206 protein-coding genes, 1 tRNA gene and 4 pseudogenes (2 of these 211 running past the window's edge) are annotated in these 230686 nt (G+C 56.6%); 122 read left to right on the forward strand and 89 right to left on the reverse strand.

Annotated features, from left to right (window positions below; genetic code table 11):
- The 23 genes from hscB to HMPREF1487_RS14150 all read left to right on the forward strand — a co-directional run.
- Positions 1-180, forward strand: the 3' end of a protein-coding gene (hscB, locus tag HMPREF1487_RS14040) for a co-chaperone HscB (RefSeq protein WP_010797322.1). It extends 342 nt beyond the left edge of the window; the window shows 180 of its 522 coding nt (coding positions 343-522); its start codon lies off the left edge, out of view; its stop codon occupies positions 178-180.
- A 44-nt stretch (positions 181-224) separates the two neighbouring features.
- Entirely contained in the window at positions 225-2084 is a 1860-nt protein-coding gene (hscA, locus tag HMPREF1487_RS14045) for a Fe-S protein assembly chaperone HscA (RefSeq protein ID WP_010797323.1), read from the forward strand.
- A 7-nt stretch (positions 2085-2091) separates the two neighbouring features.
- Complete coding sequence (gene fdx / locus HMPREF1487_RS14050; RefSeq protein WP_010797324.1) at positions 2092-2430, forward strand: ISC system 2Fe-2S type ferredoxin; 339 nt, start codon at positions 2092-2094, stop codon at positions 2428-2430.
- A gap of 11 nt (positions 2431-2441) precedes the next feature.
- On the forward strand, positions 2442-2642 hold the full coding sequence (gene iscX, locus HMPREF1487_RS14055; protein ID WP_010797325.1) for a Fe-S cluster assembly protein IscX: 201 nt from the start codon (positions 2442-2444) through the stop codon (positions 2640-2642).
- Positions 2643-2731: 89 nt separating this feature from the next.
- Positions 2732-3163 (forward strand): nucleoside-diphosphate kinase, encoded by a 432-nt coding sequence (ndk, locus tag HMPREF1487_RS14060; RefSeq protein ID WP_010797326.1) that lies wholly within the window; start codon positions 2732-2734, stop codon positions 3161-3163.
- Between the two features lie 15 nt (positions 3164-3178).
- On the forward strand, positions 3179-4324 hold the full coding sequence (gene rlmN / locus HMPREF1487_RS14065; RefSeq protein ID WP_010797327.1) for a dual-specificity RNA methyltransferase RlmN: 1146 nt from the start codon (positions 3179-3181) through the stop codon (positions 4322-4324).
- Between the two features lie 17 nt (positions 4325-4341).
- Positions 4342-5103, forward strand: a complete 762-nt coding sequence (gene pilW / locus HMPREF1487_RS14070; RefSeq protein WP_037030037.1) for a type IV pilus biogenesis/stability protein PilW — start codon at positions 4342-4344, stop codon at positions 5101-5103.
- Positions 5100-6122 carry a RodZ domain-containing protein gene (locus HMPREF1487_RS14075; protein WP_010797329.1) on the forward strand — a complete coding sequence of 341 codons (1023 nt, stop codon included), beginning with the start codon at positions 5100-5102 and terminating at the stop codon, positions 6120-6122. The genes pilW and HMPREF1487_RS14075 overlap by 4 nt, the downstream gene beginning before the upstream one ends.
- A gap of 132 nt (positions 6123-6254) precedes the next feature.
- Entirely contained in the window at positions 6255-7367 is a 1113-nt protein-coding gene (gene ispG, locus HMPREF1487_RS14080) for a flavodoxin-dependent (E)-4-hydroxy-3-methylbut-2-enyl-diphosphate synthase (RefSeq protein ID WP_010797330.1), read from the forward strand.
- 32 nt (positions 7368-7399) lie between these two features.
- Positions 7400-8713 (forward strand): histidine--tRNA ligase, encoded by a 1314-nt coding sequence (gene hisS, locus HMPREF1487_RS14085; RefSeq protein ID WP_010797331.1) that lies wholly within the window; start codon positions 7400-7402, stop codon positions 8711-8713.
- Positions 8714-8722: 9 nt separating this feature from the next.
- Entirely contained in the window at positions 8723-9367 is a 645-nt protein-coding gene (locus HMPREF1487_RS14090) for a tetratricopeptide repeat protein (RefSeq protein ID WP_010797332.1), read from the forward strand.
- Entirely contained in the window at positions 9367-10509 is a 1143-nt protein-coding gene (gene bamB / locus HMPREF1487_RS14095) for an outer membrane protein assembly factor BamB (protein ID WP_010797333.1), read from the forward strand. Before HMPREF1487_RS14090 ends, bamB begins: the two co-directional genes overlap by 1 nt.
- A gap of 78 nt (positions 10510-10587) precedes the next feature.
- The gene (der, locus tag HMPREF1487_RS14100; RefSeq protein ID WP_010797334.1) at positions 10588-12078 is read left to right on the forward strand and encodes a ribosome biogenesis GTPase Der; all 1491 of its coding nucleotides are present in this window, start codon (positions 10588-10590) and stop codon (positions 12076-12078) included.
- A gap of 162 nt (positions 12079-12240) precedes the next feature.
- Entirely contained in the window at positions 12241-13389 is a 1149-nt protein-coding gene (locus HMPREF1487_RS14105; protein WP_010797335.1) for a pyridoxal phosphate-dependent aminotransferase, read from the forward strand.
- Positions 13377-14168, forward strand: coding sequence for an amidohydrolase (locus HMPREF1487_RS14110; RefSeq protein ID WP_010797336.1), 792 nt, complete (start codon positions 13377-13379; stop codon positions 14166-14168). The genes HMPREF1487_RS14105 and HMPREF1487_RS14110 overlap by 13 nt, the downstream gene beginning before the upstream one ends.
- Before the next feature lie 129 nt (positions 14169-14297).
- Positions 14298-15221 carry a 3-hydroxyacyl-CoA dehydrogenase family protein gene (locus tag HMPREF1487_RS14115; protein WP_010797337.1) on the forward strand — a complete coding sequence of 308 codons (924 nt, stop codon included), beginning with the start codon at positions 14298-14300 and terminating at the stop codon, positions 15219-15221.
- Between the two features lie 20 nt (positions 15222-15241).
- Positions 15242-16678, forward strand: a complete 1437-nt coding sequence (locus tag HMPREF1487_RS14120) for a sigma-54 interaction domain-containing protein (RefSeq protein ID WP_037030788.1) — start codon at positions 15242-15244, stop codon at positions 16676-16678.
- 205 nt (positions 16679-16883) lie between these two features.
- Positions 16884-18275, forward strand: a complete 1392-nt coding sequence (locus tag HMPREF1487_RS14125; RefSeq protein ID WP_010797339.1) for a GntP family permease — start codon at positions 16884-16886, stop codon at positions 18273-18275.
- Between the two features lie 11 nt (positions 18276-18286).
- Positions 18287-19057 (forward strand): 3-hydroxybutyrate dehydrogenase, encoded by a 771-nt coding sequence (locus HMPREF1487_RS14130; protein WP_010797340.1) that lies wholly within the window; start codon positions 18287-18289, stop codon positions 19055-19057.
- A 25-nt stretch (positions 19058-19082) separates the two neighbouring features.
- Complete coding sequence (locus tag HMPREF1487_RS14135; RefSeq protein ID WP_010797341.1) at positions 19083-19784, forward strand: CoA transferase subunit A; 702 nt, start codon at positions 19083-19085, stop codon at positions 19782-19784.
- Between the two features lies 1 nt (position 19785).
- Positions 19786-20412 (forward strand): CoA transferase subunit B, encoded by a 627-nt coding sequence (locus HMPREF1487_RS14140; protein WP_010797342.1) that lies wholly within the window; start codon positions 19786-19788, stop codon positions 20410-20412.
- Between the two features lie 118 nt (positions 20413-20530).
- On the forward strand, positions 20531-21709 hold the full coding sequence (locus HMPREF1487_RS14145; protein WP_010797343.1) for an acetyl-CoA C-acetyltransferase: 1179 nt from the start codon (positions 20531-20533) through the stop codon (positions 21707-21709).
- 105 nt (positions 21710-21814) lie between these two features.
- The gene (locus HMPREF1487_RS14150) at positions 21815-22258 is read left to right on the forward strand and encodes a DUF4174 domain-containing protein (protein WP_010797344.1); all 444 of its coding nucleotides are present in this window, start codon (positions 21815-21817) and stop codon (positions 22256-22258) included.
- Here the strand turns inward: HMPREF1487_RS14150 and HMPREF1487_RS14155 are convergent.
- Both HMPREF1487_RS14155 and HMPREF1487_RS14160 read right to left on the reverse strand, forming a co-directional pair.
- Positions 22255-22929, reverse strand: a complete 675-nt coding sequence (locus HMPREF1487_RS14155; RefSeq protein WP_010797345.1) for a glutathione S-transferase — start codon at positions 22927-22929, stop codon at positions 22255-22257. The genes HMPREF1487_RS14150 and HMPREF1487_RS14155 overlap by 4 nt on opposite strands.
- A 118-nt stretch (positions 22930-23047) precedes the next feature.
- Entirely contained in the window at positions 23048-24139 is a 1092-nt protein-coding gene (locus tag HMPREF1487_RS14160) for an NADH:flavin oxidoreductase/NADH oxidase (protein WP_010797346.1), read from the reverse strand.
- 140 nt (positions 24140-24279) lie between these two features.
- Between HMPREF1487_RS14160 and HMPREF1487_RS14165 the strand changes: the two genes are divergently transcribed.
- The 3 genes from HMPREF1487_RS14165 (at position 24280) to HMPREF1487_RS14175 (ending at position 26033) form a co-directional block, all read left to right on the forward strand.
- Positions 24280-24756: a MarR family winged helix-turn-helix transcriptional regulator gene (locus HMPREF1487_RS14165; protein WP_010797347.1), complete on the forward strand. Its 477-nt coding sequence runs from the start codon at positions 24280-24282 to the stop codon at positions 24754-24756.
- Between the two features lie 131 nt (positions 24757-24887).
- Entirely contained in the window at positions 24888-25280 is a 393-nt protein-coding gene (locus HMPREF1487_RS14170; protein WP_010797348.1) for a DUF6491 family protein, read from the forward strand.
- Between the two features lie 66 nt (positions 25281-25346).
- Positions 25347-26033: a thermonuclease family protein gene (locus tag HMPREF1487_RS14175; protein WP_010797349.1), complete on the forward strand. Its 687-nt coding sequence runs from the start codon at positions 25347-25349 to the stop codon at positions 26031-26033.
- Between the two features lie 50 nt (positions 26034-26083).
- On the opposite strand, the gene HMPREF1487_RS14180 is transcribed toward HMPREF1487_RS14175, so the two are convergent.
- Positions 26084-26911 (reverse strand): peptidoglycan DD-metalloendopeptidase family protein, encoded by an 828-nt coding sequence (locus tag HMPREF1487_RS14180; RefSeq protein ID WP_010797350.1) that lies wholly within the window; start codon positions 26909-26911, stop codon positions 26084-26086.
- A gap of 127 nt (positions 26912-27038) precedes the next feature.
- Between HMPREF1487_RS14180 and grxB the strand changes: the two genes are divergently transcribed.
- Positions 27039-27683 carry a glutaredoxin 2 gene (gene grxB, locus HMPREF1487_RS14185; RefSeq protein ID WP_010797351.1) on the forward strand — a complete coding sequence of 215 codons (645 nt, stop codon included), beginning with the start codon at positions 27039-27041 and terminating at the stop codon, positions 27681-27683.
- Between the two features lie 3 nt (positions 27684-27686).
- Here the strand turns inward: grxB and xseA are convergent, their stop codons facing one another.
- The 3 genes from xseA to HMPREF1487_RS14200 all read right to left on the reverse strand — a co-directional run bounded on the left by xseA (position 27687) and on the right by HMPREF1487_RS14200 (position 32202).
- A complete protein-coding gene (gene xseA, locus HMPREF1487_RS14190) occupies positions 27687-29066 on the reverse strand; it encodes an exodeoxyribonuclease VII large subunit (RefSeq protein ID WP_037030794.1) in 1380 nt (459 codons plus the stop codon).
- A 33-nt stretch (positions 29067-29099) separates the two neighbouring features.
- Complete coding sequence (locus tag HMPREF1487_RS14195) at positions 29100-30071, reverse strand: D-2-hydroxyacid dehydrogenase family protein (protein ID WP_010797353.1); 972 nt, start codon at positions 30069-30071, stop codon at positions 29100-29102.
- Positions 30072-30180: 109 nt separating this feature from the next.
- Positions 30181-32202: a TonB-dependent siderophore receptor gene (locus HMPREF1487_RS14200; RefSeq protein ID WP_083603043.1), complete on the reverse strand. Its 2022-nt coding sequence runs from the start codon at positions 32200-32202 to the stop codon at positions 30181-30183.
- Between the two features lie 279 nt (positions 32203-32481).
- Here HMPREF1487_RS14200 and guaB point away from each other — a divergent pair, with 279 nt between their 5' ends.
- Both guaB and guaA read left to right on the forward strand, forming a co-directional pair.
- Entirely contained in the window at positions 32482-33951 is a 1470-nt protein-coding gene (guaB, locus tag HMPREF1487_RS14205; protein ID WP_010797355.1) for an IMP dehydrogenase, read from the forward strand.
- 99 nt (positions 33952-34050) lie between these two features.
- Positions 34051-35628 carry a glutamine-hydrolyzing GMP synthase gene (guaA, locus tag HMPREF1487_RS14210; RefSeq protein WP_010797356.1) on the forward strand — a complete coding sequence of 526 codons (1578 nt, stop codon included), beginning with the start codon at positions 34051-34053 and terminating at the stop codon, positions 35626-35628.
- Positions 35629-35691: 63 nt separating this feature from the next.
- Here the strand turns inward: guaA and HMPREF1487_RS14215 are convergent, their stop codons facing one another.
- The 4 genes from HMPREF1487_RS14215 to HMPREF1487_RS14230 all read right to left on the reverse strand — a co-directional run bounded on the left by HMPREF1487_RS14215 (position 35692) and on the right by HMPREF1487_RS14230 (position 41316).
- Complete coding sequence (locus tag HMPREF1487_RS14215; RefSeq protein ID WP_010797357.1) at positions 35692-36462, reverse strand: SDR family NAD(P)-dependent oxidoreductase; 771 nt, start codon at positions 36460-36462, stop codon at positions 35692-35694.
- 25 nt (positions 36463-36487) lie between these two features.
- Positions 36488-38131 (reverse strand): D-xylose transporter XylE, encoded by a 1644-nt coding sequence (gene xylE / locus HMPREF1487_RS14220; protein WP_010797358.1) that lies wholly within the window; start codon positions 38129-38131, stop codon positions 36488-36490.
- Between the two features lie 168 nt (positions 38132-38299).
- A complete protein-coding gene (locus HMPREF1487_RS14225) occupies positions 38300-39460 on the reverse strand; it encodes a fumarylacetoacetate hydrolase family protein (protein WP_154982405.1) in 1161 nt (386 codons plus the stop codon).
- A gap of 71 nt (positions 39461-39531) precedes the next feature.
- Positions 39532-41316 (reverse strand): IlvD/Edd family dehydratase, encoded by a 1785-nt coding sequence (locus tag HMPREF1487_RS14230; RefSeq protein ID WP_010797360.1) that lies wholly within the window; start codon positions 41314-41316, stop codon positions 39532-39534.
- Between the two features lie 271 nt (positions 41317-41587).
- Here HMPREF1487_RS14230 and HMPREF1487_RS14235 point away from each other — a divergent pair, with 271 nt between their 5' ends.
- The 3 genes from HMPREF1487_RS14235 to tadA all read left to right on the forward strand — a co-directional run bounded on the left by HMPREF1487_RS14235 (position 41588) and on the right by tadA (position 44589).
- Positions 41588-42586 (forward strand): HTH-type transcriptional regulator GntR, encoded by a 999-nt coding sequence (locus HMPREF1487_RS14235; RefSeq protein WP_010797361.1) that lies wholly within the window; start codon positions 41588-41590, stop codon positions 42584-42586.
- A 123-nt stretch (positions 42587-42709) separates the two neighbouring features.
- A complete protein-coding gene (locus HMPREF1487_RS14240) occupies positions 42710-44080 on the forward strand; it encodes a multicopper oxidase family protein (protein ID WP_010797362.1) in 1371 nt (456 codons plus the stop codon).
- Positions 44081-44094: 14 nt separating this feature from the next.
- A complete protein-coding gene (gene tadA / locus HMPREF1487_RS14245) occupies positions 44095-44589 on the forward strand; it encodes a tRNA adenosine(34) deaminase TadA (RefSeq protein WP_010797363.1) in 495 nt (164 codons plus the stop codon).
- Here the strand turns inward: tadA and HMPREF1487_RS14250 are convergent.
- The 6 genes from HMPREF1487_RS14250 to HMPREF1487_RS14275 all read right to left on the reverse strand — a co-directional run bounded on the left by HMPREF1487_RS14250 (position 44586) and on the right by HMPREF1487_RS14275 (position 49371).
- Entirely contained in the window at positions 44586-45542 is a 957-nt protein-coding gene (locus HMPREF1487_RS14250; RefSeq protein ID WP_010797364.1) for a DUF72 domain-containing protein, read from the reverse strand. The two genes, tadA and HMPREF1487_RS14250, sit on opposite strands and share 4 nt — an antisense overlap.
- Positions 45543-45598: 56 nt before the next feature.
- The gene (locus tag HMPREF1487_RS14255; RefSeq protein WP_010797365.1) at positions 45599-46003 is read right to left on the reverse strand and encodes a SufE family protein; all 405 of its coding nucleotides are present in this window, start codon (positions 46001-46003) and stop codon (positions 45599-45601) included.
- Positions 46000-47205: an aminotransferase class V-fold PLP-dependent enzyme gene (locus HMPREF1487_RS14260; RefSeq protein WP_010797366.1), complete on the reverse strand. Its 1206-nt coding sequence runs from the start codon at positions 47203-47205 to the stop codon at positions 46000-46002. Before HMPREF1487_RS14260 ends, HMPREF1487_RS14255 begins: the two co-directional genes overlap by 4 nt.
- A gap of 105 nt (positions 47206-47310) precedes the next feature.
- Positions 47311-48351 carry a 2,3,4,5-tetrahydropyridine-2,6-dicarboxylate N-succinyltransferase gene (gene dapD, locus HMPREF1487_RS14265; RefSeq protein ID WP_010797367.1) on the reverse strand — a complete coding sequence of 347 codons (1041 nt, stop codon included), beginning with the start codon at positions 48349-48351 and terminating at the stop codon, positions 47311-47313.
- Positions 48352-48377: 26 nt separating this feature from the next.
- The gene (locus HMPREF1487_RS14270) at positions 48378-49004 is read right to left on the reverse strand and encodes a LysE family translocator (protein ID WP_010797368.1); all 627 of its coding nucleotides are present in this window, start codon (positions 49002-49004) and stop codon (positions 48378-48380) included.
- A gap of 1 nt (position 49005) precedes the next feature.
- Positions 49006-49371: an ArsC family reductase gene (locus HMPREF1487_RS14275; RefSeq protein ID WP_010797369.1), complete on the reverse strand. Its 366-nt coding sequence runs from the start codon at positions 49369-49371 to the stop codon at positions 49006-49008.
- A 155-nt stretch (positions 49372-49526) separates the two neighbouring features.
- On the opposite strand from HMPREF1487_RS14275, the gene HMPREF1487_RS14280 reads away from it, so the two are divergent.
- The 4 genes from HMPREF1487_RS14280 (at position 49527) to HMPREF1487_RS14295 (ending at position 54971) form a co-directional block, all read left to right on the forward strand.
- Positions 49527-50468: a DNA/RNA non-specific endonuclease gene (locus HMPREF1487_RS14280; protein ID WP_010797370.1), complete on the forward strand. Its 942-nt coding sequence runs from the start codon at positions 49527-49529 to the stop codon at positions 50466-50468.
- A gap of 146 nt (positions 50469-50614) precedes the next feature.
- A complete protein-coding gene (locus HMPREF1487_RS14285) occupies positions 50615-52093 on the forward strand; it encodes an iron-containing redox enzyme family protein (protein ID WP_010797371.1) in 1479 nt (492 codons plus the stop codon).
- A gap of 72 nt (positions 52094-52165) precedes the next feature.
- The gene (locus HMPREF1487_RS14290) at positions 52166-53122 is read left to right on the forward strand and encodes a methyltransferase (RefSeq protein ID WP_010797372.1); all 957 of its coding nucleotides are present in this window, start codon (positions 52166-52168) and stop codon (positions 53120-53122) included.
- 214 nt (positions 53123-53336) lie between these two features.
- Positions 53337-54971: a Na+/H+ antiporter gene (locus tag HMPREF1487_RS14295; RefSeq protein ID WP_010797373.1), complete on the forward strand. Its 1635-nt coding sequence runs from the start codon at positions 53337-53339 to the stop codon at positions 54969-54971.
- A 7-nt stretch (positions 54972-54978) separates the two neighbouring features.
- Here the strand turns inward: HMPREF1487_RS14295 and dapC are convergent, their stop codons facing one another.
- The 3 genes from dapC to map are packed head-to-tail and all read right to left on the reverse strand — an operon-like array spanning position 54979 to position 59712.
- Positions 54979-56172, reverse strand: a complete 1194-nt coding sequence (gene dapC / locus HMPREF1487_RS14300; RefSeq protein WP_010797374.1) for a succinyldiaminopimelate transaminase — start codon at positions 56170-56172, stop codon at positions 54979-54981.
- Between the two features lie 45 nt (positions 56173-56217).
- A complete protein-coding gene (locus HMPREF1487_RS14305) occupies positions 56218-58917 on the reverse strand; it encodes a [protein-PII] uridylyltransferase (RefSeq protein WP_010797375.1) in 2700 nt (899 codons plus the stop codon).
- Positions 58918-58929: 12 nt separating this feature from the next.
- Positions 58930-59712: a type I methionyl aminopeptidase gene (gene map / locus HMPREF1487_RS14310; protein ID WP_010797376.1), complete on the reverse strand. Its 783-nt coding sequence runs from the start codon at positions 59710-59712 to the stop codon at positions 58930-58932.
- 280 nt (positions 59713-59992) lie between these two features.
- Between map and rpsB the strand changes: the two genes are divergently transcribed.
- The 23 genes from rpsB (at position 59993) to ispD (ending at position 85908) form a co-directional block, all read left to right on the forward strand.
- A complete protein-coding gene (gene rpsB, locus HMPREF1487_RS14315) occupies positions 59993-60733 on the forward strand; it encodes a 30S ribosomal protein S2 (protein WP_010797377.1) in 741 nt (246 codons plus the stop codon).
- Positions 60734-60856: 123 nt separating this feature from the next.
- Complete coding sequence (tsf, locus tag HMPREF1487_RS14320; RefSeq protein ID WP_010797378.1) at positions 60857-61726, forward strand: translation elongation factor Ts; 870 nt, start codon at positions 60857-60859, stop codon at positions 61724-61726.
- 190 nt (positions 61727-61916) lie between these two features.
- Positions 61917-62660, forward strand: a complete 744-nt coding sequence (gene pyrH, locus HMPREF1487_RS14325) for a UMP kinase (protein ID WP_010797379.1) — start codon at positions 61917-61919, stop codon at positions 62658-62660.
- Positions 62657-63214 carry a ribosome recycling factor gene (gene frr / locus HMPREF1487_RS14330; protein ID WP_010797380.1) on the forward strand — a complete coding sequence of 186 codons (558 nt, stop codon included), beginning with the start codon at positions 62657-62659 and terminating at the stop codon, positions 63212-63214. Before pyrH ends, frr begins: the two co-directional genes overlap by 4 nt.
- A gap of 15 nt (positions 63215-63229) precedes the next feature.
- Complete coding sequence (gene uppS / locus HMPREF1487_RS14335) at positions 63230-63985, forward strand: polyprenyl diphosphate synthase (RefSeq protein ID WP_010797381.1); 756 nt, start codon at positions 63230-63232, stop codon at positions 63983-63985.
- Complete coding sequence (locus tag HMPREF1487_RS14340) at positions 63979-64794, forward strand: phosphatidate cytidylyltransferase (protein WP_010797382.1); 816 nt, start codon at positions 63979-63981, stop codon at positions 64792-64794. Before uppS ends, HMPREF1487_RS14340 begins: the two co-directional genes overlap by 7 nt.
- A complete protein-coding gene (ispC, locus tag HMPREF1487_RS14345; protein ID WP_010797383.1) occupies positions 64791-65981 on the forward strand; it encodes a 1-deoxy-D-xylulose-5-phosphate reductoisomerase in 1191 nt (396 codons plus the stop codon). Before HMPREF1487_RS14340 ends, ispC begins: the two co-directional genes overlap by 4 nt.
- Before the next feature lie 15 nt (positions 65982-65996).
- Positions 65997-67349: a sigma E protease regulator RseP gene (gene rseP / locus HMPREF1487_RS14350; protein ID WP_010797384.1), complete on the forward strand. Its 1353-nt coding sequence runs from the start codon at positions 65997-65999 to the stop codon at positions 67347-67349.
- Positions 67350-67423: 74 nt separating this feature from the next.
- Positions 67424-69790 carry an outer membrane protein assembly factor BamA gene (gene bamA, locus HMPREF1487_RS14355; protein WP_010797385.1) on the forward strand — a complete coding sequence of 789 codons (2367 nt, stop codon included), beginning with the start codon at positions 67424-67426 and terminating at the stop codon, positions 69788-69790.
- Positions 69791-69831: 41 nt separating this feature from the next.
- Positions 69832-70335 (forward strand): OmpH/Skp family outer membrane protein, encoded by a 504-nt coding sequence (locus HMPREF1487_RS14360; RefSeq protein WP_010797386.1) that lies wholly within the window; start codon positions 69832-69834, stop codon positions 70333-70335.
- On the forward strand, positions 70335-71399 hold the full coding sequence (lpxD, locus tag HMPREF1487_RS14365; RefSeq protein WP_010797387.1) for a UDP-3-O-(3-hydroxymyristoyl)glucosamine N-acyltransferase: 1065 nt from the start codon (positions 70335-70337) through the stop codon (positions 71397-71399). The genes HMPREF1487_RS14360 and lpxD overlap by 1 nt, the downstream gene beginning before the upstream one ends.
- A 42-nt stretch (positions 71400-71441) precedes the next feature.
- On the forward strand, positions 71442-71882 hold the full coding sequence (gene fabZ, locus HMPREF1487_RS14370) for a 3-hydroxyacyl-ACP dehydratase FabZ (protein ID WP_010797388.1): 441 nt from the start codon (positions 71442-71444) through the stop codon (positions 71880-71882).
- The gene (gene lpxA / locus HMPREF1487_RS14375; RefSeq protein WP_010797389.1) at positions 71879-72655 is read left to right on the forward strand and encodes an acyl-ACP--UDP-N-acetylglucosamine O-acyltransferase; all 777 of its coding nucleotides are present in this window, start codon (positions 71879-71881) and stop codon (positions 72653-72655) included. Before fabZ ends, lpxA begins: the two co-directional genes overlap by 4 nt.
- A 59-nt stretch (positions 72656-72714) precedes the next feature.
- Entirely contained in the window at positions 72715-73857 is a 1143-nt protein-coding gene (gene lpxB / locus HMPREF1487_RS14380) for a lipid-A-disaccharide synthase (RefSeq protein WP_037030043.1), read from the forward strand.
- On the forward strand, positions 73857-74495 hold the full coding sequence (rnhB, locus tag HMPREF1487_RS14385) for a ribonuclease HII (RefSeq protein WP_010797391.1): 639 nt from the start codon (positions 73857-73859) through the stop codon (positions 74493-74495). Before lpxB ends, rnhB begins: the two co-directional genes overlap by 1 nt.
- A 176-nt stretch (positions 74496-74671) precedes the next feature.
- Positions 74672-78190: a DNA polymerase III subunit alpha gene (dnaE, locus tag HMPREF1487_RS14390; RefSeq protein ID WP_037030045.1), complete on the forward strand. Its 3519-nt coding sequence runs from the start codon at positions 74672-74674 to the stop codon at positions 78188-78190.
- Positions 78191-78352: 162 nt separating this feature from the next.
- Complete coding sequence (locus tag HMPREF1487_RS14395) at positions 78353-79303, forward strand: acetyl-CoA carboxylase carboxyltransferase subunit alpha (protein WP_010797393.1); 951 nt, start codon at positions 78353-78355, stop codon at positions 79301-79303.
- An 83-nt stretch (positions 79304-79386) separates the two neighbouring features.
- Positions 79387-80724: a tRNA lysidine(34) synthetase TilS gene (gene tilS / locus HMPREF1487_RS14400; protein ID WP_010797394.1), complete on the forward strand. Its 1338-nt coding sequence runs from the start codon at positions 79387-79389 to the stop codon at positions 80722-80724.
- 165 nt (positions 80725-80889) lie between these two features.
- The gene (locus HMPREF1487_RS14405; protein ID WP_010797395.1) at positions 80890-82518 is read left to right on the forward strand and encodes a CTP synthase; all 1629 of its coding nucleotides are present in this window, start codon (positions 80890-80892) and stop codon (positions 82516-82518) included.
- Positions 82519-82523: 5 nt separating this feature from the next.
- Complete coding sequence (gene kdsA, locus HMPREF1487_RS14410; RefSeq protein ID WP_010797396.1) at positions 82524-83369, forward strand: 3-deoxy-8-phosphooctulonate synthase; 846 nt, start codon at positions 82524-82526, stop codon at positions 83367-83369.
- A 79-nt stretch (positions 83370-83448) separates the two neighbouring features.
- Positions 83449-84738, forward strand: a complete 1290-nt coding sequence (eno, locus tag HMPREF1487_RS14415; protein WP_010797397.1) for a phosphopyruvate hydratase — start codon at positions 83449-83451, stop codon at positions 84736-84738.
- Positions 84739-84901: 163 nt separating this feature from the next.
- Positions 84902-85180, forward strand: a complete 279-nt coding sequence (locus HMPREF1487_RS14420; protein ID WP_010797398.1) for a septum formation initiator family protein — start codon at positions 84902-84904, stop codon at positions 85178-85180.
- A complete protein-coding gene (ispD, locus tag HMPREF1487_RS14425; protein ID WP_010797399.1) occupies positions 85177-85908 on the forward strand; it encodes a 2-C-methyl-D-erythritol 4-phosphate cytidylyltransferase in 732 nt (243 codons plus the stop codon). Before HMPREF1487_RS14420 ends, ispD begins: the two co-directional genes overlap by 4 nt.
- Positions 85909-85912: 4 nt before the next feature.
- Here the strand turns inward: ispD and HMPREF1487_RS14430 are convergent, their stop codons facing one another.
- Both HMPREF1487_RS14430 and HMPREF1487_RS14435 read right to left on the reverse strand, forming a co-directional pair.
- Complete coding sequence (locus HMPREF1487_RS14430; protein ID WP_010797400.1) at positions 85913-87079, reverse strand: baeRF3 domain-containing protein; 1167 nt, start codon at positions 87077-87079, stop codon at positions 85913-85915.
- 298 nt (positions 87080-87377) lie between these two features.
- A complete protein-coding gene (locus HMPREF1487_RS14435) occupies positions 87378-88262 on the reverse strand; it encodes a LysR family transcriptional regulator (RefSeq protein ID WP_010797401.1) in 885 nt (294 codons plus the stop codon).
- A 104-nt stretch (positions 88263-88366) separates the two neighbouring features.
- On the opposite strand from HMPREF1487_RS14435, the gene HMPREF1487_RS14440 reads away from it, so the two are divergent.
- The 8 genes from HMPREF1487_RS14440 (at position 88367) to rpoS (ending at position 95507) form a co-directional block, all read left to right on the forward strand.
- Positions 88367-89479, forward strand: a complete 1113-nt coding sequence (locus HMPREF1487_RS14440) for an S-(hydroxymethyl)glutathione dehydrogenase/class III alcohol dehydrogenase (RefSeq protein WP_010797402.1) — start codon at positions 88367-88369, stop codon at positions 89477-89479.
- A gap of 60 nt (positions 89480-89539) precedes the next feature.
- A complete protein-coding gene (gene fghA, locus HMPREF1487_RS14445) occupies positions 89540-90391 on the forward strand; it encodes an S-formylglutathione hydrolase (RefSeq protein WP_010797403.1) in 852 nt (283 codons plus the stop codon).
- 84 nt (positions 90392-90475) lie between these two features.
- The gene (gene ispF, locus HMPREF1487_RS14450; RefSeq protein ID WP_010797404.1) at positions 90476-90949 is read left to right on the forward strand and encodes a 2-C-methyl-D-erythritol 2,4-cyclodiphosphate synthase; all 474 of its coding nucleotides are present in this window, start codon (positions 90476-90478) and stop codon (positions 90947-90949) included.
- Positions 90946-92004 (forward strand): tRNA pseudouridine(13) synthase TruD, encoded by a 1059-nt coding sequence (truD, locus tag HMPREF1487_RS14455; RefSeq protein WP_010797405.1) that lies wholly within the window; start codon positions 90946-90948, stop codon positions 92002-92004. The genes ispF and truD overlap by 4 nt, the downstream gene beginning before the upstream one ends.
- The gene (gene surE, locus HMPREF1487_RS14460) at positions 91992-92741 is read left to right on the forward strand and encodes a 5'/3'-nucleotidase SurE (RefSeq protein WP_010797406.1); all 750 of its coding nucleotides are present in this window, start codon (positions 91992-91994) and stop codon (positions 92739-92741) included. The genes truD and surE overlap by 13 nt, the downstream gene beginning before the upstream one ends.
- Positions 92742-92779: 38 nt before the next feature.
- Complete coding sequence (locus HMPREF1487_RS14465) at positions 92780-93415, forward strand: protein-L-isoaspartate(D-aspartate) O-methyltransferase (protein ID WP_167517287.1); 636 nt, start codon at positions 92780-92782, stop codon at positions 93413-93415.
- A gap of 160 nt (positions 93416-93575) precedes the next feature.
- Positions 93576-94397: a peptidoglycan DD-metalloendopeptidase family protein gene (locus HMPREF1487_RS14470; protein ID WP_083603041.1), complete on the forward strand. Its 822-nt coding sequence runs from the start codon at positions 93576-93578 to the stop codon at positions 94395-94397.
- Positions 94398-94502: 105 nt separating this feature from the next.
- The gene (gene rpoS / locus HMPREF1487_RS14475) at positions 94503-95507 is read left to right on the forward strand and encodes an RNA polymerase sigma factor RpoS (protein ID WP_010797411.1); all 1005 of its coding nucleotides are present in this window, start codon (positions 94503-94505) and stop codon (positions 95505-95507) included.
- Positions 95508-95759: 252 nt separating this feature from the next.
- Here the strand turns inward: rpoS and fdxA are convergent, their stop codons facing one another.
- Complete coding sequence (fdxA, locus tag HMPREF1487_RS14480; RefSeq protein WP_010797412.1) at positions 95760-96083, reverse strand: ferredoxin FdxA; 324 nt, start codon at positions 96081-96083, stop codon at positions 95760-95762.
- Positions 96084-96152: 69 nt separating this feature from the next.
- Positions 96153-98717: a DNA mismatch repair protein MutS gene (mutS, locus tag HMPREF1487_RS14485; RefSeq protein ID WP_010797413.1), complete on the reverse strand. Its 2565-nt coding sequence runs from the start codon at positions 98715-98717 to the stop codon at positions 96153-96155.
- A 274-nt stretch (positions 98718-98991) separates the two neighbouring features.
- On the opposite strand from mutS, the gene HMPREF1487_RS14490 reads away from it, so the two are divergent.
- Positions 98992-99363 (forward strand): YkgJ family cysteine cluster protein, encoded by a 372-nt coding sequence (locus HMPREF1487_RS14490; RefSeq protein WP_010797414.1) that lies wholly within the window; start codon positions 98992-98994, stop codon positions 99361-99363.
- Positions 99364-99375: 12 nt separating this feature from the next.
- On the opposite strand, the gene HMPREF1487_RS14495 is transcribed toward HMPREF1487_RS14490, so the two are convergent.
- From HMPREF1487_RS14495 to HMPREF1487_RS14530, 8 genes are all read right to left on the reverse strand, one after another.
- On the reverse strand, positions 99376-99573 hold the full coding sequence (locus HMPREF1487_RS14495) for a hypothetical protein (protein ID WP_010797415.1): 198 nt from the start codon (positions 99571-99573) through the stop codon (positions 99376-99378).
- A gap of 131 nt (positions 99574-99704) precedes the next feature.
- Positions 99705-99941: a DUF2171 domain-containing protein gene (locus tag HMPREF1487_RS14500; RefSeq protein WP_010797416.1), complete on the reverse strand. Its 237-nt coding sequence runs from the start codon at positions 99939-99941 to the stop codon at positions 99705-99707.
- 238 nt (positions 99942-100179) lie between these two features.
- Complete coding sequence (locus HMPREF1487_RS14505; RefSeq protein ID WP_010797417.1) at positions 100180-100392, reverse strand: hypothetical protein; 213 nt, start codon at positions 100390-100392, stop codon at positions 100180-100182.
- A 60-nt stretch (positions 100393-100452) separates the two neighbouring features.
- Complete coding sequence (locus HMPREF1487_RS14510) at positions 100453-101439, reverse strand: 2-hydroxyacid dehydrogenase (RefSeq protein ID WP_010797418.1); 987 nt, start codon at positions 101437-101439, stop codon at positions 100453-100455.
- A gap of 12 nt (positions 101440-101451) precedes the next feature.
- Positions 101452-102756 carry an MFS transporter gene (locus HMPREF1487_RS14515; protein ID WP_010797419.1) on the reverse strand — a complete coding sequence of 435 codons (1305 nt, stop codon included), beginning with the start codon at positions 102754-102756 and terminating at the stop codon, positions 101452-101454.
- Between the two features lie 49 nt (positions 102757-102805).
- Entirely contained in the window at positions 102806-103735 is a 930-nt protein-coding gene (locus HMPREF1487_RS14520) for a sugar kinase (RefSeq protein ID WP_010797420.1), read from the reverse strand.
- Entirely contained in the window at positions 103728-104507 is a 780-nt protein-coding gene (locus HMPREF1487_RS14525; protein ID WP_010797421.1) for a sugar phosphate isomerase/epimerase family protein, read from the reverse strand. The genes HMPREF1487_RS14520 and HMPREF1487_RS14525 overlap by 8 nt, the downstream gene beginning before the upstream one ends.
- A 63-nt stretch (positions 104508-104570) precedes the next feature.
- Positions 104571-105599 carry a LacI family DNA-binding transcriptional regulator gene (locus tag HMPREF1487_RS14530; RefSeq protein ID WP_010797422.1) on the reverse strand — a complete coding sequence of 343 codons (1029 nt, stop codon included), beginning with the start codon at positions 105597-105599 and terminating at the stop codon, positions 104571-104573.
- A 201-nt stretch (positions 105600-105800) separates the two neighbouring features.
- Here HMPREF1487_RS14530 and HMPREF1487_RS14535 point away from each other — a divergent pair, with 201 nt between their 5' ends.
- The 3 genes from HMPREF1487_RS14535 (at position 105801) to recX (ending at position 107972) form a co-directional block, all read left to right on the forward strand.
- Positions 105801-106277 (forward strand): CinA family protein, encoded by a 477-nt coding sequence (locus tag HMPREF1487_RS14535; protein ID WP_010797424.1) that lies wholly within the window; start codon positions 105801-105803, stop codon positions 106275-106277.
- A 109-nt stretch (positions 106278-106386) separates the two neighbouring features.
- Positions 106387-107433 (forward strand): recombinase RecA, encoded by a 1047-nt coding sequence (gene recA / locus HMPREF1487_RS14540; RefSeq protein WP_010797425.1) that lies wholly within the window; start codon positions 106387-106389, stop codon positions 107431-107433.
- 74 nt (positions 107434-107507) lie between these two features.
- Positions 107508-107972, forward strand: a complete 465-nt coding sequence (recX, locus tag HMPREF1487_RS14545; protein ID WP_010797426.1) for a recombination regulator RecX — start codon at positions 107508-107510, stop codon at positions 107970-107972.
- Positions 107973-108000: 28 nt separating this feature from the next.
- Here recX and HMPREF1487_RS14550 read toward each other — a convergent pair whose 3' ends face one another.
- Positions 108001-109077, reverse strand: coding sequence for an LOG family protein (locus HMPREF1487_RS14550; RefSeq protein WP_010797427.1), 1077 nt, complete (start codon positions 109075-109077; stop codon positions 108001-108003).
- Between the two features lie 147 nt (positions 109078-109224).
- On the reverse strand, positions 109225-109629 hold the full coding sequence (locus HMPREF1487_RS14555) for a quorum-sensing-regulated virulence factor family protein (protein WP_010797428.1): 405 nt from the start codon (positions 109627-109629) through the stop codon (positions 109225-109227).
- A gap of 175 nt (positions 109630-109804) precedes the next feature.
- Between HMPREF1487_RS14555 and HMPREF1487_RS14560 the strand changes: the two genes are divergently transcribed.
- A complete protein-coding gene (locus tag HMPREF1487_RS14560; protein WP_051370235.1) occupies positions 109805-110563 on the forward strand; it encodes a tRNA-uridine aminocarboxypropyltransferase in 759 nt (252 codons plus the stop codon).
- On the opposite strand, the gene HMPREF1487_RS14565 is transcribed toward HMPREF1487_RS14560, so the two are convergent.
- Entirely contained in the window at positions 110564-111463 is a 900-nt protein-coding gene (locus HMPREF1487_RS14565) for a DMT family transporter (protein WP_010797430.1), read from the reverse strand.
- 153 nt (positions 111464-111616) lie between these two features.
- Between HMPREF1487_RS14565 and erdR the strand changes: the two genes are divergently transcribed.
- Entirely contained in the window at positions 111617-112264 is a 648-nt protein-coding gene (gene erdR, locus HMPREF1487_RS14570; protein ID WP_010797431.1) for a response regulator transcription factor ErdR, read from the forward strand.
- 55 nt (positions 112265-112319) lie between these two features.
- Positions 112320-112700, forward strand: coding sequence for a diacylglycerol kinase (locus tag HMPREF1487_RS14575; protein ID WP_010797432.1), 381 nt, complete (start codon positions 112320-112322; stop codon positions 112698-112700).
- On the opposite strand, the gene HMPREF1487_RS14580 is transcribed toward HMPREF1487_RS14575, so the two are convergent.
- Complete coding sequence (locus HMPREF1487_RS14580; protein ID WP_010797433.1) at positions 112684-113631, reverse strand: LysR family transcriptional regulator; 948 nt, start codon at positions 113629-113631, stop codon at positions 112684-112686. The genes HMPREF1487_RS14575 and HMPREF1487_RS14580 overlap by 17 nt on opposite strands.
- Positions 113632-113828: 197 nt before the next feature.
- Between HMPREF1487_RS14580 and fpr the strand changes: the two genes are divergently transcribed.
- The gene (fpr, locus tag HMPREF1487_RS14585) at positions 113829-114608 is read left to right on the forward strand and encodes a ferredoxin-NADP reductase (protein WP_010797434.1); all 780 of its coding nucleotides are present in this window, start codon (positions 113829-113831) and stop codon (positions 114606-114608) included.
- Positions 114609-114701: 93 nt separating this feature from the next.
- On the opposite strand, the gene tsaA is transcribed toward fpr, so the two are convergent.
- The 3 genes from tsaA to HMPREF1487_RS14600 form a co-directional block, all read right to left on the reverse strand.
- The gene (tsaA, locus tag HMPREF1487_RS14590; RefSeq protein WP_037030051.1) at positions 114702-115403 is read right to left on the reverse strand and encodes a tRNA (N6-threonylcarbamoyladenosine(37)-N6)-methyltransferase TrmO; all 702 of its coding nucleotides are present in this window, start codon (positions 115401-115403) and stop codon (positions 114702-114704) included.
- Positions 115404-115450: 47 nt separating this feature from the next.
- Complete coding sequence (locus HMPREF1487_RS14595) at positions 115451-115714, reverse strand: hypothetical protein (RefSeq protein WP_010797436.1); 264 nt, start codon at positions 115712-115714, stop codon at positions 115451-115453.
- A gap of 78 nt (positions 115715-115792) precedes the next feature.
- Positions 115793-118030 (reverse strand): heavy metal translocating P-type ATPase, encoded by a 2238-nt coding sequence (locus HMPREF1487_RS14600; RefSeq protein ID WP_010797437.1) that lies wholly within the window; start codon positions 118028-118030, stop codon positions 115793-115795.
- A 68-nt stretch (positions 118031-118098) separates the two neighbouring features.
- Between HMPREF1487_RS14600 and cadR the strand changes: the two genes are divergently transcribed.
- Complete coding sequence (gene cadR / locus HMPREF1487_RS14605) at positions 118099-118563, forward strand: Cd(II)/Pb(II)-responsive transcriptional regulator (RefSeq protein ID WP_010797438.1); 465 nt, start codon at positions 118099-118101, stop codon at positions 118561-118563.
- A gap of 73 nt (positions 118564-118636) precedes the next feature.
- Here the strand turns inward: cadR and rimO are convergent, their stop codons facing one another.
- Complete coding sequence (rimO, locus tag HMPREF1487_RS14610) at positions 118637-119962, reverse strand: 30S ribosomal protein S12 methylthiotransferase RimO (protein WP_010797439.1); 1326 nt, start codon at positions 119960-119962, stop codon at positions 118637-118639.
- A 222-nt stretch (positions 119963-120184) separates the two neighbouring features.
- On the opposite strand from rimO, the gene HMPREF1487_RS27955 reads away from it, so the two are divergent.
- The 6 genes from HMPREF1487_RS27955 (at position 120185) to HMPREF1487_RS14635 (ending at position 125910) form a co-directional block, all read left to right on the forward strand.
- A complete protein-coding gene (locus HMPREF1487_RS27955) occupies positions 120185-120316 on the forward strand; it encodes a hypothetical protein (protein WP_010797440.1) in 132 nt (43 codons plus the stop codon).
- Positions 120313-121059 (forward strand): metal ABC transporter ATP-binding protein, encoded by a 747-nt coding sequence (locus HMPREF1487_RS14615; RefSeq protein ID WP_010797441.1) that lies wholly within the window; start codon positions 120313-120315, stop codon positions 121057-121059. The genes HMPREF1487_RS27955 and HMPREF1487_RS14615 overlap by 4 nt, the downstream gene beginning before the upstream one ends.
- The gene (locus HMPREF1487_RS14620; protein WP_010797442.1) at positions 121056-121925 is read left to right on the forward strand and encodes a metal ABC transporter permease; all 870 of its coding nucleotides are present in this window, start codon (positions 121056-121058) and stop codon (positions 121923-121925) included. Before HMPREF1487_RS14615 ends, HMPREF1487_RS14620 begins: the two co-directional genes overlap by 4 nt.
- Before the next feature lie 13 nt (positions 121926-121938).
- Positions 121939-122829: a metal ABC transporter substrate-binding protein gene (locus tag HMPREF1487_RS14625; RefSeq protein ID WP_010797443.1), complete on the forward strand. Its 891-nt coding sequence runs from the start codon at positions 121939-121941 to the stop codon at positions 122827-122829.
- A 105-nt stretch (positions 122830-122934) separates the two neighbouring features.
- On the forward strand, positions 122935-123846 hold the full coding sequence (locus HMPREF1487_RS14630) for an aldo/keto reductase (RefSeq protein ID WP_010797444.1): 912 nt from the start codon (positions 122935-122937) through the stop codon (positions 123844-123846).
- A 165-nt stretch (positions 123847-124011) separates the two neighbouring features.
- Positions 124012-125910 carry a potassium transporter Kup gene (locus tag HMPREF1487_RS14635; protein ID WP_010797445.1) on the forward strand — a complete coding sequence of 633 codons (1899 nt, stop codon included), beginning with the start codon at positions 124012-124014 and terminating at the stop codon, positions 125908-125910.
- A 53-nt stretch (positions 125911-125963) separates the two neighbouring features.
- Here the strand turns inward: HMPREF1487_RS14635 and HMPREF1487_RS14640 are convergent, their stop codons facing one another.
- The 4 genes from HMPREF1487_RS14640 to HMPREF1487_RS14655 form a co-directional block, all read right to left on the reverse strand.
- The gene (locus HMPREF1487_RS14640; protein ID WP_010797446.1) at positions 125964-126269 is read right to left on the reverse strand and encodes a hypothetical protein; all 306 of its coding nucleotides are present in this window, start codon (positions 126267-126269) and stop codon (positions 125964-125966) included.
- A 107-nt stretch (positions 126270-126376) separates the two neighbouring features.
- Complete coding sequence (locus tag HMPREF1487_RS14645; RefSeq protein WP_010797447.1) at positions 126377-127654, reverse strand: virulence factor family protein; 1278 nt, start codon at positions 127652-127654, stop codon at positions 126377-126379.
- Positions 127654-130311 carry a bifunctional lysylphosphatidylglycerol flippase/synthetase MprF gene (gene mprF / locus HMPREF1487_RS14650; protein ID WP_010797448.1) on the reverse strand — a complete coding sequence of 886 codons (2658 nt, stop codon included), beginning with the start codon at positions 130309-130311 and terminating at the stop codon, positions 127654-127656. Before mprF ends, HMPREF1487_RS14645 begins: the two co-directional genes overlap by 1 nt.
- A gap of 160 nt (positions 130312-130471) precedes the next feature.
- A tRNA-Met gene (locus HMPREF1487_RS14655) sits at positions 130472-130548 on the reverse strand.
- 155 nt (positions 130549-130703) lie between these two features.
- Here HMPREF1487_RS14655 and HMPREF1487_RS14660 point away from each other — a divergent pair.
- The 4 genes and pseudogenes from HMPREF1487_RS14660 to HMPREF1487_RS14670 all read left to right on the forward strand — a co-directional run bounded on the left by HMPREF1487_RS14660 (position 130704) and on the right by HMPREF1487_RS14670 (position 133631).
- Positions 130704-130994, forward strand: coding sequence for a hypothetical protein (locus HMPREF1487_RS14660; protein WP_010797449.1), 291 nt, complete (start codon positions 130704-130706; stop codon positions 130992-130994).
- A gap of 359 nt (positions 130995-131353) precedes the next feature.
- Positions 131354-132307: pseudogene (locus HMPREF1487_RS28380) on the forward strand (cache domain-containing protein); the annotation flags it as partial.
- Positions 132308-132439: 132 nt separating this feature from the next.
- On the forward strand, positions 132440-133165 hold the full coding sequence (locus HMPREF1487_RS28385) for a methyl-accepting chemotaxis protein (protein ID WP_371106381.1): 726 nt from the start codon (positions 132440-132442) through the stop codon (positions 133163-133165).
- A gap of 157 nt (positions 133166-133322) precedes the next feature.
- Positions 133323-133631: a hypothetical protein gene (locus HMPREF1487_RS14670; RefSeq protein ID WP_010797451.1), complete on the forward strand. Its 309-nt coding sequence runs from the start codon at positions 133323-133325 to the stop codon at positions 133629-133631.
- Positions 133632-133634: 3 nt separating this feature from the next.
- Here the strand turns inward: HMPREF1487_RS14670 and HMPREF1487_RS14675 are convergent, their stop codons facing one another.
- Positions 133635-133874 (reverse strand): hypothetical protein, encoded by a 240-nt coding sequence (locus HMPREF1487_RS14675; RefSeq protein WP_010797452.1) that lies wholly within the window; start codon positions 133872-133874, stop codon positions 133635-133637.
- Positions 133875-134015: 141 nt separating this feature from the next.
- On the opposite strand from HMPREF1487_RS14675, the gene dinB reads away from it, so the two are divergent.
- A complete protein-coding gene (gene dinB, locus HMPREF1487_RS14680; RefSeq protein ID WP_010797453.1) occupies positions 134016-135077 on the forward strand; it encodes a DNA polymerase IV in 1062 nt (353 codons plus the stop codon).
- On the opposite strand, the gene HMPREF1487_RS14685 is transcribed toward dinB, so the two are convergent.
- Both HMPREF1487_RS14685 and HMPREF1487_RS14690 read right to left on the reverse strand, forming a co-directional pair.
- Positions 135060-137315, reverse strand: a complete 2256-nt coding sequence (locus HMPREF1487_RS14685) for a putative bifunctional diguanylate cyclase/phosphodiesterase (RefSeq protein WP_010797454.1) — start codon at positions 137313-137315, stop codon at positions 135060-135062. The genes dinB and HMPREF1487_RS14685 overlap by 18 nt on opposite strands.
- Before the next feature lie 176 nt (positions 137316-137491).
- Complete coding sequence (locus HMPREF1487_RS14690) at positions 137492-140260, reverse strand: ATP-binding protein (RefSeq protein WP_010797455.1); 2769 nt, start codon at positions 140258-140260, stop codon at positions 137492-137494.
- Between the two features lie 271 nt (positions 140261-140531).
- On the opposite strand from HMPREF1487_RS14690, the gene cysM reads away from it, so the two are divergent.
- The 4 genes from cysM to mazG all read left to right on the forward strand — a co-directional run bounded on the left by cysM (position 140532) and on the right by mazG (position 146162).
- Positions 140532-141431 carry a cysteine synthase CysM gene (cysM, locus tag HMPREF1487_RS14695; protein ID WP_010797456.1) on the forward strand — a complete coding sequence of 300 codons (900 nt, stop codon included), beginning with the start codon at positions 140532-140534 and terminating at the stop codon, positions 141429-141431.
- Between the two features lie 26 nt (positions 141432-141457).
- The gene (gene rlmD / locus HMPREF1487_RS14700; protein ID WP_010797457.1) at positions 141458-142804 is read left to right on the forward strand and encodes a 23S rRNA (uracil(1939)-C(5))-methyltransferase RlmD; all 1347 of its coding nucleotides are present in this window, start codon (positions 141458-141460) and stop codon (positions 142802-142804) included.
- 194 nt (positions 142805-142998) lie between these two features.
- Positions 142999-145242 carry a GTP diphosphokinase gene (gene relA, locus HMPREF1487_RS14705; RefSeq protein WP_010797458.1) on the forward strand — a complete coding sequence of 748 codons (2244 nt, stop codon included), beginning with the start codon at positions 142999-143001 and terminating at the stop codon, positions 145240-145242.
- Between the two features lie 86 nt (positions 145243-145328).
- Positions 145329-146162 carry a nucleoside triphosphate pyrophosphohydrolase gene (mazG, locus tag HMPREF1487_RS14710; protein WP_010797459.1) on the forward strand — a complete coding sequence of 278 codons (834 nt, stop codon included), beginning with the start codon at positions 145329-145331 and terminating at the stop codon, positions 146160-146162.
- A gap of 19 nt (positions 146163-146181) precedes the next feature.
- Here the strand turns inward: mazG and HMPREF1487_RS14715 are convergent, their stop codons facing one another.
- Complete coding sequence (locus tag HMPREF1487_RS14715) at positions 146182-147105, reverse strand: aspartyl/asparaginyl beta-hydroxylase domain-containing protein (RefSeq protein WP_010797460.1); 924 nt, start codon at positions 147103-147105, stop codon at positions 146182-146184.
- 259 nt (positions 147106-147364) lie between these two features.
- On the opposite strand from HMPREF1487_RS14715, the gene HMPREF1487_RS14720 reads away from it, so the two are divergent.
- On the forward strand, positions 147365-147904 hold the full coding sequence (locus HMPREF1487_RS14720) for a DUF2058 domain-containing protein (protein WP_010797461.1): 540 nt from the start codon (positions 147365-147367) through the stop codon (positions 147902-147904).
- 16 nt (positions 147905-147920) lie between these two features.
- Here HMPREF1487_RS14720 and HMPREF1487_RS14725 read toward each other — a convergent pair whose 3' ends face one another.
- The 3 genes from HMPREF1487_RS14725 to HMPREF1487_RS14735 all read right to left on the reverse strand — a co-directional run bounded on the left by HMPREF1487_RS14725 (position 147921) and on the right by HMPREF1487_RS14735 (position 150641).
- Complete coding sequence (locus HMPREF1487_RS14725) at positions 147921-149264, reverse strand: response regulator c-di-GMP phosphodiesterase, NosR family (protein WP_010797462.1); 1344 nt, start codon at positions 149262-149264, stop codon at positions 147921-147923.
- A 118-nt stretch (positions 149265-149382) separates the two neighbouring features.
- Positions 149383-150027 carry a YciC family protein gene (locus HMPREF1487_RS14730; RefSeq protein ID WP_010797463.1) on the reverse strand — a complete coding sequence of 215 codons (645 nt, stop codon included), beginning with the start codon at positions 150025-150027 and terminating at the stop codon, positions 149383-149385.
- Between the two features lie 35 nt (positions 150028-150062).
- A complete protein-coding gene (locus HMPREF1487_RS14735) occupies positions 150063-150641 on the reverse strand; it encodes a cysteine hydrolase family protein (RefSeq protein WP_010797464.1) in 579 nt (192 codons plus the stop codon).
- A gap of 132 nt (positions 150642-150773) precedes the next feature.
- Between HMPREF1487_RS14735 and HMPREF1487_RS14740 the strand changes: the two genes are divergently transcribed.
- The 3 genes from HMPREF1487_RS14740 (at position 150774) to HMPREF1487_RS14750 (ending at position 153704) form a co-directional block, all read left to right on the forward strand.
- On the forward strand, positions 150774-152129 hold the full coding sequence (locus HMPREF1487_RS14740) for a Gfo/Idh/MocA family protein (protein WP_010797465.1): 1356 nt from the start codon (positions 150774-150776) through the stop codon (positions 152127-152129).
- A 179-nt stretch (positions 152130-152308) separates the two neighbouring features.
- The gene (locus HMPREF1487_RS14745; protein ID WP_010797466.1) at positions 152309-153064 is read left to right on the forward strand and encodes a DUF2076 domain-containing protein; all 756 of its coding nucleotides are present in this window, start codon (positions 152309-152311) and stop codon (positions 153062-153064) included.
- Between the two features lie 133 nt (positions 153065-153197).
- Positions 153198-153704 carry a LabA-like NYN domain-containing protein gene (locus HMPREF1487_RS14750; protein WP_112297893.1) on the forward strand — a complete coding sequence of 169 codons (507 nt, stop codon included), beginning with the start codon at positions 153198-153200 and terminating at the stop codon, positions 153702-153704.
- A gap of 3 nt (positions 153705-153707) precedes the next feature.
- Here HMPREF1487_RS14750 and HMPREF1487_RS14755 read toward each other — a convergent pair whose 3' ends face one another.
- A complete protein-coding gene (locus tag HMPREF1487_RS14755; RefSeq protein ID WP_010797468.1) occupies positions 153708-154181 on the reverse strand; it encodes an Lrp/AsnC family transcriptional regulator in 474 nt (157 codons plus the stop codon).
- A gap of 295 nt (positions 154182-154476) precedes the next feature.
- Between HMPREF1487_RS14755 and yedA the strand changes: the two are divergent.
- Positions 154477-155413: pseudogene (gene yedA / locus HMPREF1487_RS14760) on the forward strand (drug/metabolite exporter YedA).
- Here the strand turns inward: yedA and HMPREF1487_RS14765 are convergent.
- Positions 155397-156536 carry a glutathione-independent formaldehyde dehydrogenase gene (locus tag HMPREF1487_RS14765; RefSeq protein WP_010797471.1) on the reverse strand — a complete coding sequence of 380 codons (1140 nt, stop codon included), beginning with the start codon at positions 156534-156536 and terminating at the stop codon, positions 155397-155399. The pseudogene yedA and the gene HMPREF1487_RS14765 sit on opposite strands and share 17 nt — an antisense overlap.
- Before the next feature lie 308 nt (positions 156537-156844).
- Between HMPREF1487_RS14765 and HMPREF1487_RS14770 the strand changes: the two genes are divergently transcribed.
- On the forward strand, positions 156845-158161 hold the full coding sequence (locus HMPREF1487_RS14770; protein WP_037030819.1) for an RNA helicase RhlE1: 1317 nt from the start codon (positions 156845-156847) through the stop codon (positions 158159-158161).
- Positions 158162-158213: 52 nt separating this feature from the next.
- Here HMPREF1487_RS14770 and HMPREF1487_RS14775 read toward each other — a convergent pair whose 3' ends face one another.
- Both HMPREF1487_RS14775 and HMPREF1487_RS14780 read right to left on the reverse strand, forming a co-directional pair.
- The gene (locus HMPREF1487_RS14775; protein ID WP_010797473.1) at positions 158214-158684 is read right to left on the reverse strand and encodes a hemerythrin domain-containing protein; all 471 of its coding nucleotides are present in this window, start codon (positions 158682-158684) and stop codon (positions 158214-158216) included.
- Between the two features lie 136 nt (positions 158685-158820).
- The gene (locus HMPREF1487_RS14780; RefSeq protein ID WP_010797474.1) at positions 158821-160056 is read right to left on the reverse strand and encodes a TIGR03862 family flavoprotein; all 1236 of its coding nucleotides are present in this window, start codon (positions 160054-160056) and stop codon (positions 158821-158823) included.
- Between the two features lie 129 nt (positions 160057-160185).
- Between HMPREF1487_RS14780 and HMPREF1487_RS14785 the strand changes: the two genes are divergently transcribed.
- Complete coding sequence (locus tag HMPREF1487_RS14785) at positions 160186-161511, forward strand: NAD(P)/FAD-dependent oxidoreductase (protein WP_010797475.1); 1326 nt, start codon at positions 160186-160188, stop codon at positions 161509-161511.
- Here HMPREF1487_RS14785 and HMPREF1487_RS14790 read toward each other — a convergent pair.
- Genes HMPREF1487_RS14790 through HMPREF1487_RS14800 form a run of 3 tightly spaced genes read right to left on the reverse strand, consistent with a single transcriptional unit; the run spans position 161508 to position 164703 of the window.
- Positions 161508-162434, reverse strand: a complete 927-nt coding sequence (locus HMPREF1487_RS14790; RefSeq protein ID WP_010797476.1) for a histone deacetylase family protein — start codon at positions 162432-162434, stop codon at positions 161508-161510. The genes HMPREF1487_RS14785 and HMPREF1487_RS14790 overlap by 4 nt on opposite strands.
- Positions 162435-162448: 14 nt before the next feature.
- Entirely contained in the window at positions 162449-163087 is a 639-nt protein-coding gene (locus HMPREF1487_RS14795; protein WP_010797477.1) for an exopolysaccharide biosynthesis protein, read from the reverse strand.
- A complete protein-coding gene (locus HMPREF1487_RS14800; RefSeq protein ID WP_037030821.1) occupies positions 163084-164703 on the reverse strand; it encodes a histidine kinase famiy protein in 1620 nt (539 codons plus the stop codon). Before HMPREF1487_RS14800 ends, HMPREF1487_RS14795 begins: the two co-directional genes overlap by 4 nt.
- A gap of 287 nt (positions 164704-164990) precedes the next feature.
- On the opposite strand from HMPREF1487_RS14800, the gene HMPREF1487_RS14805 reads away from it, so the two are divergent.
- The 5 genes from HMPREF1487_RS14805 to HMPREF1487_RS14825 all read left to right on the forward strand — a co-directional run bounded on the left by HMPREF1487_RS14805 (position 164991) and on the right by HMPREF1487_RS14825 (position 168996).
- The gene (locus HMPREF1487_RS14805; protein WP_010797479.1) at positions 164991-165587 is read left to right on the forward strand and encodes a GNAT family N-acetyltransferase; all 597 of its coding nucleotides are present in this window, start codon (positions 164991-164993) and stop codon (positions 165585-165587) included.
- Positions 165588-165603: 16 nt separating this feature from the next.
- Positions 165604-167211, forward strand: coding sequence for a nitroreductase family protein (locus HMPREF1487_RS14810; protein ID WP_010797480.1), 1608 nt, complete (start codon positions 165604-165606; stop codon positions 167209-167211).
- A 117-nt stretch (positions 167212-167328) separates the two neighbouring features.
- Positions 167329-168189: an acyl-CoA thioesterase II gene (gene tesB, locus HMPREF1487_RS14815; RefSeq protein WP_010797481.1), complete on the forward strand. Its 861-nt coding sequence runs from the start codon at positions 167329-167331 to the stop codon at positions 168187-168189.
- 163 nt (positions 168190-168352) lie between these two features.
- Positions 168353-168547 carry a hypothetical protein gene (locus HMPREF1487_RS14820; RefSeq protein ID WP_010797482.1) on the forward strand — a complete coding sequence of 65 codons (195 nt, stop codon included), beginning with the start codon at positions 168353-168355 and terminating at the stop codon, positions 168545-168547.
- Positions 168544-168996: an NUDIX hydrolase gene (locus HMPREF1487_RS14825; protein ID WP_010797483.1), complete on the forward strand. Its 453-nt coding sequence runs from the start codon at positions 168544-168546 to the stop codon at positions 168994-168996. Before HMPREF1487_RS14820 ends, HMPREF1487_RS14825 begins: the two co-directional genes overlap by 4 nt.
- 46 nt (positions 168997-169042) lie before the next feature.
- On the opposite strand, the gene HMPREF1487_RS28390 is transcribed toward HMPREF1487_RS14825, so the two are convergent.
- Positions 169043-169747: a methyl-accepting chemotaxis protein gene (locus HMPREF1487_RS28390; RefSeq protein WP_371106382.1), complete on the reverse strand. Its 705-nt coding sequence runs from the start codon at positions 169745-169747 to the stop codon at positions 169043-169045.
- 150 nt (positions 169748-169897) lie between these two features.
- Positions 169898-170926 (reverse strand): annotated as a pseudogene (locus HMPREF1487_RS28395) (cache domain-containing protein); the annotation flags it as partial.
- A gap of 149 nt (positions 170927-171075) precedes the next feature.
- Between HMPREF1487_RS28395 and HMPREF1487_RS14835 the strand changes: the two are divergent.
- Both HMPREF1487_RS14835 and HMPREF1487_RS14840 read left to right on the forward strand, forming a co-directional pair.
- Entirely contained in the window at positions 171076-171270 is a 195-nt protein-coding gene (locus tag HMPREF1487_RS14835) for a hypothetical protein (RefSeq protein WP_010797485.1), read from the forward strand.
- Between the two features lie 12 nt (positions 171271-171282).
- Positions 171283-171672 carry a hypothetical protein gene (locus HMPREF1487_RS14840; protein ID WP_010797486.1) on the forward strand — a complete coding sequence of 130 codons (390 nt, stop codon included), beginning with the start codon at positions 171283-171285 and terminating at the stop codon, positions 171670-171672.
- A gap of 624 nt (positions 171673-172296) precedes the next feature.
- On the opposite strand, the gene HMPREF1487_RS14845 is transcribed toward HMPREF1487_RS14840, so the two are convergent.
- From HMPREF1487_RS14845 to HMPREF1487_RS28405, 11 genes and pseudogenes are all read right to left on the reverse strand, one after another.
- The gene (locus HMPREF1487_RS14845; RefSeq protein WP_010797487.1) at positions 172297-173169 is read right to left on the reverse strand and encodes a DMT family transporter; all 873 of its coding nucleotides are present in this window, start codon (positions 173167-173169) and stop codon (positions 172297-172299) included.
- Positions 173170-173276: 107 nt separating this feature from the next.
- Positions 173277-173405, reverse strand: coding sequence for a hypothetical protein (locus HMPREF1487_RS27960; RefSeq protein ID WP_256205667.1), 129 nt, complete (start codon positions 173403-173405; stop codon positions 173277-173279).
- Between the two features lie 72 nt (positions 173406-173477).
- A complete protein-coding gene (locus tag HMPREF1487_RS14850) occupies positions 173478-175442 on the reverse strand; it encodes an ATP-binding protein (protein ID WP_230382011.1) in 1965 nt (654 codons plus the stop codon).
- 272 nt (positions 175443-175714) lie between these two features.
- The gene (locus tag HMPREF1487_RS14855; RefSeq protein ID WP_154982402.1) at positions 175715-178978 is read right to left on the reverse strand and encodes a PAS domain S-box protein; all 3264 of its coding nucleotides are present in this window, start codon (positions 178976-178978) and stop codon (positions 175715-175717) included.
- Positions 178979-179207: 229 nt separating this feature from the next.
- Positions 179208-179867 (reverse strand): ion channel, encoded by a 660-nt coding sequence (locus tag HMPREF1487_RS14860; protein ID WP_010797490.1) that lies wholly within the window; start codon positions 179865-179867, stop codon positions 179208-179210.
- Between the two features lie 90 nt (positions 179868-179957).
- Positions 179958-180881 carry an SdiA-regulated domain-containing protein gene (locus tag HMPREF1487_RS14865; RefSeq protein WP_010797491.1) on the reverse strand — a complete coding sequence of 308 codons (924 nt, stop codon included), beginning with the start codon at positions 180879-180881 and terminating at the stop codon, positions 179958-179960.
- Positions 180882-180998: 117 nt separating this feature from the next.
- Positions 180999-181877, reverse strand: a complete 879-nt coding sequence (locus HMPREF1487_RS14870; protein ID WP_010797492.1) for a lipid kinase — start codon at positions 181875-181877, stop codon at positions 180999-181001.
- A gap of 201 nt (positions 181878-182078) precedes the next feature.
- Entirely contained in the window at positions 182079-182495 is a 417-nt protein-coding gene (locus tag HMPREF1487_RS14875) for a hypothetical protein (RefSeq protein WP_010797493.1), read from the reverse strand.
- Positions 182496-182571: 76 nt separating this feature from the next.
- Positions 182572-183576, reverse strand: coding sequence for an alpha/beta fold hydrolase (locus tag HMPREF1487_RS14880; RefSeq protein ID WP_010797494.1), 1005 nt, complete (start codon positions 183574-183576; stop codon positions 182572-182574).
- Positions 183577-183706: 130 nt separating this feature from the next.
- The gene (locus HMPREF1487_RS28400) at positions 183707-184477 is read right to left on the reverse strand and encodes a methyl-accepting chemotaxis protein (RefSeq protein WP_371106383.1); all 771 of its coding nucleotides are present in this window, start codon (positions 184475-184477) and stop codon (positions 183707-183709) included.
- A 117-nt stretch (positions 184478-184594) separates the two neighbouring features.
- Positions 184595-185332 (reverse strand): annotated as a pseudogene (locus HMPREF1487_RS28405) (HAMP domain-containing protein); the annotation flags it as partial.
- Between the two features lie 190 nt (positions 185333-185522).
- Here HMPREF1487_RS28405 and HMPREF1487_RS14890 point away from each other — a divergent pair.
- Positions 185523-185705, forward strand: a complete 183-nt coding sequence (locus tag HMPREF1487_RS14890; protein WP_010797496.1) for a hypothetical protein — start codon at positions 185523-185525, stop codon at positions 185703-185705.
- Between the two features lie 54 nt (positions 185706-185759).
- Here HMPREF1487_RS14890 and HMPREF1487_RS14895 read toward each other — a convergent pair whose 3' ends face one another.
- The 10 genes from HMPREF1487_RS14895 to HMPREF1487_RS14940 form a co-directional block, all read right to left on the reverse strand.
- Positions 185760-186467, reverse strand: a complete 708-nt coding sequence (locus HMPREF1487_RS14895; protein ID WP_010797497.1) for a DUF3053 family protein — start codon at positions 186465-186467, stop codon at positions 185760-185762.
- Positions 186468-186623: 156 nt separating this feature from the next.
- Positions 186624-187358: a hypothetical protein gene (locus HMPREF1487_RS26330; RefSeq protein WP_010797498.1), complete on the reverse strand. Its 735-nt coding sequence runs from the start codon at positions 187356-187358 to the stop codon at positions 186624-186626.
- A 198-nt stretch (positions 187359-187556) separates the two neighbouring features.
- Positions 187557-188798, reverse strand: a complete 1242-nt coding sequence (fucP, locus tag HMPREF1487_RS14905) for an L-fucose:H+ symporter permease (protein WP_010797499.1) — start codon at positions 188796-188798, stop codon at positions 187557-187559.
- 40 nt (positions 188799-188838) lie between these two features.
- On the reverse strand, positions 188839-190152 hold the full coding sequence (locus tag HMPREF1487_RS14910; protein WP_010797500.1) for an MFS transporter: 1314 nt from the start codon (positions 190150-190152) through the stop codon (positions 188839-188841).
- A gap of 56 nt (positions 190153-190208) precedes the next feature.
- Complete coding sequence (locus tag HMPREF1487_RS14915; RefSeq protein WP_010797501.1) at positions 190209-190562, reverse strand: L-rhamnose mutarotase; 354 nt, start codon at positions 190560-190562, stop codon at positions 190209-190211.
- Positions 190559-191335, reverse strand: a complete 777-nt coding sequence (locus HMPREF1487_RS14920) for an L-fucose dehydrogenase (RefSeq protein WP_010797502.1) — start codon at positions 191333-191335, stop codon at positions 190559-190561. Before HMPREF1487_RS14920 ends, HMPREF1487_RS14915 begins: the two co-directional genes overlap by 4 nt.
- On the reverse strand, positions 191332-192207 hold the full coding sequence (locus HMPREF1487_RS14925) for an amidohydrolase family protein (RefSeq protein WP_010797503.1): 876 nt from the start codon (positions 192205-192207) through the stop codon (positions 191332-191334). The genes HMPREF1487_RS14920 and HMPREF1487_RS14925 overlap by 4 nt, the downstream gene beginning before the upstream one ends.
- Before the next feature lie 100 nt (positions 192208-192307).
- On the reverse strand, positions 192308-193594 hold the full coding sequence (locus HMPREF1487_RS14930) for an L-fuconate dehydratase (protein WP_010797504.1): 1287 nt from the start codon (positions 193592-193594) through the stop codon (positions 192308-192310).
- 150 nt (positions 193595-193744) lie between these two features.
- A complete protein-coding gene (locus HMPREF1487_RS14935) occupies positions 193745-194593 on the reverse strand; it encodes an ureidoglycolate lyase (protein ID WP_010797505.1) in 849 nt (282 codons plus the stop codon).
- A 39-nt stretch (positions 194594-194632) separates the two neighbouring features.
- Positions 194633-195373 (reverse strand): SDR family oxidoreductase, encoded by a 741-nt coding sequence (locus tag HMPREF1487_RS14940; RefSeq protein ID WP_010797506.1) that lies wholly within the window; start codon positions 195371-195373, stop codon positions 194633-194635.
- A 180-nt stretch (positions 195374-195553) separates the two neighbouring features.
- Here HMPREF1487_RS14940 and HMPREF1487_RS14945 point away from each other — a divergent pair, with 180 nt between their 5' ends.
- Positions 195554-196321: a FadR/GntR family transcriptional regulator gene (locus HMPREF1487_RS14945; protein ID WP_010797507.1), complete on the forward strand. Its 768-nt coding sequence runs from the start codon at positions 195554-195556 to the stop codon at positions 196319-196321.
- Positions 196322-196327: 6 nt separating this feature from the next.
- Here the strand turns inward: HMPREF1487_RS14945 and HMPREF1487_RS14950 are convergent, their stop codons facing one another.
- Positions 196328-197065 carry an SDR family oxidoreductase gene (locus HMPREF1487_RS14950; protein ID WP_037030824.1) on the reverse strand — a complete coding sequence of 246 codons (738 nt, stop codon included), beginning with the start codon at positions 197063-197065 and terminating at the stop codon, positions 196328-196330.
- A gap of 200 nt (positions 197066-197265) precedes the next feature.
- Between HMPREF1487_RS14950 and HMPREF1487_RS14955 the strand changes: the two genes are divergently transcribed.
- The 6 genes from HMPREF1487_RS14955 (at position 197266) to rmuC (ending at position 211836) form a co-directional block, all read left to right on the forward strand.
- The gene (locus HMPREF1487_RS14955; RefSeq protein WP_010797509.1) at positions 197266-198330 is read left to right on the forward strand and encodes a glycosyltransferase family 4 protein; all 1065 of its coding nucleotides are present in this window, start codon (positions 197266-197268) and stop codon (positions 198328-198330) included.
- 20 nt (positions 198331-198350) lie between these two features.
- A complete protein-coding gene (locus HMPREF1487_RS14960) occupies positions 198351-200495 on the forward strand; it encodes an amylo-alpha-1,6-glucosidase (protein WP_037030826.1) in 2145 nt (714 codons plus the stop codon).
- A gap of 205 nt (positions 200496-200700) precedes the next feature.
- Positions 200701-204192, forward strand: coding sequence for an exodeoxyribonuclease V subunit gamma (gene recC, locus HMPREF1487_RS14965; protein WP_010797511.1), 3492 nt, complete (start codon positions 200701-200703; stop codon positions 204190-204192).
- The gene (gene recB, locus HMPREF1487_RS14970) at positions 204189-207890 is read left to right on the forward strand and encodes an exodeoxyribonuclease V subunit beta (protein ID WP_010797512.1); all 3702 of its coding nucleotides are present in this window, start codon (positions 204189-204191) and stop codon (positions 207888-207890) included. Before recC ends, recB begins: the two co-directional genes overlap by 4 nt.
- Positions 207887-210004: an exodeoxyribonuclease V subunit alpha gene (gene recD / locus HMPREF1487_RS14975; RefSeq protein WP_010797513.1), complete on the forward strand. Its 2118-nt coding sequence runs from the start codon at positions 207887-207889 to the stop codon at positions 210002-210004. The genes recB and recD overlap by 4 nt, the downstream gene beginning before the upstream one ends.
- A gap of 245 nt (positions 210005-210249) precedes the next feature.
- Positions 210250-211836, forward strand: a complete 1587-nt coding sequence (gene rmuC / locus HMPREF1487_RS14980; RefSeq protein ID WP_010797514.1) for a DNA recombination protein RmuC — start codon at positions 210250-210252, stop codon at positions 211834-211836.
- Positions 211837-211878: 42 nt separating this feature from the next.
- Here the strand turns inward: rmuC and HMPREF1487_RS14985 are convergent, their stop codons facing one another.
- Together HMPREF1487_RS14985 and HMPREF1487_RS14990 are read right to left on the reverse strand one after the other, a co-directional pair.
- Positions 211879-213192: an MFS transporter gene (locus HMPREF1487_RS14985; protein ID WP_010797515.1), complete on the reverse strand. Its 1314-nt coding sequence runs from the start codon at positions 213190-213192 to the stop codon at positions 211879-211881.
- A 620-nt stretch (positions 213193-213812) separates the two neighbouring features.
- Positions 213813-215735 (reverse strand): AAA family ATPase, encoded by a 1923-nt coding sequence (locus HMPREF1487_RS14990; protein WP_010797517.1) that lies wholly within the window; start codon positions 215733-215735, stop codon positions 213813-213815.
- Between the two features lie 432 nt (positions 215736-216167).
- Between HMPREF1487_RS14990 and HMPREF1487_RS14995 the strand changes: the two genes are divergently transcribed.
- From HMPREF1487_RS14995 to HMPREF1487_RS15015, 5 genes are all read left to right on the forward strand, one after another.
- Positions 216168-216953 carry an SIR2 family NAD-dependent protein deacylase gene (locus HMPREF1487_RS14995; RefSeq protein ID WP_010797519.1) on the forward strand — a complete coding sequence of 262 codons (786 nt, stop codon included), beginning with the start codon at positions 216168-216170 and terminating at the stop codon, positions 216951-216953.
- Positions 216954-217222: 269 nt separating this feature from the next.
- Positions 217223-217852 (forward strand): helix-turn-helix transcriptional regulator, encoded by a 630-nt coding sequence (locus HMPREF1487_RS15000; RefSeq protein WP_083603160.1) that lies wholly within the window; start codon positions 217223-217225, stop codon positions 217850-217852.
- A gap of 4 nt (positions 217853-217856) precedes the next feature.
- Positions 217857-218249 (forward strand): curli production assembly/transport protein CsgE, encoded by a 393-nt coding sequence (gene csgE / locus HMPREF1487_RS15005; RefSeq protein WP_010797521.1) that lies wholly within the window; start codon positions 217857-217859, stop codon positions 218247-218249.
- Positions 218246-218656 (forward strand): curli assembly protein CsgF, encoded by a 411-nt coding sequence (locus HMPREF1487_RS15010; RefSeq protein ID WP_010797522.1) that lies wholly within the window; start codon positions 218246-218248, stop codon positions 218654-218656. Before csgE ends, HMPREF1487_RS15010 begins: the two co-directional genes overlap by 4 nt.
- A gap of 28 nt (positions 218657-218684) precedes the next feature.
- Entirely contained in the window at positions 218685-219536 is an 852-nt protein-coding gene (locus tag HMPREF1487_RS15015) for a CsgG/HfaB family protein (RefSeq protein WP_010797523.1), read from the forward strand.
- Positions 219537-219577: 41 nt separating this feature from the next.
- On the opposite strand, the gene HMPREF1487_RS15020 is transcribed toward HMPREF1487_RS15015, so the two are convergent.
- From HMPREF1487_RS15020 to pobA, 4 genes are all read right to left on the reverse strand, one after another.
- Positions 219578-220651, reverse strand: coding sequence for a glycoside hydrolase family 5 protein (locus HMPREF1487_RS15020; protein ID WP_010797524.1), 1074 nt, complete (start codon positions 220649-220651; stop codon positions 219578-219580).
- A gap of 484 nt (positions 220652-221135) precedes the next feature.
- Complete coding sequence (locus HMPREF1487_RS15025) at positions 221136-221933, reverse strand: hypothetical protein (protein ID WP_010797525.1); 798 nt, start codon at positions 221931-221933, stop codon at positions 221136-221138.
- 66 nt (positions 221934-221999) lie between these two features.
- Positions 222000-222848 (reverse strand): carboxylating nicotinate-nucleotide diphosphorylase, encoded by an 849-nt coding sequence (gene nadC, locus HMPREF1487_RS15030; protein WP_010797526.1) that lies wholly within the window; start codon positions 222846-222848, stop codon positions 222000-222002.
- A 98-nt stretch (positions 222849-222946) separates the two neighbouring features.
- The gene (gene pobA, locus HMPREF1487_RS15035) at positions 222947-224131 is read right to left on the reverse strand and encodes a 4-hydroxybenzoate 3-monooxygenase (RefSeq protein ID WP_010797527.1); all 1185 of its coding nucleotides are present in this window, start codon (positions 224129-224131) and stop codon (positions 222947-222949) included.
- Between the two features lie 169 nt (positions 224132-224300).
- On the opposite strand from pobA, the gene HMPREF1487_RS15040 reads away from it, so the two are divergent.
- Both HMPREF1487_RS15040 and HMPREF1487_RS15045 read left to right on the forward strand, forming a co-directional pair.
- The gene (locus tag HMPREF1487_RS15040) at positions 224301-225197 is read left to right on the forward strand and encodes a helix-turn-helix domain-containing protein (RefSeq protein WP_010797528.1); all 897 of its coding nucleotides are present in this window, start codon (positions 224301-224303) and stop codon (positions 225195-225197) included.
- A gap of 45 nt (positions 225198-225242) precedes the next feature.
- Positions 225243-226100, forward strand: a complete 858-nt coding sequence (locus HMPREF1487_RS15045; RefSeq protein WP_010797529.1) for a LysR family transcriptional regulator — start codon at positions 225243-225245, stop codon at positions 226098-226100.
- Positions 226101-226140: 40 nt separating this feature from the next.
- On the opposite strand, the gene HMPREF1487_RS15050 is transcribed toward HMPREF1487_RS15045, so the two are convergent.
- Together HMPREF1487_RS15050 and hmpA are read right to left on the reverse strand one after the other, a co-directional pair.
- On the reverse strand, positions 226141-227319 hold the full coding sequence (locus tag HMPREF1487_RS15050) for an HPP family protein (protein ID WP_010797530.1): 1179 nt from the start codon (positions 227317-227319) through the stop codon (positions 226141-226143).
- Between the two features lie 142 nt (positions 227320-227461).
- Entirely contained in the window at positions 227462-228643 is a 1182-nt protein-coding gene (hmpA, locus tag HMPREF1487_RS15055; RefSeq protein ID WP_010797531.1) for an NO-inducible flavohemoprotein, read from the reverse strand.
- Positions 228644-228785: 142 nt separating this feature from the next.
- On the opposite strand from hmpA, the gene norR reads away from it, so the two are divergent.
- Positions 228786-230336 carry a nitric oxide reductase transcriptional regulator NorR gene (gene norR, locus HMPREF1487_RS15060; RefSeq protein WP_010797532.1) on the forward strand — a complete coding sequence of 517 codons (1551 nt, stop codon included), beginning with the start codon at positions 228786-228788 and terminating at the stop codon, positions 230334-230336.
- 97 nt (positions 230337-230433) lie between these two features.
- A protein-coding gene (locus HMPREF1487_RS15065) for a hypothetical protein (RefSeq protein ID WP_010797533.1) crosses the window boundary here: on the forward strand, positions 230434-230686 show its 5' portion. 143 nt of this gene lie beyond the right edge of the window; 253 of the gene's 396 nt are visible here — the first part of the coding sequence; it begins with the start codon at positions 230434-230436; its stop codon lies beyond the right edge, outside the window.

The raw sequence follows: 230686 nt of genomic DNA on the forward strand, positions 1-230686 counted from the left end.
GGTATCGCGCCCTTCAAGCAGCGTTTGAAGAACTCCCAGGCTGAACTCGAGCATAAGTTCGATTCGTGTTGGGAGAACGCTTCGAAACAGGAAACTGCAGAACGGCTTGTTCGCCGCATGCAGTTTCTCGACAAGCTGAGCAGCGAAGTGCGTCAGTTGGAAGAGCGCCTCGACGATTAATCTGGCGCCTGCTTAAAGGCGCCCCTAGCACAAGCTGAATAGCAATGGCTTTATTGCAAATTGCCGAACCTGGAATGGCTCCCAAGCCGCATCAACGCAAGTTGGCGGTAGGGATTGATCTGGGCACTACGAATTCTCTTGTCGCTGCCGTGCGCAGCGGCGTCTCTGAGCCGCTTCCTGATGAGCAGGGCGGTGTCATTCTTCCCTCAGCCGTTCGCTATTTGGAAAAGGATATTGAAGTAGGGGATGTAGCCAAGCAAAGTGCTGCACAAGACCCTTTCAATACGATTCTTTCCGTAAAGCGCTTCATGGGTCGCGGTCTGGCTGATATCAAGCAATTGGGCGAGCAGTTACCCTATCGATTCGCTGAAGGCGAGTCCCACATGCCTTTCATTGAGACGATACAGGGACTCAAGAGTCCTGTTGAGGTCTCAGCCGAAATCCTTCGTGTATTGCGTTCGCGTGCAGAAAAGACCCTGGGTGGTGAATTGGTTGGCGCGGTAATAACCGTTCCGGCTTACTTTGATGACGCGCAGCGCCAAGCGACCAAGGATGCTGCCAAGCTGGCCGGTTTGAATGTGTTGCGGCTGCTTAACGAGCCCACCGCAGCGGCAGTGGCCTATGGGTTGGATCGTGGTGCGGAGGGCCTCATTGCGATCTATGACCTGGGTGGCGGCACATTTGATATTTCCATCTTGCGTTTGAGCAAAGGGGTTTTCGAAGTCCTGGCTACCGGAGGTGATAGTGCCTTGGGTGGTGATGATTTTGACCATGCCATTGCGACCTGGGTAATCGATCAGGCGGGGCTGTCTACTAATCTGTCGCCCTCGGAGCAACGTCAGTTACTGCAATTAGGCTGCATGGCCAAAGAGCAATTGTCGGCGCAACCTACTGTTACGCTCAGTTACGGTACCTGGCAGGGCGAGCTTACTCGCGAGCACTTTGAAGCACTGATCGAGCCGTTGATCGCGCGAAGCCTGAAAGCTTGCCGTCGCGCAGTGCGTGACTCTGGTTGCGAGCTTGAGGAAGTCAAGGCGGTAGTCATGGTGGGTGGCTCCACTCGCGTGCCGCAAGTCCGATCCGCAGTGGCCAGACTGTTCGGTCGCGAGCCACTGACGGACATTGATCCGGATAAGGTTGTTGCCATCGGTGCGGCCATTCAGGCTGATACCCTGGCGGGTAACCGTGGTGGCGAAGAGCTCTTGCTGCTGGATGTCATTCCGCTCTCCCTTGGGCTTGAAACCATGGGCGGTTTGATGGAAAAGATTATCCCGCGTAACACGACCATACCTGTGGCACGTGCCCAGGATTTCACAACGTATAAAGATGGCCAGTCAGCCATGATGATTCATGTGCTGCAGGGTGAGCGAGAGCTGGTGAAAGATGCTCGTTCGCTGGCTCGTTTCGAGCTGCGCGGCATTCCGCCTATGGTGGCTGGCGCTGCCAAGATCCGTGTGACTTTTCAGGTAGATGCGGACGGCTTGCTGAGCGTCTCGGCGCGAGAGCTCTCCAGTGGTGTGGAAGCCAGTATCCAGGTCAAGCCATCCTATGGTCTGACGGATGGTGAAATCGCGCGTATGCTGCAGGATTCTTTTCAGAATGCCGGCGATGACATGAACGCTCGCGTGCTACGTGAGCAGCAAGTCGAGGCGCAACGTCTTCTAGAGGCGGTCCAGGCGGCTGTCGCTGAGGACGGCGATCGTTTGCTGAACGCTGAAGAGCGTGAAGTTATAGAGGCCGAGATCGACAAGCTAAAGAGTCTTGTCGACCATTCAGATGCCTCTGCTATTGAAGTACAAACCAAGCGTCTTTCCCAAGTGACCGATGCATTCGCGGCTCGCCGGATGGATGCATCGATCAAGGCGGCCCTGGCGGGTCGTCGTCTTAACGAAATCCAGGAGTAAGTTCACCATGCCGCAGATCGTTTTTCTGCCCCACCCAGAGCATTGCCCCGAGGGCGCGGTGATCCAGGCCGAAGAAGGTGAAACCATTATCGATGCAGCGTTGCGCAACGGTATTGAAGTCGAGCATGCCTGTGAGATGTCTTGTGCCTGTACGACCTGCCATGTCGTCGTTCGTGAAGGCTTCGGCTCCATGGAGCCGTCTGACGAGCTTGAAGATGACATGCTGGATAAGGCATGGGGGCTGGAGCCGGAGTCCCGGCTGTCCTGTCAGGCAAAGGTTGGCACTGCCGACTTGGTCGTTGAAATTCCCCGCTACACCATCAATCAGGTATCGGAACGTCACTAAGGAAGATCATCATGGCGATGAAATGGGTCGATGTGCTGGATATCGCAATCGCTCTTTCCGAAGCTCACCCGGATGTGGATCCCCGCTATGTAAATTTCGTGAATTTGCGTAACTGGGTCACCGCACTGCCCGGGTTTGACGATGACCCCCAGCGGGGTGGCGAGAAGGTACTCGAAGCCATCCAAGCTGCGTGGATTGAAGAAGCGGACTAACCTATTCTTCGTTAGCCTACGCTTTTGACCGAAGCCCGCGTATAATCCGCGGGTTTCGTTTTTGCTAAATGCCCAACTTTGGAGTTGTCATGTCTGTTCAACGCACCCTTTCTATCATCAAGCCGGACGCTGTAGCCAAGAACGTCGTTGGTGAAATCATCACTCGCTTCGAAAAGGCTGGCCTGCGCGTTGTGGCCGCGAAGATGGTTCAGCTCTCCGAGCGCGAAGCCGGTGGCTTCTATGCTGAGCACAAAGAGCGTCCTTTCTTCAAGGATCTGGTGTCCTTCATGACTTCCGGTCCGGTCGTTGTTCAGGTTCTGGAAGGCGAAAACGCCATTGCCAAGAACCGTGAGCTGATGGGCGCTACCGATCCCAAGAAAGCAGACGCCGGTACCATCCGCGCTGATTTCGCTGTTTCCATCGATGAAAACGCTGTTCACGGTTCTGATTCCGAAGCATCGGCTGCCCGTGAAATCGCTTACTTCTTCGCTGCAACTGAAGTTTGCGAGCGCACTCGCTGATCCACAGGTGAATCCATGAGCAATACAGTCGGCAAGACTAACCTGCTGGGGCTTACCCAGCCACAAATGGAGCAGTTCTTCGAGTCCATCGGAGAGAAGCGCTTTCGTGCCGGCCAAGTGATGAAATGGATTCACCACTTTGGCGTTGATGATTTTGACGCCATGAGTAATCTCGGCAAGGCCTTGCGCGAAAAGCTCAAGGCCTGCGCCGAGGTTCGTGGCCCCGAAGTAGTAAGTGAAGATATTTCGGCGGATGGCACCCGCAAGTGGGTCATTCGTGTGGCTTCCGGTAGCTGCGTTGAGACGGTTTACATTCCTCAGGACAAGCGTGGCACGCTGTGTGTTTCGTCACAGGCAGGCTGTGCACTTGACTGCAGTTTCTGTTCGACCGGAAAGCAAGGTTTCAATAGCAATCTCACGGCTGCCGAAGTCATTGGCCAAGTGTGGGTTGCCAACAAGTCATTTGGTACTGTGCCGGCCAAGATCGACCGTGCCATTACGAACGTCGTGATGATGGGCATGGGTGAGCCGCTGCTCAATTTCGACAATGTCGTAGCTGCCATGCAAATCATGATGGATGACTTGGGTTATGGAATATCCAAGCGCAAGGTAACGCTATCCACGTCAGGGGTAGTGCCCATGATTGAGGAGTTGGCCAAGCACGTCGATGTGTCTCTGGCGCTGTCGCTGCATGCGCCCAACGACGCCTTGCGCAACGAGCTGGTACCGATCAATCGCAAGTATCCTCTGGCCATGCTGCTGGATGCCTGTCAGCGGTACATTAGTCAGCTGGGTGAAAAACGTGTTCTGACCATTGAGTACACTCTACTCAAGGACGTCAACGACCAGCCCGAGCATGCTGTGCAGATGATTGAATTGCTGCGCAACGTGCCCTGCAAGATCAATCTGATTCCTTTTAATCCTTTCCCTCATTCCGGTTACGAGCGCCCCAGCAAGAATGCGGTGCGTCGCTTCCAGGAACTCCTGCAGCAGGCCGGTTTCAATGTCACCGTGCGTACTACGCGTGGCGATGATATCGATGCAGCCTGTGGGCAGCTGGTAGGAAAGGTTATGGACCGTACTCGACGAAGCGAGCGGTACATTGCTGTACGCCAGTTGAATAATGAGAACGATGCGGCTTTGGGTGTTCGCCAGAATTAATTAAAAGGAGAGGGTTAGTGATGTTGCGTGCAGTATTGGCTTTGGCAGTTGCAGGACTTTTAACCGGCTGCGTCACTACTGGCTCTACTGACCCTCTGAGTACGGAAAAAGGTCGTGATCATGCCCGGGACGCCTACATTCAGTTGGGTCTGGGCTATCTGCAGGAAGGAAACACCGAGCAGGCCAAGATCCCGCTGAAACAGGCCCTGCAGCTTGACTCCTCGAGCGCCGATGCCCATGCCGCGCTGGCATTGGTGTTCCAGACCGAGATGGAGCCCAAACTGGCTGACGAAGAATACCGCAAGGCCATGTCAGCACGCCGTAACGATTCCCGTATTCTCAATAATTACGGAAGCTTTCTTTTTGAGCAGAAGCGATACAGCGAAGCCTACGATCGTTTCATAGAGGCCTCGCAGGATCCTTTGTACCCTGAACGCTCGCGAGTCTTTGAAAACCTCGGTTTAACTGCGTTAAGGTTGAATAAGCCCGAATTGGCACGCCAGTATTTGGAGAAGTCGCTGAGACTGAACAGCAACCAACCCAAGGCTTTGCTGGAAATGGCGCAGCTCTCTTATGCGGCTCGTGAGTATGTACCTGCACGTGGGTACTACGAAGCATTTAGCCGTATTTCGCCCCAGGATGCGCGTAGCCTTTTACTGGGCATCCGTCTGGCCGAAGTATTCAACGATCGCGATACGGCTGCCAGTTATACCTTGCAATTGAAGCGGCTTTATCCCGCTTCTGAAGAATATAAACAACTTCAGTCGGAGCAACGATGAGTAATGTGCAACCTGAGGCTGTAATGTCAGCTCGTGGTAATCCAGGCGACATACTGCGCCAGGCTCGCATTTCCAATGGGTGGAGCATCGCTCAAGTGGCTGCTCAGATGAATCTGAGTGGGCATGTCATCGAGTTGCTGGAAGCTGGGGACTATCAAAAGCTGCCAGGGCATACGTTTGCCCGCGGTTATGTCCGCTCCTATGGGAAGCTGCTGGGGCTTGATCAGGCTGAGCTTGTAAAGGTCTTCGATCAGTACACAGGGACCGATGCCAAAGGCAGTACGGTTCACACCATAAACCGTGTTGAAGAACCGGTGCGCTTGTCGCGTAATGTCCTGCGTATCGTCAGCTTTATTCTGGTCGTTGTTATCATTGGGCTTGGCCTGTTCTGGTGGCAGGAGCGCTCCGGGCTTGGTATGGGCGGTAATGGCCTTAGCCTTGAGCATGTCGAAGTAGAAAGCGCAGACGGCACTACTGAAATTCATACGCTTGATGAGCCTGAAGATCAGGCGGTGGCGGAAGCTCAAAAGGCTGAGGTGCCCGCTGCATCAGAGCCAGGTGTGCCCGCTACACCGACTGCTCCCGCTGCCAATGCTGTTGCGCAAACGCCTGTGCCTGTAGCGAATACCGCTTCCGGTGCGGCAGCCAATGGCGCTGCGAATGCTGCTCCTGCTGCGGCCGCTACACCGACTACTCCGGTTGTATCGACCGATGCTGCGCTTGCGCCTACCACGCCGCCAGCCGGCGAGACTGCGCCAGCGGCAGGGCAGGGAGGCTTGAGCATTCAGCTGGTAGCGGACTGCTGGATGCAGATCACAGATGCGTCGGGGAAAGTTATTTACAGTGGCCTCAAACGAAAGGGTGATACCCTGCAGTTTGAAACGGTAAAAGCTCCTGTGGAGATTCGTTTAGGCTACGCACGAGGTGCGCAAATTACCTATAACGGCCAGCCGGTAGACATCAAGCCCTATGTACGTGGGGAAACTGCTCGCTTCAAAGTAGGGCAGGCGTCTCAGTAACCAGAATTGCAGTACGATCAAAGCGGCATCATTCTGCCGCTTTGATTTTATTATCGGATCATATTTTATAGTTCTCTGGTTTTAACCAGTCTCCGTAAGGATCTGGTATTTATCAGGAAGAAGAGTCCTGTCATGCATAGCGAATCGCCGATCAAACGTCGCCCTTCTCGAAAGATCTGGGTAGGCTCCGTGCCGGTAGGAGGCGATGCTCCTATCGCGGTACAGAGCATGACGAACACCGAAACCTGTGATGTTGCCGCAACAGTTGCGCAAATCCGTCGTCTGGAAGATGCAGGCGCTGATATCGTTCGGGTTTCAGTTCCCGACATGGATGCTGCAGAAGCATTCGGTCAAATCAAGCAGCAGGTGAATGTTCCTCTGGTTGCAGACATTCATTTTGATTACAGAATTGCCCTTCGGGTAGCTGAACTCGGTGTGGATTGTCTGCGTATCAACCCTGGCAACATCGGGCGTGAAGACCGGGTCAGGGCGGTAGTCGATGCGGCGCGTGACAAGAACATTCCGATTCGTATCGGCGTGAATGCGGGCTCTCTGGAAAAGGATCTGCAGAAAAAATATGGTGAGCCTACCCCTGAAGCGCTACTGGAATCAGCCATGCGTCATGTCGATTACCTCGACAAACTGGATTTCCAGAACTTCAAGGTCAGTGTGAAGGCGAGTGACGTCTTCATGGCCGTATCGGCTTATCGCTTGCTGGCGAAGCAGATCGAGCAGCCGCTACACCTGGGCATCACCGAGGCAGGTGGTTTGCGTTCCGGCACCGTAAAATCTGCGGTTGGCCTGGGCATGCTGCTGGCCGAAGGCATTGGCGATACCATTCGTATCTCCCTGGCGGCGGATCCGGTCGAAGAGATCAAGGTGGGTTTCGATATCCTGAAGTCGTTGCGCTTACGGTCACGCGGCATCAACTTCATCGCCTGTCCAAGCTGCTCTCGCCAGAACTTTGATGTGGTCAAGACCATGAATGATCTGGAAGGGCGCCTGGAAGATCTTCTGGTTCCCTTAGATGTGGCCGTTATCGGCTGTGTGGTCAATGGGCCGGGAGAGGCCAAAGAGGCTCACGTAGGGTTGACTGGCGGCACGCCTAATAACCTAGTGTATATCGATGGCAAGCCTGCACAAAAGCTGACCAATGAGAATCTGGTGGATGAGCTGGAGCAGCTGATTCGCCGCAAAGCGGCTGAAAAAATGGAAGCGGATGCGGCTGTTATTGCCCGTAGCTGAATGCCGTTAGAGAATTGAATTAAGGACTCCTCGTGAGCAAGTCTTTGCAAGCCATTCGTGGCATGAACGACATACTGCCAGAGCAGACGCCAGCCTGGCGCTATCTGGAAACAACTTTCGCTACCTTGCTGGATGGGTACGGCTACAAGGAAATCCGACTGCCTATCCTCGAATTCACCGAGCTGTTCGCTCGGGGTATCGGCGAGGGCACCGATGTGGTCGACAAGGAAATGTATACTTTTCTCGACCGTAACGGTGAGTCGCTGACGCTTCGTCCGGAAGGCACAGCAGGGTGTGTCCGCGCCGTGCTGGAGCACGGCCTTACAGGCGGTGGCCAGGTTCAGAAACTCTGGTATACGGGACCCATGTTCCGCTACGAGAAGCCGCAAAAAGGACGCTATCGCCAGTTCCATCAGATTGGCGTAGAGGTCTTTAACTTGCCTGGGCCGGATATCGATGCTGAGCTGATCATCATGACGGCGCGCCTGTGGAGGCAGCTGGGTATTGATGATGCCGTTACACTGCAGCTGAACAGCTTGGGTTCAAGCGAAGCGCGTGCAGCCTATCGGGATGCCTTGGTTGATTACCTCAAGCAGCATTTCGATCAGCTGGATGAAGACAGTCAGCGTCGTTTGACGACTAATCCCCTGCGTATTCTGGACAGCAAGAATGCCCAGACACAGGCCTTGCTGACCGATGCTCCCACGTTGTCGGATTATCTAGACGAAGAGTCTCGTGCTCATTTTGAAGGCTTGAAGGCACGCCTTGAAGCAGCAGGCATCGAGTACACGATCAATCCGAAGCTTGTGCGGGGTCTGGACTACTACGGTCGTACCGTATTCGAGTGGGTAACCGATAAGCTGGGCGCACAAGGTACGGTGTGCGCTGGTGGACGCTACGATGGTCTGATCACTCAGTTTGGTGGAAAGCCTACGCCAGGCGTTGGTTTTGCCATGGGTGTTGAGCGTCTGGTGCTAATGCTTGAGACGCTGAACAAGATTCCCGCCGAGCTTAGCCGTCCGATGGACATCTACCTATGCACCTTTGGTGAAGCGGCAGAACTAGCCGGTCTGGCCTTGGCCGAGCAGCTGCGTACGGCCTTGCCGTCCTTGCGTCTGGCGGTTAATGCTGGCAGCGGAAGTTTCAAGAGTCAGTTCAAGAAGGCAGACAAGAGCGGTGCATGGTTTGCTCTGATTCTGGGTGAGGATGAGCTGGCGCAGCGCCAGGTTGGCCTCAAGCCCTTACGTAATGATAGTGCCCAGGAGATGGTCGACTGGGATCAGTTGTCCGCACGCCTGCACGATAGCTTGCAGCAGCAGACGTCCGCACACAGCGAAAGCGAATAGGAGTGACCGGTGAGTTCGCAGAATGAAGATCCAAATGTCGCCCACCTTCAGGATTGGTGGCAGCGTAACGGCAAGCCGCTGCTCACCGGTGGCGTTGTGGCCCTGGTGGCCGTGCTGGGCTGGCAATGGTGGGAGCGTAATCAGACCAATCAGTCTCAGGCTGCGTCCATCGTATATCAGGAGCTGGTTCAGGCAGCGCTGGATCCCAGCGGCAAACCGGATACCGCTCGGGTAACGGACCTGTCCAACCAGCTCAAGCAGGAGTATTCAGGTACTACCTATTCCCAATACGGTAGTCTTTTCGTGGCCAAGGTTGCTGTTGAGAGTGGCAAGCTGGATGACGCAGCCAACGAGCTGAAGGCGATTGTCAATAAGCCGGCGGATGATACTGTGGGCGAACTGGCACGCCAGCGTCTGGCGCGTGTGCTGGCTGCGCAGGGCAAGGCTGAAGATGGCCTGAAACTACTGGAAGGCAAGGTTGCAGAGCCTTATGTCGCCAACCGCGAAGAGTTACGTGGTGATCTGTTGGTCAGTCTGGGCCGTGTCGACGATGCCCGTGCCGCTTATGAAAAAGCCAAGTCCGAATTGCCTGCCGATGCCGCCGAAGGCACGCTGCAGATGAAGCTGGATGACCTGGCAAAAGGAGATGCCTGATGCTGCGTTGGAAACATGTTGCGCTACTGGCCTTGGCCCTGACTGCTGTCGGGTGCAGCAGTAACAGCAAAAAAGAGCTGCCGCCTGCTGAATTGCAGGACTTCAAGGCCGATGTTCAGTTGCAGGAGCAATGGAGCCGCTCGGTAGGGGAAGGGCAGGGTGATACCTACAACCTGTTGACGCCTGCCATTGACGGTCAGTCCCTGTACGTGACTGATAACGAAGGCCTGGTCATGGCGTTGAACCGTGAAAACGGTGACATCATTTGGAAGAAAAAGCTGGACCTGCCTGTTTCAGGTGGCGTCGGCGCTGCCTACGGGCTGGTTCTGGTTGGTACGTTGAGAGGGGATGTCGTTGCCCTTGACGCAACCTCGGGCGATGAAAAATGGCGCGCCAGGGTTTCCAGTGAAGTACTGGCTCCGCCGGTCAGCAACGGTGACATCGTGGCTGTCCAGACTCAGGACGACAAGCTTTATGCCCTTGATGCCGAGACGGGTGATCGTCGCTGGCTGTATGAGGAGAGCATGCCTGTTTTGACCCTGCGTGGCACAGGTGCTCCGGTCGTAACCAATCGCTATGTTGTCGCTGGTCTGGCCAGCGGCAAGGTGATTGCGCTGGATGAACAGCGTGGCTTGCCGATCTGGGAGCAGCAGGTTGCCATCCCGCAGGGGCGCTCTGAGCTGGATCGTATGGTTGATATCAACGGCGGACTGCTGCTTTCAGGTACTACGCTGTATGTGGCCACGTACCACGGCCGGGTTGCCGGACTGGATCTGGAGAGCGGTCGTGTGCTCTGGCAACGTGATGCATCCAGCTATACCGGTGTCGCTGAAGGTTTCGGTAACGTATATGTAAGCCTGGAAAATGGCACCGTTGAAGCAGTAGATCAAAATTCGGCTTCAGCGCTGTGGAGTAATGATTCCCTGGCGCGTCGTATGTTGTCCGCCCCGGCTGTGCTGTCGAACTACGTCGCTGTAGGTGATTATGAAGGCTATATTCACCTGCTAAGCCAGACGGATGGTCATATGGCCGGTCGTCAGAAGCTGGGTAACGGCGGCGTTCGGGTTCGCCCGTTAGTGGATGGCGACTGGATGTATGTGTATGGCAACGGCGGTAAGCTGGCTGCCTACACCATTCGCTAAGCTGTCCTGTATGTGTATGGCCGCTATCGCCCTCACGGTAGCGGCCTTTGTGTTTTCTGTATTCCTGTGGAGAGCCGTATGGTTCCCGTTATTGCTCTGGTAGGACGCCCTAATGTAGGCAAGTCCACCTTGTTTAATCGACTTACCAAAACCCGTGATGCCATCGTGGCCGATATCGCGGGCCTGACCCGCGACCGCAAGTATGGCGAGGCGCGTTGGCAGGGGCGGACGTATATCGTTGTCGACACCGGAGGTATCTCCGGCGACGAAGAAGGCATCGATATGAAAATGGCCGAGCAGTCGCTTCAGGCTATTGAAGAAGCCGACGCCGTTCTGTTCATGGTGGATTCCCGTGCCGGGATGACGGCAGGCGATCAGATGATCGCCGAGCATCTGCGTACGCGTAACAAGCGCTGCTTTTTGATTGCTAATAAGGTCGACGCAGTTGATCCAGACATTGCCCGGGCTGAATTCAGCCCAATGGGCCTGGGTGATGCGCTGACCATTGCGGCTGCGCATGGCCGCGGTATCAACGGCATGCTTGAGCAGGTGCTGGGCTCCTTCCCTAAGGATGAGGAAGAAGAGTTCATTGTTGATGCGGAAGACGAAGAGGGCGATCAGGCTTCGGATGAGAGTGTCATCGAGAAGCGTATTCCGGGACCGGATGAAAAGGCCGGGATCAAGATCGCCATCATTGGCCGTCCCAACGTGGGCAAGTCCACGCTGGTCAACCGTATGCTTGGCGAAGAGCGGGTCATCGTATATGACCAGGCTGGCACCACTCGCGACAGTATCTACATTCCCTTCGAGCGCAACGAAGAGAAATACACGCTGATCGACACCGCCGGTGTGCGTCGCCGCGGCAAGATCTTCGAAGCGGTAGAAAAGTTTTCTGTTGTGAAGACGCTTCAGGCCATTCAGGACGCCAACGTCGTTATCTTTGTGATGGACGCCCGTGAAGGGGTAGTCGAGCATGATCTGAACCTGTTGGGCTTTGTCCTGGAAACCGGTCGCGCCCTGGTGATTGCGCTCAACAAGTGGGACGGCATGGAGTCCAGTGAGCGCGATTACGTGAAGACCGAACTCGAACGCCGCCTGATGTTTGCCAATTTCGCAGATATTCATTTCATTTCCGCATTGCATGGCACCGGTGTGGGACATCTGTACAAGTCGGTGCAGCAGGCATTCGCTTCGGCCGTTACCCGCTGGCCTACCAGTCGTCTGACCAAGATCCTTGAGGATGCGGTTCAGGAGCACCAGCCGCCGCTGGTCAATGGTCGTCGAATCAAGCTGCGTTATGCGCACATGGGCGGAGCCAACCCCCCGCTGTTGGTTATCCATGGTAACCAAGTGGATGCGGTCCCGCGCGCCTATGTCCGCTACCTGGAAAACACCTATCGCCGGGTATTGAAGCTGATAGGTACGCCTATTCGCATTGAATTCAAGTCGGGTGAAAACCCGTTTGCGGACAAGAAGAACACGCTGACCGAGCGGCAGGTGAACAAAAAGCGCCGTTTGATGAGCCATCACAAGAAAGCGGAGAAGAAGCGCAAGGATAAGCGTCGCTAGTCGCTTCCCTGTTGTAACGGGCCAGCGCTGTCTGGCCCGTTCGAATACCAGGCTGCTCGGGCATCTTCCGAGTGGCCAGTCTTAAGTCATGATAGCGGTGCATAGTGCTTCGCTGAGCCGTCGACGGCATCGAAGCCGACCGCCTTGTTGTCGGAGCGTTCGATGATCCAGAGCAAGTTGCCTTCCCTCGGTGTGACTATCTTTACCCGCATGTCCCAACTGGCCATGGAAACGGGCGCAATCAACCTGTCTCAGGGTTTCCCGGATTTCGACGGCCCGGATGCCTTGCGCGAGGCGGTAAGTCGGCACGTCATGGCCGGTCATAACCAGTATGCGCCCATGACAGGATTGCCCGCCTTGCGTGAGCAAGTGGCCCGCAAAGTGGCTACGCTCTATGGGCGCACGGTTGATGCCGAACAGGAAGTCACCATTACACCCGGTGCGACGCAGGCCATCTTTTGCGCCATTCAGTCTGTAGTTCGCAGCGGTGATGAAGTGATTGTATTCGATCCTTGCTATGACTCTTACGCACCCTCGGTTGAACTGGCCGGTGGGCGCTGCATCCACCTACCCTTGGCACTGCCGGATTTTGGGATCGACTGGGATCGTTTGCAGGCAGCCCTGACGTCGCGCACACGGGCTATCGTACTGAACACGCCCCATAACCCGAGCGGCTCGCTGGTTGGTCGCGACGCGCTGGACCGTCTCGCCGCATTGATTCGCGATCGGGATATCTACCTGATCAGTGATGAGGTATATGAGCACTTGGTTTTCGACGGAGCAGAGCATGCCAGTGTACTCACCCATGATGAACTCTACGCCCGTGCGTTTGTTATCAGCTCCTTTGGCAAAACATATCATGTGACAGGTTGGAAGACCGGGTATGTGATCGCCCCGCGCGAGCTTTCAAGCGAACTGCGCAAGATTCACCAGTATGTAAGCTTTTGCGGGGTGACGCCTCTGCAATGGGCATTGGCAGATTTCATGGAAGCGCATCCCGAGCATGTAACCGAACTCCCAGCGTTTTATCAGGCCAAACGAGATCTGTTCTGTGATTTGTTGGGTTCGTCTAAATTGGCGTTTACACGTGCAGCAGGGACCTATTTCCAGCTGGCGGACTATTCCGCTATTCGGGATGACGTAAGCGATGTCGAAATGGCCGAGTGGTTGACGCGTGAGCACGGTGTGGCTGCCATTCCGATCTCCGTGTTTTATCAGGAAGCTCCAAAGGACTTGCGTCTGGTACGTTTCTGCTTCGCTAAACGAGAGGAGACGCTGCGGCTAGCAGCGGAAAAACTGTGCGCGATCTAAGCCTGAGACCTGATTTGAAACTGGCACTCATCCAGACTGAACTGTTCTGGCATGATGCTTCGGCCAACCGCGACCGGTTTACTGCCTTGCTGCAACAGGCGAAAGGCGCGGATCTGGTTGTACTGCCTGAGATGTTCACTACCGGCTTTTCGATGGAGTCAGCCCTGCTGGCTGAGGATGAAGGCGGACGTACCCATGCGTGGATACGCGAGCAAGCGGCATCGCTCAATGCTGTGATAACGGGCAGCCTGATCGTTCGTGATGCCCAAGGGCAGTACCGTAATCGACTCCTGTGGGCGCGGCCTGACGGCACGATGTCCCATTATGACAAACGTCACCTGTTTCGCATGGCCGGAGAGCACGAACATTACACCGCAGGTGAAGCGCAAGCGGTATTCGAGCTCAACGGCTGGCGCATTCGTCCCTTGATCTGTTACGACTTGCGGTTTCCGGTGTGGAGCCGTGATCCAGTCAAGACTGATCTGTTGCTCTATACCGCCAACTGGCCAGCCGCACGGCGTAACCACTGGAATCGGCTGCTTCCCGCTCGGGCCATTGAAAACCTCTGTTATGTCGCGGCCGTGAATCGTATTGGCGAAGACGGAAAAGGAATCGCCTATAGCGGCGACAGCCAGGTATTGGACTGCCAGGGCGAGCCGCTCCTGGACGCCAAGGACAGCGCAGGAGTGTTTACGGTGTCGCTGTCTGCCGACACGCTGTCGCGCTACCGCGATGCGTTCCCGGCGTATCGGGATGTGGACGACTTCGAACTGCTCTGATCGCTCGCTACTCTTCCCTAGCGCCCCGTCTGCCATGCTGGCGATGGGGCGTTGTTGTTTCCGGCGCTTGCCCTTTGCCTTGGGACGATTGCAGACTGGCCCTTCGACAGGCTATTCAGGACAACAACAATGCAAACGCCTCGAATCGCAATTATTGGCGCCGGCCTCATGGGTGTCGGGATTGCCACTCATTTTGCTCGCCACGGACATTCGGTTCTGCTGCGAGACGTTTCCGCCGAGCGTTTGAGCGATGTGCCCGCCATTGCCAGAAGTGTTCTGGAAGAGCTATCAGCGGCTGCGCTGTTTGAATCCAGTCAGACCCATGCAGTGCTGACCAGGATCACGACAACCGATGCGCTGGCCGATTTGGCTGATGCCACGCTATTGATCGAGGCTGTACCTGAGCGGCTGGCGCTCAAGCATGCGTTGTATGCGGAGCTTGAGTCAGTCGTTTCGCCAGAGGCCATTATTGCCAGTAACACAAGCGGCTTTCCTCCCGAGCAACTGGCTCAGGGAATGGCATATCCCGAACGGTTGCTCATTGCTCATTTCTGGAACCCGCCTCATCTGATTCCACTGGTCGAACTGGTGCCGGGAGAAAAGACCAACCCAGCCTGTTTGGAGAGGGTGCGGGATGTATTGCAAGTCATGGACCTGGAAGTTGTTTTGCTCATGCGGGCGATTCCGGGCTTCATTGGCAACCGCCTGCAGTTTGCCGTGCTGCGTGAGGCCCTGCATATCGTACAAAGCGGTGCAGCGTCGCCTGAAGATGTGGACCGGGTCATGCGGGCCTCTCTGGGTAGGCGCTACGGCATGGTGGGACCGCTGGAAGCGGCAGACATGGGTGGTCTCGATACCTTTCTGGACATCGCTAGCCACCTGATGCCGACCTTAGCCAAGGATGAAGAGGTGCTAGAGGTTTTGCGTGAACGCGTCGGGCAGGGAAGAACAGGCCTACGCAGCGGCAATGGGTTTTATGAGTGGAGCGAGGAGCGCAAGGCGCGGATAGCCGAACGGCGTGCCCATCAGCTACAGCATGCCTTGCGGCCATGAATCGCTATACAGGTATCGATATGGCGACCGCCAATGACCTGAGCGACTATCAGCAGATCAGTCTGCGGGCAATTCGCTCGCTATTTGAAAGCATCGAGCAGAGCAGCGAAGGTACCGTGATTGTGGACCGTGACCTCCGTATCGTTTGGATGAATGAGCGTTATGCCCGGCGCTTTGGCTTGCCCAGCGCAAAGTCGGCGATCGGGCAGGTGTGTGAGCAGGTGATTCCGGGAAGCTTGTTGCGGGAAGTAGTCAACACGGGCCAGCCCATCCTGCTGGATCTGCTTGATACACCCAAAGGACCAATGGTGGTGATGCGTTTGCCCATCCATGACGATACCGGTCAGGTCATCGGTGCCATTGGCTTTGCCTTGTTCGATGAGTTACGGACGTTGGCCCCCTTGGTGACGCGGTTCTTACGGATTCAGGAGGAATTGGCTTCGACGCGGCGGTCGCTGCAGAACGCCCGGCAGGCCAAATACAGTTTTGCCCACTTCGTAGGCAGCGGCCCGGCCAGTCAGGAGGTCAAGCGACGAGCGAGACGTGCGGCTACGGTAGAGACCTCTGTCTTGCTGTTGGGCGAGACCGGCACAGGAAAGGAGTTGTTGGCCCATGCCATTCATGCGGCATCCCCTCGGGCCAATAAGTCGTTTGTCAGTGTGAATGCGGCTGCCATCCCTGAAAATCTGTTGGAAGCTGAGTTCTTCGGCACGGCGCCTGGTGCCTTTACAGGCGCGGACCGCAAGGCGCGGGCAGGAAAACTGCAGATTGCGCAGGGCGGAACGCTATTTCTGGACGAAATCGGCGATATGCCCCTGAGCTTACAGGCAAAACTTTTGAGGGTACTTCAGGAAAAGGAATTCGAGCCGCTGGGGTCCAACGAGGTGCTGCGCTGCGACGTTCGGCTGATTGCGGCAACCTCACGCAATCTGGATGCGCTGGTAGCTGAAGGCTTATTTCGGGCGGATCTGTACTACCGCTTGAACGTACTGCCCATTGTGGTTCCGCCGCTGCGTGAACGGCGAGAAGACCTGCCGGCGTTATGCGAAGCCATCCTGGACAGTTTGCTGGCGGAAGGACATGCGCCTCGGGAGCTGGATGAGGAAGCACTGGCTTTGCTCGCCTGCTACGATTGGCCTGGCAACGTACGTGAGCTGCGCAATGTTCTAGAGCGCGCATCGCTGTTGAGTGATGAGGCCGTTATTGGCGCGCTCAGCATTGGCTCGGCATTAGGAAAACCCTTGCCACCCAAAGCGATTGAGCAGGTGTCCATTAGCACTACCAGTACGCCTAGTAACAACATGACGTATGAAGAGGCGAAGCGCCAATTCGAGCATGAGCTCATTACCCAGGTCTTGTCATCGTGCTCAGGCAGGGTCGAGGAGGCTGCCAAACGCTTGGGCCTCGGACGCTCCACCCTTTATAAGAAAATGGCTGCCCTAGGGCTCTTGTCTTGAAATAGAGACTATTCTCAAGTTGGAGACAAAATTGATTCGAACTTGTCTCCAATTGGAGAAATCAATGAATTGAAGGAGCAATTAGTTAAGTAATTCAAGGTGTTAGTGTCTGGCATGGATCTCGCTTACAAAGCCTTGCTGTCTCCACAGCTACAACAATAACTAGCCGCTGCGTTCGGTGCTGACCGGCCAGCGAGGAGAAAACATGAGCGTATTGATTGCTCTGGCGGCGCTGGGTCTGCTGATGCTGGCGGCGTACCGTGGTTATAGCGTTATCCTGTTTGCACCGATTGCAGCCCTTGCGGCGGTGCTGCTGACCGATCCTTCCGCTGTGGCTCCGGCATTTACCGGTGTGTTCATGGACAAGATGGTCGGCTTCATCAAGCTGTACTTTCCTGTCTTTCTGCTGGGTGCAGTCTTCGGCAAGCTGATCGAGCTTTCCGGTTTTTCCCGTTCCATTGTGGCTGCTGCGATTCGTCTGCTGGGCACACGGCAGGCCATGCTGGTCATCGTGCTGGTTTGCGCCTTGCTGACCTATGGTGGCGTCTCGCTGTTCGTTGTCGTGTTTGCGGTGTACCCATTCGCAGCCGAGATGTTTCGTCAGAGCAACATTCCCAAACGTTTGATTCCAGCCACCATTGCACTGGGTGCGTTTTCATTCACCATGGATGCCCTGCCGGGTACGCCTCAAATACAGAACATCATTCCTACGACATTCTTCAACACGACGGCCTGGGCCGCCCCGTGGCTGGGGTTGATCGGCTCGTTGTTTGTCATCGCGGTCGGGTTGACCTATCTGGGGCGACAGCGTCGTAAAGCGATGGCGCGTGGAGAAGGGTACGGCACCGAGTTGCGCAACGAGCCGGAAACACCGGACAACATCAACTTGCCGAACCCGCTTCTGGCGCTGTCGCCACTTATCCTGGTCGGCGTCATGAATCTGCTATTTACCCACTGGATTCCTCAGTGGTACGGCAAGACGCACACGCTAGCGCTACCGGGGCTGGCAACGCCTGTTACCAGCGAAGTCAGTAAGCTGACGGCAATCTGGGCCGTCGAGGCTGCCTTGTTAATCGGCATTTTGCTGGTGCTTGTGGCTGCGTTTAAAACCATCCGTACCCGCTTGGCCGAGGGCACTAAAACCGCAGTAGGCGGGGCTTTGCTGGCCGCCATGAATACTGCGTCTGAATATGGGTTTGGTGCAGTAATCGCTTCGCTGCCGGGTTTTCTAGTCTTGGCAGACGCGCTCAAGACCATTCCCAACCCACTCATCAATGAAGCCATTACCGTAACGCTTCTGGCTGGCATCACTGGCTCGGCTTCAGGCGGCATGAGTATTGCGCTGGCGGCCATGTCGGACAGCTTTATCGCCGCAGCCAATGCCGCACAGATCCCCCTTGAGGTGCTGCACCGGGTGGCGGCTATGGCCAGCGGTGGCATGGATACCCTGCCGCACAATGGCGCCGTCATCACCTTGCTGGCAGTAACTGGACTGACGCACCGGGAAGCTTACAAAGACGTATTTGGTATCACGCTGATCAAGACGTTGGCAGTGTTCGTGGTCATCGGCGTGTTCTATGCCACTGGCATCGTGTAGAGGAGAACGTTATGGACTTGAAAGGCAAAACCGCCTTGGTAACCGGTTCGACCAGTGGAATCGGTCTGGGTATCGCCACGCGACTGGCCGAAGCGGGTGCCGATGTGATCCTCAATGGCTTTGGTGACAGCGAGACGGCTAAAGCCGACCTAAGCCGTTTGGGTGGGCGGGTGGGCTATCACGGGGCGGACTTGTCCCGGCCTGAGCAGATTACTGAGCTTTTCGCCTATGCTGAACATGAGTTCGGTGGTGTGGATATTTTGGTCAACAATGCCGGCATCCAGCATGTGGCATCGGTCGAGACGTTTCCGGTCGAGAAGTGGGACGCGATCATTGCAATCAATCTGTCCTCGGTATTTCACGCGACTCGTCTGGCATTGCCGGGTATGAGGCAGCGCGGCTGGGGAAGGATTGTGAACATCGCGTCCGTGCATGGATTGGTAGGGTCGGCACAGAAATCCGCTTATGTGGCTGCCAAGCATGGCGTGGTCGGACTGACCAAGGTGGTTGCACTGGAAACGGCCGATTGTAATGTGACCTGTAATGCGCTCTGCCCGGGCTGGGTGCTGACACCTCTGGTGCAGCAGCAGATCGATGCACGCGCCGCTGCAGATGGCGATGCAGAGCGCGCACGGCGGGAGCTTCTGGAGGAGAAGCAGCCGTCACTTGAATTCGTCACGCCTGCCCAACTGGGCGAGCTAACACTGTTTCTTTGCAGCGATGCGGCCGCCCAGGTACGGGGCGCCGCGTGGAATGTCGATGGGGCCTGGTTGGCCCGTTAACAACAATAACGACACGAGGTAAACCATGAACAAGCTTTATCCCAGTGCCGCCCATGCCCTGGAAGGGGTCGTGGAAGACGGCATGACGCTGGCGGTCGGCGGTTTCGGTCTGTGCGGGATTCCCGAAGCGCTGATTCTGGCGCTGCGCGAGACCGGCAAGCGCGAGCTGACCGTGATCAGTAATAACGCCGGAGTAGACGGGTTTGGCCTGGGCGTACTGCTCGAGTCCCGGCAAATCAAGAAAATGATTTCCTCCTACGTAGGCGAGAACAAGGAGTTCGAGCGGCAGTACCTTTCCGGTGAGCTGGAATTGGAATTCACCCCCCAAGGCACGCTTGCGGAAAAATTGCGTGCCGGTGGTTCAGGCATCCCGGCGTTCTTTACGCGTACCGGCTATGGCACGCTGGTGGCCGAAGGCAAGGAAACCCGTGAGTTCGATGGTGAGCAGTATGTGATGGAGCGGTCGCTGGTGGCGGATGTGGCACTGGTCAAAGCGATCAAGGCTGACAAGGCAGGCAATCTGGTCTTCAACAAGACTGCGCGTAACTTCAACCCTCTGGCAGCAATGGCGGGCAAGCTATGTATTGCCGAGGTGGAACAGCTGGTGGAAACGGGTGAGCTAGACCCTGATGAGGTCCATCTGCCGGGCATCTTTGTGCAGCGCATCGTTGTGAATGCCAACCCCGAGAAGCGCATCGAGAAACGCACCCTGTCGGAGGGCAACTAATATGGCCTGGACTCGTGAACAAATGGCGCAGCGCGCCGCCAAGGAATTGCAGGACGGCTTCTATGTCAACCTGGGCATTGGCCTGCCCACTCTGGTCGCCAACTATATCCCTGAAGGAATGGATGTGTGGCTGCAATCTGAAAACGGACTCCTGGGTATCGGCCCGTTTCCGACAGAAGAGACCATTGACCCGGACCTGATCAACGCCGGCAAGCAAACTGTTACTGCCCTGCCGGGCAGCAGTTACTTCGACAGTGCCTTGAGTTTTGCCATGATCCGGGGCGGTCATATCAACATCGCCATTCTGGGCGCTATGCAGGTGTCGGAAAAGGGAGATCTCGCCAACTGGATGATTCCCGGCAAGATGGTAAAGGGCATGGGCGGGGCAATGGACCTTGTTGCCGGTGTAAAACGCGTGGTAGTGCTGATGGAGCACACCGCCAAAGGCGCTCACAAGATCCTGCCGGTCTGTGACTTGCCACTGACCGGAGTAGGGGTGGTCAACCGGATCATTACCGACCTGGGGGTGCTGGATGTGACCCCAGAAGGATTGAAGCTGGTCGAGCTGGCTGAAGGCGTCACCTTCGAAGCGTTGCAGGAAGCCACCGGCTGTTCAGTAATGGCATAGGCATGGTGCGCCTGTTGATCAGCGCAGGACGTACGCGACGGGATCCAGACGAATGCCGCAGGCGAACCGCCTTGTGCTGATGCCGGGCGCATGGCCATCTTATTTCAGGAGAACAGTAATGCGAGACGTTGTTATCGTGGCCGCTACGCGGACGGCCATTGGCAGCTTTCAAGGTGCGCTGGCCAATGTGTCGGCCGTGGAGCTGGGGGCTGCAGTCATCAAGGCCGTGATCGAAAAAACCGGTATCGCACCGGAACAGGTCGATGAAGTCATCATGGGCCACGTATTGACGGCAGGTCTTGGACAGAACACGGCGCGTCAGGCCTCCATCAAGGCGGGATTGCCGCCTACGGTGCCAGCCATGGCGCTTAACAAGGTGTGCGGCTCGGGCCTCAAGGCGCTGCATCTGGCCACCCAGGCCGTTCGCTGTGGTGATGCCGACATCATCGTGGCCGGTGGCATGGAAAGCATGAGCCTTGCGCCTTACGTTCTGCCCAAGGCGCGTACCGGTCTACGAATGGGAAATGCCGAGCTGGTCGATTCGATGATTCAGGACGGTTTGTGGGACGCGTTTAACGATTACCACATGGGGATTACTGCCGAGAATCTGGTCGAGAAATATGGCATCAGCCGCCAGGCGCAGGACGAGTACGCCGCGGCCTCCCAGCAGAAGGCTCTCGCGGCTATCGAGGCGGGCCGCTTCAAGGACCAGATTACCCCTATCGTGATCCCTCAGCGCAAGGGTGATCCGGTGGTGTTCGATACCGATGAGCAGCCGCGTGCAGGCACGACAGCCGAAGCCTTGGCCAAGCTCAAGCCAGCATTCAAGCCCGACGGTACGGTCACGGCCGGTAATGCTTCCAGCATCAATGATGGGGCCGCTGCGCTCATTCTCATGAGTGCGGAAAAGGCCGACGCGCTGGGCCTGCCGGTGCTGGCCCGCATCAAGGCCTATGCCAATGCAGGGGTTGATCCTTCCATCATGGGAATCGGACCCGTGTCAGCGACGCGCCGTTGTCTGGACAAGGCAGGATGGGGTCTGGGCGAGCTGGACCTGATCGAAGCCAACGAAGCCTTTGCTGCCCAGGCATTGTCGGTAGGGCAGGAGCTGGGATGGGACTGGGACAAGGTCAATGTGAATGGAGGGGCTATCGCGCTGGGTCATCCGATTGGCGCGTCGGGCGGACGGGTCGTGATCAATCTCCTGTACGAGATGATCCGGCGTGACGCGCACAAGGGGCTGGCGACCTTGTGTATTGGTGGTGGCCAGGGTGTCGCGCTGGCTATCGAGCGATAAGCCAAGGGCTACACGCTTTGTAATGCTACAGGTGTGTAGCCACTGAATTTTCGATGCGTATGTGGTCGTTATGCAAAGACCCTTTTCTTGATGGGAGTCATAACGATGTCTATTTTACGCATGCTGAAAGCCGGTACCTTGAGCGGGCTCATGGCGATTGCGGGAGGCGTGATGGCCGCTGACGCGGACAATCCTTTGACCCAGGAGCGTTGGAAGACGCGTCCCCTTGTTGTCCTGGCGGCTTCGGCGGATGATCCGGTGCTCAAACAGTTGACCACCTCCCTTGAAGAGCCACGCAACCGTGAGGCTTTTATCGAGCGGGATATGGTGCTTTATACCGTAGTCGGTGATCGTGGCCAGCGTAACGGTGAGCCGCTGAGCGAACATCAGACCCAGGCGCTGGTCAGTGCGCTTGATGAACAGCCGAGCGGCAAGGCAACGGTCATCCTGGTGGGCAAGGACGGCGGGAAGAAAATCGTGCAACAAGGCCAGATCGATCCTGCTGCGATCTTTGCCACCATCGACAAGATGCCCATGCGCCAGCATTAACCCTGGGCGGCATAGTCATAGGGGCCACCTTTTTCCAGGGCGCGTTGATACGCCGGTCGCGCATGGATACGCTCCAGAAAGGCCTTGAGCTTGGGGCGGCCCTGCGTCAAGCCTGCGCGACAGGCAGCCGCTTCCAGCGGGAAACTCATCTGTATATCGGCTGCTGTAAAGGCGTCACCTGCAAACCATTCGTGCTTGCTCAACTCACTTTCCAGATAATCGAAGTGCAGGTTCAGCTGCGGCTGAATGAAGACTCGGGTGACCTGATCACTGATAGCGCGCGCGATAGGGCGGGCGAAAAAAGGCATCGGACCGGTGCGGACACGGTCGAACACCAGCTTGAGAAGTAGGGGTGGCATGGCTGAGCCTTCGGCATAGTGCAGCCAGTAGGTATAGCGTGCGCGCTCGGGGGCGTCGGCGGAGGGAACGAGTGACTGCCCGTAGCGGTGGGCCAGATAATCGATGATGGCGCCTGACTCCGCCAAGGTCATCGAGTCATCGGTAATAACCGGCGACTTGCCCAATGGGTGAACATCACGCAGCTCCTTTGGCGCCAGCAACGTCTGCGGATCACGCTCATAACGTTTGATCTGATACTCGAGCCCCAACTCCTCAAGCAGCCAGAGGACACGTTGTGAGCGGGAGTTGTTGAGGTGATGAACCGTGATCATGGGCGCTCCATAGGCTGAGTAGATACATAGCCTAGCGTACTGTGCGTCTCGCCAAGCAATAAGCGGAACCAAATAAAAAAGGCGCCGTGTAACGGGCGCCTTTTTGGACAGCGAAAACTCAGCGACGCTTCAGCCAGGCCGCATAGGGCGGTGGCAGCAGATCCTGAGGGTTCTCGCGACCCAATTCGATAGCGGCATGGTAAGGCCAGAAGGGATCACCCAGTACAGCCTTGCCCAGCATGATCAGATCGGTCTGGCCGCTTTCGATGAGTTCATTGGCATCCTTGGGCTCGCGAATGGACCAGCTGATGGAGGTCAGCACATCGACCGCATCGGTGATCTGCTTTGCCTTGTCGCCCATGAAGCCTGGCTTGCCCCATGGAACATTGGACACATCAGGTGTGTTGAAGCCCATGCTGACGTCGATCAGGTCCATACCGCCTTCCTTGAAGCGGCGAACCAGCTCGATGGACTCTTCCATACCCTGATCGCCTTCAACGAAGTCGGTCACGCCCAGGCGTACGATCAGCGGCAGGTTCTGGGGCCATACCTCGCGTACGGCATGGAAGGTTTCCAGCAGGAAGCGTGCACGGCCTTCGAAGTCGCCACCGTATTCATCGGTACGCTTGTTGGCCAGCGGCGAGAAGAAGCTCTGCGCCAGGTAACCATGGGCGAAGTGCAGTTCAAGCAGTTCAAAGCCAGCAGCCAGGGCGCGCTTGGCAGCGGCTACGAAATCAGCTGTAACGCGATGGATATCCTCGACCGTCATCTGCTTGGGGGCACGGGGCAGGTGGGCACCAAAGGCATTATCGGAGGGGCCAATGGTTTCCCAGGCCAGCGGATGGTCTTCCGGCAGATGATCATCGCCTTCCCAGGGACGGTTGGCGCTGGCTTTGCGGCCGGCGTGAGCAATCTGGATACCGGCTACGGCACCGGTGGATTTGATGAAGTTGACGATAGGCTTGTAGGCTTCGGCCTGTTCATCGTTCCAGATCCCCAGGTCAGCAGGGGTGATACGGCCTTCAGGGGAGACGGCGCTTGCCTCTACAACAATAAGACCTGCACCGCCTGCCGCACGCGAGGCATAATTCTGGAAATGCCATTCGTTGGGCATGCCGTCTTTTGCCATGTACTGGCACATGGGAGAGACGGCAATACGGTTACGCAGGGTGACGTCTTTGATTTTCAGTTCGCTAAACAGATCAGCCATTGGGCATGTTCTCCAAGAGTAGGTAGCATCTGGCAGTTAGAGGCTTACCGATATATTGTGTTCAATATAATTGCGTGAAATGTAAACAAGCAAGAGGCTCGGCGTCGCAGGATGTTCGCTTTGGTCTCGACGAGGTCGTCATGTCTGATTCGATAAAAGAGACGCCAAATCGCTCCGTGTGCGAGCTTTCACTCGACGAACAGTTGTGTTTTCCGCTCTACGCAGCGGCAAATGCCACCATTCGTGCCTATCGGCCATTGCTTGAGCCGCTGGGCCTTACGTATCCGCAATACCTGGTCATGCTTGTGCTCTGGGAGCGGGACGGGCTCAAGGTCACTGAGATCGGCAGGCGCCTGCATCTGGATACCGGAACCCTTACCCCGCTGGTCAAACGCCTCGAAGCTGCCGGCCTGGTCCAACGGTCTCGCCTGGTTGAGGACGAGCGTTGTGTGGCGGTAACGCTGACCCAGGATGGGCGAGCCCTGCAGGAGGCCGCACGTGGCATTCCCGGTACGATGAAACAGACGCTTCCTCTGGACGCCGACACGGTGGCGGCTCTGAAGGCAGGTCTTTCACGCTTGATCGAAGTCAGTGAAACATTGAACGGACGCGATTAGGCCTGGATTGAAACTATAAGGCGCCACGCTTTCCTAACCCTCTGAGACAGTACATTCGATAGGGTGCCGCCATGGCAAAGGCGCATGCACTCAAAGCGCCACGATAGAGACAACAGGTTAAGGATTCTTGAATGCGTGTGTTTAGAACGCTGGGACTGCTGGGGCTGTTTTCACTGCTGGCAGCCTGTGCGACACCGTTCGGACCGCCGACCACGCTGGACGGCAAACTCAGGCGACTGGGCTATAGCCAAGGCGAGCCAATCCGTACAATCCTTGGGTTCGACTTGTCTGGATGGAGTTATCTGGATCGCAGCCACATTGCGCTGGGAACTGGCCTGGGACGGGCCTATCTGGTTGAGTTTGCGCAGCCTTGCGACAACCTGCAGGCAGGTAACCGTATCGGCTACAGCTCAAGAGCGGCCGGTTTGCGACCTGGAGATCTGATCATTTCCAATGCGCCAGCCGGTGATGCGGAGCGGTGCACCATTGGTGAACTGTACAAGCTGATTCCCCTGGACCGCTGATCGCTGCACCGCAGGAGTGGTACTTTGAACAGCAGCTCTGCCCATTTTCTCCCAAGGAGTTTTCGCGTGAGGCGTCTGATTCCGTTTGCCGCTTTTTTCCTGTTTCCGTTGCTGGCCCAGGCCGAGACCATCAACTGCCGTGTGGTAGGTGTGCACGATGGCGATACGCTGACCTGCCTGACGCCACAGAAAAAACAGCTCAAGATTCGACTGGCCGAGATCGATACGCCTGAGTCCAAGCAGCCCTATGGGACTCGTGCGCAGCAGTCCCTCTCCAGCATGGTTTTTGGCAAGGATGTGCGGCTTGAGGTACAGGATACCGACCGCTACGGCCGCAAGGTGGCGCGCGTTTACCAGGACAGGACAGATGTGAATGCCGAGCAGGTCAAGTCCGGCTCGGCCTGGGTGTACCGGCAGTATTTGAAAGACAAGTCGCTGCTGGATCTTGAGGCCGAAGCCAAGGCTGCCAAGCGCGGTCTTTGGGCGCTACCGGAGTCGGAACGCATGCCACCGTGGGAGTGGCGCAAGGCCGATCGTGACAAGCGTCAGGATAAGCGGCAGGGATCAGCCACCTACACGCCGCCGGTCAAGTCGGCAAGCGAGGAAAGCGGCGAGTTCAACTGCTCGACGCTCAAACGCTGTAATGCCATGTCCAGCTGCGCCGAGGCGAAATTTCAACTGCAGCAATGTGGCAACACCCAGATTGATGGAAATCACGACGGGGTGCCCTGCGAGGCGCTTTGCAAGCGGTAGGATTGTTATACCCGTAAGCCTTGCGGGCTTACAGGCTTTCATTGACCCCGTCAGGGTGTATAGGCGTTGATGAAGATGGCGGGATCGACCCGTGCATCGTTCAGGCTGACATTCCAGTGCATATGCGGCCCGGTGGCTCTACCCGTCGACCCCACGAAGCCCACCACGCCACCTCTGGGCACTTCCTGCCCCAGCTTTACGTTCACTTTGGACATATGGCAGAACATGCTGATAAAGCCCTGTCCGTGGTCGACGAATACCGTACGGCCATTAAAGAAATAATCGCCAATCAGAATGACCTTGCCTGCGGCTGGTGCCTTGATTGGTGTACCGGCTGGAACGGCAAAATCGAGGCCTGAATGTGGGTTGCGCTCCTGGCCATTGAAAAAGCGCCGCAAGCCGAACGGGCTGGAAAGGCGTCCATCGACGGGGCGGTCCAGCAGCAGGTTACTGGGCGTACCGGGGGAAAAGATCTGATAGGCCTTGGTCTGCTCAGCCAGCTCACGCTCGATTCGCTTGAGATCCGCCGGATTGGGGTTTACCTGCCGATCATTTTTCAGCGTGATGTGCTGTTCCTTATAGTGGCGACTGCGCACCGCAAAGGTTTCCGTGCGGCTACCATTGACCGTCAATGTCTGCTGACCGGGTTTGATCGTGAGTGGAATACCGACGATAGCGATCCAGCGCTGGCCCTCTTCGTGGACCACCATGACCGGCTTCCCTTGATAGGTCGCTTTGGGAGCCGTCGGGCCGTTGCCCAATGGAACAACCGCTACACCCCCTGGAACAGGTTTATCCAGCAGGCGGGTGATGAAGCCTTCAGCATGGGCGCAAAAGGTAAAACACAAGGTAATCAGTAGCAGAAAAAAGCGAGGCATAGGAAAACAATCAAGGCAATGTGATCCAGTCATCCTCGTTCATGTCTTGGCTTCTGGCAAATCGCTCGTGGCTGAACCCGGGCGAGTTCACACCGGTCACTGCATGAGGACATCAAGGAGAAGCCTCATGAAGCTCTACTACTACGAACACTGTCCCTTCAGTACCAAGGCGCGTATGGCGCTGGGCCTCAAGCAACTCGATGCAACGCTTCAGGTGCTGTTGTATGACGATGCAGCCACCCCTGAGCGTTTGGTAGGCAAGAAGACTGTCCCGATCCTGGTAAAGGACGACGGGACCGCCATGACGGAAAGTCTGGCGATTGTTCACTATCTTGATCATCTCGATGACAGACCAATGATCGAACAGGCCCATTCACAAGCTGTAACCGCCTGGATTGAATCTGCCCTGCCGTCGTTTCAGCAGCTGGGCTATCCGCGCTGGGCACAGATCGGCCTCAAGGAGATGGGCTCGCGTGAGGCTCACGCGCTGTTTGTCGAGAAGAAAAGCCAGATCATCGGAGATTTCAATGCGGCCCTGTCAAACAGCCAGCAGGCCATTGAAGACATCAACCACCGCTTGACGCTATTAGTTGAGATGTACGGCCTTGACCCGGTACGTCCGCAGCTCCTGCTGGATGACTTCAACCTGTTTCCAATTCTGCGAGGCCTGAGCGTCACGGCTGGGCTGGAGTGGCCTGACTCGGTACGCCGCTATGTTGACGAGCTGAGCGCACGTGTTCAGGTAGAAACGTTTTTCAGTCGCGCCTGCTAATGGTCAGTCCAGCAGGGAGAGCGTCGTTGGTTCCCGATGATTGTCTTCCACCCGAACATCCAGCTCGCCTTCAGCCAGGCGGGCTTTGAGGCGCTGGCCATTACGCGTTTGATCGGCGGACCGGATGGCGTGGCCGCGTTCGTCGAGCAGAATGCTGTAACCACGACCCAGAGTGGCAAGCGGGCTGACGATATGCAGCGTTTGAACCTGGGCGGCCAGGCGCTGACGACGCTCCTTGAGCTGACGCTCCATGCAGCGCGGAAGCTGCTGGGCCAGTTGATCCAGCCGCTGACGTAGCAAAGCAAGTTGACGGCCCGGATGCTGGCCGGCCAGTCGCGTCTCGACATGGGCAAGGCGGTCCCGCCGCCGGTTCATGTCGATGACAAAGGCGCGGCGCAGGCGCATGTCCAGATCATCGATACGCTGTGCTTGCTGGCGCAGCCGCTCACCCGGATGCTTAAGCCGACGCGTCATGTTTTCCAAGCGCAACTGCTCACGGCTGAGCCGCTCACCCATGCGGACAACCAGGCGCCGATACAGCGCGTCCAGGCGGTTTTTAAGGTCCCCGCTGTGAGGGGCCAATAGTTCTGCGGCAGCGGAGGGCGTCGGGGCGCGTACGTCGGCCACGAAGTCGGCAATCGACACATCCGTCTCATGCCCGACCGCACTCACGATAGGCGTTTGAACGGCTGCAACAGCGCGGGCAACCTGCTCTTCGTTAAAGCACCATAGATCCTCAAGGGAGCCACCGCCCCGGGCCAGAATGATCGCATCGAAACCCTGCACGTCTGCAGTTTGCAACGCACGAGCGATCTGGGCCGTTGCCTCACGTCCTTGCACGGCCGTAGGTATCAGGACCAGCTCGACCTGTGGCGCACGGCGCTTGAAAACGCTGACGATATCGCGGATGACCGCTCCAGTCGGTGAGGTCACGATTCCGATACGGCACGGATGGCCCGGCAGCGGTTTCTTTCGCTCTTGCGCGAACAAGCCTTCGCCCAGCAGTTTCTGCTTCAGGGCTTCGAATGCCTGTCGCAAGAGCCCGTCACCTGCTGGCTCCAGGGTTTCCAGAATCAGCTGATAATCACCACGGCCTTCGAACAGGGAGACCTTGCCGCGAACCTTCACCGCCATGCCATCCTTGAGCAGGTTCCTGACACGCACGGCGTTCTGCCGGAAGAGGGCGCACCGTACCTGGGCGTCCTTATCCTTCAAGGTAAAGTAGATATGGCCGGAGGCGGGGCGGGCAAGATTGGATATCTCGCCTTCCACCCAGACCTGAGAAAAGACGTCTTCCAGCAGAACACGGGCGCGGCCGTTGAGCTGGCTGACGGTTAGGACCTCACGGTCGAGGCCGAGACGTTGAAAAGGATCGTTAAGCATGGCGGGCATCATAAGCCCGCCGTCGGTTGGATGCTAGCGACCCAGCACGTCTGGGTTCGCGACATTTTCCGGCTCGCCCGCAAAGAAGGCGATCAGATTGGCAAACGCTTCGCCAAAGTAGAGTTCGTAGCTGTGTTTCTCTACGTAACCCAGATGAGGCGTGCACAGGATGTTGGGGTGGGAAAGGAGGGGATGGCCGGCCGGTACGGGCTCCTCTTCATATACGTCTACCGCGGCATAGCCTGGGCGACCTGCCTCGACAGCTTCAAGCAGTGCGCCCGGCTCGATCAGACCTGCACGGGCAGCATTCACCAAAAGGGCTGACTTCTTCATCAACGCCAAGTCCTCACGACGGACGATATGGCGGGTCTTGTCTGAAAATCGCAGATTCAGGCTCAGTACATCCGACTCGGCAAAGAAGGTTTCCTGGCTGTCGGCGGCGCGATGACCGTCCGCCAGTGCGGCCCGCCGCGAAGCCTCGCTGCCCCACACCAGAACAGGCATGCCAAAGGCCTGACCATATCGGGCGAGCAGCTTCCCAATCTTGCCGTAGCCCCAGATACCCAAAATTTGGCCGTTCAGGCGTTCGCCCAGATTGACCTGCCAGCCACCGGCATAAAAGGCATCGATGGCTGGTTTGAGCTTGCGCCGCGCCATGAGAATCAGCGCCCAGGTCAGTTCGGCAGCGGCGATGGGCGAGCCGGTGCCTTCCACCACCGCAATTCCGCGATGAGTACAGGTTGCGACATCCAGATGACCGGTTGCCTTGCCGGTCTGGCTGATCAGCTTGAGGCGGGGTAGATGGGACAGCAGCGCCTCGTCGACATGTGTTCGCTCACGGGTCAGCACCAGCGCATCGGCTTCTCGAAAGCGCTCGATCAGAACGGCTGGGTCACGCTCGGCATCATGATAGACCGTGACGGTATGCCCGGCACGTTCGAGCAGGGTAAAGCAGTCCAGGGTTTCGACAACGTGTTGATAGTCGTCCGGGATGACGATGTGCATGGCGGCGCTCCGTTGTGTTCTTGTGCCGACAGTTGAGCATAAGAACAGAGAGCCGCCTAGGTGGGATGGGCCGTCTGGGCAGGGTGCCCAGACGGATAATCTGATGCCCTCAGAAGGTCACGCTGGCACTCAGGCGCGCCGTACGAGGCTCGCCCACATTGACCTGCAATGCGCTACCGGTGCTGGAGGGGTAGTAATGCTTGTCAAACAGGTTGTCGACGTTGAGTTGCAGCTTGGCTTTATAGCCATGCACAGGCAAGTCCCAGCGCAGGAAGGCGTCAGCGACGGTATAGCTGCTCATATAAAAGCTATTCTCGTCGTCACCTGCACGTTCCCCTACATAACGCGCACCTGCACCGGTATGCCAGTCACCCAGGTTGGACGGCACCTGCAAATGATGGGTGAGGTACAGGCCGGCCGTATGTTCAGGTGCCTGATTGAGGCGGTTGCCTTCCCAGGTGGGATTGCTGTTATTTTCCAGAATGCGCGTGCGGGTATAGGCATAGGTGCCGATGACGTTCCAACGCTCGGACAACCGCCCGGTGATGTCCAGTTCCAGCCCACGAGCGCTCACTTTGCCCGCGCTGCCTATGGAGTTTCCGTTGACCGTGCGGGTGCTCACTACATTGTCTTTTTCGATATCGAATACGGCTGCGTTCAGATTCAGGCCTGGCGCCAGAGTGTATTTGACACCCAGTTCATAGCTGCGTCCTTTTTCCGGATCAAATGTCTGATTGAGATCGTCCACGGTGGTGTTGGGAGCAAAGGAGCGGCTGTAGTTTCCGTAGAGCGACAAGGCGTCGGTTGCCTGAAAAACTAGACCAACAAACGGGATAACTACCTGATCGTCTCTATCCAGACTAGGCTTTCGGTTTGCTCCCAACCCTTGGGCAGCATATTGCTCGAATTGCTGATAGCGACCTCCCAAGACCAGAATCCAGCGATCATCCAGATGCCAGTTATCTTTGAAATAAAGCGAGGTGGACTCAAGCTCATTGCGTGCATTGCTTTGCGTAGCGCTGATCTGACTGGGCTCGGCAAGCTTGCCATAGGTGGGTAAATAGATATTGATGTTACGGCGGGAGTCAGTGCTATTGCGGTAGGTCTTGCCCCTGTACTGATCATTCATTTCATGATCGATACCGATCAATAAATCATGGCGCTGGCCCAGGAAGTCCTGTTTCCCAATAAAGTCCCAGCTGGTGTAGGTGGTCTCGTAATCATAATGACCGCCATTGGCTGTTCGCAGAAGTTCGCCACTGGACGTAACCGAGACCGGCTGAGCGATGGCGAGGCTATAGCGGTCGTTATTCCAACCGTAGGTCAGACGCGTCTTCCACTCGTCGCTAAGCTGATACTCGAATCGAGCCGTTGCAGTCTCGCTGATGCCGGTCGTCTTGGCCCATTTCTCGTCCAGGCGCTTGTCGTAGCTGATACTGGCCGGATGGCCATCAACAAACACCGTGCCGCGGTCAAACGGGCTCGTATAGTCGTTGTATTCATAGGCCAGCGTCACGCTGGCGCGTTCACCGGTCCAACTCAGCGAAGGAGCGATGAGGGTGTGCTGATTGACACCATAGTTGCGCCAATAGTCCTCGCTTTGCCGCTCGGCGATCAGGCGATACGCAAAACCGGTATCGCCCACAGGCCCGGTAGTGTCGATATTCAGACTACCGCCCCCTTCGCTGAAGGCCGAGCCGCCAAAGGTAGTGCTCTGCACATACTGAGGCTGTTTGCTGACTACGTTGATCAATCCACCCGGCTCAAGTGCTCCGTAAAGAAGAGAAGCCGGGCCCTTGAGAACTTCGACCCGCTCACTGGTAGGGCCAAAGTTGCGGGACAGGTTTGAGCGTACGCCATCGCGAAAGATCGAACCGTCGGCATTCGTACCAAATCCCCGCTTGACCAATGAATCCTTGGTGTTCCCCAAGGTATTGCCCTGGCTGACGCCGCTGACAAACTTCATCGCATCATCCAGCGACTGAACGTCGTAGTCCTGAATGATTTCAGGCGTTACGACCTCAATAGACTGTGCTTCCTCCTTGACCGGCACGTCACTCTTGCTGGCTGTACCTGCCTGTACGGCTGTATACCCGTCTTCTACCTGAGGCATATCTGCCTGGATTTCCATGGAAGACAGGTCGACGTAGTCTTCCGCCTGGGCGGGTAGGGTGTACGCAGCGATGTAACCTACAAGCAGGGAAAGAAGAAAAGGTATTTGCCGGACATGGCCGAAGGGGCGTGGCGAGGCTTTCAAGATAGGTGCTCATGATTCGGTAATGATAATTATTCTAATTTGATATTGTTTCCCATGTAAACGGAGCGGCAACTTTCATGCCTACGTTGAGGCTTTCCTCTAGGACAGGTATAATGTCGCGCTTCTTATTTTTCCCGCCCGGGAGCCCCTGCCATGCTGCGCATCAGCCAAGAAGCCCTGACTTTCGACGACGTTCTCCTGATTCCCGGTTATTCCGATGTCTTGCCAAAAGACGTCAGCCTGAAGACCCGCCTCACGCGCGGTATCGAGTTGAACATTCCCCTGGTATCCGCTGCGATGGATACCGTAACCGAGTCCCGTCTCGCCATTGCCATGGCCCAGGAAGGCGGTATCGGAATCATCCACAAGAACATGACGGTCGAGCAGCAAGCTGCTGAAGTCCGCAAGGTCAAGCGCTTCGAGGCTGGCGTTGTAAAGGACCCGATCACGATCGATGCCAGCGCAACCGTCCGCGACCTGTTCGACCTGACGCGTCAGCACAACATCTCGGGTGTACCGGTCCTGGCCAACGGTGATCTGGTCGGTATCGTCACCTCCCGTGATGTGCGATTTGAAAACCGCCTCGATATTCCGGTGCGCGATGTGATGACTCCCAAGGAGCGTCTCGTTACCGTTCGCGAAGGTGCCAATAAGCAGGAAGTGCGCGAGCTCTTGCACAAGCACCGTCTGGAAAAGGTCCTGATCGTCGATGAGGCCTTCAACCTGAAAGGCATGATGACCGTCAAGGACATCGAAAAAGCCAAGGCCTATCCGAACGCCAGCAAGGACGAAGCGGGCAGCCTGCGTGTCGGTGCTGCCGTCGGTACCGGCGCCGAGACACCTGAGCGTGTGGCTGCACTGGTTGCTGCCGGTGTTGACGTTATTGTGGTCGATACCGCTCACGGTCACTCCAAGGGTGTGATCGAGCGTGTACGCTGGGTCAAGGAAACCTATCCGCAGGTTCAGGTCATCGGTGGCAACATCGCGACCGGCGAAGCGGCCAAGGCACTGGCTGATGCAGGCGCCGATGCCGTCAAGGTCGGTATCGGCCCGGGCTCCATCTGCACCACGCGTATCGTGGCCGGTGTGGGGGTTCCGCAGATCTCCGCCATTGCCAACGTTGCCGCTGCGCTGGAAGGTACAGGTGTTCCATTGATCGCTGACGGTGGCATCCGTTTCTCCGGTGACCTGTCCAAGGCCATCGTGGCGGGCGGTTACTGTGTCATGATGGGCTCCATGTTCGCTGGTACCGAAGAAGCACCGGGCGAGGTCGAGCTGTTCCAGGGTCGCTCCTACAAGTCCTACCGTGGCATGGGCTCGCTGGGTGCGATGTCGCAGAGCCAGGGCTCCAGCGACCGTTATTTCCAGGACTCCGCGTCCGGTGCTGAAAAGCTGGTACCGGAAGGCATTGAAGGTCGCGTACCGTACAAAGGTCCGTTAGCCGCTATTATTCATCAATTGATGGGTGGCCTGCGTGCCTCCATGGGTTACACCGGCTGCGCCACGATCGAGGAGATGCGTACCAAGCCTCAATTCGTTCGCATCACCGGCGCCGGCATGGCGGAATCCCATGTACACGATGTGCAAATTACGAAAGAAGCGCCCAACTACCGCGTAGGCTGATTGCCGCGACGATAGGTTCGCTGGGTGTTTTATGTTGAGATTCGGGGCTGTCATGGACGGCCCCGAATCGTCTGTTCTTACCGCTCATGAGAAATGGCCATGTCCCAAGACATCCACGCTCACCGTATTCTGATTCTCGACTTCGGTTCCCAGTACACCCAGTTGATCGCACGCCGTGTGCGTGAGCTCGGTGTTTACTGCGAACTCCATCCCTTCGATATGGATGACGCCGACATCCGTGCCTTTGCCCCTCGCGGTATCATCCTTGCCGGCGGACCGGAATCGGTACATGAAGCCAACAGCCCTCGCGCACCCAAGGCCGTATTCGAGCTGGGCGTTCCGCTGCTAGGCATCTGCTATGGCATGCAAACCATGGCCGAGCAGCTGGGCGGCAGAGTCGAAGGCTCCAACGTTCGCGAATTTGGTTATGCCAAAGTCGATGTAGTCGGCAAGAGCCGCTTGCTTGACGGTATCGAAGACCATATCGACGACGATGGCGTCCTCGGTCTGGATGTTTGGATGAGCCATGGCGACAAGGTGTCCAACCTGCCGGAAGGTTTCCATATCGTTGCCAGCACTCCAAGCTGCGCCATTGCAGCCATGGGTGACGAAAAGCGCGGCTGGTATGGCGTGCAGTTCCATCCGGAAGTGACTCATACCAAGCAGGGCGGCCGTATCCTGTCGCGCTTCCTGTTGGATATCTGCCAGTGCAAAGCACTGTGGACACCCTCCAATATCGTTGAAGACGCCATTGCCCAGGTTCGTGCCCAGGTTGGTAGCGCCAACGTGCTGCTCGGGCTGTCCGGTGGTGTGGACTCTTCCGTGGTCGCTGCGCTGTTGCACAAGGCCATCGGTGATCAGCTGACCTGTGTCTTCGTCGATAACGGTCTGCTGCGTCTGCATGAGGGCGATCAGGTCATGGCCATGTTTGCCGAGAACATGGGCGTGAAGGTCATTCGTGCCGATGCCGAGCACCGCTTCCTGACCAATCTGGAAGGCGAAGCCGACCCAGAGAAGAAGCGCAAGATCATTGGCCGCACCTTTATCGACGTGTTCGATGCAGAAGCTAGCAAGCTGCCAAACATCAAGTTCCTGGCACAGGGCACTATCTATCCGGACGTGATCGAGTCTGCTGGCGCCAAGACGGGCAAGGCGCACGTGATCAAGTCCCACCACAACGTGGGTGGTCTGCCGGAAGAGATGAACCTGAAGCTTGTCGAGCCGCTGCGTGAGCTGTTCAAGGATGAGGTCCGCAAGATTGGTCTGGAGCTGGGTCTGCCCTATGACATGGTGTACCGCCATCCTTTCCCGGGCCCGGGTCTGGGCGTGCGTATCCTAGGTGAAGTGAAAAAGGAATACGCCGACCTGCTGCGTCGCGCGGATGACATTTTCATCACCGAACTGCGCAAGGCTGATTGGTATCACAAAGTCAGCCAGGCTTTCGTAGTATTCCAGCCGGTCAAGTCGGTTGGTGTGGTTGGCGATGGCCGCCGTTACGCCTGGGTCGTGGCCCTGCGTGCTGTGGAAACGATCGACTTCATGACCGCGCGTTGGGCTCACTTGCCTTATGAGCTCTTGGAAAAGGTTTCCAACCGCATCATCAACGAGATTGACGGCATTTCCCGCGTGACCTACGACGTGTCGAGCAAGCCGCCGGCAACGATCGAGTGGGAATGATCTGACGCATTAAGCACAAAGGCCGCCTAGAAAGGTGGCCTTTGTGCTTTTAGCCGATCCGTTTTAGCCCCAGCCACCGTCGACAGGAAACTCGTGCCCTGTCAGTTGGGCACTGTCATCCGCCGCGAGGAACAACACACTAGGGGCAACGTGCTCAGGAAGCAGGCGCAGTTTGAGGCACTGGTGTTCTTGAATACGGGCTTCGTCTTCCGGCGTGATCCATTTCTCCAGTTGACGCTCGGTCATGATGCAGCCTGGCACAACCGTATTGACACGAATAGCATCGACACCTAGATCCCGCGCAAAGGTTCGTGTCAGCCCATGTACCGCTGCTTTGGCACTGACATAGGCTGCCAGCCCGCCAAGCGCAAGCTGGACGCTGATAGAGCCAAAGTTGATGATCGATCCGCCGCCAGCCTGGATCATCTGTGGCGCAGCGGCCTGGATAGCAAAAAACATGGGGCGCAGGTTGATGGCCATGCGGTTGTCCCAGTATTGGATATCCACTTCGCGCCAATCGTGACGATCATCGTTGGCAGCGTTGTTAATTAAAACACGGATAGGCCCCAACGCTTGTCCTGCGTCCCTTATGGCTTCCTGAAGACTATCGATGTCTCGGATATCACAGCGGCGAAACCAGGGGGCTTGGCCGGTTTCGGTCTCCAGCTCAGTTATCAGGCGCTGACTGGCCTGCTCGTCGATATCGATAAAGGCGACGTGTGCGCCTTGTGTGTGAAAGGCGCGAGTCAGGGCACCACCGATGCCGCTGCCGCCACCCGTAATGAAAACGGTGCGGTCCTTGAGGCTAGGGTACTGTGCAGTTGCTTGAGTCATTTAGATTTCTCTGTATGGACAAGAATTAGGCGCGCTCGGCGACCAAGTCGGATGCTGAAGGCGTCCGAGGTGACCAGGCAGCATTCATTTCTTCCAGGGTTTTGTTTTTTGTCTCTGGGACCCAACGCCAGACAAATACAGCGGCCAGCAGGCCCATAGCGCCATATACCCAATAGGCGAAGCCGTGGTTGAAAAGGTCGTTCAACCAGGCATTGCTGTTCATCATGGGGAACGTCCAGGACACCAGTAGATTGGCTAACCATTGAGTAGCGACAGCAATGGAAAGGGCGCCTCGAATGCTGTTAGGAAAGATCTCTGAAAGCAGAACCCACACCACAGGCCCCCAGGAAACTGCAAAGGCGGCTACGTACACCAGCATCATCAACAGGGCAGTAATGCCTAGGCTTTGGAGGTAGAACGCTGTACCTAGCCCCAGCATGCTAACGGCCATTCCAAGCGCGCCGATGATCATCAGGGGTTTACGCCCAACACGATCTACTAAAACGATGGCAACAACCGTGAAGATCAGATTGACTGCACCAACAATGATGGTCTGGATCAACGAGACGTCTGCTTGGCTACCCATGTTCTTGAAGATTTCCGGCGCGTAGTACAGCACCACATTGATGCCCACAAACTGTTGGAAGATGGACAGCAGCATGGCAATCAGGATGAGGGTGCCGCCATAAGAGAGCCAGGGCGCTTCACGGTGGCTCTGCTGGAAGGACAGACGAATCTCATTAAGAATGGTTTGTGCTGCGGCAGAGCCGTTGATTTGTTCAAGTACCTCCATGGCACGGCCCGTTTGGCCTTTCATGACGAGATAACGGGGTGTTTCAGGCGTCTTGAGAAGAAGCGCCATAAAGGCGAAAGCCGGTACGATCTCTGAGCCCAGCATCCATCGCCAGCCGTATTGGCTCAGCCATTCCGTAGTTTGGCCGCGGGCAATGAAGTAATTGACGAAATACACCAATAACATGCCAAAAATGATGCAGAACTGGTTGCACGACACCAGGCGACCACGCATGTGGCTGGGAGCAATTTCAGCGATGTACATAGGCGAAAGCATGGAGGCAATACCAACCCCTATTCCGCCTATGATCCTATATAGGTTAAAGGCGCTGATGTGCTCAATACCAAATACGTTGACGACTTCAGGCAAGGCGGAGCCGATAGCCGATACGATAAAAAGCAAGGCGGCTAGGATCAGCCCGTTGCGACGGCCTAGACGCTGGCTGATATAGCCCGCAAAAAAGCCCCCGATTACGCAGCCTAGCAGGGCTGATGCAATGGTAAATCCAGTAATAGAGTTGGCGAGATTAGGCGTGATTTCATCAGGAAGAATGAAAACTTGCCTGTAGAACAGCCAGCCCGTAATAGCGGAAACAATCGCAGCAAATACTAAGCCACGCATGCGTCCGTAAAGCCGCATGAAGTAATAGATACTTAAGGCAAGCACAAGCAGGGTACTGAGCAAAAGCGTGTTCTTGAACTCAATGACGACCCGACTGGCCTGCATCGGGTCTTGAAACAACGGGTCAATAAAGTGCATCCGTATCGGTTCTACAGCACCGGAAATCACGGCAGTGTCGTAGCCGAACAGCAAGCCGCCGAATGCTGCGGCAATAGTGACGAATACCAAGAATCCAGAGGATTTGGCACGGTTCATGTTGTCTCCTAGGCTGTGGAGGCAGCCGGTTTTTGTATTTGTTAGCGATTCCCTGGAGTACAACGATCCGCCTCCTTGCGAATCAGAAAACTGTGCTGAGTAATGAGGCAGGTTCAGCCTGGAGCAGTCAGGCTGAACAGTTCAGGTAAATACAGGGCGGCTGATGGATCACTGCAGAGGAACAACGCTCAAAGGCAGGCCGCGGCGCTGAAGATTGTCCATTAGTGAGCGAATGCCAAAGGACCACGGGGCAGCTTGGTCGCTGGTGGTGACCCGGTTGCTCAGCGTGCCCAAACGCGATGTGCTGATCATGACCACATCGCCCAGCTTGTGAGTGAAGCCACCGCCGGGTTGATCGCGATCCTGGCGTGGAGCGAATAGGGTACCGAGAAACAGGACAAACCCATCCGGGTACTGGTGGTTGGCATTAAGCGTCTGCGCGACCAGATCGAGTGGGTCTCGGCTGATCTGGCGCATGGAGCTGTGGCCTTCCAGCAGATAGCCGTCTTCGCCGTGAATGCGCAAGTCAACCTCTGCCGAGCGCACATCGTCGATGCCGTAACTTTCATCGAAAAGACGAATGAAAGGGCCGATGGCTGTTGAAGCATTATTGTCCTTGGCTTTGGACAGCAGCAGAGCGCTACGACCTTCAAAATCCCTGAGGTTTACATCGTTACCCAAGGTCGCGCCCTGAACTTTGCCCGTACTGGAGACCAACAGCACAATCTCAGGCTCTGGGTTGTTCCAGGTGGATTTGGGGTGAATACCAATGTCTGAGCCGTAACCTACCGCTGAAAGAGGCTGGGCCTTGGTAAACACTTCGGCGTCCGGCCCTATACCTACTTCCAGATATTGAGACCATAGGCCCTGCTCGATGAGTACCTTTCGTAGCGCTTCTGCCTGATCTGATCCTGGCACGATGTCGGATAGATCAACGCCGATGCGCTCAGTCAATGAGGCGCGGATGTCAGCCGCCTTGCCCGGATCGCCCTTGGCCTGTTCTTCGACGACGCGCTCCAGCAGACTGGCCGCGAAGGTGACACCGGCTGCCTTGATAGCCTGTAGATCGATCGGTGCGAGAAGCCAGGGCTTGCTCTCATCACGCTCGCGGCTGTCGCTATTGGCGAGCAGACCTGGCAGGTCTATCAGGGGAGCTGGCAATGGCAGCTCATGAAGATAGGCAGCAGGGTTGTCCAGTTCCATCAGCGCGGATACGGTCGAAACCGAGGTGCTGATGTCATACACCGCCTGCTCTTTGACGAGCACCACGGCAGGGCCGGCGGTGGAGCCGGGTAGCCAGACACGGCCGACCCAGGTACCTGCGGCCATGTCGTCAGGCGCTTGATAGGCCGCCGTCAGGGGATGTGAAGGCGTGTAGGAAGACATGCGGTTCTCCTTGCTCAATGGGAGTGGCGAGGGGCACCGTTTTCGGTGATCACTCGCATATACAGGGTGGCTGGCTCCAGGCAGCCGCCAGTCGATAACTGCCCGACCAGTTTGCGGTAGAGCTCCTGCCAGGGGGTCTGAGAGGTCGGAATGCTGGGCAAGGCCTCACCGCGCCGACGCTCCAGTTCATCCTCATCGATCAGCAGTTCGACCCGTCGTGCATTAAGGTCGACCCTCAGGCGGTCCCCTGTCCTGAGCAGGGCAAGTCCGCCGCCTATAGCTGCTTCGGGTGACATGTTGAGAATAGACGGGCTGGCTGAGGTGCCGCTCTGGCGTCCGTCACCCATGCAGGGCAGTGAATCGATGCCTCGACGGATCAGTTCTGAAGGTGGCGCCATGTTGACCACCTCGGCGCTGCCGGGGTATCCCACTGTGCCGCAACCGCGAATGACCAGGATGCAGCGCTCATCGATTTCCAGGCTGGGATCGTTGATACGGGCGTGATAATCCTCAGGCCCCTCGAAGACAATCGCACGCGTCTCGAAGGTGTTCTCCTTGCCTGGCTCGGCCAGATAGGTCTGACGGAACGCTTCACCAATAACCGAGACCTTCATGATGGCACTATCGAAAAAATTGCCGCTCAGGACAATAAACCCGGCGCGATGTTTGAGGGGCGATTCACAGGGACGGATCACATCGTTATCCAGCGTCTGATGCTGCGTGATGATTTCGCCAATGGTTTTGCCGGAGACGGTACTACAGTGCCGATGGATCAAACCGGCCTTATCCAGTTCGTGAAGCACGGCCGGTACACCACCCGCGCGGTGGAAGCTTTCACCCAGGTATTCACCCGCCGGCATGCAATTGACCAGCAGCGGGACGTCCTCGCCCAGGCGTTGCCAATCTTCCAGGCTCAGATCGATACCCATGTGGCGGGCAATCGCGATCAGATGTGGAGGGCAGTTGCTGGAAGCCCCTAGGGCCGAAGCCAGCACGATGGCATTTTCGAATGCCTCTCGCGTCATGATCTGCGAGGGACGAATTTCTTCTTTCACCAGGTCGACAATGCGCTTGCCTGTGACGTAGGCCATCTGGCCACGCTCGCGGTAGGCAGCCGGAATACTGGCGCACCCAGGCAGCGACATGCCGAGCGCCTCGGCCAGTGAGTTCATGGAGAGGGCCGTGCCCATGGTGTTGCAGTGGCCGATGGACGGGGAGGCCGCCGTGGTCATTTCCATGAAGCCTTCGTAGTCGATCGTCCCGGCAGAAAATAGGTTACGTGCATGCCAAAGCACGGTTCCGGAGCCGATACGCTTGCCGTTATGCCAGCCGTCCAGCATGGGACCGCCGGAAAGCACGATGGCAGGAAGATCTGTCGTGGCGGCTGCCATCAGACAGGCCGGGGTGGTTTTGTCGCAGCCTGTAGTCAACACCACGCCATCGAGCGGATAGCCGTGCAGAATCTCCACAAGCCCCAGATAAGCCAGGTTTCGATCCAGCGCAGCGGTAGGCCGCCGGCTCTGCTCAGCGAGCGGGTGCACCGGAAACTCCATGGGAATTCCGCCTGCGTCGCGAATGCCGGCCTTGACGCGTTGGGCAAGTTCCAAATGGTGGCGGTTGCAGGGGGCCAAGTCGCTACCTGTCTGGGCGATCCCGATAATAGGTCGGCCCGATTGCAATTCATCACGGGTCAGTCCGTAGTTCATATAGCGCTCGACATAAAGCGCGGTCATGTCGGCATGGGCAGGATCATCAAACCATTGCTGGCTGCGTAGTCGGCGTTGTGTGGGTTCACTCATGCTTTGTTGTTCTTCAGATCAGAGGTGAAGGGGCGCAGTGAGCGCCCCGGAGCGATGACAGGTAGCAGACGCTGTGCTGGAAAAGGACGTATGAGGGGCAGGGACATGATGCGTTCACCACTATTGTTTTTATCAAGCGAATGTTAGCGCCTACATTTCGATGTTAGCGCCTACATTTTGTTTGTAAAGACCTCTTTTGACGCTAAAATCAGCTGTGCTTATAACGGTATGGATGATGAGAAACCGGAAACCGGCTCGTAGACGAGTCACGATGCAGGACATAGCGGAACACGTTGGCGTGAGTTCGATTACGGTTTCCCGAGCGCTCAAGACGCCGGAAAAGGTCGCCGTGCCGGTGCGTGACAAGATCCTCGAAGCATGCAGCCAGCTGGGCTACGTCCCCAACCAAGCCGCTATGGCCCTGGCGTCGGCACGTTCCCAGAATATTGTCGTGTTGATCCCCTCGCTTACCAATAGCGTGTTCGTCGACATCCTGGTCGGCATCAAGGAGCGGCTCGACCGGCATGGTTATAACCTGCTCATCGGCATAACCGGCTACTCGCTCGAACAGGAGGAACACCTGCTGCGTACCTATCTGCAGCATTCCCCGGATGGGGTGATCCTGACGGGTATCGACCATACGCCCGGGCTATGGGCATTGCTGGAACAACAGCAGATTCCAACGGTGCATACCATCGAAACCCTGACGCGGGACGATTGTTGGAGCGTAGGGTTTTCCCAGTTTGCCGCTGGGTATGCCGCGGCCCGTCATCTGATCGAGTGCGGCTATCGACGTATCGGCATCATTGGCGCGCAGGGCGATCCACGTACGCTGCGGCGTCGGGATGGGTGCCGCCAGGCGCTTGAGGAAGCCGGGTTATATGATCCACAGCGGGAGCTGTTTGTGACCAGCAACTCTTCCCTGGCACTGGGGGCAGAGCTGTTTGAGCGGATGCACCGTGCACATTCCGATTGTGAGGCGCTGTTCTTTTGCAATGATGACTTGGCGCAGGGCGCTGTTTTCAAATGCGGCCGCCTGGGTATTGCCGTTCCCGACCGCATGGCCATCATGGGCTTCCATGACCTAAACGGGTCGGCCTGGACGTCTCCGCCGCTCACGACTGTGGCAACACCACGCTATCGCATCGGTTGTGAGGCCGCAGAGCTGCTTGTCGCTCATCTGGCGGGGCAGGACAGGCCGGAGCGTCATGTAGACCTGGGATTTGAAATCGTTCACCGCGAAACGACACGGCTTGATCCCAGGGCCTAGGTCGCTCATCTCCCATCAGTCTGAAAGCGTGCGTCTCCGCTTACTTAATTGAGAGTACTTCTTATCTTTGAGTGAAATCGGGTGTATTGTGCGCTCCTCCAATTTCCCGAGGGACTGCATTTCATGTCTTTCACGCGGCGCCAGGTGCTCGGCGGTTTGACCGGTCTGGTTGTGGTAGGGGTAGGCGCTGGCGGCGCTCGCTGGTGGCTGGGGCGGCCACAGGTGGCCAAAGCATATGACTACGAGCTGATCGCGGCGCCGCTGGATGTCGAGTTGGTGCCAGGGCATGTCACGCCTGCGCTGGCCTATGGCGGCCAATTTCCAGGCAAGGAAATCCGGGCGCGGCAAGGCGAGTGGTTGCGTGTCCGCTTCACTAATCATCTTGATCAGCCCACCACGATTCACTGGCATGGCATCCGTCTGCCCATCGAGATGGATGGCGTACCGTATATCTCGCAGGCACCGGTGCTACCGGGCGAGAGTTTCGTTTACCAGTTCAAGACGCCGGACGCCGGAACCTATTGGTATCACCCGCATGTCGCCAGCAGTGAGCAACTGGGGCGAGGCCTGGAAGGACCGCTTATTGTCGAAGAGCGTGAGCCGACCGGCTTTGCGCACGACATGACGTTGTGCCTGAAGAACTGGCATGTGGATGATCAAGGAGCCTTTACAGCGTTCAGCATTCCTCGAGAGGCGGCTCGCGTAGGCACGCTGGGTCGGCTGACCACGGTAAATGGAAAGCACGTTCCCACTATTGATCTACCCGCGGGCGCAGTGGTGCGTTTGCGCATTCTGAATGTGGATAACACGGCAACCTACCGATTGAACCTGACGGATGTCGAGGCGCGTATTTATGCACTGGACGGCCATCCCATCGAGCCTCGGGCGTTTGGCGATGAGTACCTGCTAGGCCCTGGTATGCGCATCGATCTGGCATATAGGGTACCGGCAGCCGGGACAACGGTGTCCCTGCGTAACGGCCCGCTGCGATTGGCCACCCTGGGGTCTACCGATCAGGGCGCCCAGTCTGGAGAATGGCCGCGGCCCTTGCCGCCCAACCCTGTCAGCGAGCCGGACCTTGAACGCGCGGAAACCGTAAACTTTCGCTTCGAATGGGTAGCGACTCTGGCCAGCGACCCGGCGTACTGCGGCAAGGCGATGTACTGGCAGATCAACGGCCAGGCCGGTGGCGAGCACAAGGAAGGGGACCCGCATCCAGCGTTGGCGAAGCTCAAGCTTGGGCAGAGTTACATCCTTGAGTTTCGTAACATGGCCCAGTATTTCCATCCTGTGCATCTGCATGGGCTGACCTTCAAGGTCTTGAGTTCGGACCGGCATCCCGTGACGCCGTACTATACCGATACCTACCTGCTCGGCAAGAACGAGACAGCTCGGGTAGCGCTGATGGCCGATAATCCGGGACAATGGATGCTTCACTGCCATGTGATCGACCACATGGAAACCGGCCTCATGGGGACCATTGAGGTCAGCTGACGTTTGAGCTTGTCATGAATCGTATGCGCCGTTTCCCTCCCATTATCGACCGTAGTCAGGATGAGCTTTTCATGCGAGAGGCGCTGGCGCTGGCAGCTGAAGGCGCATCCCTGGGTGAGGTGCCTGTCGGTGCGGTACTGGTTCATGACGGACGGATCATCGGACGCGGCTTCAATCAGCCCATTACTGGCCATGACCCCAGCGCCCATGCAGAAATGCAGGCCATTCGTGCAGCGGCCCTGGCGCTGGAAAACTATCGTCTGCCGGACACTACCTTGTATGTAACCCTTGAGCCGTGCAGCATGTGTTCAGGGCTTCTGGTGCACGCCCGGATCCAGCGTCTGGTGTATGGTGCACGTGAACCGCGTGCCGGTGCGGTAGAAAGCCGTGGGCAGTTTTTCAAGCAGGATTTCCTGAACCATCGCGTTATCGTTGAGGGCGGCCTTCTGGCTGAAGAGTGTGGCGCCTTGCTGACCGACTTCTTCCGGGCGCGTCGGAGTAAATCCTAAGGCGCATTGGCCTTTTTCTTTCGCTTCGGCTTGGCCTCCTCGCCAATCAGGCTTAGATCCCATTTGCCCAGGCTTTCCTTCAGGCCTAGCGCCACTGTGAGCCGGTCGGCATCGAACGGCGCGTGGACATTGGCATCATTATCAAAATAGCAGTAGATGTCTCGGCTCTCCTGTGTGGGCAATCGATGTGCCTGGTCAATCAGCTGGGCATCGTCCGGCTCTCCACCTTGCGCCCAAGCCTGAATGCGAGACGTCCAATAGTGCAGCGCTTCATCCGAGTAGCGGCTTGAATAGAGCTGCTCGTGACCGTGCAGGCGTATATAAAGAAAGTCTGCTGTGACATCCTCCCGGTACAGCCATTTGCCCGCTGTGTCGGCAATTACCAGCGCCACGTTATAGCGCCGCAGTAGCTCGACAAAAGCGGGGTCGATGAAGCTCTCATGCCGGATCTCGACGGCATGGCGCAAGGGTCGGTTGGCATCGATACTCAGGCTGCAGCGGCCCTCCATGCGCGCCTCACAATGCAGGGCGAGCGCCTGGGCGGTCTGGGTGTCCTGAGGCAGGAGCTTTAGAAATGCCTCAAACCGCTCAGGCTCGAACTTCAAATTAGCTGGAAACTGCCAGAGGATAGGTCCCAGTTTCTCCTTGAGCTCAAAGATGCCGGAGGCCAGAAAATTGGCCATCGCTTTTTCGATATCTTTTAGGCGCAGGATATGCGTGATGTAGCGCGGACCTTTGACGCTGAAAAGAAAGTTTTCACCGGTTTCTGCATACCAGCTGGCGTAGCTCTGAGGGCGCTGAAGCGAATAGAAGGAGCCATTGATCTCGATTGTAGACAGCGCCCGTGAGGCAAAGCGCAGCTCCTTGTTTTGAGTCAGCCCTTCAGGATAGAAAACACCCCGCCAAGGCACGTAGCGCCAGCCGGAAATACCAATACGGATCTGCGCAGCCATAGAAAACTCCTCAACTCGTCTCTTCTTCGGACTGCGCGGAGGGGAGTGGGGTTCGGCTAGGCTTCAGCCAGCGTTCGCATGCGTTCGACTACCGCACGTAGGCCATTGCCACGAGAGGCGGAGAGTTGCCGCTCCAGCCCTAGTTGGCCCAGCCAGTCATGAATATCCAGCACGGCCAGTTCTTCTCGGGTCAGTCCATTGGCTCGGACCAAGAGTACAGCCAGCAGGCCACGGAGAATGCGAGAATCGCTGCCCGCTCGAAAGAAGTGCTGCTCTCCATCCTGCTTGTGAGTGACCCAGACCTGACTTTCACAGCCATAGACCCGATCTTCGTCTCGTCGGGTCTCAACATCGGGCAAGCGTGTCGCCCACTGCAGCAAGAGGCGTGAACGAGCTTCCCACCCGTTGGCGGAAGAGAAGGCATCCAGCGCAGCCTGCGCCTCAGTCGTCAAACCTGTCATCGTAGTAGCTCCAAGGCATTATCCAGCGCCATGAAGAAGCGCTCCAGATCCGTTGAGTCACTATACAGACCAAGCGAAATACGCAGCGAGCCTGCCTCGCCCAGGCGCTTGAACAGCGGCATGGCGCAATGATTGCCCGCCCGCACGGCAATGCCTTGCTCGCCCAACATATGGGAAAGATCAGCCACATGTATGCCATCAACCACTACGCTGGCCAGGGCAATCTGCGGCTCGCCCAATACACGAACGCCCTCGCGAGCCGCCAGTCCGGCCTGTAGTTTCACGCACAACGCCTGCTCATGACCAAAAATGGATGACTCGTCTTGTGCGCTGAGCCAATCCAATGCTGCTCCCAAGCCAATGGCTGCACCAACAGGCGGTGTCCCGGCCTCCAGCCCCATGGGAGCAGAATGAAACTCAGCGTGTTGATAATCGGCGTTACGCACCATCTCGCCACCAAACTGCCAAGGCGCAAGAGCTGCCAGGGCCTCGGCATGTCCCCAGAGTACCCCTATGGCCTCTGGTGCGTAGAGCTTATGGCCAGAAAATACATAGAAATCCGCGCCCAGGTCCTTGGGACTGTGGCGGCCATGAGCCACGCCTTGAGCGCCATCCACAACGAACCAGGCGCCTTGATCGTGGGCCAGACGGGAGAGCTCGGCCAGCGGCTGCCAGGTTCCCAATACGTTCGACAGCTGGCTGATGGCAACCAGACGCGTGCGTGGGCCGATCAGTTCACTGGCTCGATTGAGGTCGATATGGCCCGAGTCTGTAAGCGGCAATACGATCAACTCTACCCCCTGGCGCCGAGCCAACTGCTGCCAGGGCAGAAGGTTGGCATGATGCTCCAGGGCACTGACCACAATTTCATCGCCGGGCTTGAAGTGATGCTCAAGCCCGTAGGCTATCAGGTTGAGCCCTTCCGTCGTGCCGCGCGTAAACACGACTTCCCTAGAATTGGAAGCGCCTAGCCAGCGGGCCACCTTGTCGCGTACGGACTCATAGGCCTGGGTGGCGCGCTCGCCAGGGCGGTGCTGAGCGCGATGAATATTGGCGGCGCCGCGGGCATAGTACGCTGTGAGCGCATCCAGTACAGCCTTGGGCTTTTGCGCTGTGGCCGCAGTGTCCAGATAGGTGATGCCGTCTTCTTCAAAGGCAGCAAGGGCCGGAAAGTCGGTGCGCCAGGGGGAGGGCAATGTCATGGCTTCAACTTTTGGAAACGGATGAAAAAAAGCCGCCCGGCCGTGAGCCGGCGGGCGGCCTACTTACAGGTCTGGACCCGGTACCAAGGTACCGGGTTCCATGACTCAGTTATGCGCGTGCAGGGCTTCGTTCAGCTCGATTGCACTCTTGTTGGTTTTGCACTCGACCGCGCCGGTCTGGGAGTTGCGGCGGAACAGAAGATCATTCTGGCCTGCCAGATCGCGCGCCTTGACCACCTGTACCTGCTGGTTCTGATCATCCAGCACAATCACCTTGGTGCCCGCTGTTACATACAGGCCGGACTCCACTGTGCAGCGATCACCCAGCGGAATGCCGATGCCCGCGTTGGCACCGATCAGGCAGCCCTCGCCAACGCTGATCACAATATTGCCACCGCCAGACAAAGTACCCATGGTGGAGCAGCCGCCGCCCAGATCCGAACCCTTGCCGACGAATACACCCGCCGAGACGCGGCCTTCGACCATATTCGGGCCCGCCGTACCGGCATTGAAGTTTACGAAGCCCTCATGCATGACGGTTGTGCCTTCACCGATATAAGCGCCCAGACGAACACGGGCGGTATCGGCGATGCGCACGCCACTGGGAACGACATAGTCGGTCATCTTGGGGAATTTATCGACGGAGAACACTTCCAGCAATTTGCCGCGCAGACGGGCTTCCAGTTGCTCGGAAGGCAGTTCTGCCAGGTCGATGGCACCCTGATTGGTCCAGGCAACATTCGGCAGCAGGGCAAAGATGCCGCTCAGGTTGACGCCGTGCGGCTTGACCAGGCGATGCGACAGCAAATGCAGCTTCAGGTACGCCTCAGGCGTTGAGGAGGGCGCAGCGTCTTCCGCCAGAATCGTGGCAACCAGCGGCTTGGCGCTTTCAGCCAGACGGGTTAGCAGGGCCATCTGAGTCTGAGCGTTCTCTACGCCACGCAAGGCATCGGCCAGAGAGCGCGCCTGAGACGGCGTAAAGGCGATGGTTTGGTTCCCGCCTGCATAATTGAGAACCGGCGTGATGGCCGCAATCAGTTCTGCCGAGGGGTTCAGCAGGGGCTGGGCATAGAAGACTTCGAGCCAGGCGCCGTCGCGATTTTGCGTGCCGACACCAAAGGCCAGGCTGAACACATTCTGAGACATGAAACTTTCCTTCTAAACAAATAAGGTCAGGCCGGACGCCGGCTGAGAAGTAATCCCACACCGGCACTACCCAGAAGGGCGGCACAACCACGGTTGAACAGACGCTTGGCACGCTCACCAGCCAACAGGCGGCCGAGACGTGCTCCGGCGAAGGCGTAAATTGCGATGGCGAAGCATTCCATGATCAGAAACGCTGCGCCCAATTGAGTAAACTGCTGCCCAAGCGGCTCACCCACCACTACAAACTGCGGAAGAAACGCGGTAAACAGCAAAATAGCTTTGGGGTTGCCTGCAGCGATCAGAAAATCCTGACGCATCAACTTCCAGAGGTCTGCCTTGATGACTTCGTCAGGAGATGGAGCGTCCGTCGAGGTGTTGGCAGTCCATAAGCGGATGGCAGTCCAGATGAGGTACATCGCACCTACAAGCTTGATCGCAGTAAAGAGCCAGGCCGACGTCAACAATACGAGCGCCAGGCCTGAGCCCGCCAGCGCGATCATGCCGGCAAAGGCAATCAGTCGGCCCAAGGTGCCGATACAGGCCGCTGCAAAGCCGAAGCGGGCAGCATTATTGACGGACAGCAGATTGTTCGGCCCAGGCGCCATGTTCAATGCGAAACAGGAAGGTATGAATAGTGCCCAGGCAATCGACATGTCAGCGGTCCAGTTCAGCCGAGTAGAGTTCCGGCTTGAAGCCTAGTACGCGACGCTCTCCCAGGTCCAGTACAGGACGCTTGATCATGGAGGGCTGCGCCAACATGAGCTCGATGGCACGGGCCTCGTCAAGATCTGCCTTTTGTTCGTCAGGCAGTTTTCTGAACGTAGTGCCAGCGCGGTTCAGCACCTTTTCCCAACCAAGCTCACGGCACCAGGTTGAAAGAGTTTCCCGGTCGATGCCGCTGACCTTGTAGTCGTGAAAATGATAGGTCACGCCATGTTTGTCGAGCCATGTGCGCGCCTTTTTCATGGTGTCGCAGGCCTTTATGCCATACAAACTCAATGTGCCGTTCGTGTCGGGCATTCCTGGCCTCCCACCCTTGTAAAGTAATCGCCAAATAGGAATGTCAGAGTATGCCATGTAGAGGTGGGCTGTGCGCCTATCGACGCAATCTATAACAAGGCGCCAAGGCATTGCCTAAGCTCTCTATGCACTCTATACGATAGGAATATGAAGAAATGGCGATCGACCTGAACCACAGACCCAGACTGAGCGATATGCGCCGACTCGCACCGCAAGAGGCAGCGCCTGCGGTTGATCTTGAGGCCAGGCAGCAGGGCCCTCGTATCACTGATGCCGAGTCGCTGTCCGGGCGCCCAGGATATGCCGCCGACTTTCTTGGTGAATTCAGCGTACCCTGGCCTACCATGAGCGATGAGCGTGCCGGGGACGTGCTGCCTGTTTCAGGTTCCGCCGAAAATCGACTCGACTATATGCATTTCTCCATCACCATGTCGGCGTCACGCCGGCTGGCGTTCTACGTTGGCGTCAATATCAATGGTGCTCAGTCCGTTTCGGTCGAGCGGGGCAAAGATCGCTGGTCCTATGACGGACGTATCCCGCTGGAAGCCCAGATTGGCGAAGACCTGTACGCCAATAACCTGCTGGATCGCGGACACCTTGTTCGTCGTGAGGACCCTAACTGGGGGAATGAGGCGGAAGTTGCCAACCGTGACACCTTTCATTTCACCAACTGCTCTCCGCAGATGGCCGGCTTCAATCAGAAGAACTGGCTGGATCTGGAAAACTACCTGCTGGAAAACACCCGGCGCTGGAAGGAGCGGGCAACGGTATTTACCGGGCCGGTTTTCCGGGACGATGACCGGCGCTATCGAGGTGTGCTGATCCCGTCTGCTTTTTGGAAGGTAGTCGCCTTTTTATCCGATGACGGAAAACCATCTGCAACCGCCTACATGATCGATCAATCTAGCGAGCTGGGACAGCTGGATGCCGCGTTCGGACGCTTCCGAACCTATCAGCGCAGTGTTCGTCGTATCGAACAGCTGACAGGTATCAATTTTGGCCCACTCTCCCGTTACGACGGTTTTTCCAACGAGGAGGCCATGACAGGGACACGGATTGAGGCTGAGCTTCACACATTGGCCGACATACGGCTTTGATGGCTTAACGCCTTGCAGCTCAAGACGTTGGCCTCTTGAGCTGCAATCGTTTTCTGCCAAGCGGACACAAGGTAAGGAACTCACCCGCCAGGCAGGGGCCAAATTGTACAACCTGTACAATTATTAACTGCCAGATGTGCTGACGTATGCAGACCACTACACGAGCCACGACGAGCCGGCAGGCTGTGTTAACGTCGTACGCCCTTGAGCCATCCCGTCATCTTTATTTTTCTCTGCTTGAACAGAAGCCCGCGGCTGACGCGCTCGAAAGGGCTCGGCACTATCTTGACGAGCAGCTGAGTGCGACTGGACCTATGCCATCCGATTTGCCGGAGGATCCGCAAGGGCTAGAGCGCTGGATGCTACAAAGTACCGAGCAGGTAGGTCAGGAGTACCGAGCCTATCTCAAGTCCCGGAAGGCAGGCGCCCCTCGTCGTTATTTCACGAGTAAATCTCATGCGCTCTACTTTTTGAGAGGGGTTGCCCCGACCAAACTAGTAGACGGCGCCTGGCTGTACGGTATTTTGCAGCGCTGGAATGACACCCGCTTCACTGCACCTATCCAGATCTATCTGGAAGAGTTGGGCGAGGGTTTGCCAGACAAGAATCATGTCGTCCTGTATAAGAAATTGCTGGCCAGTAACGGTTGTGAAGACTGGGATGGCCTGAGCGATGATCATTATGTTCAGGGTGCGATCCAGCTGGCGCTGGCCTATAACGCCGAGCATTTCCTGCCCGAGATCATTGGATTCAACCTCGGCTATGAACAGTTGCCGCTTCATCTGCTCATTACCTCTTACGAGTTGAATGAGCTTGGGATCGATCCCTATTACTTTACGTTGCACGTGACGGTCGATAACGCCGGTACCGGTCATGCAAAGAAGGCCCTGCAGGCCGTTCATGACGCCATGCCGGTAGAAGGTCGCGAAGCATTCTATCGACGTGTAGCTCAGGGCTATCTGCTCAATAACCTGGGCGCAGGCACAACGTCTGTCATTGGCTCGTTCGATCTTGAACAGGAAGTTATTTCGCTACTGGCAGAGAAAAGCACCGTCGGCAAATACGTGCATTCTGATTACTGCCGAATCGGTGGGCGCAATGTAAGTGAGTGGCTGGCCGATCCAGCTCAGATACCGGCCTTTCTTGAAGCCATGGAGGCTCAAGGCTGGATCAAGCGCCATGAAGACCCACAAAACAGCCGTTTCTGGAAGCTCATACAAGGTGAGCGTGCCGAAATGTTTGGTGTGTTTACTGCCTATGAGCAGCAGCTTATCCATGACTGGATTGCGGGTGATCTGGTGCACACCGGTGCCAAGGTAATAGCCAAGGACCAGGCAGGGCAGGACCGAGTTGCTATCTTGCCTAAGCGGGAGCTGAGCTTTCGCGCTAAGCAGCGCCAGCAGGAAGCGCTTTGTCAAAGCGCAGGCGATAATGCGGCCTCAAATGCCTCTATTGCAGAGGTAAATGACTTTGACAGCGAAGCCGCGGCCCTGGAGCAACGCTTGGCGTGCCAGCCGACTCGCGAAGCGGGTATGGCGCTTCTGATCGAGATGATGTCGCCAGCCAATCACCATACCGCCTCTGGATTGTTGGCCACACGCCTCTTCAACAAGCTTTTCAACTGACCATCCAAGGACAGGGCCCAACGAGGACCCTGTCCTGTTTCTAAAGGATCAAACTGCGTGACGGATACACAGATGCGCGAACAGCCTGCAATCTCCAAACACTCGGTCCAACCTTTTCGCCTCCTGATCGAAGCATTACGCGACGCTCATTACCAATTCATCACAATAACGCCGGCCTCACATGCCCGCGTCAATAGTCGCCCCGGTAACGAGTGGGCAAAGGACTTGCAAGGTATTTTTGGCTGGAGTCGGCCCTTCAGGCAGGAGCTCATTTCACCCGAGCTTTTCGAAGCCATGCAGGCCGCCGACATCCTGGAATCCTACCAGGATGGTTGGCGCAGCAAGGTTCGCGTGTCGACTTTGGGCGATCAGCTGTTCATCCACTCCGCTTATCCTACGGACGAGGCGGATGCAGTGTTCTTTGGTCCAGATACCTATCGCTACGCCAACGCTATCGAAGCCCAGCTACGCTTCGAAACTGGGCAGATCCGGCGGGCAGTCGATATCGGCAGTGGTGCAGGTCCGGGTGCGATACTTGTCGCGCTGGCGAGGCCAGGCGCCGAGGTCTTGGCTGTTGATATCAACGATCGCGCGCTCCGCTTTACTGAAATCAATGCGGACATGGCTGAAGCGACCAATGTGGTGGCTCGGCATAGCAACCTGCTGAATGATGTTGAAGGCGAGTTCGATCTTATTATTTCCAATCCGCCTTACCTGGTCGATCCTACCGAACGCGCCTATCGCCACGGGGGCGGGCCGCTGGGAGCCGGACTCTCTCTTTCCATTCTGGACGCCGCGCTGGAGCGCTTGGCACCAGCGGGAACCTTGCTGCTGTATACCGGCGTGGCCATGGTGGGAGGCCAGGATCCGTTCCTAGAGGCTGTCCAGGAGCGGTTAGCCAAAACAGATTTGGTCTGGCGTTATCGTGAGATGGATCCGGATGTCTTCGGTGAAGAACTGGAATCCGGTGTTTATGCACAGGCCGACCGCATCGCGGCTGTAACCCTGACCGTTACCCGCCCAGCCTGAAACTGTTTTTCAACGTGACGCCCTCTTGGTTGAGGGCGTCCAGTTGGCGCCAGCACGACGTACTGGCGAGCCTTGGGTGAGGTGTATGACCTCATGACACCTCATGCCTACCGTTTGGGCACGGCATTGCCGAACGTGTCTTTGCAGGGCTTGTCGATAGGGATCGTGTCGTACAGATCGGGCGGATCGGCTCGGTAGCCAGCGGAGAGAAGCGGTGACACTCGTTTATACCATCTTGATCATGCTGCTTGTGGTGGGCGCGACCCGCTTGAGTGCTCAGTTTCTTCCCGTGCCGCTTCCACTGATCCAGGTCGTTGTCGGGGCGTTACTGGCGTTGCCATCCCTGGGCTTGCATGTCGCGCTTGATCCTGAACTGTTCATGCTCTTATTCATTCCGCCACTTCTGTTCTCCGATGGGTGGCGCATGCCGAAGCGCGAACTCTGGCGGCTTCGGGCGCCTATCCTGACGCTGGCGTTTGGTCTGGTATTCATCACCGTTTTGGCCGCTGGCGCCTTTATTCACTGGCTGGTGCCTGGCTTGTCCTGGCCGGTAGCCTTTGCACTGGCCGCGGTTCTGTCGCCGACCGATGCCGTTGCGGTGTCCGGAATTGCACGTGGGAAGCTGCCCAAGCGGCTGATGCATATCCTGCAGGGTGAAGCACTTTTCAATGATGCGTCCGGTCTTGTCACCTTTCGCTTTGCCGTAGCGGCTGCCATGACGGGCGTGTTTTCGCTGGCAGATGCGAGTCTGACGTTTCTCATGGTTGCCATTGGCGGTCTCTTTACAGGGGTGGCGCTCAGTTGGCTGACAGGGCAGGCCCGTAACTGGCTGGTCGAGCATGGGTGGACGGATCCTGCACCCTATGTCGTCTTCTTGCTTCTATTGCCATTTGCCGCTTATGTCATTGCTGAACACCTGGGCTTCTCAGGCATTCTTTCTGCGGTTGCCGCCGGGCTTGTGCAAAGCCGTATCGACATGCTGCCCAGGCAGTCGCGTACTCGATTGCTCAACCACAGTATCTGGTCGATGCTGGAGTTCACCTTCAATGGACTGGTGTTCCTGCTCTTGGGCCTGCAGCTGCCCGACATCATTGCTGCCGTGCTCAAGCCTTCCGAGCATGTCTACAAGACGCTAGGGTGGCTGATAGGGGAGGTGACTCTGATCTTCCTGGCGCTGATCCTGCTGCGTTACCTGGTCATGAACCTGTATTGGCGCATCTCCCGACATCATGAGGCTATGCCGGGCAATGATTTCCAACGTACCGCAATTATTGCGTCAATTGCAGGTGTACGCGGGGCCGTGACGCTGGCAGGTGTACTGTCTCTACCCATTGTTCTCGCGAATGGACAGCCATTCCCCCAGCGCGATGTCCTAATCTTTATTGCTGCGGGCGTAATCCTGCTGTCCCTGCTGGCGGCCAGCATTGGATTGCCCCTGCTGCTGCGTGGATTAAGTGTGGGTACCAATGAGGCTGCCGACCGTGAGCGCCGAGAGATTCGGCGTAATACGGCAGAAGCGGCTCTTCGCGCCCTTGAAGCGGAAAGTATTGATGACGAAGATCCTGCGCGTGCGGGATTGAAGGCGGAAATCAAGACGCAGCTCATGGCCGAGTTTCGCGAACAGCTTGATATCTACCAAGACACGGAGGAGGTTCAGGCGCGTGCCCGAACCAGTCTGTTTATTGAAACGCAGCTGCGGTTGCTGGCTATCCGGGCTCAGCGTCGGGAGCTCTATCGTATGCGCTTGTCTGGCGTAATCGACGATGAAATCGTCGCTGAAGTCCTGAGTGATCTGGACTTCAGCGAGGCGACACTGATGCGCAGCCTGCCAGCTTCAGCGGCAGGCTGAGCAGGCGTCAGCGGCTGCAGAATGCGCGAATACGCTCGGCTGCTTCGATACACTCGTTCAGAGGTGCTACCAAGGCCATGCGAACCCGATTGGCACCAGGATTCACGCCGTCCACCGTCCGGGAAAGGTAGGAGCCTGGCACAACGGTAACATGTTCCTTTGCGTATAGCTCACGGGCGAAGGACTCGTCATCTAACGGTGTCTTAGCCCAGAGGTAAAAACCGCCGTCCGGACGCTCGACATCCAATACATCTTTTAGTATTGCCAGCACAGCGTCGAATTTTTCCCGGTAAAGCACGCGGTTCTCGCGTACGTGGATCTCATCGCTCCATGCGGCAATGCTGGCGCGCTGTACCTGGATCGGCATGGCGCAGCCGTGGTAGGTCCGATACAGCAGGAAGCGTTTGAGAATCTCGGCGTCCCCTGCAACGAAGCCTGAGCGCAAACCAGGTAGATTCGAGCGCTTGGACAGGCTGTGAAAGACCACGCAACGGCTGAAGTCCTTGCGACCCAGCTCCGCACAAGCCGTCAAAAGACCTGCAGGTGGGTTGTCTTCATCGAAATACAGCTCGCTATAGCACTCATCTGCTGCAATCACGAAGTCATGCTGGTCGGCCAGCTCGATCAAACGCTTCAAGGTCTCGACAGGCAACAATGCTCCGGTTGGATTGCCAGGAGAGCACAGGAACAGCAACTGGCAGCGATCCCATATTTCGGCTGGAACGGCATCGAAGTCAGGATTAAAACCTTTCTCGGGCAGGCAGGGCAGGTAGTGCGGCTGCGCACCAGCAAGCAGCGTGGCGCCTTCATAGATCTGATAGAAAGGGTTGGGGCTTACTACCAGCGCGCCTTCCTGGCGATTCACCACCGCCTGTGTAAAAGAGAAAAGCGCTTCGCGCGTGCCGGTTACCGGTAAGGCATGCTGAGCCGCATCCATCCAGCCAGTCGGTACACGAAAACGCTGCTCGCACCACGTCACAATCGCTTCGCGCAAAGCAGGCAGTCCGGCTGTTGTTGGATAGACCGCCAGTTGATCAAGGTGCTCGGTCAGCGCTTTTGCGACAAACGCTGGGGAGGGGTGTTTAGGTTCGCCGATTGATAACGCGATGGCCTTTTTATCTGCCGGTGGCTGGACACCTGCCAGCAGCGTGCGCAGTTTTTCGAAAGGGTAGGGCTGGAGCAGGTTCAAGGCATCGTTCATATACAGGTCTCGCAAGTGCAGCCTGGCCTTAGGCTGAGTTGTCCATTAGATACTGATGCGTAGCAACGGCGTTTCTGAGCCATTGGCCCCGCTTAGGTTTTTGATCAGCGCTTGTTGAAGTTGCTCGCACAGCTTCGGATCCGACAGGGGCTGCCCTTGAGCATCCGTAACATAAAAGACGTCTTCAACACGCTCGCCCAACGTGGCGATTTTGGCATTCTGAACCGACAGGTCGAAATCCAGGAATATACCGCCCACGCGAGCCAACAGGCCCGGGCGATCAGGGGCGGTCAGCTCAATCAGGCTCACGGCGCGCTGAGCATCCGTATAGATATTCACGTGTGGCGCGAACGCAAAATGTTTGAGCTGACGAGGAACACGTCGGTTGATGATGTTGGGGTACTCTTCAGGTGTTTTTAGGGCCTGGATCAAGCCGCTTCTGATCTGCTGGATACGGGCCGGGTTATTGCCGATAGAGCCTCCGTCCGCGTCGAGTACAACATAGGTATCCAGGGTAAACTGGCTGGTGGACGTAATAATGCGCGCGTCCTGGATGCTCAGGTTCAGCTGGTCCATTGCCGCCACAGTCACGGCAAAGAAGTCGTGCTGGTCCTGCGCATAAATGAAGATCTGGGTGCCGCCTTCAAACTCGCGTTGGGTAGTCTCCTTGATCAGGATCAGCGGATTACCGTCATTGGGATGACTCAAAATAGCTTCGGTGTGCCACGCTACATCGCTGGCAGTGTGACGCAGAAAATAGTCGTCACCGAGCTGCCCCCATAGGTGTTCGGCATCATCCTGATCGATGCCATTACGCACCAGAATATCGATGGCTGAACTCTGTGTCTGGCGAATTTGCTCTTCACGTTCTACCGGATTCTCAAGTCCGCGGCGCAAGGCACGCTTGGTCTCGGTATACAGCTGTCGCAGCAGACTGGCGCGCCAGGAGTTCCAGAGGTTGGGGTTGGTCGCGTTGATATCTGCCACAGTGAGCGCATAGAGATAATCCAGATGGACCTGGTCGCCTACCGTCTGTGCAAAGTCATGAATCACCAGGGGGTCAGACAAATCCTTGCGCTGCGCTGTGGTCGACATCGCCAAGTGATTGCGTACCAGCCAACAGATTAGGTTGCTGTCCCATTCGGGTAGCTGATGGCGGCGGCAGAACGCTTCGGCATCTACGGCGCCCAGCTCCGAATGATCACCGCCTCGGCCCTTGCCAATGTCATGGTAAAGACCGGCAATATAGATCAACTCCGGTTTAGGCAGCTTGTTCATCACCCGCGTGGCCAGAGGATACTTTTCCGTCATCTCCGGTCGGTTCAGTTTGCGCAGATGCTTGATCAGATTAAGTGTATGCGCATCGACCGTATAGATATGGAACAGGTCATGCTGCATCTGACCGATGATTTGGCCGAACTCCGGCAAGTACAGGCCAAGAATACCGTAGCGGTTCATACGGCGAAGGTTGCGATGAATGCCTTCGCGGCTCTTGAACAGCTCGATAAATAAGCTGGTGTTGCGGATGTCATGTCGGAATTCGTCATTGATTAGATGACGGTGGTCGCGAAGCAACCGGATCGTACCCGCAGAAACACCCTTGATTTCCGGGTGCTGAGCCATCAGCACGAAAATTTCCAGCAGTGCAAAGGGGGTGCGCTTGAATACCTCCGGATGCGTAACCTCAATATAGCCGTCCCGTAACTGGAAGCGGCTGTTAAGAGGCTGCGTTGGCTCGCTTTCGTCATCCCGCAGGATGGCTTCCTCAAAGTGCTGCATGACAACATCGTTGAGCTGGGCAATGTCCATGACCACGCGATAATACTTCTGCATGAAGCGCTCAACGGCCAGCTTCGCATCGCTGTCTTCATAACCCAGGAGGCCGGCGATGCGGCGCTGATGATCAAACAGGAGGCGATCCTCAGGTCGGCCTGCCAGCATATGCAGGGCATAACGCACCTTCCACAGGAACTCCTGACTGGAAGCCAGCAGCGAACATTCGCTTTCAGTCAGAAAACCCTGACCAACCAGCGCATGCAGGTTCAGCGTCCCGAAATGGCGGCGTGCAACCCACAAGAGTGCCTGGATATCACGTAATCCACCCGGTGAGCCTTTGACGTTGGGCTCAAGGTTGTATTCCGTGTCGTTGTACTTGGCATGCCGGGCTTTCTGCTCATCCCGCTTTGCCAGAAAGAAATCACGGCTGGGCCACATTCGCTTGGGGCTGGTTACATCCAGCATCCTCAGACGAAGGGCTTCCGGGCCGGCAATGGTACGGCACTCCATCAGATTGGTGATGACGGTCAGGTCGGCCCTGGCCTCATCCGCGCACTCCTGAACCGAGCGCACACTCTGTCCGACAGCAAGGCCGATATCCCATAGCAACGTCAGGAAGCCTTCAATGGCTTCCCGATGCGCTTCCTGATCTTCTGCGCCCAATAAAATGAGCAAATCGATGTCCGATTGCGGATGCAGCTCGCCGCGGCCATATCCCCCTACGGCGAGCAAGGCAATTTGTGCATTACCCCAGTTCAGTCGTTGCCAGGCTTCGCACAGTATCTGGTCAACGAACCAGGCTCGATCCTCAACCAGGCGACGCGTACTGCGTCCGGCTGAAAATCGCTCGTCCAATACCTCGTTTGCCTTGCGGATCGCCTTTTTGAACGCGGCGATGGGGCTGGTCTTTAATGCGAGTTCAGCCTGGAACTGTCCGCGGTCGAACAGTTCGGGATCTACCTGGGGCATACCCGTATTACCTCATGCGGGGGTGCGGGAAATGGTTTCGTCTTTGCGCAGTGTCAGAATTTCATAGCCATCGGCGGTAACCAGTACGGTGTGTTCCCACTGAGCAGACAGCTTGCGGTCCTTGGTGATGGCCGTCCAACCGTCACCAAGCAGCTTGGTTTCAGCGCGGCCCTGGTTAATCATCGGCTCAATGGTGAAGATCATGCCTTCCTTGAGTTCAAGGCCTGTTCCAGCACGCCCATAATGAACAACCTGCGGCTCCTCATGAAAGCCCTTGCCGATACCATGACCACAATACTCGCGCACCACGGAAAAACCCTGTTTTTCAGCGTGCTTCTGAATGATTTCGCCAATATCACCCAGCCGGGCGCCGGGGCGAACAACCGAAATACCTTTATATAGGCACTCCTGAGTTACCTCGCAGAGTCGCTTTGCCCACTCGGCCACTTCGCCGACGCAATACATCTTGCTGGTATCGCCGTGGTAGCCGTCTTTGATAACCGTGATATCCACGTTAAGGATGTCGCCTTTCTTGAGTGGCTTGTCGTTGGGGATGCCATGACAGACGACATGATTAAGCGAAGTACAAATGGACTTGGGGTAGCCCTTGTAATTGAGTGGCGCCGGAATAGCCTGTTGCACATTGACGATATAGTCGTGGCAAAGCTTATTCAGCTCCTCGGTCGTAACGCCCGGCTTAACATGCTCATCCAGCATTTCCAGTACATCAGCCGCCAGTTGGCCGGCGATACGCATTTTCTCGATGTCTTCAGGGGTCTTGATAATAACGGTCATTAGAATCTCTAAGCGCTGCGCAGGCAGCCTGCATATGAACTAAAATAAGAGGGTTGGACAGGATTCTAACAAACCTGTCCTTCGTCACCATCCCAATCGCAGTAGTCTGCCATGGTTTAATTCAGCTGACTTCTGTGGTATAAAGCGCGGCGCTTTTCGGGCAATAGCCCTAAAACGCCCTAAACCCCACACACGTATCGGCACGATGGCCTGGGTGCTCTGCAAGGAGTTGGCCATTGGGATGCGTGGAGGCCCAACCCGACTTATTGAGGAAATATCAATGTCCCAAGTCAACATGCGCGACATGCTGAAGGCCGGTGTGCACTTCGGCCACCAGACCCGTTACTGGAACCCGAAAATGGGTAAGTACATTTTCGGCGCGCGTAACAAGATTCACATCATCAACCTCGAAAAGACTTTGCCGATGTTCAACGAAGCGCTGAGCTTTGTTGAGCGCCTGGCTTCTGGCAAGAACAAAATCCTGTTCGTTGGTACCAAGCGTTCCGCTGGCAAGATCGTTCGCGAAGAAGCTGCTCGTTGTGGCATGCCTTTCGTGGATCACCGCTGGTTGGGCGGTATGCTGACGAACTATAAGACTATTCGTCAGTCCATCAAGCGTCTGCGTGAGCTTGAAGTTCAGGCTGAAGACGGCACCTTCGGCAAGCTGACCAAGAAAGAAGCGCTGATGCGCACTCGCGATCTCGAGAAGCTCGAGCGCAGCTTGGGTGGTATCAAGGAGATGGGCGGTCTGCCGGACGCTCTGTTCGTTATCGACGTTGATCACGAGCGCATCGCGATCACCGAGGCGAACAAGCTTGGTATCCCGGTTATCGGTGTTGTTGATACCAACAGCAGCCCTGAAGGCGTTGATTACATCATCCCGGGTAACGATGACGCCTTCCGCGCTGTCCAGCTGTACCTGAGCGCCACGGCTGATGCCGTACTGCGTGGTAAGCAGAACGCAGGTGCAACACCTGAAGAGTTCGTTCAAGAAGCAGCGAGCGAAGCTGCTGAAGGCTGATTGACCCTGTCGTAAAGACTTGGACATTCAGTGAGCAGGAAGGGGGCTAGGCCCCCTTTTTGCCACTCAGAGAATTACTGCCTTAGGGCATTGGTTTAGACACTGATTCAAGAGGATTCGAGCATGGCAGAGATTACTGCGGCCCTGGTCAAAGAACTGCGTGAGCGTACCGGCCTTGGCATGATGGATTGCAAGAAGGCGTTGACCGCTGCCGGCGGCGACATCGAGAAAGCCATCGATGATATGCGTGCAGCTGGCGCCATCAAGGCGGCCAAGAAGGCTGGTAACATCGCTGCTGAAGGTGCGATTGCTGTCAAGGTTTCCGACGACAACAAGGCTGCTCTGATCATCGAAGTCAACTCCCAGACTGACTTCCTGGCTCTGCAGGATGACTTCAAGGCTTTCGTTGCAGATAGCTTGAATAAGGCGTTCGATCAGAAGCTGACTGATGCTGCTCCGCTGGTAGAGTCCCAGGAAGAGGCGCGTCTGGCGCTGGTTTCCAAAACAGGCGAAAACGTCACTATTCGTCGCCTGACTCGTGTGGAAGGTGATGTGATAGGTGCCTACCTGCACGGCCACCGCATCGGTGTTGTTGTTGCTCTGAACGGTGGTACGCCTGAGCTGGCTCGTGATATCGCGATGCACATTGCTGCAAGCAACCCCCAGTTCCTGAATCCTTCTCAGGTTTCTGAAGAAGCGATTGCCAAGGAAAAAGAAATCTTCCTGGCACTGAACGCAGACAAGATTGCTGGCAAGCCGGAAAATATTGTTGAAAACATGGTCAAAGGCCGTATCAACAAATTCTTGGCTGAGGCAAGCCTGGTTGAGCAGCCTTTTGTAAAGGATCCGGAAGTCAAGGTTGGCGATCTGGCTAAGAAGGCTGGCGCTGAAATCGTTTCCTTCGTCCGTTACGAAGTAGGTGAAGGTATCGAGAAAGCCGAAGTGGACTTCGCAGCTGAGGTGGCCGCTCAGGTCGCAGCCAGCAAGCAGTAAGACGCTATCGATGCTGAAAAAGAGGCTGCCCGCCACCGCGTGCGGCCTCTTTTTTCAAGTAGCGAAGGTATGGGTTTTCTTTTTTATTTGGTAACGATCCCACTATCGATGCGTCAACGCTGACGTTCCGGCTCGGTAATGGGAAAATGATTTGTTTTTTATTATTTCAAATCGTCGCAGGAGAGACTGAATGGCTCAGCAGATGAGTGGTCGCCAACCCCGTTACAAACGTATTCTGCTTAAACTCAGCGGCGAAGCCCTAATGGGATCCGAAGACTTCGGGATTGACCCAAAAGTGCTTGATCGTATGTCCTTGGAAATCGGTCAGCTTGTTGGTATTGGTGTTCAGGTCGGGCTGGTGATTGGTGGTGGTAACCTGTTCCGTGGGGCTGCGTTGTCAGCCGCAGGTATGGACCGTGTTACGGGTGACCATATGGGTATGCTGGCTACCGTTATGAATGCGCTGGCTATGCGTGATTCCCTGGAGCGCTCCAATATCCCGGCAACTGTTATGTCAGCCATCTCTATGGTGGGTGTGACCGATCAGTATGATCGTCGTAAGGCTATGCGTCAGTTGCAGAACGGCGAGGTGGTTATTTTCTCGGCCGGTACGGGTAACCCATTCTTTACCACTGATTCGGCTGCCTGCTTGCGTGCTATCGAAGTTGAGGCTGATCTGGTGCTTAAAGCAACTAAGGTCGATGGCGTGTACACTGCAGATCCTTTCAAGGACCCGAATGCGGAAAGGTTCGATCGCTTGACGTATGACGAAGTGCTCGACCGTAAGCTGGGCGTGATGGACCTGACAGCAATCTGTCTGTGTCGTGATCATAAGATGCCGCTTCGGGTGTTCAATATGAATAAATCCGGCGCCTTGCTGAATATTGTTGTAGGCGGCGGAGAAGGTACTTTGATCGAAGAGGGCACAGTATGATCAATGAAATAAAGCAAGACGCTCAAAGCCGAATGACCAAGACCATTGAAGCGCTTGGTCACGCTTTCGCCAAGATCCGTACTGGACGCGCTCATCCAAGCATTCTTGATAGCGTTATGGTGTCCTATTACGGTAGCGACACGCCGCTGCGCCAGGTGGCCAACGTGACAGTGGAAGATTCCCGCACGTTGGCGCTGACTGTTTTTGATAAAAGCATGATTCAGGCTGTTGAAAAAGCCATCATGACTTCGGATCTGGGACTGAACCCAGCGACAGCCGGGACTACCATTCGCGTCCCGATGCCGGCTCTAACTGAGGAAACTCGAAAGGGTTTCACTAAGCAGGCGCGCCAGGAGGCTGAACAGGCTCGTGTTTCCGTGCGGAATATTCGCCGTGATGCGCTGGCTCAGTTGAAGGATCTCCTCAAGGAAAAGGAAATCAGCGAAGACGAAGAGCGTCGTGCGCAGGATGAGATCCAGAAATTGACTGATAAATATGTCGCTGAGGTCGATAAGGCCTTGGAGGCTAAGGAAACTGATTTGATGGCCGTTTGACGGCAGGGATGCAAGATGGGCAATAGCGACCCTAGTTCTGTAGTACCGCGTCATGTCGCCATTATCATGGATGGTAATAACCGCTGGGCTCGCCGGCGGTTACTGCCTGGAGTGGCAGGACATAGAGCTGGTGTCGACGCTGTTCGTGCGGCTATAGAAGTCTGTGCGGACGCCGGTGTCGAAGTGCTCACGTTGTTTGCGTTTTCCAGTGAAAACTGGCGGCGCCCGACTGATGAAGTCAGTGCATTGATGGAGCTGTTTCTATCAGCGCTTCGACGGGAAGCCAAAAAGCTCGATCAGAACGGCATACGTCTTCGCATCATTGGAGATCGTTCCAGGTTTCATCCTGAACTGCAGCGTGAGATGGAGCAGGCAGAAGCCTTGACTGCTGGTCATACAAGACTGGTACTCCAGGTGGCTGCCAATTATGGTGGTCAGTGGGACATCGCCCAGGCGGCTCAGCGGCTGGCGCAGGCAGTCAAGGAGGGTACGCTTGAGCCTGAGCGGATAACGCCTGAGTTACTTCAGAACTGCTTGACCACCGCAGGCATGCCTTTACCTGATCTATGTATCCGTACGGGTGGAGAGCATCGCATCAGCAATTTCCTGCTCTGGCAATTGGCTTATGCGGAGCTATATTTTTCCGACTTGTTCTGGCCTGACTTCAAACATGAGGCTATGCGTAAGGCGTTGGCGGATTATGCGACGCGGCAAAGACGCTTTGGAAAGACCAGTGAACAGATTGAAGCAGAAGTGAGAGCATCATGCTAAAGCAAAGGGTCCTTACCGCTCTGGTGTTGCTGCCCATAGCGATTGGGGGCTTCTTTTTGCTAGAAGGTGGGATATTCGCTGCCTTTATCGGAGCGGTGGTTTCCCTGGGTGCTTGGGAGTGGGCTCGGCTTTCCGGGCTCGTCTCTCAGGCGGCTCGTGTAGGTTATGCAGCTGTAATTGCTTTCCTTCTTCTGCTCTGCTGGCAGATGCCTCAGCTGGCGTTGGCTATCCTGCCGATGGCAGTGGCTTGGTGGATTTTTGCTGCCGTGCTCGTAATGACCTATCCAGAAAGCGCTCATTACTGGAAGTCAACTTGGCGACGCCTTTTGATTGGTGTGGCTATCTTGGTTCCTGCCTGGCAGGGGTTGATCCTGCTGAAGCAGTGGCCTCTCAATAATTGGCTTATTCTTGGTGTCATGCTGCTGGTATGGGTGGCTGACATTGGTGCTTATTTTTCCGGCAAAGCATTTGGCAAGCGCAAGCTTGCTCCCAAGGTAAGTCCAGGTAAAAGCTGGGAGGGCATGATTGGCGGCCTAATAGCCAGTCTTGTGCTGACATTGGGTGTAGGTCTCTATCGCGGATGGGATGCCAATACTTTGATTAAGGCTCTGATCGGTGCTTCGCTGGTGGTCGTTATTTCGGTTGTAGGTGATCTTACGGAGAGCATGTTCAAGCGACAGGTAGGGCTTAAGGACAGTAGCCAGCTTCTACCTGGGCATGGCGGCATCATGGATCGTATTGATAGTCTGACCGCTGCAGTACCTCTTTACGCAGCACTTCTCTGGTGGTCGGGCTGGGGTGTTATGTGACTAGTCCTCAAAACATTACTGTACTGGGTGCTACCGGATCGATAGGTCTTAGTACTTTAGATGTCATTGCACGTCATCCTGATCGTTACAGAGCATTTGCGTTAACTGGCTATACCAGGCTCGATGAGCTCGGAGCGCTTTGTATCACTCATGAGCCGAGGTTTGCTGTAGTGCCGGGCAGCGCGCAGGCCGAAGCGCTGGAACATAGAATCAAGGCGGCTGGACTCTCGACGCAAGTGCTGGTCGGTGAGGCAGGGCTAAGTGAAGTATCAGCTCATCCTGATGTTGATGCTGTTATGGCTGCTATCGTTGGCGCGGCAGGTCTTAAGCCTACCCTTGCAGCCGTCGAGGCAGGAAAAAAGGTTCTCCTTGCCAATAAAGAGGCGCTTGTCATGAGCGGCTCCCTGTTTATGCAGGCTGTCAAAACGTACAACGCAAAGCTGTTACCAATTGATAGTGAGCACAATGCCATTTTTCAATGCCTGCCAGTAGGCTATGAAGAGGGACTGGTGGCAAAAGGGGTGCGGCGAATTTTGCTGACGGCTTCAGGCGGGCCTTTCCGTGAAACCTCATTGGAGGTATTGCGTGACGTTACGCCTGATCAGGCGTGCGCGCATCCTAACTGGTCGATGGGACGTAAAATTTCAGTAGACTCTGCCACCATGATGAACAAGGGGTTGGAGTTCATTGAGGCCTGCTGGTTGTTCAATGCAAGGCCTGATCAGGTTGAAGTTGTTGTTCATCCTCAAAGTGTTATCCATTCGTTAGTGGACTACATTGACGGTTCGGTTCTTGCGCAGTTGGGCAATCCCGATATGCGTACGCCAATTGCTCATGCATTGGCATGGCCTGAGCGAATAGAATCCGGGGTTAGCCCTCTTGACCTGTTTGCAGTAGCACGCCTTGATTTTCAAAAGCCTGATGAGCAGCGCTTTCCTTGCCTCAGATTGGCGAGAGAAGCTATTAGCGCAGGTGGTACCGCGCCTGCCACATTGAACGCTGCGAACGAAGTGGCAGTAGATGCCTTTCTAAACGGCAGGGCACGCTTTGATGAGATACCGCAGATCATCGAGGCTGTGCTCCAGCAGGAAACAATCTCTGCCGTAACCGATCTTGAATGTGTCATGCAAGCGGATCGCCATGCCAGGGACTCAGCCAATGTCTGGCTTGAGCGCCACAGGCGCTAAGCGCGGAGGAACGCCATGAGTGCACTGTATATGATTCTTGGAACCCTGATTGCATTAGGGGTGTTGGTTACTTTCCATGAGTTTGGGCACTTTTGGGTTGCTCGTCGATGTGGTGTCAAGGTCCTGCGTTTCTCTGTTGGATTTGGTAAGGCGCTATTTCGTTGGCATGACAGGCAGGGAACTGAGTTCGTAGTAGCAGCAATACCGCTTGGCGGTTATGTAAAAATGCTGGACGAGCGAGAAGGGGAGGTTTCTGCTGACCAGATCGACCAGACGTTCAATCGTAAGTCTGTATATCAGCGTATCGCTATCGTAGCGGCGGGTCCGGTGGCCAATTTCTTATTGGCTATCGTGTTCTTTTGGGCTCTGGCCATGCTTGGAACTCAGCAGGTCAAGCCTGTCGTCGGAAAAGTCGATGAAGGTAGTCTTGCTGCGCAAGCAGGCTTGCAGGCAAACGATGAAATCGTCTCGGTTGATGGGAAGGCCGTTTCCGGATGGGGTGAGGTCAACCTCAAGCTGGTTCGCCGTCTCGGTGAAACGGGTACGTTGGTCGTGGAAACTCGCGAGTCTGGTAACAGTCAGCAAGAAGTACATTCCATTCGGCTTGATGGTTGGCTCAAGGACTCTGATAGCCCGGACCCTATTGGATCTCTCGGCATACATCCATGGCGTCCGGCACTGCCACCTGTTGTGGCTGAACTAGATCCTGAGGGGCCTGCCTCCAGAGCAGGTATTCAGTCTGGTGATCGTATTGTTTCGGTTGAGGGTTCATCGGTTAACGACTGGCAAGAGGTGGTCGATTATGTTCGTGCCCACCCGAATCAAACAGTAAACCTAGTGCTTAATCGTTCCGGAATTGAGCGCTCTGTCCCAGTTATGCTTTCTAGCAAAGGTGATGCAAAAAGTGCCTCTGGCTACTTGGGCGCTGGTGTCAAGGGCGTGGAATGGCCCTCTGAAATGCTTCGGGAAGTCAGCTATGGCCCGCTGGAGGCCGTAGGTCAGGGACTTTTGCGCACTTGGACCATGAGTTTGCTGACGCTCGACTCGCTTAAGAAAATGTTGCTTGGGGAACTCTCGGTAAAAAACTTGAGTGGGCCGATAACCATTGCTAAAGTGGCGGGCGCTTCTGCCCAGTCAGGTGTCAGTGACTTCTTAAACTTCCTGGCCTACCTGAGCATAAGCCTTGGGGTTTTAAACCTGCTTCCTGTGCCGGTACTGGACGGTGGACATTTGTTGTTCTACTTCGTCGAGTGGGCAAGAGGGAAACCTGTATCCGAGCGCATTCAGGCGTGGGGTATGCAGATTGGTATAAGCCTAATTGTTGGTGTCATGTTACTGGCTCTGGTCAATGACCTTGGGCGTCTGTAACTCGCCGCTGAACGCTTAGTCTGCCGTATAAGCGGTAGGCTATTTATTTGTCAGTTGGAATAAAAAAGGGACTCATGAAACGCTTGCTGCTACCTGCGGTAATAGCCGCGCTGATGATCGGCGAGGTTCACGCCGAGTCCTTCACCATCTCCGATATTCGTGTAAACGGTTTGCAGAGGGTTTCTGCCGGAAGCGTTTTCGGTGCATTACCTCTTAACGTAGGCGATGCTGTAGATGATCGTCGCCTTTCCGATGCGACTCGCTCCCTGTTCCGTACGGGTTTTTTCCAAGATATTCAATTAGGGCGTGACGGTAACGTCCTGGTTGTGAGCGTAGTTGAGCGCCCCTCGATTTCAAGCATCACTATTGAGGGCAACAAGGCGATCTCAGAAGACGACCTTAAAAAAGGTCTTCAACAATCGGGTTTGGCTGAAGGTGAAATTTTCCAGCAGGCAACGCTGGAAGGTGTGCGCAATGAGCTGCTTCGTCAGTATGTTGCTCAAGGTCGCTATTCTGCCAATATCGAAACCGAGGTCATTCCGCAGCCACGTAACCGCGTTCAGTTGAAAATCAAAATCAACGAAGGTGAAGTGGCAACGATCTCTCAGGTCAATATTGTCGGAAATCATGTGTTTCCAGAGCAGGATCTAATTGATCTGTTCGAATTGAAGAAAAGCCATCTGCTTTCTTTCTTCAAAAACGACGACAAATATTCCCGTGAAAAACTTTCTGGCGATCTTGAGCGCTTGCGCTCCTATTACCTTGATCGTGGTTATATCAATATGGATATCACCTCGACTCAGGTATCGATTACGCCTGATAAGAAACACGTCTATATTACGGTCAACGTCAACGAAGGTGAAAAATACACCGTTCGGGATGTAAAACTTTCAGGTGACCTGAAAGTGCCGGAAGAAGAAATTCGCAGGCTGATGTTGGTACAGCCCGGACAGGTGTTCTCTCGAAAGGTGATGACTGGCACCTCAGATCTGATCACCCGCCGCCTCGGGAATGAAGGCTATACGTTCGCTAATGTGAACGGTGTACCGGAACCACATGATGATGACCATACGGTTTCGTTGACCTTTGTAGTCGATCCCGGCAAGCGTGCCTATGTAAATCGTATCAATTTCCGTGGCAATACCAAGACGGAAGATGAAGTCCTCCGCCGCGAAATGCGCCAGATGGAAGGTGGCTGGGCCTCTACTTACCTGATTGATCAGTCCAAAACCCGTTTGGAACGTCTGGGCTATTTCAAGGAAGTCAATGTCGAGACGCCGCCGGTTCCTGGCACTGACGATCAGGTCGACGTGAATTACTCTGTGGAAGAACAACCGTCTGGTTCTATTACCGCAAGTGTTGGCTTTGCTCAAAGTGCGGGTTTGATCCTGGGTGGATCTATCAGCCAGAGCAACTTCTTGGGTACTGGTAATAGAGTAAGCGTAGGCTTGACGAGAAGTCAGTATCAGACTCGCTACAATTTCAGCTTTACTGATCCTTACTGGACCGATGACGGTGTGAGCCTTGGCTATAACGCCTTCTATCGCTCAACCAATTATGATGATCTGGATGTTGATATTTCCAGTTACTCCATCAATAGCCTCGGCTTTGGGGTAAATTTTGGCTATCCGATCAGTGAAACGTCTCGACTGAACTTTGGGCTTGGCGTTCAGCGTGATGAGCTTGACCCCAATAACTATACTGTCGACGAAGTTTATAAATTCATTGAACAGGAAGGGGATAGTTTCACTAACTTTAAAGCTTCGATCGGCTGGTCAGAGTCAACCCTAAATAAAGGCGTGCTGGCTACTCGAGGGCACTCGCAAAGTCTTTCTCTGGAAACAACAATTCCGGGAAGCGATCTGAGCTATTACAAAGTTGACTATCGTGGTCAGACTTTTGCTGGGTTAACGCAGAATACTGCACTTCGCTTCCATACCGAGCTGGGATATGGCGATGGTTATGGTTCAACCAGCGGCTTGCCATTTTATGAAAATTACTATGCTGGTGGTTTTAATTCAGTTCGTGGTTTTGAAGATAGCAGCCTTGGTCCGAGGAGTACTCCTGCTTCTGGAAGATATAAGGCTCAAGGTCAAGAAACAGATACCGATCAAGATCCTGAACCATTTGGCGGTAATGTGTTGATCACAGGCGGGGCCGAATATCTGTTCCCCTTGCCTTTCGTGAAAGATCAGCGTCAGTTGCGAACAGTGCTGTTCTGGGATGTAGGTAGTGTTTTCGACACCAAGTGCCGCTTGGTCGACAAGGATAGTGCCAGCTGTAACAAGGTCAGCTTTTCCAATATGGCAAGCTCTGTGGGTGTTGGCTTGACTTGGGTAACTGCGTTGGGTCCGTTAAGCTTCAGTCTGGGTATGCCCGTCAAGAAGCCTGATAATGCCGATACGCAGGTATTCCAATTCTCGCTGGGCCAGACGTTCTAATTGATCCAACTCTATATCGCGTTTAAACGCAGGAGTGCATTGTGCGTAAGTTCTTCCGTTTCGCCTTGATCGCCGCCGCTGTTGTTGCCACCCCGGCTTTTGCCGAGATGAAGATTGCGGTGCTCAATTATCAAATGGCACTCCTGGAGTCGGATGCGGCAAAAAAATACGCTGTAGACGCTGAGAAAAAGTTCGGTCCGCAGCTCAATAAGCTGAAGGCGTTGGAAAGTGATGCAAAGAATATTCAAAGTCGCCTTGCTGCCGGGGGCGATAAAATGAAAGATTCTGAGCGTGACCGTCTTGAGTCGGATTTCAAACAAAAAGCACGCGACTTCCAGTTTCAGTCGAAAGAGCTGAACGAAGCCAAGGCCGCAGCTGATCGCGATATGTTGAAGCAGCTCAAACCGAAGCTGGATAAAGCGGTGGAAGAAGTATTGAAGAAGGGCAACTACGACATCGTCATCGAGCGTGGCGCTGTGGTTGATGCCAAGCCTCAATATGATATTACACGTGATGTTATCGAGCGGATGAACCAGAACCGCTAATGATGACCTCTACCACTTACACTCTAAGGCAGCTGGCAGAGCGCCTTGGAGCTGAGCTCCGGGGAAACCCGGAGCTTCTCATTTCTGGTCTTGCGACATTGCAGGATGCCCAGCCCGAGCAATTGAGTTTCCTTGCCAATGCCCAGTACAAGAAATACTTGGCTGACACAAAAGCAGGTGCTGTGATCCTGCACCCGACTGAGGTGGAAGGATTTTCAGGCAATTGCCTGGTAATCGCCAATCCTTACCTTGCCTATGCGCAGCTTTCCCATCTGTTTGATCGAAAACCTCTGCCGAAAGCTGGTATTCATCCTTCCGCCCTGGTCGCTGAGGATGCTTTTGTAGACCCTACGGCAAGTGTCGGTGCGTATGCAGTTATCGAGTCAGGTGTATCGATAGGTGCAGGTGTTGTCATTGGAGCGCATTGCTTCGTCGGTGCTCGTAGTCAGATCGGCGAAAACGGATGGCTTGCACCGCGAGTTACGCTGTATCACGACGTTCGAGTTGGGAAGCGAGTGGTTATCCAGTCTGGCGCCGTTATCGGCGGCGAGGGATTTGGTTTTGCGAACCATCAGGGGCAATGGAAAAAAATTGCTCAGCTGGGTGGTGTCAGTATTGGCGATGATGTCGAGATTGGCGCCAATACTACTATCGATCGAGGCGCGCTGGCCGACACGATCATCAGTAATGGCGTTAAGCTCGACAACCAGATAATGATTGCTCACAACGTACAAATTGGTGAGCACACAGCGATGGCGGCTTGCGTAGGGATCTCGGGCAGTACCAAGATCGGACGCCATTGCACGATTGCCGGCGGTGTCGGCATGGTTGGACATATTGAGGTCTGCGATAACGTTTTCGTTACTGGCATGACCATGGTTACCCGCTCGATTACCGAGCCAGGCGCTTATTCTTCCGGCACGGCAATGCAGCCTGCTGCCGAATGGAGAAAAAGTGCGGCTCGTATCCGTCACCTGGATGATATGGCTCGGCGTCTGCAGCTTCTCGAAAAAACAGTAGCTGCCGTGACCTTACAGGATGACGCTGCTTCTGATGCAGAGTAACGCATCGGGCGTTTCCTTTTTTTTGAACAGGCCTCTCCAGATATGATGGACATTAACGAGATTCGCGAATACTTGCCTCACCGCTACCCGTTCCTGTTGGTGGACCGGGTAGTGGAGCTGGACATTGAAGGCAAGCGTATTCGTGCCTACAAAAATGTCAGCATCAACGAACCCTTTTTTAATGGTCATTTCCCTCAGCATCCCATTATGCCGGGTGTTTTGATTATCGAAGCAATGGCGCAAGCGGCAGGGATTCTTGGTTTCAAGATGATGAATTCTTCTCCGGCAGAGGGAACCCTGTATTACTTTGTCGGCTCGGATAACATGCGCTTTCGTCAGCCTGTTTTGCCGGGCGATCAGTTGCAGCTGGAAGCTCGTTTCATTAGTTGCAAGCGCGGCATTTGGAAGTTCGAATGCCAGGCAACAGTTGACGAGAAAGCGGTATGCTCTGCTGAAATTATCTGTGCGGAACGCAAACTATGAGTTTGATCGACCCTAGGGCGATCATTGAGCCAGGCGCCAAACTGGCTGACGACGTCAAGGTTGGGCCTTGGTCCATCGTAGGCGCCGATGTTGAAGTGGGTGAGGGCACGGTCATAGGCCCGCACGTTATACTGCATGGACCAACGGTCATCGGTAAGCACAACCGCATCTACCAGTTTTCTACGATTGGAGAGGACACCCCAGACCTCAAGTACAAGGGTGAACCTACGCGCCTTGTTATTGGTGACCATAATGTCATTCGCGAGGGTGTCACGATCCATCGGGGGACCGTTCAGGACCGTAGCGAAACCACTATAGGTGACCATAACCTGCTGATGGCATATGTCCACATCGGGCATGACAGTGTGATAGGCAATAACTGCATTCTGGTCAATAACACGGCGTTGGCAGGGCATGTCCATGTGGATGATTGGGCAATTTTGTCCGGTTACACACTGGTACATCAATTCTGCCGTATCGGTGCACACAGCTTTTCAGGTATGGGCACTGCCATCGGTAAGGATGTGCCTGCCTACGTAACGGTCTTTGGCAACCCGGCCGAAGCGCGCAGCATGAATTTTGAAGGCTTGCGCCGCCGTGGTTTTTCCAGTGAAGCGATTCATGCCCTCCGTCGTGCTTACAAGGTTGTCTACCGCCAAGGTTTGACGGTTGACGAAGCATTGAAGGAATTGGAGCAGGTTGCTCTTGAGTTTCCCGAAGTTGCAGTCTTCAGGGACTCTATAGTCAGCTCCACACGCGGCATAACACGTTAATCCTTTCAAGGCCGCAGATGCGGCCTTCAGTTTATATTGGCGCTATTAAAGAGCTGGGTATGTCTGCCTTGAATCGACCCTTGCGAATCGCTCTCGTTGCCGGTGAGGCTTCTGGGGATATTTTGGGCTCAGGCCTTATGAGAGCGCTTAAAGCACGGCATTCGGCTGTCGAGTTCATCGGTGTTGGCGGTCCGCGCATGGAGGCAGAGGGCATGAGCTCGGCCTTTCCCATGGAGCGACTCTCCGTCATGGGGCTGGTAGAGGTGCTAGGCCGGCTTCGAGAGCTTTTGCGGCGTCGAAAAGAGCTTATCCAGACACTCATACAGGCCCGCCCCGATGTCTTTATTGGCATTGATGCGCCAGATTTCGTACTTGAAATGGAGCAGCAGCTTCGTGCCGCAGGGATACCGACTGTTCATTATGTCAGTCCCTCTGTCTGGGCATGGCGGCAAAAGCGTGTTCTTAAGATTCGTGAGGCCTGCGATCTCATGTTGACGTTGTTTCCTTTTGAAGCCCGCTTCTATGAGGAAAAGCAGGTTCCCGTGCGTTTCGTTGGGCACCCGCTGGCCGATACCATTCCGCTTGATCCTGATCGCACGCTTGCCCGCAAAGCTTTGGGCTTGCCGCCAGATGGGCCAGTCGTTGCTTTGCTCCCAGGAAGTCGTGGTGGTGAAGTTTCACGGCTGGGTGCTCTTTTTTTCGATGCCGCAGAACGGTTGAGTGCGTTAAGGCCTGATATTCAATTTGTATTGCCTTGTGCCAATGAGCATCGGCGTAAGCAGATAGAGTCTTTACTTGAAGGCCGCTCTGTTCGTGTGATGTTGACTCAGGGGCAGTCACATGAAGTGCTGGCCAGCTGTAATGCTGTGCTTATTGCTTCAGGAACGGCCACATTGGAAGCAATGCTTTTTAAACGTCCAATGGTGGTCGCCTATAAGGTGGCTCCATTGACGTACTGCATCTTGAAACGGATGGTAAGGAGTCCTTATATCTCTTTACCGAACTTGCTGGCAGGCAAGCCTCTTGTTCCCGAGTTGATTCAGGACGATGCCACGGCAGAAAGATTGGTAAACGCGATATTGCCTCTTTTGGATGATCCCTCTATGCAAACAGAAGGATTTGAAGCTATTCATCACGCATTACGTCAGGACGCGTCACGACAAGCCGCAGATGCAGTACTGACGCTTATTGGGGTTGATTGATGCAATTGGGTTTGGATTTCACATTGGTGCAGGAATTGGTCGCAGGTGTCGATGAAGTAGGACGAGGTCCCTTATGTGGGCCTGTCGTTACCGCTGCTGTGATCCTGGACCCAGCACGTCCTATCCATGGGCTCAACGACTCTAAAAAGCTTACCAAGGCGCGCCGCGAGGCGTTGTTTGAAGAAATTCATGAAAAGGCATTGGCATGCTGTATCGCTCGCGCCGATGTTCATGAAATTGATGAGATCAATATTCTTCATGCAACCATGCTGGCAATGAAGCGAGCGGTTGAAGGACTGGCTGTTTTACCCAAGCTGGCCTTGATCGATGGTAATCGCTGCCCGGTACTGTCGGTTCCAAGTACTGCGGTGATCAAGGGTGACAGTCAGGTGCCTGCTATCGCAGCAGCGTCTATATTGGCTAAGGTCTCTCGAGATCGGGAAATGGCAGAAATGGATCTGCTTTATCCAGGATATGGCTTGGCAGGTCACAAGGGGTATCCCACAGCTGAGCATCTTGATGCACTTAAACGGCTTGGCCCTACGCCTATACATCGACGCTCATTCGCGCCCGTGCGGGATGCTTTTGCTGCGTTGGAAGTCAGCGTGAGGCAAGTTTCAGGGGCTATGGCGCTCTAATCGAAGATTAAGAAAAAACGAACCGACGGACGGCGACGCCTGTATTTTCTAGGCTGAACAGTGTTGGCGCATTCATTTGCCTGAGCATGCATATCTGCTCATTCCTATCAAGCTTCTAGCTTGTCCTCCCGGTTAGTACAATTCCGGTTCGTTTTTGCATGATTGTCGGGGTTTCCATGACCGTATCCTTTGTTCACTTGCGTTTGCATACTGAATATTCGCTGGTTGATGGTCTGGTCAGGGTAAAGCCCTTGGTCAAGTCGGTAGCGGGGGCAGGCATGCCTGCTGTAGCTGTGACAGACCAGAATAATTTGTGCTCGCTGGTAAAGTTTTACAAGGCTGCTATGGGTGCCGGTATCAAGCCCATCTGTGGCTCCGACCTGTGGCTGGCCAATCCTGATGAGGAGGGGCCGCTTACCCGCCTGACCTTGCTGGTCATGAATAAACAAGGCTATAGAAACCTGACTGAGCTGGTTTCGCGCGGTTATCAGGAAGGACAGCACGAAGGCCAGATCATTGTCCAACGTGAGTGGGTCAAGGCGGCTGCCGACGGCTTGATTGCGCTTTCCGGCTCTAAAGAGGGTGAGGTGGGGCTGGCCTTGCTGGCCGGTGATAACGTACGCGCCGAGCGGTTGTTAGGTGAATGGCTGGACGTCTTTAGTGATCGTTTTTACCTGGAGGTGCAGCGTACCCAGCGCGTCAATGATGAAGAACATCTTCACGCCGCGGTTGCCTTGGCGGATCGTTGCAACGTACCGCTTGTAGCAACCAACGATGTTCGTTTTATCAAGCAGGACGATTTCGAGGCCCATGAAACGAGGGTCTGCATTGGCGAGGGGCGGGTACTCGATGATCCGTTGCGTCCTCGTACCTATAGCGATCAACAGTACCTCAAGTCTCCTGAGGAGATGTGGGAGCTTTTTAGTGATCTGCCAGAGGCCTTAGAAAATACGGTCGAAATCGCCAAGCGCTGCAACATTGAAGTGCAGCTTGGCAAATATTTCTTGCCTAATTTCCCTATTCCCGAAGGCATGACCATTGACGATTACCTGCGAAAGGTATCGTTTGACGGATTGGAAGAGCGCCTAGCGGTACTCCTGCCTAAGGAAACGCCGGATTACGAGGCCAAGCGGCAAGTCTATGTGGATCGCTTGAACTTCGAGCTGAATATCATCATTCAGATGGGGTTTCCTGGCTACTTCCTCATCGTAATGGACTTCATTCAGTGGGCGAAGAACAATGGCGTCCCGGTGGGGCCGGGTCGTGGGTCGGGTGCTGGCTCGCTGGTAGCGTATGTGCTGAAAATTACGGATCTGGATCCACTAGCCTATGATCTGCTGTTCGAGCGCTTCCTTAACCCTGAACGTATTTCCATGCCTGACTTCGATGTCGATTTCTGCATGGACGGTCGTGACCGCGTAATTGATTATGTTGCAGGCGCCTATGGGCGTAACGCGGTCAGTCAGATCATCACCTTTGGCACCATGGCCGCAAAGGCGGTGGTTCGTGACGTTGCCCGTGTGCAGGGTAAGTCTTACGGTCTGGCCGACAGATTGTCCAAGATGATCCCCTTCGAAGTAGGCATGACGCTTCAGAAAGCCTATGAGCAGGAGGAGATGCTTCGTGACTTCCTCAAGGTCGACGAAGAGGCCCAGGAAATCTGGGACATGGCGCTCAAACTGGAGGGTATCACTCGGGGAACCGGTAAGCATGCGGGTGGTGTGGTAATCGCACCTACCAAACTGACAGACTTCTCTCCCGTTTCTTGCGATGAGGACGGTAACGGACTGGTTACCCAGTTCGATAAGGACGATGTAGAGCAGGCGGGCCTGGTGAAGTTCGACTTCCTGGGTTTGCGAACATTGACCATCATTAAATGGGCAATGGAAACGATCAATCGAGAGCATGCTGCAAAAGGGCTCGATCCGGTTAACATCGACTTTATCCCGCTGGATGACAAGAAAACCTACGATCTCTTGCAGAAGGCGGAGACGACGGCCGTGTTCCAGCTGGAATCCCGCGGCATGAAAGAGCTGATCAAAAAGCTCAAGCCCGACTGCCTGGAAGACCTGATTGCATTGGTGGCCTTGTTCCGTCCGGGGCCGCTGCAGTCAGGCATGGTAGATGACTTCATCAACCGAAAGCACGGCCGTGCCGAGCTGGCCTATCCCCACCCCGATTATCAGTATGAAGGGCTCAAGCCTGTCCTGGCTCCCACCTATGGCATCATCCTGTATCAAGAGCAGGTTATGCAGATTGCCCAGGTCATGGGGGGCTATACCCTGGGTCAGGCCGACATGCTGCGTCGCGCCATGGGTAAGAAAAAGCCGGAGGAAATGGCCAAGCAGCGGGGCGGCTTTATTGAAGGTTGTGCCAATAATGGCATCGATGCTGAGCTTGCCGGTAACATCTTTGATCTGGTAGAAAAATTTGCGGGTTATGGCTTCAACAAGTCCCACTCGGCTGCCTATGGTCTGGTGTCCTATCAAACTGCCTGGCTGAAGGCGCATTTCCCTGCGCCGTTCATGGCTGCGGTGTTGTCAGCGGATATGCACAACACCGATAAGGTGGTAATCCTCATTGAGGAATGCCGCCATATGAAACTGCGGATCGATGCGCCGGATGTGAACATCTCTGACTTCAAGTTCACTGTAAATGAAGGTGGACGCATCGTTTACGGTCTTGGTGCTATCAAGGGGGTTGGTGAGGGTCCGGTAGAGGCGATTGTAGAAGCGCGCCAGGAGGGGCCTTTCAAGGATCTGTTCGATTTCTGCGACCGTGTCGATCTCAAGCGCATCAACAAACGTACCCTTGAAGCGCTTATTCGCTCGGGAGCGCTGGATCGCCTGGGGCCGCATTATCATGACGAGCTCAAGGCCTACCAGGCGACTATCGATCAGAATCGCTCAGTGCTGTTGGCCGCAATGGAAGAGGCGATTGCGGCAGCCGAGCAAACGGCACGGAGCAATAACAGCGGGCATATGGATTTATTCGGGGGTGTGTTTGCCGAGCCGGAAGCCGATGTCTACGTTAATCATTACAAGGCACGAGCGCTGACGCTCAAGGAGCGTCTACGGGGGGAAAAGGAAACCCTCGGCCTGTACCTGACGGGGCATCCGATCGATGAGTATGAGGGTGAAGTACGGCGACTGGCTCGCCAGCGCATTGTGGACCTCAAGCCCTCTCGTGAAACCCAGACGGTTGCCGGCCTTATCGTTAATCTGCGTGTGATGAAAAACAAGCGCGGCGATAAGATGGGGTTTGTTACACTGGATGATCGCTCGGGCCGGATTGAGGCTTCGCTGTTTGCCGAAGCATTTCATGCTGCTCAGTCCTTGTTGCAGACTGACGCCTTGGTCATTGTTGAGGGCGAAGTCAGCCAGGATGATTTCTCGGGCGGCTTGAGACTGCGCGCCAAGCGCGTGCTGGGCCTGGAAGAGGCTCGCACCGCATTGGCTGAAAGTCTGCGCATCTCGGTTGCAAGCGATGCATTGAAAGGCGACCGTCTTCGGTGGTTGGCCGACCTCTGTACCAAGCATCGGGGCGCTTGCCCGGTTACGCTGGATTATCGAAGCCAGGATGCTAGGGCCCTGCTGCAATTTGGCGAGCAGTGGAGAATCGATCCTGGTGATGGCCTGATACAGGCACTACGTGACCAGTTTGGAAGAGAAAACGTCTTCCTGAACTACCGTTGATCCGAGCGGCGCGAGTGCCGCTCATTCGACCAAACCATGCCAATGGCCTCAAGGGTTGAGGCGGCAGATCTCGATAATTGATCTGCCGGCCTCGACCTGATCCGCCTGATCTTTTAAGGTAGGCGACCCGGCCGCTGGCTCAAGATTGCAAGACGGATACTCATGAACCCGAACTATCTCGATTTCGAACAGCCGATCGCTGACCTCCAGGCCAAGATTGAAGAGCTTCGCTTGGTTGGTAATGACAATTCGCTGAACATCAGTGACGAGATTGCCCGGCTGCTGGAAAAGAGCCAGGCACTGACCAAAAGTATTTTCGGTAGTCTGAGCAGCTGGCAGGTGGCTCGTCTGGCGCGTCACCCCTTGCGGCCCTACACGCTGGACTATATCAGCCATCTTTTCGTTGATTTCGAAGAGCTTCATGGCGACCGTCATTTCGCTGATGATCCAGCCATTGTTGGCGGTATCGCTCGTCTGGATGATCAACCCGTCATGGTCATCGGTCATCAGAAGGGGCGTGAGGTACGTGAAAAGGTACGTCGTAATTTTGGTATGCCTCGCCCGGAAGGTTACCGTAAAGCCTGCCGTCTGATGGAAATGGCCGAGCGTTTCAAGATGCCGATTCTGACGTTTATCGATACTCCCGGTGCTTATCCGGGGATCGATGCCGAAGAGCGTGGACAAAGCGAGGCGATTGCCTGGAATCTGCGTGTCATGTCGCGTTTGAAAACGCCTATCATCGCAACCGTGATCGGCGAGGGTGGTTCTGGTGGCGCCCTGGCAATTGGCGTGTGCGACCAGCTGAACATGCTTCAACATTCGACTTACTCTGTGATTTCGCCTGAAGGCTGCGCCTCGATTCTCTGGAAAACTGCCGAGAAGGCGCCTGATGCGGCTGAAGCCATGGGCATTACTGCGGAGCGTTTAAAGGGGCTGGGTATTGTAGATACCGTTATCGATGAGCCACTGGGCGGTGCCCATCGTGATCCCGCTGTAATGTCTGCTTCCATTCGTGAAGCTCTGGTAGATCAGCTTGACATGCTCAAGAAATTCTCCAGCGAAGAGTTGTTGACGCGTCGTTACGAGCGCCTGATGAGCTACGGCATTTCCTGATCTGTCTCCATGTATGTCCGGTCCATGCCGGACATACGCCTAAGCTGTTTACATGAATAATGTGTATTCATTGATGGGCAGCCATGTCCCTTTCTGATGTCCCGCTTCCCCCTCTGGCTAACAACGTCCTGAAGGTCTTGACGCCCTATCTGCATGCCAAGCGATGGCATATCGCATTTTCAGGTGGCATGGATTCTTCAGTTCTTCTGCATGTTTTATCGCGGCTGTCCTTCTGCAGGCAGGTGCCGTCGCTACATGCGATTCATGTGCACCATGGTCTTCTTAAAGAGGCTGACGAGTGGGTGGAGCATTGTCGGCAGATGTGTGACCTGCTCCAGGTTCCCTTGAGCGTCGAGCATGTACAAGTGGATCAGAATTCAAGCCTGGAGCGAGCGGCCCGGGATGCACGCTATGCCGCCTTTGCGCGGCACGTTAGAGAGCATGAAGTTCTGCTAGTGGCTCAGCATCAGGACGATCAGGCGGAGACTCTGCTGCTAAGACTGCTGCGTGGAGCTGGGGTAAAAGGTTTGTCTGCCATGGCGACCTCGCGTGCAATGGCTGAGGGGCGCCTGGTAAGACCCTTCTTGTCTGTTCCTCGAGCTGAACTGTCACGTTATGCCTTAGCGGAAAAGCTGGAGTGGGTGGAAGATCCTAGTAACATACAGGTTGTTCAGGATCGTAACTTCCTGCGCCATGAGATTCTCACTCGACTGCGCTTACGATGGCCGCAGGCTTCAGCCAGCGTTGCCCGCAGTGCAGGGCATATGGCCGAGGCGCTGGCTATTCTTGAAGAGTGCGCTGCCATGGACTTGTCTGCCGCACAGACAGCTACTGCATTTCCTTGGTTGCCGCTTCCAAGTCTCGAACTTGAGATTATCAGGCAGCTGAGCGAGCACCGTCAGCGCAACGCACTTCGCCACTGGTTAGATCGATATAGCCGTATGCCAGATACTGATCATTGGGTGGGCTGGGCTGCATTGCGGGATGCCAGTCCCTCGGCCAGTCCCGTCTGGGTGCTGGAAAGCGGTGAGATACATCGGGGGGCGGGACGGCTCTGGTGGTTACCGCATCAGTGGTTGGGCGCCGCCTGTGTGCCTTGTCAGTGGCCTGAAAAGGAGTCGGAGGTAGCGTTGGGTGGCAATGGACAAGTGTATATCGTTGGTCAGCGGCCCTCGGGATCACTTGAAGTCCGCTATCGTCAGGGAGGAGAAATCATGGCTGTCCCTGGGCGCGGGCACAGAGATCTCAAACGGCTCCTGAATGAGCATCATGTGCCGACGTTCTTGCGCGGCAGATTGCCGCTGCTGTTTTGTAACGGGCAGTTGATAGCCATTGCGAATCTGTCTGGACTCAGTGGTCCAGCCGATCAGCACTGGCGGTTCGAGTGGGTTCCTGCGACGAGCGGCCAGCGTTTGAGCTGAAAGGCACTTTGTTGTAGACTACGCTCCCGTCTTGTACCGCACTTGTTGTTTACGTAACAACCGGTGTGCGTTGGGCATGAAGTATTACCGTGCTCAACCGAGGCCTCTAGGCCTCCCTCGCTTCCCGGCGGCTTTCCGCCTAACTACAGATTTCTAGGAAAATTCATGACGCGCTACATCTTCGTCACGGGCGGTGTTGTTTCTTCATTGGGGAAAGGCATTGCCTCTGCTTCCTTGGGCGCCATTCTGGAAGCGAGGGGCTTGAAGGTCACCATGCTCAAGCTGGATCCCTATATCAACGTCGATCCAGGTACCATGAGCCCATTCCAGCACGGCGAAGTGTTTGTCACCCATGACGGTGCCGAGACCGATCTCGACCTGGGTCACTACGAGCGTTTTATTCGCACTACAGTGACTCAGGACAACAACTTCACGACCGGCCGCATCTACATGGATGTGCTGCGCAAGGAGCGTCGCGGCGATTACCTGGGCGCAACCGTTCAGGTAATCCCTCACATTACCGATGAAATCAAGCGCCGTATTATCAAGGGCGCAGGTGATGCGGATGTGGCGCTGGTCGAAATCGGCGGTACCGTAGGTGACATCGAGTCCCAACCCTTCCTGGAAGCCATACGCCAGTTGCGCGTGGAAATCGGCGCTCGCCGTGCCATGTTGATGCATCTGACGTTGGTGCCCTATATTGCAACCGCGGGTGAAACCAAGACCAAGCCGACTCAGCACTCGGTAAAGGAATTGCGCTCCATCGGCCTGCAGCCTGATGTTTTGATCTGCCGCTCCGATCATCCGGTAGACAGTTCTTCCCGCCGCAAGATTGCGCTGTTCACTAACGTGGAAGAGCGTGCCGTCATCTCTCTGGAAGACGTGGATACGATTTATCGTATTCCTTCCGTTCTGCATGCGCAGGGTCTGGACGATTTCGTGGTAGAGCGCTTTGGCCTCGAATGCGGTCAGGCTGACCTGAGCGAGTGGGATCGTGTGGTCGATGCCAAGCTCAACCCAGAGCGTGAAGTAACTATCGCCATGGTTGGCAAGTACATGGAGCTTCTGGATGCATACAAGTCGCTTATCGAGGCGATGACGCATGCCGGTATCCAGAGCCGTACAAAGGTCAATCTGCGCTATATCGATTCGGAAGATATCGAGCAGCAGGGTACCCATCTGCTCAAGGGCGTTGATGCGATCCTTGTGCCGGGTGGTTTTGGTCTGCGCGGTGTAGAAGGCAAGATTCGCACGGTTCAGTATGCACGTGAGAACAAGATTCCGTACCTGGGTATCTGCCTGGGCATGCAGGTAGCGGTAATCGAGTTCGCCCGTAACGTATTAGGCTGGAGCGATGCCAACTCCACCGAATTTGACAAGTCTGGTCAGCACCCGGTGGTTGGTTTGATTACCGAGTGGCAGGATGCGTCCGGCGCTACCGAAATCCGTACAGAAGCTTCGGATCTGGGGGGCACCATGCGCCTGGGAGCTCAGGAGTGCCAATTGTCTTCAGGTACTCTGGTACATGATTGCTACCAGCAAGACGTAATCGTTGAGCGTCACCGTCACCGTTACGAAGTGAACAACAACCTGCTGCCCGAAATCATGGCGGCGGGCCTGAAGGTCACTGGCCGTTCCGGCGACGGTGCATTGGTGGAAGTCGTCGAGGCGCCGGATCATCCCTGGTTTGTGGCGTGCCAGTTCCATCCGGAATTCACCTCTACCCCGCGTGATGGTCATCCGCTCTTCAGCGGTTTCGTGAATGCGGCTCTGAAATACGCTAATAAGGCTTGATGACTATGGCTCAGAAAACGATTCGTGTCGGTACTATCGAAGTGGCTAACGATAAGCCGTTCGTGCTGTTTGGCGGAATGAACGTGCTTGAGTCTCGCGATCTGGCGATGCAGATCTGCGAAGAGTACGTGAAGGTAACGCAGAAGCTGGGTATCCCTTATATCTTCAAGGCCAGCTTCGACAAGGCCAACCGTTCTTCGGTCAACTCTTTCCGTGGCCCAGGCCTGGAAGAGGGCATGAAGATCTTTGAAGAGATCAAGAAGACCTTCAATGTACCGGTTATCACGGACGTCCATGAGCCCTATCAGGCGGCACCGGTTGCAGAAGTATGCGACATCATCCAGCTGCCGGCTTTCCTGTCCCGGCAGACGGATCTGGTAGTCGCCATGGCTAAGACCAATGCCGTTATAAATATCAAGAAAGCCCAGTTCCTCGCGCCTCAGGAAATGAAGCATATCCTGAAGAAATGTGAGGAAGGGGGTAATGATCAGTTGATCCTGTGCGAGCGTGGCACGTCCTTTGGTTATAACAATCTGGTAGTCGACATGCTGGGCTTCGGCATCATGAAGCAGTTCGACTACCCGGTCATTTTTGACGTGACCCATGCCCTGCAGATGCCTGGCGGTCGCAGCGATTCCGCAGGTGGTCGCCGTGCACAGGTTACCGATCTGGCCAAGGCCGGTTTGAGTCAGGGACTGGCAGGTCTGTTCCTGGAGGCTCACCCTGATCCTGACAGTGCCAAGTGCGATGGCCCTTGCGCACTTCGATTGAACAAGCTGGAGCCCTTCCTGGCTCAGCTAAAGGCACTGGATGAACTGGTGAAGTCGTTCACTCCAATCGAAACCGCCTGATGCTCCGCTGAACTTAGTTCCAAATAAGAAGCCGAAGGTGCAGTTTGCACCTGACCAGAACCATGGAGAGCGTATAACAATGGCAAAGATCGTCGACATAAAAGGCCGGGAAATTCTGGATTCCCGCGGTAACCCTACCGTGGAAGCCGAGGTGATTCTTGATAACGGTATCGTCGGCAGGGCTTGTGCGCCCTCTGGTGCATCCACAGGATCCCGCGAGGCATTGGAACTGCGTGATGGCGACAAGAGCCGTTACCTGGGCAAGGGTGTTCTGACAGCCGTTGGTAATGTAAACGGCCCGATCCGTGATCTTCTTATTGGCAAGGACCCATCGGATCAGAAAGCGCTCGACAAAGCGATGATCGAGCTCGATGGTACCGAGAACAAGTCCAAGCTGGGCGCCAACGCCATTTTGGCGGTATCCCTGGCAGCTGCCAAGGCGGCCGCCGAGGATAAAGATCTGCCCTTGTATGCCCATATCGCAGAGCTGAACGGCACGCCCGGTCAGTACTCCATGCCGGTTCCGATGATGAATATCATCAACGGCGGCGAGCATGCCGATAACAATGTCGACATCCAGGAGTTCATGGTTCAGCCGGTTGGCGCAAAAAGCTTCGCTGATGCCCTGCGCATGGGTGCTGAGATATTCCATCACTTGAAGGCGGTTCTCAAGGCGCGTGGCCTGAATACTGCCGTGGGCGATGAAGGTGGCTTTGCCCCGAACCTGTCCTCCAACGAAGATGCCCTAGGCGCTATTGCCGAAGCGGTTGAAAAGGCCGGATACAAGCTGGGCACGGATGTAACTCTGGCCTTAGACTGCGCCTCCAGCGAGTTCTATGAAAACGGTCAGTACAGCTTGTCTGGCGAAGGCAAGACATTCGATGCTCCTGGTTTTGCCGATTATCTTGCGGGTCTGAGCGAGCGTTTCCCGATCATCTCTATCGAAGATGGTATGGATGAGTCCGACTGGGCTGGCTGGAAGGCGTTGACTGATAAGATCGGCAACAAGGTGCAGCTGGTAGGTGACGATCTGTTCGTGACCAATACCAAGATTCTCAAGGAAGGGATCGAGAAAGGTATCGGTAACTCCATCCTCATCAAGTTCAACCAAATCGGTTCTCTGACCGAAACGCTGGAAGCCATCCAGATGGCCAAGGCTGCTGGTTATACAGCAGTTATTTCTCACCGCTCGGGTGAGACCGAAGACGCAACGATTGCTGATCTTGCCGTGGGTACTGCGGCAGGGCAGATCAAGACCGGCTCACTGTGCCGTTCAGACCGGGTCTCCAAGTACAATCAGCTGCTTCGTATCGAAGAGCAGCTTGGTGCAAAAGCACCGTACCGTGGACGTGCCGAATTTCGTAGCTGAGTTCACAGTGAGCGGCGCAAGCCGCTCCGCTGTTGCGAAATGATGTGTTAAAAGAGCAGGATTGAAGTGTCGCTTATCGATATAGGCATCATTTCCTTCCTGCTCTTGTTTTAAGTATGTTCTCATTAGCTCACTTAACTTGTTGCTTTGAACCGTAAAGCCAATGCGTAGCCCTTACTGGTTGTTTCCTGTCCTGATCATTGCATTAGCCGGCCTGCAGTATCGCCTGTGGGTAGGTGATGGCAGTTTGGCGCAGGTAAAAGAGCTGCGTGAGCAGATTTCTAGTCAGGATGAGGAAAATAAGCAGCTGCTTGAACGCAACCGGATCCTCGAGGCGGAAGTTGCTGAGTTGAAAAAGGGCATGGAGACGGTTGAAGAGCGGGCGCGCCATGAGCTCGGTATGGTTAGAGAGGGTGAGACCCTTTACCTGCAGTCCAAATGATAAATACCTCATTACCTCTTTTCTGGGCCGTTATTCCGGCAGCGGGTATCGGTTCGCGCATGCGAGCGGATCGCCCCAAGCAATATCTGGATCTGGCGGGCCGAACGGTCATTGAGCACACGCTTTCTGCGTTATTGGATCATACTTCCCTGCAGGGCATAGTCGTTAGCCTGGCGGTTGATGACAGATGGTGGCCTGGTCTTGTCTGCGCTACGGATAATCGGATTACCCGGGCTACTGGTGGGAAGGAACGTGCCGACTCTGTACTGAACGGCCTTATGCGGCTGGAAGCCTGCGGCGCATCTGATCTTGACTGGGTATTGGTACATGATGCAGCAAGACCTAATCTGGCTCAGAGCGACATTGATCGGCTATTGCAGGAGCTGGCTGATGATGAGGTTGGGGGATTACTGGCTATTCCAGTCAAGGATACGTTAAAGCGTGTCGACCCTTATGGCCGGGTTGAGGTGACAGTAGATCGTAGTGTCATCTGGCAGGCCTATACACCCCAGATGTTTCGATTGGGCCATCTGAGACAAGCGCTCAGTGATGCATTGGCTGCTGGCGTCATGATCACGGACGAAGCCTCCGCTATGGAGTGGGCGGGCTATAGACCCCGCGTGATAGAAGGGCGAAGTGATAACATCAAGATTACGCGGCCCGAGGATCTGGTCTGGCTGACGCAACTTTGGCATGAGCGCCGGCACGAACCGACGCCCACGACCTGACCCTTTAGAAGCGATACACTGCCGCTGCCCCCGTCTTGGACGGCATACGTTCACGGGGTACGACGACCACATCGCCGCCATGTTCCATGACGTAGGTGATCAGCTCATCCAGCACATCGGCTGTTTCAGCTCCAGCGGGTTTGGAGGGATGCAGCTCGCCACTTTCCCGATCAAGCAGCCCGGGTATCTGGCGATCAGCCTCTACCAGCAGCATGGCTACACGGCTTTCAGCAGTGGCTTTTCCAATTTCTTCCAGTTGATCGGAGGCCAAGCCTTGGCCACGAGATTCGCCGTATTGGTCAAGAATGCCATTCAGGCGCTTCAAGTACATAGGCTCCATGAGCTTCCAGCTTTCCTGGCGCAGCATTTCTGTATCCAAGGCACCCTGGCCGATAGAAATACCTTTTTCCAAAAGCTGCTGGTTGTGACTGACATGACGGAAAACGGTCTGATTTTCCGGGAGCGCAGCCAAAATAAGGGGCAGTCCAGAGGGTTTGGAGTGGTGTTCAGTAATGGCTCGGTCGACAGCTCTAAAAAAGCGCTCACAGTCGATATCGATCTGCTCTTGCTTACCACTTCCACCAGAGCCGTGGATCATGGGGTCGCCACGCTCGCTCGCTCCACCAAAGCCGTTGGTGTTACCAATCTGATCCTTGGGCGTTAGTTCTGAACCTAATGCCTCATCTTGATTGCGGGGTACTTCAGGCGCCAGCTCAACTTCATCCAATACGTCCCGGTTGCCTTCAAAGAGGCGTACCTGATTACGAGACAAGCACAGAATCTGGTAACGATCTGCTGACTGAGCAATACGAAGAATGGGCTTCAAATAATGCTGAGAATTGACGAGGGCCACTTCGGGCACCTTGCGCTGCAGCGGATAAACCATGAAATAGTCTTTTCCACCAAAGACGGCGACACCATCACGGGTGTGATTCCAGAAGTCGCGGTTATCAACCAATTCATCGAATGGCTTGAGTAGCGTATCGCTGGGAGCGTCGGGGAATTGCTGTTCCAGAGAGGCTCTCAGGTCGCGGACCAGATTCTTGAAGCGGATCGGGTCCTGTGTGCGCTCTGGAAAGCTTCGATGGGTAGGCATGTAAATCGATAGGCATGGCGGCTCATGCTTTTCCATTAGTTCAGCCAATGTTGCTTTGGTGATGGGTCCGTACATGGCGGCTTCCTCGCTATGGTTATGGAGGGTTCGTCAACTACGAATGAGCGTGGCACCTGGTATAGACCAGGCAGAGCCGGCTCCTCGCTGAATCCGGCAAGGCAGAACGTTTCCGCTTTCGGTTTCACATCGCTTTGAAAGTATCGATGCAGAATGCTCAAGAATGCGGTGCCGTTCTGACCTCTGGGATTCGACTGTTTGGAGCATGACCCTTTCATGTTCCATATAGGTACGACGAGCCCGGCAACGGCGGGTTCCAACCGTTGGACGTATGGCGTCTCTGCTGGCAACTCTCGCGTCAGCTCTGAAGATAGGTGACCAGATTGCTTTTGAGGTAGTCCACTAGTTGCCTGACCTTCGGGGACAAGTGGCGCCGCTGTGGATACAGCGCCCATACGCCTGTGTTGGGCGGTTGCCGGTTTTCCAGCAGGGAGACCAGCTCTCCTCGTGTCAGGTGAGGAGCCACGTAGTAATCCGGCAGCTGGCACAGACCAAATCCTCTGAGTGCCGCATCCAGAACGGCCTGGCCGCTGTTGCAGCGCCAGTTTCCTGTAACCTTGATGGGGATTTCCCGTCCATCTTCCTGAAAGGTCCAAACATCGCTATTACCGATCAGACAGTTATGCCGTGCCAGTTCTGACAGGGCATGGGGAGCGCCGAAGCGCTCGAGATAGCGTGGCGCAGCGCAAAGGTACATGATGCGAGGCGCAAGCTTGGTTGCTATGAGTTGAGAATCGTTTAGCCGGCCCAGGCGGATTGCCAGATCGAAGCCTTCCTGCACCAGGTCCAGCGTGCGGTTGGAAAGCTCTATTTCCAGACGTAATTGCGGGTGCAGTGCCATGAAGCTGTTTACCAGGGGGATGATAAAACGCTCCCCATAGGTCACTGCACATGTCATGCGCAGCAATCCCTTGGGTTCGCTGGACAGATCACTGACGGCCCGAAGTGCTTCCTCGCGGGCATCCTGCAGGCGTTGGCAATGCTGAAGAAAGGTCTGTCCGGCCTCGGTCAGTACGACACTGCGCGTGCTCCGATAGAACAGGCGTGTCTGCAGACGTTCTTCCAGTCGGGCGATTTGTCGGCTGACATGGGATGAGGAAACACCAAGCCGTTCGGCGGCCAAGCTGAAATGACCTGCTTCAGCAACCGCAACGAACTCATCCAAGCCTTCCCAGGCGCTCATGATTATCCCTATATGGCAATAATATTTTGCAGTACGTTGGATTATTAACTGAATCAAAGCTCATACACTAGACGTACCGTATCACCAGATGGATGACGACCTCCATGATTAAATCACGCGCTGCTGTTGCTTTTGAGGCTAACAAGCCCCTTGAAATCGTTGAAGTAGATGTTGCTCCGCCTAAAGAAGGCGAGGTGCTGGTTCGTATCGTGGCGACAGGTGTCTGCCATACCGATGCCTACACACTGTCCGGCGCTGATCCGGAAGGTATTTTTCCTGCAATCCTTGGGCATGAGGGCGGCGGTATCGTCGAGGCGGTTGGTCCGGGAGTGACGTCCGTTGCCGTAGGTGATCATGTCATTCCGCTGTATACCCCGGAATGTGGCAAGTGCAAGTTTTGCCTGTCCGGCAAGACCAACCTGTGCCAAGCCATTCGCGCTACCCAGGGCAAAGGGCTCATGCCGGATGGCACGTCCCGTTTCTCTTATAAAGGCCAGCCGATTTATCACTATATGGGGACTTCCACGTTCTCTGAGTACACGGTATTGCCGGAAATCTCGCTGGCCAAGATCCCCAAAGAAGCGCCTCTGGAGAAAGTCTGCCTGCTCGGCTGTGGTGTTACTACCGGGATCGGTGCAGTACTGAACACTGCCAAGGTGGAAGAGGGCGCTACGGTAGCCATCTTCGGTTTGGGTGGTATTGGCCTGTCAGCGATAATCGGTGCGACCATGGCCAAAGCGGGACGTATCATCGCCATCGACATCAACCCTGCTAAGGCTGAAATTGCCAAGCAGCTCGGGGCTACGGATTTCGTCAACCCCAACGACTACGACAAGCCTATCCAGGAAGTGATAGTCGAGCTGACGGATGGCGGCGTGGATTACTCGTTCGAGTGTGTGGGTAACGTGAAGCTTATGCGTGCTGCACTGGAATGCTGCCACAAGGGATGGGGTGAGTCGGTCATTATTGGTGTCGCTGGCGCTGGTCAGGAAATTAGTACACGTCCGTTCCAGCTGGTTACGGGGCGTGTATGGCGGGGCAGTGCGTTCGGAGGCGTCAAAGGTCGCACCGAGCTACCGGGCTACGTCGATAAGGCCCAGAAGGGCGAAATTCCGCTGGATACCTTTATTACCCACACCATGGGGCTGGACAAGATCAATGATGCCTTTGATCTGATGCATGAAGGTAAGAGCATTCGTACGGTTATCCACTATTGATCATGCATGGGTCCGGCGTCTTGCAACGTCGGGCCTGTCTCTGCCCATAAGGAGCTACCCATGAGCAATACGCTGGAATTGGTCTCATGCCAGAAGTCTTTTGGCGGCTGGCACAAGCGCTACAAGCATCGGTCGACGGTTCTGGGCTGTGAGATGACTTTTGCTGTCTATCTGCCTCCTCAAGCTGAGCAGAAAACACAGCTGCCAGCCCTGTACTGGTTGTCAGGATTGACCTGCACCGATGAGAACTTCATGCAGAAGGCTGGCGCGCATCGAGTAGCTGCTGAGTTAGGACTGGTACTCGTAGCACCGGATACCAGCCCTCGTGGTCCGGACGTGCCCGATGATGCTGAAGGTGCCTGGGACTTTGGACTAGGAGCAGGCTTTTATCTAAATGCCACTCGCGAGCCCTGGGCCAAACACTATCGGATGCATGATTACGTTGTGAGGGAGCTGCCTGCTGTCATCGAGGCAAACTTCCCGGTGTCGGAGAAGCGTGGCGTAAGCGGCCACTCGATGGGAGGCCATGGTGCTTTGGTCTGCGCCTTGCGTAATCCCGGTTTCTATCGTTCGGTTTCGGCTTTTTCACCTATCGTAAAACCGATGAATTGTCCTTGGGGGCAAAAGGCGTTTTCCAATTATCTGGGGGAAGACCGTTCCACCTGGGCTGAGTGGGATGCCTGTGCACTGATGGAAAAAGCGCAGGAACGACTACCTGTTCTTGTAGATCAAGGGGAACAGGACAGCTTTCTTTCCGAGCAGCTCAAACCAGAGGCATTGGAGCAGGTAGCTACCCGTGTCGGTCATCCCTTGACCCTGCGTCTGCAGCCTGGTTATGACCATAGTTACTATTTCGTTGCCACCTTTATCGAGGATCATTTGCGTCATCATGCCCGCGCGCTGATCGATTGATCGAACTTGCGTGTTCGGTAACGGCGACGTTTACGGATTACCCCGGTAGAATTGACGCCCTGATCCTTCAGGGCGTTTTTATTTATGCGAATTGGCCACGGCTATGATGTCCATCGTTTCGGTGAAGGTAACTTCATCACGCTGGGCGGTGTACAGATTCCCCACACTTCTGGACTGGTTGCTCACTCGGATGGTGACGTCGTTCTGCATGCCTTGGCAGATGCCCTGCTGGGAGCGGTTGCACTGGGCGATATCGGTAAGCACTTCCCAGATACCGATCCGCAGTTCAAGGGTGCCGATAGCCGAGCATTGCTACGTCATGTGTTGGGTCTGGTCCAGCAAAAGGGCTTCAAGGTTGGTAACGTCGACGCCACGATTATCGCTCAGGCTCCCAAGATGGCCCCTCACATCGATGCCATGCGTCGTGTGATTGCAGAAGATCTGCAGGTTGAGCTTGATCAGGTCAATGTAAAGGCAACCACCACAGAACGCTTGGGATTTGTCGGGCGTGAGGAAGGCATTGCCGTGCATGCAGTAGCGTTGTTGCTTCCGGTATGACTGAAATCGAACTGCTAGGCCCGACGGCTCATGGACCGGCCTGTGGTACCGCTGTATTGAAGGCGACTGCCGAAGACTTTCAGGTGAACGAGGTGCTCGATATTCCCTTGGAAGGCGAGGGTGAACATCTCTGGCTTTGGGTCGAGAAGCGAGGCCTCAACACAGAGGAGGCTGCACGTCGTTTGGCGCGCGCGGCTGGTGTTCCGCTACGGGCCATCAGTTATGCAGGGCTCAAGGATCGACAGGCGCTCACGCGTCAATGGTTCAGCCTGCATCTTCCAGGAAAGACCGACCCTGAGCTCAGCGCTGCTGAAGGCGATGCCCTGTGCATCCTGAAGCGGGCCAGGCACCGCCGTAAGCTTCAGCGCGGCGCTCACGCAGCCAATGGATTCACGCTCAGGCTGACCGAGCTGGCGGCTGACAGAGATAAGCTGGAGGAGCGGCTGAGCAAGATAGCCGCTGAAGGCGTACCGAACTACTTCGGACTGCAACGCTTCGGGTACGAGGGTGGCAACCTGGGCGAGGCGCGGCATTTCGCACAGCAGGGCTCGCTGCCCGAACAGCGTAATCGCCGTTCCCGCATACTGTCCGCAGCGCGTAGCTACCTGTTCAATCAGGTATTGGCGCAACGTGTTGCCGCCGGAAGCTGGAATGTGGCCAGGGTTGGCGATCTGTTGGCCTTCACTGACAGCCGCAGCTTTTTCCCTGCGGGGGAGGCAGAGTGCTCCGACCCCCGGCTGGCGGCACTTGACCTTCATCCTACCGGCCCGCTCTGGGGAGAAGGTGACTCACCTGCCGGTGGCGCAGTCCAACAGGAAGAACAGGGTGTAGCCGCCGATACGGCCGGATTGCCCGCCTGGCTTGCTGATGCGGGGCTTCGGCATGAACGGCGCATTCTTCGCCTCCCTATTAACGGTTTGTCATGGCATTATCCCGAGCCTGACATTCTGCAACTTGATTTCGTCTTGCCGGCTGGCTGCTTTGCTACCGTTGTAGTGCGTGAGCTCGTCTCGCTGGCCACGGCAGGACAGACGGATACTCCATGCGACTTTTGATTGCCAACGATGACGGCGTTCTTTCACCCGGCATTGCTGCCTTGCATGCGGCGCTGGACGACTATGCCGAGTGCACCGTGGTAGCGCCATTGACGGATATGAGTGGAATCAGCAGCGCCTTGACGCTGGATCGTCCCTTGCATCCACAACGGTTGCCTAATGGTTATATTGGTATAAACGGTACGCCTACCGATTGTGTGCATCTGGGCATCAACGGTCTGCTGGAGCATACGCCCGACATGGTCGTATCAGGTATCAACCTGGGCGCCAACCTGGGCGATGACGTTCTATACTCGGGAACGGTGGCAGCGGCACTGGAAGGTCGCTTTCTTGATCGTCCGGCTTTTGCCTTCTCGCTCTTGTCACGGCTTCCGGATAATCTTCCGGCGGCTGCGCAAATCGCCCGGCAGCTGGTCGAGGCCCATACGCAGTTTGATCTACCGCCGCGTACGGTGCTGAATGTCAACATACCCAACCTGCCGCTTGAACATATTAAAGGGGTGCGGCTGACCCGGTTGGGCCATCGTGCACGTGCCAAGCCTCCGGTCAGGGACGTTAATCCCAGGGGTAAGGAAGGGTACTGGATCGCAGTCGCGGGTGATGCTGAAGACAGCGGCCCGGACACGGATTTTCATGCGGTGATGCAAGGTTACGTATCGATTACGCCGCTACAGTTGGATCGGACCTTCCATGAAGGGTTTGCCGGACTGGCTGTTCTAGAGGAGATGTTTCGATGAATCAGGGGCAAGAGCATATGCAGCGTCATGGGATCGGCATGACTTCGCAGCGGACTCGCGAACGGCTCATTCAAAGGCTTTATGAGGAAGGCCTATCCAATGCGCAGGTGCTGGAAGTAATTCGACGCACGCCCCGTCATCTGTTTGTCGACGAAGCCCTGGCGCACCGTGCCTATGAAGATACGGCACTGCCCATTGGTCATAACCAGACCATTTCTCAACCGTACATGGTGGCTCGCATGACCGAGCTGCTGCTGGCGGCCGGTCCGCTGGACAAGGTCATGGAGATCGGTACGGGATCCGGCTACCAGACTGCGGTGCTGGCCCAACTGGTTGAGCGTGTGTTCTCTGTTGAGCGTATTCAGTCGCTGCAGGACCGAGCCAAAGAGCGCCTGGTCGAACTCAATGTGCGCAACGTCGTATTTCGTTGGGGAGATGGGTGGGAGGGCTGGCCAGCTCTGGCTCCCTATAACGGCATCATCGTAACAGCGGCGGCTCGTGAAGTGCCTCAAGCCTTGCTGGATCAGCTGGCACCGGGTGGACGTCTCGTGATTCCGGTAGGCGAGGGCGAAGAGCAGCAATTACTGTTGATCGAACGCCAGGAAGAAGGTTTTTCACGTCAAGTGCTCGATTCTGTGCGCTTTGTTCCACTTCTGAATGGACCGTTGGCCTGACCCCTTCGTCAGGGAACGATAGCATTGGCAATGGTCAATACAGCGGCCAATTCGGCTTGCGTTGACGTACAAGCTTTCTAAGGGGGAAGGAGTGAGGCTTCTTAAGGCCCGGCTGCGAGGGATTCGCAACGGTAGTGGGATCAGCTTGGTAGTGGCTCTGATGCTAAGTCTCGTCTTGTCAGGATGCTCCAGCTCCTCATCCCGAGGTGTACAGGTCGTTGATCGCTCCGGTGGTTCGGCAAATACATACCGTGTTACAAAAGGACAATATACCGTTCGGCGGGGGGATACCCTTTACGCTATAGCCTCCCGTAATGGATGGGATTGGCGAAGCCTTGCTGCTCATAACGGTATTTCTCCACCGTATGTCATCCATGTTGGCCAAAAAATCAACTTTGGCGGCAGCAGCTCCAGTACGGTCGCAACTACCTCTCGAAGACCCGTACAAACCGTGTCGTCTGCGCCTGTTTCCACCGCTCCGGCTAGTACGAACACGCCTGTGGCTACGCCTGCACCCGCCTCTCCACCCGTAGCGCAGAGCGTTCCAGCTGCGCCTCCGCCGGTAACGGCGCCCCCGGCGACTACACCAACTGTCGAGGTTGCCAAGACTTCTGCAGGCTGGGCCTGGCCCACTAAGGGCACACTGATTTCCCGGTACTCCTCGAACGGCAGTTTGAATAAAGGCATTGATATAGCCGGAGATTTGGGACAGCCTGTTCTGGCGGCTTCCGGTGGAACCGTCGTGTATGCAGGCAATGGGTTAAGGGGTTACGGTGAGCTGATCATCATCAAGCACAACGAAACCTACGTCAGTGCGTACGGTCATAATCGCAGGCTTCTGGTTCGGGAAGGGCAACAGGTCAAGGTCGGGCAAACAATCGCCGAGATGGGTTCTACAGGAACCGACCGGGTGAAGCTGCATTTTGAGATTCGCCGGCAGGGTAAACCCGTAGATCCTCTGCAATATTTGCCAAATCGTTGACTCGTTGTCTGACCCGTTCCAGCGCTAGGGGGACGGGTTCAGGCGTAATCAGGGGGATTGATCACGCCCGGGCTTGTTGTCGAACTCAAGCAAGGGACATTGATCATGGCGCTTAATAAAAAAGAACCCGAGTTTGACATGAGTGACGAAGTGCTCCTGCTGGAAACTTCCGTCTCATTCGAAGAAGGGTCATTTGATGCATCACAGCTACTGGGTGATGCGCCTAAAGCACTTCAATCACGTACGTCCAAGCAAACCAAGCATATCGATTACAACCGGGCGCTTGATGCGACTCAGTTGTATCTCAATGAAATCGGTTTCTCTCCACTGCTTTCTCCTGAGGAAGAGGTTCATTTTGCGCGATTGGCGCAAAAGGGAGATCCCGCTGGCCGCTGCCGTATGATCGAGAGCAACCTTCGTCTTGTGGTGAAGATTGCTCGCCGTTATGTGAATCGGGGGCTGTCCCTGCTCGATCTGATCGAGGAAGGCAACCTGGGGCTGATTCGCGCGGTAGAAAAATTCGATCCTGAGCGTGGCTTCCGCTTCTCAACCTACGCGACCTGGTGGATCCGACAGACCATCGAGCGTGCCATCATGAACCAGACGAGGACGATTCGTCTGCCCATTCATGTGGTCAAGGAGCTTAATCTGTATTTGCGGGCTGCCCGTGAACTGGCGCAAAAGCTTGATCATGAGCCGTCGCCGGAAGAGATCGCCTGTCTGCTGGAAAAGCCAGTGGAAGAGGTGAAGCGGATGATGGGACTTAATGAGCGGATCAGCTCTGTTGATGTGTCTTTGGGGCCTGATTCAGACAAGACGCTTCTCGATACGCTTACCGACGATAGGCCAAGCGATCCGTGCGAACTATTGCAGGATGACGACCTCAGCCAGAGCATTGACCAATGGCTGTCGGAGTTGACGGACAAGCAGCGTGAGGTGGTTGTCCGGCGTTTTGGCTTGCGCGGGCATGAAAGCTGTACGCTTGAAGAAGTAGGGCAGGAGATCAACCTGACCCGCGAGCGGGTACGGCAGATACAGGTCGAGGCCCTAAAGCGTTTGCGCGAGATTTTTGAGCGTAACGGCTTGTCGAGCGACTCGTTGTTTCAATAAGCCTTCTAATTGGCACTAAAGCCCGACGTTGAGTTGGGCTTTTTTATAAACGCGCGAAAGCCATCGGCAACGTGATAACGAGGTGGCAGAGGTGAGTCACGGGAGGTTCTCTAATGCTCTAGGCAGCGGAGAAAGAGAGCGGGTTGCAACGTGGTTCGGCAGATGAATAAACAAAGACAAAGGGCGAGTTAACTCGCCCTTTTAGATGCGTGCAACAAATGCAGCGCCTGAATAGCTGGGTTAAAGCCCTGATCAGCGCTCCAGGTACTGCAACTTGTTAGGCTTGCCGTCCCACTCTTCCGCATCGGCCAGCGCTTCTTTCTTCTCGGTGATGTTCGGCCAGACTTCACAGAGATCACGGTTCAACTCTATGAATTCCTGCTGGTTTTCCGGTACCTCATCTTCAGAGAAGATAGCCTGTGCAGGGCATTCCGGCTCGCATAGGGCGCAGTCGATACACTCATCTGGATGAATGACCAGAAAGTTGGGGCCTTCGTAAAAGCAGTCCACCGGGCATACTTCTACACAGTCGGTATATTTGCATTTGATGCAGTTGTCGGTGACAACAAAAGTCATTATTAGAACTCCTCAGGCGGCTAGGCGCGGGATTTTAGCAGTATTAGGCCAATCCCCGTCATCGGGTTGTCAGATACGCTTTTTCCATTCATAGATAAGCTGCAGCGCTTTAAGTGGCGTCAGCTCGTCGGGATTCAGTTTTTCCATCTCATCCAACAGCGGATGCGTAGCCGCTGCAAACAGATCGGCCTGCATGGGTTGAGGTGCCTGGCTGATCGTTTTCGGGGCTTCGTGGGACAGACTGGTCTTTTCCAAATGCGCCAGATGCTCACGGGCCCGCTGGATGACCTGACTAGGTACACCTGCCAGTTGAGCGACCGCAAGGCCGTAGCTCTGGCTGGCCGGGCCGGGCAGAACATGGTGCAGGAAGACAATCCGATCGTTGTGCTCAGTGGCATTGAGGTGCACGTTGGCTACTACCGGCTCGTTGTCTGGCAGAACCGTAAGCTCGAAGTAGTGTGTTGCAAACAGAGTGTAGGCACGCAGCTTGGCCAGCTGTTCAGCAGCGGCCCAGGCCAATGACAGGCCGTCGAAGGTACTGGTGCCTCGCCCGACTTCATCCATGAGGACCAAGCTATGCTCGCTGGCATTGTGCAGGATGTTGGCGGTTTCACTCATTTCGACCATAAAGGTCGAGCGCCCGCCTGCTAGGTCATCACTTGAGCCAATTCGGGTAAAGATGCGGTCTACCAGGGACAGGCGGCACGCCGCTGCCGGTACGAAGCTACCGATATGTGCCAGGAGAACGATCAGGGCGGTCTGACGCATATAGGTGGATTTACCGCCCATGTTCGGGCCGGTAATGATCAGCATCCGCGTATCGTTATTCAGGTTCAGGTCGTTGGCTACAAACGGGGCATCCAGCACCTGCTCCACAACGGGGTGACGGCCCTGTGATATTTCCAGGCAGGGTTCATCGACAAAATTCGGTCGATTGAGGTCGAGGTTCAGTGCACGTTCGGCCAGGTTGCTCAGTACATCAAGCTCGGCCAAGGCCGCCGCGGTGTCCTGAAGGGGGGCAAGCTGTTCGATGAGGCTATCGATCAAGGCTTCATACAGGACCTTTTCACGGGCCAGTGCACGGCTCTGGGCTGACAAGGCCTTGTCTTCAAACGCCTTCAACTCCGGCGTAATGAAGCGCTCGGCCCCTTTGAGCGTCTGTCGGCGAATATAGTCAGCTGGTGCCTGCTCAGCCTGCATCCGGGGTAGCTCGATGAAGTAACCATGGACGCGGTTGTAGCCAACTTTCAAGCCGGAAAGGCCGGTGCGAGCCTTTTCCCGAGCTTCGAGATCCATCAGAAACTGCCCGGCGTTCTCGCTCAAGGTCTGTAGCTCGTCCAGCTCGGCATCGTAGCCGCGCTTGATGACGCCGCCATCGCGGATGACTGCTGGCGGAGTGTCGACAACAGCGCGAGAAAGCGTATCCGCCAGTTCGGGATAGGTCTGGATGCTTTTGGCCAGGTCGTTGAGATGAGGCGCTACCAGATCCTGCATGCCGTGCTGTAATCCGGGGAGCGCCGAGAGCGCGTCGCGCAGACGAGCCAAATCCCGCGGGCGAGCCGTACGCAGTCCGATTCGGGCCAGGATACGCTCTATGTCGCCGATCTCTTTCAGTTGAGGTTGCAGCTGTTCGAAGCGGTATTGCTCCAACAGGCAGGTAATGGCGTCTTGGCGCGCCTGGATGACGCTGCGGTTGCGCAGGGGGCGGTTGAGCCAGCGAGTCAGAAGGCGGCTACCCATGGCCGTTTGGCAGCGATCGACCACCGATTGCAGTGTATTCTCACGGCCGCCGGAGAGATTGGTATCCAGTTCCAGGTTGCGACGGCTGGCGCCATCCAGAATGACCGTGTCGTCCAGGCGCTCGTGATGCAGGCTGCGCAGGTGATGAAGCGCAGTACGCTGCGTCTCTTTGGCATAGGCCAGCAGGCTACCAGCCGCACCGATGCCCAGTTTGAGCTTGTCACAGCCAAAGCCTTTGAGGTCCTGCGTACCGAATTGCTGGCATAAACTCTTGACAGCCGTGTCGCAGTCGAAGTCCCAGGGTGCTCTACGGCGAAGTCCGCGGCGCTTCTCGATAGGTAGGCCCTGCGGCCAGTCATCAGGAATAAGCAGCTCGGCCGGGTTGAGTCGCTCGATCTCGGCCATGAGCGGCTCCCAGCCGGATAGCTCCTGAACAACAAAGCGTCCACTGGTGATGTCCAGGACCGCAAGACCGAACAGTTTGTGATCGCCTAGAATGGCGGCGAGCAGGTTATCGCGTCGCTCATCCAGCAGGGCTTCATCACTGACTGTGCCAGGCGTAAGAATCCTGACGACCTGACGCTCCACGGGGCCTTTGCTGGTAGCCGGATCGCCGATCTGCTCGCAGATGACTACGGACTCACCCAGTTTGACCAGTTTGGCCAGATACCCTTCGGCTGAGTGAAAGGGGATGCCCGCCATGGGGATAGGCTTGCCTGCCGACGCGCCACGGGCAGTCAGTGTGATGTCGAGCAGCTTGGACGCCTTTTTGGCATCATCATAAAAAAGTTCGTAAAAATCACCCATGCGATAGAAGAGCAGCTGCTCAGGGTGCTGATGCTTGATCTTCAGGTATTGCTGCATCATTGGCGTATGGTTGGAAAGGCTTTCCATACAGGTCATTCACTCGCGGGGTCGTTTTACAGGGTCGACAATTCTACCGGATTTGTCGGTATCGTCGGATAAAAAGCACCGGGTAGGAGGCTGTTGAGGCGTTAAACCCAAGCGGTAGCCGGAAGCGGGTGACTGATGGGTAAAGACGCTATCAGCCTATCGTCCAGGAGGTACTAAATTTTCTCTCAACCCCCCTTCACAACGGCTTTGCCGCGAATAAAATGACGCTTCTCTCGCCGGCATTCGTCCGGTTTTTTCTGGTGTTCTGCCAAACATGTCGACCGATAATCCTTGCCTTAACTGCGGTGCTTGCTGCGCGTTTTTTCGTGTGTCGTTCTACTGGGGTGAATGCCGGTCCGCCGGTGGCCTGGTGCCGGATGAGTTGACGGTGGGGGTTACTCCTCACCACGTTGCGATGGTAGGTACTGATACCAAACCTGCACGCTGCGTCAGCCTATTGGGCGATGTAGGCTGCGGTACGCGTTGCACCATGTATGAGAGCCGACCGAGCCCTTGCCGTGAGTTCGAAGCCTCATGGATCAATGGTGAGCATAATGAGCGGTGCGATGCTGCGCGTGCAGCCTATGGCCTGCCTCCATTAACGCCGCCGTTGCAGCCTCATCAGTCGCCTGAGCGCGTGGCCTGATAGCCGGACGTTTCAACAGAGGCGGAAAAAAGCTTCAAGGGGGCTGCAAATGGAAAGGGCGCGGGTAATGATGGCGATGATCAGGCCCAGCATGCCCAATGTGCCTGCCCATAGCAGGGCCAAGCCGACAGGATGCTGATTTCTGGCGAAGCCTGTGATAAGCATGGCTGAAAACAGAATGATGAAAACAAGGGTGGTGTTGTGATTCATGATGATCGTCCGTCGGTGGCGGTCCGAAGTGTATGCCATTCGCCGCTCTAGAGGCGGCCTATCATCATGTTTGGGAATAAATATCGAGGGGCCGGTATGAGCGGCAATCACTCATACCGGTAATGACCCGGTCAGGCTGCCTGCCAGGAGCGCTCGGCTTCGTCACGCGTCTTGACCAGTTGAATCTTGCCGCCTTCGACAGACTTCACCCAGGACAGCGGAATATAGTGGTGCTGGCCATTGGCATCCTGATCCTGCTTGGTCAGCTTGATACGATCAGTGCCTTCCAGGTGATCGACTGTGCCAACGTGCTGGCCATCGGATCCTACGATTTCGGCGTGTTCTTTAATGCTGTTTACATCAACCATTTCATTCTCCTGTTGGGACGTGAAAGGGTGAGTTGCCCTCAAGCAACTCGCTTAGGCCCATTCAAGGTGCCTACCCAAGGTCCGACAGGGAGAGGCTTCGCTATGTTTCATGGGTGCGACGAGAGGTCGCAGAGGTTGCCGCGCTGTGAAAGTAGGATGACGGTTGCGTGATGAAAGGTGCGTTTCGAATGTAGAAACGCCCGGATGATCCGGGCGTTTGGATGGTCTGGCAGGGTATTCAGATGCCTTCATCTCCTTGAAACTCTTCAACGGCGCGAACCACTTTGTCATGGTGGGACTCGCCTGCAGCCTCTGCCAGCTTTTCAATCGCCTGGGCAAGTGCCTCGAAGGCATCACGGTAATAAGCAGGCTGATCTTGATCGGCCGCTTTGCCAGCCTGCATACGGGCTTGCTGGAGCAGTTCGGCAATTTCTTCTTTATTTGCAGCCATGGTGGTTTCCCTCATGTAATCGACAGACATTGGACAGCCGCTCGCGAGGTGGATTCACCTTTACTGGCTACGTCGTTCCCACGCCTCCCGATTGACCAGATCAGGCGGGCGCTTACCTGACAGGGCAGCCAGCAGATTGTCGACCGCGCAGCGTGCCATGCCTTCGCGCGTGCCATGGGTTGCCGAACCGATATGGGGTGTAGCGACCACATTGGGCAGGTTCAGCAGGGGGGAGTCTGCCGGAAGCGGCTCCTTTTCGAAGACATCCAGACCGGCACCTTTGAACTGCTGCTTTTGAAGCGCGTCGATCAGGGCCTTCTCATCAACCACCTTGCCACGAGAGATGTTGATGAAAAAGCTTTCCGGTTTTAATAACGCGAACTCCCGCGCCCCGATAAGCCGCGTTGTTTCAGGGCTTAGCGGTACGGTGACACAAATAAAGTCCGCCTCGCTCAGTAGTTGGTCCAGGGAGCGGTATTGTGCGGCGAACTCCCGTTCGATATCCGGCTTGGGTGAGTGGCTGTTGTAGAGGATAGTCATGCCAAAGCCGAAGTGACCGCGACGGGCAATCGCCGATCCGATCCGGCCCATTCCCACTATTCCCAGCGTCTTGCCATGAACATCACTGCCGAAGAGGGGCTCCCCCAAGCTGGCCTGCCAGTCTCCCGCCTTGACATAGTTCGCAAGCTCAACCACACGTCTGGCGGTCGACAGGATCAAGGCGAAAGCTGTGTCAGCGACTGTTTCCGTCAGTACATCCGGGGTGTTGCACAAGAGAATGCAGCGGCGGGTAAGGTAATCGAGGTCATAGTTGTCGTAGCCTACCGATACGCTAGCAATGGCTTCCAAGTGAGGTGCCTTGTCCAGCAGTTCAGCGTTGAGTTTGACGCTGGAACCAATCAGGCCGTGCGCGTCTGGCAAGGCGTCTTCCAGCGGTGCCAGACCATGCGTACCGGTTACATCGACATAGATCAGCTCAGCTGCTTCCTGCAGGCGAGCAGTCAGCGCGGGTGAGAATTTCTTGTAGGCAATGACACGCTTTTTCATGAGCAGTCCTGTTCAGTGAGAGGTGGCCGTACGCATCGGCTGTGCGTTCTTGGCTGTTTCCTGGCTGGCAGTAGGAGCGGAACGCAGGAGCATAGTCAGCACGGCAGAGACGAGAAGTGCACTGCCCATGAAGACATAGGACGCAGCAGGAGTACCGGTAACACCGTTTAGATAACCCACGATGTAGGAGCCAACAAAGGAACCCAGTGCTCCCATGCTGTTGATAAGCGCCATAGCTCCACCCGCTACGTTGCTGGGTAGGATCTCCGGCACGATGGCGAAGAACGGACCGTAAGGCGCGTACATGCAGGCACCTGCGATAACCAGCAAGGTGTAGGACCACCAGAAATGTTGAGTGCCCAGCATGAACGACCCTGCAAAAGCGAGGGCGGCGATCAGTAGCGGCGGCCACACAAAGCGTTTGCGGTTGAGGGTTTTGTCGGACATCCAGGAGACCGCCAGCATGGCAAGGACCGCCATCAGATAAGGCAGAGCGGATAGCCAGCCAGCCTCGACAATATCCAGCTGAGCGGCCTGTTTCAGGATGGAAGGAAGCCAGATCACGAAACCATATACGCCAATACTCCAGCAGAAATACTGGGCAGACAGCAGAATGACTTTGGGCGAGCGAAAGGCCTCCCGGTAATTCTTGACGGGTTTCATACCCACCTGTTCAGCCTGAAGCGCGCTCTCGAGGTCCTGCTTTTCCTGAGTGCTCAGCCATTTGGCCTGTGCGGGACGGTCATCGGCCAGGCGCCACCAGATAAAGGCCCAGATAATGGCGGGAAAGCCCTCGATGATGAACATCCAGCGCCAGTTGAGGGTATGCACCAGGTAGCCCGAGACGACCGACATCCAGAGAATGGTTGCGGGATTACCCAGGATCAAAAAGGTATTGGCCCGGGAGCGCTCCGCACGGGTAAACCAGTGACAGAGATAAACCAGCATGGCCGGCATGACCGCTGCCTCAACCACGCCCAGGAGGAAGCGAATCGCAATCAGGGCCTGTACGTTTGGAATCACGCCGGTCAATGTGGCACAGCCGCCCCATAGGATCAGGCTCCAGAAGATCAGCTTTTTTACGCTGCGCTTTTCAGCGTATATCGCGCCAGGCACCTGAAAGAAGAAATAGCCAAGAAAGAACAGAGCACCCAGTAGCGACGACATGGCTGGAGTAATGGCCAGGTCATCAGCCATGCCGGAAGCGGCCGCGAATCCATAGTTGGCCCGGTCCAGATAGGCCAGGCTGTAGGTGATGAACACGATGGGCATGATGTACCACCAGCGGCGGGTGGCAATGGAGGAGGTTGCATTCATGACGATATACCTGTGGGCTTATTGTTGTTGTCCATGGGGTGTCCAGGTGTTATGGCAGCTCGTGGCGGTAGGGCAGACCTTCCATATCTCCGATAACCTGTACGGCCTTTGCACCGATCCAGTTACCCCGGGCCACGGCAGCGGAAACATCCAGGCCCTCGAGGCAGGCACTGACAAAACCGGTTGCGAAGCCATCGCCAGCGCCGACGGTATCGACGACGTTTTCCACCGGATAGCCAGAAACGTGACCCTCGCTTTCATGGGTGCGGTAGTAGGAACCCTCCGGTCCCAACTTGATAGCAACCACCTGGGCGCCCTGGTTCAGATAGAAGGCAGCAATGTCTTCGGGAGTGTCATAGCCGGTAAGTAACCTGCCTTCGGCCAAGCCCGGCAGTACCCAGTGGGCCAGACTGGCGAGGCGGTTAATCTCCTCACGCATGCGGGCTTCGCTAGGCCAAAGGGAGGGACGCAGGTTGGGATCAAAGGACACACTACGGCCCTGCTGGCGTGCACTGTTCATCAAGTGGTAGGTCAGTTCGCGAAGCGAATCTGAAAGGGCGGGTGGAATACCCGTCGCATGTACATGGCGAACATCCAGTAGGGCGTCATCGAAGTCATGCTCTATCGATAGGTGACTGGCGGCTGACCCCTTGCGAAAGTACTCCACGATGGGATCACGGCCATCGATTTCCCTCGATTTGAACTGAAAGCCCGTAGTGTGCTTGGGGTCGATGGCAACCCGGCTGCAGTCGACCCCCTCGCGTTCAAGCGTTGCACGAATGAAACGGCCCAGGGAGTCATCGCCTACCCGTGACAACCATCTTACTTTCAAACCCAGACGGGTCAGGCCAATGGCGACATTGCTGTCAGCCCCGGCGATACGCTTGCCGAAGTGCTCGACGTTGGCCAGGTCACCGGGCTCTTCAGCCACGAACATTGTCATCGTCTCGCCAAAGGCCAGCACGTCGTAATCAGGCATGGTGCATCTCCTGCTGAGTGGTACCAAGACGGCCCAATGCCTCGACATGACGCTGGGTCTCGCGAACCACGTCGCCCTGCAGGGGAAATTCGATGGCGCGTGGCAGTCCTGTCTTGAAATGAGTAAATAGCCGCGCCCAGCGTTTCAGATCCTCGGCTTCAGGGGGCATCGCATGAAGACGGCCGTTGCGCTCGCGAACAGCCTTGCAGTGGATGTACTCCACGTAACATCCCAGTAATTGTGCGGCCGTTTCTGGTTGCTCGTTCTGCCAGTGCCAGTTGCCGACATCGAAGGTCATGCCGATAGGCAGTTTCATTCGCTGCACAACATCAAAAAACGTTTGTAAGGCCTTGAGTCGACCCCCTTGCGGAGTCTGGTCATTTTCAATCAGCAGACGCACTGAGCTGGCGTCCAGCATGTGACCCAATGCTTCCATGTCACAGTAAGGTGTGAAGTGGCCAAGGGAGATCTTGAGCGTATGCGCTCCAAGGCGGGCGGCGCGTACCATCGCAGGCTGTAACTCACGGGTGGGTTGATGCTCGCCTTGTGACCATAGCTCGATGGGGACCGAGTAGACGCATTCCAGTCCCTGTGCAGCTATGCTGTTACCCAGGGCAGATAGCTCAGGTCGCATGTCATCGAACAGTTCGTCACGTATCTCGACGGTACTGGCGCCGGCTCCTGCTATCAGCGGAAGGAAATTTTCCTGACCGCGAGCGCGTACGGCATCAGCACCAAAGGCAGAAGTAGTCACTACGACATCAGGTTTCATAACGCCTCCTGAAACCGGTTTCATTGAAGGTCGAGCACAGTGTGCCGCCCCCACATTGTTGTTTTAACGTCGCGCCGGGGTAGAGCCGCGTACCACCAGTTCGGCCGGTAATGCCAGCGTCCGTGAGCTCGACACATCGCCTCGCAGGCGTTCCAGCAGATACTCCAATGCGGCTACGCCCAGCGCATGGGTTGGTTGAGCAATGGCGGTAATGCCGTCGCCTACCAATGGATACCAGTCAAGATCGTCCAGGGCGATTAGTCCAACCGATTCAAACGTTCTGTAACCTAATTCCCTGAGGCCTTTTGTCACAGCGAGCGCGGCAATGCCGTTCGCCGCCATGATGGCTTTGGGACCATGATTGGTATCGGAGAGAAAATGCGCGAGCTGCTCAAGTAGCGCAGCGCTGAAACCGGCGGAGGAGCTGACGCGCCCTCGCACACCCGCGCGGGGCGACAGGTAGTGAATGAAGGTTCGGGCGCGCTCTTCTCGTGAACTGGTTCCGTCCAGATCTTCGGTCACCATGAGCAGGTCGCGGTAGCCCCGCTCAAGCAAATGCTCAAGACCCAACCGAATGGCCTGTGTGTTATCCAGCCCAACGAGATCAGCATCCAGACCATCCAGCTTGCGATCAAGCAATACCATGGGCAGTTCTCGATGCAGTTGCTGAAGCTCTCGGGGATGGTGACCCAGCGTGTTGACGATCAAGCCTTCCACGTTATAGGACTGAAGCGCATTCAGGTGGCGCTCTTCCTGGAGGTCATCTCGATCAGTGTTACATACGATGAGAGAATAGCCATGCCGACGGCAGGCCGTCTCGACGCCATGCATGACGGCAACGGAATAGGGATTGAGCATGTCGGCTACCAGCATACCGATAAGCCGGCTGCGGCCGCGCTTAAGACCTCGCGCCATTTGATTAGGCTGAAAGCCAAGCTTTTCGATTGCCAGCTCGATGCGCAACGCCAGCGCATCTGATAGGAGTTGCCTGTCTCCGCTGATATAGCGAGAAACGCTCGCCTTGGAAACGCCTGCTTCCTGAGCGACCTGATTGATAGTGGCACGCGGCGGCCGCATGCTTTGAAGAGGCATATCCAATGGGCCTGCTCCCTAATATTGTGGAGTTCTTGTCTATGGAACGACAGGCTTTGAAACCGGTTTCAGAAAACCATTTTGTTCTGTGGCTTGGCAAGAGTACGCCTGGCTTGAACCGACGAGCGGCAGCCCTCATATAGAAAGCTCACAACCTTGTACAATAAAGGTTTCGCCTCGCCATCTTCTCAGGGCCACACAATGACTATCGATGAGTTATCAGCTGAGCTGGGCAAACGGTTATCGGCATTGAAGGCACAGGTCGTAACTGCCGAGTCCTGCACCGGCGGCGGTATTGCCGAAGCCATTACCCGCGTAGCGGGCAGCTCTGCCTGGTTCGAAGCGGGATTTGTGACGTATTCCAACGCCCAGAAAACGGCCCAGCTGGATGTGCCGGATCACTTGTTTATGGAGGTAGGCGCTGTCAGTCAGGCGGTTGTCGAGGCCATGGTACGTGGGGCGCAGGCACGCAGCGGGGCCCGGTTCGCTGTTGCGGTCAGTGGTATCGCAGGCCCGGGTGGCGGCTCTCCAGAAAAGCCTGTCGGGACGGTCTGGCTGGCGTGGGGAAACGGCTCTGACATCTATAGCGAGAAACATTTTTTTCCTGGCGACAGAGCTGCTGTCAGGGCTCAGACCGTTGTGGCTGCATTGGAAGGATTATTGCGAATTTCGACATGAGAAAATCGCATCGAAAGGTAGCCAGCGAGCCCTTCTTATGCTTTAATACTGTTCACATATACAGTGCTTTCCACGGCCGTCTGGCCTACCTTCTTGCGAGAGGATTTTAATGGACGACAACAAAAAGCGCGCCCTGGCCGCGGCCCTGGGTCAAATTGAGCGTCAGTTTGGCAAAGGCGCAGTCATGCGCATGGGTGATCATGAGCGTCAGGCAATTCCGGCTATTTCCACCGGTTCGCTCGGTCTCGATATCGCCCTGGGGATCGGCGGTCTGCCCAAGGGCCGTATCGTAGAAATCTACGGTCCGGAATCGTCGGGTAAAACTACGCTGACCCTGTCCGTCATTGCTGAGGCGCAAAAGCAGGGCGCAACCTGTGCCTTCGTTGACGCAGAGCATGCGCTGGATCCGGATTATGCCAGCAAGCTGGGCGTCAATGTTGACGACCTGCTGGTTTCCCAGCCGGATACCGGTGAACAGGCGCTGGAAATCACCGACATGCTGGTGCGCTCCAATGCCGTAGACGTGATCATCGTCGACTCCGTAGCTGCTCTGGTGCCCAAGGCGGAAATCGAAGGCGAGATGGGTGATATGCACGTAGGTCTGCAGGCGCGTCTGATGTCTCAGGCGCTGCGCAAGATCACCGGCAATATCAAGACCGCCAACTGCCTGGTGATTTTCATCAACCAGATCCGTATGAAGATCGGGGTGATGTTTGGCAACCCGGAAACTACAACTGGCGGTAACGCGTTGAAGTTCTACTCCTCGGTCCGTCTGGATATCCGCCGTACCGGTGCGGTGAAGGAAGGGGACGAGGTGGTAGGTAGCGAGACCCGCGTTAAAGTCGTCAAGAACAAGGTGTCTCCACCATTCCGTCAGGCTGAATTCCAGATCCTGTACGGCAAGGGCATCTACCGTAACGGTGAGATCATTGATCTGGGCGTACAGCTGGGTCTGGTTGAAAAGTCAGGTGCCTGGTATAGCTACCAAGGAACCAAGATTGGCCAGGGTAAGGCTAACGCGGCCAAGTTCCTGGAAGAGAACCTTGAAGTACGTAATGCGCTCGACAAGAGCATTCGCGAAAAGCTTCTAAGCCAGGCCCCCGTTAAAGGGGCGGCCACTGAAGAAGCCGAAGCGGGCGCTGACGCTGACTTCTAAGGTTCTGCCTGATAAAAGCCCTCGCTGTGCGAGGGCTTTTTTATTTCAGCCTGATAATTTTACGGGGCGTTTGAATGCCTATTGAACTCGATACCCCAGCGGCTGTTCGCCTAGCAGCTATGGATCTACTGGCCCGCCGAGAGCATGGCCGACAAGAGCTGGTTCGCAAGTTGCGTAAGCGGGGGGCACCGGATGAACTGATCAACGCAGCCCTGGATCGCCTGGCCGAAGAGGGGCTGCTGAGCGAGACACGTTATCTGGGTAGCTATATCGCAAGTCGTGCCCGGGCGGGTTATGGACCTGTTCGTATCCGTGAGGAATTGGCTCAGCGCGGTCTTGCCCGTGCTGATATCGAACAGGCCCTATCGGAGTGTGAGGAAGACTGGTCAGCTCATTTACGTGATGTCTGGCAACGCAAATTCAAAGGCAAGCGCCCCGCTGACGCTAAGGAACGCGCACAGCAGGGACGTTTCTTGAGCTACCGCGGTTTCTCCATCGACAGCGTCAGTCGATTGCTGCGTGGCGCGCCAGATGACTGATAGGGCGGGCCCGGCTAACGCCTCTCGATCAGCGTAGCCAATGTTGTGGATCGTTCAGTGAATCCACCAACTCGCGCAGGCGCCCATAATCGCGGCCATTGAAGTTGAAGGAAAGCTGGCTCAGGTGAGCAAATTCCGGTTCGTCGATGTTGGTTTTGCCCGAGGCTTGCTGAGTGAAGTGCCCGCTCTTGCACAGGTCCGCAAAGTGCGTATCGATATGCGCCAGCGCTTCGGATGTTAGGGCATGGTTCAGACGCATCACGAATTGACCGTTCAGCCAGCGTGTCGAATGAAAGTTGCTGTAGAACCGGCTGATGATCTCTGCTGCCTCTTCCGCAGTATGCACCAGCGTTGCCAGTTTCAGGTCCTTGGGCAGGATATAGCGCTCATCCGCCAGGTTCTTTTTCAGAAAAGTGACCGCATCCTTCCAGAACGTACCCTCAGGTGTATCCAGTAGCACGACGGGTACGAGAGGGCTTTTACCGGTTTGTATCAGCGTAAGGACTTCAAAGGTTTCGTCCAGGGTGCCAAATCCGCCAGGGCAGAGTACAAGTGCATCGGCTTCCTTGAGAAAAAACAGTTTACGTACGTAGAAGAAGTGAAAGGACAGCAGGTGATCGGTGCCGTCCATGGTTTGGTTGGCCCGTTGTTCAAAAGGCAGGGTAATGTTGAAGCCCAGGCTATTGTCCAAGCCGGCACCTTCGTGAGCTGCCGCCATGATGCCGCCACCTGCTCCAGTGATGACCATCATGTCCCGCTGAGCGAGGGCTGAGCCGAGTGTGCGGGCCAGCACATAGAGTTCATGATCCACGGCCGTACGGGCTGATCCGAAAACCGTTACCTTGCGCCGTCGCTTGTATTGCTCAAGATGACGAAAGGCATTTTCCATCTCTCGCATGGTTTGCATCATGATCTTGGCATCCCAACGGTTGCGGTCTGCCTGGGCCATGCGAACCACGGTCAACAGCATGTCGCGATACAGAGACAGATTGGGACTGTTGGCCGGAACGGTATGAGCCAGCAGCTCATCGATCTTTTGGGAAAGGTCTTCGGCACTGACCTGTACATGACGAGACAGATAGTCGTCTTGTGCGTCTGGGTTCATCTGCATACTCCTGGTAGCCACTGCTGTGTAATCAAGCTGCCATTCCAGGCAGCGATTACCTTGCCTTTAGCATAGTCGTGGCGCGGAGTAAGAAAGGCAAATGCCTGTCTTGAATGGCCATGCCAGACGCGGCATGGCAAAGAAAGCTTACTTGCTCAGACCGCAATCGGCTGCTTCGAAGCGCTCGTTCGCAACCGGGCGATTGCTCTGGTATTCGGTAAAGCTGTACACCAACATGGCGCCACGGGCTAACAACTGGCGGTAGCCGGTGTTGCGGCAGACACTGGCGGCCAGCTGGGTGCGTACCGTCGCCGGGTTGGCTTCCATCTGATGCGCATGGCTGGCACGTACACTCAAATGATTGATGAGCTGGCGCCCTTCAACGGTATAGCCACGGTCAAGAATGTCTTCATTGATAGCGCGCGGAGTCCCCACGCTGCTTTCTTTCGCGACCTTTTGCAGCATCTGCGACAGTTCTTGTTCTTTCAGCGAGGCCGCCTGGGCCGCTGCAGGAAGGATGAAGCAAAGGGCGAGGGCAGTATAACGCAGCATTGAACTCTCCAACGTAGATCAGGCTCGCTTCGACCGCAGGGCAGCCGTGATGTTCGCAAGCAAAGGCTAATTGCGGTACGCAAAGGGTACTCCTGTGGTCGGCGCTTTCAAAATGCCAGATGTGTTCTGGACAGCCTTTGTTAAACTTGCCCATGTAAATCACGCAGTACTTCTCATGCCTTATATCCGCTCTGCCAATTCTTCTTCCCGTCCGCCAAATGCCGTAGCCCGGCTGCGTCATGATCGTCTGGCGCGCAGCAGCAAACCTTTTGTTGCCCGTGGATCCCGCGTTCAACGCTGTGAGGGTTGTCGCCTTGCGTTGCCTCACTGTTTCTGCGAGTGGCGACCTGCGGTCGAATGCGCGGCAGGCATGTGCCTGATCATGCACGATGTAGAGCCGCTCAAGCCAAGCAATACCGGATGGCTGATTGCCGATGTGGTCAGTGACAGTTTTGCCTTTGGCTGGTCGAGAACGGATGTAGATGACGCACTACTGGCCGTGCTGAGCGATCCTCAATGGCAACCCTATCTTGTATTTCCGGCCGAATACTCAGCGCCTGAACGAGTCGTGCAAACGGTAGAGCCAGTCCAGGGCAAGCGACCTTTATTCGTCCTGCTGGATGCTACCTGGACTGAAGCACGAAAGATGTTTCGTAAGAGCCCTTATCTGGATAGCCTGCCGGTGCTAAGTCTGAGCCCTGAAGAGCTTTCCCGCTATCGCCTGCGACGCTCCACACGAGGCGAGCACCTCTGTACGGCAGAAGTGGCTGCGCTTTGTCTGGAGCTGGCGAGAGAGGAAAGAGCGGCGGTGGCGCTTGATGCCTATCTGGACGTGTTCAGTGAACGTTATCTCAACGCCAAACAGAATCGCCAGACAGATCCGTTCAGCGCGGCGCATCAGCGATTGCAGCCCTTCGTTGCCGCATTCCCCTGATTAGTTTGTCACCTTGGGCTCGACCACGGCCTTTCTGGGCCAGAGCTGCGCGACCAACATGCCGATAAACATGAGCGCGCAGCCCAGATAACCGCGGGCGGTAAGCGACTCGTCCAGCAGCCAGGCGCCAAAAAAGGCCGCAAAGACGGCTTCGAGTGAAAAAATGATTGCCGCATGGGAGGCAATGGCGTCGCGCTGTGCAACGACCTGCAACGTATAACCGATGCCGGCGGCAATGATACCGCCATACAGCAGCGCGGGAGCGGCCTGAATAATGTTCTGAGCTTGAATCGGCTCAAACAGCAATGCCAGCGTCAGGCTGACCGCTGCACAGAATGCGAACTGAAGGATGGACAGTAGCATCGGATCATGGCGGCTCGCAAAATGCCCTACCACCAGCACATGCGCTCCCCAGGCAAAGGCGCCGGCCAATTGCAGCCAATCGCCGGAAGCTACCTTAAAATTCTCGCCTATGCTAAGCAGACACATGCCTGCCACCGCCAGGCAGGCACCTAGCCAGGTGCCTCTGCCGGTGCGTTCGCCAAACAGCAAACCCAGAATGGGGACTACAATCACATAGAGTCCGGTGATGAAACCGGAGTTGGTCACGGATGTGAATAGCAGGCCCACTTGCTGGAAGTTGATGCCAATGGAAAGCAGCAGGCCCATCAGGCAGCCGCCGACCACTACGCGACGGTCGAGGCTAATCGGTGTTCTGGCGCGGCGATGCAGCACCAGCAGGACTGGAATCAGTGTCAGTGCACCCAATGCAAAGCGAAGTCCCGTAAAGAGGAACGGACCGATGGAGTCCATGCCGGCGCGCTGTGCAATAAAGGCGCTCCCCCAAATCATGGCTGTGATCAGCATGAGAACATCGGCACGTAGGGCTTGGGTACGCATGACAGGCTCGCTTGGCAAAAGTCGTCACTCTGCCGGATGGCTGTGACTTTGGGAACCCTGTGATTATGGTCGCAAAGTGCCTTGACCCGTCGTCGGACGCTCGGCATTCTGAGCCGCTGAAATTACAGAATCATAATAAGGACCAATTTACCGATGGCCGCCTATCAGATCCTCATCGCGGATGATCATCCGCTGTTCCGTAGCGCCCTGCAGCAAGCCTTGACGCTTGGCTTGGGGCAGCAGGCACAGCTGGTGGAAGCGGCAAGTATCGCCGAACTCGAGGCTCAGCTGGCGCACAAGACTGATTGGGATCTGGTCCTGCTCGACCTCAACATGCCGGGCGCCTATGGTTTTTCCGGACTAGTGCTGCTGCGCGGGCAATACCCACAGATTCCGGTGGTCATGGTCTCTGCTCAGGAAGACGCCGCTGTAGTGCAGCGCGCACGGGAGTTCGGTGCCAGTGGTTTCATACCTAAATCCAGCGATCTGGAAACGATCCAGCAAGCCGTACGCCTTGTGCTGGATGGTGATACCTGGTGGCCGGCCCAAGGAGAGGGTGCTGCGAACCTCAGCGAAGAAGCCAAGGCTGCGAAGGCCGGATTATCCAGCCTGACGCCCCAGCAGTTCAGGGTGCTGACCATGGTATGCGATGGCCTGTTGAACAAGCAGATTGCCTATGAACTCAGCGTGTCGGAAGCCACAGTAAAAGCGCATGTAACGGCGATCTTCCGTAAATTGGGTGTGAGAACCCGAACGCAGGCTGCCCTGTTGCTGCAACAGCTCGAATCAACTCCAGGCTGATGAGTTTTCACGCTTTTTCGACACGCTACAGGCTAGTCTTCTATTGAGTCGCTGCATGGAGCCTGGTGTGATATCTCCCTATAAAGGCAAGACCGGCCTTAAACGTGTCATCAAGGCTACGGGCTATTCCCTGGCCGGTCTGAAGGTGGCTTTCAAAGGAGAGGCTGCCTTCCGCTCGCTGGTGCTGATGAGCTGCATCCTGATCCCGCTGGCCTTTTGGCTGGATGTATCGCGAGGCGAGCGGGCAATCATGGTGGGTGTCTGCCTGCTTTCGCTGATTGTTGAGCTGTTCAATGCCGCTATCGAAGCCGTGGTGGACCGGGTCTCGCTGGAATGGCATGAGTTGTCCAAGAACGCCAAGGACTTGGGCAGTGCGGCTCAATTCGTGGCAATGTGGATGATTGCAGCCGTCTGGTCGATCATTCTGCTGGGGTAGCACGCTCCTTAAAGGGGGCCAGCAAGATCTGGTCGCTACGTGCAATACCCTCGGTAAGCTTGCGACACAGTGCCAGGAATTCGGTCATGGCTGCCGTCTGGTATTTCTGGCGGTGCCAGATAAAACAGAACTGACGACGCAAATCCAGGCTGGGAGTTTCGATTGGGACAAGACTGCCGCGCTCGAAGGCATCGCGCAGGGCAAGCCTCGAGATGCAACCGATGCCCAGACCTGATTCCACTGCCCGAATAATGGCCTCTGTATGCTCCAGCTCCAGGCGAATATTCAGGGGCGCTGCATGATGACGCATGGCCTGATCGAACGTCAGGCGAGTACCGGAGCCTTGCTCCCGAAGAATCCAGGCCTGATCAATCAGCTCTTCCAGACCTACCGTTGGATGGTTGGCTAAAGGATGTTGCGGAGCACAGAAGATTACCAGCTCATCTTCAATCCAAGGGTGGACTTCAATATCCGCGTCCTGGCAATCCCCCTCAATCAGGCCTAGATCAATATCATGGTTAGCCACGCGCTGTACGATATGCGCTGTGTTATGAACATGCAGGCGCACTCGGCAATCGGGATGACGTTGCATGAAATCACCCAGCAGGAGCGTAGCCAGATAGTTGCCAATAGTGAGCGTGGCGCCGACTTCCAGTGAGCCGAATCCGGTCTTGCCCCGTAGCAGGTTCTCGATCTCGTCGCTGCGGTCGAGCAAGGCAACTGCCTTGGGCAATAACTGGCGGCCCAAGGCATTGAGGGTCAGCCGTTTGCCTGCACGGTCAAAGAGTTTGCAGTCGAACTGACGCTCTAGCTCTCCCAAGGCCGTGCTGGTTGCCGATTGTGAGAGCGCAAGCGTCTCTGCCGCGCGGGAAACACTTTCCAGGCGGGCGACGCCGACGAAAACTTCGAGTTGACGCAACGTGAATCTCATATCTGCTCACTGGATAACCGATATCCGAATTATTCATTTTACGGATATTCTTGCGTTATATAAAATGCCGCGCAAATGCGCTTGGTCGCGTCCTTTTTGTCAAACCCGATCCAGAGCGGTCACACGTGCAGGTAGTCCCGCCTCCGCGAGACAGAGCCGGGCATCAGCGTCTTTGGGCAGGTGATTAGGAGTTTTTCATGAGCAATCTGTACACCGAGCGCGTCCTGAGCGTTCACCACTGGAACGATACACTGTTCAGCTTCAAGACGACCCGTAATCCGGGGCTGCGTTTCGAGAACGGCCAGTTCGTCATGATTGGACTGGAAACCGAAGGTGGCCGTCCGCTGATGCGCGCCTACAGTATCGCCAGTCCCAACTATGAAGAGCACCTGGAATTTTTCAGCATCAAGGTTCCGGATGGTCCGCTGACCTCCCGCCTGCAGCACCTGAAGGAAGGCGATAACCTCATGGTTAGCCGCAAGCCTACCGGTACGCTGATTCTGAGCGACCTGAAGCCTGGCAAGCACCTTTATCTGCTATCCACCGGCACCGGCATGGCGCCGTTCCTGAGCACCATTCAGGATCCGGAAACCTATGAACGTTTCGAGAAGGTGATTCTGGTTCACGGTGTACGTTATGTAAATGAACTGGCCTATGCCGACTTCATCACCAACGTACTGCCTGAGCATGAATACTTTGGCGATATGGTTCGCGAAAAGCTGATCTATTATCCGCTGGTGACGCGTGAAGAATTCCGCAACATGGGTCGTCAGACCGATCTGATGCGCAGCGGCAAGTTATTTGAAGATATCGGCCTGCCTCCGATCAATCCTCAGGACGACCGTGCGATGATTTGCGGCAGCCCTAGCATGCTGGACGAAACCAGCGAAGTGCTGAACGAGTTTGGTCTGGCCATCTCTCCACGTATGGGTGATCCGGGTGACTACCTGATCGAGCGTGCGTTCGTCGAGAAGTAAGCGCTACCCGCGTTATCGAAACCCGCCCTGGAGGCGGGTTTTTTGTGTCTACGGTAAGGGCTGGTCAGGCGCAGAAAAGCTTTTGACCCAGACTCAGTCATTATCTGCACGCTCGATATCCAGAATACGGATGACATTGGACTCCGGATAATGCCAATGGACGTCTACATCCCATAGGCGAACACCATAACGGCGGTCAGGCGGCGGGACTTGATAGGCCGGACGAGGGTCCTGAGTCAGGCATTGCTCAATCAGAGCGGCCAATGGCTCGTTCAGACGCTTTCCATGCTGCTCCGCCTGCACGCGGGCCTCGTGCGTCCAGAGGACCGGAATCCCATCGGGAGGTGCACTGGCTATGGTATTAAAGGCAGTTGGAATTGCATCGGCGTAGGGCACGTAAGGCTTGATGTCCAGCACCGGGGTACCGTCCAACAGATCGATACCTGAAAGCCTGAGCCGGCCCGGCTCGATAGCGTCCAGTGTTACCACAGATTGCCCAATACCATTGGGACGGTGAGTGGCACGCGTCGCAAAGACACCCAGGGAACGGTTCCCTCCCAGGCGGGGAGGACGTACTTTAAGACGCGGTTTCTCTTCCAATGTCTGGTGAAAGAGGAACAGCAGCCAGACATGACTGACGTGTTCTAGCCCCTGTACAGCATCCGGGTGGTCGAACGGCGGCACAAACTCCAATACACCTCGGGCAGCCGGAGCCAAATGGGGCTGGCGAGGGATGGCGAACTTCTCCTTGAAACAAGAGCGGATATGGCCGATAGGGGAAACGCTATAAGTCATGGGGAGCGTCATAAGGGAGACAGGCTGGCTATTTTAGCCTGTCTGGCTCAAGTATGACTCTCACGCATAGCCTTTGAAGTATTCAGCTGGTTACGGCGAACACCACGGATGTTCATGAATGCCAGCCCCAGTTGCAAAACGATCAAGGCATACGCCTGTGTATGCAGGCCCCAGGTGATCCATAATCCATTGCTGGCAAGAAAGCACCAGAACCCAAGGTTTCGGCGGTTTTCACGTTGGGAAGCAACCAGCCACGCTGCGATCAGGGTCACGGCCATGGCTGGCCATTGCAATAAATCGATGTAATCCATGAAACATTCCTGCTGACAGACCTTATGCAGAGCGCTCTATCGGCAGGTGAGTTCCAACAGCGTGTCGGCGGTCATCCATCAATGATGTCGAATCAGTCGCAGGCCGTTTGCAACCACAATCAGGCTGGTACCCATATCGGCGAAGACAGCCATCCAGAGCGTGGCCTCGCCCATGATTGTCAACGCTAAGAATATCGCCTTGATTCCCAAGGCTAGTGCAATATTCTGCATGAGAATGCGGTGCGTGCTACGGGAGAGGCGAATGAAGTCCGGCAGTTTGCGCAAATCGTCATCCATCAGTGCCACGTCTGCCGTTTCGATAGCCGCATCGGTACCGGCGGCGCCCATTGCAAAACCGATGTTAGCCCGAGCCAGAGCAGGGGCGTCGTTGATGCCATCGCCAACCATACCGATTACAGCACCGCTCCGTTGCTTTTGCTCCAAAATCGCAAGCTTGTCCTCGGGCAGTAACGAGCCATGCGCTTCATCGATGCCTACCTGACCGGCAATACGGTCTACGCTGTGAGGGTTATCGCCACTGAGCACCAGGGTTTTTATGCCTAACGCATGAAGTGCTGCGACAGCGCTCTGGCTGGTTTCCTTGACTTGATCAGCAATGATGAACAGCGCCAGTACCTCCTGTTGGCTGGCAAGCGCCACCACACTTTGACCTGTCTGCTCGAGCGATTCGATACGGTGCCGTAGATTCTCGGAGGCCAGCCCTTCGCGCTCCAACAGGCGGCGATTACCCAGAAAGTAGAGCTGATCCTCTATACGGCCTTGCACGCCTTGTCCTGCCCGGGCTGAGAAATCCCGTACGTCTTTTAAGGCAATACCTTCTTGCAACAGAGCATGGCTCAAAGCCTGTGAAGCGGGATGATCTGAGCGCAAGGACAAACTGGCCGCCCATTCCAACGCCTGACTCTTCTGTCCGGTGAGTACGATGCGGTCGACCAACTGCGGCTTACCCTCAGTAAGCGTGCCGGTCTTGTCGAGGGCAATCCACTTAAGCTGGCGGCCTTGCTCAAGAAATGTCCCACCTTTCACCAAGATGCCACGTCGTGCGGCAGCCGAAAGCCCGCTGACAATTGTGACCGGTGTTGAGATAACCAAGGCGCATGGGCAGGCAATAACAAGCAATACCAGCCCTTTATAGAGCCACTCCAGCCAACCTCCCCAACCCAGCAGGGGAGGCAACAGGGCAACCGCAACGGCAATGAGAACAACCGCTGGCGTATACAAGCGAGAAAAGCGATCTACAAATCGTTGAGTAGGCGCGCGCGCGCTTTGAGCCTGCTCTACGGCGTGGATAATGCGAGCCAGGGTACTTTCGTTGGCTCGATGGGTAACACGATACTCCAAGCTGCCCTCACCATTGATGGTGCCGGCAAACACGGTATCGCCGGGAGCCTTGTCGACCGGCAGGCTTTCGCCTGTAATAGGCGCCTGGTTGACACCTGACTGACCGGATTCCACCTCTCCATCCAATGCAATTCGCTCCCCCGGTCTTACCCGAATGAGCGCGCCGGGTTGGACCTGTTTGGCTGGCAGTGTTGCCCAAGTACCATCCGCCTGTCGTACGGTCGCGTTTTCTGGTGTCAATGCCAGTAATCCCTGGATGGCATTGCGGGCACGGTCCAGTGAGCGTGCCTCGATCACTTCAGCGATGGCAAACAGTACGCTGACCATGGCCGCTTCAGGCCAGTGGCCAATTAACAGGGCGCCGGTGACCGCAATGCTCATCAATGCATTGATGTTAAGAGTGCGCTGCCTGATAGCGATCCAACCTTTGCGATACGCCGGTAGACCAGCCAGGGCAATGGCGGCCAATGCCAGGAATGCTACAGCGAACTCAGGCACAGTACCCAACCACTCACCGACTTCGGCTGTCAGGGCAGTAGCCAAGCCCAGGCCCAGCGGCCACCAGGGTTTTGCCGCTGGTACTGCAGGGGCTTGCTCATCACCTTTCAGTTCAACAGCCTGCATGCCCAGCCGATTGATCTGGGTCTTTAGCGGTTCTGCATCGGGGTAGCGATGGCGAACGCGTAGGCTGCGCTGAATCAGGTTGAATTCCAGTGCTTCGACCGCCTTCAGCTTGGCGAATGCATCACGGATCAGCTTCTCTTCAGTCGGGCAATCCATGGCATCGATACGCAGGCTTGTCCACTTGGAGTGATCAAGCACCTCGGGCTCGGTAACGCCCGGTATAGGATTGGACTCAAGCGAAATCTTTGTGTGACTGTCGCAGCAGGTCTTTACCTGAGGCTCACAGCAGGACGATGGTTTGGGTCCGCAACAGGATGAATCATGCGCCATGACAACCTCCATTGACGTTAGGGTTGTCATTGCACACCCTGTAGCTACTACAGGGTCAAGGAGGCGTTATGAAAATAGGTGAATTGGCCAGCCGAACGGGATGTTCCGTGGAAACCATTCGGTATTACGAGCGTGAGGGACTGCTGCCAGCGCCTGTTCGCAGCGCGGGAAACTACCGTCAATACAGCGAGGCCCATCTGGAGCGATTGACCTTTGTTCGGCATTGCCGCTCCCTGGACATGACGCAAGACGAGATCCGCTCCTTATTACAGTTGCGGGATCAGCCTGAGCCGGACTGCTGTCGGGTCAATGATCTGATCGAGGACCATATTCATCATGTGGAGGTGCGTATCCGTGAACTTACCGAACTACGCAGACAGCTCATGGCGTTGCGTCAGCAATGCTCAGGCAAGGTATCCAGCGATATATGCGGCATCATTCGGGAGCTGCAACAACCCGCTGGACCTTCAGCGATCGAGGAGGCCTGTAGCCATGCGGGGCATGACCATGTGCCAGGAGTGCACAGACGATAGGGTAGGCCGGTCGGCATAGGGCACCCATAAAAAAAGCCCTGCAATCGCAGGGCTTTTCGAGGTTGTGGCTGCGTTACAGTGTCTCGGCCCACAGGTCGTATTCGTCTGCGTCGGTTACGCGTACCCATACCTTGTCGCCTGGCTTCAGGTCGTGTTCGCTATTGACATACACATTGCCGTCGATCTCCGGGGCATCGGCATAGGAGCGGCCAATGGCGCCTTGTTCGTCGACTTCGTCGATCAACACTTCAATATCCTTTCCAACCTTCAATTGCAGGCGAGCCGCAGAAATGGCCTGCTGATGCGCCATGAAGCGCTCCCAGCGATCCTGCTTCACGTCATCCGGTACGGCACCTTCCAACTCATTGGCCGGTGCGCCTTCCACAGGGGAATACTGGAAGCAGCCCACACGATCCAACTGAGCTTCGGTCAGCCAATTCAGCAGGTACTGGAAATCCTCCTCCGTCTCACCAGGGAAGCCCACAATGAATGTGGAGCGAATGGTCAGCTCCGGACAGATCTCACGCCACTTCTTGATACGGGCCAGGGTGCGGTCCTCGAAGGCAGGACGCTTCATGGCCTTGAGAACTTTGGGGCTGGCATGCTGGAAGGGGATATCCAGGTAGGGCAGAATCTTGCCCTCGGCCATCAGCGGAATGATGTCGTCCACGTTCGGGTAGGGGTAGACGTAGTGCATACGTACCCAGACGCCCATGCTGCTCAACGCCTCGCATAGTTCCAGCATGCGAGTCTTGACCGGCTGGCCATTCCAAAAGCCGGTACGGTATTTGAGGTCGACGCCATATGCACTGGTGTCCTGGGAGATGACCAACAGCTCCTTGACTCCGGCCTTGACCAAACGCTGAGCCTCATCGAGCACATCGCCGATCGGGCGGCTGACCAAATCGCCACGCATGGACGGGATGATGCAAAAGCTGCAGCGATGGTTGCAGCCTTCGGAAATCTTGAGATAGGCGTAGTGGCGGGGGGTGAGCTTGATGCCCTGCGGCGGTACCAGGTCGACCAACGGATTATGCTCGCGCTTTGGCGGCACTACCTCATGGACCGCGGTCACCACCTGCTCATACTGCTGCGGACCCGTTACCGCCAGTACGCTCGGATGTACATCACGAATCGCAGATTCTTCCACCCCCATGCAGCCGGTCACGATGACCCGGCCATTTTCAGCCAGGGCTTCGCCGATCACTTCCAGAGACTCGGCCTTGGCGCTGTCAATGAAACCACAGGTATTGACCACCACCACGTCGGCGTCCTCGTACGTGGGAACAACCTCGTAACCTTCCATGCGAAGCTGGGTCAGGATGCGTTCGGAGTCGACCAGAGCTTTAGGGCAGCCGAGGCTGACAAAGCCGACTTTGGGCGTGGCGGGGGTGGACATGGCTAACCTCAGGAGGTGCGCAGAACGCGCTGATGATCAAAAAACGCGCGATTTTAGCGGTGCGCGCCCGGACTGAGAAGAGGCATTTGGCGCTTTTACTCGGATTAACCTGCGCTTCGTCAGTTATCGGGTTTGGCTTGCCCGAGGCTGAACCGCTAGACAGGCATAACTAGTGATAGGGTATTTATTATGTTATAAAGTAACAATAACGAGGTGGTTTATATGTCATCGAATTCTTCCCTTACGTTCAAGACGTCCTTTCTGACCCAGTCTGCCTGGGCCCGTTTAGGGGTGTCGATCGTGCTGCTTCTACTGCTATGGGCTGCTATCCACTGGGCGGTATCCATCCCATGAGTGCCTGTATTTCATTAAATGACTTAACGGTTGCCTACGAGCGTCATCCCGCCGTACATCATGTGTCGGGTTGCTTTGAAGCGGGCAGCCTCACCGCTATTGTGGGCCCTAACGGCGCAGGCAAGTCAACTCTGATCAAGGCCATGGTCGGCATGCTGCGACCAGTAGGGGGCGGCGTCGACCGAAAGGCCTTGTCTGCCTCGGCCATCGGCTATCTGCCCCAAGCGGCTGAAATTGACCGAACCTTTCCGCTGACGGTTCTCGACACGGTTGCCATGGGCGCCTGGAGACGCATCGGCATATTCGGTGGAATGAGCCGGGGCCAGCTGCAGCAAGCCCATGAGGCGCTGATTGCCGTCGGGCTGGAAGGTTTTGGGCACCGCCTGATCGGTTCCCTGTCGGCAGGCCAGTTCCAGCGCGTATTGTTCGCACGGCTCCTGCTGCAGGATGCGTCAGTCATCCTTCTGGATGAGCCGTTTAATGCCATCGATGCACGCACGACCCGCGATCTGCTTGATCTGGTTCGGCGCTGGCATGGTGAGGGGCGCACCGTCATCGCTGTTCTGCATGATCTTGAGCAGGTAAAGCAGCATTTTCCCAGTACATTACTGTTGGCTCGCGAAACCATTGCCTGGGGGGATACCCGAACGGTGCTGACCCAGGAGAATCTGCGGCGTGCCCGGAATATGGCTGAGGACTGGGATGAACAGGCCGACGTCTGTGATGAGAGGCGCCGCGCATGATGTTGTATCACGCCTTGTTCGAGCCGTTTGTCGAGTTCGGATTCATGCGTCGCGCCTTGGTCGCCTGCATGGCGCTAGGGCTGGGCTCAGGTCCGGTCGGTGTATTGCTCATGCTCAGGCGCATGAGTCTGGTAGGGGACGCCATGAGTCATGCGGTCCTGCCGGGGGCTGCCATCGGTTTTCTGGTCGCTGGGCTTTCCTTGCCAGCCATGGGCCTGGGTGGGTTGGTAGCCGGCTTGACCGTAGCCCTGTTGTCTGGGTTGGTCAGTCGTTTTACTTCGCAGCGTGAAGATGCCAGTTTTGCGAGCTTCTACCTGACCTCTCTCGCCGCGGGTGTCTTGATCGTCTCGCTAAGAGGCTCGAATATCGACCTGCTGCATGTCCTGTTCGGTACGATCCTGGCGATTGATGATGCCGCGCTCTATCTCGTAGGGGGCATCGCCTCTGTGACACTTCTCCTGCTGGCCGTTATCTATCGTCCGCTGGTGCTTGAGTGTTTCGATCCTGGATTCCTGCGGGCCGTAGGTGGCAAGGGCTCGCTTTATCACTTCCTGTTTCTGCTGCTGGTCGTGCTCAACCTGGTCGCAGGCTTTCAGGCGCTTGGAACGCTTATGGCGGTCGGCCTGATGATGTTGCCTGCCACCGTAGCGCGCTTCTGGGCTCGCTCGTTGCCCGGACTGATGCTGGTGGCGAGTCTGGTTGCCATACTGTCCGGCTTTATCGGCTTGGTTGTTTCGTACCACCTGGGCGTGGCCTCGGGTCCGTCCATTGTTCTGACGGCCAGTACGCTTTACATCTTCTCGTTAATTTTCAGCCCTCTGGGCGTCGTTCGCCGTTTCTTCCCTAAACCCCATCTATCCCGTTGAAAGGAGTCATGTCATGCGTCTCACGTTGTGGAGCGGGGCTGCTGCCTTGCTGTTGTCAGCGCTTTCCAGTTTTGCCCAAGCCAAGCCGGTAGAAGCCGTTGCGTCATTCACGATCCTGGCCGATATGGTTCACCAGGTAGGAGGCGAGCGGGTTCATGTCACCTCATTGATCGGGCCCAACGGCGATCCTCATGCGTATGAGCCGACGCCTAACGATGCCAAAGCGCTCAAGGCCGCCGATGTAGTATTTATCAATGGACTTCATCTTGAAGGCTGGATGGATCGTCTGATCCAGGCATCAGGGTATAACGGTACCCCTGTCGAGCTGTCGGACGGTATCAAGACTCGTATGCGACAGAAGAACGGCAAGACCGTAGTGGATCCCCACAGCTGGAACAGCGCTGCCAGTGGTGTTGTTTATGTTCAAAACATCATCAAGGCCCTCAAGCGCATAGACCCCGAAGGCGCTGATCAATACGAAGCCAATGGTCAACGCTATATCGATCAGCTAAAGGCGCTGGATGCGTATACCAAGCAGCAGATCGAAGCCGTGCCGAAGGCGCAGCGTAAGGTGCTTACCTCCCATAACGCGTTTGGCTATTTCGGTGATGAATACGGTGTGACATTCCTGTCTCCCCTGGATCTTTCTACCGAATCTGAAGCGTCTGCCCAAAAAGTGGCCAATCTGATCCGTCAGATCAAGGAGGAGCACATCACGGCTTATTTCATTGAGAACTCGAACGATCCGCGTCTGGTGCAGCAGATTGCCCAGGCAACCGGGGCTCGTGCCGGTGGCGAGTTATATGTCGAGTCGCCGTCCAAGGCGGACGGGCCTGCGCCTACCTACCTGAAAATGTTCCGTTACAACGTCGATAAGATGGTTGCAGCCATGAAAGGAGAGTAACGGGCTTCGTTTCATTCAGCCACGTAACAAGGCGTGGCAGATGGAACTCCTGAATCACAAGAACCGTCCTTTTAGGACGGCTCTTGCTTGAATCCGGAGAAAACAATGACGACTCGCCGCCGCTTCATGCAATATTCCCTGTGCGCCTCGTCGGCGCTGCTCTTGGAAGCCATGTTGCCTCGTCTTGTGCTTGCACAGGCTGGCATGCTGAGGCGGCAGATTCCCTCTACCGGCGAGCAACTCCCTGTCATTGGCCTTGGAACCGCCGATTCCTTCAATGTCGAAAGCACTCCACAAGCCTTAAAGCCGTTGGCTGACGTGCTTGACCGTCTATTTCAGGCGGGAGGCACTGTTATCGATACGGCGCCGAGTTACGAGAAATCCCAGGGCGTCATTGGTACGTTGCTGGCGCAGCAGGGACGTGCTGAAAAGGCGTTTCTGGCTACCAAGGTAGAAGGGCGCGAGAGCAGTATCGAAGAGATCCAGCAGGAAATGGCGGACCTCAAGGGCGCTCCTATTGATCTGCTGCAAGTGCATAGCATGATCAATTACAAGACGCTGCTCCCGTTGCTACGAGAGATGAAGCAGCAGAAAATGATTCGATATGTAGGGATTACCCATCACTCAGAAATGGCTCAGGATCAGATGATGGACCTGGTCGCTTCGGAGCCGATGGACTTCATTCAGATCAATCTCAATCCCCAAGATACCAAAGCCGAAGAAAAGCTGTTGCCTCTGTGTCAGGACAAGGGCGTAGCGGTCATGATCAATCGCCCGTTCCTGGACGGCCGTCTGTTCAACCAAGTAGCAGGCAAGCAGCTTCCGGCATTCGCGTCCGATATCGGCTGTGCTTCCTGGGCGCAGCTGATGATCAAGTACTCAATTTCGCATCCTGCAGTTACCTGCATTATTCCGGCGACCTCAAACCCGGCCCATATGGCAGAAAACGCACTGGCCGGAACCGGTGAGCTGCCCGATGAGTCCATGCGCAAGCGCATCGCGGAATATTTCCAGTAAAGTGTCAGGTAATCGCTGGACACTTTTAAGCAGGATTCAATACGCCGGGTGGGGTAATGACCATGCCTTGGTTGCGTTGTGCACACATAATCTTGGCAATCCGTACTTGATCCTGCCGCCACATCGGAGCAGGATGCGCCCGTTTCGATAAACCCGGAGTCTTGCATGAGTCAAGCTGCTTCCCAGGCCCATGGTGAAAAGGGAGCCTCGGCCATAGGTATGGCCATCGCGGCCGCGGGTATCGTCTATGGCGATATTGGTACCAGCCCGCTGTATACCCTCAAGGAGGTGTTTTCTCCTACGTATGGCCTGGCGCCTACCCACGATAGCGTCCTGGGTATCCTGTCCCTGATCTTCTGGTCGTTGATCTGGGTCGTGACGATCAAGTATGTCTTTTTCGTTCTGAGGGCGGATAACCAGGGCGAGGGCGGCATCATGGCCTTGACTGCATTGGCAAGGCGGGCGTCCGCACCGTTTCCAAAATTGCAAATGGTGCTGGTGCTGCTGGGGTTATTTGGTGCCTCGCTGTTTTACGGCGAAAGCATGATTACACCGGCCATTTCGGTACTGTCTGCTGTAGAAGGCCTGGAAGTAGCCTTTTCTGGACTTGATCATATTGTGGTGCCAGCGGCAATCGTTATCCTGGTCGGACTCTTCATGCTACAGCGGGGCGGTACTGCCAAGATTGGCAAGCTGTTCGGTCCGGTTATGGTCCTCTGGTTCACCGTGCTAGGCGCATTGGGTATTTATGGCATTCTGCAGGCGCCTGAAGTCCTCAAGGCTTTGAACCCATGGTGGGCATTCAACTTTTTCATCGTACACCCCGGACTTGGCATCGCTATTCTGGGCGCTGTTGTGCTGGCGCTGACAGGGGCTGAGGCGCTGTATGCCGACATGGGCCATTTCGGCCGCAAACCTGTCGCGCGCGCCTGGCTCTTCCTGGTGCTGCCCGGATTGGTGCTCAATTACTACGGGCAAGGTGCCTTGGTTCTGATCGACCCAGAGTCTGTACGCAATCCTTTCTACCTGCTCGCACCTGAATGGGCATTGATCCCAATGGTCGTCCTGGCGACTTTTGCCACGGTCATTGCCTCACAGGCAGTCATCTCAGGTGCGTTCTCCATTACCCGTCAGGCAATCCAGCTGGGGTATGTACCGCGTATGCAAATCCTGCATACCTCAAGTCATGAACAGGGCCAGATTTATATTCCTGCCATGAACTGGGCGCTTCTGACAGGCGTTATCCTGTTGATCATTGGATTCGAGTCCTCTGGCAACCTGGCCGAGGCCTACGGCATTGCCGTCACGGGAACGATGCTGATCACAACCTGCCTGGTATCTTCGGTAGCGCTGCTGCTATGGAAATGGCCTCGCTGGTTCGCCATTCCGATGCTCATTGGATTCTTCATTGTCGACTCGCTGTATTTTGCAGCCAACGTTCCAAAAATCGTGGCAGGCGGTGCATTTCCTGTCATTGCGGGCATCATCCTGTTCACGTTGATGACCACATGGAAGCGCGGCCGGCAGATTCTGGCTGAACGGCTGGATGAAGGGGCACTACCGCTACCGATCTTTATCGGCAGCATCCGCTCCAATCCGCCTTTCCGTGCCAAGGGGACAGCCGTCTTTCTGACAGCGCGGCAAGACGCCGTTCCACACGCCCTGCTTCATAACATGCTGCACAATCAGGTATTGCATGAGCAGGTGGTGTTGCTGACCGTTATCTATGAAGATACGCCGCGGGTTCCTGTCAGCCGCCGTTTCGAGGTGGACAGCTATGGGGACGGTTTCTACCGTGTTCTCTTGCATTATGGCTTTATGGACGAGCCCGACGTGCCGGCTGCGCTCGCATTGTGTCACCTGGAAGACCTCGATTTCACGCCCATGCGGACGACGTACTTCCTTAGCCGTGAAACGGTCATTGCGTCGAATAATCGTTTGGGAATGGCTCGCTGGCGAGAGAATTTGTTTGCCTTCCTTATGAAGAATGCCAGCGGCAGCCTGCGTTTCTTCAACCTGCCAGTTAACCGGGTAATCGAGCTGGGTACTCAGATCGAGATCTAGCAGCCAAGTCGCAGATATAAAAAAGCCGCCTTGGGGCGGCTTTTTTATTGGGATCAGTTGAATACAGGTGGAGGCAGGGCATCCGGGTCGGTAATGAACGGCATCTCCCATGGGTCCAGCGATTGACCCAACTGGGAAAGCTCTTGCCGAACATTCTCGATAAAGCCTTTAAGCTGCAGCGGATCGCTGTACTGTGCAGCGGTCACCTCAGGGACCGCCAAGACCTCTTCTCCTTCATGCCCGATTACGCTGAAGCCAAAGCTGTCAGCCTGGGGGTTGGCTGAAATAACACAACCCAGCGGAGTGAAGGCATCTACAACCAGTTTTTCAGCAGCATCCAGCGAAAGGGGAGTGGTCATGGGCGTCCTCGTTCAAAGGTTGAGAGCCGGTAGACCACTGATCGCACGCGTTCTTTCCGACCACTCGTCCCCAGCCGAGGATGTGTTCCATCGGCTGGGCGTCCTGGTTACGGTGTGCGTGTACGAGCCTCGATGGCGTTTATCATGTGGCGTGCAAGCTTGTCGTAGTCATTATCGAAATGGTGACCACCGGGTAACTCAAGCTTTTCGAAATTGGCTCCAGGCTGCGTGCAACCGCTCTCGTCCTTTTCTTCCGCACCGTAAATGCAGTAGATCTTGCTGGCAGGCACCTTGACCATCTCCGGTCCGGTTTGCATCTCGTCACCAGCCTTGCCCAGCCAGCCCTCAACCTGGATTTCAAAATCACCGCTACGGGCAAAGGCCAGCAGCACCATGGCCGATACCTGTTCCTGATCTGTTGCAGGTAAACGGTTATAGACCGCCGGAAGCAGATCCGCGCCAAATGAGTAGCCGGCCAGGACGAAGCGTTTCGCGCCCCAACGCTCACGGTATGTCTGCATCAGATGGGACAAGTCTGTCGCCACCTGTTCCGGGCTTTTGTGTTCCCAGAAATAGCGCAAGGTATCGATACCTACAACTGGCCACCCGTTTTCTGCCATGGTCTGTGCCGAATCACGGTCAAGATCACGCCAGCCACCATCGCCGGAATAAAAAAACGTCACTGTATCCTTGTGCGCGGCCGGCTCTTCAGCCGGGACCTCTACAACAGGGACATCGCCACCCTGACCGAGCAGCTGACGTTGAAGCTGGGTACGCAAAAGCGTAACCAGTGGTGTGCCGTAATCACTGATAGTGGTAGCGGCATTATCCTGGCCGCGGACAAAGCGAGCAGTCTCATCGCCTGGGTTATCGTTCCAGGCGAGATGCCATTTACCGTGTTCGGCTTTCTGTGGCAGCGGATCAGAGCAGTCGGGCTCGTCGAGCTTTGTACCGACCGACAGGGCGCTGACCTTGTCATCCTGTTGCCCGGCCAGCCAGCGCCAGGCCAATGATCCACCCGCATCGATGCCTGCCACCATGGTAGGCGCTCCGCCAAGATGGCTGATGGCGTCTTCCAGGCTGGCGCGTTGCGCGGCACATGCCTTGCTCTCGGGCAGCTCATACTGGACCAGCATGGACTTGGTGTTTTTGGCCAGGGTTAGCAGGTCAGCATCGGATAACTGCTGTTCAGCGGGGTTTGCAACAACGACTCGGGTCAGTGGCTTGCCGGCAGGCCTTGCGACGGTTACGACGCTCTGATCATCCTGTACGTGTACCTCAAGGCTGGCGGTACTGGGCCAGCGATGAAACCACCACCACAGTGCCGCTGCGGCAATGACAATTATCAACAGAAGAAAAAGCAACCCGCGTTTACGTCTAGTCATCAACGTTTTACCAGTCCTGTAATACCGCCTGCAATCAACGCAGCGGTGTCAGCCAAGGCGACCAAGGGATCAAGTCCTGCTGGAACGGCCAGATAGCGAGGCTCCCATTCCGGATCGAACTTATCTTTGAACCGTCTCAACCCCTGAAAGTTATAGAACTGCTCGCCACGTCGGAACACCATGGCCCCTAGACGCTGGGTCAGAGGAGCACCACGGCGTGGATGCAGTCCCGCCAATGGCACCATCCCCAAGCTGAAGCGTTCCAGGCCTCGCTCCTTGAAGTGCAGGATAAGGCCGAGCATGAGGAACTCCATGGTCAGTTTGGGCGCATCAGCTGCCACTCGCATCAGGTCGATACTGGCCAGCTCTGGCCGATCGGTTTCCAGAAGATTAGCAAACGCTACCGCTTTTCCCTGAAACCGAACGACAGCAATGCGGAAGTGCTGCAAATACTCCGGGTCGAAACGACCAAGTGAAAAACCCTTCTCGCGGACATGTTTACTCTCCAGCCAGATATCGGAGATAACTTTTAGCTCTTCGAGAGGTGCCTGACCCGGCTCATGGAACTCGATGAGCAGTCCATCCCGCTGGCCTCGGTTCCAGGTGTAGCGCAGGTCTTTCTTACCCTTGCTGTCCAGATCGAATGTTTTGAGATTGACGCGGGCTTCCTCACCCAACTTCAGTGCGGTGAGACCGATGTCCATGTAGAAAGGCAGATTCTCGGCACGAACCTGATAGAACACAGGTCGTGCATGGTGCATGTCGCATAGATCGCGAAATTTCCAGATCAACTCGGCTCGTGTCTGAGCGGAGCCGATGGGATCAAACAGGGCGATCATGCTACGGCCACGACGGCCATACATCAGAAAAGCATTTTCCGTTTCATGAAACAGCAAGGCCTTGTCGCCTGTCATGGCCAAGCCGCCATCAGGCTGCTCAGATGCTTTGACGGCGTCCAATGCCTTTTGCAGATCTTCTATGGTAGGCAGCGTAATTTCTGGCGGTGCAGCCCGCAAGAGCCAGCCGAGTGACAGGGCCAGTAGTAGCACCACGCTGCCCATGGCTGCTCGTGCACCTCGCGGGGCGCCTTCCTCCAGCGTAAATTGCCACCAGAGCTGGTTGTCGTAGGACGCATCCTGGTAAACAAACAGGAGCAACCAGATAGATGCCGCCACGACGCACAGGCTTGCAACGACGTACAGAGGTGAAAAGGGCAGTTCCAGTAAGCGGCTCCGGCGGTAGAAGGAGCGGCGGAACGTAGCCAGGAGGGCAGCCGTAATCGCCAGGATCGATGCCTCCTCCCAATCAAAGCCCTTTAGCAGCGAAAGCAGGGAGCCTACCAGCAACAGCACCAGGGTGAGTACCCAGGCGGCCGAGAGCCGCCGCCGCAGGCCTTGAGCCAAGAGTAGGCACACAACTCCGATCAGGCTGGCTCCCAGATGCGAGGCTTCAATAAGACGCTGTGGCAGCAGGAATCCGATACCTTTCAGACGCGTATCGATCTCTGGCGTAACGCCTGAAAAGAGCAGTACGACCCCTGAGAAAAATACCAGGACTGACAGAACGGGGGCTGCAAGGCCAGAGGCAACACGGATGGCCGAGCTGCCAGATAGAAAGCGCTTTCCCTCGGTCAGCAGCAGGACAAGGCAAGCGATGACCAGGGGAAGCAATACATAAATGATCCGGTACAGCAGCAGGGCCGCTGCCAGGGGAGCTGTCCCGATCTTGTCCGAAAAAGCGGCTAGCAAAACGGCTTCAAATACCCCAACGCCGCCCGGAACATGGCTAAGCACACCTGCTGCGAGTGCCAGCAGATACACCAGCATGAATGCACCCAGCGGTGGTGCCTCGGGCAGTAATAGATACAGCACTGTGGCGGCAGCCATGACGTCCAGGGCTGTGATCACCAACTGCAGGGCGCTTAGCTTGAAGGTGGGTAAGCGCAGGGTCTTACGGCCCAGGCGGAACAGGCGACTATCAGGCGAAGGCTGCTCGTCCAGGGCTCGCTTGCGAAGGAATACAATGCCTATGGCATAGATCGAGAGAATGGCAATCGCAATGCCAGCTACCAGAGTAGGTGAAAGACGCAGGGCTGTGGAGGCCGAAGGCAAATCACTTAATGCTGCAACCGCAGCCAGAGGGGGCAGTGCCGTTCCCAGTGACAGGCTGGCAAAGAATGTCATCTGGGCCACTTCAATGGCGCTCAGGCCTTGGCGGGCATAGAGACGATAACGAACCGAGCCGCCAGACAGCATGGACAGGCCAACTGCATTACCAATGGCGAAGGCGGTAAGTCCACCCAGCGCCAGGGTCTTGCCTGGTAGATGAACGCCGGCGAAGCGACTGGCAGACCATTCGTAGCCAAGCAGAATGAGAAAGCCCACAGCCGTTGCCGCGACGGCCCCCATAATAGCGTGCGAGGGGATACCCAGCAGTGCAGTGTGGAGAGAGGGTAGATCAATACTGCTGACCAGATGCCAGCACACAAGCAGGGCGACGCCAAACAGGAGCAGTGTCAGGCCCAGCTCAAGAGGTTCTTTATAGGCCGTAATGCGCTCTAGCAGGCGCCAGGGCAATGCTTGCGGAGGAGAAGAGGGTGAAGGTGATGAATCGGATGAAGAAATAGCAGACTTGTTTACAGGATCGTTGGCGCTCATGAAAGCCCCTCAGGGAAACTGCGCGTCAGATTAGTCACATACAGACTTTTGCCAAGCCCCATGTATCAAAAAAATGGAAACTCTTTGAATATTGAAGGCTAAAAGGAATAAAAATTCGACACAAACAAAAAAGCCACTCGATTGAGTGGCTTTTTAAATTTGGTTGCGGGGGCAGGATTTGAACCTACGACCTTCGGGTTATGAGCCCGACGAGCTACCAGACTGCTCCACCCCGCTTCTGATGTGGCCAGTATACGGGTTTAAAAAATGATGTCAACAAAAAATTCAATGCTGACAATGATTTGCTGAAAGCCTTATCACGAGGACTTATGAATGCACCTTTATAGGTAGCGCATTGCCTAAAGAGGGTATCCCTTCATCGGAGTGCCGAAATGAAACCGCAATGGCTGATAAATACCTCCATGACACTGGCTTTACTGTCACCGCTAGCCATGGCCCAAACGGCTGAATCAGGGCGTACCCCTCAGGACACCGCGCATGACCCACAGCATGTCGAAGTTATTTCACCAGAGGCGCAGGAGGCCGAGCAAAACCAGCGGGGCGTTGAGCTGCCGGAAAACAGAGTCAATCAAGGGGCTACTCGAAGCGATCCGCTTGCCCGGGAACGGCAAGAAATCGACAACGATATGGAGCTAGATCGCAAGCAACCGCTAAACAACTGAAATGCGGCCTGTATCCCGTGGCCTGGATTAGGGCGATAAACGGTGACCAAAAAAGGATTTTTTGCATTGCCGAGGTGGTCATTTGAATAGGCTCTGGTTATTCCAGTGTCTCCCTGGCGGTTTCAACGTCGCTGTCGGCCGCCAGGGCTTACCTCTGCTCTAGAGCAGAGGCGTACCTGGTAACCTTTTTACCATTAAAGTTATCACGATAACGGTCGATAAGATCTGGACCTTCATGCCATTTCAACGGCTTGCCGAAATTGTTGTCCAGAGGCTGCGCTATGCTCCAACGTTTGAAATTTAGCCATAAGATATTGGCGACGGCCTCTATTGTGCTGATCGTCGCCTTCTCATTATTCATGAGCTATAACGATTACCTGCAGCGAAAGACGATTACGCAGGACCTGTCGTCCCGCCTGGACGAGCTGGGCACCAGTGCATCAGCAAATATCGTTAACTGGCTCAATGGGCGAATCACTCTACTTGAAGGTGAGGCCCAGGCTATCCAGAACAATGCCTCTCCTGAAGGAGTGTTTTCCATCCTTGAGCAGAAGGCCTATCTCTCCAGCTTCGAGTTCACCTATCTGGGACATGCCGATGGTCAGTTTTCCATCCGTCCTTACGATGAAATGCCTGCCGGTTACGATCCCCGTACCCGTGATTGGTATGTTGCCGCTCAGTCGCAGGGCCGCTCCTTATTGACGGAGCCTTATGTTGATGTGGGTAATGGAAAGCTGGTCATGACGCTGGCTACGCCTGTCATGAAGAACGGCACCTTGGCGGGTGTTCTGGCTGGCGATCTGAGTCTGCAGACGATGGTGGGTATCGTCAATTCGCTCGACCTGGGCGGTATCGGCCATGCGATTCTGGTGAATAGCGAAGGCAAGGTACTGGTCAGTCCCAGGAAAGAGGAGGTGATGAAAAGCCTCGCTGAGCTGTTTCCCGCCGGTGCGCCTGCACTGGATGGCGCGCTCAAGCGGGTCGAGCTGGACGGCAAGCCTCAGCTTATGGTCTTCAAACCAGTCACCGGTCTGCCATCGGTCAACTGGTACCTGGGCCTGATGGTTGATAAAGAGAAAGCCTACGCCCCGCTCAAGGAGTTCAGAACCTCGGCCGTGCTGGCCATGGTGATTGGCGTTGTGCTGATCATGCTGCTCCTGGGTGTGCTGATCCGTGTGCTGATGCGTCCGCTCACGACCATGAGCCAAGCGATGCAGGACATCGCACAAGGAGAGGGCGACCTGACCCGGCGTCTGGCCATCAATAGCCAGGACGAGTTTGGTGTGCTGGCCGCTGCCTTCAACCGCTTTGTCGAGCGTATCCATGGCTCGATCAGCGAAGTATCGGCCAGTACCCGCCAGCTCAACGAGGTCTCCCGTCAGGTGCTGGCGGCCTCCAACTCCTCGCTGCACAACTCGGACAACCAGGCCGGACGTACCGGAAGCGTGGCGGCAGCCATTAACCAGCTGGGCGCCGCCACACAGGAGATCGCCCGCAACGCTGCCGATGCGTCCGTACAGGCTACCAGTGCCCGGCAGCAGGCCGAGGAGGGTCGCCGCGTACTGGGCCAGACCCTGACGGCAATGGAAACCCTGTCCGCCAACATCAGCGCCTCCTGCGGCCGTATCGATGAGCTGAACCAAAAGACCACCCGCATCGGACATATCCTGGAAGTGATCCAGGGCATTTCCGAGCAGACCAACCTGCTGGCGCTAAACGCTGCGATCGAAGCTGCACGGGCAGGCGATGCCGGGCGTGGTTTTGCGGTGGTAGCGGACGAGGTGCGTGGTCTGGCACATCGTACCCAGAGTTCGGCCCGAGAGATCCAGAGCATGATTCAGGAGCTGCAAACCGGGGCGAGCGAAGCGGTTTCCACCATGACCGAAAGTCAGCGCTTCAGCGAGGACAGCATGACCATCGCGCAAAAGGCCAACGAGCGGTTGGGCTCGGTAGCCGAGCGCATTACCGATATCGATGGCATGACCCAGTCGGTGGCGGCCGCTACGGAAGAGCAGAGCGCGGTGGTGGAGTCGCTTAATGTCGACATTACCGAGATCAACTCGCTCAACCAGCAGGGCGTGGAAAACCTGAACGCGACCCTGGGCGCTTGCCATGCCCTGGAACAACAGGCCAATCGCCTCGATCAGCTCGTTTCAAGTTTCAGAATCTAACGATAGAGAGGCGGGCAGGTTTCCTTGCCTGTCTCTCGTTATTGCGACGCCTCGATTATCGGGGCGCTGCTATTTATATGTGCCGATTCAAACCGTTCATGGTCTTAGCTTTCAAGACGCTCTATGCCGCTACATTCATCTATTCGAGAGGCTGACCATGTACCTGATCCAATTGCTGCTGCCCCTTTATGACAACGATGGCCGCGATCTCCCTAAAACGCTATTTAGTGAGGTGCGCAATGAGCTTGTTGAAAAGTTTGGCGGGTTGACGGCATTCAGCCAGGCTCCGGCGAAAGGACTATGGCAGGAAGACGAAAGCCATACGGTACGGGATGAATTGATCATTTATGAGGTGATGGCCGACGCGCTGGAGCAGGTGTGGTGGCAGCAGTACCGGGCCTCGCTCGAGACCCGGTTTCGTCAGGAGACGGTGGTAGTCAGGGCCCACACTATCAGCCTATTGTAAAGTTTATTTATCCAGCTTTTTCTCGACTTCATCCAGCTTACGGTTCAACTCACCGACCTGGCTGTCCAGCTCCTTGTTCGATACCGGAGTGATGACCTTGTCGATGGTATGAGTGCCAGGCTCAGGACTTTCCAGATCGCTTACCGCCTCTTCGGGTAGCTTGCGCTGTGCATGAGCTTCGTCGCGTTTAGCGACCTGATCATGGTCATGGGACTTGTCGAGTTTATCCGTGCGATCAGTCATGGCGGCTCCTGGTTATCGTAATGTTCTAGAATTCCGAGTGTCGCGAGGCCGCTAAAGTTTCGGAGAACCGCTGGGTGGGTAAGGGCGTATAGCGCATAATACAGGCGCAGCGGTGTTAGCGAACCTGTCGAGCATGAGGGTATGACGCAGAGAAAAATCATCCATATCGATTGCGACTGTTTTTATGCCGCCGTCGAGATGCGTGACGACCCTCGCCTGGTAGGCCGGCCAATCGCCGTCGGTGGTACTCCCGATCGGCGTGGCGTGGTCGCAACCTGCAATTATGAGGCGCGTGCATACGGGGTGCGTTCGGCAATGGCCTCCCATCAAGCCCAGCGGCTGTGCCCCGACATTATCTTTGTGCGCCCGCGCTTTGATGTCTACAAGGCGGTATCGCGTCAGATCCATACGATATTTCGTGATTTTACCGATTTGATCGAACCGCTTTCCCTGGATGAGGCCTATCTCGACGTTTCGGACAGTCCGCATTTTTCCGGCAGTGCAACCCGAATTGCGCAGGAGATTCGCCGACGTGTGTGGGAAGAACTTCATATCACTGTTTCAGCTGGTGTGGCGCCAAACAAGTTTCTGGCCAAGATTGCGAGCGACTGGCGCAAGCCGAACGGGCTGTTTGTTATTACCCCACCGGAAGTGGCCGCGTTTGTGGCTACTCTGCCTGTTGCCCGGTTGCATGGCGTAGGCAAGGTGACGGCTGAAAAGCTGACGCGCCTGGGAATCGAGCGGTGCGAGCAGTTGCTCGAGTGGGGACGCCTTGCATTGATCAAGGAGTTTGGTCTGTTTGGCGAGCGGCTGTGGAATCTGGCTCAGGGAATTGACGAACGATCGGTCCAGGTGGATAGCCGACGTCAGTCGGTCAGTGTTGAAAACACCTTCGAGCATGACCTGCCTGATCTGGCCGCCTGTACGGCCCAGCTGCCCGCTTTGCTTGAAGAGCTGGCCGGGCGGCTTGGCCGACTGGATACCCATTACCGGCCGGAAAAACCTTTCGTCAAGGTCAAGTTTCACGACTTTACCCAAACCACCCTTGAGCAGGCCGGGGCTGGGCGGGATATCGATAGTTATCGACGGCTTCTGACCCAGGCCTTCATGCGGGGAGGCAAGCCGGTTCGCCTGTTGGGCGTAGGGGTAAGACTGATCGATTTGCGGGAGGGCGCCCGCCAATTGTCACTCTTTGAAGAGTAACCCGGGCGCCAGATACCGCTCGGTCAACGTGGACGCATCGACCGGACGGGAGAACAGGTAACCCTGGTAGAGATCGCATCCCAGGCTATCCAGGAGCGCCAGTTGTTCATTGGTTTCCACCCCTTCGGCAACGACTTTCAGATCCATCAGGCGCGCCAGGGCGATCAAGGTCTTGATCAGCGTTTCCTGGCGCTCGCTGCCAGGAACGTCGGCCAGGAAGGAGCGGTCAATCTTCAAGCTCGAAATAGGCAAGTGGGTCAGGCGGCTGAGTGACGAATAGCCAGTGCCAAAGTCATCCATGGTGAGTCGATAGCCGCTGGTTTCGAGGGTCTTGAGGTTGGTCAGCGTGGTTTCGTTTTCATGAAGCAGGCTGCTTTCAGTGATTTCGATTTCCAGGTCATGAGGGGTCAGCCCGTATCGTTGCAGGCAGCCGGAAAACTTTTCGGCCAGACCTTCCGTTGCGACTTCCTGAGCGGACAGATTGACTGCCACCAGTGGTGCGGTACCCAGGTCGCGTTTCCAGCGTGCAATCTGGGCACATGCCATATCACGAACATAGGCGTCCAGCGTATGGATCAGTCCACTTTCCTCGGCTATGGCGACAAACTGATCGGGTGGAACGGGACGGCCGTTGGGGTCCGTCCAGCGTACCAGTGCTTCCACACTGTGAAGGTTGCCTTGAGCATCGACCCGAGGTTGATAGTGAAGAAAAAGGGCGCGGGTTTCGATGGCCTTTCTCAGTTCCAGCAACAGCTCGGTTCGCTCGAACGTGCGCTGCGCCAGGGTGGAGTCATAGGTGGGTAGCAGCGTATCGCCATGGGGATTCTTGAGCGCATGACTGCTACGCTCGATCAATTGCAGCGCATTGGTCGCATCCTGAGGATAGAACGCGGTTCCAAGATCAGGCGCCACATCAATAAGATGTCGGTCGATCTGCAAATGCGGAGGTAGGCTGCTCTTGAGTTCATGTAGCCGATCAAGGCCGATTTCGATGCTGTCCAGCTCGGTGAGAACCACCAGAAACGTGGCGCCCTTGAGGCGAGCTACCAGATTCTTTCGTGGCAAGCGACTCAGGTGGTGCGCAAAGGCCTGCAGGTACTGATCGCCGACGTCCAGGCCATACTTGGTATTGATGTAGGTCAGGTGAGGAAGGCGAATGGTCAGCGCGGCCAGTGGCTTCGAGCCCGTCTGGCCAATTGCCTGCTCCAGTCTCTTGATGGCGCCGCTGCGGTTCAGTACGCCTACCAGCGGGTCCAGAATGCTCAGGCGCTCGGAGTTACGCAGTTCGCTTTGCAAAGCATGCAGATGGGTAATGTCACGCAGTTTTACCAGTACATTCTGATTGGATGTCGGCTGGCTGATACGAAGATTGAGCCAGCGAGGTTTAGTTCTACCCTGGACCTGCCATTCCTGCAGGGAGTCGTCCGGAACCAGTTTGACCGGCTCACCTTGTTCATTGCGTACTAGATTGCCCAAATAAACCTGACTCTCGATTACCCGCGCTGGTAGCCCCAGCAAGGCAGCCGCTTCGTCATTGAGTTTGAGGATCAGTCCATCGCTTCGGCAGAGCAGAAAGGCGCCCAGGTGGGAAAACACCTCATTGTAAAGTTGCTGGCTGTATTGCAGCGCCTGATTGAGCTGATGCTGGCGTCGCTGCGCATTGGCCAAGGTGGTTATGAGACGAGCAATGGCAAGCGGAATACACACGTTGAACAGCATGAACAGAAGCAAATGCAGGTAGTTGCGCGTGTAGTTCAACGACAGGTTTATGCCAAACAGATGAGGTATGGGGGTGTCGCTCAACAAAAGGTAAAGAGGCAGCAGATTGGCGACGCACAGCACCAGATAAACGCGCCAGTTGAAAAAGATCAGCGCCAGCAGCGGTGTGGCATAAATAATAAGGATGCCAGCCTTGGCTTGCTTGTAGTCGACGAAGAACAGGCTACACAGACCGAGTGCGTATAGGACGAAGATCAAGACCGTACCGCTAAGCCGATAGGAGCGTGATCTGAAAGCGAAGAGGCTGAAGAAGGCGCCAAGAAAGACGGCTTCCATTATCAGAACGTAAGGGCGACCGGCCTCTAGTGCCTGATAGGTACAGTGGATGAAAATAAGGGCAACCAGCACGATACTGCTGAGTGCCAGTACCCGCAGCGTGCTGGTTTTCCAGATAAAGTCAGGTGTTGGGGTTTGTCTGGATTCATCCAACAATAAAAAACGTCGGAGCCGATGAATCACTATAGATAGCCTGTCTGACAGTTAAGCGGCGGCGAATATCGCATACCGGATTTAAGGTGTCACGATAATGGCGCCATGGAATGAACGCCGTTTATCGAAAAGATAGCTGCCTACTATATAGTGTTTACAAAGGAGTGAAACCTTGAACACTGAGTTGGCCTATTGGCATCACTCCGTTATATAGGTGTTTTGGACATGGTCGAAAGCTGCACGATAGCGGCATCAAGCTCGTCCAGAATGGGCGATGAAGTAGGGGCGCCTTGTTTGAGCAATGTCTCGCTCTGATAGCACGCGGCTCGTAACTGAGGAACTCCACAGTAGCGGGTTGCGCCATGCAGGCGGTGGATCCGCTCGATTAGGCCGATGCGGTCACCATTCTCTCGGGCCGAGCGGATGGCTTGCCGGTCAGCTGCCAGCGAGGCGAGCAGCATGGTCAACAGGTCACTGGCCAGATCGGCCTTGCCTGCGGCCAGCCGCAGCCCTTCGTCTTCATCCAATATGGCCAGATTGGCAATGTCTGCCCCGGAAGAGGACAGCGGGCTCATCTCCTGAGTATCGTTTTGCTGAAGGCGCAGACCAGTCCATTTGAGCACCACCTGGGCAAGCTGCCGATCACTGATGGGCTTCGTTAAGTAATCATCCATGCCTGCCTGAAGCAGGGCCCGCTTCTCGTTGGACATGGCGTGGGCAGTCAATGCCACGATAGGTACCGGCGGATGTTCGCTTTCCACCTCCCAGGCGCGAATCGCTTCAGTGGCCTGTCGGCCATTCATGCCAGGCATCTGTACGTCCATGAAGATAAGGTCGTAGCGCTCCCTCTGCGCCGCTTCGACAGCGGCATAACCACTGTCGACACCCGTGACCTCAGCGCCAAGGTCGGTAAGAAGCGTTTCGACCAGCAGCAGGTTGGCGGGGTTATCGTCAACACAGAGCAGGCGAGGTGCGCGGTCAATTCGGGTATGGGCAGTATTCTCAGGACGAGTCGGCCGCTGATTGAGCAACTCACCGACGGCTCGTTCCAGTTTACGGCTGCAGGCGGGCTTGGCCTGCAATTGGCAATGCACATCTGGTAAGGCTGCATGGAACACGGACTGATCGGTCGTGGGGCAGAAGATCAGCGAGTTACAGTCCAGCCGCTCCAGCTGCCAGACGCGCTCAGTCAGTAGATCAGGTGGCAGGGTGCTGGAACTTACCCCAAGTACGGCCAGCGTGATGGCGGCCTCGCTTTTCCGCTGCCTGGAAACGGCTTCCGTCAGCTGCTCAAGCGTCTCGAACTCGACCACCTCCAAACCGCAATCTTCCAGCTGATGACGTAGCGATTGGCGTGTCAGCTCGTGTGGTTCCACAAGGCCTACGCGGCGGCCGGCAAAGGCCAGTCGGCGATGGGTTTCCAACGGATTGCGCGATTTGGGCAGGTTGATGGTGATCCAGAACTCGGATCCTTCCTCGGGCTCGCTCTCCAGTCCAATTTCGCCGCCCATTTGCTCGACGAGACGTTTGGAGATGACCAGACCCAGGCCGGTGCCCCCCGCCTGTCGGGAGAGTGAATTATCTGCTTGGGTAAAGGCCTGGAAAAGCATGTCCCGATCTTGCTCGGAGAGACCAATGCCTGAGTCCTGAACACTGATCCGTAGCTGGGCATGGTCATCGTCTTCATCTTCCACCATGGCGCGGACAGCAATAGTGCCTTCGTGAGTGAACTTGATGGCGTTGCTGACCAGGTTGGTCAACACTTGGCGCAGGCGCTGGGGGTCACCTACCAGATGGACCGGAGTGTCACGGTAGATCAGGCTGACCAGTTCCAGCTGCTTTTCATGTGCAGCTGGCGCCAGAATAGTCATGGTGTCCTGAATCATGTCGCGCAGATTGAAAGGAATACTTTCCAGAACCAGCTTGCCGGCTTCGATCTTGGAGAAGTCCAGGATCTCATTGATGATGCCCAGCAGGCTTTCAGCAGAGTTCTGAATAGTGCCGAGATAATCTTGCTGCCGGGGCGTCAGCTCGCTTTTTTGCAGCAGATTGGTAAAGCCGATGATGCCATTGAGGGGCGTTCTGATCTCATGACTCATATTGGCCAGGAATTCGGACTTGATCCGGCTGGCTTCCAGGGCTTCCTTGCGGGCGAGATCCAGCTCGATGTTCTGGATTTCGATGGTTTCCAGGTTTTGCCGCACATCTTCCGTGGCCTGGTCGATGTTGTTCTGCATTTCCTCCTGGGCGTTCTGCATGGCTTCGGCCATACGGTTGATCCCGTCGGCCAAGGTATCCAGCTCGTAACTGCCAAGGTCTTTGGGCAGGCGGGTTTCCAGCTGACCGTCCTTGAGATGACCCACGCCATCGCTGATGATGCGCAGGGGATGATTGATGCTGCGACCGATACGGACAGCTACCACGGCTGTCAGGCAGAGACCGAAGATGATCAAAAGGAGGCTGATCACCAGATTGCGGTAGCCGCGCAGGAGGGTGGCATGGTGAGACAGCTCGATATCGATCCAGCCCAGCAGGTGCGAGCTGGGCATGTTGACCTCACCGGTAATGAGCTTGAGATGCCGGGCCTGAACGGGTAGATGGAAGTGTGTGACATCCAGGCCGCTGCGCAGGCTGGCGGTCTCGCCATCGTCGTTACGAATGGCGATTGTCATACGAGGGCCGGCATGGGCCAGGATTTTCTGGTCGGCACTGATGAACTCGACAGCCCGTACATCGGCCTGATCAAGTACATCCTGGGCAATGCGCTGGAGCAGGACCCGGTCATCCCGAAGCAGGGCAGGCGCGGCCAGTGGTCCAAGCTGTTCGGCGATCAGTTGGCCGCGCTCTTCCAGCACCGTCCGCATGTCGGATAGCTGAACCCAGCTGAAGTAACCGCCCAGCACCATCGCCATGACACACGTCGGTAGCAGGCTCAGCAGCAGGATGCGGCCCTTGATTCCCAACTCGTTCAGCACTTACCCGTCTCCAGAGCAACAATGGGGGAAGTGTAAAACAGTTGTTTCGATTGCCGGGACGATTTTGTGGCGGATGGTCGCTAAACGGTTCTCCGCGGGAGTAAACAGGCCGAAAATGCTGGAGTCGTGGTGTCAGCTCACGGCCAGAGGCTGCGGAAAAGACGACCTGATATCGCCTTTATTCATCCCGCGCATCATGAGATTAGGGAACGCCCCTCATTTGCCGGTATCATAGAGGCCTATTCAAAGGCAGCGGAACCGAGCGAATTCCATGAGCGTGCAGTATCCGACCATTGCCGACTGCGTCGGCAATACACCGCTGGTGCGTTTGCAGCGCCTGCCCGGTGAGACATCCAATACCCTACTGGTCAAGCTGGAAGGCAATAATCCGGCCGGATCGGTAAAAGATCGGCCAGCCTTGTCGATGATCACGCGTGCCGAGTTGCGCGGTGACATCCAGCCGGGCGATACACTGATCGAGGCGACCTCGGGCAATACGGGCATTGCCCTGGCGATGGCTGCAGCCATCAAGGGTTATCGCATGGTTCTGATCATGCCGGATAACTCCAGCGCCGAGCGCAAGGCGGCCATGACGGCTTATGGCGCCGAGTTGATCCTGGTCAGTCGCGAAGAAGGCATGGAGGGTGCGCGTGATCTGGCGACCCGTATGCAGGCCGAGGGCAAGGGCAAGGTGCTGGATCAGTTCGGCAATGGGGACAACCCTTCTGCCCACTACAGCTCGACCGGCCCTGAAATCTGGCAGCAGACCGGCGGTAGCATCACGCACTTCGTCAGTTCCATGGGTACGACCGGTACCATCATGGGCGTGTCGCGCTACCTGAAGGAGCAGAATCCTGAGGTGCAGATCGTCGGACTGCAGCCGAGCGAAGGTGCCGCCATTCCCGGTATCCGCCGGTGGCCGCAGGAGTACCTGCCAAAGATTTTCGATGCCACGCGTGTGGATCGTATTGTCGACATGAGCCAGGAAGAGGCGGAAGACGTGATGCGCCGTCTGGCTCGGGAAGAGGGTATTTTCTGCGGCGTATCGTCGGGTGGTTCCGTAGCGGCTGCGCTGCGTATTTCCAAAGAAGTTGAGAATGCAGTCATCGTGGCGATCATTTGTGATCGTGGTGACCGTTATCTTTCTACTGGTGTTTATGATCCGCGTTAAACGCGGGTTTGATTCAAGAGAACAGTATGCGTGCAAAAGGGCTGCGTTTTCAGCCGAGCGGCGGTAGCCGGGCCTCGTCGGTTCCGGTCGGCAAGAAACAGCGCCTGACCATTGAGAAGATGGCCAATGATGGCCGGGGTATCGCCTATCTCGAAGGTCGGACCTGGTTCGTTTCGGGTGCCTTGTCATCGGAAACGGTTGAGGCACGTGTGTTGTCTGCCAAAAGCCAGGTGGTTGAGGCACGTGTGGAGCGGGTGCTTGAGCCTAGTGGCGAGCGACGCCTGCCTTCGTGTGCCATGGCCGGTCGTTGCGGTGGCTGCACCTTGCAGCATATTCCGCATGAGGCTCAACTGGCCCTCAAGCAGCGTACGCTGGCCGAGCAACTACAGCGATTTGCCGGCGTGACGCCCAATGAATGGGCTGCGCCACTGCATGGCCCAGAGCTGGGCTATCGGCGTCGTGCACGCATCGCGGTGCGCTGGGATGCCAAGGCTCGCCGCCTGGATGTTGGATTTCGGGCGCTTGCCAGCCAGGATATCGTTCCGCTGGAGGCCTGTGGTGTGCTGGTTGAGCCATTGCAGCCTATTGCCAGGGCGCTACCGGTTTTACTTGTCGGGTTGGAGCAGCCGCAAGCCATTGGTCACGTCGAGCTGTTTCAAGGGACGGCCTGCGCCATGCTGGTGCGGGTCACGCGTCTGCTCTCGCCGCGTGACAGTGATCATCTGCGGCATTTCTGCACGGAGCACTCGGTTCAGCTCTGGTGGCAGGCTGAAGGTGAGCCGTATCCCGACGAGCCCGAGGCAGCACTTAGCTACCGACTGGAGCCATGGAACCTGACGATTGCCTACCGTCCGGGTGATTTCGTACAGGTCAATGCATCGGTTAACGAGGCGATGATTGTACAGGCGCTTGACTGGCTTGCGCCGGAGCCGAATGAGCGGGTGCTCGATCTGTTTTGCGGACTTGGCAATTTCGCCCTGCCATTGGCGCAGCATGTGCATGCCGTGGTTGGCGTAGAAGGCGTTTCCGTCATGACGGAGCGTGCGAGTAAAAATGCCCGGGCCAATGGCCTGGATAACGCGCACTTTTTCCAGACAGACCTGTCGAAGCCGCTTATCGATGCGCCATGGTTTGGCCAGACCTTTTCATCCGTATTGCTGGACCCGCCACGTGATGGCGCGTTGGCCGTAGTGCAGCAGATGAAGCAACTGGGTGCACAGCGTGTGCTCTATGTGTCCTGTAATCCCGCTACATTGGCACGGGATGCAGGCGAACTGGTTCGTCAGGGGTATGTTCCTGTGCGGGCTGGAATCCTGGACATGTTCCCGCAGACGGCGCATGTCGAGGCGATGGTTTTGTTTGTAGCGAGGTAGGGGCAGGTCTAGCGAAAAGTAATGAATGAGGGTGAGTCCGGTGTGACTGTATTCGGGACTGTAATGGCCTTTTACATTCCGATCACTCGCAGATCACCTGAATACGTGTTTTTTCGTTTAGCCTGAACCTCGCGTAATCGGCCAGTTGATGGCTGGACTTAAACGGCGCAATAAATAGCGCCGAGGAACGTAAGATGGTACAGGTCAGAGCGCATCAACCCGTCAATAATGATGGCAGCATCAACATCGAGGCATGGCTCGATCACGTCCAGAGCATGGACCCGAACTTCGAGCGTCAGGCCTTGCTGGAAGCATGCGAATTCGCTCGTGCGGCCGAAGCAGAGGCCGCACCCTCCGAACACTTGTGGGCTCCGGGTACCTCCAGTTTTCAGACGGGGCTGGAGATGGCGGAGATCCTGGCAGATCTCAAACTGGATCAGGACTCCCTTGTCGCCGCGCTGATCTACCGCGCCGTACGCGAGGGCAAGGCGAGCCTGGAAGAAGCTGGCAAGCGTTTCGGCCCGGTTGTGGCCAAGCTGATTGAAGGCGTGCTGCGCATGGCGGCGATCAGTGCCAGTCTCAATCCGCGGCAATCAATGGTGCTGGGCACCCAGGCCCAGGTGGATAACCTGCGCCGCATGCTGGTAGCCATGGTGGACGATGTCCGCGTGGCTTTGATCAAGCTTTCCGAGCGTACCTGTGCGATCCGGGCGGTCAAGAACGCCACGGATGAACGCCGCAACCGCGTCGCGCGTGAAGTGTTCGATATTTATGCACCGTTGGCGCATCGCCTCGGAATCGGCCACATCAAATGGGAGCTGGAGGATTTGTCCTTCCGCTACCTGGAGCCGATTCAGTACAAGCAGATCGCCACGTTGCTGCACGAGCGCCGGCTCGATCGCGAGCAGTACATTGCCGATGTCATGCAGCAGCTCAAGCAGGAGTTGGCTGCAACGGGCGTCAAGGCGGATATCAGCGGTCGTGCGAAGCATATCTACTCGATCTGGCGAAAAATGCAGAAAAAAGGTCTGGATTTCAGCCAGATCTACGACGTTCGTGCGGTTCGTGTGCTTGTTCCTGAAATCCGCGACTGTTATACCGCCTTGGGGATCGTCCACACCTTGTGGCGCCATATTCCCAAGGAATTTGACGACTATATTGCCAACCCCAAGGAAAACGGCTACCGCTCTTTGCATACGGCGGTGATCGGCCCTGAAGGCAAGGTGCTTGAGGTGCAGATCCGTACTCATGCCATGCATGAGGAGGCGGAGCTGGGGGTGTGCGCTCATTGGCGTTACAAGGGGACGGATGTCAAATCGGCCTCCAGCCATTACGAAGAGAAAATCTCCTGGCTCCGGCAGGTGCTGGAATGGCACGAGGAGCTGGGTGATATCGGTGGCCTGGCCGAGCAGCTGCGGGTAGATATCGAACCTGACCGGGTCTATGTGTTTACACCGGATGGGCATGCCATCGATTTGCCCAAGGGCGCTACTCCACTCGATTTCGCCTATCGTGTGCACACTGAAATCGGGCATAACTGTCGGGGCGCCAAGATTAATGGCCGCATCGTGCCGCTCAATTACACGCTGCAGACAGGTGAGCAGGTAGAAATCATTACCGGCAAGCAGGGTTCACCCAGTCGTGACTGGCTCAACCCGAACCTGGGCTATGTAATGACCTCGCGTGCTCGGGCCAAGATCGTTCACTGGTTCAAGTTCCAGGCCCGTGATCAGAATGTGGCTGCCGGGAAGGCCATGATCGATCGAGAGTTGCTTCGTCTGGCGCTACCGCCGGTGGACTACAACACGCTCGCCGAAAAGGTCAATTACAAGAATGCAGAGGATATGCAGGCTGCCCTGGGAGCAGGTGACCTGCGTCTTGCCCATGTCATGCATGCGGCTCAGCAGCTGGTCGAGCCAGAGAAGGAGACCGATCCACTTGATCTCTTGCAGCGCAAGCCGTCTCCGCACAAGTCGGGCAAGCGGGGCGATGTACAGATCAACGGTGTAGGCAACCTGCTGACTCAGATTGCCGGGTGCTGCCAACCGGTGCCGGGTGATCCCATTGTCGGCTACATCACGCTGGGCCGTGGCGTCACCATTCACCGTCAGGATTGCCAGAATGCGCTGCAGCTTTCCAGCCGTGAGCCCGAGCGTATCATTCAGGTCAGCTGGGGGCCGGTGCCTGTCCAAACCTATCCGGTGGATATCCTGGTCAAGGCCTACGACCGCCCGGGGCTGCTGCGTGACGTCTCGCAAGTGCTGCTCAACGAGCGCATCAACGTATTGGCAGTCAACACGCGTTCCAACAAGGAAGAGAACACGGCCAACATGTTGCTTACCATCGAGATTCCAGGGCTGGATGCGTTGGGGAGGCTCCTGGGACGTGTCTCCCAGCTACCTAACATCATAGAAGCCCGTCGTAATCGTGCCACCTGAGCCCCGCCGGAGCCGTGTATGACCATGAAAGGGTGAGCGTAAGCTCGCCCTTTTTATTGACCGTATTTCGATTGTAAGGACGACCTATGTATAGCCTCGACGATCTGCTTCATCTCATGGCCCGACTGCGTGATCCGCAGCATGGGTGCCCTTGGGATCTCAAACAGACCTACGCCAGCATCATCCCGCACACGCTTGAGGAGGCTTACGAGGTAGCCGATGCCATCGAGCAGGGCGACTATGCGCAGCTGCGTGATGAGTTGGGGGATCTGCTGTTTCAGATCGTCTACTACAGTCAGCTAGCCAAGGAAGAACACCGGTTCCTGTTTGCAGACGTCGTAGACAGCATTACCCGCAAGCTCGTGCGGCGCCACCCGCATATATTCCCCGACGGCGATCTCTATGGCCCTCTGGATCAGCCCCGTCTGAGTGAGGAAGCCATCAAGCAGCGCTGGGAAGAAATCAAGGCGCAAGAGCGTGCCGAAAAGGCCGAGACGCCAGAGCAGCTCTCTCTGCTGGATGACGTTCCTGCTGTGCTGCCAGCGCTGTCTCGTGCGGCCAAGCTACAGAAGCGTGCAGCTGGAGTAGGTTTTGACTGGCCGGCCGCAGAGCCCATCATCGACAAGCTGCACGAAGAGCTGAACGAAGTTATCGAGGCCATGGCCGAGCAGGATCATGAGCACATTACTGAGGAGGTTGGTGATCTGCTCTTTGTGGTGACCAACCTGGCCCGCCATCTCAAGGTCGATCCGGAAAATGCCTTGCGCGGTGCCAACAGCAAGTTCGAGCGGCGCTTCCGCTTCATCGAGCAGGCGTTGCGCGAGCAGGGTAAGCGTCCGGAAGCATGTGAGCTGGAAGAGCTGGATGCGTTATGGGATGCTGCCAAGGCGAAGGAGCGAGCGGCCAAAGCGCCCCGTTGAGCGCTTTGGCACAGATGGATCAGCCGAAGATCCACTTCAACAGCAGGGCAAAGACCAGGATGGCCAATACAGGCTTGAGCACCTTGTATGCCTTGGGGTGGCGACGCTTGAAGCTGCGAACCATGCCACCAAATGCATCACCGAAGCGCTTGCTGAAGGCATAGGCCTGGTTGATACCGCCTACACGTTCTCCATCAACGTTCTGAGGCGCAGTGGCGCTGCCCAGGAAATGACTGACGCGACGGTTGATGGCAGTCAGCAGACGCGAGCGGAGCGGACGTTCGATATCGCAGAACAGGATGACCCGTGTCTGCTCCGTTTCGTTCTTGACCCAGTGCACGAAGGTTTCGTCGAACATGACGTCTTCACCGTCCCGCCAGGCATAGGGTTCGCCGTCTACGTAGATCCGGCAGGCATCCGAATTGGGAGTCGACAATCCCAGGTGGTAGCGCAGGGAGCCGGCGAAGGGATCACGGTGCGGGTTCAGATGGCTGCCGCCGGGCAGCAGCGCAAACATGGCACCTTTTACATTAGGGATGCGACTGACCAGTTCGACGGTCTTGGGGCAGAGCGTCTGGGCTGAAGGCAGCGGCTCGCCATACCAGGTCAGGTAAAAACGCTTCCAGCCCTTCTTGAAGAAAGAGCCAAAGCCCGCATCGTTGTTTTTCTCGGCGGCGCGAATATAGCCTTCGTCGAACAGGTGCATGGCCTCTTCACGAATGACCTCCCAGTTGTCCTTGAGCACATCCAGTTCCGGGAAACGCTCACGATCAAGGTAAGGCTTGGAGGGTACGCTGGAGAACAGATACATCAGAGAATTGTAGGGCGCGAAGACCGCAGAATGATTGACCAGCTGACGCAAGAATGGCAGGCGTGAGCGGCCGCGCAGATGTACGAACAGTACGCTGGCAACGAACAGGGCAAGAATAATAAAGGTAATCATGGGGCTCGGCTTTTCAGGTTGAGCTGGTTAGCAGGCTAAGCATTTCAGTGGCGTAGTGTGCCAATATTAACGCGCTGACTATATGGTGGTGATTATTTCACTCTATACCCATGCTTGCACTGCGCAAAATCAATGCACAGGATAGTTGGCGAACATTGACGATTCCGATTGTCGGCTGGCCTAGGGGCCGACCGTCCGGGTACTATGCGTCTTTTAACGTAACATGCCCGCCCGACGGGCTTTAGAACGAGTTGCACCCATGAGTATGTCTTTGCGCGACCAGCTCCTGAAGGCGGGTTTGGTCAACGAGAAACAAGCCAAGCAGGCTACCAAGCAAAAGCAGAAGCAAACCCGTATGGAGCACCGCGGGCAGGCTGAGAAGGATGAGTCCCAGAGACTGGCTGCCCAACAGGCCCAGGCTGAAAAGCTTGCCCGGGATCAGGAGCTTAATCGTCAACAGGAAGAAAAGAAGCGGCGCAAGGCTGAGCAGGCTCAGATCAAGCAGTTGATCGAAGGGAGTCGCCTGCCAAAGCTTGAAAGCGACGATTACTATAATTTCGTTGATGAGAAGAAGGTCAAGCGCGTCCCGGTCAATGCCTTGATGCGTGAGAAGCTGAGCAAGGGTAGCCTGGGGATCGTGCGACACGAAGGCCGTTATGATGTAGTACCCCGCGCAACGGCTGAGCGCATCCAGGAGCGTGACCCACGCCGAGTCGTGCTGCTCAATGTGCAGAATGAAGCGCCAGATGCGGACGATCCATATGCGGCGTATCAGATTCCTGACGATCTGATGTGGTAAGCCAGGATCCGGCCGCTTATGCGGCCGAGTCTCTTTGGGCAGGAAGCCTGGCAAGCACTGTGTAATGTCCGCCTTCGATTTCTTCGAATGCGATCAATTTGTCAATCAGGGGCAAGGTCAGCACTTTACCTTCATTCAATAACAGCATGCCGTTATCAGCATGAAGGTTGCTGGCCAGGATCATGCCGGCCCTGAGCTGGTGTGTGCTCAGCGCATGGATATTAGGATCACCAATTCGTACGTGGGGCAGACAGTGTATGCAGGTCTTGATGAAGGGTTCTACCAGTTCAGGATCGTACAGTTTGCCTGCGTATTTGCGTATGAATAGCAACGCCTCATCGTGACTCAGGCGTCTATCCATAACCAAGCCCAGCTGTAGCTCGACGAAGTCGATGGCAAGCTTGAGTAACCGAGCGCCTAACGGAATTGCTTCACCCTTGAGGTGATCTGGAAAACCGTTACCGTCCCAGCGCTCCTGATGATGACGAATCAGGTGAGCGCTATCCTGCAAAGGCTCAAGCGCCATCAATAGGGATTCGCTCTTGGCCGGATAATGACGGTAGGTTTCTCGCTCGTTGGGATGCAGGTGTTCGTAGGGCGTGGTAATCAGCGCATCGCTCCACGGCAGTTTTCCAATGTTGTATAGCGCAGCCGCCATTGACAAGACACGCGTGGTGCTCTCATCGAACGTATATTGCTCGCAGTAGGCACGTATCAAGGCGATAACTTGCGCATTCGCTTGCTTGTCCTTGGGCAGTCGCTGGTTGATAAGTAGGGAAAAGACTTCCGTACTGGTGACATAACTGCGATGCAGCTCGGCGAAAGAGAGATCGAGCATGTCTGCCGTTTGCTGAAGCTCGGCAGTACGTGCCTCGACCCGTTTTTCCAGGGTCTCGTTAAGTTGGCGAAGCTGAGCGTTCTGGTCTCGAGTAAGCGCTTCGAGCCGATGCCGCTCATGTCGTGCCTGCTGATAGGCAAGTGCTTTCTGCACATTCAGCCGTAATTCCTCAGGGTGCCATGGCTTGCTGAAATAGTGATAGATCTCGCCTGCATTTATGGCATCGATCAATGTGGCAAGGTCTGGCTGGCTGGTCAGTAGAATACGTAAACAGCCGGGGTTGCGCGCTTGTACGGCAGCCATAAAGGAGGCGCCATCCACACCCGCGATAAGCGCGTCGGAAATAACCAAATCAATAGGGTGCTGATCCAGTAGTGCTAGCGCTTCTGGCCCATTATGGACGGCATAAACCGTACAACTCAGGCTGGCTAGTAAAGCTTCAAGGTGAGAGAGGGTGCTGGGGTCTTCATCAACGAGCAGCACGGTAGGCGATGATACAGGGACAGTCAGGAGCTCGCTCATCGCGACATACTCCGCAAGGCTGATCAGGCGTATTTATTGTTATGGCGGGATCCAGCCCCGCCTGTATGGGAGGACCCGCCTTAAGGGTAGCGGCCGCCTGGCTTGAGACTTGATGGCTTCAAGACGAACGGTCAGCCATCATGAACAGGCGAAATATGGCGATCGAAGAGATGAGCTGGAGCAGACCAGACAGGCTCTGCAAAATGATTTGCAGGGCTGGCGTATCGCTAAATTGACTGCTGATCCAGGCATCCAGCAGCCAGGCGGGTAGAAGCGTGATTAGGATCAGCGGCAGTAGGGTCAGGAAATGTCCGCGAGTCTTCTGGAAGCTGGCGCTCATGGCCTCCAGCGGGGCCATGCCACGCAGGACCAGCATGGGCTCGGCAAAGGCAAACTTCACCATGACCAGAAAGCCTGGCACGATCATCAGCGAAAAGCCGAGCACGACCAGCGAGGCAACCAGGCCCGCCATGATGGCGAAGCGGGGCCATAGACGAAGGGCATGACCCCATAGCTCGGTAATTGGAGGCATATGGCCATGGCTACGGGCATTCAAGAACAGGATGAGTGAGCCGGTGTAGATCGGATAGAACATCACACCGACCAGCAGCTCCCAAAGGCCTCCTTCAGTGCCGAAGTGCTGAACCACCTGCCAGCGTGCCACGCTTTCTATGACCAGCCAGGGAAGGCAAAGGATCAGCAGCGAAACCAGGTGGCGGGAGAAAAAATACAGTGCATCGCGCAGGATATTGAAAGGCGTCATGACTCGCTTGTCCGATAAGAACGGAACGGCTTTTATCAGCCGTTTTCTGACAGGGTAAAACCGAGGCCTGACAGCAGCTGGGCTGTCGTCATGACGTCGGCATATTCTTGTTGCAGGTTGGACATGGCCATGGCGTGAACCTCTTCGGCGCTTCGGGGAGTGCCATAAAAGTCCGTCTTGGCAAAGGTGTAGCAGGCGTCCTCTACCACACGTGTGGCAAACCCCAGGTTGCTGGCCGTCCGGGCAGTTGCTTCCACTGAATTCTCGCTGGCTACGCCGGTAATCACAACCTGCTTGATGCCGCGGATATGTAGCCAGCGCTCAAGGCCGCTATGGATAAAGGCATCGGTAACGTTCTTCTCAAAGACCATTTCCTGGGGCAACGGGCACAAGCGTGGCTGAAACGCTGCGCCTGGCTGGCCCGGTGCGAAAACAGATTGCGGATCACGTGAGATATGACGCACATGAACGATCGGCCAGTGTTGTTCACGCCAGACCGTGAGCAGGGCCGCGATTCGCTGCTCAGCTTCAGGGTGGTTACGTGGTCCCAGCACGGGTGACTGGATACCTTGTTGCTGGTCAATGATCAGTAGGGCGGCGGGCTCTGTGGTCATGAAAGCGCTCTAAGGTGGGGAGCTGGAAACTGTACACGCCCTTGGTCGGTTGTCCATGTCTTGTAACAAACGCGAGGAACTTGCGCGTTTCGCAGGCCTTCTGAACACAAAGCCTACTTTCAGGAGAGCCTTATGAGCAATGCGTCAGATGGTCTGGGCGGACGTCGTAAATTTCTCATGTATGCCGGACAGGGTGCGGTAGCAGCCGGTGTGCTTGGCCTGGCCAGCAACAGTGCCTGGGCCCAGAACACGTCGGGCGCTGCCCAGGCGGTGCCGACGGGCGGGGCGGGCCAGCCAGCAGAGCAGTTGCCCAAGCCCATTACACTGCCGCATATGCAGGAAGGCAAAAGCGACAAGACGGACATGCCGGTTCAACTGGGACGTGACCAGCGTGTCGGGGTTGCAGTTGTGGGCCTGGGAAGGCTGTCGCTTGAGGAGATCCTGCCAGCCTTTGCGTCCTCCAAGCGATGCAAGGTGACCGCGCTGGTCAGCGGAGATCGCGAAAAGGCAATGCGTGTCGCCCAGATGTACAACGTGCCCGAAAGTGGTCTCTACAACTACCAGAGCTTTGATCAGATCCGTGATAACCCGGACGTGCATGTCGTCTATATCGTATTGCCCAACAGCATGCACCATGAGTTTACGCTGCGAGCCGCCAAGGCGGGCAAACATGTCCTGTGCGAGAAGCCCATGGCCAATTCCGTAAAGGAATGCCAGGAAATGATCGAGGCCTGCGCTCAAGCCAATCGGTTATTGATGGTGGCTTATCGCATTCAGTATGAGCCGCGTAATCGCCAGGTAATGGAGTGGCTGCGCAACGGAACCGGGCTTGGCACTGTGAAGCTGCTGGAGATGGCGAACTGTCAGAATCAGTCCAAGGAAAATGTGGACCAATGGCGGCACAAGAAAGCCTTGGCCGGTGGTGGGGCCTTGCCGGATATAGGCCTGTATTGCCTGAACACCGCGCGCTTTCTGTTGGGCGAAGAGCCGGTCGAGGTGTTCGCCACGCAGTACAGCACGCCGGATGACCCGCGCTTCAAGGAAGTCGAGGAGGCCATGCTCTGGCAGATGCGATTCCCCAGTGGTGTACACGTGCAGTGCATGACCAGCTACTCCACATTCAATTCCAAACGCTATCGGGTCGTAGGGGACAAGGGATGGGTAGAAATGGACCCTGCGTTTTCCTACCGGAACCTTCAGCTCAAGCGCAGTCAGGAGTCGCAGAACACGACGGAGTTCGTCGCGCCGGTGGTGGAACAGATCAATGCCCCCGACAAGAACCAGTTCGCTATCGAAATGGACCATTTCGCCGAATGCGTTGTAACCGGCAAGAAGCCTTACACCCCCGGTGAGGAGGGGCTACAGGATCAGCGCATCATGGAAGCTTTGTATGAGTCGGCGCGAACCGGTCGGCCTGTAAAGCTGGATGAGGTCAAGCAGAAAGATGCCTTCCGCGGCACGCCGCCTAGCAAGGAGGCGTCGAGCTGAATCGATTCTGAATGGCTGCGGGGACAGAATTGAAATATCCGGGGCTGACCGGCATTTATAAAGGGCCGGTCCGCTGGTAGAAACCGATCTGCCAGCGGACCATGACTCGACATTCACGAACACCTGTGCAGGTATACGGCGCCTGGGTTTTCGTTTCTTGGCCGTCTTCGGGAGGTCACATGCAATCTGAAGAGAAACAACTGATCGAAGGCCTGTTTACGCGCCTCAAGGATGCGGAGGCTCAAACCGCCAGCCGCGACGCTCAGGCTGAAGCTTATATTCAGGAACGCCTGCATCAACAGCCCGCCGCACCGTACTATATGGCTCAGGTCATCCTGATCCAGGAAGCGGCACTCAAACGTCTGGATCAGCGGGTGCGCGATCTGGAAGCGCAGGTGGCGCAGATGCAGCAGAACAAGCCGAGCAGCGGTGGCTTTCTGTCCAACCTGTTTGGTGGCGGCTCCCAGCAGGAGCAGTCGCGATCGCAGAGTCAGGCACAAGCTCAGGCACCTCGTGGTGGCTGGACCGACCCGGGCCCGCGCCAGGCGCCTTCCTATGGCCAGGCGCCTGGGTATGGTCAGCCTAATCCAGGGTATGGCTACAATGCCGCACCGGCTGCGCCCTCCAGAGCGGGCAGCTTTTTAGGGGGAGCAATGCAGACTGCTGTGGGGGTGGCCGGCGGTGTATTGCTGGCGGAAACTATTTCCAGCATGTTTCACGATTCCCAGCCGCAGGAAATCGTCAACATCATCAATGAAGAACCTGCGGCAGACTTGGCCAGCGATACTGGGGGCCAGGACAGTGGTTTGACGCCGGCCAGCGACGCTGGCGGCTATGATGATGGCTACGGTGACGGCGGCTTCCAGCAAGCCGACTACGGAAGCGACGACAGTGGCTTTTTTGACGATGGTGGGGATGACGATCAGTTCATCTAATCGACCGTTCGAAAGCAAAGGCAGCCCAATTGGCTGCCTTTGTCGTTTCAAGTGACCTATTCTGTAAAAACGGCTTCAGGCCGGTGGTAGAGGAGCGTATCGGGGCGGAGTGACCCGGACAGAAATGACCTTGATGTACGCGACGTTAGTCGATGGGAGTGTTGTGAAGAAGATTGCTGTGTTCGTCGATGTTCAGAATATCTATTACACGGTTCGCCATACGCATGGCTGCCACTTCAATTACGCGAACTTCCTAAAGGAAATCTCGCAACGGGGCGAACTGGTGTTTGCGTCAGCCTATGCCATCGAGCGAGGAGACAGCCGGCAACAACAGTTCCAGCAGATCCTGCGTAATCTGGGTTTTACGGTAAAGCTCAAACCCTATATTCAGCGCAGTGACGGTTCCGCCAAAGGCGATTGGGACGTAGGTATCACAATCGATGTGCTCGATGCTGCGCCCAAGGTCGATGAAATCGTCCTGGCTTCAGGAGACGGTGACTTTGACCTCCTGCTGGAGAAGGTCCGTGAGTGTTACGGCGTTCATACCCGTGTCTATGGCGCTCCTGGTCTCACGGCGCATGCCTTGATCCGGGCAGCGGACGAATACGTCGTCATCGAGGACGGTTTGCTGTTGCGCTGAACATCAGGCGCGGCGGATGGATCGAGCGTCCTCGACTGCCGGATATAGTTTGGCTGGAGTCTGTCTTTCGAAAGGCGTCGATAGAATGATCGACGTCTTGCTCATGCCGTAGCGCATCAGCCGATCGATGAGCGCCTCCAGTTCAGCCATGTCTGCCACGGCTGCCCGCAGCACGATACAGGACTCACCCGTTACGCGATGGCAGGCGATAAGCTGCGGAATCGCGGCCAGCTCATCGAACAGTTTGTCGCTGCTGGTCTTGTTCAGTGTTACTGAAATCAGACATTCGATTGGTTGGCCAAGGGCTTTGAGGTTGACCGACGCGTGATAGCCGGTAATGACACCGCTGGCTTCCAGTTTCGCGACACGTTCTGCTACCGCAGGAGCCGACAGATTAACTCGCCGCGCCAGATCGGCAAACGAGGCTCTGCCATTTTCCAGTAAGGCATTGATGATCTGTCGGTCATAGTGATCCATACGTCCTCCTGTGACGGTTTGGAAACCTCGCCTGTTTTATCAAAAGACCTTTGAAACGAAGGCGGGGGGGCAGAAAAAACAAGCTTATCGCATTAACGCGCTCGCTTGCTCTTTCTAAACTAATGGTCTGGTTCGTAAGCCGCTGATCGACTCTGACCGTATTCAGGATTGCACGCTGCGCCTGGCCGAGAGGGCCGCTTCCTATAGCAAGGAGCCTGCTGCTTGAATACGTTTTCCGGTTCTTGATCACCTGTACGACTCAGCTACCAGGATTTCAATCATAAGAGTTGCCACCATGCCTGCCCGGGATAGCCGTTCGCTGTTGCTTTTGTTGTGTGCTTTTTTCGCGCTCTACGTTATTTGGGGCTCGACCTATCTGGTCATTCGCATCGGTGTTGAGTCGTGGCCGCCCTTGTTGATGGCCGGTTTACGTTTTCTGATTGCTGGCAGCCTGTTATTTGTCTGGCAACTTTCCCGAGGAGCCCCCATGCCGACACGGCGTGAGTGGGTAGGTGGCGGCTTGGTCGGGTTTCTGCTGCTCAGTTGCGGAAATGGCGGTGTGACCCTGGCCGAACACTCGGGGGTTGCCTCTGGAGTAGCCGCGCTGGCTGTGGCTACGGTACCGCTCTTCACCTTGTGCTTCGGCCTGTTCTGGGGACAGCACAATACCCGGCTCGAATGGGCTGGGATTGGCTTGGGATTCATTGGCATTCTGCTGCTGAACCTGGGCGAGAACATGCAGACGACCCCCCCTGGGGGCGGTGATTACCCTATTTGCAGCTGCCAGCTGGGCTTTCGGTTCAGTGTGGAGCCGTCATCTGCCACTGCCGGCAGGGCCGATGGCCAGTGCCGTCGAGATGATTGTGGGCGGAGGCATTCTATTCATTGGCAGCCGTCTCAGCGGTGAGCCGTTGACCACACCGTCGACCATGGACGGCTGGTTGGCGTTGGGGTATCTCATCGTGTTTGGCTCGATCATCGCGTTCAGCTCCTACATGTATCTGCTAAAACATGTACGACCGGCCGCAGCGACCAGTTACGCCTATGTCAATCCGGTCGTGGCGGTGCTACTGGGGATTGTGTTTGCTGGGGAAAGGATAGGTCAGGCGGAATGGATGGCCATGATAGTAATCGTGGCGGCCGTGATACTGGTCGGGCTTCCACAGTGGCGGGCGAGAGGCAAGGCTCGCAAAGCGAACCTTGCCGAGGCGGAAGTCAAGCCGCAGGCTTGAGCACCACTTTGGTCCAGCCATCGTCCCGGGCATCGAAATGCTTATAGGCGTCCGGGGCCTGGTCCAGCTTGAGGCTATGGGAGATGATCTTCGAGGGAGTGGCGCGTCCAGCATGAATCAGGGCGCTCAGGCGACGGTTGTAGGCCTTTACGTTGGCCTGACCTGTCCGAATCTGCTGACCCTTGAACCAGAACTGACCGAAGTCAAAGGCCATTTTGCCTTCCTTTGCCAGTTCATTCTGTGCGCCTGGGTCCTGCGGTATGAAAACACCCACTACGCCGATGCCTCCAGTCGCCTTGGTCGAGGCAACCAGATTATTCATGGTGAGGTGATTGGCTTCATGACCATGGCGGTCGCAGCATTGATAGCCCACACACTCGCAGCCGCGGTCCGTACCTCGGCCATTGGTTTTGTTGAGAATCTGTTCGACCGCCTCGCCTTCTGCGCCGTTGATGGCAATTGCCCCCAGATGCTCGGCCAATGCGAGCCGGTCAGGGTGCGTGTCGATCACGAAGACCTGCGAAGCCCCTTTGATCATGGCCGAGTGAGCAGCCATCAGCCCTACAGGACCGGCCCCGTAGATGGCGACTGATTCACCCGGTAAAAGGCCCGCCAGTTCGGTTGCATGCCAGCCGGTGGGAAAGATGTCGGAGAGCATGACGTAATCGTCTTCTTTCTCCTGGGCATCTTCGGGCAGTACCAGGCAGTTGAAGTCGGCGTAGGGAACGCGCAGCAGCTCAGCCTGGCCGCCTTCATAAGGGCCCATTTCCGCAAAGCCATATGCAGCACCCGCACTACCGGGGTTGGCGGTCAGACAGAATCCGGTCAGGCCTTTTTCGCAGTTCTCGCAAAAGCCGCAGCCGATGTTGAAGGGCAGGCATACATAATCACCGACCTTGACGCGATCAACACCCGAGCCGATTTCGACTACCTGACCCAGATTTTCGTGGCCCAGGATGCGGCCTTGTTCAAAACTGGTACGGCCTTCATACATGTGAAGGTCAGAGCCGCAGATGTTGGTAGTAGTGATACGCACCAGAGCATCTGTAGGTTTTTCGATCTTGGCATCGGTGACATTCTTGATGCTGACATCACGAGGGCCGTTATAAACGACAGCTTTCATGGAGTCTCCTTGCTGGATTGTTCGATATCTGGCTGTGCCAGTCGAATTCATCAAATCCTTGATCGGTAAGGCCATACATGAGGGTTACCGCCTGAGACGTCCAGGGCATCCTTTAAGAGTTGGTCTGCACGAATAGCTGAGCGTTCAAGAAAAGATCCATTAAAGCGGCGTATCCCTCAAAACGGGGTGCAAAAGCATTCATTCGGAAGGGCAGGAGTCGGCGTTTGTCTACCGCTCCGATGGCCGCGCTCGACGCTACGTTGCTTGGCGCCTACAATTTCGTCCTTTTCTTCATTGCGGTTAGCGTCATGACTTTTGCCGAACTCGGCCTGATCGAGCCTTTGTTGCGTGTGCTCGACGCGCTGGAACACACCACTCCGACTCCGATCCAGGCTCAGGCCATTCCTGCGGTACTCAAAGGCCGCGATCTGCTTGCCGCGGCCCAGACGGGTACAGGCAAGACAGCTGGCTTTGCTTTGCCGACACTGCAGCGCCTCGTTCAGGAGGGCCCGGCAGTCACGGCGAACCGAGTCTGTGCATTGATTCTTGTGCCAACCCGCGAACTCGCCGAGCAGGTTCACACCAGCGTACGTGATTACGCGCAGCATTTGCCGCTGCGTACGGCGGTGGTATATGGCGGCGTCAGCATCAATCCGCAGATGATGAAGTTGCGTAAAGGGGTGGATGTGCTGGTCGCCACGCCAGGTCGTTTGCTGGATTTGTTCAACCAGAACGCTGTGCGCTTTGATCAGGTACAGACGCTGATCCTCGACGAAGCGGATCGAATGCTGGATCTGGGCTTTTCCCGCGAGCTGGGCGAGATTTTTGTCATGGTGCCCCAGCGTCGGCAGACACTTCTTTTTTCCGCTACGTTCTCCGAGGCCATTCGTGATCTGGCCAAGCCACTGCTGCGCGATCCGTTGACCATCGATATCAGTCCGCGCAACACGACCACCAAGAGCGTCAAGCAGTGGCTGATTCCCGTGGACAAAAAGCGTAAGGCGGAACTGTTCTGCCACCTCTATGCGCAAAAGCGCTGGGGGCAGGTGCTGGTATTTGCCAAGACCCGTAAGGGTGTCGACCAGCTGGTGGAAACGCTGACGCAGGAAGGTATTCGTGCCGAGTCGATTCATGGCGACAAGCCTCAACCGGCTCGTCTGCGTGCGCTGGCTCGGTTCAAGGCGGGTGAAGCGGATGTTCTGGTGGCGACTGACGTGGCCGCACGAGGTCTGGATATTCAGGACTTGCCGCTCGTGGTCAATCTGGATCTACCCATCGTGGCGGAAGATTACGTCCACCGCATTGGACGTACAGGGCGTGCCGGTGCGACCGGGGCGGCCGTTTCTCTGGTAGCTGCCGATGAAGTCGACCACTTGGCAGCCATTGAGACGCTGATTGGACAAACCATTGCGCGACGGGACGAGCCGGATTTCATCCCTGATCACAAGGTGCCGCAAACCGGTCCTGGTGGCGTTGTGATGAAAAAGCCGAAGAAGCCGAAGAAACCCAAGGTAGGCTCAGTGAGCGACGCTAAAAGCGGGAAGCCTCTGGGGCGCTGGATCGAGAACGACAAACCGTCGGTAAAGCCGGTTCGCAAGATTCCTGGGTTCGGCAAGAAGAAGTAGGTGATCGTGCAGTCTCTGTAACACCGTCCGGCGTTACAGAGACGGTCAGGGCTCAAGCCGCTTTGCGTGCGTTGAGCTCTTGCTTGAGCGACTTTTTGCGCTCCTGCATTTGTGTGCCTAGCTCGTCCAGCTGGGACGCCAGCAATTCCTGGGCATCCTTGAACATCTCTTCTTCTTCCTCTTCGATGTGATGCTCAAGCAGTTCCTTGACCACTTTCACACGGCCAGAAAACTCCAGGCTATCAGGCGCTGTAGCCTTGATGTGCGGCAACACCAGCGAGTCGACTGCCCGATGCTCTTCAATCGCTTCGTAATACATCTTTGCTTCTTCTTTCTTGCCCGCCGCCTTGAACGCCGGATAGAAAATTTCTTCCTCGATATGCGTATGAAGTGTCAGCTCGTGTTCAAGCTTTTGCACCAGATCCTGACGCTTTTTAACAGCGCGCTCGGAGGTGCTGCTCAGCTGCTCAAGAATATCGAGAATGGTTTTATGATCGTTTTTCAGGAGGTCGATAGCATTCATGGTCAGGCTCTCTCATCATAAGGATAAGCACGGTAGTAAGCCTCGTCACGGGCTCTATGAGAGCTGACCATGGGCATGACGAGGCGGTTCGGGGCATCCGACAGGAGGGCTGTGATCAAGGCCGCACAATAAACGGTTACCGGTTCAGCCAGGCTGCAGCACCCAGGCCGGCGGTACGGCCAGTAGCAAAGCAGGCCGTCAGCAGATAGCCTCCCGTAGGCGCTTCCCAATCCAGCATTTCACCGGCACAGAACACGCCCGGCAGGGCGTTGAGCATGAGCTGCTCGTTCAGCGCTTCAAACGGCACGCCGCCGGCCGAACTGATGGCTTCCTCGATAGGACGGGGGCGGATTACAGTCAGCGGTAACGATTTGATCGCGGCTGCCAGATGCTGCATGTCATCAAACGCCTTGGCGGGAGCCAGCTCCCGCAGCAGGGCAGAGCGAGCGCCTTCCAGCCCGGCATGGGCACGCAAGTGATTGGCCATGGACTTGCCTTTGCGCGGCTTGCTTAGCGCCGCGGCAAGCGCGCTCTGTTCCTTGGTAGGCGCAAGGTCCAGGTATAGGGTGGCGGAGCCGGTACGAAGCAGTTCGGTGCGAATTTCAGCCGACAGGGCATAGACCAGACTGCCCTCAATGCCTGTCTCAGTCAGCACGAATTCGCCTTGGCGGCGAGTACCGTCTTTAAGCATCATGGCTACAGGCTTGATAGGCGAGCCGGCAAATTTGCTGCGTAAATGATCGCTCCACTGAGCGACCTCAAAACCGCAGTTGGCTGGTTGCAGCGGGGCAAGGGCAATACCCTGCTCCTCAAGATATCCTGTCCACACCCCATCGGAGCCCAATCGCGGCCAGCTGGCTCCACCTAAGGTCAAGACTGTCGCCCCGGCGCGCAGGCAGGTTTCCCCCGCCGGAGTGGAAAAACTCAGGGCGCCGTGCTCGTCCCAGCCCAGCCAGCGGTGCCGCGTATGAATGCGAACGCCTGCTTCCCGCAGGCGATGCAGCCAGGCTCGGAGCAGAGGAGCGGCCTTCATGTCTGTGGGAAAGACGCGGCCTGAGCTGCCGACAAACGTCTCGATGCCCAGCCCATGAATCCAATCTCGCAAGCTATGACTGTCGAATCCGTCGAGGCAGCGGGAAAGGGGGGCTTCACGCCCGCGGTAACGGGAGCGAAAGGCGGGTTGGTCTTCGGCATGGGTAATGTTCATGCCGCCTACCCCGGCCAGAAGAAACTTGCGTCCGACTGAGGGCATACCGTCATATACGTCTACTGTTACACCAGTACCGGCCAGAACTTCGGCAGCCATAAGGCCGGCAGGCCCACCGCCGATAATGGCGGCGGTACGGGAATGAGTAGGCACGTGTGGGGACATGACAGCCATCGCAGGTAGAGAAAGCCCGCCAGTTTACCGCGAAGTACCAGCAGAATCCCGCTGGTGTACGATTGAACAGGGCATGGCTCTTGCGTGACTAACTGATTATCGATGAACGGAGCGTGGTGGATGGGACCCGAGGTTGATCTAGTCAAGGCGGATAAGGCGCTACCAGCCAAGGTTCAGGTCGTTGTGATCGGCGGCGGCATTGCCGGGACCAGCGCGGCATTGGCGCTGGCGCGGGAAGGCATTTCCGTGGTGCTCTGCGAGAAGGGTTATATCTCTGGAGAACAGTCCAGCCGCAACTGGGGGTGGGTGCGCAAGCTGTACCGTGACCCCCGCGAGATTCCGCTGGCAGTTGAAAGCCTGAGGCTCTGGGAGGGTCTCAATGAGGTTGTACAGGGTGAAACCGGTTTTCGCCGCTCCGGCATTCTGTTTTCGTCCGAAACCGAACAGGAGGAGGCCGACTATGAAAAATGGATCAGTGTGGCGCGTCAGCATGATATAGACGTGCGCATGGTGTCTGGCAGCGAGCTCAAGCAGTTGCTGCCAGCCGGCGAAGTCAGCTGGAAAAGCGGTATCTATTGCCCCACCGATGGGCGCGCCGAGCCCCAGAAAGCAGCACCTGCGATCGCAACGGCGGCCCAGCGGTTCGGAGCTGTCATTCTGACCGACTGCGCCGTGCGGGGGCTGGAGCTGTCGGCCGGGCGGGTCAGTGCAGCCATTACCGAACGAGGCCGAATTGCCTGCGAGTCCGTAATCCTGGCAGGTGGGGCCTGGTCGAGCCGTTTTCTGAAGGACCTTGGCGTGCGACTGCCACAACTCAAGGTACGCAACAGCGTACTGCGGACGGCGCCGCTGGAGGAGGGGCCTGACTGTACGCTCTGGACGCGCGACGTGGCATTTCGCAAACGCCTGGACGGTGGCTATACCATTGCCAATGGCAGCGTGAATATCGCTTCGCTGGTACCCGACAGCTTCCGCTTCTTTCTGGACTTTTTACCGACCTTGAAATCGGAATGGTCGAGCCTGCGGATCCGGTTTGACGAGCGCTTCCGCCAGGAATGGCATGAAGGCAAACCTGTCCCGCTGGATCGCCCGTCTCCCTACGAATATATGCGCGTGCTGGATCCTTACCCGGACCCTCAGCAGAACCTGAACGCCATGAATCAACTGGTTCGTCAGTTTCCAGTGTTTGCCAAGGCACAGATCGCCCAGCAGTGGGCGGGGCTGATCGACGTAACCCCGGATGCCGTTCCTGTTATCTCCGAGATTGATGCAGTGCCTGGATTGGTTGTGGCGACAGGGCTTTCCGGTCATGGGTTTGGCGTGGGGCCTGCGGTTGGGCAGCTGGCAGCAGACCTGGTAACAGGCGCCAGGCCGATCGTTGACCCTTATGAGTTCCGGTTTACCCGCTTTTCCGATGGCTCCAAGCCCAGACCCATGAAGCTCTAGCCCGGCGCAAGCCCACTGTCCCAGACCTTGGCGGCGCTGTGATGCAGGATGCCGTGCCGTCTGGCCAGCAGAGCTCGGTCCCGGTCGTAGCCGCCGCCAATTACGCCGACGACCGGGATGTCCCGGCTCAGGCAATGGCGGATGACGTATTCGTCCCGTGCAGCGATGCCTTCGTCCGTCAGCAGGAGATAGCCCAGGGCATCGCTGGCATGCACGTCAACACCAGCGTCATAGAGCACAACGTCAGGCTGGTAGAGAGGTAAAAGGTAATTTAGTGCCTCCTCAACGGTATGCAAATACCCTGCATCACCCATGCCCTTGGGTAATGGAATGTCCCAATCGCTCTGTGCCTTACGCGCCGGGTAGTTGGTCTGGCAATGCAGCGACACCGTGACGGCATCGGGAACATGTTCAAGAATTCGGGCAGTGCCGTCCCCCTGGTGAACATCGCAGTCAAAGATCAGAACGCGTCCCGCCTTGCCGCTTTCCAAGAGATATAGCGCCATGATGGCCAAGTCGTTGAAGATACAAAACCCAGCTGGGTAATCATGATGTGCATGGTGCGTGCCCCCAGCCATATGGCAGGCCAGCCCGTGTTGCAACGCTAGCTCCAGCGTCAATAGCGAGCCGCCCACAGCGCGAATGGTTCGTCGTGCCAGTGCCTCGCTCCAGGGCAGACCCAGCTGGCGCTGCTCGGCATGGGACAGCTCGCCGCCCATGTAGCGCTCGACATAGACCGGATCGTGAGCCAGGGCCAGCACTTCTGGCTTAGGCAATTCCGGGCGGTACAGATTGTCAGCCGTCACCAGTCCGCTTTCGCTCAAGTGCTCATAGAGCAGGCGAAACTTCTCCATCGGAAACCGATGCTCGGGTGGAAAGGGTGGGCTGTAATCGTCGTGGTAAACCAGAGGAAGTGCTGTCATGAAAAGGCTGATGGCTAGAGCAGGAGACTGATGAGCAGCCAGACGATACCGCAACAGAATCCGCTGGCCAGCAGGAATATAAGTCCATCACGGGCGATGAGCGAGACGGCAAACGCCGTCATGGCGGCTCCGGCCGTGGTATTGGCGAAAGGCACCAGATCCAGAACCGGCATGCATACCGCGACCCCAATGCAGAGCAACGCCGTGATGTGCTGGAAGATACCCTTGGTCAGGAAGGTCAGACGTGGTTTCAAAAAGCGATCCACGAAACGTGCGGTAGGGTGCAGCATGCGCAGTGATTTTCGTAGCTTGCCACGCGGAACCTGACGTTTCAGTGCCCAGCGCGGCAGCCAGAAATGCTTGCGGCCGATGAGCAGTTGTACGCTCACCAGAACGACATAGATCGAGATGACGGTGGCAACGCCAGGAATGCCCGTCAGGGGAGACAGGGCAATGATGCCTGCAAGCAGAAGAAGTGGACCGTAGGAGCGACTCCCGATGGCATCGATCAAGTGGCCCACGGAAACCTTTTCCGGGCTGCGCCCGACCTCTTCGAGGCAACTGAGAAAGGCTTCCAGACTGGCTGGTGAGTCACTTTCGGCGCTGCACTCGTAGTGGTCGTCTTCCTCCATCACACCCTCATTGTCATTCATCCTGCTCCGTCCAGTATCTTCCTGACTCGACGCGCGAGTTCCAGGCGGCCGTAGGGCTTGCTCAGCACTTCGAATTCAGAGGGATCCGTCTGTCCACGTTCCAGCGTGGTATCGGCATAGCCGGTCGTGAGCAGGACGCGGATATGAGGCCAGCGTCGGCGGGCTTCCTGGGCGAGCATTACGCCATTCATGCCGCCGGGCATGATCAGGTCGCTAAAGAGCATCTGGATATCGCCATGCTGCTCCAAGGTAGCCAGCGCTTCCTTGCCATTGTAGGCGACCCGAACCGAATAGCCGAACTCCTCAAGAATGGCCTGCGCCAGCGCTGCCACTTCTTCTCGATCATCCACAACCAGGATAGTCTCGTTACCAGGCTCCTCGCTGGTGCCATTGGATTCGGCAGGCTGCTGGATGATTTCACTTTGTGTCGTCGGGAAATACAGGCGGACCGTCGTACCCATACCGGCCTCGGAGTACACACGAACCGCGCCGCCGGACTGCTTCATGAAGCCATACACCATGGATAGACCAAGACCGGTCCCTTTGCCTTCTTCCTTGGTTGTGAAGAACGGATCGAGGACCCGTCCAAGCACTTCTGTTGGAATGCCCTCTCCGGTATCGGTAATGGCGATGCAGGCATAGCGGCCAGGAGTCAGGCCTCCGTAGGCCATATCCTCTGGCGTCACTTCAATGTTGCGGGTTTCTATCGTGACACGACCTTCGCCCCGCGATTCCATGGCGTCACGTGCGTTCGCCAGGATATTGATGAGCGCCATTTCGGCCTGGGTCGGGTCTATCTTGCAATTCCAGAGATCAGGCGCCAGCCGAGTCGTTAGCTGATAGGGCTCTCCCAGCGTTCGATACAGCAGGTCGAGTCGCTCTTCAATCAGCTCGTTGATGTTCAACGTTCGACCGGTCAGGCGCTGCTTGCGGGCAAACGCCAAAAGTTGTTGCGTCAGTGTGGCCGCGCGATTGACCGCTTCTCGGGTGTTGTCGACATGGCGCTTGGCCTTTTCCCTGTCCATTTCTGGGCGATCCAGGTTGATCCGGAGAATGTCCAGATAACCCACCATGACCTGCAACAGATTGTTAAAATCATGGGCAATGCCGCCGGTGAGCTGACCCAACGCCTCCATTTTCTGGGATTGCCGCAAGGCCTCTTCGGCGTCATGGCGGCGGCTGACATCCAGTTGCGAGGCAAAGAAATACACCAGCTCGCCTGCTTGGTTGTAGACCGGAGAAATATACAAGGCATTCCAGAAGGTCGAGCCATCTTTGCGGTAATTCAATAACTCGGTATTGCATTCATGACGGGACTCGACGCTTTCGCGGATCTGTCGGATGGTCTCCCGGTCCGTTTCCGGGCCTTGAAGAAAACGGCAGTTGCGTCCCAATACTTCATGCTCTTCATAGCCCGTCGTTTTCAGGAAGGCGTCGTTGGCAAAAATAATGGGATTATCGTCCTGCCGTGGGTCGGTCACGATCATGGGCATGCGGGTCATTCTAACCGCAGCGAAAAAGATATCGCCGTGCTGGCTACGGACTTCATCTGGCATACCCTTTGCCACTTTATTGTGGTCATTAGTGGTGAAGTTGTCCGAATTCTTGGAAGTCATGTGTGTGCAGCAGCCTGAAAAGAACGCATTAATGATGTAGGACCATTCGCCGGCCATATTGCTCAGTGAAGGTCAATACATTGGTCGAATTTAGAGATGTAGTTGTTAGGATGCGGCTAAATGCCAAGTTTCGGCAGATACAGGCGATGCTGCCGACTGGCGCTCATGATGACGATTCCTGCCGATCTCGCCAAGCGGTAGCCATTATCAAAAAACCGAACCGGCTTTACGGAATACTCTGGCTTCACAACAGTCCCAACATCAAAGGACCTTAAAAGAGTGTGGAGATGAGCCAGGCCTATCCCAAGGTGTTACGTACCGAACGTTTGATTTTGCGCCCTTGGCGCAATGAAGACTATACGCCCTTCGCTGCACAAAGCGCTGATCCACGGGTAATGGAATTTTTCCCTAAATGCCTGAGTGAGGCTGAAACGCAGGCGCTGACCGAGCGTATCCAGGCGCATTTCCACGATCATGGCTATGGCTGGTGGGCCGTGGAGGTCAGGAACGGTCCGCCTTTCATTGGGTATGTAGGGCTTGAGCATTCCAATTTCGACGCACCTTTTACTCCGGCGGTCGAGATCGGCTGGCGGCTGGGTGCCGAATATTGGGACGAAGGCTATGCCCATGAAGCTGCCGAAGCCGCGCTTGCCTTTGGCTTCGAGCAGGTAGGCCTGGAAGAGATCGTGGCGTTTACCGTGCCTGAAAACGAACGCTCCCGCGGCCTGATGGCACGATTGGGTATGCAGTACGATCCGGCCGACGACTTTGAACATCCAAACCTGCCGGAAGGCCACCCCTTGCGCCACCATGTTCTGTATCGACTCAGCCGCCATCAATGGATCAGTAGACTGGAAACTGGCGACAGCATGAATGCCTGTTAATGACAAAGAGGACTGCATGACCCCAGAAGACATCGTCAGAGCCTATCATTCGCTCAGCATGCACCGTCGTGAGGGCTATGCCCGCGGACCCGATGCGCTCGATTGGGCTAACCAACCTGCGCCATTCCGCCGTTATCGGGGATGCGAAGTCATTCCGTTACTGCGCCGCATGCTGGAGGATTCGCCTCTGTACGATGAGGTTTTTGCAGGTCCTGTAGGCGAGCCGGCCCCGTTGGATCCTGCCAATATCTCTCGGCTGTTTTATGACAGTTTGGCCATTTCTGCCTGGAAAGAGTCGGGCAGCAGCCGCTGGGCGCTGCGAGTGAATCCCTCCTCCGGCAATCTGCATCCCACCGAAGCCTATGCCTTGCTGCCACCGGGTGTACTGAACGATCGTGCCTTGATGACACATTACACGGCCGATCTGCATGCCCTGGAAGTACGCGCCGAGCTCCCCGAAGTGCTGGATGAAGACATCATTGGCGCCTTGCCGCCGGGGAGCTTTTTGGTCGCACTGTCCAGTATCTATTGGCGTGAGGCCTGGAAATATGGCGAGCGAGCCTGGCGCTACTGTCAGCATGATATAGGCCACGCCTTGGCCGCCATTGCCATTGCTGCCGCCGCGCAAGGTTGGGAAACACGACTGATTCACGACGTGGCGGATGAAACGCTCGATGCGGCGTTTGGAGTTGATCGAGACGGCTTTGGTGAGCAGGAGCAAATGGAGGCGCTGCTCTGGATCGGTCCGCCGCAATCGGCCGAGCCTTCCTTGCCCGATAGTCTGTTCAAGCTGCTGAGTCAGTTGCAGCTCGCCGGCACGCCTAATCGACTTTCGCGAGAGTACGTAGAGTGGCCCGAGGTTGGGCGGATCGCTGCCGCATGCCGTGCGCCCAAGCGCTTGCCCTATGACATGCCCATTTCCCGGGGCGTAGTTACCCAGGAAAACGACCAGCTACTGCTGCGGCCATTGCTGCATCAACGGCGTAGCGCGCAGTCCATGGATGGTCGGACGGGCATTCTGTCTGATCTTTTCTTTGCCTGGCTAAGGCGTATATTGCCGGAGCAGGCACCGGTGCCTTTCCTGACGTTGGGCAAGCCTGCTCAGGTCGATCTTCTGATCTTTGTAAATCGCGTTGTGGGACTGGAACCGGGGTTGTACTGGCTGGCGCGCAGTGAGGGAGAGCTCAATATCACCGCCCGAGCGGACTTACTCTGGGAGCGGGTAGAGGAGGCGGAGGGGCTCAGGTTGTTCCGGTTGCTCAAAGGGGATGCTAGTGAGCTGGCTGGCTTGCTTTCCTGCGGCCAGGACATTGCGTCTGACGGTTGTATCAGTATCGCAATGATGGCTCGTTTCGATGATGCCCTTGCCCAGGGGGCCTGGTGCTATCCGCAGCTATTCTGGGAGACCGGACAGATTGGACAGGTGCTTTACCTGGAGGCAGAAGCGGCAGGGCTTTCAGGCACCGGTATCGGTTGCTATTTCGACCCGCTGGTGCATGACTTGATAGGGCTTGCGGATACAACCTGGCAAAGCCTTTATCACTTCACCATGGGACGCGCGACCGTGGACATGCGTCTGACCTCGCTGCCAGCTTATCCCGCGCCTGAGAACGACTTTGCCTGATGGTGGCGGAGTCCTGGAGGGACGTCCTGCCGCTGCCGTTTCCTCATCATGGGGCTACGGCTTCACGACTGACTTGCGTATGATTTGGCCATTATCAAAACGACCACGGAAAACGTGATGAGCACAGTGCTGGATGATCTTGTTGCCTTGTTAAGCCTTGAGTCCATCGAGGAAAACCTCTACCGCGGTCGTAGTCAGGACCTGGGCTTTCCACAATTATTCGGTGGGCATGTGCTCGGTCAGGCCCTGTCAGCGGCGAGCCAAACGGTGGATGCGTCGCGTCAGGTGCACTCGCTGCATGGCTACTTCTTGCGGCCTGGCGACGTGACGATTCCGGTGGTGTATGAGGTGGATCGCGTCCGGGATGGCGGCAGCTTTACGACCCGTCGCGTCACGGCCATCCAGAAAGGCAAACCGATTTTCTTTTGCAGTGCCTCGTTCCAGGGTCTGGAACCCGGTTTTGAACACCAGAGCGAAATGCCGGACGTGCCCGATCCAGACTCGCTGGCGTCCGAGCTGGACTACATCCAACAGTTTGCCCAGTTCATCCCGGAGCCTACGCGGGAAAAGCTGCTGGCGCCTAAGCCCATCGAGATTCGTCCGGTCAAGGTGACCCATCCGTTTGATCCAGAGCCAACAGCGCCCGCACGCCATGTCTGGTTCAGGGCCAACGGGCAGCTGCCGGACAACCCTGCGCTGCATCGATACCTGCTGGCCTATGCCTCGGACTTCAACCTGCTCCCGACGTCCTTGTTGCCTCACGGCATCAGCTACTGGAACAAGGAGATGCAGGTTGCCAGCCTTGATCACGCGATCTGGTTCCATCAGCCGCTACGGGTGGACGAGTGGCTGCTGTATTCCATGGATAGCCCATGGGCCGGGGGGGCGCGTGGATTGTGCCGTGGCAGCATATACAACCGCGCGGGTCAGCTTGTGGCCTCGGTTGCCCAGGAAGGTCTGATCCGCAAGCGCGGCTGAAGAAGGGCAACCTCTTGAAAAGGGCGGACAGGGTTCCGTCCTTTTTTATGACACATCAATGAAATTTTCTATACGACCAGTCTTTTGACGTCAGAAAAGGTTGTCATTTTGCGCTCCGCTGACTACTGTATAAATAAACAGTAAATAAGAGGAGGGCGTACCGATGTCTCCAGCAGACGATCTTTCCCAATCCCTGGCTATGGCAGACTCAGGCACACTGATGCAGCGCTACCGAGCGCTGGAGCTTGAGCACCGCTATCACCTGAGTGTCATCAAGGATTTGCGCTACCACATCACAGCGTTACAGAGGGAAAACGATCGGCTGAGGCGTCAGCTGAACCAGGTCGACGTGCGATGACAAGGCTGCCCTTGGCAAATAACGATGCTTCAGCAAGTCCGGTTAAGGCATGTCCGGTCGTACTGCGTCATAAAAGCGAACTGCAGATACTGGCGTTCGAGCACCCCTTGGCAGGGCTTCAGTTGATCAAAGGGTCTATCGAGCCGGGTGAACTACCTGCTGAGGCTGCGTTGCGGGAGCTATGGGAAGAGTCAGGTATCCAAGTGCCCGAATGGCCTGTGGATCTAGGAACATGGGTCTCTGGCTATCAGGAACAGGTATGGTCGATGCACCTGTGCGAAAGCGCGTACGAGTTACCTGAGGGCTGGGTCCATCGCACCACCGACGGAGGCGGATTGGAGTTTCGCTTTTTTTGGTACCCGCTTGGTCGAGCCGCATCGTCCCAGTGGCACTGGGTCTTTCGGGAAGCCCTGAAGGTCATTCACGACCGTGTTAGACGGATGGGTTGAGAAGAGGGTCCACTCCCTGGGTAAGGGAGTGGACAGCAAGGCAGGGTTACAGAATGAAACGGGAGACGCGTTCGTTCAAATCACCGGCGTGGCTTTGCAGTGAACGGGATTGATGCTCCGCCTGCACCGAGCTTTCAGCCAGGGTATCACCCAAGGATTTAATGGTTACCACGTTACGGGTAATTTCTTCCGTCACGGAGGTCTGCTCCTCAGCTGCCGCTGCAATCTGCATCGACATGTCCGAGATCAGTGAGGCCGACTGGGTGATCTGCTCCAGCGCCACGTACGCCTGATCGGCATCCGCCACGCTGCGTTCAGCGAGATGACGGCTGTTGTCCATCCGGCTGACTGCATCCTGTGTTACACGCAACAGATTGCTGATAGTCGTCTGGATTTCCTGGGTAGACGCCTGGGTACGTTGCGACAGGGTCCGCACCTCGTCAGCCACCACCGCAAAGCCGCGACCCTGCTCGCCTGCCCGCGCCGCCTCAATCGCTGCGTTCAAGGCCAGAAGGTTGGTCTGCTCAGCGATACTCTGGATGCTGGTCAAGACGCTGGAAATGGACTGGGAGTGCTGGCTGAGCTCAGTGATGACCTGGGTTGTTTCCGCCACTTCCTGGGCAAGATCGGTAATGGAGGTCTGGGTCTTGCGAACCAGCTCCAGACCTTGCTGACTGCTTTCGGTAGACTGTTGCGCCGATTGCGCCGTACGTTCGGCATTACCCGCAATTTCCTGGGTAGCCGAAGCCATTTCGGTGACTGCTGTTGCGACCAGTGTCAGCTCCTGCTGGAGACGCCCCAGATCAGCGACCGACAATGTGCTGTTGTTTAGCACCGTCGTGGATTCCTGGCCGATTTCCACCGCCTGATGGCGAATATGCGTAACCAGTTCATGCAGACTGGCCACAAACTGGTTGAAGTGCAGGGCCAGATGGCCCACCTCGTCCTGGCTCTGTTGAGGGATGCGCTTGGTCAGGTCGCCATTGCCATGGGCGATTACCTGAAGTCCCTGGGAGACCACACCCAGCGGGCGTAGCAGCCAGGCGCACAGCATGTTGATGGCGATCAGCGACAGAACCAGGATAGCGCCGAATGCGCCCAGACTCACCCACAGTTGCTGATAGAGCGGGGCGGTCAGAACAGCATCGTCCAGCGTCATGATGAGAATCTCTCCATCATGATCGATCGGGACAGCGTACAAACGCTCACCGTTATGGTCCAGCAAGTGCTGCGTACCCTTGCTGGCAGCCAGTGACGCCAGGGTGGCAGGGGTGAGCTCCGTCATCAGGTCGCTGACCTTCTTGTCGAGCAGGGCCGTGTCCGTGTGGCCCAGAATGGTGCCGTCCTTGTCTACAAAGAAGGCCGAGCCATTGCCAGGAAGCTTGATCTGTTTCAGCTGCTCAAGGATCTCGGTCATGCTGACGTCAGCGCCTACCACCCCAAGCGTGTTTCCACTCTGCTGCAGGGAGCGGCCTAAGGACAGCACGTGGCTGCCAGTAGCCGCTGCAATAGTCGGCGTCGAGATGTAGACCTTGTTTGGTGCGACCAGCGCCTGCTGGTACCACTTCCATTTGCGAGGGTCATTATTGTCTGGCGGCAGGGTTACACCGTTGGCGTTCACCTGACTGCCATCGGCCCGAGCAAAAAAGACGTTGTCGAAACCGCCGGAAATCTTGGCCTGATTAAGAATCGACAGCATGGCAGACGGGTCGTCAGTGGCCTTCACGGCCTGGAGCACCACCTCCTTGCTTTGTAGCCAGTAACGCACGTTGGCGCTGAACGTCCTGCTGGCATTACTGACCTGTTCCGCAATGTGGGTCTCCAGGCTTTTCTGACTGTTCCAGAAGTTCATACCGGTCAGGCTGGCGCCCACCAGCAGCACCGCAGTGCTGGAGGATAGAGCAATCTTTTTACGCAAAGACCATTTCATAAAGACATCAAACCGACAGAGACAAATACGACACGGCAGGCAATTGCCGCAGACTGATAGGAGGCTATCGGCCCGGTTCGATAAATCTGGAGCGCTATGCTCGTCCAGGTAGTAGTGGCCGATAATTGGTTGTACAGGGAGGCGCGTACATGACAGGGCACTGCCGGCAGTGCGGGCTGGATATGGCGACTCGCTCGTCTTTTTGGCTCACGAGAGCGCTGGATCTGCTTGAGGATTCGACGTTGCCAGATGTCTGTGTCGTAGGCGGAGCCGACAGCTTATCTGCCAAGTTCAGCCTGTTTGAAGCAGCCAGCTATGCTTTAAGTAGTACAGCATTGCCCTGATGGAGTAACAATATGGCTTTAGAAACCGACAGCGATCCGTTTGATCAACGCCAGCAATTGACTCTGGCGGCCGAAGCCCTAGGTTGGAAGGTAATCGATTGGGCGCAGGACATACCCATCGTCAGGGATGAAAACGGCGAGAGCTTCCAGTGGCTTCCCCATATCGACGACGGTGAGTCACGTCGACTTCAGATACGCCTGGGGATTCACCTGTCCTACAACCCCCACGAGAAAACCATGTGCGTCAGTTGTCCCCTGTGGGACGTAGAGGACCTTACCTTGGATTGCGAGGAGACGGACGCTTTGGAAATGGCGCGCTACATGGTAGTGCTCTTCGCGGCGCTGTCCACCGGCGTGGAGATAAGCAGTCTGGATGCTGCGCAGGGGCTGTTGGGCTATTGACCTGAACACGTCTGGAAATAGATGTCTCAGTGAGAGAAGGGGGGGAGACAAAGGAGCATGCGCCGCTTGTATACCCTCCTGTTTCGGTCCTGCCTGCCAGGGCCGGCTCTTTCAAACCCTCGCTTCATGCAAAAACTTGCAAACATCTCTCGCTCTCTCTGCTCTGAAAAGTTTGATATATCTATGCGCCGTGCAAGGAGACAGGCGTCCTGAACCGTGGCGCTTGCTTGTAGAGCCATCCTTGCATGAACGCTATGGCTCGCCGTTTGGCTTCATCTACCCGTGAAGTCGTTGACGGGCAACTCTATTATTCAGTTTGAGAGACATGAACTCAGAATCTGCATATCCAGCTGTTTCAAAAACAAACCGCGGATATCCTCGTAAAAGACCCAGCTCTACGGCTTGGTTTGCCACACTTTCCACCTTGTTCGGTATCTTGTTGGTTGTCACGATCGCAATGCCCAACTAATGCCAGGCCGTCCTGCCGTTATTGAGTCTGATGTGTCGCATCCATAGCCTATAAAGAGGGATGGAAAACACGTATCAGATCTGTTTATTACGAAACCTCAATAAATAAGCCCGTGCCAGAAGGGCGGTAGAAACCGTCCTTCTGGCACGGCTGCGTCAATTATTGGTAGGTTTATTTTGACGGAATACCAATACCAGCCCTATAAGGATGGCCACCATTCCCATACCACCTTGTGCGTCGACCCGGTGACCAAGAATCAGGTAATCCAACAGCGTTGTCACAAGTGGCACCAGATAAAACAGACTGGTTACGTTTACCAGATTGCCGGCTTGTACGAGTCGATAAAACAGGAACTGTGCAAGAACGGAGATGACGACGGCCATCCATAGAACGGATGTCACAAGCTCCGAGGACAACTCAAATCTGATGGGCTGGAAGGGGACGAAAAGCAGGCAGAGTACCAGGCTGATACCGACCTGCAACGGCAAGACGTCCGCTGGGGGCTGACTCAGGCCTTTCTGCAGAATGGCACCAATCGACATGCACAAGAGCGCTGCCAGCGCATACAGAACTCCACTCAAGGACAGATGCGCCATCGCCAGGCTGCGGTAGACGAGCAGAGACAGTCCACCCAGGGCCAACAGCAGGCCCGCCAGCCGACGGGGTGATAATCGTCTTTCAACCAACACCAGGGTAAGAATGGGTTGTACACCCAGAAGGGTAGCCAGGACTCCCGGCGTAACGCCTTTATCCAGAGCCAACAGATAACAAATGCTGTAGCCGCCGATAAGCAGCGCTCCGGTGAGGGCTACCCGGCTGCGAGAGCCCGGCGATGGCAACCAGCGTCGCCGCCAGAGCCCCATTAGCAAGAGCACTGTAAACGCAATGAGGAAGCGTAACAGCAGGAACGCAAATGCAGGGGCGTGGGTAACGCCCACATGAGCGAATAACGCGCCGCTGCTCCAGAGCAGCACGAACAACCCTGTGGCGCTATTGGCCACAAGCAGGGTTCTTAATGAACCTAACATTGTCATTTCACCTGTCAGTACGAAAAGCAGGCTCCAGCCAACGGCCTGTGGTAGGCAGTTCCGATCAAGACTGGAGAAAGAAAACGGCTGTAATCAGCCGAGCGTCATCAGGCAGCGACTACTGCCACGACAACCGGAGGGGATACGACAGGTGGTGCGAGGGAGAAACGCGCATGCAGGCACGCCACGTCCGGTGCGGACGAGGAGGAGAACTGGCCTGTATGCAGATGATTCATGGTAGCGTCAGCCAACAGCTGGCAAATGATTAAGAAACATTAGCGCCTCCGCTGGCAGAGCGCAAGCCATAATCAATCTTCTAGAATAATCTCCTTGATCCGGCTGGCCAGCAACTCCATTGGGAATGGTTTGGTCATGACGTGCATGCCTGCCTCAAGGTTGCCATTTCCCACGGCTGCATTTTCTGCATAGCCGGTGATGAACAGTATCTTGAGATCAGGGCGCGCCTGGCGGGCCGCATCGGCCATCTGCCGCCCGTTCATGCCGCCGGGCAGGCCCACGTCCGAAATCAGCAGGTCCAGGTGCATATCGGAGAGCAATATCTTCAGCCCCGAGGCACCATCGGCCGCTTCGATGGCGGCATAGCCCAACTCTTCGAGCACTTCGGTGATAAGCAAGCGCACCATCGGCTCATCGTCAACAACCAGAACGGTCTCGCCGGTGCTGGCACGTGGGGCGCGCATCAGTTCAGTCTGCTGAGGCTCTGGTTTGCTCTCTTCCAGATGGCGCGGCAGATAGATCCAGACCGTGGTGCCTTTGCCAGCTTCGGAGTAGATGCGTGCTTGCCCGCCGGACTGCTTGGCAAATCCGTAAATCATGGACAGGCCCAAGCCGGTCCCCATGCCGATGGGTTTAGTCGTAAAGAATGGGTCAAATGCCCGCGCTACGATTTCTGGGGTCATGCCAATGCCAGTGTCCATGACTGCTATGGCAACGTATTGCCCAGAGAGCATGTCCTGTTCATGGGCATCACGCTCATCGACCCAGATATTGGCGGTACGGATTGTCAGCTGGCCGCCGTCCGGCATGGCATCCCGTGCATTGATACATAGATTGAGCAGGGCACTTTCCAGTTGGTTCGGATCGCACAGCGTTGACCAGAGATCAGCGGAAAGGCTAGTGGTTACCGTAATCTCCGGGCCTACCGTGCGGTCGATCAGGTCCTGCATGCTTTCGATCAGTGTATTGGCCTGGGTCGGTTTGGGATCGAGCGTCTGGCGACGAGAGAAGGCCAGCAGCCGGTGGGTCAGGGAGGCCGCGCGGTTGGCGGCCGTCTGGGCGGCGGTAATATACCGATCGATATCCGTAGCGCGACCCTGGGCCACACGCATCTGGATCATCTCGAGGCTGCCGGAGATGCCTGTCAGCAAGTTATTGAAGTCATGAGCGATACCGCCAGTAAGCTGACCTACGGCTTCCATTTTCTGGCTGTGTCGCAATAATTCTTCGGCGCGGTTGAGTGCTTCGCTTTGCTCTTTTTCGGATGAAATATCGCGCACGGTGGCATAAATCTGATCCCCTCGGGCCACGGCATTCCAGGACAACCAGTGATAGGTGCCATTCTTGTGTCGGTAGCGATTCTCAAAGCGAAAGACCGTGTCGCCCCGTTGCAGCATGTGCAGTGCCTGGGCGGTGCGCTCTACATCGTCCGGGTGGACAAATTCACTGAAGGGCTTGGAATGCATCTCCTGGTCGGACCAGCCAAGCGTTTTGGTCCAGGCCGGATTAAGGCTTACAAAATAGCCAGCAGCGTTAGTTGTACACACCAGGTCAGGGGTTGTTTGCCAGATCTGGTCGCGCTCACGGGTACGTTCCTCTACGCGACGCTCTAGCGTGTCCATCAGGTCGCTCAGGCGAATCAGATTCTTTCTGAGTGCAGCGCACACTGCCACGATGCCGAAGTTGACGAGGATGAACAGGGCGTTGGCTGCCCACTGGAGCAGATCAAGATCGAATGTGAAGGGTGTCGAGACAAACAGATAGGCTGCTGCAAGGGCGGCAACGACGGTGGCGAAAAGACCGGGCCCCAGACCCAGCGTAAAGCCGATGATCATCAGAAGCGGAATGAACAGCAGGTACGGCAGGCCCAGGACAGGCAGGGCCAGACGAACGCCCGCACTGACAATGACAGCCGCCCCGGCGACAGCATAGCGCAGGGGAGTAGGCCATTCATGGCGTAACACCCACTGCTGCAGGCGATCGAAGAGCGTTTCTTTCTTTTGCTGCAAGGTTCCGGTACCTGATAACGGCTTCAAGCTCAAGTCTATGGCTCGGGCTTGCCACGCTAAGGATATAGAACGGATGTTACGGCGTGTGAGGGCACGCTCGTAAATGATCCGCAGTCACTCGTGTTGGACACACCGATTGCGATAAGGTCCCGACTCGTTCAGGTGCATACCTTAGCTTATTTCTGACAAGTGACAGAACGCCTTATCCAAACTGCAAAACGGTAGGGCATTGGCATATAGCGATTGGTGCCTCATTTTCTTGGGGTCGCGCTCAGGATAGTTCCTTTGGACGCAACCTTTCACCGCTTCTTGAGGATAGTGTCCAGACGGGTTGCCAGCAACTCCATGGAAAAAGGCTTGGTCATGAGATGCATCCCGTCCTCCAGGTTGCCATTGCCTACTACTGCATTTTCCGCATAGCCGGTAATAAACAGAACCTTCAGATCCGGGCGTTGATGGCGGGCGGCATCGGCCATCTGGCGGCCGTTCATGCTCCCTGGCAGTCCTACGTCCGAAATCAGCAGATCGATATGGGTGGAAGAGGAGAGTATGTCAAGCCCTGACGCGCCGTCAGCCGCTTCGATTGCCCTATAGCCCAGCTCCTCGAGTACCTCTTTGATCAGCATGCGTACGGTGGGCTCATCATCAACGATAAGTACGGTTTCACCCTTTTCCGTGCGCGGTGCCTCCCCTGATCTAACCTGCTCCGCACCGGCCTCGACCGAGCCTGCATAGCGGGGCAGGTAGATTTTCATGGTGGTGCCCTTGCCCGGCTCCGAGAGGACACGTACCTGACCGCCGGACTGCTTGGCAAATCCGTAAATCATGGAAAGACCCAGCCCGGTACCCCTGCCGATAGGCTTGGTTGTAAAGAACGGGTCGAAGATACGCTCTATGATTTCCGGCGACATGCCTGTGCCCGTGTCGGATACTTCCGTCACGATGTACTGACCCGGATTCATGTCGCGCTCATGGGCGCTGGTCTCATCCAGGTAGCGATTTTCGGTTCGAATGAGTAATCGACCACCATCTGGCATGGCATCTCGTGCATTGATACACAGGTTCAGCAGGGCATTTTCGAGCTGATGGGGATCACAGAGCGTGGGCCAGAGTGCTTCGCTGAGATCGGTCGTGATACACACGGCTGGTCCTACGGTACGTGTGATCAGTTCACGCATGCCTTCGATCAGCTGGTTGGCCTGGGTCGGTTTGGGGTCGAGCGTTTGGCGACGGGAAAAGGCCAGCAATCGGTGGGTCAGGGCTGCGGCTCGATTGGCAGAGTCCTGGGCGGCGGTGATGTATTTGTTTACATCGCTCAGGCGCCCCTGGGTCAGGCGCGTCTTGAGCAGGTCCAGGCTATCGGAAATTCCGGTGAGCAGGTTGTTGAAGTCATGGGCTAGACCGCCGGTGAGCTGGCCCACAGCTTCCATTTTCTGGCTATGGCGCAACCGTTCTTCCGTCTGATGCAGGACTTCGGCCTGCGCCTTTATCGTAGTGATATCGCGTGCAATGCTGTGGAACAGTCCATCACGACGCTGGGAGTTCCAGGATAACCAACGATAGCTGCCATCTTTGTGCCGGTAGCGGTTCTCGAAGTTTGACAAGACCTGGCCGTTGGCGAGTAGCCGCTTGGTTTGCACGGTATGTTCCAGGTCGTCTGGGTGGAGAAAATCCTTGTAGGGGCGTGCTTTCAGCTCTTGCTCCGACCAGCCCAGGGTTTCGCTCCAGGCAGGGTTGAGGTTGAGAAAGTAGCCTTCCGGACTGGCGGTGCAGACCAGATCTGGCGTGGTGCGCCAGATTTGATCGCGCTCGCGGGTACGTTCCTCGACACGTTGCTCAAGGGTCTCGTTCAGCTCCCTCAACTGGCTCTTGCTGGCCTTGAGCCGGTCTTCAGCTGCCTTGCGAGCCGAGAAATCAATGGTTACGGCAATAATAGAGCGGGGATTGCCTTCATCATCGTTCAGACAGGTCAGATTGCTATTGGCCCAGACGATAGTGCCATCGGGTCGGAGGTAGCGCTTGTCGAGGCGAGTCGGCTGTCGGGTGGCCAGGACATGTTGAAGCGCCTCGAGCGTCCTGGGCTGGTCTTCAGCCAGGGTAACGGTCTTTGCGGTTGTGCTTAGTATCTCTGTGCGAGAGCGACCCAACAGGCGGCAGAGCTCGTCATTGACCCGTAGAAAGCGGCCGTCGAGGCTGATCTCGGACAGGCCTACCGAGGCTTCGTCGAAAATGGAAGCCAGGCGGGTTTCGCTTTCCTTCAACGCCAGCTCAGCACGGGTGCGTTCGGTGATGTCGCGGCCAATGGAGAGCAGTTTTTCAGGCGTGCCGTCTGCGCCTGGTATGCAGGAAATGGCAATATCCCACCACTTGGGTTTGCCTGTGTGGGTAGGGCAGTAGCCCTGGAAACGTCCTGTCCCTCCGGCACGAGCACTTGCGATGGCGTTGCGTGCCGCCTCCAGATCCGCGCCTTTCCATACCCGGAGCCACGGCTTGCCCAGTACGGAAGAGAGGTCCGTAATCTCCATGGACTCTATACCGCCGGGGCTCACAAACTGAGTATGTCCTTCGAGATCCATGATCACGATGCAATCCTGACTCGAGTTGAGAATCAGGCTGTTCATCTGGCGAGAGATGCGTAGCGCATTCTCGATAGAGTGATTCGCAGTAATGTCCCGCGAAATGGAGAGCAGCTTTTCAGGCCTCCCATGAGAGCCGAGGATAGGCGTGACCTGTACATCCCACCACTTAGGGGTTCCTGCCAGGGTATTGGCCTGCCCGATAAACCGGCCAACCTGACCCGCGCGGGCCAGCGTCATGGCCTCTTTGGCTTCCTGGCTCCCCTTGTCTTGCCAGAAGGTCGGCCAGGGGCAACCCGCAATGGCATTGAAGTCGCTGACTTCCATAGCGTCCTGGCCGTTTGGGCTCATGTAAAGCAGTTTGCCGTCAAGGTCGAGCACCTTGATGCAGTCGTCAGAGGAGGCCAACACGCTGCGCAGGAACTCGGCGTCGGCCTGCTGAGCTTCAATCACTTTTTGCTGCCGGGTCTGATCGCGCAGGATCTTCAGAAAACCCAGGTGGGTTCCATCAGCTGTCCGGAGCGGCATCATCTCGCCATTAGCCCAGAACAGGGCGCCGTCCTTTTTCTGGTGCCAACGCTCATCACTGGCGCGACCTTTTTCCAGGGCGCGTTGCATCTCGCATTCGGCGCGCTGCTGAAGTTGGTCCTCTACGGTGAAGAGGCGATTGATAGAGGTCCCTAGTATACTTTCGGCTGTCCAGCCAAAGACCTGCTCTGCACCAGAGTTCCAGTGAGTAATGCGACCGCACTGGTCGGTTGTGATGATCGCAAAATCGACAGCACTGTTCAGAATATCCCGATGGCGCTGGTTCTGTTGGTGAGTCGTTTCGGCAACGGCCTTGAGCGCCGTATTTTCGGCTTCGAGTTCGGCGATACGCAGACGCAGATGTTCGTTTTCGATGGTAGTCATGCCGGTATAAAAAGAAGGGTGCGGTACGCCAGGTACCTGGCGGTAGGGGCCAATGCCTTGCATGAGTAGCAGCACACAGGCACAGCTTCGCTCACGATCAGGTCACGAATGGATGACGTTGGAAAGGAAGGGGATTGGTGAACGACCCAGTCTATCCAGCACTTGAGAGACTGTCTATCACGCCGGCTGCCCAACCGTCGGCCTGTCTGGGTAACAGGTATGTAGGCGGGATGATATCGATGGGCTATCGGTGTGTCAGGTGCTAAAAGCCGGACTGTCATTTGCAAGGGGCGACCGGTTGGTTCTAGCGTTTGATGACTGTCAGGCTGATCAGGCGAGCCACTACCAATGTGATATACATGACGCCTGCAAACTCTTCGAGCATTACCAGCCCGCGGGCAAGCGGTGAAATAGGCAGAACATCACCCAGCCCTACGCCGGAAAGCGTGGTAAAGCTCAGGAACAGCAGTTCCATCCAGGTCCGTGGTGCCTCAGGGTTCTGCATGGCGGTAAAGCTGCCTGGCAGAAGCAACTGGCAAACGGTAAAGGCATAGGCAAACGCCCAGGCCAGCAGAGTAAAGGTTGCGCCTACGGCAAACAGCTCATCGGTCGATGCGCGCTGATCCTCCATCATGTAGGCAATCAGGCTGGCGGCTGCGTAAAAGTAAAAGGCGCCTTCCAGCAGGGCGGAGGCAACCGTAACGGCCTGGTTGGGCCAGATCTCGCTGACGATAGCCAAGCACAGGATGAGCGCGGCCAGAATGAAGGCAATCGAGTGGAGCATTGGACTGCGGCGAACCATACGCAGGGCAGCAACCAGTACGATGACGCCAAACGCACCAAAGACGGCTCGCCCACCCGGCATGTTCTCCATGAAGGGATAGAGCACGATGCCCAATAGCTGGATAAGTAACAGGCTTGCAGACGGGTAGCGAACCAGATACGTAACGAGGGTGACTTTCATTCAGGGCACGGGCAGGATGGAAACGCCATACAGCGTAACCCGGCAGCGCAAGGCTCACCAGAGCCTTGCGGATAAAGAGCTCGACTAGGCCTATGACTTCTTCTTGAAGGCGTAGAACAGGTTAGGCTCACTTATCACATACAGGTTGCCCTGATCATCCATTGTCATGCCCTCAGCCTGGGGAACATCCTTGGCAAGCCCCTGATTACCACCCCTCAAGCTGAAGGAGCTGACCGGCTTACCGTTGGCATCCATTTCCACGATCATCTTGGATTCATCAGACAAGGCCAGCAGATGGCCTGTACTCGTATCATAGTGAAGGCTGGACAGGTCGGTCACAAACAAATCCCGGTCGCGCTGTGCGTTGACATGCACGTCGATGTCGATCGGCTGGTCGGGCGAGGCGGTCAAAAAGCCGTTGATCTCGAAGATGCGGACCGGGTCCTTTTCCTTGGCAACAAAAAGGCGCTGCTCCTTGGGGTCGTAGGCCAGGCCCTCGAAGCCTTTGTTATTATTATCCGCCGCGCTGAGTGAAAACTGTTTGGCATTGGCTGGGTCGGCAATATCGATGACCTGGGTCTGATCATTGACATGCACTTCGATCAGACGATGGTTACGTTCCTCTGTAATCAGGAGGACGCCGGGACGAACGTATTCGATCGCTTCCGGATCACCGAAACCCCGGAGCGGAATACGACGCAGTACATCACCGGAGAGCGAAAGCTCGATAAGGTGCGAGTCCTTGTTGGTCACCGTAAAAAGCGTTTGGCGGCTGGCGTCGAAGGTCAGCGCTGACATGTTTTCGTCATTACCCAGTGGCTTGGCATCGATTGTGACATGGTAGTCAGGCAACCACAGGGCTTGCCCTTGGGCCTCCTCGGAGCTAAAGCGCTGTTCCAGACGGAACCAGACCTGCTCAAACAGGCGCTGCTGGGCACCTGCGGTTATCGCGGCTGCCACTAGCAAGCAGGCCAAGGCCGTTGCCATCGTTTTGGAGGAGAGAGCGTTCTGCATGTTAGGTCAGGTTCAAAATTCTGAGCGTATAGCCTACGGGGGTTGGGCTTAACTGAAGCTGAATAAGGCAGGTGCGAGTGTTTCCGATTCTTTCACCCATGGTTCGATAGGTGCGCTCTACGGACGATAGATCCTGAGCGCTTTGGGTTTGATAGAAAAAAGAGCGGGCGTGTAGGTGGTCAGCTCACCATCAGTATTGATAGGCATGGGTTTGCGGGTGTTCAGTCGGATAGCGGTTGTCTGAAACGCCCTGACCTTATCTGCCTTGCCATGGGTGCCCTTGCGCAGGCTGGGCAGCAATGCGATCAGTTCCCACCAATGCCTGACCTCAAGGCTATAGAAATCCAGGCGTCCATCGTCGGCGGTTGCGGATTCTTCCACCGTCATGCCACCGCCATAGTGACGGCCATTGCCCACGGATGCCTGGACCGTTCGGACCTTTTCCACCTGTCCGTCATGTTCGATATACAGGGTGAAACGGCGAAAGCGGCGCAGTAGCCGAAAGGCGGTCAGGCCATAGCCGAGGCTGCCCCATTTCTTCTTGATATCCGCGGTCAGCTGATTAGCCAGATCGGCACTGAAGCCAATGCTGGCGACGTTGAGAAAGACATGATCGTTGACGACGCCTACATCGATGGCTCGCAGCTGCCCCCGCACAATGATGTCGACGGCCTCGAGCGGATCCTGAGGAATATTCAGTGTCTTGGCCAGGTCGTTGGCAGTGCCGAGCGGCAGGAGGCCGACGGGCAGGCCAGCCTCAATCAGGGCGGGAGCTGCGGCGTTCAACGTGCCGTCGCCGCCGCCGACAATGATCAGGTCGCATCCTTTAGCCTGTCTCATCTTCTCGCTGATGGAAAGGTTTTCCCCTCCGGTAGGTTCGACTACGGTTATTCCGCCCTGGCTGAGCTTTTCAACGATAGGTGTGTAGGATTCACTCCCACGGCGGGCGCGTTTATTGATCAGCAGAAGGGCGCGGCGGGTTTCGGTAGCGGTCATTGCGTCTGAGATCCCCTATGACTTGTTTATCTCTGACACTTCACGTGTAGGTCTGTCCGAGGGATGGAACGCGAGAGTGCCCCGTTCTGACAACTGCCTGCGAGGCGGAGTTGTTTCAAAAGATCAGCAAAGCCTTACGTTGCGTGATTATCCGTTCAGACTGACGTTAAAAGCATAACTAGCAGGTAGGACCCGACGGTTTCAGGCGCGAGGACTGACACGAGCGCTTTTGAGCAACCGATAGTCCTGCCACAGGATCACGGCCGCTGCGGCGGCGTACGCAAGGCAGGGTGCCCAATAGGCAGGATTAGCCAGCGCTTCGTTCAGGCACATGACCGCACTGATAGAAGTGAATAGCCACGACGGCACTCGCAGGACACACGCCATTGCGCTGGCCCAGAAGCGATCCCTCAGAAAGCCCAGGGGAACGCAGGCGGCAATCTGCATGACTACCAATACGAAGGTCGCAACAGCAACGGTCAGCACCACCTGATTGTCGGGCGTTTGTGCGTCACGAATAGGGATGAGCAGCGTGCCCAGGCGGGTATGGCTCAAGGCGGTATAAGCCAGGAGCAGCAGGGCGCTGGAGAAGATGATGCGGGCTGGTATCGAGTTCATTGAGCGTCGCGTTACAGGAAAAGGCGCCTATATTACCTGAGCCCGGCGCCTGTTCATGAATACTGTCCAGACAGGTTCAACCCGACGGTGTCTGTTCGGCCAGGGTATGAATAGCGTCGAGTACTGCCTGCGGTGCCAAGTGATGCAGCATATGCCCGGCGCCCTCGATGACACGGAAATCCATCTCCGGCAACTCGGTATGCAGCCTGCCCGAGTGCACATGGGTATGAACCAGCCGATCCTCGCGTCCCGCCATGATGATGGAAGGTACTGTCAGCGTCTTGTAACGCTCCTTGAGTTGTAGCGTTGCGGGAATGATCAGGGCTATTTCGGCTGCGCTGGCATGAAGCTGCACAGGACGAAAGGCCATCCAGGGCGGAAACCGCTTGAAGTGGGCGGGCACTTTGGCGGGCGCAAACATTCGCTTCATCATGAGTGGCCATATGCTGCGATACAGTAGCGGTGAAACGGAGTGGCACATGAGGTCACCCACACCGGGGATGGCCGGCAAAGCCGCCATGGGAATGTCAGGGCGAACGGTCGGGTAATAATAGCCGGACAGCAGCACAAGGCCTCGGACAGACTGCGGGAAGTTGAGCCCCAGCGCCATGGCCACCAATGCGCCCCAGGAATGGCCGAGAACGATAGGGCAGTCGATACCCATTGCGGCAAAGGCTCGATTGAACAAGTGGGCCTGTTCGAGCGGACCCCAGACAATAGACGACGGGCGCTCGCTGTAGCCATACCCTGGACGGTCAAAGATGATGACCCGATAGGTGCGGGCTGCGTGTTCGACCAGTTCGCTCAACTCGAAGTCAGTACCCATGGTCGTGTTGCCATGCAGAAGCACAAGGGGCTGTCCCTCGCCGTATTCGACGTAATGGAGCCGGATACCATCCACCTTGATAAACGTGCCTGCCGGTGGGTGCTGCTTTTCCGCTTGACGGCTGTAATGGCGGACCAGCATGGCTGATGCCGCGACGGCCAGGGAGCCCCACACAAGCGGGCCGGGGCGGAAGGGTAAAGGCGTGGTTTTGCTAGGCGTAACGTGTGCGCTGTCGGTATGCCGGAGATTTTTCATGCCAGGGCTCCCGCTAAAGACAATTTAGAGTAGTCCACGGGAAAGCCGTTCGCGGTAGGGACGAATGGCACGTTTGGCTTTTACCTGAAATCAGCCATCCGCCTGCAGGGGGCGGATGGCTGTAGGTCAATCAGGCTGCGCCCAAGCGCTTGGTCAGCTCGGCCAGTCCCTGGGACAGGTTTTGCAAGTGCACCGCAGCGTCTTGCGTCTTTTCAACCTGGGCCTGGTTGGCGCTGGCAATGGCCGTAATTTCAGTCAGGTTACGAGCAATGTCTTCACTGACGGATGTCTGTTCCTCCGCTGCTGCCGCAATCTGGATGTTCTTGGCGCGCATCGCGTCGACCGAGACCGAGATGGTGTCCAGAATCGCGCCAGCTTCCTTCACCTGCGTGACGCTGCGCTCACTGATGCTCTGACCATTCTGAATGGCCTTGGCCGCATTGGCAGTGCCGGTCTGAACGTTGGCAATGATCTGGTTGATCTCGTTGGTCGAGTCGGCTGTGCGACGCGCCAGGTTACGGACCTCATCGGCCACAACCGCAAATCCGCGACCGGCCTCACCGGCGCGGGCGGCTTCGATGGCCGCGTTAAGCGCCAGAAGGTTGGTCTGTTCAGCAATGCCGTGGATGACTTCCATTACCTTGCCGATACGCACGCTGTCTTCTTCGAGCTGATTGATGACAGAGGCCGTACCGGCAATCTCGTCGCTCATGTCGACAATGGTCTTGATGGTGCCCTGCATGACGACGCTTCCGCGCTGAACAGCCTGATCGGTCTCGGTAGCAGCAAGGGAGGCTTCGCTTGCGTGACGTGCGACTTCTTGGGCAGTAGCCGACATTTCATGCATGGCCGTTGCCACCTGATCGGTACGGGAGAACTGCTCGTTGCTGCCCTGAGCCATCTGGTTGGCAATGGCGTTCAGGTCACGGTTGGCAGAGTCCAGGTCCTGGGTGCTCTGCTTGAGGCGCGTGAATGTATCGGACAGGAAGTTACGCAGAATACTGGCGGCTCCCGCCAGTCGACCGAGTTCATCCTGGCGGCTGGATTGGATATTTACGCTGAAGTTGCCGTGACTGAGCTGATTGATATGGCCGATGAGCTCACTGATCGGTACGACCAGGCGGCGATTGACCAGCCACAGGCTGATAACGAGGATGGCGATACCGCCCCCAATCAAGGCGATCAGGCCTGTCAGGAAGGTGGTGTCAGCCTGCGCGCTAATTTGGGCGGACAGTTCGTCACTGTGCTTGTGCAGTTTGGTGACAAGATCGGCCATCTGGGCGGTGGCGCTACGGTCGATACCTTCAACAGCCTTGTCGCCTGCCTCTGGGTCAAAACCGGCAGCCCTGAAGCGCTCGAAACCTGTGCGATAGGCTGTACCCAGCGTCTTGTGCTCGGTCTCCAGGCTTTGAATGGCTTGTGCGATAGAGCTGTCTGACCACGGTTGCTTGCTCAGGTCAGACAGCAGTGCCTGAACCTTTTGCTCTTCTGCCTGGAAGGCATTCCAGTGTTTTTCGCGCTTGGCGTCATCCTTGCCGCGCAAGAGGGCGTTTTTCCATTCCTGAACTTGGGTTTTAAAGTTCAGGTTGGCTTCGTCGATCAGTAGAACATTACGGATCTCATTGGCCAGAAGACCTTGATAGCGTTGAACGCTCCCGGAAAGAAATTTGAAGGAAACGATTGAAATAGCCATGAGCAGCAAGAGACTGCCGCAGAGCAGGGCAAGAACTTGAGCACGCAGGGAACGGTTAAGCATCACAGTGTCTCGAGAGAGGGAGGTACTCGTCACTGTGTCGTTGAAATAGCAAAAAACTTAATGCGATAAATATTCTATCGGCTTGATAAATTAATGAATTTTTTGTGACAGGCGTCTGGCTCGAACATTTGCCGTGAACGGCTATCCAACAGAGTAACATTCATTAACAGATAAGAATGCGAGGTGCATTATGAGTGATGAACTGCTGGCGTCCATTCACGCGATGGATCCAAGCCCGATCAACCCAGGCGGTGGCCAGGAGTCGCCCTGGCCCGATGAGCCAGTAGGGCCTGATGGGATCATTGATCACCCGGATGACGTGACCGATAACCCTGACGTGATTGATCCGGATACTCCGCTTGTCCCCAGTTGATCCATGAGAAGGCTGGGCAGAAAACCGCTGTCCAGCCTTTTTTCACCGACTTTCCTATCCGCGACCGTAAACGACCGCTACCATCTTGCGTTGAGCCTGCATGGTCGCCTGGGCCTTGGTGTTCAGGGCCTGGAGACGGGTGTTCAGCTCTTTCTGGATAGCGGGGTCGGATACTTCGATCATGGCACCGTTGACCTTGATCACGTCCTGATGGGCATTGATGTAGTCAAGCGCTTCGAGCGTTGCCGTCAGGGTCTCGCTGGCAACCGGCATCATGTTTTTCATGGCTTCGGCCGGCTGGGTGACAACTCGATCATAGGCCTTGTCATAGACAGCCCTCAGATCTTCCGGCTGCTTGAAGGATTTACGCGCTTCATCCGCCTTCGCCTGTTCTTCGCTGATCAGCGCCGGCAGCTCGTTCAGTGTTTTTTGGGCAGATTGAATATCCTCGCGGCGCTGAATAGCCTGTCCCATCGAGCTGATGTTCATCTGCTTCATCGCCGTGGTCAGCGAGTCTTCGGTTCGCTTGTTGAGGGACTCGTGAAAGTGCTGCATCGCCGCATACTGGGCGCTGTATTCGCCAAAGAGGTTCTTGTCTTCGTCCCGAAGAACCGGAACGTGTACGCCGGGCTTATCGATGATGCGGGTTTGCAGGAATTCAATGAATGCCTTGCGCTGCGCCTCTTCGTTGGAGCAGGCGGACAGTAGGCAGGCGCATATCAGGGTGAAAAACAGGGCAACCGCGGGGTTACGCTTGAGCATGAGATCTCCCTATGAGCTCAAATGGAGTAGAGCCGACCTGCAACCAGAGGTCAGTCGGCGCACCGTATATAGGGGATTGGAAAGCGTGGCGAGCGGGATCAGCCGAATTGGTGAACGGGTTCTGCTTATAAGACGGACTTGACGTGTTAGGCGGTGTTAGCCCATCGGATCGAAATGGCTTTTGGCCGAGCAGTACCGTTCTTCCATCCACTTGCTTTTGTTCTGCTCATCCTTATCGTGGCGGACGCGCCAGTCCTGGCACTTTTGTCTGAAATATTCCTTGGCGCCCTTGCGGCATTCGCTATAGCCGACCGAATCCTTGCGGTAGTTGCCGCATACGCTGGTGTCGTCGATGCGGTTGTTAACAATTTCCCAGGCCGCCAGATAGCTTTCACTGCTGCCCCATGCCTCAACCCAGTGCTGCTCGCTTTCCCGTACCGGGTCGGCCGGATAGACGAGCGCCCGTGGCAGGTGATCATGGTGGGCGCGGTAGGCTCTGGGGACCGCCCCTTGATGAGGGTACGGTGGCTTTCCCAGATGACAGCGAATGATCGAGTCATCGATCTCGCCGTCGCTTCGCATACAGGTCAGGTCAGCAGAAGAAGCAATTTCGGTCTGATCCAGCGAAAGATCGACAAGACCCTGGGCCGAAGGGGGAGTATCGATACCGTCAGCGGGCTCAAATAGCGTGACAGGGGCTTGCAGCTGCTCAATGTCCTCCAGCGCATTCCAGGCCAGCAGGCTGGCAAACAGCAGCAACGCCAGCCACAGAAGTTGAGCCAAGGTTAATGTACGGCGGCGCTTGAGTGGTCGGGTGACAGGATTTGGTTCATGCACAAGCATGGGCTTGTGCCCATCGTCTTGCTGTTGACCGCGGTCGTGTGTGCCCATGATGCTTCCTTGCAGGACTCGAAACGACGGTACTGACGTTGAAGGTGCGTGATGAATTTCACGTTACATAAGGGTATCCAGACCAGGCGGATAAATCCAGCAGGCGGACCGTGCTTGAGCCGTTCAACCGATTGAGCAGAGATAAAAGGCAGTAAGGAGGCGATGAAGCGGACCAGGCGTACCTGGCCCGCTCGGTGGTCAGGCGCTGCGCTGCTGCGAGGCGCCGTACCAGATCACCAGGGCAAAGCAAAGCATGGGCAGCGAGTACGCATACGCAGTGCTGCTCATATCGGCAATGAGGCCCATGAAGTAGGGCATGATCGCGCCACCCACGATAGCCATGATCATGAAGGAGCTGGCGCGCTTGGTGTGTGGGCCGAGGTTCTTCACACCCAGCGCAAAGATGGTGGGAAACATGATCGACATGAAGAAGAACACGGCGATTAATCCCACCACGGCAATGCCATCGAATCCGGCCACCACCAGACCGCACAGGAAAAAGTTGATCACGCCATAGATCATCATCAGACGAGCCGGCGCGATGAATCCCATCAGCCAGGTGCTGAAGAAACGGCCCAGCATGAAGCACAGCATGGCAATGGACAGCATGAACGACGCGGACTGGCTGGAAGTGTCGGACCAGTGCTCGGTTACGTAGTTGATAAAGAAGGCACCCACACCTACTTGCGCCGCCACGTAGAAAAACTGGGTGATGACGCCGCCGACGAAATGCTTGTGCTGCCAGAGTGTGCGGCTGTCCTGCCGGGCAACGGCTTCCTCCTGATTGCGAAGGTCGGGGAGAGTGGTCTTGGCAAAGAGCACGGCAATCATCAGAACCAGCGCTGCGATACCTACATAGATCATGCTGACCGAGCCCAGGCTGTCGGAGGAGGCGGTACCTGCACTATTGGTGGCCGAAAAGAACAGGGTGCCGCCCAGGATTGGGCCGGTGAACTGACCGAGGCCGTTGAAAGACTGGGCGAAATTGAGGCGGCGCTCGGCTCCGTTCGGATCGCCCAGAACCGTGGCATAGGGATTGGCTGCCGTTTCCAGGCAGCCCAGACCGCAGGCGATTACGAACAGGGCAAAAAGAAACATGGCAAAGCTGGCTGAAGACGCTGCCGGAACGAACAGCAGGGCACCTAATGCATACAGGCACAACCCGACCAGGATGCCGGCCTTGTAGCCGCGCTTGCCCATGAAGATCCCGGCGGGCAGGGCAACGATAAAATAGGCGCCGAAGTACGCCGCCTGAAGCAGGCCGGACTGCGCCTTGGTGACGTGCAACGTTTCTTGGAAGTGTTTGTTGAGTACGTCCAGCAGGCCATACGACAGGCCCCACATGAAGAACAGGCTGGTGACAAGGATGAATGCCCATTGATAGCCCGAGCGTTCCTGGCTGGCAACGGGTGTGGCCGTTCTGGTTTGGTTGACTAACATGACAGCTCTCCGTGGTTCTTATCGTTGTGCAGCGTTGAGGTCATTTGGTGGGTACAGCAAAACCGGCGTCCTGGCGTTGAACGGTCGTTCCTCCAAGGGCCAGCAGGCCTGCGCCAAGCAGGGCGACAGTTGCCAGGGTGTACATGCCGGCATGGGGATTGGCGAACGTCTGTTCCATATAGGTTTTAAGGGTGGGCGCAAGAAAGCCGCCCAGGTTGCCCAGCGCACCGATCAGGGCAATTGCGCTGGCTGCTGCGACACCGCCTAGGTAGCGGGTGGGAAGCGTCCAGAAGAGCGGCTGAACCGTGATAAAGCCGGCAGCCGCGAGGCAGAAGGCAAACAGCACGGGCACGATGCTTTCGATAACCGTCGATCCTGCTATGCCCACTGCGGCGAGCAGCAGCATGGCCACTGCCAGTTGGCGATGCTTGCCGGTGCGGTCTGCATAGCGAGTCACCATGAACAGTGCACCCAGGGTGAATAGCCAGGGAATGGCCGTCAGCATGCCAACCTCAAAGCCGATCTTGGTGCCGAGCAGCTGAGCGATGCGCGCCGGAAGATAAAACAGGACGCCATAAACGCTTACCTGGATAGTGAAATAGATCAGTACGAAGTACATGACCTTTGGGTTGACGAGGGCTGCCTTCCAGGAGGAAGGGTTATGTTCCTTCTTGTCTGTCTCTTCCTGTTCGATAGCCTTGTGCAGTGCCGTTTTCTCGTCCCGGGTCAGCCACCGTGCATCCCGCGGGCGGTTCGGCAGGTAGAAAAACGCAATCACGCCAATGACCGAGGCAAGCAGTCCTTCCACCACGAACATCCATTGCCAGTTACGCAGGCCGAATACGCCGTGCATTTCCAGCAGCCAGCCGGAGACAGGGCCCCCCAGCAGCAGCGAGGCCGGCACTCCGAAGTAATAGAGCCCATACGCCGCACCGCGGTGACGGTGGGGAAACCAGTAGGTGAGATACAGGACGACACCTGGCGAGAGGCCTGCCTCGGCTACACCGAGCAGAAAGCGGAGGATATAGAAGGACGTCTCGCTCTGAGCGAACATCATGGCAGCCGAGACGAGGCCCCAAGTCACCATAATTCGGCTCAACCAGATCCGTGCACCGATACGGTGGAGGATAAGGTTGCTGGGAACTTCGAAAAGCGCGTAGCCGATAAAGAAGATTCCCGCGCCGAGAGCAAAGGCTGCATCGCCGATCCCTGTGTCGGCCTGCAATGCGAGCTTGGCATACCCAACGTTAGAACGGTCGATAATGGCCATGGCAAACATCAGGGCCACAAAGGGAATGATCCGGCGGCGGCTTTTGGTCAGGGCAGTGGCGAGCGGAGCAGTAAGCGTAGACATGAATGACTCCAGTTATTGTTGTTTTCCAGAGCGCTCACACATCAAGCAGGACGTGTCTAATCCGGGGCCGGTTGCTCAGCCAGCGCGAAGATTTTTTGCATCGGAATCCATTTGCTGCCCTGCGGCGTCCAGGGTGTCGGTGTCTGGTATCGCCACATCAGCGCTTCCCATTCCTGCACCTTGGGATTGGCCGCGGCGGCGGCTTCGAAGGCATCTACACTGAAGTCAGCACTGACATCCATGATCATGAACAGGCGCGTGCCGAGGCGGTAGATCTGCATGTCCTGCACACCGGCGTTACGCAGATGGGTGGTGATCTCGGGCCAGATACGCGCGTGCAGCTGCTCGTATTCGGCAATGAGCGCAGGGTCATCCTTGAGGTCCAGCGCCATGCAGTAGCGAATGCTCATGTGAGTGCCCTGTCCAGATGCATATAGCCGCCATCGACCGTGAGCCATTGCCCGGTGGTATGGGCAGCGCGAGGTGATAGAAGGAAGACGACCGTGTCGGCAATCTCCTCGGGAGTGGTCATGCGCTTGCCCAGCGGAATCTTGCTGACGATCTTGTCCAGTTTGTCTTTAGGATCATCAAAGGTGTTCAGCCAGTTCTCGTACAAAGGCGTCATGACCTCGGCCGGGATGACTGCATTCACCCGGATGCCATCAGCCAGCAGCGAGGCGGCCCATTCTCGGGTAAGAGACAGTTGTGCGCCTTTGGCGGCGGTGTAACCACTGGTGTTGCCCTGGCCAGTGAGCGCGGTCTTGGAGCTGATATTGACGATGCTGCCCTGGCTATCCCGAAGAGCGTCGAGGCAGAGATGGGTCATGACGTAATAATGAATGAGGTTCTTTTCCAACGATTGGATAAACGCCTCGCGTCCAGCCTCAAGACTGACCCCGTCGTTGACCCCGGCGTTGTTGACCAGTCCGTCCAGGCGGCCGAATCGGGTCAAGGTTTGCTCGACGGCTGCGCGGCAAGAGATTTCATCGCACAGTTCAGTCTGGATAAAGAGTGTCTGCGGCTGAAGCGCGTCCAGCTTGGCGGCGAAGTCATCTTCCAGCGGCGTGCGGCTGACAATCACAGGGATAGCGCCTTCGTCAGCCAGACCGAGGGAAATGGCGCCGCCGATCCCTGAGCCGCCGCCGGTTACGATAAAAACTTTTCCATCCAGATGCAGGTTCATGCGGCGTGCTCCTGTGCATTGACCGTAAGGCCATACAGGCGAATTGCATTGCCGCCCATGATGGCGGACTGCTCGGCGGATGAGAGGGGCGCGATGGCCAGCTGAGCCAGGGCATGGACATGGTCGTACTCGCCCGCCAGCCGGCACACCGGCCAGTCCGATCCGAACAGCACGCGCTCCGGGCCGAACAGCTCTAGCGCCTGGTTCATATAGGCGACCAGATAGTCCGGTCGCCAGGTTGTCCAGCCAGCCTCCGTAATCAGGCCGGACAATTTGCAGTACACATGGGGCAGGGCGGCCAGTGGCGCGAGCTGCTCGGCCCAGGTTTGCAGGTTGCCGTGGGCGATGTCGGGTTTGCCCAGATGATCGAGCACCAAAGGCTGGCGGTCATGCCTTCGGGCAAAGGCGTACGCGGCCTTGAGCGAGGGGGACTTGATAAGGATTTCATAGAGGTAGCCGCGGGCCTGAATAATGGCCACACCCTTGTTGAATGCGGTGTCGGCGAGAAAGGCGTCTGGGTCCGCTTCGTCCTGGATCTGGTGGCGAAAGCCACGCAGGCGCGGCTGGCCTTGCCAGCGATCGAGCGACTCAAGCAGGTTGGGCGCTTGTAGATCTACCCAACCAATAACGCCGGCAATCCACGGATGTTTCGCAGCCAGCGTCAGCAGCGCGTCAGTCTCCTCCTCGCATTGCCGGGCCTGAACGGCAATGCATCCCGCCATCTGGTGTTCTTTAAGAAGCGGCTCGAGATCCGAGGGCAGATAGTCGCGCTTTAACACTGACATGCTGTTGTCGATCCAGCGGTACTGTTCCGGCTCGTAATGCCAGAAGTGTTGATGTGCGTCGATTCGGGGTACTTCAGGGCGTGTCATTGTTATTGTCTCCTGAAAGCAGTGGGCGGCGGGATCGGTGAGGCTGGTCCCTCCGATATGCTCGTTGAGTAAAAGGGTAGGCCCTCTACTCAACCTGCCGCTAAGTGTTACGGGGAAACCGATACTGCTGGCGCGAGGCCGGTTTCATGGTGATCGAAAATCCTGGTGCCTGGGGCGGCAGGTAGGCGGGGCCCTTCATGACGCAGGGGTCTTCGAAATGCTCATGAAGATGATCGACATACTCCACAACGCGCCCTTCATGCGTGCCTGCCACGCACAGGTAATCGATCATCGAGATATGTTGCACGTATTCGCACAGCCCAACGCCGCCGGCATGGGGGCAGACAGGTAGCTCGTACTTGGCAGCCATGAGCAGCACAGCAAGCACTTCGTTCAAACCACCCAGGCGGCAGGCATCGAGCTGTACCACGTCGATGGCGCCACGCATGATGAATTGCTTGAACAGGATGCGGTTCTGGCACATCTCGCCGGTAGCCACCTTGACCGGGGTAATACCCTCTTTGATCGCGCGATGACCTTCTACGTCGTCCGGGCTGGTGGGTTCCTCGATGAACCAGGGCTTGGCAAACGACAGCTTGTTTACCCAATCGATGGCCTCGTTGACTTCCCAAACCTGGTTGGCATCGATCATCAAGTGTCGGTTAGGGCCTATCACTTCACGGGCAATGGTGACGCGGCGGATATCGTCCTCAAGGTCACGGCCGACCTTGAGCTTTACATGAGAGAAGCCTGCATCAATGGCCTCCTGACAGAGGCGGCGGAGTTTGTCATCCGGATAGCCAAGCCAGCCGGCAGAGGTGGTGTAGCAGGGGTAGCCATGGGCCTTGAGCAGGCCGATGCGTTCTTCCTTGCCTTTGGCGCGCTCCGTGAGCAGTTGTATCGCTTCTTGCGGTGTGATGCAGTCGGTGATGTAGCGAAAGTCGACGCACCGTACGAATTCTTCCGGCGACATGTCGGCGACCAGCTGCCAGACCGGCTTGCCAACCTGCTTGGCCCACAGGTCCCAGGCCGCATTCACGACGGCACCGGTCGCCAAGTGGATGGCGCCCTTGTCCGGACCGATCCAGCGCAGTTGGCTGTCGCTGGTCATGTGGCGCCAGAAGCGGCCCATGTCCGCCGTGATCCATTCCAGATCAAGCCCTTTGATCTGACCTTCCAGTGCCTGAATGGCCGCACAGCAGATCTCGTTGCCCCGGCCAATGGTAAAGGTCATGCCGTGGCCTTCGAGCCCAGGCTGGTCGGTTTCAAGAATCACATAGGCGGCAGAGTAATCGGGATCGGGGTTCATGGCGTCCGACCCGTCCAATGCCTGGGACGTAGGAAAACGAATGTCCTCTACGCGAAGACCGGTGATTGTTATTGTCATATCGGCTCTCCGGAAGCCCTTGATGCCGGGCTTGTCAACGCTGTGTTGGAGGCCCGCTCAAAAGCTCTTCATATGAGAGCGCATGTTGAGCGGGCGCTTCTCCGGGCGTGCGACGCGGTTAAACGTCCCAATCACCCGAGAGGCATGGTTTCAGTCAGCCTGAACCGTGCGCTGCTTCTGCTCGCCCAGGCCCGCGATGCCCAGGCGCATTTCCTGGCCGGGCTTCAAGTAGACTGGTTCGGGCTTGATGCCCAGCCCCACTCCAGGCGGGGTGCCGGTGGAAATGACGTCACCCGGTTGCAGGCTCATGCAGCGGCTCAGGTAGGCGATCAGCTCCGGCACCTTGAACACCATGGTGCGGGTATTGCCGTTCTGGTAACGCTTGCCATCCACTTCCAGCCAGAGGTCGAGCGCGTGCGGATCGGCTATTTCATCTTTGGTGACCAGCCAGGGGCCGAGCGGGCCGAAGGTGTCGAATCCCTTGCCCTTATCCCAGGTGCCGCCACGCTCGATCTGCCACTCACGCTCGGATACATCATTGATTACGCAATAGCCCGCTACATAATCCATGGCGTTGGCTTCGTCGATGTAGCGCCCGGCCTTGCCAATCACCACGCCCAGCTCAACTTCCCAATCGGTCTTGGTGGAGCCACGCGGGATCTCTACGTCGTCGTTCGGGCCACAGATGGCACTGGTCCACTTGTTGAACACGACCGGTTCTTTCGGTACATCCAACCCAGACTCGGCCGCATGGTCGGCGTAGTTAAGACCGATACAGATAAACTTGCCGACACGGCCGACGCAGGGGCCGAGGCGAGGGGAACCGTTCACAACGGGCAGGCTACTCGGATCAATGTTCCTGAGCGTGGCGAGTCCTTCAGCCGTGATGGCCTGACCGGCGATGTCATCAATATGGCCAGAGAGGTCACGAATCTGACCCTGAGCATCCAGCAGGCCCGGCTTCTCCTGACCTTTTTCCCCGTAACGCAGCAATTTCATGAGCGGTTTCCTTGTGCGATAAATTGGTGTGCGGTGGTCTTAAGCGACCCAGCCGCCATCGATTACGTTGATGGTGCCCGTTGTGAAGCCTGAGGCATCGGAACCCAGATAGAGCGCCAATGCAGCGATTTCCTCGGGCTTGCCGATTCGGCCCATGGGTTGGCGGGATACAAACGCAGCATAGACCTCGTCTTCGGCTCGGCCTTCCTGCTGGGCTTGCGCCGCAATACGCTGGCGCAGGGAAGGCGAGTCGACCGTGCCGGGGCAAATGGCGTTGCAGCGAATACCCTTGGCGACGAAATCAGCCGCTACGGATTTAGTCAGGCCGAGAACAGCAGCCTTGCTGGCACAGTAAGCAAAGCGATTCGGGACGCCTTTTACGCTGGACGCCACCGAGGACATGTTGATGATCGAGCCGCCGCCGTTTTCGATCATGGCCGGTAGAAAGGCACGAATCATCCGGTACATGGCGGTAACGTTCAGATCGAAGGAGAACTTCCAGGCCTCTTCATCACAGTCGAGAATGGTGCCGCTGTGCACGTAACCGGCGCAGTTAAAGAGCACATCAATAGCGCCTAACTCACTGGCAAGTGCCTGGATAGCATCGGTCTGAGTGACATCAAGAACATGGGTACGGACATTGGGAAGCTCGGCGAGGGCGGTAGCGTTGATATCGACCGCAATGACGTCAGCGCCCGCTTCGGCAAAGGCCAGGACGCTGGCCCTGCCAATTCCTTGAGCAGCGGCGGTGACGAGGACACGTTTTCCAGCAACGGACATGAGAGCCTCCTGTTTTTATTATTCGTATGGATGACCCGCTTGCGTTAACCGCTGCTATGCTGGGGGCATATCGAGCGGCTAATGGTCAGGCCATTGGTCCTCTGGTTTAGCAGTGAGTCAGCGGCTGCGCAAGTTTTTTCTGTAGCGCAAGCGACGCGATGTATACCAGTGGGATACGTGATGCCAATACAAGCAATTGAAAATCCAAGGCTTTATCGTCAGATCGCCGATCAGCTGCGCAGCCTGATCGACAGTGGCGAATTTCCTCCTGGGAGTCGCCTGCCGGCCGAGCGGGAGCTGGCTAAGCAAATGGGTGTAAGCCGGGCCTCGGTACGTGAGGCACTTATCGCGCTGGAGGTCATCGGCCTTGTAGATGTGCGGGTTGGTAACGGCGTACTGGTTTGTGCTGGCGCCCAGCGCCCGGCGGACGATGCGCCGGTGATGGAGCTGGCGGCGCGCGGCCAGTGGATAGGGCCTGATCCAGAGCTGGATGTGCAGGTGGATTTCAATGCTGAGATCCCGCCGTTCTCGCTGCTTCAGGCGCGGCAGCTGATCGAGCCGGAAGCGGCGGCCCTGGCTGCAATCAATGCCAGCGAGGAAGAGTTGGCCGGTATTCACGCGGCCTATGAGCGCAATGTGCAGGACAACCGCGAGGGCTCGACGACCCATCCCGGCGATCGCCTGTTTCATATCCGTATCGCCCAGGCCAGCGGTAATCCGGCCTATACCCTGATGATCCAGCATCTGCTGGGGCACCGCTATGGCTCGATGTTTCAGCGCTTGCAGGCACACTATACCCCTGAGGACATGCCCCATCGCTCTGAGGACGAGCATCTGCGTGTACTGAAGGCATTGCAGGCCCGCAATGCGCAAGAGGCACGCTCCGCCATGCGGGCGCACCTGGATGAGGTGATTCGGATCTTTTCCCGCGGACAGGAGGCGGAGTAATCGCCTTTATTCCATGGCTGTCGGCCTGAGCAGGATTTCATTGATATCGACTGCTGCCGGTTGACCGATGGCAAAGGCAATGGACTGGGCGACCGACAGGGCAGGGATAGCCATCTCATGAATGTGCCGCACGCTTTTGGCAACGTCTTCGTCCGTCACGCTATTGGGCAGCTCCGTATCGACCGGGCCGGGTGAAATAATCGTGCTGCGGATGTTGTAGGGCGTCATCTCCATGCGCAGCCCTTCGGCAATCGCGCGTACGCCGAATTTGGTTGCCGAATACACGGCACTGGTCGGGCGCACCCGATGGCCGGACAGGGACGAGACATTGATGATGTGTCCGCTCTTCTGCTGCTGCATGATCGGCAGGACCGCCGCAATCCCGTAAAGCGTGCCCTTGAGGTTGATATCGATCATGCGCTCCCAATCTTCGACCTTACGCTGATCGAGTCGCGAGTTGGGCATGATGCCCGCATTATTGATCATCACATCGACCCGCCCAAAGGCCGTAATGGCTGCCTGGATAAGCGCCTCGACGTCATCCCGCTTGGCCACATCCATCTGCACCACCTCAACGCGACCGCCAACGGTTCGCAGCCCCTCGGCAATGGCGTTCAGTTTATCCAGCCGACGGGCACCCAGGACAACCGTCGCGCCCTCTGAACTCAATAGCCGTGCGGTGGCTTCGCCAATGCCACTGCTGGCACCGGTAATGACAATGACCTTGCCTTTTATGTTGCTCATGGCTGTTACCTGAATCGACTGGTTTACGAGGGAGTGCCTGAACGCAGGGAGGTTCCAGGCATTGGTCAGCAGAGCGGCTTTTGCCACTCGGCAGCGCTTGAAATTTATCGGCTGATCCTTACATTTTTCCGCGGCATTTTTGCCAGCGAACATTCGCACCTTTCTGGCCTTGTTCATCCTTTTTTCAAGGAGATTAATTGATGAAGATCGCGCAGATTGCCCCCTTGTACGAGGCCGTTCCGCCAAGTCTCTACGGCGGAACGGAAAGAGTGGTGGCTCACCTGACCGATGCGCTGGTCGAGTTGGGTCATGAAGTCACTCTGTTTGCATCCGCTGACTCCCGCACATCAGCCCAACTTGTGCCCGGTTGCGAGCGGGCGCTACGACTGGACCCTGCACCGCTCAAGTCTGATATTGCCAGTCACTTGAGTATGCTGCACACGTTGCAGGAGCGGGCCGATGAGTTTGATGTCCTGCATTTTCATGTGGATCTACTGCATTTCCCCTTGTTCGAGCCCTTGGCCGAGCGGACTCTGACTACTCTCCACGGGCGGCTCGACCTCAAGGGATTGCCGGAAGCCTACCGGCGTTGGCACCGGTTTCCGCTGGTGTCCATTTCTCACCACCAACGCACGCCGCTGGCTTTTGCCAACTGGCATGGCACCGTGCACCACGGTCTGAATGCGTCCACGTACCGGTTCCATGAGCAGATGGGCGAAGGGTACTTGGCATTTCTGGGCCGTATGTCTCCAGAGAAACGGCCTGATCGGGCGATTGCCATTGCACGGCAGGCAGGTGTTCCCATCAAGTTGGCGGCCAAGGTGGACAACGCCGATCGCAAGTACTTCGAACAGGAGATCAAGCCGCTTCTGGATGATCCGCTGGTGGAGTTCATTGGCGAAATTGGTGACAGTGAAAAATCCGAATTTCTGGGTAACGCGCGGGCGCTGCTCTTTCCCATCGACTGGCCTGAGCCGTTCGGGCTGGTGATGATCGAGGCCATGGCCTGCGGGACGCCGGTGATTGCCTGGCACTGTGGCTCGGTGCCGGAAGTCGTGGAACCGGGCGTGACCGGGTATATCGTAACGAGTGAAGAGCAGGCCGTGGAGGCGGCGCGGCAGGTCCTGACCTTGGATCGACGTCGGGTTCGCGAGGTGTTCGAGCAGCGCTTCTCCGCCACGGCCATGGCCAGACACTATCTGGAACTGTACCGGCAGCTGCCGGGCAATCGGAACACTGAAGTCAACTTCAAGCAAACGGCGTAACGACCATGGGTGAAATCCTTATGTCTGATCAGTCAGCACAGCAAGGAAGCGAGGTCGAACAGGCGCGTCATCCCGAACGCCTGTTCGTGCTCATGGAGGGTGATACTTTTGTCGTGGCAGATGCCTATGGTGACATGGGTGGGCGGGACGATGGCTTGTTCCATAACGATACCCGCATCGTGTCCTGTTACCGATTGACCGTGGCGGGGAGGCGACCCTCGCTGCTGTCAGCGTCGGTCAGTCAGGATAATGTCTACTTTACCTCCCATCAGACCAACCAGCCGTTGCCGCGGCTGGGTGAAAGCACGACGCCCGAAGGCGTGATTCACATCGAACGCAAGCGCTTTGTCTGGAAGGGGTATGTGCATGAGCGCATCCTGCTGGCCAACTACAGTGACTTGTCTACTGAGGTGCCGCTGGAGCTTGAGTTTGGCGCGGACTTCCGAGACATGTTTGAAGTGCGTGGACAACAGCGTAGCCATCGGGGCGAGCAGGAGCATACCCAGATGGCCGAGCGCAGTGTCACGCTACGGTATCTTGGGCTCGATGAGCAGCCGCGCCGTGCTGCCATCAGTTTTTCCGAACAGCCTGTTGAGTTAAGCGAGCAGGGCGCGCAGTTCAGGGTGGCTCTGGAAGGACGTGGAAGCTGGGAGCTGTATATCGACATTGGACCAGAACCGGCTCAGCCTTCGCGGGCACGTTATCGGCAGGCCGCTGCACAAGCGCGGCGCAGTATGCGCAGGCGACAGCGGCGGGGTGCTCAGGTCAAGGCATCTGGCCGTCTGTTCCAGGCATGGCTGGAGAAGTCCCGTGCGGATCTGGCGCTGCTCACAGCGGAGCTGCCTAGCGGGCCATATCCCTACGCCGGTGTACCCTGGTACTCAACACCGTTCGGCCGTGATGCGATCATCACGGCGCATCAGGTGCTCTGGTTGAATCCTGAGCTGGCCCGTGGGGTGCTGTCTTATCTTGCGCAACATCAGGCTCATGAAACGTCGAGCTTCCGGGATGCCGAGCCTGGCAAGATCATGCATGAGACGCGCAAGGGCGAAATGTCGGCGCTAAACGAGCTGCCGTTCGGTCGCTATTACGGCGGGGTGGATACCACACCGCTGTTCGTCATGCTGGCTGGAGCCTATGCTCGGCGTACGGGCGACCGGGCATTCATCCAGGAAATCTGGCCCGCACTGCAAGAGGCTATTCGCTGGGTTGAGGGTAATGCCGAGCGTAACGCACAGGGGTTCATCAGTTATGCCCGTGCAGAAGAGAGTGGTCTGGCCAACCAGGGATGGAAGGACAGCCATGACTCGATTTTCCATGCCGATGGCCGTACACCGGATGGTCCGATCTCACTGATTGAAGTGCAAGGGTATGCTTATAAGGCGTATCTGAGCATGGCTGAACTGTCGGAATGGCTCGGTGAGCAGGACAAGGCCGCGCACTGGCGCACACGGGCCGAGCATCTGCGGGCAGCGGTGGAAAAGCATTTTTGGCTGGAGGGTCGGCAGTTCTATGCTCTGGCCCTGGATGGCCATGGCGAGGCATGTGCGGTTCGAGCCTCCAATACAGGCCACCTCTTGTTTACGGGGCTGCCTCAACTGGCGCGTGGTCAGGCCGTGTCGCAACAGCTTTTGTCCCGCGCCTTCAATTCCGGATGGGGCGTACGGACCCTGGTGCCAGACGCTGTACGGTTCAACCCCATGTCCTATCACAATGGCTCGGTCTGGCCACATGATGTGGCCCTGTGCGCCGCCGGTATGGCGCGCTACGGTGAGCGGGAAGGGGTGGTACGTCTGCTCGGAAACATGTTTGAAGCCGCGGCCCATTTCGGGATGCGTTTGCCAGAGCTCTTCTGCGGTTTCGAACGTGCGCCGGGCGAAGCGCCGATTGCCTATCCGGTGGCCTGTCTACCCCAGGCGTGGGCCGCCGGCTCGGTATTTATGCTGCTACAGGCTTGCCTGGGCGTGGAGATCGATGGGCACACCGCAAGCGTCACGATCACTCAACCCCGCTTGCCGTTTGGCATCGACCGTATTCAGCTGAAACGGCTACGCCTGGGCCAGCAGGAGATAGACCTGACCTTCCAGCGGCTCGGCGAGCGTGTGGTCGCGTTTGTAGACGCTCAGTACGGGCCTCAGCCGGTCCGGGTTGATATACGTCTTTGAGTCGATGGCAGGGCTGGCCCGGCTGGCCCTGCCTGCTCAACAGACGAGCGGTAAGACGCCCGTCTGCCGCGGTATTGCTGAGGTCAAGAAAGCGCTATTCAGCACGAAAACCTTACCGGTGGCTTTGAACAGGTCTGGCTCTTGAGCCGTGATCTCCGTACGCTTCGCCTTTTTTGCAGTTCCAGATCTACCCAGAGGCTTATTCATGCAGGACGCGGCTCATCTGACGCCCGGTTTTATGGTCGTTCACGGCAATCGTCTGGAGGACCTGCGCAATCTGACTGTTGCCTGGATGCGCCATCATCCCCTCGCGCCTTTGGAAAACGAGCAGGTGCTCGTGCAGAGTAACGGCATCGCTCAATGGCTCAAGCTGGCCCTGGCTGAAGACCCGACGGAGGATGGCGAAGGCGGCTGCGGCATTGCGGCGGCTATTGATGTGCAGCTGCCGTCGGCTTTCTTATGGCGGGTGTACCGACAGGTCTTGGGTCGCGATACCGTTCCGGCGTCTTCCCCGCTGGATCGTACGCCGCTGACCTGGCGTCTGGTGCGGCTGCTGCCCAGCCTGCTTGAACGTCCAAGCTTTGCCTCACTGCGCCGCTTCCTCGATGAAGACAGCGACATGCGCAAGCGCTACCAATTGGCAGAGCGTCTAGCCGATCTCTATGACCAGTATCAGGTGTACCGCGCCGACTGGCTGGAAGACTGGGCCAATGGCAAGGATCAACTGAACAAGCTACGTGATGGCGCCGTACCGCTGCCGCCGATATGCCAATGGCAGGCAGAGCTGTGGCGTGCCTTGCTGGCGGATGTGGGCGATGACGGCATGGCGGAAAGCCGGGCGGGGGTGCATCAACGCTTCATCAGCACCATGAATACGCTGGAACAAGCCCCTTCGCACCTGCCGCGGCGGGTCGTTGTATTTGGTATTTCCTCGGTGCCCGCCCAGCTTTTGGAGGCCTTGGCTGCCCTGGCGCGGTTTAGCCAGGTATTGCTCTGTGTTCACAACCCGTGCCGCCACCATTGGGGCGACATCGTGGCGGACAAAGATTTGCTGCGCCATGAGTACAAGCGACAGCTGCGCAAGCCCGGTATGCCCACTGCGCTTGATCCGGACGAGCTGCATCAACATGGCCACCCACTACTGGCCAGCTGGGGCAAGCAGGGGCGTGACTACATTAACCTGCTGGATAGTTTTGATGAGCCGGACGGCTACCGTCGCCTGTTCCATGATGTAAACGGCGGACGGATCGACCTGTTTGAAGAGGTCGAGCCCCAGCACATGCTGGCGCAATTGCAGGACGATATTCTCGATTTGCGCCCCTTGAGTGAAACCCGCGAGCGTTGGCCGGCCGTCAATCCCACTAAAGATCAGTCCATTCGTTTCCACATTGCTCATAGCCCACAGCGCGAGGTGGAAATACTCCACGATCAGCTTCTGGCACGCTTCTCGGAAGACCCTACGTTGCGTCCGCGGGACGTCATCGTCATGGTGCCGGACATCGACAGCTATGCGCCCCACATTCGCGCCGTGTTCGGGCAGCTGGACAGCCATGATCCGCGCTTCATTCCGTTCACGTTAGCGGATCAGGGGCAGCGTGGTCGTGATCCGCTCCTGATTGCACTGGAACATCTCCTGCGTTTGCCGGAAAGCCGCTTTTCGGTGAGCGAGATCCTTGACCTGCTGGACGTCCCGGCCCTGCGCAAGCGCTTCGGCTTGAATGACACCGACCTGACGACCCTGCATCGCTGGATCGAGGGTGCCGGTATCCGCTGGGGTTTGGATGCCCGGCAGCGGGCACGGCTGGATCTTCCGGATGATCTCACCCAAAACACATGGCGTTTCGGTCTGCGGCGCATGTTGCTGGGGTATGCCGTGGGGCAGGGCGTGGCACGGGATGAAATCGAGCCGTTCGACGAGATTGGTGGCTTGGATGCTGCCCTGGTCGGCCCGCTGGTTACCTTGATGGATGCGCTGGACAAGGCCCATGACGAGCTGGCCGAGCCTGCCACTCCTGCAGTATGGGGCGAGCGTCTGCAAATGGTGCTGCGCACGTTCTTCGTGTCTTCCAGCGAACGTGACGAGTACTTGCTTGGCCAGCTGGAGCAGCTGCGTGAAGACTGGCTGGACACCTGCGAGGCGGTCCAGTTGGACGAAACGTTGCCGCTTACGGTGGTGCGTGAGGCATGGCTCGCCGGGTTGGATGAGGGCAAGCTGTCCCAGCGTTTTCTGGCAGGCGCAGTGAATTTCTGTACCCTTATGCCCATGCGTGCCATTCCATTCCGGGTGGTGTGCCTCCTGGGTATGAACGATGGCGATTATCCACGCGCCCAGCCGCCGTTTGACTTTGACCTGATGGGCAAGGACTATCGCCCCGGCGATCGCTCCCGCCGTGAAGACGACCGCTACCTGCTATTGGAAGCACTGCTGTCTGCCCGTGATCAGCTCTATATCAGCTGGATTGGCCGTAGCATTCGCGACAACAGTGAGCGACCGGCCTCCGTTCTGCTAGGCCAGTTGCGTGATCATTTGGCCGCAGGTTGGACGTTGATAGATGAGGGTCCTGATAAGGAAAAGGGTAAGGAGGGCGAGCGCTTGCTTGAGGCGTTGACTCAGGAGCATCCGCTACAGCCCTTTAGCATCCGCTATTTTCAGGGCGAGCCGGGCTTTTTCAGCTATGCCCGCGAGTGGCTTGCCGTGCACGACAAGCAGCCGCCGCGAGGCCAGGAACCCATGCTTCCGCCCCATGAGCAGGACGAGCCGCTGAGCCTGAATCAGCTACAGGATTTTCTGCGCCATCCGGTGCGACATTTCTTCTCCCAGCGGCTCAAGGTGCATTTCGAAGAAATTGCCATTCCGACCCAGGACAAGGAACCCTTTGTACTCGACGGCCTGACCCGGTATGCCTTGAGCGAAAGCCTGCTTGATGCCGCCTTGAAGGCACCGGAACGCGCCGAAGAGGCGCTGCGTGCCCAGGGGCAGCGGTTGCAGCGCAGCGGTCTCTTGCCACTGGCAGGCTTTGGTGAGCTGATGCAGCAAGAGCTAATCCAGCCACTGCCTGACTTGCTTGAACGCCATACCGGCCTGCTGGTGGCGTGGCCGGAAGAGGTGGCAGGTGCACAGCCGCTCAGCTTCGAGCACAAGGGTCTACGCCTGGAGGGTTGGCTTGAGCGGTTACGTCGCCGCTCGGATGGCAGCCTGATTGCAATTACACCTGTTCCGAATGAAATCGGTTCGGCCAAGACACGTAAATGGTATCGGCTGATCCGACCGTGGATCGTGCACCTGACGGCCTCAGCCTGTGGCGTGCCGCTTACGACGGCCTTGGTGGCCACCGATGAGACTCTAATGCTCGCTCCGCTGGAAACCGCCCAGGCAGCCGCTGCGCTACGTGATCTTTTGCTCGCTTGGCGGCGTGGCATGTGTTGTCCACTGCCGGTCGCGGTAAAAACGGCGTTTGCCTGGCTCAATGCCGAGCAGGACCCCGCCAAGGCCCAAATGGCGGCTCGTAAATCCTATGAAGGTGATGGTGTAAACAGCCTGGGCGAGCGAGCTGAAAGCCCAGCCTTGATGCGTCAATACCCGGACTTCGCTAGGCTGACCGCCAGCGAGGAGTTCGAGGGTTGGTGTAATGCCTTGTATCGTCCAATGTTCGAGGCAGGTTGGTATGAGCAGCCAGCACAAGGAGCCGCCGCATGACTGCACAACAGGACCGGCCGCTTGCGTTGCGCTTTCCCTTGCGCGGTAGCCAGCTGATCGAGGCGAGCGCTGGCACCGGCAAGACCTTTACCATTTCCGCCTTGTACGTACGCCTGATTCTTGGGCATGGCGGCGAAGAAACCGGCTTTGGCCGCGAGCTGCTGCCACCACAAATTCTGGTCGTGACCTTTACCGACGCCGCCACGCGTGAGCTGCGTGACCGAATCCGTGCGCGCCTGTTCGAGGCCGCCCGCTATTTTCGTGGCGAGATCGATGCGCCCGACGCGTTGATCGAAGCGCTACGGGATGATTTTTCTGAGGCTCAGTGGCCTGGCTGTGCACGCAAGCTGGAAATGGCCGCGCAATGGATGGACGAATCCGCCGTTTCCACCATTCACAGCTGGTGCCAGCGCATGCTGCGCGAGCATGCGTTCGACAGTGGCAGTCTGTTCAACCAGACCCTGGAAACGGACCACAGCGAACTCCTGGCTGAAGTGGTGCGGGATTACTGGCGACGGTTCTGTTATACCCTGAGCGGTGAGTCGCTGGCCTGGGTGCGCGAGCATTGGGTCAGCCCTGACCAATTGGCGGAATCCGTACGCGAGCTGATCGTAGGCGAGACGCAAGGTATTGCCGACCAGGAGCCCGGCACGCTGATCGATGAGTGCCTGACACGCAAGCGAGGACTGCTCAAGGCGCTAAAGGCGCCTTGGGCGGCCTGGGCTGAAGAGCTGCGCCTGTTGTGTGATGATGCCTGTGCCCGCAAGGTGGTAGATGGGCGCAAGCTCAAGGCGCAGTGGTACGTGCCATGGTGCGAAAAGATCACCGCCTGGGCGCAGGATGAATCCGCTGAGCTGCTTGATATCGGCAAAGGCTTCGAGCGTTTCACACCCGAGGGCTTTGCCGAGGTCTGGACCAAGGCTTCTGCGCCCGATCATCCGGCCTTGGCAGAAATGAGCCGGCTCAAGGCCGCATTGGACAGCCTGCCCAAACCGGACGTTGAACTCCTGCAACACGCCGCGCACTGGATCAAGCAGCGCTTCATTCTGGAAAAGCGCCGCCGTGCGGAAATGGGCTTCGATGACCTCCTGGCCCGTCTGGACGTTGCCCTGCAAAGTGACGGGGCAGGAGAGCGTCTGGCCGAACTGATCCGCGAACAGTTCCCGGTGGCCTTGATCGACGAATTCCAGGACACCGATCCGGTGCAGTACCGCATCTTCGAGACAATTTATCGTATTGGGGAGAACCGCCAGGATATCGGTCTGTTCCTGATTGGCGATCCAAAACAGGCAATTTATGCCTTTCGCGGCGCGGACATCTATACCTACCTGAAGGCACGCTATTCCACCGAAGGACGCCTGCATACGTTGGATACCAACTATCGCTCCAGCGAGGCCATGGTGGCTGCCGTCAACCAAGTATTCGAGCAGGCCGAGCAGCATGAGGAAGGGCGCGGTGCCTTCCTGTTCCGCAAGGACGATGAAAATCCATTGCCGTTCCATCCCGTCAGGGCGCAAGGTCGCAAGGAGCGCTTGGTGGCCGAGGGGCAGGGCATCCCGGCGCTCACCCTCTGGCACCCCAGCGAGACCGAGCCGGTTTCCAAAACCGCCTACCTTGCACAACTGGCGCAGGTGGCGGCCAGCGAGATTGTGCGCCTGCTCAATCTGGGGCAGCAGGACAAGGCCGGTTTCGAGCACCCGGAAAAAGGCCTGCGTGGACTGCGTCCGGCAGATATCGCCGTGCTGGTGCGTGACGGCATTGAAGCCCAGGCCATTCGCAGTCAGCTGGCGGCCCGTGGGGTACGTAGCGTTTATTTGTCGGACAAAGACTCGGTCTTCAACTCTCAGGAGGCACACTGCCTACTCTCCTGGCTGCGCGCGTGCGCCGAGCCGGATGTCGATCGTGTGCTCCGTGCCGGGCTGGCCAGTATCACGCTTGACCTGCCGCTGGCCGAGCTGGACAGGCTCAACCACGATGAGCGCGCCTGGGAGTCACGGGTCATGCAGTTCCGCCACTACCGGACCCTCTGGCGTACCCAGGGCGTGCTACCCATGTTGCGCCGTTTTCTGCATGACTTTCAGTTGCCGCAAACACTGATGGCACGGGTTGACGGTGAGCGTGTACTGACCAACCTCCTGCATCTGGCGGAGCTTCTGCAACAAGTGGCGACCGAGCTGGATGGTGAGCAGGCCCTGATTCGCTATCTGGCGGAGCACCTCACCGAAGGCCATACCGCCGAGGAGCAGATCCTGCGCCTGGAAAGCGATGAGGCACTGGTCAAGGTTGTTACCATTCACAAGTCCAAAGGCTTGGAGTATCCACTGGTCTTCCTGCCCTTTATCTGCTCGTTCCGTCCAGTGGACGGCAGCCGTATTCCGGTGCGTTATCACGACCTCGACGGCACACCCAAGATGACCCTGACGCCGGATGCCGAGGTGATCATAGCCGCAGATGAAGAGCGTCTGGCCGAGGATCTGCGCTTGCTGTACGTTGCCCTGACGCGTGCACAACACGCCTGCTGGATGGGCGTGGCTGACCTTAAGCGCGGGCAGAGCAAGGAGTCGGCTTTCCACCGCTGCGCCCTGGGATATCTCACGACCGGAGGAGAGGTGCTGTCGTCCTCGGGTGTGTTGGCGGGCATGTTGGAAGAGATGACAGGTAAACTGCCGGCCATCTCGGTGGGGCCGCTGCCGGAAATCACCACTGCACGCTTCGCGCCTCGCGAAGAGGTGCGGCCTGAGCTCAAGGCCTGCCAGCCACGGCGCGTAGTCGCGGAGCACTGGTGGATTGCCTCTTATAGTGCGTTGCGCATCGGCGAGCTGACTGACGAGGCAGAGACCGCCGTTCTGCATACCGACCTGTCACCCGAAAGCCCGGAAGCACAAAAACTGTTCGACGATGACCGCCTGGACGATGACGCCCAGCCCGCCACAGCTAGCAGCGGAGTCGACCTGCATCGGTTCCCCCGCGGTCCGGGTCCGGGAACGTTTTTGCACGGTCTGCTGGAGTGGGCGGGTAATGAGGGTTTTGCGAACATAGCCGAACAGTCCGAGCTGATCGAAGACACTGTGGCACGCCGTTGCAACCGGCGCGGCTGGGAAGGCTGGATTGCTACCCTGAGCGATTGGCTGAAAGAGCTGCTGACAAGGCGTCTACCGCTCGGTTCACCGGGCTCGTCTGTGACGCTGGCCCAGCTCACGCACTACCAGATCGAAATGGAGTTCTGGTTCTCTACCCATCGGCTGGAGGCGGAGGCCCTCGATCAGCGGGTGCGTCGCTACGTCATGCCAGGCAAGCCACGCCCCTCGGTTGAGCGAAGCCTGCTTAACGGCATGTTTAAAGGGTTCGTTGACCTGACGTTCGAGCATGAGGGTCGCTATTACGTAGCGGACTACAAGTCCAACTGGTTGGGCGCCGATGATGCCGCTTATACCCAGGAGGCCATGGCGGGCGCTGTGCTAGAGCATCGCTATGACCTTCAGTACGTCATTTATCTGCTGGCGCTGCATCGCCAGCTCAAGGCGCGTCTTCCAGACTACGATTACGACCGTCACATGGGCGGTGCTCTTTATCTTTTCCTGCGGGGCAGTCGTGCTGCCAGCAAGGGCGTGTTCTTTACTCGGCCGCCACGTGAGCTGATCGAAGAGCTCGACCTGTGCTTTCAGGGAAGTTCTCAACTGACCGGGGAATACGCATGACTCAAGAACAGCTTTCCTTATTCGATACGGCTTTTGCCGACGAGCCTGCGTCAGCCGATGCTGGTCCAAACAGGACTGCCGCGACACCTCAGGTATCAGATTTTCGGCCGCTTGAACGCATGGCAGACCTATTTTTGCTGCTGGATCGTTGGATGGAGCGCGGCTGGCTGAGGCCGCTGGACCGCGCTTTTGTATCCTTTCTTTTTGAGCTGGACGGACAGAGCCACCCGAGCGTGATGCTGGCAGCAGCGCTGACCAGCCATCAGCTGGGCCATGGGCATGTGTGTCTGGATCTCGCCGAAACCTTGGGCAACCCGGACATGGCATTATCGCTGCCACCGGAGGGCGATGAAGACAGGCAACCGGTGCTGCTGCCTTCCGAGGTACTGACAGCTTTCAACGTAGCGCACTGGCTGAGTGCGCTGGAGAAAAGCCCGATCGTGGCCATCGGTCAGGTGGATGACTGTCCGCTGGTGCTCGATGGCCAGCGGTTGTACCTGCGCCGTTACTGGAGTTATGAGCGCCGTGTCAGCGAATGCCTGCGGCTGCGTCTCTCCGGCCTGGGGTCTGTGCCGGATGACCTTTGCACACGCTTGGCTGCGCTGTTTCCCGAGCGTCCATTGATCGATGGCAAGAACGTGACCGACTGGCAGAAGCTGGCCTGTGCCCTGGCGGCGCGAGGCGCGTTCAGCATCATCACCGGCGGTCCGGGTACCGGCAAGACCACTACAGTTGTCCGGCTTCTTGCGCTGCTTCAGGCTCCGGCTGTCGAGAAGGGAACGCCCATGCGTATCCGCCTGGCGGCGCCAACAGGCAAGGCTGCCGCCCGGCTGACCGAGTCCATTGGGCGACAGGTCCAGTCATTGGGTGTAAGCGAGGCCGTGCGTCCGCATATTCCCGTGGACGTTACTACGGTGCACCGGCTGCTTGGCAGCCGCCCGGATACCCGTCATTTCCGCCATCACGTCAGCAACCCGCTGCCGCTGGATGTGCTGGTCGTGGATGAAGCGTCCATGATCGATCTGGAGATGATGGCCTGCCTGCTCGACGCAATTCCGCAGCACGCGCGGCTGATCCTGTTGGGCGATAAGGATCAGCTGGCCTCTGTCGAGGCAGGCGCCGTTCTGGGCGATCTGTGCCGTGATGCCGAGCTGGGCTATTACACCCCGGAAACTCGGGCGTGGCTGGAGGAAATCTGTGGCGAATGCCTGAGTGAGGAGGCACTGGAGGATGGCCATCATGAACAACATGCTCTGGCACAGCAGGTGGTTATGCTGCGCCATTCCCGCCGATTCAATTCCAGCAGTGGTATCGGCCAGCTGGCGCGCCGGGTAAATCTTCAGGAGGCCAGCGGTGCACGTGAGCTGCTGGTCAAAAAGACCTACGATGACCTGTTCTGCCTGCGGCTGCGCGATGCCGAAGACAGGGCGCTGGAGAAGCTGGTGCTGGAAGGTCATTCACCCAAAGGACCTCATGGCTACCGGCATTATCTGCGCGTGATGCAGGCGCTTCGCCCCAGTTACGACCTGCCTATGGATGATCCTGTCTGGGAAGCCTGGGCCAAGGCTGTGCTGGATGCCTTCGATGAGTTCCAGCTGCTCTGTGCGGTCCGTAAAGGGCCGTGGGGAGTAGAGGGCCTTAACCAGCGGATTGCCAAAGCATTGCTTAATGCAGAGCTTATTAGTCAGGACCAGGGCTGGTACGAGGGCCGCCCGGTACTCGTGACCAAGAATGACTATAGCCTGAACCTCATGAACGGGGATATTGGCATTGCTCTGTGTATGCCTGAACCGGCCAATCGCTCCGGCAAGGCAATTCGTGTGGCCTTTCCGCGTAACGACGGCACCGGTGGCCTGCGCTTTATCCTGCCGAGCCGACTGTCCGCTGTTGAAACCGTGTTTGCCATGACGGTGCACAAATCCCAGGGCTCCGAGTTTGCTCACACGGCGCTGATCCTGCCGGATACGATCAGCCCAGTGCTGACCAAGGAGCTGATCTACACCGGCGTTACCCGGGCCCGGGACTGGTTCAGCTTGATCGAATCCAAAACAGGCGTTTTTGAAGAGGCGGTGTCCCGCCGGGTCAGGCGCTTGAGTGGGTTGATGCTGATGTAAGCCCGTTCACATGTAAAACGTATCGGCCTTGGCCTCGGCGTGGAGCGCCTTACCCAATCTGTATGCGTTGCAGGTTGGGTGGGGCAGGCTTGGGAGTTATCGCTGACGTGGCGGCTGGCGGTACAAATGCTACCAGGCTGCTCTACAAATAATCCTTTCGCGCTAAAACTGGGCCGTAGGCACTGGACGGGCTCATCCGGCTTACATAAGGTGCGAGCTTTGATGTATCCGTTGTGAGGCTGGCTATGAATTCGCTGAACCTGATCTCCCTGGTGTTGCCGCTGGCGGCTCTGCTGGGGTGGGGCGTCACGGCAGCGTTGCTGGTCAGACAGCAGCAAGGTTTGCAGGCGCGCCTTCAGGAAACCCAGGAACTGATCGAGGCAGAGCGCAGTGAGGCCCAGCGGTTGGAAGTGGCCAACAGTCGGCAGGCGGTTGAGCTGAATGCCGAGCGTGACCGCATAAAGCAGCTGAAAGAGCAGATCGAGATGCTCCGGCAAAGCGAGACGGAGCTGCGTGGTCAGACGCGTCAGGCGCAGCTGGAGATGTCAGATTACCGTGCCGCGGCTGAAGCGGCGCGCGCGCAGCTGGACGGCCTGCAGCAACAGCTTGCCGAGCAGCGCACCCAGCAGGCCCGTGAGCAGCAGATGCTCCGGGAGATACAGACACGGCACGCCCAACTGGTGGAAGACCATGCCACCTTGCGGACCACGCTTGAGCAAAAAGAACAGCATTTCCTTGAGCAGACTCAGCTCCTGAAGGAAAGCCGCGAGCAACTCAAGGCGGAGTTCGAGCAACTGGCCAGCCAGATCTTCGAGGCGAAGGGGCAGACCTTTTCCCAGCACAGCCAGCAGTCGCTGGATGCGTTGCTCAAGCCGTTTCGCGAGCAGATTGATGCCTTCCGCACCAAAGTTGAAGATATTCACCACAAGGACACCCAGCAGCAGGCCGCTCTGGCACAGCAGCTGTTCGATCTGAAAGAGCTTAATCGGCAGATCACGCAGGAGGCCCATGAGCTGGCGACCGCTTTGAAAGGCCAGAAGAAAGCCCAAGGCAACTGGGGTGAGCTGATTCTTGAAAACGTGCTGGAGCGCTCCGGTTTGCGTCAGGGCACCGATTTCATGCGTGAGGTCAGCTTTACCACCGAGACAGGTCGTCGTCGGCCGGACGTCCTGGTGTATCTGCCCCAGAACAAGCACCTCATCATTGATGCCAAGGTCTCGCTCAACGCCTATACCCGCTACATCAATTGTGAAGATGAGGCCGAGCGCCGGATCGCTCTGGCAGAACATGTGCGCGCGGTAGGAGAGCGCATCCGCGAGCTATCGGATCGTGAGTATTTCAAGCTGCCGGGACTCAATGCACCCGAGATGGTTTTCATGTTCGTACCCATCGAGTCGGCATTTGTCGAGGCCCTCAAGGCAGACGAGACCTTATTCCAGCGGGCCATCGAACAGAATGTGCTGGTCGCAACCCCGACCACTCTGCTAACCAGCCTCAATATTGTCCGGCAGCTCTGGCGCTTCGAAGACCAGAGCCGGCACACCGCCGAACTGGCTGACCGTGCCAGCAGGGTATACGACAAGCTACGGACCTTTCTGGGAAGCATGGACGGTATTGGCAAGAGCCTGGAAAAAGCCCAGGAGGCTTATCACAAGGCCTGCGGGCAGCTCGTTAGCGGGCAGGGCAACCTGGTCAAGCAGGTCAACGATTTCCGTGCGTTGGGTGTGTCCGTCAAAGCCGAGATCGATGAGCAGTGGGCAGAGCGGGCGGACCTTGAACTGAACCTGATTTCCCTTGAGGGGGAGTCGGTGTTTCAGGAACGAGAGGTATAAAAAAGCGCGGCACAGGCCGCGCTTTTCCATTCAGGAGCAGGCTCAGCTCTTGGCTGGTTCGGCGCCAGTGAGTGTCTGGTTCGCATTAGCCGGCTGCGTGTCGGTCAGGTGAGAGCGGTCGGTTGCCACGTTCCAGACGATCAACGCCGCCACGATGTCGAAAATGGCTAGCACGATAAACAGTGGGCTGTAGCCTACCTTGGTCACCAGCACGCCGAAGACAAACGTGAACGCCGCGGCGCCCAGGTAGCCGAACATGCCGCCCATGCCGGTAGCCGTCGCCACTTCATTCTTGCCGAATGCGTCAGCAGTCACCGAGTACAGCGCTCCTGAAAGCGTCTGATGGGCAAAGCCACCGATGCAGAGCAGGGCAATCGCGGTGTACGGGCTCGCCACAAGGCCAGTACAGGCTGGTGCGATCATGCAGAAGGCACCCAGCATCAGTACGATCTTGCGCGAGGTGAACAGCGAGACCTTGAGGTGCTTGTGGAAGAAGGGGCTCATGTAACCGCCCAGCACGCAACCGATGTCTGCCGCCAGGAAGGGAAGCCAGGCAAACAGAGCCACTTCCTTAATGTTCATGTGACGTTCGGTCATCATGTACAGCGGAATCCAGGCGTTGAAGGTCTGCCAGGCCGGCTCGGACAGAACGCGCGCCGCTCCAATGGCGAAGAAGTTACGGCTGGTCAGAATCTTTTTCCAATTGGCTTTGGCAGGCGTCTCATCCTTGTGCTGGGCTTCCTGGCCCGAAAGAATATAGTCCCGCTCGGTGTCGGACAGCAGTTGCTGCTGACGCGGATGTTTGTAGAACACCAGCCAGAGGGCGCTCCATACAATGCCGAGCACGCCCACGATCAGGAACGCCAGCTCCCAGCCGCTCTGCAGGATGGCCCAGACCACCAGCGGCGGTGCCAGCAGGGCGCCTATCGATGAGCCGATGTTGAACCAGCCAATGGCGACCGAGCGTTCCTTGGCTGGGAACCACTCGGAGGTAGCCTTTACCCCTGCGGGGATACCGGCCGCTTCTGTCAGCCCCAGTAGGCCCCGGAAAAACGCAAGCCCTTGCCAACCGTTGGCCATGGCCGCTGCTGCGCACGCCACTGACCAGGCAATAGCGAAAATCGCAAAGCCTAACTTGGTACCGATGGCATCCAGCAGATAACCTGCAATAGGCTGCATGAAGGCATAGCAGAGCTGCCAGGCGATTACGATGTGAGAATACTCTTCGGCGCCAAAATCGAGCTCTTTCATCATGGTGGGCGCTGCCACCGACAAGGTATTACGGGCCAGGTAGTTGACGATCAGACCGCCCGTGACAAGGGCGACCATCCACCAGCGGATTCCTTTTATTTTCATGACACACCTTTAATTGTTCTTAATGGTTGAGCTGTGCTGCAGGGCAGGGCTAAAGCGTTGAAACGCCGCAATGCGCAGTCAAATGCTGCGTTCGAAACAGGACACACAAGGCGAGCAACGGGCTCGAAGCGTTCGGCGTGATATCGCCATAGAGGGGCCTAAACACGGCCAACGAATAACGAAATGATGTGAATCGGAGGAAACGTGCATGAGGCACGATGGCTTCGAGAGGTGGATGTATGATGACTTTGATTTGACGCCGGACCTGCAGGTGATGCCAAGCAAGCGTGACACATGTAGACCTGTCAACAGGCTTACAACCGCGCTAGCAGGCGGGTTTACCTCTGCGCGATAAGTAGTCGGTGCCACACGGTTTCGAATAGGTGTAATCGCTGCGAGGGCCATAGCGCTACATATCCACTTGTTATGATTGTTGTGTTATACGTCGTCATACAACTGGAAATATTATGTAACGTTCCTTTGTTACTTTGTCAATTCAGACTATCGGCGAAAGGCAGACGGTTTTGCTTTCTACGGTAAGAAATTGCAGATTTTTCCCAATAAAAAAGCCCGCGGTGTTCACCACGGGCTTTGGGGGTCAGCAAGAGCTGCGGCGGAAATTAATCCAGCGTCCAACCGCTCATGGCTGCGTTCTGGGCACGCTCGGGATCGGCCTTGATGGCGCGATTGAGGGCCTTGACTGCCTCGCTACCGCCATGGGCAGCCAGAGCCTGCATGACATCCTCGCCCGGGATCGTCTCGTGCTCGAGCAGGCCTTGGGTAATGCTGTCCAAGGCCGGACGCAGGCGCTGCAACAGGGCCATGCATTGATCGTTCAGGCGATGTAAGAGCTCATCTGCGGCCTCGATGGACGTATTTGCATCGTATTCAATGCCGGCATCACGCAGTGCCTGAATGCTGATCAGCGAACCTTTCGGTCCCATACCCAATGAACCCACCATCGACAGGGCCAGCTTGGAGGCTTCCTGCAGGTCCTGGGCCGCGCCCGAAGATACTTCATGGAAGTAGATCTGTTCGGCACAGCGGCCGGCGAGCAGCATCTGGATACGAGCCTTGAGTTCAGACTCCAGATGCAGACGCTTGTCTTCTACCGGTGTTACCAGTGTCACACCCAAGGCCTGACCACGGGGCAGGATGGTCACCTTCTCGACACGCCCAGTGTTGAGCGCCGCTGCTACCAGGGCATGGCCGGCTTCGTGTACGGCAATACGGGTCCGCTCGGTATCGCTCAGCGGCGTGACAGCAGTAGGCTGCTCACCGATACGGCAGGTCTCGATCGCATCCACAAAGTGGCTCATGCTGACCTGAGTGCAGTTCTCACGTGCTGCCAGCAGCGCCGCATGGTTGGCAATGTAGGCAATGGCTGCAGGTGTCAGGCCAACGGTGTTACGGGAGAGGGCCTCGAAATCCAGGTCACCCTGCACCTGAATTTTCTTGGCGTACAGGCGGAACAGCTCGATACGGTCTTCCAGGGTTGGCAGACCGACCGCAATGGTCCGGTCGAAGCGGCCTTCACGCACCAGTGCCGGATCCAGCGAGTTGGCAAAGTTGGTCGCACCCAGGACAAGCACGCCGCTGGAACCATCGAAGCCATCCATCTCGGTCAGGAACTGGTTGATGATGCGGTTGGCTTCCGCGTCGCTTGAGCGGGACTGCTCGGCACGCTTGCCAATACCGTCGATCTCGTCGATGAAGATGATGCACGGTGCCTTCTTGCGCGCTGTACGGAACAGGGACTTCACTTTCTGAATGCCCACTCCGAAGAACATCGAGGAGAAATCACTGCCCGTCACCTGGATGAAATGCGCGTTGCATTCCGTAGCCAGTGCTTTGGCCAGCTGAGTTTTTCCTGTGCCCGGCTCACCAGTCAGCAAGACACCCTTTGGCGGGCGTGCGCCCAGTGCCGAGAAGGCGGCAGGGTTACGCAGGCAGGTAGTGATGTCCTCCAGTGCACGCTTGGCTTCATGGGCCCCAACGACATCCTCGAAGGAAACATTCGTTCCCTTGCGCTGGATCTTGAACGGGCTCATAGCGCGGAACGCCAGCGGTACGGCCAGCAGAAGCAGCAGCAGATAGGTGGGCAGGTTGGCCAACAGGCTTTCCATGACCGGACTGCGCTCAGCCGATTCGGCAAAAGTCGCAACCGGGAACAAGGTCTCGCCACGGTTCGAGTAGTCACGCAAAACCAGATCGCCGACCCGGCCAGAAGGATCGGCTACCGTGTAGTGAGCATTGGCCGTGGTAGTGATATACACCGCTTTTTCGCCAATCACAGCACCTGCAATGGCGTTGCTGCGCATGTCGTTGACCAGAACGGACAAGTCCTGCGGATGGTCTGTCCACGGTTGTGGTGCCGTGCGGACCGTATCAAGCATCGCTTGAACCGAGCCGGGGGCTGCTGTGCTGACAGTTGCCTGACTAGACGTCAGGCTCCAATAACCGATACTGCCAGCAATTACTGCAGCCAAGGCCAGCGCGGGAATAACAGTGAAACGATGCTTACTAAAAAAGGATTTCTTCATGGCGATTCCGGTGAGGCGAAACGTCAGCAAGAGAAAAATACTCTCGCTCGAAGGGAACTTCCGGATTATCGGCATGTAGCGCAGCGAGTGAACCCGCTCTTGTCGAAATACGATGAGTGGCGGCACCGTCGGTCGAGTTTGAAAACGATAAGGTATCTGTTGGTAAAAGAAAAATGAGAACTTTGAGCAATTGTGTAGCGTATTTACACAAGTGCTCTGGCATGCACTTCCCATTAAAAAGGTAGCGCCTGCCGCAAAAACTGGTTACGTTTCAACTGGCAAATTCATATTAATTGGCTACAACTGGATAAGCATTTCATATTCAGACAAGAACGTTTTATTCACCAATAGGACCTTTGGTGAAAAAAGACCGGAAAGGCCTCTTTATAAAAGCAGGATCGGCCCACTCATGGAAAGATTGGAACAGATGTTATGAGCCAAACCCCATCCTCTACGTCCCTGGCGATAGATGAAGCGCTGAAACACTGTATTCGCGATGCACAGCACGTGGTGTTCTTTACCGGTGCAGGCGTATCGGCCGAAAGCGGCATTCCCACCTTTCGAGATGCACAGACCGGACTCTGGGCAACATTCGATGCCACCGAACTGGCAACCCCCGAAGCCTTTGAGGCGGATCCGGCCCTCGTCTGGGGATGGTACGAATGGCGTCGTATGAAGGTGCTGAAGGCTCAGCCCAATCCGGCCCATCTTGCCATTGCCCGTCTGGCCCAGCACTTTCCACGCGCTACCGTCGTTACCCAGAATGTCGATGATCTGCACGAGCGTGCCGGGAGGGCCGATGTACTGCACCTGCATGGCAGCCTGCATCAGCCGCGCTGTTTTGCCTGCGGCACCGGCTATTCGTTCGAGCGTGAAATACCGGTTGAACCAGATCAAGGTCGTCGTGTCGAACCGCCACGCTGTTCCAGGTGTAATGGTTTTATAAGGCCGGGCGTCGTCTGGTTTGGCGAGTCGTTACCGGTACAGGCCTTGCAGCAGGCATTTGATGCGGCAGCCCAGTGTGATGTCCTATTTTCCGTCGGTACATCCGGTGTGGTCTACCCGGCCGCTCAGATGCCTCATATTGCGCGTGATGCCGATGCCGCGGTCGTTCATATCAATCCACAGCCGGTTTCAGGAGTACATTCCGATGACTGGACGTTGATTGGTGCAGCAGGTGATCTATTACCTAAGTTGGAAAGAGAAGTCTTTTCCTGATGTATCTCGTTACGTGAATACAGTCCTGTTTCATAAAGTGTTCACGTTGGTTCTTGAGAATTCTGTTGTTTCAATCCAGCCTGCTGAATATTCAACCGTCATCAGGGAGTGATGCCAAAAGAATCTCAATATATCGCTGTGTTTAATTTCTCATTTGTTTGAGGCGAAATGGTTTCAGGGGCTTTTTTGTTTGTGATCGCAAGATCGTTGGATAGCCTACCGACATTAAGAATAACCGAGGCTTAAAGTTGAGTTCAGCAGACGCCATTATGGCAACAGGCCGCCCGCCACTTACCGTCAAACTACTGACCAAGAATCAGTTGTTGGGGCAGTTATTCCAGCACTTTCTCAATCAGCAGACGGAATTCGAGTTATGCGTGGGGGACTTCAATGGATTGGAAAAGGCCAAGGCATCTCTCTGGCTGCTTGATGTCGGTAGTGTCGCATTCGAGCAGTGCTCGGCTGTGCTGGATCAGTTGATTGGTCAGGCACCGGTTGCGCTGGTCAATACCTCGGATGAGCAGGCGCAGCAGCTCATCGAAAAGCATCCCGAGATCAAGGGAATCTTCTACACCCATACCTCCCGAGAGCTTTTGTTCAATGGCATACAGGCCCTGCTGATGGGACGGGACTGGTTGCCACGTGATGTCATGGAGCGTCTGATCGAGCGCTATCGGCGGATGCAGACACTGGAAGAGGAGGCGGTGGACCTGACCGGGCGCGAGCGTGAGATCCTGAGCCTGGTTGGCAAGGGTTATTCAAACGCGGAGATTGCCCATCAGCTCTGCCTGAGTACACACACCATCAAGAGCCATATTCATAACCTGCTTCGCAAGATTGGCGCCTCCAATCGTGCAGAGGCCGCGCTGAAGTTCTACGAAAAGAGTAAAGGACATTAACGCAATGAAGCGCTGGGGCGTCGGACTGCTGGGGATGATGATGCTGTTGTCGGCACAGGCTGCCGATGATGAGGAGAATATCCAGGGCTTTATCGTCGACAACACGATCTCCCGCTTCGGTCACGACTTTTATCGCTATTTCAGCGATCGGTTGGTCGATACCAGCCAACTGGATTTCAACTTGGTAGTACGCGAGAGGCCTTCTGCGCGTTGGGGAAGTTTGGTCTGGGTGGAGCATGACCAGCGAGTGGTTTACCGGCAGTTCATCCAACCTAATGTCGCAGAGCTCAAAGGCACAGCCTACGCAGCGGCGGACATGGTCAAGGACACAGTCGCTAAACAAAAACTGGAAAATCTTTTATATGACACCTTCGACATGGACAGAGACGAGCTATGAAGAATAAGAACGTACATTCAGCAACGATGCTAGGGCTGCTATTGCTAGGTTCCGTCTCGTCGCTCCAGGCCACTGAACTGGTCTATACCCCCAAGAACCCCGCCTTTGGTGGTAGTCCGTTAAACGGTTCGTACCTGCTTGGTAACGCGCAGGCGCAGAATGACTATGATGATCCTAATGCCAAAAAGGCAACTACTTTATCGGCATTGGAGCGCTTTACTAACCAACTGCAATCTAGCTTGCTCTCTGACGTTCTTGCTAAGGCTCGAAAGGGAGAAGCAGGTAGCCTTCAAACTGACGATTTTATTGTCAATATGCTCAAAGATGAGACTGGACAGTTGGTCATTCATATTACCGACCGAGCAACCGGCGAAATATCCGAGATCGTAACCGGAACGACTTACTAAGCGGCACGCTAAACCAGGAATAGCCATTATGAAACGACTCATGATGTCGTCAGCGTTGCTGTGCGCGATGCTGATGCAGGGATGTTCTGTGCGTGACCCCATGCCCGCCGAACAAAATGCCCAACCTACACTGACCCCACGGGCTTCCACCTATTACGATCTGCTGAATCTGCCGGCGCCGCGAGGCAAGCTTGTTGCGGCCGTCTATGGGTTCCGTGACCAGACCGGCCAGTACAAGCCCAGCCCGGCCAGCTCGTTCTCTACCGCCGTCACCCAGGGTGGCGCCAGCATGTTGGTCGATGCACTCCAGGCCAGCGGCTGGTTCGTGGTGCTGGAGCGTGAGGGTTTGCAGAACATTCTGACCGAGCGCAAGATCATCCGGGCGACTCAGAGCAAGCCCAACACGCCACAAAACATTCAGCAGCCGCTCCCTTCACTGCAGGCAGCCAACATCTTGCTGGAGGGTGGCATCGTTGCCTACGATACCAATATTCGCAGCGGCGGCGAAGGCGCTCGCTACCTGGGAATCGGTGCGTCCCAGGAATACCGGGTCGATCAGGTGACGGTCAATCTGCGCGCCATCGATGTACGTGGCGGACAGGTATTGGCGAACGTGATGACATCCAAGACCATCTTCTCGATTGGTCGCTCGGCGGATGTCTACAAGTTCGTCGAGTTCAAGAAGCTACTAGAGGCAGAGTCTGGCTATACCACCAACGAGCCGGCTCAGCTTTGTGTACTGTCGGCTATCGAAGCGGCTGTCGCGCATCTGATTGCCCAGGGGATCGAGCGTAAATTGTGGGTCGCCTCCGATGTTCATGCGCTGGATGATAATGAAGTCCTGAGCAAGTACGTGACCTCGAAAACGATGCCCAAGTAAGCCAATGGGGCCTCAAGCAGGCCCCATTTCCATAGGTCCGATCAATTCGGGCCTATTTGTATGCACTGACTAGGTGTGCTCAGGTATTTCTTGAGCGTCGGCCATTGCGGGCGTTCCTGTCCATTCACGGGCTCAACCGCCAGGTTGTAGTTACCCCAGCCAGGACCTGCCGCCCAATAGGTTGCCGGGATACAGTTCTGTCTGAGATAGGCCAACATGTTGTCCATCAGTACCAGCCAGCGAGGATCATTGTCCGGGACGCCAAACTCGCCGATATAACCCTTCTTGCCATGCTTTTTCAGCCACTCTACGAAAGGCTTCACACGCGCCACACCATACATGGGGTCCAGTGTGCTGACGTCCACGGTCTCGTAGGTGCCACCGGAGTTGTTATCGAAATAGGTGTGCGCCGAGAAAATCAGATTGTCGGACGGGTCTTTCAGATTGAGCAGCGAATCGTTCCATTGCGCCCAGCGGGTTGCCTCCGCCCAACCATTGCCTTCGACAATAATGGGTTTGACCTTGTCCACCGTACGCACGCCATTGATGCCATGCTGTGCTGCGGTCGGCCAGTAATCGAGCGCACCGTTGGGTTCATTCATGATGTCGTAGGCGTAGAGGGCAGGGTGCTTGGCCCAACGAAAGGCGATGCGGTACATCACGTCGTGGTAGGCCGCATACGGCACGTTCTTTGTACCGATCAGCTCACCGCGATAACGCGCATAGTTATGCAGGTCCAGAATGACGCGCACATTGTATTTCTGTGCATAGTTCATGGTCTGCTGGATCAGCCCTACATAGTCTGGATCGAGCATGTTGTAGAGCTTGGGCTGTAGGCGCTCCCAGATAATAGGGAAGCGAATCAGGCGAACGCCTCTCTCGCTCCAATCCTTGAAATGGGTTTCCGTAGGGAAAATGTAGTTGCGGTTGTTGAGGCCGGGTAGAACATGGGCCGCAAACCCAGCGCCCGACATGTTCAAGCCAACCAGACCGACGCTTAAATCATCCGCTTGGGCTGTAGCGGATAGCGTAGCCACAGAAGCAGAGAGCAGCAGCCCCTGTACTGCACCACGAAAGAGGCGTCTGAGTCGTGCGATGGATTCAAAGCGGTTCATGAAAGTTTCCCCAATATTGAATAAATCAATTACCAGCTGCTGTGTTGCGCTGGATAAGCCGTGACAGTCGTTTAAGCGCCGAGGTGATTTCTGAGGCGCATGCTGTCGTTGTGCTTGGCGTATCGACGGCTTAGCGTTTGGCTTGAGGAACGAAATGGCAGTGAAAGGGCCGTCATAGAGCGGCGATTAGTCGCAATAATGGCTATTTGGAATGATTGATTCAGGGCTGTCAAAAATATGGCGAAAGCGCTTATAAAAATAATTGGCGCGGCTAAGTGACAATGAGTCAACGATTAACCGGAGCTATGAATGATGTTCGGGACAGATATTTTCGTGAACGAAAAACGCACAGGAAGCGCGAGGCGGACCAGCGAAGAGGATTTGAAGCGTTAACAGCTAAAGTTCTAAAGTGTGAGCTTGATCAATATATCGGTGGCCTCTGCCGCTGCTGCAGAAGCCACCGATTCCAAGGGCATTCCAGACGTTAATGTACGGATTGGGCGCCCACCTTGCTGAGCACTGCAAGGGTCTGCTTGAGCGCGACGAAGGCAGCGTTAGTATTCTCATCCGTACTCAACAGGCCGTCGAACAGGCTGGCAATCAGCACGTTATCCCGCTGCGTAAAGGTTTCGATAATGGCCGTTGCGTTCACCTTGGCAGCCGTACCGGTTGCCTGGATATGCTCAACCAGCAGCGAGGCAAGCAGGGCAACATAGCGGGCTGCCAGAGGGTAGGCCTTGAGAAACACACTGTAGGGCGCGTCAAGCAGGCTTGGAGAGAACCCTTTGGCGAGACCACGTTGAGCCGTAGCGGCTGCCAGGTGAATGGCTGCATCACGGTCCTGAATAACGGCAGGATTATCCTGCAGCGCCTTGCTCATATGGGTAATAAGTGTGTTGAGAAATACCTTGCGGTTGGCCAGGTATTCGTCTTCGATATCCAGCAGGTTCTTGTGGATGTATGCCAATTGCCGGGCTTCTTCTTCGCCTTCGGCGGCAATCGTCGCGTTAAAGGCTCGCGTCAACGGCGCGGCGAGGATGCTGGGTTTGCGTCCTTCCAGCTCGGCCTGAAGAATTGGCCCGCTGGAATCTGAAAAGAAGATGCGATCCTTGTACTGCTTGAACAATCCGTTGCGGGCCGTTACCCATTGCTCGGGTTGAAAGAGCTGTACGGCCGTGCTGTCGGAAATGATGACACGGTTCTTGGGACGCGCGGACAGGTAGACTTCCAGCTGTGGGCTGGTGAAGGCGCTGCTATCGATGACAAGGTAGCGATGGCTCACAAAGGTTCCTTGATAAAGCCTGCGGGCCAGCGAACCGGCTTGCAGTGAACAACAGGAGGCATATGATCAAAGCGCCAGGCGCATGGAAAGATCCAGTGCCTTGACGTCTTTGGTCAGCGTGCCTATTGAAATATAGTCGACACCGGTTTCGGCGATTGGGCGAATGGTCGTGTCATTGATGCCGCCCGACGCCTCCAGCCTGGTGCGGCCCGCATTGATTCTTACGGCCTCGCGCATATCCTCAAGCGAGAAATTGTCGAGCATGACGATTTCAGCGCCTGTGGCCAGGACCTGCTCCAACTCAGCGAGGTTCTCAACCTCTACTTCAACCGGTTTGCCGGGGGCGATACGACGCGCCGTCTCTACAGCCTGGGCAATACCGCCACAGGCCGCAATATGGTTTTCCTTGATAAGAAAGGCATCGTACAGACCAATGCGGTGATTATGACAGCCACCACAGGTAACGGCATACTTTTGTGCCAGCCGCAGGCCGGGTAGGGTCTTGCGCGTATCCAGCAGGCGGACCTGAGTACCGCTGACCAAGTCTGCGTAGTAACTGCAGCGAGTCGCTGTGCCTGACAGCAGTTGCAGGAAGTTGAGCGCTGTTCGCTCGCCCGTCAGCAGGGAGCGGGCGGGGCCTGACAGGGTAAAAAGAATTTTGTCAGCCATGACCCGTTCCCCGTCCCGAACCTGCCATTCAACCTTTACGGTGGAATCGATCTGGCGGAACACCTCATCGACCCAGGCGGTGCCGCAGAGGGTGGCGTCTTCGCGGGTAATGACAGTGGCCCTGGCGGTGCGGTCGGCAGGGATGAGCTGGGCGGTGATGTCGCCGGTTCCTACATCTTCAGCCAGCGCAGTGCGGACGTTGGCCTGAATTTCTTGAGGTAATTGTTCTAGGTAGGTGCTGGGCATAGACAGTCCTGGCGTGCAGCGTAAAACGCAGCCGAGTGGATGCGCTTTACGGGCGTGGGTCAAGACGGCCAGATTACCAGAGCTTGGCTGCCGTCGCCTTATTCGATGGGTTCATAAGGCAGACCGACATAGTTTTCGGCAATGGTTTTTCTACCGGCCTCAGAACCCAGGAAATAATCCAGCTCGGTCTGCTGGATGCGGTGGCCAAAGTCATCCGTATCAGGAAAGCGATGGAGCAGGGAAGTCATCCACCAGGAAAAACGCTCGGCTTTCCAGACGCGGCGCAAACAGACCTCCGAATAGCGTTGTAGGAGATCCGTACGGGCGTCGTGATAGACCTTGGTCAAAATCCGGTACAGGGTGCAGACATCGCTGGCCGCCAGGTTCAGCCCCTTGGCCCCTGTGGGTGGAACGATATGCGCCGCATCGCCGACAAGGAAGAGATGACCATACTGCATGGGCTCGACCACAAAGCTGCGCAGAGGCGCGATGCTTTTCTCGATAGAGGGGCCGGTAACAAGTCTGGCAGCGGTTTCGGCCGGCAGGCGCTGTTTGAGTTCATCCCAAAAGCGTTCGTCGGACCAGTCCTCGACCTTCTCGTCAGCGGAAACCTGCACGTAATAGCGGGTACGCGTCTTGGAGCGCATGCTGCATAGGGCAAAGCCGCGCTCATGGTTGGCATAGATCAGCTCTTCGTTCACCGGTGGGGTGTCGGCCAGGACGCCCAGCCAGCCGAAGGGATACACCCGTTCGAACGTCTTGAGCGCGTCTGCCGGAATCGACTGGCGCGAGATGCCATGATAGCCATCGCACCCGGCGATATGGTCACAGTCCAGGCGTACGGTTTCGCCATTCTTTTCAAAGGTCACATAGGGCTTTTCGCCTTTCAGCTCGTGAAGCTGTACGTTGCTGGCTTCGTAGACACTAAGCGCACCACTGGCCTTACGTGCTTCCATCAGATCTCGGGTGACTTCGGTCTGGCCGTAGATCATGACCGTCTTGCCACCGGAAAGCGTCTTGAGGTCGATGCGCTCTTGGCGACCCTCGAACGCCAGCTCGAATCCATCGTGGACCAAGCCTTCCCGATCCATACGCTCGCTGACGCCAGCCTCGCGCAAGAGGTCGACCATGCCCTGTTCGAGGACGCCAGCACGAATGCGGCCTAGCACGTAATCAGGACTCTGACGTTCGAGGATAACGGTGTCGATGCCAGCGTTGTGCAGCAGCTGACCCAGGAGAAGGCCGGATGGACCGGCGCCGATGATGGCGACTTGTGTCTTCATTGTTATGGTCTCTCGCTTATTGTGTCGTCACGTCCGGCGAAGGGGTGGCCAGCGTGCGTTCTTATCTGCGTCGCCTGTATTTTTGGTTGATCATTGCCGGGCGAGAAGGCACTTTACGTAGGAAGTTCTGGACTTTTATAAACACCCTTGCATAAGAATGAGGTCCACCATGAAACCGCCCGTGCCGAATATTCCGGTGTTCATGCTCTATGGCGACCCATTGGAATGGCCTACACCGGACCTGCTGCACTGCGAGTCCATTCCCAAGCGCAGCAGCCTGCACGATTGGGAGATTCAGTTGCACCGGCATGCTGATCTGGTGCAACTGCTCTATGTGCGAAAGGGATGGGCCGAGCTTAATGTGGATGGGCAGCAGACCCGGATCGATGATGCCGCCATCCAGGTGGTGCCTGCCTTTTGCATCCACGGATTTCGGTTCTCGGAGGACATCGACGGTTTTATTCTTACCCTGGCGATGCCCCTGGTTTCCCGGCTGCAGGAGCATCTGGGCGGGCAGACCCAGACCTTCAGCCAGCCTGCGCTTTATCAGGTCGGACGAGAGCGGCGTTACATCCACACGCTGTTTGCCGCGATCAATAATGAGTACAGCTCCTCGGCGCCGGCGCGGGACCTGCTCCTGCAATCACTGGTTGGGGTGTTGGCGGTATGGTTGGGGCGGCAGGTGATGGTGCGCGACGCCCAGGAGCGGCCCGAGCGGGGTCAGTCCTACCTGACTGCGTTTTCCCAGCTGGTAGAGGCGAATTACAGCAATCACTGGCCTATCGAGGCCTATGCCAAGGCGTTGGGTATCACACCGGCCTATCTCAATGGGCTTTGCAGGCGGCTGCGCGGACAGACCTCACTGGGCGTCATCCATCAACGGCTGTTGCTTGAGGCCAAGCGAAACCTGATCTACACGGGCCTTACGGTCAACCAGATTGCGGATCTGCTGGGCTTTTCCGAACCGGCGTATTTCACGCGGTTCTTCAAGCGGCTGGCCGGGGTGTCGCCCTCAGTGTTCCGCCAGGAGTCCTCCTCGCGCGAAGCAGAACTGCATACAGCCTGAGTTCATGGCTACACTGACGGCTCGCTTATCGATAATCGGATACCCATGGATCTTGAACTGGCCCGTACCTTTCTTGAAATTGCCCGGACTGGAAGCTTTCTGGCTGCGGCGGAACGGCTGCATGTGACGCAAACCGCGGTCACGGCGCGGGTACAGAATCTGGAAGCACAGCTTCAGTGCCGGCTGTTCGTACGTAACCGGGCGGGTGCCAGGCTGACGGCAGATGGTCAGGTGTTTGCCGGATATGCCAGTCAGCTGGTACAGACATGGGACGCTGCGCGGCGTGACCTGCCGCTGCCGGAGGGGTTTCGCAATCTGCTCACGGTAGGCGGGGAGGTCAGCCTGAGCAATCCATTGATCCTCAATTGGGTAAAGCGTTTGCGGGAGGCATTGCCTGGCTACGCGGTACGGGCTGAGATTGCCGACAGCAGTCGTCTGCAACAGCAGGTAGAGCAAGGCGTGTTGGATGCGGCACTGGTCTATCAGCCGGAATACTGGCCAGGAATGCAGGTCGAGCAGGTACTGGAGGAAAAGTTGATTCAGGTCTGCTCGGTAGCTCAACCTGAGCCCTACATCTACATTGATTGGGGCGAGGCCTTTCGCAAGCAGCACGACGCAGCCATGCCCGAAAAGGCGAAAGCGGCGCTTTCTTTCAGTCTGGGGCCTCTGGCCTTGCAGTACCTTGTACAGAATGGAGGTGCAGGATATTTCAGGACGCGCGTCGTCCAGAGCTATCTGGATAACGGCATTCTGCAGCGGGTAGAACGAGCACCAGAATTCACCTATCCCACGTATCTGGTGTACTCACGGGACAAGGAAACGCCCGTGCTTCAGGATGCGATCCAGTTGCTGCGAGACGTGATCGGTGAGGACGCAGACTGGTCCCAGCGTTGGGAGGGATGATCCCAGGAGGGCGCATGGTTAAGGCCATGCGCCCTCTGAATCAGGCGGCGCTTTCCTCGGAGGTGCGCTGATTGGCCGCCTCACGGTGAGTAAGTACGTTCTTCAACCAGCGTTGGTAGAGCGCAGCGATCAGGTCGGTCTGGCTGATGATGCCGACCAGGTTGCCCGGCTCATCCAGGACAGGCAGGTAATGCAGGCCCTTGTCTGAAAGCAGTGACACCAGCTCCACGATATGGGTGGTATCCCGCACACATTGCACATGGCGTGTCATAAAGCGCTCAAGCGGGATATCGCCTGGATTACCCTGCGCGTTCGGCGAGCCCGGCTCGATGGCCTTGAACAGGTCGGCCAGGGTCACGATGCCCACCAGATGCTTTGCCTCATCAAGAATCGGCAGCGCTTTCAGGTGATGAGATTCCAGCAGGTTCCAGGCATCCTGTAACCGCGTGTCAGGATGGGCGATCTGTAGGTCCCGCGACATGATCTGAGCGGCGGTGATGGCGCCCATGCTACGACTCAAGGCGTGGCGCTCGGTCTGACGGACCAGGGACTCAAGGTCGTCTCGAGTGATGTCGACAACGCCACCAAACTCCTTCATGGCAAGCTCAAGATCTGCCGTCGTAAAGCCCGCACGCTGCGAAGGAAGCGGGTCTCGTGTGTTATGCGGATTGACAGCGGGCGCCGGAGCCTTTGGGTAAGGCAGGCGAGTCAGGTTGTTGTAGATCAGGGCGCCTGCCAGAACGATTAGCGAACAGAGCGCCACCGGCAGCATGATGTACAGACCGATTTGTTGAAAAGCCGGCCCGCCCAGGCTGACTGCCACGACCACTGCGATGCCCGGTGGATGGAGGCAACGCAGGCTGAACATGGTCACGATGGTCAGCGCCATCGCCACCGCGGCGGCCAGCAGGGTATGGTCGATCCACTGGCCAACCAGTGCACCAATTCCAGCAGCCACTACGTTGCCGCCGATAATCGACCAGGGTTGCGCCAGAGGACTGGACGAGACAGCAAACAGCAGCAGGGCTGATGCACCGATAGGGGCTGCAATTCGCAGCGCAATCTCGAGTCCGTAGAAGTGAGTACACGCCAGAACGCTGGCTACCATGCCCAGGCAGGCGCCAAGCGTGGCACGGACCAGTTCACGGGGCGGGGCTTTGACGGCAACAGGTTTGAAACGCTTGAACCAGGGCAGCAAGGAACGCAGTCTTTTTTTCACGATTATTAGAGGCTTTTATAGGCACGCAGGTAATAGCCTCTTTATCCTAGCGAGCCTCCTGGGATCGATCTAATAAATAATAATGAGCCTTTTATTCAATAAAAGTGAATTAAAAGGCGGGCCTTGAGACCCGCCTCTTTACTCAAGCTTCCAACGATGCTGCTGGCCCAAAGAATTCATAATGACTTTGCGCTTCAGGTACACCCAGCGCTTTCAGCTCACGCTTGATCAGGGCCATGAAGGGCTTTGGACCCAGGAAGTAGGCATCCAGGTCACGATTCTCGGGTAGCCACTGCTCCAGTAGTGCATGTGTTAAAAGTCCGTTTGCATCGCCCTGATCCTCGGGACGCGGATGGCTGTAGCAGAAGTAGCAGCGTAGCTGAGGATGCTTTGCCTTCTGCGCTTCGAGCCACGGGCGGAAGGCTTGGACGCCTGCATCGCGGGCGCAGTGGATAAAGGTAATGGGACGACGGGTTTCGAGTGCCGCTTCCAACATGGTGAGTGCCGGAGTGATGCCGACACCAGCGGTAATGAAGACCAGAGGCTTGTCAGATGGCCTGAGCGTAAACTCGCCTGCCGGTGGGAAAAGCTCAAGACGATCCCCTTCGTTTACCTGGTCGTGCAGGTAATTGGAAACACGGCCATCGGCCTCGCGCTTAACGCTGATGCGGTATTCGCGACCGTTGGCGCGTGCCGATAACGAGTAATTACGGCGTACCTCTTCACCCTCCAGATTCAGGCGCATGCCAATGTATTGGCCCGGTTGAAAGTCCAGCAGGGCACCGCCGTCCTCGGGTACCAGGTAAAAGGACGTGATCTCGTCACTCTCAGCCACCTTGCGGGCAACACGAAACCAGCGACCGCCACGCCAGCCGCCGGGGGCTGCCTCATGAGTGGCGTACAGATCTTCCTCGGCGCCAATCAGGATATCGGCCAGCTGACCGTAGGCTGCGGCCCAGGCATCGATCACTTCGTCAGTAGCGATTTCCTGGCCCAATACCTCGCGAATAGCCCGCAGCAGGCAGGTCCCTACGATGGGATAATGTTCCGGCAGAATCTGCAAGGCGACATGCTTGTTGACGATCTGAGCCACCAGCGGGCCGAGTGCCTCCAGTTGGTCGATATGACGGGCATACATGAGTACGCCATTGGCCAGGGCACGAGGCTGGGCGCCACTGGCCTGATGCGCTTGGTTGAACAAGGGGCGGACCTGCGGGTACTCGTTGAGCATCATCTTGTAGAAGTGAGTCGTCAGCACCTCACCTCCGGTTTCCAGCAGCGGAACGGTGGACTTGATGATTGTGCGTTGTTGAGCGGTTAACATGGTTCAGCTCCTGCGTTGGCTTTACCTGAGTAATACACGAGGCATGCCAATAGCAAGGGCTTTTAAAATCAATAGGTTATCTAGATTCGAGTCATTTTGACTGCTTAATGTGTTTGTCAAAATGACTCTATGAGAGGTCATAATGACCACGGCTCCGTTGTTGTCTGCACTGATTCCCCTGGTCGCCGACCTGTCCCGAGAGCTGCCGGAGCAAGAGCGCTATCGCAAATTATTGCTGGCACTTCGGGAGTTGCTGCCCTGCGATGCCGTTGCCTTGCTCAGGCTGGATGGCGATCAACTGATACCACTAGCCGTACAGGGGCTCAGCCCTGATACGTTAGGGCGACGCTTTCGCATCAGTGAGCACCCGCGGCTCAAGGTGCTGATCGAACATCGAGGGCCGACCCGCTTTGCAGCAGACTGCGACTTGCCCGATCCCTATGACGGTCTGGTTGAGGGCCATGAAGCTCTTGAGGTCCATGACTGCCTGGGCTGCCCGCTGTATGTGCAGGATCAGGTCTGGGGATTGCTGACACTCGATGCCCTGGACGAAGCGCGTTTCGGCACTGTGGATCTGGACATGCTGCAAGCCTTTGCCAGTCTGGCTTCGGCCACCGTAACAGCAGCCGAGCGGATCAATGCTTTGACGCGACGCGTGGCCGATGAAAGCCAGTTGGCTGAACTCTACAAGCAGGCAGCAGGGCAGGTGCGAACCCGTGAGCTGATCGGGCAGAGTGCTGCACACAAGCAGCTCCTGCAGCAGATCGCTCTCGTAGGGGATAGCGCCCTGACCGTATTGGTGACGGGAGAGACCGGTGTTGGCAAGGAGCTGGTGGCCGAAGCCATTCACGCGCAGTCTGCCCGTGCACGCCGGCCCTTGATCAGCATCAATTGTGCGGCGCTGCCGGAAACCCTGGTCGAAAGCGAGTTGTTCGGGCATGTGCGTGGCGCCTTTTCCGGAGCGATCAGCGAGCGCAGCGGCAAGTTCGATCTGGCCAATGGCGGGACGCTGTTTCTGGATGAAGTGGGTGAAATGCCTTTGGCGGCTCAAGCCAAATTGCTCCGGGTTCTACAGAGTGGTCAGCTACAGCGGGTAGGCTCGGATCGTGAGCATCATGTTGATGTTCGGGTCATTGCGGCCACCAACCGCGATCTGGCCGAAGAGGTAAAAGCTGGCCGTTTCAGGGCAGATCTCTACCATCGTTTGAGTGTGTACCCGCTGAAGGTGCCCGCCTTGCGCGAGCGTGGACGTGATGTACTGCTGCTGGCCGGCTACTTTCTTGAGGAGAACAGGGCGCGATTAGGATTGCGTAGCCTGCGCCTGAGTCCTGAGGCGCAGAAGTCATTATTGACCTATGACTGGCCTGGGAATGTGCGCGAGCTGGAGCACCTGATCAGTCGCGCCGCACTCAAGGCGCTGTCGAGCCACGGCGAGCGGCCCCGTATCCTGAGTATCGACAGCCGCTCGCTGGATCTGCCCACTGCAGTACCCATTGCAGACATAACGCCTGCTGTTGAAAGGCCCGACCTGCCTGTTAGTCTTCCCTTGCGCGAAGCGGTAGATACCTATCAGAAGCAATTGATTGAAACATCGCTCGAGCGGCATCACCATCGGTGGGCGGATGTAGCCCGAGAACTGGCCGTTGACCGTGCCAACCTGAGCCGCCTGGCCAAGCGATTGGGGATCAAGTGATGTAGCTAACCTGATCCAGATCAGGTTTTGGGTTCAAGCGCCGCTGCACCATGGGTATCCGGAGCGGTCCAATAGTGCATCGAGCAGGAGAAAGGATATGACGCAGCGACTCGAATATCTCAGCCGCGAGCAGATAAAAGCTATCGCGGCATTGGCAACCTGTACCCAACTTACCCATGACGGGTTTGGTACCGGGCTAGGGGGAGGCTTGGGATTGGGAGGCGAATCCGCCACAGGCTCACTGATCGGTGAAACACTGGCCGAACAGCGCTTGCGGGAGGCGATATCCGGTCTTACCCACGAACAACTGGTTGAGCTGCTGGCGCTGGTTTATGCCGGTCAGGACTGGA

It is taken from the genome of Pseudomonas sp. HPB0071, assembly GCF_000478505.2.
Lineage (GTDB): Bacteria > Pseudomonadota > Gammaproteobacteria > Pseudomonadales > Pseudomonadaceae > Chryseomonas > Chryseomonas luteola.

Excerpts from the sequence above, each read along its gene's own strand:
- HMPREF1487_RS15040 (WP_010797528.1), top strand. The coding sequence starts at position 224,301 with ATGAAACCGCCCGTGCCGAATATTCCGGTGTTCATGCTCTATGGCGAC.
- HMPREF1487_RS14805 (WP_010797479.1), top strand. The coding sequence starts at position 164,991 with ATGAGCCAGGCCTATCCCAAGGTGTTACGTACCGAACGTTTGATTTTG.
- HMPREF1487_RS14790 (WP_010797476.1), bottom strand. The coding sequence starts at position 162,434 with ATGACAGCACTTCCTCTGGTTTACCACGACGATTACAGCCCACCCTTT.
- kdsA (WP_010797396.1), top strand. The coding sequence starts at position 82,524 with ATGGCTCAGAAAACGATTCGTGTCGGTACTATCGAAGTGGCTAACGAT.
- HMPREF1487_RS14490 (WP_010797414.1), top strand. The coding sequence starts at position 98,992 with ATGTCGACCGATAATCCTTGCCTTAACTGCGGTGCTTGCTGCGCGTTT.
- HMPREF1487_RS14635 (WP_010797445.1), top strand. The coding sequence starts at position 124,012 with ATGAGTCAAGCTGCTTCCCAGGCCCATGGTGAAAAGGGAGCCTCGGCC.
- HMPREF1487_RS14225 (WP_154982405.1), bottom strand. The coding sequence starts at position 39,460 with ATGGCCGCAGGTACCTGGGTCGGCCGTGTCTGGCTACCCGGCTCCACC.
- HMPREF1487_RS15015 (WP_010797523.1), top strand. The coding sequence starts at position 218,685 with ATGAAACGACTCATGATGTCGTCAGCGTTGCTGTGCGCGATGCTGATG.
- HMPREF1487_RS14720 (WP_010797461.1), top strand. The coding sequence starts at position 147,365 with ATGAGTATGTCTTTGCGCGACCAGCTCCTGAAGGCGGGTTTGGTCAAC.
- HMPREF1487_RS14990 (WP_010797517.1), bottom strand. The coding sequence starts at position 215,735 with ATGAAGAAATCCTTTTTTAGTAAGCATCGTTTCACTGTTATTCCCGCG.
- HMPREF1487_RS14960 (WP_037030826.1), top strand. The coding sequence starts at position 198,351 with ATGTCTGATCAGTCAGCACAGCAAGGAAGCGAGGTCGAACAGGCGCGT.
- HMPREF1487_RS14800 (WP_037030821.1), bottom strand. The coding sequence starts at position 164,703 with ATGACTTCCAAGAATTCGGACAACTTCACCACTAATGACCACAATAAA.
- HMPREF1487_RS14495 (WP_010797415.1), bottom strand. The coding sequence starts at position 99,573 with ATGAATCACAACACCACCCTTGTTTTCATCATTCTGTTTTCAGCCATG.
- recC (WP_010797511.1), top strand. The coding sequence starts at position 200,701 with ATGCAGGACGCGGCTCATCTGACGCCCGGTTTTATGGTCGTTCACGGC.
- HMPREF1487_RS15000 (WP_083603160.1), top strand. The coding sequence starts at position 217,223 with ATGGCAACAGGCCGCCCGCCACTTACCGTCAAACTACTGACCAAGAAT.
- HMPREF1487_RS14235 (WP_010797361.1), top strand. The coding sequence starts at position 41,588 with ATGCAGGACATAGCGGAACACGTTGGCGTGAGTTCGATTACGGTTTCC.
- lpxB (WP_037030043.1), top strand. The coding sequence starts at position 72,715 with ATGTCTGCCTTGAATCGACCCTTGCGAATCGCTCTCGTTGCCGGTGAG.
- HMPREF1487_RS14580 (WP_010797433.1), bottom strand. The coding sequence starts at position 113,631 with ATGAGATTCACGTTGCGTCAACTCGAAGTTTTCGTCGGCGTCGCCCGC.
- frr (WP_010797380.1), top strand. The coding sequence starts at position 62,657 with ATGATCAATGAAATAAAGCAAGACGCTCAAAGCCGAATGACCAAGACC.
- HMPREF1487_RS14535 (WP_010797424.1), top strand. The coding sequence starts at position 105,801 with ATGACTATCGATGAGTTATCAGCTGAGCTGGGCAAACGGTTATCGGCA.
- HMPREF1487_RS14615 (WP_010797441.1), top strand. The coding sequence starts at position 120,313 with ATGAGTGCCTGTATTTCATTAAATGACTTAACGGTTGCCTACGAGCGT.
- HMPREF1487_RS14560 (WP_051370235.1), top strand. The coding sequence starts at position 109,805 with ATGCCTTATATCCGCTCTGCCAATTCTTCTTCCCGTCCGCCAAATGCC.
- HMPREF1487_RS14600 (WP_010797437.1), bottom strand. The coding sequence starts at position 118,030 with ATGGCGCATGATTCATCCTGTTGCGGACCCAAACCATCGTCCTGCTGT.
- HMPREF1487_RS14125 (WP_010797339.1), top strand. The coding sequence starts at position 16,884 with ATGAGCGTATTGATTGCTCTGGCGGCGCTGGGTCTGCTGATGCTGGCG.
- HMPREF1487_RS14150 (WP_010797344.1), top strand. The coding sequence starts at position 21,815 with ATGTCTATTTTACGCATGCTGAAAGCCGGTACCTTGAGCGGGCTCATG.
- fabZ (WP_010797388.1), top strand. The coding sequence starts at position 71,442 with ATGATGGACATTAACGAGATTCGCGAATACTTGCCTCACCGCTACCCG.
- HMPREF1487_RS14145 (WP_010797343.1), top strand. The coding sequence starts at position 20,531 with ATGCGAGACGTTGTTATCGTGGCCGCTACGCGGACGGCCATTGGCAGC.
- HMPREF1487_RS14440 (WP_010797402.1), top strand. The coding sequence starts at position 88,367 with ATGATTAAATCACGCGCTGCTGTTGCTTTTGAGGCTAACAAGCCCCTT.
- HMPREF1487_RS14140 (WP_010797342.1), top strand. The coding sequence starts at position 19,786 with ATGGCCTGGACTCGTGAACAAATGGCGCAGCGCGCCGCCAAGGAATTG.
- HMPREF1487_RS14670 (WP_010797451.1), top strand. The coding sequence starts at position 133,323 with ATGTACCTGATCCAATTGCTGCTGCCCCTTTATGACAACGATGGCCGC.
- HMPREF1487_RS14840 (WP_010797486.1), top strand. The coding sequence starts at position 171,283 with ATGGCTTTAGAAACCGACAGCGATCCGTTTGATCAACGCCAGCAATTG.
- lpxD (WP_010797387.1), top strand. The coding sequence starts at position 70,335 with ATGATGACCTCTACCACTTACACTCTAAGGCAGCTGGCAGAGCGCCTT.
- HMPREF1487_RS27955 (WP_010797440.1), top strand. The coding sequence starts at position 120,185 with ATGTCATCGAATTCTTCCCTTACGTTCAAGACGTCCTTTCTGACCCAG.
- HMPREF1487_RS14870 (WP_010797492.1), bottom strand. The coding sequence starts at position 181,877 with ATGACCGCTACCGAAACCCGCCGCGCCCTTCTGCTGATCAATAAACGC.
- HMPREF1487_RS14170 (WP_010797348.1), top strand. The coding sequence starts at position 24,888 with ATGCGTGTGTTTAGAACGCTGGGACTGCTGGGGCTGTTTTCACTGCTG.
- HMPREF1487_RS14820 (WP_010797482.1), top strand. The coding sequence starts at position 168,353 with ATGTCTCCAGCAGACGATCTTTCCCAATCCCTGGCTATGGCAGACTCA.
- xylE (WP_010797358.1), bottom strand. The coding sequence starts at position 38,131 with ATGAACCGTGCCAAATCCTCTGGATTCTTGGTATTCGTCACTATTGCC.
- HMPREF1487_RS14290 (WP_010797372.1), top strand. The coding sequence starts at position 52,166 with ATGCGCGAACAGCCTGCAATCTCCAAACACTCGGTCCAACCTTTTCGC.
- bamB (WP_010797333.1), top strand. The coding sequence starts at position 9,367 with ATGCTGCGTTGGAAACATGTTGCGCTACTGGCCTTGGCCCTGACTGCT.
- nadC (WP_010797526.1), bottom strand. The coding sequence starts at position 222,848 with ATGCCCAGCACCTACCTAGAACAATTACCTCAAGAAATTCAGGCCAAC.
- mprF (WP_010797448.1), bottom strand. The coding sequence starts at position 130,311 with ATGAGCGCCAACGATCCTGTAAACAAGTCTGCTATTTCTTCATCCGAT.
- HMPREF1487_RS14075 (WP_010797329.1), top strand. The coding sequence starts at position 5,100 with ATGAGTAATGTGCAACCTGAGGCTGTAATGTCAGCTCGTGGTAATCCA.
- HMPREF1487_RS14780 (WP_010797474.1), bottom strand. The coding sequence starts at position 160,056 with ATGTCCCCACACGTGCCTACTCATTCCCGTACCGCCGCCATTATCGGC.
- truD (WP_010797405.1), top strand. The coding sequence starts at position 90,946 with ATGACTGAAATCGAACTGCTAGGCCCGACGGCTCATGGACCGGCCTGT.
- cadR (WP_010797438.1), top strand. The coding sequence starts at position 118,099 with ATGAAAATAGGTGAATTGGCCAGCCGAACGGGATGTTCCGTGGAAACC.
- HMPREF1487_RS14660 (WP_010797449.1), top strand. The coding sequence starts at position 130,704 with ATGAAACCGCAATGGCTGATAAATACCTCCATGACACTGGCTTTACTG.
- HMPREF1487_RS14255 (WP_010797365.1), bottom strand. The coding sequence starts at position 46,003 with ATGACAGGTTTGACGACTGAGGCGCAGGCTGCGCTGGATGCCTTCTCT.
- HMPREF1487_RS27960 (WP_256205667.1), bottom strand. The coding sequence starts at position 173,405 with ATGAATCATCTGCATACAGGCCAGTTCTCCTCCTCGTCCGCACCGGAC.
- HMPREF1487_RS14795 (WP_010797477.1), bottom strand. The coding sequence starts at position 163,087 with ATGAATGACAATGAGGGTGTGATGGAGGAAGACGACCACTACGAGTGC.
- HMPREF1487_RS14430 (WP_010797400.1), bottom strand. The coding sequence starts at position 87,079 with ATGTACGGACCCATCACCAAAGCAACATTGGCTGAACTAATGGAAAAG.
- HMPREF1487_RS14115 (WP_010797337.1), top strand. The coding sequence starts at position 14,298 with ATGCAAACGCCTCGAATCGCAATTATTGGCGCCGGCCTCATGGGTGTC.
- eno (WP_010797397.1), top strand. The coding sequence starts at position 83,449 with ATGGCAAAGATCGTCGACATAAAAGGCCGGGAAATTCTGGATTCCCGC.
- HMPREF1487_RS14305 (WP_010797375.1), bottom strand. The coding sequence starts at position 58,917 with ATGCCCCAGGTAGATCCCGAACTGTTCGACCGCGGACAGTTCCAGGCT.
- HMPREF1487_RS14230 (WP_010797360.1), bottom strand. The coding sequence starts at position 41,316 with ATGAGTGAACCCACACAACGCCGACTACGCAGCCAGCAATGGTTTGAT.
- HMPREF1487_RS14910 (WP_010797500.1), bottom strand. The coding sequence starts at position 190,152 with ATGTCTACGCTTACTGCTCCGCTCGCCACTGCCCTGACCAAAAGCCGC.
- HMPREF1487_RS15020 (WP_010797524.1), bottom strand. The coding sequence starts at position 220,651 with ATGAACCGCTTTGAATCCATCGCACGACTCAGACGCCTCTTTCGTGGT.
- csgE (WP_010797521.1), top strand. The coding sequence starts at position 217,857 with ATGAAGCGCTGGGGCGTCGGACTGCTGGGGATGATGATGCTGTTGTCG.
- cysM (WP_010797456.1), top strand. The coding sequence starts at position 140,532 with ATGAGCGTGCAGTATCCGACCATTGCCGACTGCGTCGGCAATACACCG.
- guaB (WP_010797355.1), top strand. The coding sequence starts at position 32,482 with ATGCTGCGCATCAGCCAAGAAGCCCTGACTTTCGACGACGTTCTCCTG.
- HMPREF1487_RS14940 (WP_010797506.1), bottom strand. The coding sequence starts at position 195,373 with ATGTCCGTTGCTGGAAAACGTGTCCTCGTCACCGCCGCTGCTCAAGGA.
- HMPREF1487_RS14625 (WP_010797443.1), top strand. The coding sequence starts at position 121,939 with ATGCGTCTCACGTTGTGGAGCGGGGCTGCTGCCTTGCTGTTGTCAGCG.
- dnaE (WP_037030045.1), top strand. The coding sequence starts at position 74,672 with ATGACCGTATCCTTTGTTCACTTGCGTTTGCATACTGAATATTCGCTG.
- HMPREF1487_RS14530 (WP_010797422.1), bottom strand. The coding sequence starts at position 105,599 with ATGCCTCTTCAAAGCATGCGGCCGCCGCGTGCCACTATCAATCAGGTC.
- HMPREF1487_RS14215 (WP_010797357.1), bottom strand. The coding sequence starts at position 36,462 with ATGACTCAAGCAACTGCACAGTACCCTAGCCTCAAGGACCGCACCGTT.
- HMPREF1487_RS14250 (WP_010797364.1), bottom strand. The coding sequence starts at position 45,542 with ATGGCTGCGCAGATCCGTATTGGTATTTCCGGCTGGCGCTACGTGCCT.
- HMPREF1487_RS14920 (WP_010797502.1), bottom strand. The coding sequence starts at position 191,335 with ATGAACCTGCATCTGGATGGAAAAGTTTTTATCGTAACCGGCGGCGGC.
- HMPREF1487_RS15010 (WP_010797522.1), top strand. The coding sequence starts at position 218,246 with ATGAAGAATAAGAACGTACATTCAGCAACGATGCTAGGGCTGCTATTG.
- fghA (WP_010797403.1), top strand. The coding sequence starts at position 89,540 with ATGAGCAATACGCTGGAATTGGTCTCATGCCAGAAGTCTTTTGGCGGC.
- HMPREF1487_RS14860 (WP_010797490.1), bottom strand. The coding sequence starts at position 179,867 with ATGAAAGTCACCCTCGTTACGTATCTGGTTCGCTACCCGTCTGCAAGC.
- recX (WP_010797426.1), top strand. The coding sequence starts at position 107,508 with ATGCCTATTGAACTCGATACCCCAGCGGCTGTTCGCCTAGCAGCTATG.
- HMPREF1487_RS14985 (WP_010797515.1), bottom strand. The coding sequence starts at position 213,192 with ATGAAAATAAAAGGAATCCGCTGGTGGATGGTCGCCCTTGTCACGGGC.
- iscX (WP_010797325.1), top strand. The coding sequence starts at position 2,442 with ATGGCGATGAAATGGGTCGATGTGCTGGATATCGCAATCGCTCTTTCC.
- HMPREF1487_RS28400 (WP_371106383.1), bottom strand. The coding sequence starts at position 184,477 with ATGGCTCAGGGCAGCAACGAGCAGTTCTCCCGTACCGATCAGGTGGCA.
- HMPREF1487_RS14875 (WP_010797493.1), bottom strand. The coding sequence starts at position 182,495 with ATGAACTCGATACCAGCCCGCATCATCTTCTCCAGCGCCCTGCTGCTC.
- HMPREF1487_RS14180 (WP_010797350.1), bottom strand. The coding sequence starts at position 26,911 with ATGCCTCGCTTTTTTCTGCTACTGATTACCTTGTGTTTTACCTTTTGC.
- lpxA (WP_010797389.1), top strand. The coding sequence starts at position 71,879 with ATGAGTTTGATCGACCCTAGGGCGATCATTGAGCCAGGCGCCAAACTG.
- HMPREF1487_RS14925 (WP_010797503.1), bottom strand. The coding sequence starts at position 192,207 with ATGACACGCCCTGAAGTACCCCGAATCGACGCACATCAACACTTCTGG.
- fdxA (WP_010797412.1), bottom strand. The coding sequence starts at position 96,083 with ATGACTTTTGTTGTCACCGACAACTGCATCAAATGCAAATATACCGAC.
- erdR (WP_010797431.1), top strand. The coding sequence starts at position 111,617 with ATGGCCGCCTATCAGATCCTCATCGCGGATGATCATCCGCTGTTCCGT.
- recD (WP_010797513.1), top strand. The coding sequence starts at position 207,887 with ATGACTCAAGAACAGCTTTCCTTATTCGATACGGCTTTTGCCGACGAG.
- HMPREF1487_RS14935 (WP_010797505.1), bottom strand. The coding sequence starts at position 194,593 with ATGAAATTGCTGCGTTACGGGGAAAAAGGTCAGGAGAAGCCGGGCCTG.
- HMPREF1487_RS14895 (WP_010797497.1), bottom strand. The coding sequence starts at position 186,467 with ATGCTCAAGCGTAACCCCGCGGTTGCCCTGTTTTTCACCCTGATATGC.
- rlmD (WP_010797457.1), top strand. The coding sequence starts at position 141,458 with ATGCGTGCAAAAGGGCTGCGTTTTCAGCCGAGCGGCGGTAGCCGGGCC.
- HMPREF1487_RS14945 (WP_010797507.1), top strand. The coding sequence starts at position 195,554 with ATGCCAATACAAGCAATTGAAAATCCAAGGCTTTATCGTCAGATCGCC.
- pyrH (WP_010797379.1), top strand. The coding sequence starts at position 61,917 with ATGGCTCAGCAGATGAGTGGTCGCCAACCCCGTTACAAACGTATTCTG.
- HMPREF1487_RS14745 (WP_010797466.1), top strand. The coding sequence starts at position 152,309 with ATGCAATCTGAAGAGAAACAACTGATCGAAGGCCTGTTTACGCGCCTC.
- tsaA (WP_037030051.1), bottom strand. The coding sequence starts at position 115,403 with ATGACTTATAGCGTTTCCCCTATCGGCCATATCCGCTCTTGTTTCAAG.
- ndk (WP_010797326.1), top strand. The coding sequence starts at position 2,732 with ATGTCTGTTCAACGCACCCTTTCTATCATCAAGCCGGACGCTGTAGCC.
- HMPREF1487_RS14515 (WP_010797419.1), bottom strand. The coding sequence starts at position 102,756 with ATGAATGCAACCTCCTCCATTGCCACCCGCCGCTGGTGGTACATCATG.
- HMPREF1487_RS14280 (WP_010797370.1), top strand. The coding sequence starts at position 49,527 with ATGGCGATCGACCTGAACCACAGACCCAGACTGAGCGATATGCGCCGA.
- tadA (WP_010797363.1), top strand. The coding sequence starts at position 44,095 with ATGAATCGTATGCGCCGTTTCCCTCCCATTATCGACCGTAGTCAGGAT.
- grxB (WP_010797351.1), top strand. The coding sequence starts at position 27,039 with ATGAAGCTCTACTACTACGAACACTGTCCCTTCAGTACCAAGGCGCGT.
- HMPREF1487_RS14715 (WP_010797460.1), bottom strand. The coding sequence starts at position 147,105 with ATGATTACCTTTATTATTCTTGCCCTGTTCGTTGCCAGCGTACTGTTC.
- HMPREF1487_RS14835 (WP_010797485.1), top strand. The coding sequence starts at position 171,076 with ATGACAGGGCACTGCCGGCAGTGCGGGCTGGATATGGCGACTCGCTCG.
- dapC (WP_010797374.1), bottom strand. The coding sequence starts at position 56,172 with ATGAACGATGCCTTGAACCTGCTCCAGCCCTACCCTTTCGAAAAACTG.
- HMPREF1487_RS14465 (WP_167517287.1), top strand. The coding sequence starts at position 92,780 with ATGACTTCGCAGCGGACTCGCGAACGGCTCATTCAAAGGCTTTATGAG.
- HMPREF1487_RS14575 (WP_010797432.1), top strand. The coding sequence starts at position 112,320 with ATGGAGCCTGGTGTGATATCTCCCTATAAAGGCAAGACCGGCCTTAAA.
- pobA (WP_010797527.1), bottom strand. The coding sequence starts at position 224,131 with ATGAAGACACAAGTCGCCATCATCGGCGCCGGTCCATCCGGCCTTCTC.
- HMPREF1487_RS14785 (WP_010797475.1), top strand. The coding sequence starts at position 160,186 with ATGGGACCCGAGGTTGATCTAGTCAAGGCGGATAAGGCGCTACCAGCC.
- fdx (WP_010797324.1), top strand. The coding sequence starts at position 2,092 with ATGCCGCAGATCGTTTTTCTGCCCCACCCAGAGCATTGCCCCGAGGGC.
- HMPREF1487_RS14750 (WP_112297893.1), top strand. The coding sequence starts at position 153,198 with ATGTACGCGACGTTAGTCGATGGGAGTGTTGTGAAGAAGATTGCTGTG.
- HMPREF1487_RS14435 (WP_010797401.1), bottom strand. The coding sequence starts at position 88,262 with ATGAGCGCCTGGGAAGGCTTGGATGAGTTCGTTGCGGTTGCTGAAGCA.
- HMPREF1487_RS14120 (WP_037030788.1), top strand. The coding sequence starts at position 15,242 with ATGGCGACCGCCAATGACCTGAGCGACTATCAGCAGATCAGTCTGCGG.
- HMPREF1487_RS14405 (WP_010797395.1), top strand. The coding sequence starts at position 80,890 with ATGACGCGCTACATCTTCGTCACGGGCGGTGTTGTTTCTTCATTGGGG.
- HMPREF1487_RS26330 (WP_010797498.1), bottom strand. The coding sequence starts at position 187,358 with ATGGGCACACACGACCGCGGTCAACAGCAAGACGATGGGCACAAGCCC.
- HMPREF1487_RS14630 (WP_010797444.1), top strand. The coding sequence starts at position 122,935 with ATGACGACTCGCCGCCGCTTCATGCAATATTCCCTGTGCGCCTCGTCG.
- der (WP_010797334.1), top strand. The coding sequence starts at position 10,588 with ATGGTTCCCGTTATTGCTCTGGTAGGACGCCCTAATGTAGGCAAGTCC.
- HMPREF1487_RS14520 (WP_010797420.1), bottom strand. The coding sequence starts at position 103,735 with ATGCCTGATTACGACGTGCTGGCCTTTGGCGAGACGATGACAATGTTC.
- rseP (WP_010797384.1), top strand. The coding sequence starts at position 65,997 with ATGAGTGCACTGTATATGATTCTTGGAACCCTGATTGCATTAGGGGTG.
- HMPREF1487_RS14500 (WP_010797416.1), bottom strand. The coding sequence starts at position 99,941 with ATGGTTGATGTAAACAGCATTAAAGAACACGCCGAAATCGTAGGATCC.
- recB (WP_010797512.1), top strand. The coding sequence starts at position 204,189 with ATGACTGCACAACAGGACCGGCCGCTTGCGTTGCGCTTTCCCTTGCGC.
- relA (WP_010797458.1), top strand. The coding sequence starts at position 142,999 with ATGGTACAGGTCAGAGCGCATCAACCCGTCAATAATGATGGCAGCATC.
- HMPREF1487_RS14135 (WP_010797341.1), top strand. The coding sequence starts at position 19,083 with ATGAACAAGCTTTATCCCAGTGCCGCCCATGCCCTGGAAGGGGTCGTG.
- rpoS (WP_010797411.1), top strand. The coding sequence starts at position 94,503 with ATGGCGCTTAATAAAAAAGAACCCGAGTTTGACATGAGTGACGAAGTG.
- HMPREF1487_RS14340 (WP_010797382.1), top strand. The coding sequence starts at position 63,979 with ATGCTAAAGCAAAGGGTCCTTACCGCTCTGGTGTTGCTGCCCATAGCG.
- HMPREF1487_RS14765 (WP_010797471.1), bottom strand. The coding sequence starts at position 156,536 with ATGAAAGCTGTCGTTTATAACGGCCCTCGTGATGTCAGCATCAAGAAT.
- rnhB (WP_010797391.1), top strand. The coding sequence starts at position 73,857 with ATGCAATTGGGTTTGGATTTCACATTGGTGCAGGAATTGGTCGCAGGT.
- HMPREF1487_RS14825 (WP_010797483.1), top strand. The coding sequence starts at position 168,544 with ATGACAAGGCTGCCCTTGGCAAATAACGATGCTTCAGCAAGTCCGGTT.
- HMPREF1487_RS14950 (WP_037030824.1), bottom strand. The coding sequence starts at position 197,065 with ATGAGCAACATAAAAGGCAAGGTCATTGTCATTACCGGTGCCAGCAGT.
- HMPREF1487_RS14565 (WP_010797430.1), bottom strand. The coding sequence starts at position 111,463 with ATGCGTACCCAAGCCCTACGTGCCGATGTTCTCATGCTGATCACAGCC.
- HMPREF1487_RS14640 (WP_010797446.1), bottom strand. The coding sequence starts at position 126,269 with ATGACCACTCCCCTTTCGCTGGATGCTGCTGAAAAACTGGTTGTAGAT.
- HMPREF1487_RS14865 (WP_010797491.1), bottom strand. The coding sequence starts at position 180,881 with ATGCAGAACGCTCTCTCCTCCAAAACGATGGCAACGGCCTTGGCCTGC.
- HMPREF1487_RS14915 (WP_010797501.1), bottom strand. The coding sequence starts at position 190,562 with ATGAGCATTCGCTACTGCATGGCGCTGGACCTCAAGGATGACCCTGCG.
- HMPREF1487_RS14260 (WP_010797366.1), bottom strand. The coding sequence starts at position 47,205 with ATGACATTGCCCTCCCCCTGGCGCACCGACTTTCCGGCCCTTGCTGCC.
- HMPREF1487_RS14155 (WP_010797345.1), bottom strand. The coding sequence starts at position 22,929 with ATGATCACGGTTCATCACCTCAACAACTCCCGCTCACAACGTGTCCTC.
- HMPREF1487_RS14395 (WP_010797393.1), top strand. The coding sequence starts at position 78,353 with ATGAACCCGAACTATCTCGATTTCGAACAGCCGATCGCTGACCTCCAG.
- HMPREF1487_RS14525 (WP_010797421.1), bottom strand. The coding sequence starts at position 104,507 with ATGAAACCTGATGTCGTAGTGACTACTTCTGCCTTTGGTGCTGATGCC.
- hscA (WP_010797323.1), top strand. The coding sequence starts at position 225 with ATGGCTTTATTGCAAATTGCCGAACCTGGAATGGCTCCCAAGCCGCAT.
- mutS (WP_010797413.1), bottom strand. The coding sequence starts at position 98,717 with ATGGAAAGCCTTTCCAACCATACGCCAATGATGCAGCAATACCTGAAG.
- HMPREF1487_RS28390 (WP_371106382.1), bottom strand. The coding sequence starts at position 169,747 with ATGGCTTCGGCTACCCAGGAAATTGCGGGTAATGCCGAACGTACGGCG.
- HMPREF1487_RS14845 (WP_010797487.1), bottom strand. The coding sequence starts at position 173,169 with ATGTTAGGTTCATTAAGAACCCTGCTTGTGGCCAATAGCGCCACAGGG.
- HMPREF1487_RS14735 (WP_010797464.1), bottom strand. The coding sequence starts at position 150,641 with ATGACCACAGAGCCCGCCGCCCTACTGATCATTGACCAGCAACAAGGT.
- HMPREF1487_RS14810 (WP_010797480.1), top strand. The coding sequence starts at position 165,604 with ATGACCCCAGAAGACATCGTCAGAGCCTATCATTCGCTCAGCATGCAC.
- norR (WP_010797532.1), top strand. The coding sequence starts at position 228,786 with ATGACCACGGCTCCGTTGTTGTCTGCACTGATTCCCCTGGTCGCCGAC.
- HMPREF1487_RS14240 (WP_010797362.1), top strand. The coding sequence starts at position 42,710 with ATGTCTTTCACGCGGCGCCAGGTGCTCGGCGGTTTGACCGGTCTGGTT.
- dapD (WP_010797367.1), bottom strand. The coding sequence starts at position 48,351 with ATGTCTCAGAATGTGTTCAGCCTGGCCTTTGGTGTCGGCACGCAAAAT.
- HMPREF1487_RS14200 (WP_083603043.1), bottom strand. The coding sequence starts at position 32,202 with ATGGAAATCCAGGCAGATATGCCTCAGGTAGAAGACGGGTATACAGCC.
- HMPREF1487_RS14880 (WP_010797494.1), bottom strand. The coding sequence starts at position 183,576 with ATGAAAAATCTCCGGCATACCGACAGCGCACACGTTACGCCTAGCAAA.
- HMPREF1487_RS14595 (WP_010797436.1), bottom strand. The coding sequence starts at position 115,714 with ATGGATTACATCGATTTATTGCAATGGCCAGCCATGGCCGTGACCCTG.
- bamA (WP_010797385.1), top strand. The coding sequence starts at position 67,424 with ATGAAACGCTTGCTGCTACCTGCGGTAATAGCCGCGCTGATGATCGGC.
- rlmN (WP_010797327.1), top strand. The coding sequence starts at position 3,179 with ATGAGCAATACAGTCGGCAAGACTAACCTGCTGGGGCTTACCCAGCCA.
- xseA (WP_037030794.1), bottom strand. The coding sequence starts at position 29,066 with ATGCTTAACGATCCTTTTCAACGTCTCGGCCTCGACCGTGAGGTCCTA.
- HMPREF1487_RS14675 (WP_010797452.1), bottom strand. The coding sequence starts at position 133,874 with ATGACTGATCGCACGGATAAACTCGACAAGTCCCATGACCATGATCAG.
- map (WP_010797376.1), bottom strand. The coding sequence starts at position 59,712 with ATGACCGTTATTATCAAGACCCCTGAAGACATCGAGAAAATGCGTATC.
- recA (WP_010797425.1), top strand. The coding sequence starts at position 106,387 with ATGGACGACAACAAAAAGCGCGCCCTGGCCGCGGCCCTGGGTCAAATT.
- HMPREF1487_RS14995 (WP_010797519.1), top strand. The coding sequence starts at position 216,168 with ATGAGCCAAACCCCATCCTCTACGTCCCTGGCGATAGATGAAGCGCTG.
- rpsB (WP_010797377.1), top strand. The coding sequence starts at position 59,993 with ATGTCCCAAGTCAACATGCGCGACATGCTGAAGGCCGGTGTGCACTTC.
- fucP (WP_010797499.1), bottom strand. The coding sequence starts at position 188,798 with ATGTTAGTCAACCAAACCAGAACGGCCACACCCGTTGCCAGCCAGGAA.
- HMPREF1487_RS14195 (WP_010797353.1), bottom strand. The coding sequence starts at position 30,071 with ATGCACATCGTCATCCCGGACGACTATCAACACGTTGTCGAAACCCTG.
- HMPREF1487_RS14160 (WP_010797346.1), bottom strand. The coding sequence starts at position 24,139 with ATGGCTGATCTGTTTAGCGAACTGAAAATCAAAGACGTCACCCTGCGT.
- hmpA (WP_010797531.1), bottom strand. The coding sequence starts at position 228,643 with ATGTTAACCGCTCAACAACGCACAATCATCAAGTCCACCGTTCCGCTG.
- HMPREF1487_RS14725 (WP_010797462.1), bottom strand. The coding sequence starts at position 149,264 with ATGAGCGAGCTCCTGACTGTCCCTGTATCATCGCCTACCGTGCTGCTC.
- HMPREF1487_RS14555 (WP_010797428.1), bottom strand. The coding sequence starts at position 109,629 with ATGCTGCGTTATACTGCCCTCGCCCTTTGCTTCATCCTTCCTGCAGCG.
- HMPREF1487_RS14890 (WP_010797496.1), top strand. The coding sequence starts at position 185,523 with ATGAGTGATGAACTGCTGGCGTCCATTCACGCGATGGATCCAAGCCCG.
- HMPREF1487_RS14420 (WP_010797398.1), top strand. The coding sequence starts at position 84,902 with ATGCGTAGCCCTTACTGGTTGTTTCCTGTCCTGATCATTGCATTAGCC.
- tsf (WP_010797378.1), top strand. The coding sequence starts at position 60,857 with ATGGCAGAGATTACTGCGGCCCTGGTCAAAGAACTGCGTGAGCGTACC.
- HMPREF1487_RS14955 (WP_010797509.1), top strand. The coding sequence starts at position 197,266 with ATGAAGATCGCGCAGATTGCCCCCTTGTACGAGGCCGTTCCGCCAAGT.
- HMPREF1487_RS14105 (WP_010797335.1), top strand. The coding sequence starts at position 12,241 with ATGATCCAGAGCAAGTTGCCTTCCCTCGGTGTGACTATCTTTACCCGC.
- tesB (WP_010797481.1), top strand. The coding sequence starts at position 167,329 with ATGAGCACAGTGCTGGATGATCTTGTTGCCTTGTTAAGCCTTGAGTCC.
- uppS (WP_010797381.1), top strand. The coding sequence starts at position 63,230 with ATGGGCAATAGCGACCCTAGTTCTGTAGTACCGCGTCATGTCGCCATT.
- guaA (WP_010797356.1), top strand. The coding sequence starts at position 34,051 with ATGTCCCAAGACATCCACGCTCACCGTATTCTGATTCTCGACTTCGGT.
- HMPREF1487_RS14165 (WP_010797347.1), top strand. The coding sequence starts at position 24,280 with ATGTCTGATTCGATAAAAGAGACGCCAAATCGCTCCGTGTGCGAGCTT.
- surE (WP_010797406.1), top strand. The coding sequence starts at position 91,992 with ATGCGACTTTTGATTGCCAACGATGACGGCGTTCTTTCACCCGGCATT.
- HMPREF1487_RS14130 (WP_010797340.1), top strand. The coding sequence starts at position 18,287 with ATGGACTTGAAAGGCAAAACCGCCTTGGTAACCGGTTCGACCAGTGGA.
- HMPREF1487_RS14285 (WP_010797371.1), top strand. The coding sequence starts at position 50,615 with ATGCAGACCACTACACGAGCCACGACGAGCCGGCAGGCTGTGTTAACG.
- HMPREF1487_RS14270 (WP_010797368.1), bottom strand. The coding sequence starts at position 49,004 with ATGTCGATTGCCTGGGCACTATTCATACCTTCCTGTTTCGCATTGAAC.
- fpr (WP_010797434.1), top strand. The coding sequence starts at position 113,829 with ATGAGCAATCTGTACACCGAGCGCGTCCTGAGCGTTCACCACTGGAAC.
- HMPREF1487_RS14740 (WP_010797465.1), top strand. The coding sequence starts at position 150,774 with ATGAGCAATGCGTCAGATGGTCTGGGCGGACGTCGTAAATTTCTCATG.
- HMPREF1487_RS14930 (WP_010797504.1), bottom strand. The coding sequence starts at position 193,594 with ATGACAATAACAATCACCGGTCTTCGCGTAGAGGACATTCGTTTTCCT.
- ispG (WP_010797330.1), top strand. The coding sequence starts at position 6,255 with ATGCATAGCGAATCGCCGATCAAACGTCGCCCTTCTCGAAAGATCTGG.
- tilS (WP_010797394.1), top strand. The coding sequence starts at position 79,387 with ATGTCCCTTTCTGATGTCCCGCTTCCCCCTCTGGCTAACAACGTCCTG.
- dinB (WP_010797453.1), top strand. The coding sequence starts at position 134,016 with ATGACGCAGAGAAAAATCATCCATATCGATTGCGACTGTTTTTATGCC.
- ispD (WP_010797399.1), top strand. The coding sequence starts at position 85,177 with ATGATAAATACCTCATTACCTCTTTTCTGGGCCGTTATTCCGGCAGCG.
- HMPREF1487_RS14470 (WP_083603041.1), top strand. The coding sequence starts at position 93,576 with ATGCTAAGTCTCGTCTTGTCAGGATGCTCCAGCTCCTCATCCCGAGGT.
- ispF (WP_010797404.1), top strand. The coding sequence starts at position 90,476 with ATGCGAATTGGCCACGGCTATGATGTCCATCGTTTCGGTGAAGGTAAC.
- rimO (WP_010797439.1), bottom strand. The coding sequence starts at position 119,962 with ATGTCCACCCCCGCCACGCCCAAAGTCGGCTTTGTCAGCCTCGGCTGC.
- HMPREF1487_RS14755 (WP_010797468.1), bottom strand. The coding sequence starts at position 154,181 with ATGGATCACTATGACCGACAGATCATCAATGCCTTACTGGAAAATGGC.
- HMPREF1487_RS14730 (WP_010797463.1), bottom strand. The coding sequence starts at position 150,027 with ATGACGCCTTTCAATATCCTGCGCGATGCACTGTATTTTTTCTCCCGC.
- HMPREF1487_RS14275 (WP_010797369.1), bottom strand. The coding sequence starts at position 49,371 with ATGCCCGACACGAACGGCACATTGAGTTTGTATGGCATAAAGGCCTGC.
- HMPREF1487_RS14510 (WP_010797418.1), bottom strand. The coding sequence starts at position 101,439 with ATGAAAAAGCGTGTCATTGCCTACAAGAAATTCTCACCCGCGCTGACT.
- HMPREF1487_RS14645 (WP_010797447.1), bottom strand. The coding sequence starts at position 127,654 with ATGACTAGACGTAAACGCGGGTTGCTTTTTCTTCTGTTGATAATTGTC.
- HMPREF1487_RS14775 (WP_010797473.1), bottom strand. The coding sequence starts at position 158,684 with ATGAATGCTATCGACCTCCTGAAAAACGATCATAAAACCATTCTCGAT.
- HMPREF1487_RS14620 (WP_010797442.1), top strand. The coding sequence starts at position 121,056 with ATGATGTTGTATCACGCCTTGTTCGAGCCGTTTGTCGAGTTCGGATTC.
- rmuC (WP_010797514.1), top strand. The coding sequence starts at position 210,250 with ATGAATTCGCTGAACCTGATCTCCCTGGTGTTGCCGCTGGCGGCTCTG.
- mazG (WP_010797459.1), top strand. The coding sequence starts at position 145,329 with ATGTATAGCCTCGACGATCTGCTTCATCTCATGGCCCGACTGCGTGAT.
- HMPREF1487_RS14505 (WP_010797417.1), bottom strand. The coding sequence starts at position 100,392 with ATGGCTGCAAATAAAGAAGAAATTGCCGAACTGCTCCAGCAAGCCCGT.
- HMPREF1487_RS14550 (WP_010797427.1), bottom strand. The coding sequence starts at position 109,077 with ATGAACCCAGACGCACAAGACGACTATCTGTCTCGTCATGTACAGGTC.
- HMPREF1487_RS15045 (WP_010797529.1), top strand. The coding sequence starts at position 225,243 with ATGGATCTTGAACTGGCCCGTACCTTTCTTGAAATTGCCCGGACTGGA.
- HMPREF1487_RS14770 (WP_037030819.1), top strand. The coding sequence starts at position 156,845 with ATGACTTTTGCCGAACTCGGCCTGATCGAGCCTTTGTTGCGTGTGCTC.